At 69.0% G+C, this 172,615-nt stretch carries 129 protein-coding genes and 4 pseudogenes (1 of these 133 only partly in view); 47 read left to right on the forward strand and 86 right to left on the reverse strand.

Going from position 1 to position 172,615, the window contains the following annotated elements:
- The 6 genes in view from E1262_RS01870 to E1262_RS01895 are tightly spaced (at most 50 nt apart) and all read right to left on the reverse strand, a layout consistent with a single transcriptional unit that may run on beyond the window.
- A protein-coding gene (locus E1262_RS01870) for a hypothetical protein (protein ID WP_132101347.1) crosses the window boundary here: on the reverse strand, positions 1-278 show its 5' end (the start). It extends 409 nt beyond the left edge of the window; the window shows 278 of its 687 coding nt (coding positions 1-278); it begins with the start codon at positions 276-278; its stop codon lies beyond the left edge, outside the window.
- 3 nt (positions 279-281) lie between these two features.
- Complete coding sequence (locus E1262_RS01875; protein ID WP_132101348.1) at positions 282-1,415, reverse strand: ABC transporter ATP-binding protein; 1,134 nt, start codon at positions 1,413-1,415, stop codon at positions 282-284.
- A gap of 50 nt (positions 1,416-1,465) precedes the next feature.
- Positions 1,466-2,587, reverse strand: a complete 1,122-nt coding sequence (locus tag E1262_RS01880; RefSeq protein WP_132101349.1) for an ABC transporter ATP-binding protein — start codon at positions 2,585-2,587, stop codon at positions 1,466-1,468.
- 11 nt (positions 2,588-2,598) lie between these two features.
- Positions 2,599-3,618, reverse strand: a complete 1,020-nt coding sequence (locus E1262_RS01885) for a carbohydrate ABC transporter permease (protein WP_132101350.1) — start codon at positions 3,616-3,618, stop codon at positions 2,599-2,601.
- A complete protein-coding gene (locus E1262_RS01890) occupies positions 3,618-4,592 on the reverse strand; it encodes a carbohydrate ABC transporter permease (RefSeq protein ID WP_132101351.1) in 975 nt (324 codons plus the stop codon). The genes E1262_RS01885 and E1262_RS01890 overlap by 1 nt, the downstream gene beginning before the upstream one ends.
- A gap of 11 nt (positions 4,593-4,603) precedes the next feature.
- On the reverse strand, positions 4,604-6,271 hold the full coding sequence (locus E1262_RS01895; RefSeq protein ID WP_162605723.1) for an ABC transporter substrate-binding protein: 1,668 nt from the start codon (positions 6,269-6,271) through the stop codon (positions 4,604-4,606).
- 309 nt (positions 6,272-6,580) lie between these two features.
- Here E1262_RS01895 and E1262_RS01900 point away from each other — a divergent pair, with 309 nt between their 5' ends.
- The 5 genes from E1262_RS01900 to E1262_RS01920 all read left to right on the forward strand — a co-directional run bounded on the left by E1262_RS01900 (position 6,581) and on the right by E1262_RS01920 (position 14,039).
- Positions 6,581-9,049, forward strand: coding sequence for a family 16 glycosylhydrolase (locus E1262_RS01900; RefSeq protein WP_132101353.1), 2,469 nt, complete (start codon positions 6,581-6,583; stop codon positions 9,047-9,049).
- A gap of 10 nt (positions 9,050-9,059) precedes the next feature.
- Positions 9,060-9,791, forward strand: a complete 732-nt coding sequence (locus E1262_RS01905) for a glycoside hydrolase family 16 protein (protein WP_132101354.1) — start codon at positions 9,060-9,062, stop codon at positions 9,789-9,791.
- Between the two features lie 68 nt (positions 9,792-9,859).
- Positions 9,860-11,080, forward strand: a complete 1,221-nt coding sequence (locus E1262_RS01910) for an ROK family transcriptional regulator (RefSeq protein ID WP_203453450.1) — start codon at positions 9,860-9,862, stop codon at positions 11,078-11,080.
- The gene (locus E1262_RS01915) at positions 11,077-12,474 is read left to right on the forward strand and encodes a GH1 family beta-glucosidase (protein ID WP_238992793.1); all 1,398 of its coding nucleotides are present in this window, start codon (positions 11,077-11,079) and stop codon (positions 12,472-12,474) included. Before E1262_RS01910 ends, E1262_RS01915 begins: the two co-directional genes overlap by 4 nt.
- Positions 12,471-14,039, forward strand: coding sequence for a cellulase family glycosylhydrolase (locus E1262_RS01920; protein WP_132101356.1), 1,569 nt, complete (start codon positions 12,471-12,473; stop codon positions 14,037-14,039). The genes E1262_RS01915 and E1262_RS01920 overlap by 4 nt, the downstream gene beginning before the upstream one ends.
- A gap of 38 nt (positions 14,040-14,077) precedes the next feature.
- Here E1262_RS01920 and E1262_RS01925 read toward each other — a convergent pair whose 3' ends face one another.
- Positions 14,078-15,769 (reverse strand): right-handed parallel beta-helix repeat-containing protein, encoded by a 1,692-nt coding sequence (locus E1262_RS01925; protein ID WP_132101357.1) that lies wholly within the window; start codon positions 15,767-15,769, stop codon positions 14,078-14,080.
- A gap of 401 nt (positions 15,770-16,170) precedes the next feature.
- Here E1262_RS01925 and E1262_RS01930 point away from each other — a divergent pair.
- The 7 genes and pseudogenes from E1262_RS01930 to E1262_RS01960 form a co-directional block, all read left to right on the forward strand.
- A pseudogene (locus tag E1262_RS01930) lies at positions 16,171-16,338 on the forward strand (GNAT family N-acetyltransferase); the annotation flags it as partial.
- The gene (locus E1262_RS01935) at positions 16,335-16,772 is read left to right on the forward strand and encodes a hypothetical protein (RefSeq protein ID WP_132101359.1); all 438 of its coding nucleotides are present in this window, start codon (positions 16,335-16,337) and stop codon (positions 16,770-16,772) included. The pseudogene E1262_RS01930 and the gene E1262_RS01935, both read left to right, overlap by 4 nt.
- 326 nt (positions 16,773-17,098) lie before the next feature.
- Positions 17,099-18,052, forward strand: coding sequence for a D-lactate dehydrogenase VanH (gene vanH / locus E1262_RS01940; protein WP_238992795.1), 954 nt, complete (start codon positions 17,099-17,101; stop codon positions 18,050-18,052).
- Positions 18,045-19,091: a D-alanine--(R)-lactate ligase VanA-Sc gene (gene vanA-Sc / locus E1262_RS01945; RefSeq protein ID WP_132101361.1), complete on the forward strand. Its 1,047-nt coding sequence runs from the start codon at positions 18,045-18,047 to the stop codon at positions 19,089-19,091. The genes vanH and vanA-Sc overlap by 8 nt, the downstream gene beginning before the upstream one ends.
- On the forward strand, positions 19,081-19,689 hold the full coding sequence (gene vanX / locus E1262_RS01950) for a D-Ala-D-Ala dipeptidase VanX (protein WP_132101362.1): 609 nt from the start codon (positions 19,081-19,083) through the stop codon (positions 19,687-19,689). Before vanA-Sc ends, vanX begins: the two co-directional genes overlap by 11 nt.
- A gap of 51 nt (positions 19,690-19,740) precedes the next feature.
- The gene (locus E1262_RS01955) at positions 19,741-20,214 is read left to right on the forward strand and encodes a GNAT family N-acetyltransferase (RefSeq protein WP_132101363.1); all 474 of its coding nucleotides are present in this window, start codon (positions 19,741-19,743) and stop codon (positions 20,212-20,214) included.
- Positions 20,211-20,390 (forward strand): hypothetical protein, encoded by a 180-nt coding sequence (locus tag E1262_RS01960; protein ID WP_132101364.1) that lies wholly within the window; start codon positions 20,211-20,213, stop codon positions 20,388-20,390. The genes E1262_RS01955 and E1262_RS01960 overlap by 4 nt, the downstream gene beginning before the upstream one ends.
- A 21-nt stretch (positions 20,391-20,411) precedes the next feature.
- Here the strand turns inward: E1262_RS01960 and E1262_RS01965 are convergent, their stop codons facing one another.
- Positions 20,412-21,521 (reverse strand): sensor histidine kinase, encoded by a 1,110-nt coding sequence (locus tag E1262_RS01965; protein ID WP_132101365.1) that lies wholly within the window; start codon positions 21,519-21,521, stop codon positions 20,412-20,414.
- On the reverse strand, positions 21,514-22,209 hold the full coding sequence (locus E1262_RS01970; protein WP_132101470.1) for a response regulator transcription factor: 696 nt from the start codon (positions 22,207-22,209) through the stop codon (positions 21,514-21,516). The genes E1262_RS01965 and E1262_RS01970 overlap by 8 nt, the downstream gene beginning before the upstream one ends.
- A gap of 87 nt (positions 22,210-22,296) precedes the next feature.
- On the opposite strand from E1262_RS01970, the gene E1262_RS01975 reads away from it, so the two are divergent.
- Entirely contained in the window at positions 22,297-22,974 is a 678-nt protein-coding gene (locus E1262_RS01975) for a M15 family metallopeptidase (RefSeq protein ID WP_132101366.1), read from the forward strand.
- Here E1262_RS01975 and E1262_RS01980 read toward each other — a convergent pair.
- Genes E1262_RS01980 through E1262_RS01995 form a run of 4 tightly spaced genes read right to left on the reverse strand, consistent with a single transcriptional unit; the run spans position 22,971 to position 26,759 of the window.
- Positions 22,971-24,179, reverse strand: a complete 1,209-nt coding sequence (locus E1262_RS01980; protein ID WP_132101367.1) for an ABC transporter permease — start codon at positions 24,177-24,179, stop codon at positions 22,971-22,973. The two genes, E1262_RS01975 and E1262_RS01980, sit on opposite strands and share 4 nt — an antisense overlap.
- The gene (locus tag E1262_RS01985; RefSeq protein ID WP_132101368.1) at positions 24,176-24,919 is read right to left on the reverse strand and encodes an ABC transporter ATP-binding protein; all 744 of its coding nucleotides are present in this window, start codon (positions 24,917-24,919) and stop codon (positions 24,176-24,178) included. Before E1262_RS01985 ends, E1262_RS01980 begins: the two co-directional genes overlap by 4 nt.
- Positions 24,916-26,067, reverse strand: coding sequence for a peptidoglycan-binding protein (locus E1262_RS01990; RefSeq protein WP_132101369.1), 1,152 nt, complete (start codon positions 26,065-26,067; stop codon positions 24,916-24,918). Before E1262_RS01990 ends, E1262_RS01985 begins: the two co-directional genes overlap by 4 nt.
- Entirely contained in the window at positions 26,064-26,759 is a 696-nt protein-coding gene (locus E1262_RS01995) for a hypothetical protein (RefSeq protein ID WP_203453453.1), read from the reverse strand. The genes E1262_RS01990 and E1262_RS01995 overlap by 4 nt, the downstream gene beginning before the upstream one ends.
- 89 nt (positions 26,760-26,848) lie before the next feature.
- On the opposite strand from E1262_RS01995, the gene E1262_RS02000 reads away from it, so the two are divergent.
- The 3 genes from E1262_RS02000 to E1262_RS02010 all read left to right on the forward strand — a co-directional run bounded on the left by E1262_RS02000 (position 26,849) and on the right by E1262_RS02010 (position 30,638).
- On the forward strand, positions 26,849-27,505 hold the full coding sequence (locus E1262_RS02000; RefSeq protein ID WP_132101370.1) for a response regulator transcription factor: 657 nt from the start codon (positions 26,849-26,851) through the stop codon (positions 27,503-27,505).
- Between the two features lie 20 nt (positions 27,506-27,525).
- Complete coding sequence (locus tag E1262_RS02005) at positions 27,526-28,776, forward strand: sensor histidine kinase (protein WP_203453454.1); 1,251 nt, start codon at positions 27,526-27,528, stop codon at positions 28,774-28,776.
- A gap of 266 nt (positions 28,777-29,042) precedes the next feature.
- Positions 29,043-30,638: an alpha/beta hydrolase-fold protein gene (locus E1262_RS02010; protein ID WP_132101371.1), complete on the forward strand. Its 1,596-nt coding sequence runs from the start codon at positions 29,043-29,045 to the stop codon at positions 30,636-30,638.
- 66 nt (positions 30,639-30,704) lie between these two features.
- On the opposite strand, the gene E1262_RS02015 is transcribed toward E1262_RS02010, so the two are convergent.
- Positions 30,705-31,496, reverse strand: coding sequence for an IclR family transcriptional regulator (locus E1262_RS02015; protein WP_132101372.1), 792 nt, complete (start codon positions 31,494-31,496; stop codon positions 30,705-30,707).
- Positions 31,497-31,633: 137 nt separating this feature from the next.
- Here E1262_RS02015 and E1262_RS02020 point away from each other — a divergent pair, with 137 nt between their 5' ends.
- The 5 genes from E1262_RS02020 (at position 31,634) to E1262_RS02040 (ending at position 37,119) form a co-directional block, all read left to right on the forward strand.
- On the forward strand, positions 31,634-32,893 hold the full coding sequence (locus E1262_RS02020; protein WP_162605724.1) for an ABC transporter substrate-binding protein: 1,260 nt from the start codon (positions 31,634-31,636) through the stop codon (positions 32,891-32,893).
- Positions 32,894-32,959: 66 nt separating this feature from the next.
- Entirely contained in the window at positions 32,960-33,904 is a 945-nt protein-coding gene (locus E1262_RS02025) for a carbohydrate ABC transporter permease (protein ID WP_132101374.1), read from the forward strand.
- On the forward strand, positions 33,901-34,731 hold the full coding sequence (locus E1262_RS02030) for a carbohydrate ABC transporter permease (protein WP_203453455.1): 831 nt from the start codon (positions 33,901-33,903) through the stop codon (positions 34,729-34,731). The genes E1262_RS02025 and E1262_RS02030 overlap by 4 nt, the downstream gene beginning before the upstream one ends.
- Before the next feature lie 7 nt (positions 34,732-34,738).
- Positions 34,739-35,920 (forward strand): mandelate racemase/muconate lactonizing enzyme family protein, encoded by a 1,182-nt coding sequence (locus E1262_RS02035; protein ID WP_132101375.1) that lies wholly within the window; start codon positions 34,739-34,741, stop codon positions 35,918-35,920.
- Positions 35,917-37,119 (forward strand): fumarylacetoacetate hydrolase family protein, encoded by a 1,203-nt coding sequence (locus tag E1262_RS02040; protein WP_132101376.1) that lies wholly within the window; start codon positions 35,917-35,919, stop codon positions 37,117-37,119. The genes E1262_RS02035 and E1262_RS02040 overlap by 4 nt, the downstream gene beginning before the upstream one ends.
- 90 nt (positions 37,120-37,209) lie before the next feature.
- On the opposite strand, the gene E1262_RS02045 is transcribed toward E1262_RS02040, so the two are convergent.
- From E1262_RS02045 to E1262_RS02075, 7 genes are all read right to left on the reverse strand, one after another.
- Positions 37,210-38,220 (reverse strand): LacI family DNA-binding transcriptional regulator, encoded by a 1,011-nt coding sequence (locus E1262_RS02045; RefSeq protein ID WP_132101377.1) that lies wholly within the window; start codon positions 38,218-38,220, stop codon positions 37,210-37,212.
- A gap of 59 nt (positions 38,221-38,279) precedes the next feature.
- Complete coding sequence (locus E1262_RS02050; protein ID WP_132101378.1) at positions 38,280-40,013, reverse strand: IlvD/Edd family dehydratase; 1,734 nt, start codon at positions 40,011-40,013, stop codon at positions 38,280-38,282.
- Positions 40,010-41,410, reverse strand: a complete 1,401-nt coding sequence (locus E1262_RS02055) for a glycoside hydrolase family 5 protein (RefSeq protein WP_132101379.1) — start codon at positions 41,408-41,410, stop codon at positions 40,010-40,012. Before E1262_RS02055 ends, E1262_RS02050 begins: the two co-directional genes overlap by 4 nt.
- Positions 41,411-41,450: 40 nt before the next feature.
- The gene (gene arfA / locus E1262_RS02060) at positions 41,451-42,959 is read right to left on the reverse strand and encodes an arabinosylfuranosidase ArfA (RefSeq protein WP_132101380.1); all 1,509 of its coding nucleotides are present in this window, start codon (positions 42,957-42,959) and stop codon (positions 41,451-41,453) included.
- Positions 42,960-43,001: 42 nt separating this feature from the next.
- Positions 43,002-43,886, reverse strand: coding sequence for a carbohydrate ABC transporter permease (locus E1262_RS02065; RefSeq protein ID WP_132101381.1), 885 nt, complete (start codon positions 43,884-43,886; stop codon positions 43,002-43,004).
- On the reverse strand, positions 43,883-44,827 hold the full coding sequence (locus E1262_RS02070) for a carbohydrate ABC transporter permease (protein ID WP_132101382.1): 945 nt from the start codon (positions 44,825-44,827) through the stop codon (positions 43,883-43,885). The genes E1262_RS02065 and E1262_RS02070 overlap by 4 nt, the downstream gene beginning before the upstream one ends.
- Before the next feature lie 88 nt (positions 44,828-44,915).
- Positions 44,916-46,289: an ABC transporter substrate-binding protein gene (locus E1262_RS02075; RefSeq protein WP_132101383.1), complete on the reverse strand. Its 1,374-nt coding sequence runs from the start codon at positions 46,287-46,289 to the stop codon at positions 44,916-44,918.
- A 281-nt stretch (positions 46,290-46,570) separates the two neighbouring features.
- Here E1262_RS02075 and E1262_RS02080 point away from each other — a divergent pair, with 281 nt between their 5' ends.
- Positions 46,571-47,605, forward strand: a complete 1,035-nt coding sequence (locus E1262_RS02080) for a LacI family DNA-binding transcriptional regulator (RefSeq protein ID WP_132101384.1) — start codon at positions 46,571-46,573, stop codon at positions 47,603-47,605.
- Positions 47,606-47,674: 69 nt separating this feature from the next.
- Here the strand turns inward: E1262_RS02080 and E1262_RS02085 are convergent, their stop codons facing one another.
- The 7 genes and pseudogenes from E1262_RS02085 to E1262_RS02115 form a co-directional block, all read right to left on the reverse strand.
- A complete protein-coding gene (locus E1262_RS02085; RefSeq protein WP_203453456.1) occupies positions 47,675-49,819 on the reverse strand; it encodes an alpha/beta hydrolase-fold protein in 2,145 nt (714 codons plus the stop codon).
- A 334-nt stretch (positions 49,820-50,153) separates the two neighbouring features.
- Positions 50,154-51,133 (reverse strand): annotated as a pseudogene (locus E1262_RS31970) (aldo/keto reductase).
- 126 nt (positions 51,134-51,259) lie between these two features.
- Positions 51,260-54,196, reverse strand: coding sequence for an NEW3 domain-containing protein (locus E1262_RS02095; RefSeq protein WP_132101386.1), 2,937 nt, complete (start codon positions 54,194-54,196; stop codon positions 51,260-51,262).
- Positions 54,197-54,238: 42 nt separating this feature from the next.
- Positions 54,239-55,471, reverse strand: a complete 1,233-nt coding sequence (locus E1262_RS02100) for a mandelate racemase/muconate lactonizing enzyme family protein (protein WP_132101387.1) — start codon at positions 55,469-55,471, stop codon at positions 54,239-54,241.
- A gap of 1 nt (position 55,472) precedes the next feature.
- Positions 55,473-56,303 carry a carbohydrate ABC transporter permease gene (locus E1262_RS02105; RefSeq protein WP_132101388.1) on the reverse strand — a complete coding sequence of 277 codons (831 nt, stop codon included), beginning with the start codon at positions 56,301-56,303 and terminating at the stop codon, positions 55,473-55,475.
- Entirely contained in the window at positions 56,303-57,214 is a 912-nt protein-coding gene (locus E1262_RS02110; protein ID WP_132101389.1) for a carbohydrate ABC transporter permease, read from the reverse strand. Before E1262_RS02110 ends, E1262_RS02105 begins: the two co-directional genes overlap by 1 nt.
- 82 nt (positions 57,215-57,296) lie before the next feature.
- Positions 57,297-58,577, reverse strand: coding sequence for an ABC transporter substrate-binding protein (locus E1262_RS02115; RefSeq protein WP_132101390.1), 1,281 nt, complete (start codon positions 58,575-58,577; stop codon positions 57,297-57,299).
- Between the two features lie 144 nt (positions 58,578-58,721).
- On the opposite strand from E1262_RS02115, the gene E1262_RS02120 reads away from it, so the two are divergent.
- Positions 58,722-59,492 carry a FadR/GntR family transcriptional regulator gene (locus E1262_RS02120; protein WP_132101391.1) on the forward strand — a complete coding sequence of 257 codons (771 nt, stop codon included), beginning with the start codon at positions 58,722-58,724 and terminating at the stop codon, positions 59,490-59,492.
- Between the two features lie 79 nt (positions 59,493-59,571).
- On the opposite strand, the gene E1262_RS02125 is transcribed toward E1262_RS02120, so the two are convergent.
- On the reverse strand, positions 59,572-60,606 hold the full coding sequence (locus E1262_RS02125; RefSeq protein ID WP_132101392.1) for a LacI family DNA-binding transcriptional regulator: 1,035 nt from the start codon (positions 60,604-60,606) through the stop codon (positions 59,572-59,574).
- Between the two features lie 243 nt (positions 60,607-60,849).
- Between E1262_RS02125 and E1262_RS02130 the strand changes: the two genes are divergently transcribed.
- The 12 genes from E1262_RS02130 (at position 60,850) to E1262_RS02185 (ending at position 78,563) form a co-directional block, all read left to right on the forward strand.
- Positions 60,850-62,400 carry a hypothetical protein gene (locus E1262_RS02130; protein ID WP_132101393.1) on the forward strand — a complete coding sequence of 517 codons (1,551 nt, stop codon included), beginning with the start codon at positions 60,850-60,852 and terminating at the stop codon, positions 62,398-62,400.
- A 27-nt stretch (positions 62,401-62,427) separates the two neighbouring features.
- On the forward strand, positions 62,428-63,810 hold the full coding sequence (locus E1262_RS02135) for an ABC transporter substrate-binding protein (RefSeq protein ID WP_132101394.1): 1,383 nt from the start codon (positions 62,428-62,430) through the stop codon (positions 63,808-63,810).
- The gene (locus E1262_RS02140) at positions 63,807-64,742 is read left to right on the forward strand and encodes a carbohydrate ABC transporter permease (RefSeq protein ID WP_132101395.1); all 936 of its coding nucleotides are present in this window, start codon (positions 63,807-63,809) and stop codon (positions 64,740-64,742) included. The genes E1262_RS02135 and E1262_RS02140 overlap by 4 nt, the downstream gene beginning before the upstream one ends.
- On the forward strand, positions 64,739-65,629 hold the full coding sequence (locus E1262_RS02145) for a carbohydrate ABC transporter permease (RefSeq protein WP_132101396.1): 891 nt from the start codon (positions 64,739-64,741) through the stop codon (positions 65,627-65,629). The genes E1262_RS02140 and E1262_RS02145 overlap by 4 nt, the downstream gene beginning before the upstream one ends.
- 24 nt (positions 65,630-65,653) lie before the next feature.
- Complete coding sequence (locus E1262_RS02150; protein ID WP_132101397.1) at positions 65,654-68,659, forward strand: hypothetical protein; 3,006 nt, start codon at positions 65,654-65,656, stop codon at positions 68,657-68,659.
- A complete protein-coding gene (locus tag E1262_RS02155; RefSeq protein ID WP_132101398.1) occupies positions 68,653-71,127 on the forward strand; it encodes a glycoside hydrolase family 2 protein in 2,475 nt (824 codons plus the stop codon). Before E1262_RS02150 ends, E1262_RS02155 begins: the two co-directional genes overlap by 7 nt.
- The gene (locus tag E1262_RS02160) at positions 71,124-72,506 is read left to right on the forward strand and encodes a glycoside hydrolase family 28 protein (protein WP_132101399.1); all 1,383 of its coding nucleotides are present in this window, start codon (positions 71,124-71,126) and stop codon (positions 72,504-72,506) included. Before E1262_RS02155 ends, E1262_RS02160 begins: the two co-directional genes overlap by 4 nt.
- Positions 72,496-73,419 (forward strand): NAD-dependent epimerase/dehydratase family protein, encoded by a 924-nt coding sequence (locus E1262_RS02165; RefSeq protein WP_203453460.1) that lies wholly within the window; start codon positions 72,496-72,498, stop codon positions 73,417-73,419. The genes E1262_RS02160 and E1262_RS02165 overlap by 11 nt, the downstream gene beginning before the upstream one ends.
- Complete coding sequence (locus tag E1262_RS02170; RefSeq protein WP_132101400.1) at positions 73,370-74,671, forward strand: enolase C-terminal domain-like protein; 1,302 nt, start codon at positions 73,370-73,372, stop codon at positions 74,669-74,671. The genes E1262_RS02165 and E1262_RS02170 overlap by 50 nt, the downstream gene beginning before the upstream one ends.
- 226 nt (positions 74,672-74,897) lie before the next feature.
- Positions 74,898-76,283, forward strand: coding sequence for a glycosyl hydrolase family 28-related protein (locus E1262_RS02175; protein ID WP_203453461.1), 1,386 nt, complete (start codon positions 74,898-74,900; stop codon positions 76,281-76,283).
- A gap of 176 nt (positions 76,284-76,459) precedes the next feature.
- Positions 76,460-77,140 (forward strand): Crp/Fnr family transcriptional regulator, encoded by a 681-nt coding sequence (locus E1262_RS02180; RefSeq protein ID WP_203453462.1) that lies wholly within the window; start codon positions 76,460-76,462, stop codon positions 77,138-77,140.
- Positions 77,141-77,192: 52 nt separating this feature from the next.
- Positions 77,193-78,563 carry an FAD-binding oxidoreductase gene (locus tag E1262_RS02185; RefSeq protein ID WP_132101402.1) on the forward strand — a complete coding sequence of 457 codons (1,371 nt, stop codon included), beginning with the start codon at positions 77,193-77,195 and terminating at the stop codon, positions 78,561-78,563.
- Positions 78,564-79,813: 1,250 nt separating this feature from the next.
- On the opposite strand, the pseudogene E1262_RS02190 reads toward E1262_RS02185, so the two are convergent.
- Positions 79,814-80,116, reverse strand: a pseudogene (locus E1262_RS02190) (dihydrofolate reductase family protein); the annotation flags it as partial.
- Between the two features lie 444 nt (positions 80,117-80,560).
- On the opposite strand from E1262_RS02190, the gene E1262_RS02195 reads away from it, so the two are divergent.
- Entirely contained in the window at positions 80,561-81,247 is a 687-nt protein-coding gene (locus E1262_RS02195; protein WP_132101403.1) for a Type 1 glutamine amidotransferase-like domain-containing protein, read from the forward strand.
- A 251-nt stretch (positions 81,248-81,498) separates the two neighbouring features.
- Here E1262_RS02195 and E1262_RS02200 read toward each other — a convergent pair whose 3' ends face one another.
- From E1262_RS02200 to E1262_RS02255, 12 genes are all read right to left on the reverse strand, one after another.
- Positions 81,499-82,770, reverse strand: a complete 1,272-nt coding sequence (locus tag E1262_RS02200) for a sulfatase family protein (protein WP_132101404.1) — start codon at positions 82,768-82,770, stop codon at positions 81,499-81,501.
- The gene (locus E1262_RS02205; RefSeq protein WP_132101405.1) at positions 82,763-84,031 is read right to left on the reverse strand and encodes a sulfatase family protein; all 1,269 of its coding nucleotides are present in this window, start codon (positions 84,029-84,031) and stop codon (positions 82,763-82,765) included. Before E1262_RS02205 ends, E1262_RS02200 begins: the two co-directional genes overlap by 8 nt.
- Complete coding sequence (locus E1262_RS02210; protein ID WP_162605727.1) at positions 84,028-85,860, reverse strand: fumarylacetoacetate hydrolase family protein; 1,833 nt, start codon at positions 85,858-85,860, stop codon at positions 84,028-84,030. Before E1262_RS02210 ends, E1262_RS02205 begins: the two co-directional genes overlap by 4 nt.
- 59 nt (positions 85,861-85,919) lie before the next feature.
- A complete protein-coding gene (locus E1262_RS02215) occupies positions 85,920-87,761 on the reverse strand; it encodes a glycosyl hydrolase family 28-related protein (protein WP_162605728.1) in 1,842 nt (613 codons plus the stop codon).
- Positions 87,762-87,839: 78 nt separating this feature from the next.
- Complete coding sequence (locus tag E1262_RS02220; RefSeq protein ID WP_132101408.1) at positions 87,840-89,453, reverse strand: FAD-dependent oxidoreductase; 1,614 nt, start codon at positions 89,451-89,453, stop codon at positions 87,840-87,842.
- Positions 89,450-90,283 carry an ATP-binding cassette domain-containing protein gene (locus tag E1262_RS02225; RefSeq protein WP_132101409.1) on the reverse strand — a complete coding sequence of 278 codons (834 nt, stop codon included), beginning with the start codon at positions 90,281-90,283 and terminating at the stop codon, positions 89,450-89,452. Before E1262_RS02225 ends, E1262_RS02220 begins: the two co-directional genes overlap by 4 nt.
- Positions 90,280-91,311 (reverse strand): ABC transporter ATP-binding protein, encoded by a 1,032-nt coding sequence (locus E1262_RS02230; protein WP_132101410.1) that lies wholly within the window; start codon positions 91,309-91,311, stop codon positions 90,280-90,282. The genes E1262_RS02225 and E1262_RS02230 overlap by 4 nt, the downstream gene beginning before the upstream one ends.
- Positions 91,304-92,833 carry an ABC transporter substrate-binding protein gene (locus E1262_RS02235; RefSeq protein ID WP_132101411.1) on the reverse strand — a complete coding sequence of 510 codons (1,530 nt, stop codon included), beginning with the start codon at positions 92,831-92,833 and terminating at the stop codon, positions 91,304-91,306. The genes E1262_RS02230 and E1262_RS02235 overlap by 8 nt, the downstream gene beginning before the upstream one ends.
- Positions 92,834-92,875: 42 nt before the next feature.
- Positions 92,876-93,760: an ABC transporter permease gene (locus tag E1262_RS02240; RefSeq protein WP_132101412.1), complete on the reverse strand. Its 885-nt coding sequence runs from the start codon at positions 93,758-93,760 to the stop codon at positions 92,876-92,878.
- Positions 93,757-94,686 carry an ABC transporter permease gene (locus E1262_RS02245; RefSeq protein ID WP_132101413.1) on the reverse strand — a complete coding sequence of 310 codons (930 nt, stop codon included), beginning with the start codon at positions 94,684-94,686 and terminating at the stop codon, positions 93,757-93,759. The genes E1262_RS02240 and E1262_RS02245 overlap by 4 nt, the downstream gene beginning before the upstream one ends.
- Entirely contained in the window at positions 94,683-95,756 is a 1,074-nt protein-coding gene (locus E1262_RS02250; RefSeq protein ID WP_132101414.1) for a LacI family DNA-binding transcriptional regulator, read from the reverse strand. Before E1262_RS02250 ends, E1262_RS02245 begins: the two co-directional genes overlap by 4 nt.
- Positions 95,757-95,959: 203 nt before the next feature.
- Positions 95,960-96,730 (reverse strand): alpha/beta hydrolase, encoded by a 771-nt coding sequence (locus E1262_RS02255; RefSeq protein WP_162605729.1) that lies wholly within the window; start codon positions 96,728-96,730, stop codon positions 95,960-95,962.
- A 1,407-nt stretch (positions 96,731-98,137) separates the two neighbouring features.
- Here E1262_RS02255 and E1262_RS02260 point away from each other — a divergent pair.
- Positions 98,138-98,746 carry a TetR/AcrR family transcriptional regulator gene (locus E1262_RS02260; RefSeq protein WP_132101416.1) on the forward strand — a complete coding sequence of 203 codons (609 nt, stop codon included), beginning with the start codon at positions 98,138-98,140 and terminating at the stop codon, positions 98,744-98,746.
- 132 nt (positions 98,747-98,878) lie between these two features.
- On the opposite strand, the gene E1262_RS02265 is transcribed toward E1262_RS02260, so the two are convergent.
- The 19 genes from E1262_RS02265 to E1262_RS02350 form a co-directional block, all read right to left on the reverse strand.
- Positions 98,879-99,478 (reverse strand): TetR/AcrR family transcriptional regulator, encoded by a 600-nt coding sequence (locus E1262_RS02265; RefSeq protein ID WP_162605730.1) that lies wholly within the window; start codon positions 99,476-99,478, stop codon positions 98,879-98,881.
- Between the two features lie 22 nt (positions 99,479-99,500).
- The gene (locus tag E1262_RS02270) at positions 99,501-100,997 is read right to left on the reverse strand and encodes an alpha/beta hydrolase family protein (protein WP_132101418.1); all 1,497 of its coding nucleotides are present in this window, start codon (positions 100,995-100,997) and stop codon (positions 99,501-99,503) included.
- On the reverse strand, positions 100,994-101,167 hold the full coding sequence (locus E1262_RS30120) for a hypothetical protein (RefSeq protein WP_162605731.1): 174 nt from the start codon (positions 101,165-101,167) through the stop codon (positions 100,994-100,996). Before E1262_RS30120 ends, E1262_RS02270 begins: the two co-directional genes overlap by 4 nt.
- Positions 101,168-101,354: 187 nt before the next feature.
- Positions 101,355-101,990: a TetR/AcrR family transcriptional regulator gene (locus tag E1262_RS02275; protein ID WP_132101419.1), complete on the reverse strand. Its 636-nt coding sequence runs from the start codon at positions 101,988-101,990 to the stop codon at positions 101,355-101,357.
- Positions 101,991-102,011: 21 nt separating this feature from the next.
- Positions 102,012-103,445 carry a DHA2 family efflux MFS transporter permease subunit gene (locus tag E1262_RS02280; protein ID WP_132101420.1) on the reverse strand — a complete coding sequence of 478 codons (1,434 nt, stop codon included), beginning with the start codon at positions 103,443-103,445 and terminating at the stop codon, positions 102,012-102,014.
- Entirely contained in the window at positions 103,442-104,404 is a 963-nt protein-coding gene (gene fabD / locus E1262_RS02285; protein WP_132101421.1) for an ACP S-malonyltransferase, read from the reverse strand. The genes E1262_RS02280 and fabD overlap by 4 nt, the downstream gene beginning before the upstream one ends.
- Entirely contained in the window at positions 104,401-105,759 is a 1,359-nt protein-coding gene (accC, locus tag E1262_RS02290; RefSeq protein WP_132101422.1) for an acetyl-CoA carboxylase biotin carboxylase subunit, read from the reverse strand. Before accC ends, fabD begins: the two co-directional genes overlap by 4 nt.
- A gap of 30 nt (positions 105,760-105,789) precedes the next feature.
- Positions 105,790-106,269 (reverse strand): acetyl-CoA carboxylase biotin carboxyl carrier protein, encoded by a 480-nt coding sequence (accB, locus tag E1262_RS02295; RefSeq protein ID WP_132101423.1) that lies wholly within the window; start codon positions 106,267-106,269, stop codon positions 105,790-105,792.
- A complete protein-coding gene (locus E1262_RS02300) occupies positions 106,266-107,957 on the reverse strand; it encodes an acetyl-CoA carboxylase carboxyltransferase subunit alpha (RefSeq protein WP_132101476.1) in 1,692 nt (563 codons plus the stop codon). Before E1262_RS02300 ends, accB begins: the two co-directional genes overlap by 4 nt.
- Before the next feature lie 5 nt (positions 107,958-107,962).
- Complete coding sequence (locus tag E1262_RS02305; protein WP_132101424.1) at positions 107,963-109,540, reverse strand: phytoene desaturase family protein; 1,578 nt, start codon at positions 109,538-109,540, stop codon at positions 107,963-107,965.
- The gene (locus tag E1262_RS02310; RefSeq protein ID WP_203453465.1) at positions 109,537-110,628 is read right to left on the reverse strand and encodes a 3-oxoacyl-ACP synthase III family protein; all 1,092 of its coding nucleotides are present in this window, start codon (positions 110,626-110,628) and stop codon (positions 109,537-109,539) included. The genes E1262_RS02305 and E1262_RS02310 overlap by 4 nt, the downstream gene beginning before the upstream one ends.
- A gap of 5 nt (positions 110,629-110,633) precedes the next feature.
- Positions 110,634-111,407, reverse strand: a complete 774-nt coding sequence (locus E1262_RS02315; RefSeq protein ID WP_132101425.1) for an SDR family NAD(P)-dependent oxidoreductase — start codon at positions 111,405-111,407, stop codon at positions 110,634-110,636.
- Positions 111,404-113,758 carry a beta-ketoacyl-[acyl-carrier-protein] synthase family protein gene (locus tag E1262_RS02320; RefSeq protein WP_132101426.1) on the reverse strand — a complete coding sequence of 785 codons (2,355 nt, stop codon included), beginning with the start codon at positions 113,756-113,758 and terminating at the stop codon, positions 111,404-111,406. Before E1262_RS02320 ends, E1262_RS02315 begins: the two co-directional genes overlap by 4 nt.
- Positions 113,759-113,794: 36 nt before the next feature.
- Positions 113,795-115,084 carry a beta-ketoacyl-[acyl-carrier-protein] synthase family protein gene (locus E1262_RS02325; protein ID WP_132101427.1) on the reverse strand — a complete coding sequence of 430 codons (1,290 nt, stop codon included), beginning with the start codon at positions 115,082-115,084 and terminating at the stop codon, positions 113,795-113,797.
- Positions 115,081-115,524 carry a 3-hydroxyacyl-ACP dehydratase FabZ family protein gene (locus tag E1262_RS02330; RefSeq protein WP_203453466.1) on the reverse strand — a complete coding sequence of 148 codons (444 nt, stop codon included), beginning with the start codon at positions 115,522-115,524 and terminating at the stop codon, positions 115,081-115,083. The genes E1262_RS02325 and E1262_RS02330 overlap by 4 nt, the downstream gene beginning before the upstream one ends.
- On the reverse strand, positions 115,521-116,816 hold the full coding sequence (locus tag E1262_RS02335; RefSeq protein ID WP_132101428.1) for a beta-ketoacyl-[acyl-carrier-protein] synthase family protein: 1,296 nt from the start codon (positions 116,814-116,816) through the stop codon (positions 115,521-115,523). Before E1262_RS02335 ends, E1262_RS02330 begins: the two co-directional genes overlap by 4 nt.
- A complete protein-coding gene (locus tag E1262_RS02340) occupies positions 116,813-117,265 on the reverse strand; it encodes a hotdog family protein (protein WP_132101429.1) in 453 nt (150 codons plus the stop codon). The genes E1262_RS02335 and E1262_RS02340 overlap by 4 nt, the downstream gene beginning before the upstream one ends.
- Positions 117,262-117,666: a holo-ACP synthase gene (gene acpS, locus E1262_RS02345; protein ID WP_132101430.1), complete on the reverse strand. Its 405-nt coding sequence runs from the start codon at positions 117,664-117,666 to the stop codon at positions 117,262-117,264. The genes E1262_RS02340 and acpS overlap by 4 nt, the downstream gene beginning before the upstream one ends.
- A 1-nt stretch (position 117,667) precedes the next feature.
- Entirely contained in the window at positions 117,668-118,138 is a 471-nt protein-coding gene (locus tag E1262_RS02350; RefSeq protein WP_203453467.1) for an acyl carrier protein, read from the reverse strand.
- A 288-nt stretch (positions 118,139-118,426) separates the two neighbouring features.
- Here E1262_RS02350 and E1262_RS30125 point away from each other — a divergent pair, with 288 nt between their 5' ends.
- Positions 118,427-118,564 carry a hypothetical protein gene (locus E1262_RS30125; RefSeq protein WP_162605732.1) on the forward strand — a complete coding sequence of 46 codons (138 nt, stop codon included), beginning with the start codon at positions 118,427-118,429 and terminating at the stop codon, positions 118,562-118,564.
- Between the two features lie 5 nt (positions 118,565-118,569).
- On the opposite strand, the gene E1262_RS02355 is transcribed toward E1262_RS30125, so the two are convergent.
- The 5 genes from E1262_RS02355 to E1262_RS02375 all read right to left on the reverse strand — a co-directional run bounded on the left by E1262_RS02355 (position 118,570) and on the right by E1262_RS02375 (position 126,518).
- A complete protein-coding gene (locus E1262_RS02355; RefSeq protein ID WP_162605733.1) occupies positions 118,570-119,118 on the reverse strand; it encodes an RNA polymerase sigma factor in 549 nt (182 codons plus the stop codon).
- An 83-nt stretch (positions 119,119-119,201) separates the two neighbouring features.
- Entirely contained in the window at positions 119,202-121,403 is a 2,202-nt protein-coding gene (locus E1262_RS02360; RefSeq protein WP_132101432.1) for an MMPL family transporter, read from the reverse strand.
- Between the two features lie 439 nt (positions 121,404-121,842).
- On the reverse strand, positions 121,843-122,523 hold the full coding sequence (locus tag E1262_RS02365) for a TetR/AcrR family transcriptional regulator (protein ID WP_132101433.1): 681 nt from the start codon (positions 122,521-122,523) through the stop codon (positions 121,843-121,845).
- Between the two features lie 293 nt (positions 122,524-122,816).
- Entirely contained in the window at positions 122,817-123,641 is an 825-nt protein-coding gene (locus tag E1262_RS02370; RefSeq protein ID WP_132101434.1) for a class I SAM-dependent methyltransferase, read from the reverse strand.
- Positions 123,642-123,977: 336 nt separating this feature from the next.
- Complete coding sequence (locus E1262_RS02375) at positions 123,978-126,518, reverse strand: ATP-binding protein (protein ID WP_132101435.1); 2,541 nt, start codon at positions 126,516-126,518, stop codon at positions 123,978-123,980.
- 166 nt (positions 126,519-126,684) lie between these two features.
- On the opposite strand from E1262_RS02375, the gene E1262_RS02380 reads away from it, so the two are divergent.
- Entirely contained in the window at positions 126,685-127,878 is a 1,194-nt protein-coding gene (locus tag E1262_RS02380) for an NAD(P)/FAD-dependent oxidoreductase (protein ID WP_132101436.1), read from the forward strand.
- Positions 127,879-127,950: 72 nt separating this feature from the next.
- Positions 127,951-128,520 carry an OsmC family protein gene (locus E1262_RS02385; protein ID WP_132101437.1) on the forward strand — a complete coding sequence of 190 codons (570 nt, stop codon included), beginning with the start codon at positions 127,951-127,953 and terminating at the stop codon, positions 128,518-128,520.
- A 191-nt stretch (positions 128,521-128,711) separates the two neighbouring features.
- On the opposite strand, the gene E1262_RS02390 is transcribed toward E1262_RS02385, so the two are convergent.
- The 4 genes from E1262_RS02390 to E1262_RS02410 form a co-directional block, all read right to left on the reverse strand.
- Positions 128,712-129,014: a lyase family protein gene (locus tag E1262_RS02390; protein ID WP_162605734.1), complete on the reverse strand. Its 303-nt coding sequence runs from the start codon at positions 129,012-129,014 to the stop codon at positions 128,712-128,714.
- A gap of 781 nt (positions 129,015-129,795) precedes the next feature.
- Positions 129,796-131,439, reverse strand: coding sequence for a glycoside hydrolase family 43 protein (locus E1262_RS02400; RefSeq protein ID WP_132101439.1), 1,644 nt, complete (start codon positions 131,437-131,439; stop codon positions 129,796-129,798).
- Positions 131,436-133,616, reverse strand: coding sequence for an alpha-galactosidase (locus tag E1262_RS02405; protein WP_132101440.1), 2,181 nt, complete (start codon positions 133,614-133,616; stop codon positions 131,436-131,438). Before E1262_RS02405 ends, E1262_RS02400 begins: the two co-directional genes overlap by 4 nt.
- Positions 133,613-134,569, reverse strand: coding sequence for a family 43 glycosylhydrolase (locus E1262_RS02410; protein WP_203453468.1), 957 nt, complete (start codon positions 134,567-134,569; stop codon positions 133,613-133,615). The genes E1262_RS02405 and E1262_RS02410 overlap by 4 nt, the downstream gene beginning before the upstream one ends.
- A 126-nt stretch (positions 134,570-134,695) precedes the next feature.
- On the opposite strand from E1262_RS02410, the gene E1262_RS02415 reads away from it, so the two are divergent.
- A complete protein-coding gene (locus E1262_RS02415) occupies positions 134,696-135,715 on the forward strand; it encodes a LacI family DNA-binding transcriptional regulator (protein ID WP_132101441.1) in 1,020 nt (339 codons plus the stop codon).
- Between the two features lie 651 nt (positions 135,716-136,366).
- On the opposite strand, the gene E1262_RS02420 is transcribed toward E1262_RS02415, so the two are convergent.
- The 3 genes from E1262_RS02420 to E1262_RS02435 form a co-directional block, all read right to left on the reverse strand.
- Positions 136,367-137,896, reverse strand: a complete 1,530-nt coding sequence (locus E1262_RS02420; RefSeq protein WP_132101442.1) for an alpha-N-arabinofuranosidase — start codon at positions 137,894-137,896, stop codon at positions 136,367-136,369.
- A gap of 244 nt (positions 137,897-138,140) precedes the next feature.
- Positions 138,141-141,341, reverse strand: coding sequence for an alginate lyase family protein (locus E1262_RS02425; RefSeq protein WP_162605735.1), 3,201 nt, complete (start codon positions 141,339-141,341; stop codon positions 138,141-138,143).
- A 1,047-nt stretch (positions 141,342-142,388) separates the two neighbouring features.
- A complete protein-coding gene (locus E1262_RS02435) occupies positions 142,389-142,877 on the reverse strand; it encodes a DUF6326 family protein (protein WP_132101481.1) in 489 nt (162 codons plus the stop codon).
- A gap of 162 nt (positions 142,878-143,039) precedes the next feature.
- Here E1262_RS02435 and E1262_RS02440 point away from each other — a divergent pair, with 162 nt between their 5' ends.
- Positions 143,040-144,179, forward strand: a complete 1,140-nt coding sequence (locus tag E1262_RS02440; protein WP_132101445.1) for a sensor histidine kinase — start codon at positions 143,040-143,042, stop codon at positions 144,177-144,179.
- On the forward strand, positions 144,176-144,832 hold the full coding sequence (locus E1262_RS02445) for a response regulator (RefSeq protein ID WP_132101446.1): 657 nt from the start codon (positions 144,176-144,178) through the stop codon (positions 144,830-144,832). Before E1262_RS02440 ends, E1262_RS02445 begins: the two co-directional genes overlap by 4 nt.
- Here the strand turns inward: E1262_RS02445 and E1262_RS02450 are convergent.
- The 6 genes from E1262_RS02450 to E1262_RS02475 form a co-directional block, all read right to left on the reverse strand.
- A protein-coding gene (locus tag E1262_RS02450) for an IS3 family transposase (protein WP_420810499.1) occupies positions 144,829-145,949 on the reverse strand; the annotation gives its coding sequence in 2 pieces (ribosomal slippage) (positions 144,829-145,679 and positions 145,679-145,949; 1,122 coding nt in all). The two genes, E1262_RS02445 and E1262_RS02450, sit on opposite strands and share 4 nt — an antisense overlap.
- A gap of 539 nt (positions 145,950-146,488) precedes the next feature.
- On the reverse strand, positions 146,489-147,523 hold the full coding sequence (locus E1262_RS02455) for a LacI family DNA-binding transcriptional regulator (RefSeq protein ID WP_132101448.1): 1,035 nt from the start codon (positions 147,521-147,523) through the stop codon (positions 146,489-146,491).
- A gap of 56 nt (positions 147,524-147,579) precedes the next feature.
- On the reverse strand, positions 147,580-148,560 hold the full coding sequence (locus E1262_RS02460) for a hydroxyacid dehydrogenase (protein WP_203453470.1): 981 nt from the start codon (positions 148,558-148,560) through the stop codon (positions 147,580-147,582).
- Positions 148,561-148,660: 100 nt separating this feature from the next.
- On the reverse strand, positions 148,661-150,232 hold the full coding sequence (locus E1262_RS02465) for an ABC transporter substrate-binding protein (RefSeq protein ID WP_132101450.1): 1,572 nt from the start codon (positions 150,230-150,232) through the stop codon (positions 148,661-148,663).
- Between the two features lie 90 nt (positions 150,233-150,322).
- Positions 150,323-151,198, reverse strand: a complete 876-nt coding sequence (locus tag E1262_RS02470; RefSeq protein WP_132101451.1) for a carbohydrate ABC transporter permease — start codon at positions 151,196-151,198, stop codon at positions 150,323-150,325.
- Positions 151,199-151,251: 53 nt separating this feature from the next.
- Positions 151,252-152,214 carry an ABC transporter permease gene (locus tag E1262_RS02475; RefSeq protein ID WP_132101452.1) on the reverse strand — a complete coding sequence of 321 codons (963 nt, stop codon included), beginning with the start codon at positions 152,212-152,214 and terminating at the stop codon, positions 151,252-151,254.
- A 565-nt stretch (positions 152,215-152,779) separates the two neighbouring features.
- Between E1262_RS02475 and E1262_RS31215 the strand changes: the two are divergent.
- A pseudogene (locus E1262_RS31215) lies at positions 152,780-153,009 on the forward strand (transposase); the annotation flags it as partial.
- 757 nt (positions 153,010-153,766) lie between these two features.
- On the opposite strand, the gene E1262_RS02480 reads toward E1262_RS31215, so the two are convergent.
- The gene (locus E1262_RS02480) at positions 153,767-158,557 is read right to left on the reverse strand and encodes a DUF7927 domain-containing protein (RefSeq protein ID WP_132101453.1); all 4,791 of its coding nucleotides are present in this window, start codon (positions 158,555-158,557) and stop codon (positions 153,767-153,769) included.
- 378 nt (positions 158,558-158,935) lie between these two features.
- Here E1262_RS02480 and E1262_RS02485 point away from each other — a divergent pair, with 378 nt between their 5' ends.
- A complete protein-coding gene (locus E1262_RS02485) occupies positions 158,936-160,288 on the forward strand; it encodes an MFS transporter (protein ID WP_162605736.1) in 1,353 nt (450 codons plus the stop codon).
- On the opposite strand, the gene E1262_RS02490 is transcribed toward E1262_RS02485, so the two are convergent.
- Both E1262_RS02490 and E1262_RS02495 read right to left on the reverse strand, forming a co-directional pair.
- A complete protein-coding gene (locus E1262_RS02490) occupies positions 160,272-162,854 on the reverse strand; it encodes an AAA family ATPase (protein WP_132101455.1) in 2,583 nt (860 codons plus the stop codon). The two genes, E1262_RS02485 and E1262_RS02490, sit on opposite strands and share 17 nt — an antisense overlap.
- A 534-nt stretch (positions 162,855-163,388) precedes the next feature.
- Positions 163,389-163,979: an RNA polymerase sigma factor gene (locus E1262_RS02495; protein WP_162605737.1), complete on the reverse strand. Its 591-nt coding sequence runs from the start codon at positions 163,977-163,979 to the stop codon at positions 163,389-163,391.
- A gap of 1,856 nt (positions 163,980-165,835) precedes the next feature.
- On the opposite strand from E1262_RS02495, the gene E1262_RS02500 reads away from it, so the two are divergent.
- Positions 165,836-166,276 (forward strand): VOC family protein, encoded by a 441-nt coding sequence (locus tag E1262_RS02500; RefSeq protein WP_132101457.1) that lies wholly within the window; start codon positions 165,836-165,838, stop codon positions 166,274-166,276.
- 103 nt (positions 166,277-166,379) lie between these two features.
- On the opposite strand, the gene E1262_RS02505 is transcribed toward E1262_RS02500, so the two are convergent.
- The gene (locus E1262_RS02505; RefSeq protein ID WP_132101458.1) at positions 166,380-166,787 is read right to left on the reverse strand and encodes a hypothetical protein; all 408 of its coding nucleotides are present in this window, start codon (positions 166,785-166,787) and stop codon (positions 166,380-166,382) included.
- A 169-nt stretch (positions 166,788-166,956) separates the two neighbouring features.
- Here E1262_RS02505 and E1262_RS02510 point away from each other — a divergent pair, with 169 nt between their 5' ends.
- Complete coding sequence (locus E1262_RS02510) at positions 166,957-167,214, forward strand: hypothetical protein (RefSeq protein ID WP_132101459.1); 258 nt, start codon at positions 166,957-166,959, stop codon at positions 167,212-167,214.
- Positions 167,215-167,415: 201 nt separating this feature from the next.
- Here E1262_RS02510 and E1262_RS02515 read toward each other — a convergent pair whose 3' ends face one another.
- From E1262_RS02515 to E1262_RS30130, 3 genes are all read right to left on the reverse strand, one after another.
- Positions 167,416-169,851 carry a glycoside hydrolase family 2 protein gene (locus E1262_RS02515; protein WP_132101482.1) on the reverse strand — a complete coding sequence of 812 codons (2,436 nt, stop codon included), beginning with the start codon at positions 169,849-169,851 and terminating at the stop codon, positions 167,416-167,418.
- A 29-nt stretch (positions 169,852-169,880) separates the two neighbouring features.
- Positions 169,881-171,710, reverse strand: a complete 1,830-nt coding sequence (locus E1262_RS02520; RefSeq protein ID WP_132101460.1) for a hypothetical protein — start codon at positions 171,708-171,710, stop codon at positions 169,881-169,883.
- A gap of 26 nt (positions 171,711-171,736) precedes the next feature.
- Positions 171,737-172,615: hypothetical protein (locus E1262_RS30130; RefSeq protein WP_162605738.1), on the reverse strand; the 879-nt coding region annotated here is incomplete at its 5' end.

Consider the following 172,615-nt stretch of genomic DNA (forward strand, 5'->3'; position numbering starts at 1 on the left):
ACACCCACCTCGTCGCCGTCCAGGGCCGTGGCCGCGAGCCGGTACAGCGCACCGGTCGCGGGCACCACGGCCAGGCTCGACACGACGAACATGACCGCCCGCACCCCAGCCGGCAGCCCGGGCAGCGCGAACGCCGCCGCCGCCGGCGCCAGCGTGACGGCCCAGGCAAGGCTCACCCCGACCATCCGCTCGACCTGCTCGCCGAACACCGCCAGGGCACCGATCACCGGCCCGCGGTGGTTCTCGCGGACGATGCCGGCGTCGTCGAAGAACGGCATGGCCTACGCAGCCCGCGCGTCCACGAGCACGGAGCGCTCGGTCACCGCGTCGAACAGGTGCACCTTTTCCAGGTCGACGGCGAGGGGCACCTCCTGGCCGACGAAGCGGTCCGGCAGCCGGGCGCCGAAGCTGGCGGCGACGTCGAGATCACCGGCCGGACCCGGCATCGTCGCGTAGACCGTCGAGCCCGCCGTCGTCGGCTCGACCAGGTCGACCCGCGCCGTCATCGTGTTGTGCTCGCCGACCTCGAACGGCGCCTGCCGCGGCGGATGCAGGTCCTCGGGCCGGATTCCGGCGGTGATCGGCCCGCCCACGTGGCCGGCCAGGGCCCTTGCCCTGGACGGCGGCAACCGCAGCGAGAACGCCGGAGCCTCGAGCCACACGTCCTCGACCTCGGCGCGCAGCGTGGCCTGGAACAGGTTGATGCTCGGGGTGCCGATGAAGTACGCCACGAACGTGCTGACCGGGTTCTCGTACAGCTCCCTGGGCGTGCCCACCTGCTCGATCCTCCCCGAGCGCATCACAGCCATCCTGTCGGCCATCGACATCGCCTCGGACTGGTCGTGCGTGACGTAGACCGTCGGCTTCCGCTGCCGCTGGTGCAGGGCGAGGATGTCCTCGCGGGCCTGGTGCCGAAGCTGGGCGTCGAGGTTGGACAGCGGTTCGTCGTACAGGTACGCCTGCGCGTCGCGCACCAGCGCCCGGGCGAGCGCCACCCGCTGCCGCTCGCCGCCGGACAACTGCCGCGGTTTGCGGCGCAGCAGGTGCTCGATCCGGAACGTCGCCGCCGCGTCGGGCACTCTCTGCCTGATCACCGACGAGGCCAACCGCCGCGACCGCAGTCCGTAGGCGATGTTCTCGTGCACCGACAGGTGCGGGAAGATCGCGTAGTCCTGGAACACCATCGCGATGTCGCGGTCGCGTGGCCGGGTCTCGTTGACGACGACGGAGTTCATCCGCAGCTCGCCGTCGTCGATCGACTCCAGGCCGGCGATCATCCGCAGCGTGGTGGTCTTGCCGCAGCCGGACGGACCGACCAGGACGAAGAACTCGCTCTCGCCCACCTCGAAGTCGACGCCGTCGACGGCGGCCTTGTCCCCGAACCGCTTGGTCAGCCGGGAGGCGGTGATGGTCACGTCCTACTCCTTCAAGCCGTTTCAAAAGTCGGGTGGCCGGGAGAACACTGTCAGAAGAACTCGGGCGCTCCGGGCGTGTGCAGCGCGTGCTCGCCGTCGGCGGCGAAGAACGTGGCGGCCTCCCAGTCGGGCGTGAGCCACAGCACGTCGCCTGCGGTCCCGGCCGGCGCGACGACGGTCACCCGCGCACCCGACACCGTCCCGTGCGCCAGGGTCAGCCGCTCGGCGGGCACGGACTCGATGCGGTCGACGGCCATCCGGGCACCGCCGCCGGACTCCGCGCCGGCGAATCGCCAGGCCTCCGGCCGCACCCCGATCCGTACCGGGCCCGGCTCCAGCCGGTCCGCGAGCACGGCCGGGAGCGGCCAGGCGGCCTCGCCGAACCGGACCGTGCGATCGGCGACGGTCGCCGGCAGCACGGCCAGGGGGCGGCTGCCGAAGAACGTGGCGACGAACAGGTTCACCGGCGAGTAGTACAGCTCGTCGAACGTGCCGATCTGGACCACCCGGCCGGCTCGCATCAGCGCGATCCGGTCCCCCATGAAGACCGCCTCCTGCTGGTCGTGCGTCACGAACATCGTCGTGATGCCGTACCGCTTGAGCAGCTTCGCCATCTCCATGCGCGTGCTCTCGCGCAGCTTCGCGTCGAGGTTGACGATCGGCTCGTCCATCAGGAACAGCGTGGGGTCGCGGACGATACAGCGAGCGATCGCCACCCGCTGCTGCTCGCCACCCGACAACGTGGTCGTCTGCTGCCCGAGCAGCAGCTCGAACCCGACGCCCATGATGTCGGCGATCTCCTTCGCCCGCGCCCGTGCCTCGTCCTCGGTGCGGCGGTGGACGTCGAAGTAGTACTTGAGGTTCCCGGCGCCCTTCATGGTCGGATACAGCGCGTAGTCCTGGAACACCATGCCGATGCCGCGGTCCTGCGGTGCGACGTCGGCGACGTCGTGCTCGTCGTAGTGGACGGTGCCGCAGTCGGCCGTCTCCAGGCCCGCGACCAGCCGCAGCAGCGTGCTCTTGCCGCAGCCGGACGGCCCGACGACGCTGACCGTCTCGCCGTCGGCGATGTCGAGGCTGATGTGGTCCAGCGCCGGCGGCTCGTCCGAGGCGACCCGCAGGCTGCCCTCGCGCAGGTACCGCTTGGTGACGTCAGCCAGCCGGATCCTCATCTCTCACCCCCTTACTTCAGTCCGCGGATCTTGATACCACGCAGCAGGTACTCGCGGCAGACGAGGAACGCGATGAAGATCGGGATCGACTGCAGGATGGCCAGCACCATCATCCCGTTCCACGTCAGGCCGGAGTTGAGCAAGTCGCTCATCCCCTCCGCCTGGGCGGCCGCGCCGCCGCCCGTCGTGCCCTTCGTGCTCAGCCGGTCGATCAGCTGATAGGTCGCCACGGACATCGTCACCTTGTCCGGGCTCTGCAGTGTGACCAGCTGCCACAAGAAGTTGTCCCACACCGAGCCGAAGCTCATGTAGGCGGTGACCGCGAACACGGGCACCGCCATCGGCATCACGATGCGGCGGAAGATGTTCAGTTCCGAGCCGCCGTCGACGCGGGCGGCATTGATCACCGAGTCGGGGATGGTGTCGAAGAACCCTTTGAACAGCAGGAAGTTGAACGGCACGAAGATGGCCGGCAGGATCACCGCCCACGGTGTGTCCCACAGTCGCAGCGTGGGGAACTCCGAGTCGGTTCCCGGAATCGTCGGCGCGTCCGGCAACGTGAACGGGAAGTTGAGCGTGAGCAGGTACATCGGCACCAGCGTCACGACGAACGGCACCATCATCGTCCCGATGAAGAACAGGAACGACAGCCGCGCACTGCGCCCGCTCTGCAATTTGCTGTTGGCATAGGCCGCCAGCGCCGTCACCGGGAGTCCGAGCCCGACGGCGAGCAGGGTGATGAACGCCGAGTTGACGAAATAGACCCAGAACGGCTCCTGCACCAGCTGGACGATCTCGGCGTTGTCGCCGATCTGCAGGACGAGCTTCCAGGCGTCCAGGGTGATCGCGGACGGGATGAAGGTCGGCGGCGTGCTGACCACCTCGGCGCCTGGCTTCAGCGAGGTGCTGACGATGTAGTAGAAGGGCAGCAGGTGCAGGAGCACGCCGAGGCCGAGGAACGCGGCGATGGCGGCGCGGCTGAGCCGGAGCTTCGGTTGCCGCATCCCGACCTTCGGGAGCAGGGCCGCCATCAGTGGTCACCCTTTCGTGTCACGAGCTCGCGCAGACTCCGTCGCGGCGGCGCGTCCGGATCCTCGCGAATCGCGAACCGCATGACGGCGACGACGAGCATGATCAGTGCGAACAGCAGAATCGACAACGCGGTCGCATCGGCGTACCGGAGCTGGTTCAAGATGTCGTAGACGTACATGACCGCCGTCCGGCTGGCCCCGCCAGGGCCTCCGTCGGTCATGAGCATCGGCCACTCGAACTGCTGCAGGTTCCCGATGACCGCGAACATCAGCATCATCAGGATCACCGGCCGCATGCGGGGCAGCGAGATCGTCCAGATCTTGCGCCAGAAGCCCGCACCCTCGATCTCGGCCGCCTCGTAGTACGAGGTCGGCACGCTCTGGAGCGTGGCCAGATAGATCAGGCCCGGCCCGTACAGCACCAACCCTGGAATGACCAGCCAGAACAACACCTGATCGCTGCTGTTGAGGAACGGCTGGCGGTCGAACCCGAGACCGGTCGCGATGCTCTGAAGCAACCCGTAGTCGGTGTTGTACACATAGCGCCACAAGATCGCGGTGCCCACCGAGCTCAGCGGCAGGAACCAGAGGAGCATCATCCAGCGCATGGTCCGCCGCGGCATCTCCATGAGCAGGATGGCGACCAGGATCGGCACGACGAACGTCAGCACGATCGACAGGACCGCGAAGATGATCGAGACCCGGAACGCCTGCGCGACCAGCGGGTCGTTGATCATCCGCTCGTAGCTCTCGAAGCCGGTGAACGTGACGTCGCCACGCAGCCGCGCGTCGGTGAAGCTGAGGACGAAGGACGTGGCCAGCGGATACCAGCCCCACACGAGGTTCAGCAGCACGGCGGGGGCGAGGAAGATCCACAGCTGGCGACGCCGACGGCGCGAGCGGCTCGGCGTCGCCGGCGGCTGGGCACCGTCCTCGGCCGCGGTGGCGTCGGCGACGGCGGTGTCGGTGGTCATGATCGCGCGCCTCAGCCCAGAGCCGGCCGGACGTGCTCCTCCAGCCACGGCTTGAACGTGTCCCGGTGGAAGTCCGGCGCGTTCTCCTCCCAGTGCGCCGAGAGCGCGTCGTAGTACTCGCTCGCTCCGGCCGCGAAGTCGTCCCACGACACGCTGGAGGAGAAGCTGGCCGCCTGCTGGTTGCGCACGTCGCTGAGGGTGTCCAGGTCCGCGGCGACGTCAGGTTCCGACGGCTCGTACCACCACTTCGACATGGCGTCGTTCAGGGCCTCGTCGCCAGGGCCGGGATTGGACTCGACCGGGACGAACCAGCCGGGATCGGGACGCTGGGTCAGCTCGGCGATCTCCTGCACCGAGGCGGCGATCTTCTCGCCCCAGCCCTCCGCTAGCGATCCCGGCAGGCCGTCGATGACCTCGGTGAACACCGGGTACGCACGGGCGCCCTGCCACACCGACCGCAGATCCTGTGCCGCGTCGTACTGCGCCTGGCCCCGGCTCACCTGGCCCTCGGTGTTCATGTACATGTGCAGGCTGAACGCCGCGACCAGCTCGTCGTCGCCGAGCTCGGGGTCGAAGGCGACGGACTGGAGGATGTTCTCGCACGAACTCGGGCTGGCGTGGCCGTTCAGTCCGGCCGGGAGCGCCACGATGCCGGTGACATCGTCCAGCGGAAGGCCGACGCTGTCGGACAGTGCGACCGGTCCGTCCTCGGCGTCCGGCCCCTGGAGGAGCATGTCGATCGAATTGATGTGCATGGCGATCTCGCCACGGTTGAAGGCGTGCCGCGGCGCCCACGGGTCGTCGCCGGTACCGATGTCGGCCAGCGCGGACTCGTCCTCGAAGATGATGCCGCGTAGGTTCGCGACGGCCTCGGCATGGGAGTCGGCGTCGATGCCGTAGTCGTAGCGCCACCACCAGGGTCCGTCTGGGTTGGGCAGTCGCCCGAGCACGTCGGCGCCCTCCGCCGTCTTGAACGCGGCGTTCATCGGCGAGGTGCGCAGCATGATGCCCTTGCGGCCGTCGGCGGTCAGCGCCTTCGCCAGCGCCCGCAGGTCGGCCCACGTCCAGCCGAGCTGGGGCTGAGGCAGGCCGAGCTGGTCGACGAGGTCACGCCGGTAGTGCACGACCTCGCCGATGCTGAACGTCAGGGGCGCTCCGAAGTAGCGGCCGTCGATCGCCCAGTTGCGCTCCCAGACCAGACGCGCGGCGTCGGTCATCCTGCCGACGACGTCGAACGACGCCACGAGATCGGTGGTGTCGGCGGCGAGCTGCTGCGCGAAGGCCTGCTTGATGCCCTCGTTGTTCCACCCGCCGATGACGTTGGCGTAGTAGATGGCCGGCGCGGTGCCGCCGGCGATGGCCGTGACCATCGCGTCCTTGTTCCAGACGTCGACGTTGGCGGCTTCGAGCTTCACGGCCGGGTTCTCGTCCAGCCATGCCTGCAGGGTGTCCGCGTAGATCTTGTTGGAGGGGTTCTCGGCTTGAGCCGTCTCGTCCGGGACGGCCTTGTACGGACCGGCGTCGCTGACCACCAGGGTGGCCTCGGCCAGTTCGGTCGGCAGCGGCTCGGGGCCGCCGCTGGGATCGTCGTCGTCCGCCGAACAGGCGGCCAGGCCGACGACGCCGGTTCCGACGATGCCGAGGGCCGCCGAGGCACGCAGGAAGGACCGTCGCGTCACGATGGGGGCTGCGTTGCTGCCTGGAGCCCGGGGTGTCCGGATGGTCATAGGTACTCCTCGCTCCTCAATGAGCCGTAGGAATGATGCCAGGGAGACCGAGGCGTCTGCTTCGGCTACGAGACTTCCTTCAAGCCATAATTGAAGACTCGTCGTTTCGGCGATGTCAAGAGTTTCCCCCTTGTTACATCTCTTCATTCAAGGCATAGTCGAAGTCGCGCGTTCATCTCCCGGCAACCGGAGAGGAGGTCGCACACTACCCCGGCAGGTCATATCCGATCGATCCGCTGCGAACGGAAAGGGACTCGAGCCATGCGACTCAGACTCGGCCTGGCTGCGACCGTGCTCGCCGCTCTGGCCGCCTCCGCACTCGTGACAGCTCCGTCATCCGCACAATCAGCACCGGCCGCCGCCCAGGAGAACCTCATCGTCAACGGGGACTTCGCCGAAGGCGTCGCACCCTGGACCGCCACCGCCGGCGTCGGACTGGAGGTCGTCGACGGCCAGTTGTGCGCGGCGATCCCCGGCGGCACGGCGTGGCCCGGCGAACTGATCGTCAACCAGGGTGACCTCGCCCTGACGGCCGGCGAGAACTACACGCTGACCTTCACCGCCCGGGCCAGCCGCACGCTGTACACCCAGCCCGTGGTCCGCTCCACCACCGCGGGCTCCGCCGACTTCGCCAAGCGCATCCAGCTCACCACCACGGCCCAGACGCTCTCGTTCGTCTTCACGGCCAACGCCACCGGCACCGCCGGATACTTCCGGTTCAACGCCGGGGGTCATGCTCAGCCGTGGACCCTGTGCATGGACGACGTCTCGCTGACCGGTGGCGCGGGCGCGCCGCCACCCGACCTCGGCCCGGACTCGTTCGTCGACGAGTTCGACACCGGCGTCGACAACGTGTTCTGGTACACCCCCGACGGGTACAACAACGGCTCGCATCAGAACTGCCAGTTCAACGCCGCGAACGTCGCGACCTCGAGCGGCGTCCTCACGTTGTCGCTCGACGACACCCCATACGGGGACCGAAGCTACTCGTGCGGCGCGATCCAGACCAGCGAGCGCTACGGCTACGGCACGTACGAGACCCGGATGCAGGCCGGGCGGGCCAGCGGCACGAACTCGTCGCTGTTCAGCTACATCGGCCCGTACAACGGCTATCCGCACGACGAGATCGACTTCGAGGTGCTCGGCAAGGACCCCACCAACGTCGACCTCAACTCGTGGGTCAACGGGAGCAGCCGCGGGCCCTGGGTCAAGGACATCGGCTACGACACCAGCACGCAGTGGGTGGACTTCGCCTGGATCTGGGAACCGGACCGGCTGCGCTTCTACATCAACGGCCAGCTCGTCGAGGACGTCACCGACCCCGCGGACATCCCGACCAACCGCCAGCAAGTCTTCACGATGATCTGGGGATCGGACACCCTTACCGGCTGGATGGGCGAGTTCGTCTACCCGGGCGCACCGGTCACCGCCGAGTACGAGTACGTCGCGTTCACCCGGGCCGGCGACGAGTGCCAGTTCGCGACGTCGGTCGCCTGCGACGTCGACGTCCCACCGGTGACCGACTCGTTCGTCGACGACTTCGACACGCTGAACACGTCACGGTGGGCCGTGTCGCACGGCTGGAACAACGGCACCGTCATGAACTGCATCTGGGACCGCGCGCAGGTCGTCGCCAGCGGCGGCGCGCTCAACCTGTCGTTCGCGAAGAAGACCATCGGCGACCGCCAGTACGCGTGTTCCGAGGTCCAGCATCGCGAGAAGCTGGGCTACGGCGTGTACGAGGCGCGGGTGAAGGGCGTTGCCGGATCCGGGTTGATGTCGTCGTTCTTCTCCTGGGTCGGCGCCGGTACCTCGTCGCCCGAAGAGGCGATCGACTTCATCAAGCTGCTCGGCGTAGACACCGGCAGGGTCAAGTTCGACACCTGGATCAACGCGCAGACGCAAGCGGCCGTGTTCCGTGATCTGCCGGTACCGTTCGACCAGGGGTACATCGACTACGGCGTGGACTGGTCGGCCACCAGGCTCGACTTCTACGTCAACGGTCAGCTCGTCTACTCGATCACCGATCCGGCCAAGATCCCTGACCGGGAGACGAACATGTTCCTCAACATCTGGGGCAGCGAGACCACCCCGGAGATGGGGACGTTCGAGGACCCGGGCGGCACGGTGACGTTCCAGGTGGACCGGGTCGCCTACACCGCGCCGGGCGACGACTGCCAGTTCACCGGGTCCATCGCCTGCGCCTCCACCGCGCTGCTCACCGCCGACTTCGAGACCGGCACGACTACCGGCTGGACCACCGTCGGTGGTACCTGGAACACCACGCCCGACGAGGGCAGCCTGGTCTACCGGCAGACCAGCACGTCCGGCGAGGCGATCGCCCACACCGGCGACGCGACGTGGCAGGACTACGCCGTCGAGCTACGGGCCAAGGTGAAGACGGCCAACGGGAACGCCGGCGTCCTGTTCCGCTACGCCGACGCCGGCAACTTCTACATGTACCGGCTGAACGCCTCGAGCCAGCGAGCAGAGCTGTACAAGCGAGTGGACGGAACCTTCACGTTGGTCGCAAGCCAGCCCATGACCGTCTATGTAGACCGGTTCTACGACCTGCGGGTGGAGATCACCGGCGAGCACGTCGACGCGTTCGTCGACGACATCCAGCGGATCAACTGGACGAACCCGGTCGACCAGCTGAACGCCGGACGCATCGGCCTGCGCACGTACTCGTCCGGCGCGCACTTCGACGACATCGTCGTGAGCTCGTAGCGAGGTGACGATGACCGCCGACCCCGACTGGAGCGACGAGTTCGACCAGGACGGCCTGCCCGACCCGAGCAGATGGAGCTACGCCGAGGGCGGGCACGGCTGGGGCAACGACGAGCTCCAGTTCTACACCGAGAGCCGGCTCGACAACGCCCGAGTCGAGGATGGCCGGCTGGTCATCGAAGCGCATCGGGAGGACTGGCACGGCCGCCCGTTCACCTCTGCTCGGCTCGTCTCACGCGGCAAGGGTGACTGGCGGTACGGCCGCATCGAGGTGGTGGCCAGGTTGCCGCAGGGTCGCGGCACCTGGCCGGCCATCTGGATGCTGTCGTCGAACGCGGACCGCCGCTGGCCGCGCGATGGCGAGATCGACATCATGGAACACGTCGGCCACGACCCCGGCGTGATCCACGCGAGCATCCACACCGCGGCCTACAACCACGTCGCGAAGACCCAGCGGACCGCCACCACGTCGGTACCGGACGCGCAGCAGACCTTCCACACCTACCGGCTGGACTGGGATCACGAGACGATCAGCTGCTCGGTCGACGACCGGACGTACTTCAGCTACGCGCGCGATCCGGGCGCCGGGGTCGCCGAATGGCCGTTCGACTCCGAGTTCCATCTGATCCTCAACCTCGCCGTGGGCGGGTTCTGGGGCGGCGAGCAGGGCGTCGATGAGGCCGCCTTCCCGGCCCGCATGGAGGTCGACTCGGTCCGCGTGTTCGGGCACAGGGACACGTGAAGCGTTCTTGCCCCGCGTTAGTTCATGACTTAGATTATGAGATGAATCAGTGCATTGGGGGAGGACACATGGCGCTCGGCTCCACGGTGAGAGACCTGCGCAGGAGCAACCGGGCGCGGGCCTTTCGCAGCATCGTCCTCGCCGGCGAGACCACCCGCGCGGAGATCGCAGCCAGCTGTGGCCTGTCCACCGCGACGATCACCAACGTCGTCACCGATCTCATCGCCGACGGGCTCGTCGAGGAGGTCGGCTCGGTGCCGTCGAACGGAGGACGGCCGATCGCCCGGCTCTCCCCCCGGCCCCAGGGCGCCTACCTGATCGGCGCCGACGTCGGCGAGAACGGCGTGTTGGTGGAGCTGTTCGACCTGTCGCTGTCCACCGTCGACCGGGTCTTCACTGAGCTCCCCACCAACGTCGCCTCGCCCGCCGACGTGGGCCGGTCGTTGACCGACGCCGTCGAGACGATCCTGGGCCGCCGCCCGGACATCCGCGACCGCGTGATGGGCATGGGACTCGGCGTGCCGGGCCTGGTCGAGCGGACCGATGGGCGCACGACCATCTACGCGCAGAACCTCGGGTGGGCACCGACGGACGTGAACGACCTGGTCACCATCCCGGACCTGCCGGTCCAGGCGGACAACGGCGCGAAGACGCTCACCATGGCCGAGCAGTGGTTCGGAGCCGCACGCGGGGTCGACGACTGCGTCGTCGTGCTGGTCGGCCGCGGCATCGGCGCCGGCATCATCAGCGACAGCCGGCTGCTGCGCGGCCGGGCCAGCAGCGCCGGCGAGTTCGGCCACACGAAGATCTCGGTCGGCGGCCCGGTGTGTTCATGCGGCGGACGGGGGTGCATCGAAGCCCATGCCGGCGGCGGAAGCCTCGTGGCGCGGTGGCGCGAGGTGGCCGCCGCGTCCGGCGACCACCTCGACGATCTCGGTGACGAGGAGGCCCTGGCCAGGCTGCTCGAGGCGGCCGCCGACGGCGCCGAGGCCGCCGCGGCGATCGTCGACGAGGCGGTCGACCGGCTGGGCATCGGCCTGGCCAACCTGGTGAACCTGACCAACCCGGAAAAGATCATCCTTGGCGGCTGGGCCGGCATGCCGCTCCAGACCGCCCGCGGACCACAGCTCACCGAGGCGATCCGCCGGCACTCGCTGGCCCGCCCGGGCGAGCAGTTCACGCTCGAGCCGGCCGCGATGGGCGGCGACGCCGTCGCGCTCGGAGCCGCGCTGCTGTCTCTCGAGCAGCTCATCGAAGGAAACACTCCCCTGCCGAAGGTGCCCACGTGACCGATGCGTCCTTGCCGCCCGCTCCCGACGACTCTCCCCGCCTCGACGCCTTCCCCGCCGACTTCCTGTGGGGCGCCGCGACCGCCGCCTATCAGATCGAAGGCGCGGTCGACTCCGACGGGCGCAGACCGTCGATCTGGGACTCGTTCGCGCACTCTCCACGGGCCACGCTGAACGGCGACACCGGCGACATCGCCTGCGACCACTACCACCGGTGGCGCGACGACTTCGACCTGGTGAAGAGCCTGAACCTGAACGCCTACCGGTTCTCGGTGTCGTGGGCGCGGCTGCAGCCGACCGGCCGCGGACCGCTGAACGCGCTCGGCGTGGCCCACTACCGCGCCCAGCTGGAGCGGCTCCTCGCGCTGGGCATCCGGCCGTTCGTCACGCTCTACCACTGGGACCTGCCGCAGGAGCTCGAGGACGCGGGCGGGTGGCCGGTCCGCGAGACCATCGACCGCTTCGCCGAGTACGCGTCGCTGACGGCCGAGGCCCTCGGGGACCTGGCCGCCGACTGGATCACGACCAACGAGTCGTGGTGCCAGGCGTTCCTCGGCTACGGCGAGGGCAAGCACGCCCCGGGCCGCCGGGACTGGCGGGCCGCCGTCGCCGCCGCGCACCACCTGAACCTCGCCCACGGTCTGGCCGTGCGGGCCATCCGCGCCGCCCGGCCCGGCGCGAGCGTCGGCACAGCGCAGCTGGTCGTCGACTTCGTCCCGGCGTCGTCGGCGCCGGCCGACATCGCCGCGAGCCGGCGGTGGGACGCCCACCACAACCAGACCTTCCTCGGCCCGCTCGGCGGCGGCGGTTACCCGGCCGACGTGCTCGACCTCTACAGCGCCGACGGCCTGGCCGACCTGCTCCGGCCCGGCGACGACGCCGTCATGGCCGAGCCCATCGACTTCCTCGGGGTCAACCACTACCAGCAGGTGGTCGTGGCTCACGACCAGAACGCGGCGGTGCCGCTTCGTGCGCGGGACACGCCGGCCGAGCCCGCGCTGACGTCGCTGGGCTGGTCGGTCAAGCCCGAGTCGTTGCGCAACGTCCTGGTCCGCGTCGCGGGCGAGTTCCCCGACCTGCCGCTGTACGTCACGGAGAGCGGCGCGTCGTTCGACGACTACGTCGATCCGCACGGCCAGGTGATCGACCACGAACGGGTCGACTACCTGCGCCGCTACCTGGCCGCCGCCGGGGATGCCATCAAGGAGGGCGTCGACCTGCGTGGCTACTTCGCGTGGTCGCTCCTGGACAACTTCGAGTGGGCCGAGGGCTACCGCAAGCGGTTCGGCCTCATCTATGTCGACTACGCCACCCAAGCCCGCATCCTCAAGGCCAGCTCCGTCTGGTATCGCGACCTGATCAGCGACCATGCGGCCCTGTCGAGGCCGGCATGACCGCGGCAACGTTCGACGGATTCGTCCACGCCGACGGCGACCGGCTCGTCGACGGCGAGGGGCGGCGGCTGCAGTGGCGCGGCATGGGCCTGGGCAACTGGCTGCTGCCCGAGGGATACATGTGGGTCCTGCATGGCGGCCCGCAATCACCGCGGGCCATCGAGTCGATGATCAGCACACTCGTGGGTCAGCCACGCGCCACCGAATTCTGGCGCCGGTTCCGCGACGTGTTCATCGCCGAGGCCGACATCGCCCGAATGGCCGCCGAGGGGTTCGACCACGTCCGGCTGGCGATCAACGCCAGGGTCGTCATGTCCGACGACGCTGCGCCGCTGGACGACGGCCTCGCCCTGGTCGACCGGCTGATCGACTGGTGCCGCACGCATCGGCTGTGGGTCGTCCTCGACCTCCACGGCGCACCCGGCGGACAGACCGGCACGAACATCGACGACTCCCCCAACGGCCGCCCCGAGCTGTTCGAGGACCCGCGCCATCGCGAGCGCACCATCGAGCTCTGGAGCATGCTCGCGCGCCGGTACCGCGACGAGACCGTCGTCGCCGGTTACGACCTGCTCAACGAGCCGATCCCCGATGACTACCAGCACCGGTACGCCGATGACCTCGCTGGGATCTACCGAGACCTCACCACGGCCATCCGGGCCGTCGACCCGAACCACCTGATCATCTACGAGGGCAGCCACTGGGCCACCAACTGGAGCATCTTCACCGAGGTCTGGGACGCCAACTCCATGCTCCAATTCCACAAGTACTGGTCCCCGCCGGACCGGCCGAGCATCCAGCAGTACCTCGATGCCCGCACCCGGCTCGGGCTGCCGATCTACATGGGCGAGGGCGGCGAGAACGCCCTCGACTGGTTTCAGACGATGTTCCAGCTCCTCGAGGACCACGAGATCGGCTGGAACTTCTGGCCATGGAAGAAGATCGACACCACGACGTCACCGTGCTCGATCGACCCGCCTCCCGGCTGGTCGGACATCGTCGCCTGGGCAGCAGGACAGGCTCCGCAACCGTCCGCCGACGACGCTGCCAAGGTTCTCGACGACCTCCTCGACCGGATGCGACTCAATCGGTGCACCTACCGGCCCGATGTGGTCAACGCGATGATGCGCCGTGTCCCGCTCCGGCTGCCGGCGACGGGCTTCACCTTCGACGCCGGCGGCGCGTCGCGCCCCCGCGGGGCACAGCCGTTGGCGGGATTCCGTGACGACGACGGCGTAACTGTCCGGTTCACCGGCGACGGCGAGCCCGACTGGGCACATGCCTCGTACAGCCAGCCCGCCGAAGGATTCGAGGTCGTGCTGGACACCGGTGACTGGGTGGAGTACGAGATGACACTGGCGGCCCCCGGCGTCCTCGAGGTCACCGTCGAGGTCGGTGGCGTGGCGTTCCCGGACGTCGCCGTCGACGGCGTCAGCCTCGAGCCGTCCGGCACCGCAGGCCTGTACCGCACGCCGGTGCCGATCGCCGCGGGCACGCATCGCCTCCGGGTCACCGCCACGCGCGGCGACACGTCGCTCGTCGCCCTCACGGTCGCGCCCGGGTAGACCCCAAACGGGCCCACCCGGGCGACCTGCGAAATCTCCTATCCGGCGTCGGCGCCGATGTTCGGCGGGTTCGGGATCGGGTCCTGGAAGTAGTCCAAGCCACCGTTGCCGACGATGTTCACGCCGGCGCGCAGTGCGGGCGAGCCGGACTGCAGTCGATACGCCGACGGGCACGGCTGCGGACCGGTACCCGATGCCGGTGTCCAGGAACAGGTGCCGCCGTTCCCGGCCGAGGCGAACAATGGGTTGCCCCACACCGGTCCCGTCTCGAGGCCGGCCGCTTGCCAGGCCGCGAACGAGCTGTGCGTGGTACCGCCCCAGCGCCACCACGGAGTGCCGGTCGTGTAGTAGAGGTTGTTCGAGATCGGCATTCCGGTCTGACCGTTGGGGTTGTAGTAGAAGTGCCCGGGCCGGCCGTACTGGTCCCGGTTGGCGAGGTGGCAGATGTTGTTCTTGATCTGCGATCCGCTCGCCCACGTCCCGCCGGCGTAGCCGAAGAAGAAGCACGCGCTCGCGGTGCTCTTCGAGCTCTGGTTGACGTTGCTGAAGAACGTATTGCCGTAGATGGACAGCGCTCCCGTCGGTGCCCGCGGCACGACCCCCATCAGGCCGCCCTGCGCCTTGATGGTGTCGTCGTTCTCGGAGATGTTGTAGCGGAACGTGTTCGGCCCCCACGGCTTCCCGCCGGGGCTGTCCACATAGGCCAGCAGGCCGTTACCCGCGTTGTCGTGTGTGTAGTTGTACTCGACGACGGAGTTGTCCACGCCGCCGTCGAGGTCGATGCCGTCCCAGTCGCAGCCGCTGACATAGCTGGGGTACGGCTCGACGTTGTACACCTCGTTGTAGCGGATGGTGATGTGGCTCGAGGTGTAGGCGAGGATGCCGGCCGTTCCGCCGCAGGACGTCACGTTGGCGCCGATGTCGTGCACCTTGTTGTGCTGGATGACGGCACCGTTCCACCCGTTCGCGGTGATGGCACCGCCCACGGTCTTGGGGAGCATGCCCAGGTTGTAGACGTTGTTCCCGTCGACCATGACGTCGGTGATGTTCTGCCCGTAGCCCCAGCCCCCGATGGCTGGTCCGTCGGCCGAGGTCTTGGAGGCCCCGTACAGATGGTTGTCGAGGATCTGGATGTCGTTCATCGGCCCGTTGTTGCCGTTCACCGCGTACCCGATGATCTGGATCGCGCCGCCGAAGCTGCTGGAGCTCCCCGCCGGAGTGGTGAATCCAGTGATGCGCGAGTTCGAAATGACGATGGACTGCGTCGGTTCCGAGGATTCCTGGTTCTGGAGCAGGACGCCGGCGGCCGTCGTGCCGCCGTTGACGAGCTTGACGTTGTTCAGGCGGAATCCGCTCACGTTGTCCACGGTGACCGCTGCCGAGTAGTCGCCTGTGCAGTTGGACCTGATCGTCGCCTGGCCCGAACCGTAGGAGTACACCCGGAACGGCGTCGTCGCCGAGGAGTTCGGCACGTTTCCGGAGTCGAACACCAGGCAGCCGGTGAAGGTCTGGCCGCCCTCGAAGTAGACGAGACTCCCCTGGGGGAAGGTGAAGGCGTTGACCTTCCCGATGGTCCGCCATGCCTCGCTGGGAGACAGGCCACTGTTGTTGTCGTCGCCGTTGGGAGAGACGTAGTACGTCCCCGCGGCGCCGTGGGCTGGACCGAGCGCGACCAAGGACGTGGCCGCCGTCAGCAACGCTGCGATCACGGACAAGCGTCTGGATCTCATGCCTCTTTCACCTCTTCGCCGATGAATCGGTTCGGATGCACGAAGTCGATGGGGCGCCGAGCAGGGCGCATTGCCCCATGGAACGGCTGCGCGCAGGCGTACTTCACGCTCCTTTCCGGAAGCTTTAGTTACGGCTTAAAAGAAGCCGTGCAACAAGACGTTACTGCGAATGTCACGATCTCGTCAAGATCCTGACAAGTCCGATAGGCCGCACTGTGCGATCCCATTCGCACGGGGGTTGTGTGTGACGGTGTCGTCCGGACCTCGGGTCAGGTCAGCTGCACCCGGCGCCGCGCGTCTGCGCCGCAAGCGCGCTTGGCGTCGCGGTAGCCGGCGATGACGTGGGATCGCCACCATGACGCCTTCCGCAGCGAACTCCCCCAGTTGCTCGGCCGGCGCGACGGCTGGTCGTGGCCCGCTTCGGCGACGGCGATCCGGTCGGCGTCGGCGCGCTCAAGCCCGCCGATGACGCCACGGCTGAAGTCAGACGGATGTACGTGCGTCCCGCGGCACGGGGTCTCGGCGTCGGCCGCGCGATTCTCGCCCAGCTCGTGGCCGATACGCGGTGAGCAGCAACGTCGTCACCGTCACCACCCCGCCGGCCACTGACACCGTCGCGCCGACCGCTCCGACGAACCTGCGCGAGACGACCGCGGGCTGCGAGGAAGCCTGGCTGACCTGGAACGCGTCGTCTGACGACGCCGACCCGGCATCGTCGCTGCGCTACGACGTCTACGTCAACGGCGTCAGGCAACCGGTCGACAGCCACAGCCCGATCAGCCACACCTCCACCGTCGCCGACGCGGCCGCGCCGGGCCTCAACACGTTCGTCGTCCGCGCCGTCGACACCTCCGGCAACATCTCGCCGCCGAGCAACCCGACCCTTCTCCGTGATCGACTCGGTGGCGGCGGTGTGAGCCGCCATGGGCAGCGCATCCAGGCACTGCCCGCTGCGGCGGCCGGGTGTCCGTGCCCGGGGGCCGGTCATGGTCGCCGGTGGTGACATGAGCGCCAATTGTTGGCGCTGGTGTCAACACGCCCGGGTCGTGTTCGGTGCCCTGGCCGAGTCGGCCAGGCCCGCGGGGGTGGCGGCTAACACGCGGGTCTTCCGGCTCGCTCCGCCGAACTACGTGAGGGCTCACCGGCGGCCAGGTGCAACCTACGTTACCGGCCGGTAGCATATCGTCGCCATATCGAAAACCACATACGTGCTGGCAACACCACGCTGCCTTAAATGGAAGCATGAGCTACAGCGAACCAGCACGGACAGCGGCCCGCCGCCCCCGATCGCTGGTGCTCGCGTCCTCCTCGGCCGTCCCAAAATTGGGAATGACGATCTATGGATGCGGGCAGGACGAGGCCGGTCTGTTCCAAGAGCTGGCGCCTCGCTTTGGCGTTGTGCCGACCATCACAGAGGCAGCGGCGTCCGAAGCCAATATCGAGCTCGCATTCGGAAATCGATGCATCAGCGTGGGCCACAAGACGCGGGTCACCAATCCCACTCTTCTCGCGCTTCGCGAAGCCGGCGTCGTGTATATCTCCACACGAAGCATCGGATACAACCATATAAATGTGACGTATGCGGAGAGCGTCGGCATGACCGTCGAGAACGTCGCCTATTCGCCCGACAGCGTGGCGGATTACACACTGATGCTGATGCTGATGGCGGTGCGAAATGCGAAGTCCATCATTCGCCGCGCCGATGTTCATGACTACAGACTGAACGATACACGCGGGAAGGAACTACGCGATCTGACCATCGGGGTGATCGGAACAGGACGCATCGGCGCCGCGGTCATGCATAGGCTGCGAGGTTTTGGCTGCCGAATATTGGCCTACGACAGTCGCCCCAAGACCTCGGCCGCCTACGTTCCACTCGATGAATTGTTACGGCAGAGCGACATTGTAACGCTCCATACGCCGCTCAATGCGGATACCCACCATCTCCTCGATGGTCGGCGTATCGATCGGATGAAGCACGGTGCGTTCATCATCAACACCGGACGCGGTTCACTTCTTGATACCGAGGCCCTTGTTCCCGCACTGGAGAGCGGCAGACTGGGCGGCGCGGCGTTGGATGTCCTCGAAGGAGAGGAAGGAATATTCTACGCCGACTGCAGAAACAAAACCATCGAAAGCAAACCGCTATTGCGGCTGCAACAGCTCCCGAATGTAGTCATCAGTCCGCACACCGCCTATTACACCGACCACGCTCTGAGCGACACCGTTGAGAACTCCATCATCAATTGCTTGAGGTTTGAAAGCAGGAACCAGCATGGCTAGGTTGAAGATCGGGATCATATTCGGGGGCAGTTCTGAAGAACATCCCGTGTCCGTCAAATCTGCGCAAGAGGTTGCAAGGAGCCTCGATACCGACAAGTATGAACCGTTCTACATCGGGATCACGAAGAGCGGTGCTTGGAAGCTCTGTGACGGGCCTGACGCACATTGGGAAAATGGCGGTGGCCGTCCGGCTGTGCTGTCACCGGACAGCAGCGTCCACGGGCTGCTCGTTCTGGAGCAGGGACGATACGAAACGATCAGTCTGGACCTGGTGTTGCCCGTCCTGCACGGCAAGCTCGGCGAGGACGGCGCGATGCAAGGCTTGTTGGAGCTCTCCGGCATCCCTTACGTGGGCTGCGATGTCCAGAGTTCCGCTCTGTGTATGGACAAGTCCCTTGCTTACATCGTCGCACGAAGCACGGGAATCGCCACGCCGAACTTCTGGACCGTCGCGGCGAATGAGAACATCGATCCCGACCGGCTCACCTATCCAGTCTTCGTGAAGCCGGCCCGCTCGGGGTCGTCTTTCGGCGTCAGCAAGGTATCTGGAGAAGAGGAGCTGCCGAGTGCGGTGAAAGCGGCTCGACAGTACGACTCGAAGCTGTTGTTCGAAGAGGCTGTCGTCGGCAGCGAGGTCGGCTGCGCAATCCTGGGGAACGATCTGGATCTGATCGCAGGTGAGGTAGACCGAATCGCCTTGTCGCATGGCTTCTTCAGGATCCATCAGGAGAGTCAGCCCGAAACCGGCTCCGAGAACTCGACACCAATCGTTCCCGCTGACATTTCGGCAGAGTCACGCGCGCTCGTTCAGCAGACGGCGAAGGACATTTATCGCGCCCTCGGATGCAGGGGGCTGGCGCGGGTGGACATGTTCCTCACGGAGGATGGAACAGTAGTCCTCAACGAGGTCAATACCTTCCCGGGCATGACCTCATACAGCCGTTACCCGAGAATGATGGCTGCCGCAGGGTTGCCGCTTGCCGACGTGATCGACCGGATGGTGTCGTTGGCGTTGACAGGAAAGCCCGATGACCGGTGACTTTGTCATTGTCGACGACCTTGTACCCGGAATACGCTGGGATGCCAAGTACGCCACCTGGGACAACTTCACCGGGAAGCCGGTGGACGGATATCTGGCAAATCGAATTGTCGGCACGAGAGCTCTGTGTAAAGCCCTGGAAAGAGCGCGAGAATGCGCCGAATCCCTTGGCTTCGGCTTGCTCCTGTGGGACGGCTATCGCCCGCAACGTGCGGTAGACTGCTTTCTGCGCTGGTCAAAAGAGCCGGAGGACGGCCGGACGAAGTTGCGACACTATCCGAATATCGACAGATCCGAGATGGTTGAAAAGGGATATGTGGCAGCCAGATCGGGCCACAGTCGGGGCAGTGCCGTTGACTTGACACTCTATCACCTGGCCACCCGTGAACTCGTACCCATGGGTGGGAACCATGATCTGATGGATTCGATCTCCCATCATGGAGCAATAGATGTCACGCCGGTCGAAGCGAGAAACCGGCAATACCTGTGTTCCATCATGGAGGCGAGCGGCTTCAATCGGTACGACTGCGAGTGGTGGCACTACACGCTGAAGGACGAACCTCATCCAGACACCTACTTTGATTTTCCCATCACCTAGTCCACTGCCGTCTGCAGTGTGGACACACCTGAGACGTCGACAGGGGAAGGCATGCAGATACGACTGGCACACACCTCCGACGCCGCGGCCGTCAACGAGCTGCTTCACCAGCTGGGCTATCCCCAAGACGGCACCGCGACAACGGCAAACCGGATCCAGGCGTGGAGTGACGACCCCTCCAGCGCAGCCTATGTGGCCGATGCCGACGGCGACCTCAACGGCCTTGTCGCGGTCCACGTCAGCCCGTTCTTCGAGCGCACCGGCTCGTGGGGTCGGATCGTGGCGCTGATCGTCTCCGATCGAGCACGCCGCCAGGGCGTCGGTGGTCACCTCGTCACAGCGGCGGAATCGTTCGCTGCGAGTCGTGGATGCGTACGCATGGAGGTCACCAGCGCAGACCGCCGCAACGACGCACACGAGTTCTACCGGCGCTGCGGGTACGTCGACCAAACAGGAAGGTCATCCCGGTTCCTACGCGATCTCGACGACACCAGCGAGATCGCTCGGCGACGGGAGCAGGAGTGACGGCACCGCGCGTCGTTGTCGCCGGCGGCCATTCGGCCGGGCACATCGAGCCCACGATGTACCGCCGCGCGCCGAGTGTCCGCTCACGCCACCGCCGTCGGGATCCCGCGGTGTCCGGCGCATCTGACGCGGACGTCGTCCTGGCCCGGCACGTGCTCACCGCGGTCGCCGAGTGACGTAGGTCCGCCTCGTGTTTGTCATCTGCCAGTGTGCGGTGACGCGGCGGGTAGTCGCACCGTGACTCGGAGCCCGCCAGCGGGCCGGGGGGTGACGGTGAGGGTGCCGTCGTGTGCCTGGGCGATGCTCTTGACGATGGCCAGGCCGAGGCCGACACCTGCGTGGTCACTGCGTATGCGTTGGGTGCCGCGCTGGAACGGTTCGGTGAGGGTCGAAACCAGTTGTGGTGAAAGCTTCTCACCGGTGTTCTCGACGGAGAGCATGACGGACTCGGGCTGGATGGCGGTGGTGACCTGCACGGTGCCGTGTTCGGGGAGATTGTGGACGATGGCGTTGTGTACGAGGTTGGTGGTCATCTGCAGCAAGAGAGCGTGTGAGCCGCTGGTGGGGGTCAGGTCGCCGGACGTCTCGATGGTGATGCCGTGCTTCTCCGCAAGGGGGAGAAGTGTCTCGGTGGCCTCCTCCGCTATCAGGGACAGGTCGACAAGCTCTCGGGTGAAGGATCGCTGATCGGTGCGGCTGAGCAGGAGCAATGCTTCGGTGAGGTCGATCGCTCGGGCGTTGACGGCGTGGAGGCGGTCGACGAGCACACCGGTGTCGCGGCTCAGATCGTTGCGGGCGACGTCGAGAAGCGTCTGCGTGATCGCCAGTGGGGTGCGCAGTTCGTGTGAGGCGTTGGTCGCGAATCTCCGCTGTTCGGCGACGTGTGATTCGAGCCGGGCGAGCATGGTGTCGAACGCGTCGGCGAGTTCGCGGAACTCGTCTCTGCGACCCGGTAGCCGGATTCGGTGGGAGAGCGATCCGTCCGCGGCCATGCGTGTGGCGTCAGTGATTCGGGTCAGGGGGGCGAGCATGCGGCCGGCCAGGATCCATCCTCCCACGAGGCCGAACACCAGCAGGAACGCCAACGCTGCGACTGCCACTAGAGTGAAGGCTCGCTGGGCGCTGGAGCGGCCGGGAGCGAACGCCCCGCCGATGCCAGATCTCGTGTCTCTGATGATCGCAGCCTGGGGGAAGTACCGCATGAGGACCACCCACAGGGCGAGTAGCAGGGCACCTGCGAGCACGAGGAATCCGGCGTAGCTGAGGGTGAGTTTCAGGCGAACGCTCAAACCGGGCGCCCTATCCACGGTCGGCTCCTTCACGTCCGGTGCCGGATGCCGTGTCGATGCGGTAGCCGACGCCGGGGACGGTGGCGATGAGCCAGGGTTCGCCGAGCCGTTTGCGTAGTGCCGATACGGTGATGCGCACGGCGTTGGTGAAGGGGTCGGCGTTCTCGTCCCAGGCCCGTTCCAGCAGCTCTTCGGCACTGACGACACCGCCTTCGGCAGTGACGAGGACTTCGAGGACGGCGAACTGTTTCCGGGTGAGCGCGACGTAGCGGCCGTCGCGGTAGACCTCGCGGCGGAACGGATCCAGCCGCAGGCCTGCGATCTCTCGCACGGGGGGCCTGTTGTGACCGCGCCTGCGGTCGAGCGCTCTGAGCCTGAGCACGAGTTCTTTGAGCTCGAACGGCTTCGTGAGGTAGTCGTCGGCACCGAGTTCGAACCCGGTGGCCTTGTCGTCGAGCCGGTCGGCGGCGGTGAGCATGAGGATCGGCATACCGCTGCCGGAGGCGACGACACGTTTGGCGATCTCGTCACCGGAGGGCCCGGGAATGTCGCGGTCGAGGACGGCGATGTCGTAGGCGTTGGTGCTCAGCAGCTGCAGAGCGGTGTCGCCGTCGCCGGCGATGTCGGCGGCGATCGCTTCCAGGCGCAGCCCGTCGCGGATGGCCTCAGCCATATACGGCTCGTCCTCGACGACCAACACACGCATGCTCTCGATGCTACGAGCCGGTGCATATCGTCGGCGTATCGAAATCCACATACGTGCTGACAACACCTCATCGCCTTGTCTGTCAGCATGAGTCAAACCGCAGCAGCACGAACAACGACCCGGAGGACGCTCGGGCCCGTCGCCGTCGGCGTGGTCATCGTCACCGCCGCGATCATCGGGACCTTCGTCTATCGGTCGGCGTCGTCGTCGGCGTCCTCGTTGAACGATGTCCGTCGCGGCGACCACAGTGGTGCGACTACCGACCACGGCGGTGCCGTCACCGACGGTGCCGTCACCGAGGATGACGGTGACCTCCCTGACGGCGTGACAGTGTTCGACGACCAGTATCCCGGCGTCGCCAACCTCGACCCCGATCTGCTCAAAGCCCTACGGGAAGCGGCGACGGATGCCGCTCACGACGGCGTCAAGTTCAACGTCAACAGTGGCTGGCGTTCCCCGGAGTACCAGAATCAGCTTCTTCGCGAGGCGGTCTCGAAGTACGGCTCGAAAGAGGAAGCCGCCCGGTGGGTCGCCACCGTGGACACGTCTCCTCACGTATCCGGGGACGCGATCGACATCGGGCCCTCCGATGCCAGGGCGTGGCTGTCCGAACACGGCGCTGAGTACGGGCTGTGCCAGATCTACCGCAACGAACCCTGGCACTACGAACTGCGCCCCGAAGCCATCGATCACGGTTGCCCGGCCATGTATGCCGACCCCACGCACGATCCAAGGATGCGCAGCGACCGGCCGGCCTCAGGCTAGACCGTCGCCAGGGCCACGGTGGGTGGCATGCGCGCCGCGCGGGCCGCGGGGTACGCGCCGGCGATGGCACCGACGAGAACGGTGGCGGCCGCAGCGCCGGCGAGCACCCACACCGGCAGGGCGAATGGCCAGTCCCTGGTCTGGGCGAACGCGGCGGTCACGACGCCGCCGAGAGCTGCGCCACCGATTCCCCCCAGGCCGGCGAGCAGGACGGACTCGCCGAGGAACTGGCGGCGGACGTGGGCGCGGGTGGCTCCGAGCGCGCGCCGCAGGCCGATCTCGGAGCGTCGCTCCAGGACGGCGATGACCATTGTGTTGGCCACACCGATGCCACCGACCAGCAGCGCGACCCCGCCCAGGGCGAGCAGCAGGGTCGTGAGGGTCTCGTCGGCGGCGGCTTGGGCGGCAAGGGCGTCGGAGGGCCGGCTGACGGAGACCTCTTCGGGGTGGTCGGGATTCACGGTGGCTGGGAGGACGGCCCGGACGTCGTTCACCGCGTCTTCGTCGGATCGCTCGTAGATCGTCGTCGGGGAGCCGTCGAAGCCGAGGGTGTCCTCGGCGACGGGCCAGCCGATCAGGACCGACGAGTCCAGCTCGGGTGCCAGCGGCACCGGGTCGAGGATCCCGACGACGGTGAACCACTCGCCGGCGAGCCATACCTGGACGCTGCCGTCAGTGTGGTCGATGCCGAGGCGTTCGGCGGCGTCGGCGCCGAGCACGACCGCCGGGAACTGGGCGAGTGCGTCATCGAGCCAGCGTCCGGAGGCGACCGTGCCCGAGACCGTGTCGAGAAGATCGGGCCGGGCCGCGTTCACCGAGAGCCCGTTGGTCTGTTCTTCGGGAATGTGCTGGTTGCGGAAGACCGAAGCGTCGTCGACCGCGCCGATGGCGCTGACGGCGGTGACGGGGCCGACACGGGCGACCATGCCGACGCTTTCGGGGGGAAGCTTGGCCTCACCTCCCATCAGCTGCTGGCCCGGGGTGATGGTCAGCAGGTTGGTACCGAGCCGGCGAAGCTGGTCGTTGACCTGTTCACGGCTGCTGGCCGAGATGCCGACCACGGCCACCATCGCGGCGATGCCGACGGCGATGCCCAGCGCGGACAGCACGGCCCGCAGCGGCCGCGTGCGCAGTCCGGAGAGAGCGACGCGGATGGTGTCGCGGCCGCGCAGCCGCGAAGCCGGGGGTGCGGACGTGGCCGTCATCGTTCTGCCGTCCTTTCGTCGGATTCGATCCGGCCGTCGAGGATGTGCACCTGCCGGGGCAGCTCGGCGGCCACGCCGTGGTCGTGGGTGATGACCACGATGGTCGTTCCGCTGCCGCGGAGCTCGTGCAGGAGCTCGAGCACCGCGGCGCCGGAGGCGGAGTCCAAGGCGCCGGTGGGCTCGTCGGCGAGCAGCAGCGCCGGCTGGCCGACAAGCGCCCGGGCGACGGCGACCCGTTGCCGTTGGCCGCCGGAGAGCTGGTGTGGCTTGTGGTGCATTCGGTCGGCGAGCCCGACCCGGGTCAGTGTCCGCCGTGCCCTGGCCCGGCGGTGGCGCTGGGCGATCCCGGTGTAGAGCAGTCCGTCGGCGACGTTGTCCAGGGCTGTCACCCCCGGAGAGAGGAAGAACTGCTGGAACACGAACCCGATCCGATGCGCGCGCATCGCCGACAGCTGCCGGTCGGACAGGTCGTCGACGTCGTAGCCGTCGATGCGCACGACGCCGGCATCGGCCCGGTCCAACGTGCCCAGCACGTTGAGCAGGGTCGTCTTTCCCGAGCCTGACGGTCCGACGATGCCGACGAGCTCACCCGGGTCGATCCGCAGGTCGACGCCGTCGAGCGCTCGCACCGGTGGGCTCCCGGGATAGACGCGGCGGACCTCGCTCAGGAGGACGACGGGTTCCCTCGTGTCCGAGATCGCGTCGGGCAGCGCTGCCGTGGCCTGGATGCGCGTGCTCATCGGCCGGCCGCCCCGACGACGGTTCCCTCGGCGATGTCCGCGCCGCTCACCTCTACCTTGCCGTTGGCGAACATGCCGGTCTCGACCGGAACGATGTCCGTCGTGCCGTCAGCGCGGACGACTTCGAGTCCGAACCCGCCCCCGGCCAATGCGAGCAGGGCGTTGACGGGGACGACGAGGACGTCCTCACGGGTCTCGACGTTCACGACGACGTCGACCGGCGCCCCGATCAGCGCCTCGTCGACCGGGTCGGTGAGTGTCACCTCCACCTCGGTGATGGTGTCGTCGGCGCCCGGGTCCTCGTCGTCCCCGCCGCCTCCTCCGCCGTCGCCTTCGCCCGACGTGTCCTCGACCACCGTGGAGGAGGTCACCGTCCCGGCCGCCTCCTGGCCACCCGGCAGCCGGACGGAGACCCCGGTGCCGACGTCGACGAGACCTCGGTCAGCGACGTCGACCTCGAGCGACACGATCTGGTCGGCTGCGGTGATGCCGAGAACCTCCGTATCGGGGGTGACGGTGTCGCCGAGCGCGACCTTGATCCCGTCGACGCGTCCCGCCTGGGGAACGACCACGACGTCGGCCGGGCCGACCGTGCCGGTCTTCTCGGCGCCGATGTCGTCTTGCCACTCCCTGACGGCCTGGGCCGTGTTCCAGGTGTACTCGTCATCGACGTCGAACCCGTCGTAGCCGAGCTCGGCGAGGTTCTGCTCGAGCATCTCGACGTCAGCCCCCTCGGTGCCCGGTGACAGCTCGCGATACATGGGGACCGACCCGATCACGGCGATCACCGGCTGCTCGTCCAGGCGATAGAGCTCGGTGCCACGGCTGACCGCCGACTCCTGGGCGGCGAGCCCGGTGACCGTTCCGTCACCCTTCGCCTTGACAGCCAGCGGCGTGCCGTAGCCGAGCGTTCCAGTCAACGACTCGGCTCTGGTCAGCGTCTCCCTGGTGACATCCGCCGTCGCCGCGGGACTGGTCGACGCGTCCGCCGGTGCCGATGAGTCGTTCCGGACGGCGAACCAGTACGACGCGCCGGCGCCGCCGGCCACAACGAGAGCCATGGCCAGCCACAGCAGCCGCCGTCGTCGTGGACGGTCGTCGACGTCCAGCTCCACGTCCTCTGGTCGCGACATGACGTCCTGGCTCATGACGCGTCGCCTTGCGTGTCTGGCTGTCCACCGAACACCTGGTCGTTGCAGGTCTGCTCGGCCGCTTCGAAGTCCGGGTCCCCCACGATCTCCGGGCCTATCCCGATGCCCTCGCCAGGTTTGGGATCCTCGAACGCTTCGACGCCGTTGTCACGCATGCACTGCGCGAACGCCAGCATGTCCTCGCGATCCTCGTCCTCGCTGCCCTCAGGGGGAGCTGGCGGAGCTACGTCCTCGCACGCGGCGAGAGCTTCGTCGGAGTTCGATGGATCGCCCTCGTTCTGGAGCTGGATGCCCTCGCCCGGCGCCGGGTCCTCCACGTCGAGGCCATGGTCGCGCAAGCACTGCGCGTACTCCAGCAGCCTGTCGTGCAGCTCGTCCTCGCTCAGCGGCTCCCCGCCGTTGCCGCCGCTGCCGTCGTCCCCGCTGCCTTCGTCGCTGCTGTCGGGCGGCGTGCTGCTGTCCGCGGATGCCACCGGGTCGCCGCCGTCGCCGCTTCCACCGTCCGACCCGCAGCCGGTGAGAGCCAGCAGTGCGGCCAACGGCAGCGCTGTCAGCGCCATTCGAAGTCGGGTTCGCATTGTCGTCTCGATTCCTGTCGGGGGCCGGCCGAGTGCCGGCGCGTTGCCACCCAGGAAACCGAGAACACCGTTTCCGCAGCGTTTCCGTGGCGCCGAACGGTGCTCGCTCACGGTGCTAACGGAAAAGAAACACACGGGTCGGCGACAATGACCGTGCGGGGCGGCGTCGACGCCGCCCCGACCAGCGAGAGAGGCGGGACATGCGGGTGTTGGTGGTCGAGGACGAGCCGAGACTCGCCGGCGCGATCGGCGAGTGGCTGCGCAACGATACCCATGCCGTCGACGTGGTCCACGATGGCGCCGCGGCGTTGGAACGCATCGGCGTCAACGACTACGACGTCGTCGTCCTCGACCGCGACATTCCGCTCGTCCACGGCGACGACGTCTGCCGGGAACTCGTCGAGGACGTTTCGGGCGCGCGCGTGCTGATGCTCACAGCCGCCGCCGAGGTGGTCGACCGGGTGACCGGGCTCCGGCTGGGCGCCGACGACTACCTGACCAAGCCGTTCGCGTTCGCCGAGCTCAGCGCCCGAGTCCACGCGCTCGGCCGCCGCTCCCGTCCTGCCGCTCCCCCTGTGCTGCGCCGGGCGGGCATCATCCTGGACCCGGGCCGTCACGAGGTCTTCCGTGAGGGCCGGCTGGTGCCACTGTCCAAGAAGGAGTTCGCGGTACTCACCGAACTGCTGCGCGCCGACGGGGCCGCTGTCTCCGCCGAGCACCTGCTGGAGAAGGTCTGGGACGAATTCGCCGACCCGTTCACCGGGGCCGTGCGGCTGGCCATTCTCAAACTGCGCCGCAAGCTCGGCAACCCGCCGGTCGTCGAGACCATCGCCGGTGTGGGATACCGCATACCGTGAGACGCCGAAGGTTTGTCGACGTGCTCCCGATCCGGATCAGCCTGCGCACCAGACTGACCGTCATCTACGGAGCCATGTTCCTCGTCGCCGGCGTCGTTCTCCTCGGCACGACTTACGCGCTGTTCAACCAGCAGTTGTCCGGCTCTTCTTTAGAGATCAGTTTCTCCAACTCGACCGACGGGGAGGACCAGCCCCCGCCCCAAGAGGACGCACCCCCAGGAAACCAGATCGTCACCGGCGAGGGACAAGTCCTCACCGACGAAGCGGCCACGGACTGGCTGGAAGGGCAGGAGCAACGGCTACGGGACTCAGCCGTCACGTCACTGATCGCCCAAGGGGGAATTGCACTCCTGCTCGTGGGCGGCGCCGCGGCCGGATTCGGATGGCTCGTGGCGGGCCGCGTACTCGCGCCCCTGCACCGCGTCACCGAGACCGCACGACGCATCGCCGCCGCCCCCGCCGCCGACCGCGGCCTCCACGAACGTATCGCCCTCATCGGCCCCGACGACGAAGTCAAGGAACTCGCCGACACCTTCGACACGATGGTTGCCCGCCTGGACCGGTCCTTCGATGGCCAGCGCCGTTTCGTCGCCAATGCCTCACACGAGCTACGAACGCCGCTCACACTGAGCCGGGGCCTCGTCGAGCTGGCCATGCACCGGCGATCGGCCTCCGATGACGTCAAACGCCTGGGTGAAGACCTCCTGGAGATCAACACCGGCCACGAGCGCCTGATCAGCGGCCTTCTCATGCTGGCCAAAGCCGAGAACGAAGTGGTCGAACGGTTCCCCGTCGACCTCGCCGACGTCGTCGACCACGTCATCGCCCAAACGGCCGAGGAAGCCCAACAGTGCGAGGTCGACGTGCAGGACGAGGCCGAAGAGGCCGTGACGGACGGCGACGCACTCCTCCTCGAACGCCTCGTGCACAACCTCGTCGAGAACGGCATCCGGCACAACGACCCCGAGGGCGGCTGGGTTCACGTCAAGAGCCGGACCGACCCCAGCGCGGGAGTGGTCGAGCTGGAGTTCAGCAACACCGGACCCGTCGTCCCGCCGTACGAGGTCAATGCCCTGTTCGAACCATTCCGCCGCCTCGGCACCGACCGCCTCGCCACCGCGAAAGGCGCCGGCCTGGGACTGTCCATCGTTCGCGCCATCGCGCGAGCACACACGGGCGACGCCACCGCCCGCCCCCGCGACGACGGCGGCCTCGTCGTCACGGTCACACTCCCCACGAGCTCCCAGACCAGCCCTCCGGCTCGCTCATAGGCCTCGCCCGTCACAGTCGTCCCGTTGCGTTACCTCACCAGGCGTTCTCCTGCTTCACCCGGCATGCATGGGTGGTAGAGCAGGGGAACGCCTAGTGACGTGGACGCGCGAGCTCGCCATTGGGAGTCGTTGCACAATATGCAACACGATCGCTGTCATTTGCAATCACCTCTTGACACAGCCGCACCCTCTCCACGATGGTTCCCACGATGTAATCGATCAGCCGTCAACGGCCTGATCGACTCGCCCAACGGAGGGAGAGGTACATGCACCTGCCACAGCCCCGCCGGACGCCGGCGTCCCCGCCGGGCAGGCGGCTGATGCGCTCACTGCTGGCCGGTCTCGCGGTCGCCGCGGCGATGACGGCCGGAGCGATCGCGACGGCCGCGACGGCCGCGCCGTCCGAGCCGCTCGGACCGGAAGTCATCCGGACGGATCAGCCGCCCACCGGGTACTCCGTCACCTTCAGGTACCAGCCGCCCCAAGGCGTCGAGTCGGTCCACATCTACGGCGACTGGTTCTACTCCCACCCCGAGAGCGTGACCTGCAACGACTGCGGGGACGGCCGGCACCCGTCGGAATGGAGGCTGGGCGACATCGCCGCCACGCCGTGGCGGATCCTGCCGATGGAGCGCGGGGACGACGGAGTCTGGTCGATCACGGTGCCGCTGCCCGCGGGAAGCTTCCGCTACGCCTTCACCCACGACTGCACCAACGTGCTGGCCACTGGCTGCACGCTGCACGACGACCCGGCGAACCCATGGAAGATCCAGCCTCAGTACGCCGGTGCGCCGGGAGCGGTGCGCAGCACGATCTACGTCCCGGAGAGCAAGAAGTTCCCGACCTACGACACCGACTACCAGGCCCCGCCCCGGCCCAACAAGGCCGGCACCCTGGAGACGCGACGCTACCCGTCCCCGCTGTCCACCAACCCGGTCGGCGTCCACGACATCGTCGTGTACCTGCCGCACGACTACGACCCCGATCGGGCGACGCCGTATCCGACGCTCTACCTGAGCCACGGCGGTGGCGACCACTCGACCGCCTGGACGATGCAGGGCGTGGCCCACCACATCCTGGAGAACGCGATCCAGGACGGCGCGGCCCAACCGATGGTCATCGTGTCGACCGACTTCAACGGCCTTCCCGGCGGAAACCTGGGCTACGTCAACGAGCTCAGGAACAACGTCATCCCGTTCGTGGAGCAGAACTACAACGTCTCCACCCGGGCCGAGGACCGTGCCTTCGGCGGATTCTCCGCCGGCGGGAGCCGCGCCTACACGCTCATGTACGACCACACCGCGCTGTTCGGCTACCACGCCGCCTGGAGCGCGGGCGGACCGCAGGCCAGCCAGGTGCAGATCGACCGCATGAAGGGCGTGGCCGGCGGAATCATGATCGGCACCGGCCTCCAGGACCGCCTGGGCAACATCGCCGAGAACTCGCAACGCAACGCCGCCGCGCTGAAGGCGGCCGGCGTCGACGTCGACGAGTACAACGTTCCGGGCGTCCACACCTGGCACGTCTGGCGGCCATTGCTGAACCACTACCTGCGCGAGCTCGTTTTCCGTGCCACGGCGACGGAGCTCGGCATCGACACCGAGCCGGCCGGCGGTTCCGGCAACGTGCGGCTCACCGCCGTTGCCACGATCGATCCCGTGACGACGAGCGTCACCGCACCGTCGGGCACGGTGGACTTCTACGCCGGCGACCAGTACCTCGGTTCCGCGCCGGTGAGGGACGGCGCTGCCCGATTCCACCAGACCGTCGACGGCGCGCTGCTCGACGAACCGGTGATCGCCCACTACCGGGGCGACGAGCTGTTCAACGAGTCGCGGAGCACACCCGCCGAGGCTCACTGACCCTTCGGCAACCCCTGGGGCGGTGCCTCCTACCGGCGGCGCCGCCCCAGGCGCGCCGGCCACGACTCAGCCGACCGCCGGCTCGGCCGTCGCCGGCACCGCCGCAGCACCGGTCGTGTAGCCGAGTTCCGCGGAGATCGACGCCGCCGTGTCGAGCAACAGCGGAAGTCTCGCCTCCAGCTGCGGCAACGTCGCGATCACCTCGATCGCCGTGATCGAGACGGCGGCGATGACCTGGCCCCGCGAGTCCCTGATCGGTGCGGCCACGCACATCACGTAGGCGTCGTGCTCGCCGTTGTCCGTCGCCCAGCCGCGCTCGCGCACTTGGATGAGCTCGAGCTCGAGCGACCCACGGTCGGCGAAGGTCGTGTCCGTGTACCGCTGGAACGTCACGTGTGAGAGCAGTCGATCGCGCTCTTCTCGAGGCAGATGCGCCAAGATCACCTTGCCGACGGCACTCGCGTAGATCGATACCGCTCGCCCGACCCGCGACGGCAGCTTCACGGCGTCGAAGGCGGGACTGTCGACCTTGTCGATGTAGATGATCTCGTCGCCGGTCAGCTGGGCCAGGTGCACCGTGTGGCCGGTCTCCCGCTGGAGCCGGCGCAGGTGCACCGAGGCGAACTGGCGAAGGTCCATCGAGCCGAGCGCCAGCTCGGACAGCTCGATGAGGCCGCTCCCGAACACGTACGTCCCCGCCCCGGTCTTCCGGACGAACCGCGCCGCCTCGAGCGTCTGGAGAATCCGGAGCGCCGTCGACTTGTGGACGCCGAGCACCTCCGAAGCCTCGGAGAGGCTCAGCGGGTGCTCCGCGGACCTCCTGATGAGCTCGATCGCGCGTTGGATCGTCTGAGACACGCCCACCTCCAGATTGCACTATACGCAACGAACACGCTGCGATGTGCAACCACGACTTGACACCGTTGCATATGTTTCTACGATCGTTGCACGCCTTTAACGTTCAACCAGTGCCACGACTCCCTGAGGAGCACCCGATGAGAAAACCCCGCGTTCGCCGCGCCACGGTCGCCGCGGCCACCGTGGTCGGCCTTGCCGCCGTCGTCTCGACCGGATGCGGCTCCGACTCCGGCTCGGGCTCGGGCTCGGACGGCGGTGTCACCACACTCACGTTCGCCGCCTCGACCTTCGGCGATCCCGGCCGAGGGCCGCAGCTACAGGAATGGATCGACGAGTTCAACGCGAGCCAGGACGAGATCCGAGTCGAGGCCGCATCGGTCCCGTACCCCACCTTCGGACAGACGGTGCTCACCCAGATGGGCGGCGGCGAGGGTCCTGACCTCGTCCGCTTCGACATGCCCGAGTTCGAGGCCGCCTCGGACGCCGGCCTGATCGCGCCACTCGACGACCTGATCGACGTCAGCGAGTACGACCTGCTCGAGCAGCCGGACCAGTTCATGGTCCACGACGACGTACGGCACGGAATCATCTTCGAGGCGTCCAACTACGCCATGTTCTACAACGCCGATCTCATTCCGGAGCCGCCGACGACGTATGACGCGTTCTTCGAGACCGCGCAGGCGTTGACGAGTGGCGACGTCTTCGGTCTGGCGTTCCGTCAGACCGAGGCCGAAGAGGCGGGGGTCTGGCAGGACATCTTCAACTACGTCTACGGCTTCGGCGGCGCCTGGTCCGACGGTGAGAACCTCACTATCAACTCGCCGGAGAACCTCGAGGGCCTGCAGGCCTACAAGGACCTCTACGACGCGAACGTCATCCCGCGGGGCGCCGACGCGGCGACCTTCCGCCGCATGTTCGCCGAGGGCAAGGTCGCCATGGAGCTCAACAACGGCGGCTACGCCACGCACCTGCGCGCCGAGAGCCCCGATCTCAACTTCAACGTCGCCCCCATCCCCTTCCCGGAGCGCAGTCAGGGCGCCATCCTCGCACCGATCGTGATCAACGAGGCGAGCTCGGCCAAGGACGAGGCGGCCACATTCATCCAGTGGGCCCTCGAGCCGGAGAACCAGGTGAGCCTGCAGGAGATCCTCGGCGCGAGCAGCGTCGCGACGGCCACTGAGCGCACCCCCGAGTCACTGCAGGAGCTGCCGTTCCTGCCGACGTTCGACGAGCTCACCGACTCCAGCCTCCCGCAGATCGTCCTCGGCTTCGAGGCTCAGACGCCGGACATCCGCAAGATCGTCGTCCAGAACGTCATCGCCGCCCTCCAGGGCACGGTCGACCTCCAGACCGCCCTGGACACCGCCCAGGAGCAGGCGACCGAACTGGTCGGCTGACTCGACGACGCCGGGGCGACATCGACTCGCCCCGGCGTCACTACCGTGACGAAGGACACCCACTCGATGACCGTGCTCGAGCAGACGAGAGCGCCTCGATCCGAGGCGGCCAGGCGCCGGCGTAGCCCGCTGGGCAGCAGATGGACGCCCTACGTGTTCCTCGCCCCCGCGGCCGCTTTCATCATCCTCTTCCAGGGCGTTCCACTCGCTCAGGAGATCTACCTGAGCTTCACCCGGACATCGCTGCTCAACCCGACGCGCAGCACGTGGGTGGGACTGGAGAACTACGCCCACATCTTCGGCGACGACGACTTCCGGCGTACGCTCCGGACCACGCTCGTCTACGTCGTCGCATGCGTCGCCGGCTCCGTCGGGTCCGGGCTGCTCGTGGCGCTCCTCCTCAACCGGAACTTCCGCGGCCGCGGTATCGCCCGCGCGCTCGTGACCGTGCCGTGGGCCGCGCCGGGCATCGCCGTCGCCCTCATCGCGACCTGGATGCTCAACCCCCAGTACGGAATCGTGAACCGGTTCCTCAACGCCATCGGACTCGGTGTCCCCGGGGGCACGATCCTCGACAGCCCGACCTATGCCCTTCCGGCGATCCTCGTGACGACCATCTGGCAGCTCTTCCCCCTGACCTCCGTGGTGCTGCTCTCGGCCCTGCAGGCCGTCCCCAAGGACCTGACCGAGGCGGCGACGATGGACGGCGCGGGCCGGTGGTGGACGTTCCGGGCCGTCACCTGGCAGGTCATCAAGCCGACGGTGGGTCTGCTCGCCCTGCTCATGACGATCTGGTCGATCCGGCGGTTCGAGCTCATCTGGCTGATGACCAAGGGCGGCCCGGTCGGTTCCACCGAGACGCTCGTCATCGACCTCTATGCCCAGGCGTTCGACTCCAAGCAGCTCGGAACGGCGGCCGCGATCGGCATGGTCGGCGTCGTCATCTCCCTCATCGTCATCGCGGGCAGCAGGCTCGTCGCCCGCGGCGCCGCGAAGGAGGGCCTCCGGTGAACCGTCTCCACATCGGTCTCACCCTGCGCATCGTCGCCGTCCTCGCCGTCATGGGGATCGCCGTCTTCCCGTTGTACTGGATGTTCGTCACCGCGCTGTCCAGCGACGCCGACCTGTTCGCCTCGGAGGCCCGGCTCTGGCCCGACTTCTCACAGTTCGGAGTCTTCGTGGACGCGCTGGCCGAAGGCGAGACGGTGCGCTGGCTGCGCAACAGCCTGGTGATCGCCGTCGGCACGACCGCCATGTCGATCGGCCTGGGCATCCCACTCGGCTACGCGCTCTCGCGATTCTCCTTCCGGGGCAAGGTCCTGACGACGGTGGTGCTGCTGCTCACGCAGATGCTCCCCGAGGCGCTCATGGTCGTGCCGCTCTTCTCGCTGTTCAACCGCTTCGACCTGCTCGACTCGCTGATCGGTCTGATCCTGGCCAACTCCGCGTTCGTGCTGCCGATCGTCGCCCTCATCCTCAAGGGTGCGATCGACGGCATCCCGCGCGAGCTCGAGGAGGCCGGCCGGGTCGACGGCGCCCGGCCGCTCACGATGCTGGTGCGCATCAACGTGCCCCTGATCGCGCCGTCGATCGCGGCCGCCGCGGTCATCGCGTTCTTCCACGCCTGGAACGAGTTCGTGTTCGCGGTGACGTTCATCTACGCGCCCGAGACCCAGCCGGCCTCCGTGGGCATCGCAAGCTTCATCGGTGAGGTGGGCACTCCTGTCCAGACAGTCATGGCGGTGGCCTTCATGTTCACCCTGCCCGCCGTCGCGTTCTACCTGTTCGCGCAGAAATACGTCGTCGCCGGCATGACCGCCGGCGCAGTCAAGGGCTGACCACGATATGAAGATCACTTCGGTCGACACCATCGCCGTCGACTTCTACCGGACCAATCTCGTCATTGTCCGGGTGCGCACTGACGAGGGCATCGTCGGGCTCGGCGAGGCGACCCTCGAGGGCAAGGAGCGCGCCGTGCAGGGGGCGGTCGCCGAACTCGCCGAGGCGGTGACCGGGCTCGACCCCACCCGGATCTCCGGCACCATCTACGAGCTGGCCCGAGACTGGTACTGGCGCGGTGGCCCGGTGATCATGACGGCCCTGAGCTCGTTGGAGATGGCGCTGTGGGACATCTCGGCCCGTGAGCTGGGGGTGCCGGTATCGCGCCTGTTCGGCGGCGCAACCCGTGACCGGGTGCGTGCCTATGCGAACGGCTGGTTCTCCGGCGCCGTCACGCCCGATGACTATGCTGCCGCGGCACGGCGAACGATCGAGGCCGGCTTCCGCGGCCTCAAGTGGGACCCGTTCGAGAATCACGACCTCACCATCACCTCCCAGCAGCTCGATCGCGTGCTCGCGCAGATCGACGCGGTCCGCTCCGCCGTCGGGCGCCACGTCGAGCTGTTCATCGAGGGCCACGGCCGGTTCGACGTCCGGCATGCGGTCAAGATCGCACGTGAGATCGCGCAGTTCGATCCGGTCTGGTTCGAGGAGCCCTGTCCGCCGGACAATCTCGACGCGCTCGCCGACATCCGCCGCGCCTCGCCGGTGCCGATCGCGGCCGGCGAGCGCTGGTTCGGCAGGCAGGGCTTCGCCCCCGCCCTCGCCCGGCAGGCCGTCGACTTCGTCCAGCCCGACGTGACCCATGCAGGCGGCCTCTCCGAACTGGCCTTCATCTCGACGCTCGCCGCGACCAGCTACGTGGGCTTCGCGCCGCACAACCCGAGCGGGCCGCTGAGCACGGCCGCGACTCTGCAGCTCGGTGCCAGCCTGCCCAACTTCCACTATCTGGAGATCATGGCGTCCGACGTCCCGTGGCGCCCGCGGATCACCAACGAACGTCTCACGCTGACCGAGGAAGGAGATGTCATCATCCCCGCCTGCATCGGACTCGGCATCGAGCTCGACCTGGAGGAGATCGCACGCCACCCGTTCACGCCCCATCCCATGCGCTTGTTCGAGGACGCCGCCTACGACATCCGTCCCCGTGACGAGCGGTCCTTCTTCAACCTTGGAGCCGACGAATGACCCTGCCCGCGCCGGAGGCGGTCGACGCCTGGTTCGGAACCGCTGCCGACGCGCTGCCGGACGATGCGGCCGAGAGCGTGCTGATCGGCCGTGTCTGGGACCCCGCCGCGGGAGGACCGTCGCCCGTGGTCGTGCGCGACGGTGAGCTCCTCGATGTGAGCGACGGGTTCCCGACCGTCCGCGACATCTGCGAGCTGCCCGACCCGGCGGTCGTCGTCGCCGGCCTCGACGGCAGACCGATCGCAGATGTCGCGCAGGTGCTGGCGAACACCGGGGCGGCGGCCCGTGACACCACCCGTCCGTGGCTGCTCGCGCCCGTGGACCTGCAGGCGTTGAAGGCTGCTGGCGTGACGTTCGCGGTCTCGATGATCGAACGCGTCATCGAGGAACGGGCGCGCGGCGACCTCGCGCTCGCAGCGGACATCCGCCACCGGATGCTCGCCGACGTCGGCGACGACTTCCACGACCTGACGCCGGGCTCCGAAGAGGCATCGCGTCTCAAGGACCTCCTGATGGCCGAGGGAGCCTGGAGTCAGTACCTGGAGGTCGGGATCGGACCGGACGCAGAGATCTTCACGAAGGGCCAGGTCCTCTCCGCCGTGGGGACCGCCGTCCCCGTCGGCGTGCTCGCGGCGTCGACGTGGAACAACCCGGAGCCCGAGGTGGCACTCATCGTCCAGTCCAGCGGCCGGGTCGTGGGCGCGACCCTCGGTAACGACGTGAACCTGCGTGACGTCGAGGGCCGGTCCGCCCTCCTGCTGCCGAAGGCGAAGGACAACAACGCGTCCTGCGCGCTGGGGCCGTTCATCCGCCTCTTCGACCACCGCTTCGGCCTGGACCGGGTGCGCGAGCTCGAAGTGGGTCTCGACATCGAGGGCGAGGACGGGTTCGGCCTCGACGCGGTCTCGGAGATGTCGCGGATGTCGCGCGACCCGGAAGCACTGGTGCGACAGCTGATCGGTCGCCACCATCACTATCCAGACGGTGCGGTCCTCATGCTCGGCACCATGTTCGCCCCCATCCAGGACCGCGACCGGCCCGGCGAGGGTTTCACCCACAAGCTCGGTGACATCGTGAGAATCAGCTCACCGGCGCTGGGCACGCTGGTCAACCGCGTCCGGCACGCCGAGGACTGCGAACCGTGGGACTTCGGCGTCCGCGCGCTCATGGGCAATCTCGCGACGAGAGGACTGCTGTGACGGTCGTCATCGCCGTCGACCTGATCGTGCACGTCATGAGCGGGCGACAGCAGAGGACGCTGGGAGCCGGCACGCTGACTCACGCAGGACTCAGCGGGTCGATTCGCGCAACGCCAGCTGGGCGGTCACGATCGTCGTCACCGGGTCCGGCGCGTCCTTGCCGCCGTCTCGGGCCGCGGCGACACGATGCTCCAGCAGTTCGAGGACTCGATCGGCCATCGTCTCGTTGCCCGGTTCCACGGACGACAGACGAGGCACCAGGAACTCGGTCTCCTTGCCGTTGTCGAAGCCGATCACCTGGACGTCGCGCGGCACCTCGACCCGTAGGTCGGCCAATGCCCTCAGCACGCCCATCGCGGCGGCGTCGGTGAGCGCGAAGACGCCGTCGAACGCGATGCCGGACTCATGCAGCCGCCTCACGGCCTGGAACCCGGCCCCGGGGTCGAAGGACTCGACCTCGACCACCAGCTGCTCGTCGACCTGGACGCCGAGCTCGACGTGGGCCTGACGATAGCCGCGAGTCCGCAACGACGGCATGTCGTCGACGTGGTCGTCATGCCGGCCGCCGACGACGGCAATACGCCGCGACCCGGTCGTGAGCAGGTGCTGGGTGGCCTGCCGAGCACCGCCGACGTTGTCCATCATGACGTGGTCGAAGGTCTTCGGAACCGGCCGCTCGCCGATGAACACGACAGGCGTCTCGAAATGCAGTTGATCCAGGTCGGCGGCGTCGACGCGCAACGGGCTGATGACGACGCCGTCGTACATGCGCAACCGGCCGAACGAGATGGCCTCGAGCTCGCGTTCGGCGTCGCCCCCGGTCCGCTCGACGACGAGGTGCAGGCCACGCTTCTCCACGCCCTTGGCGAGCCGGCTGGCCAGTTGCGCGTAGTAGGGCCGGTCGATGTCCGGGACGATCAGCCCGACGGCACCGGTGCGGCCCGCACGCAGGTGCCGCGCGGCGAGGTTCACCTGGTAGCCCAGCTTCGAGATCGTCGCGAGCACCCGCAGCCGGGTCTCCGCGCTCACCCCGGGCCGGCCGTTGATCACGTTCGACACCGTCATAGCCGACACGCCGGCCTCATGTGCCACATCGATCATCCGCACCACAGACCCATCATCCCCCGCCGCTGGCCCGAAGACGACGACCCGCCTGAACGTCAGTGCGACTCGCGAGGTACGGCGGCCCCGCGCGAGCCGACCAGGAAGTCGAAGTCGGCGCCGCGATCGGCCTGCAGCACGTGCTGGGTGTAGAGCCAGCCGTAGCCGGTGCCGTGCACCGGCTCCGGAGGCTTCCACGCCGCGTGCCGCCGCTCCAGCTCGTCGTCGTCGACGTCGAGGGTGAGCGTGCGGGCGGCGACGTCGAGCGTGACGATGTCGCCGGTGCGGACGAACGCCAGCGGCCCGCCGACCGCCGACTCGGGCGCGACGTGCAGCACGACGGTGCCGTAGCCGGTGCCGCTCATGCGGCCGTCGCAGATGCGCACCATGTCGGTGACCCCGGCGCGCAGCAGCTTCGTCGGGATCGGCACGTTGGCCACCTCCGGCATGCCCGGGTAGCCGCGCGGCCCGGCGCCGCGGATGACGATGACGTCGTCGGCCGCGACGTCGAGGCCGGGGTCGTCGCACACCTCGTGGTAGGCCTCCGGGGTGTCGAACACGACCGCCCGGCCGGTGTGCCGCAGCAGCGCCGGCGACGCGGCCGACTGCTTGACGACGGCGCCTCCCGGGGCGAGGTTGCCGCGCAGCACCGCGGTGCCGGAACCGGCCGGCTGCAGCGGCTCGCCCAGCGGGCGGATCACCTCACGGTCCCAGCACTGAGCGGCCGCGACGTTCGCCCCGACCGACCGCCCGGTGACCGTCAGCGCGTCGCCGTCGAGCAGCCCGGCTTCGGCGAGGTCCCGCAGGACGACCGGCAGGCCGCCGGCGTAGCAGAAGTCCTCCATGAGGAACCGGCCGGACGGCATGAGGTCGACGACCGTTGGCACCGGCCGGGCCAGCTCGTCGAAGTCGTCGAGCGACAGCTGGACACCGAGCCGCCCGGCGATCGCCAGCAGATGGATGATCGCGTTGGTCGACCCGCCGATGGCCGCGTTGGCCCGGATGGCGTTCTCGAACGCCGCGCGGGTCATGATCGCGCTCGGCCGCAGGTCCTCCTCGACCATCGCGACGATGCGCCGGCCGGCCTCCTGCGCGACCTCGAACCGGCGCATGTCGACCGCCGGCCACGTCGCCGACCCGGGCAGCTGCATGCCCAGCGCCTCCGCCATGCAGGCCATCGTCGACGCCGTCCCCATCGTCATGCAGTGGCCGTTGGACCGGGCCATGCAGCCCTCAGCGACGGCGACCTCCTCCTGGGTCATCCGGCCGGCCTTGAGGTCCTCCTCGAACTTCCACACGTGCGTGCCCGAACCGACGTCCTGGCCGCGGAACTTACCGTTGAGCATCGGGCCGCCGGTGACCATGACAGCCGGCAGGTCGACGCTGGCCGCACCCATGAGCAGCCCCGGCGTGGTCTTGTCGCAGCCGGACAGCAGCACGACGCCGTCCAGTGGGTTCGCCCGGATCAGCTCCTCGGCCTGCATGGCCAGCAGGTTCCGGTAGAACATCGCCGTCGGCCGGATCAGCGTCTCGCCGGTCGCCATGACCGGGAACTCCAGTGGGAAACCGCCGGCCTGCCAGACGCCGCGCTTCACCGCTTCGGCGACGCGGTTCAGGTGCGCGTTGCACGGGGCCAGCTCCGACCACGTCGACGCGATGCCGATGACCGGCCGCCCGTCGAACACCTCGGCGCCGAAGCCCTGGTTGCGCATCCACGACCGGTAGATCATGCCGGACCGGCCGGCGGCGCCGAACCAGGCCCGGCTGCGGCGGATCGCGTCCTCGGCCGTCATCGGGTCACTCTCCGGGTCTTGGATGCGTCGCGAAGGACGTCGGCGAGTGTGCGGCGCACGTGGCTCTGGTCGAGGGCGAAGGAGTCCGCGAGCCGTTCCGCCTCGTTGGGGGTGACGCCTTCGAACGCCCTCGCGAAGTCGCCCACCATGGCCTCGGCGAGCATCACATGACGCACATGCCCGTGGATCCACCGACGAGCACCCCACGGATAGGGCTGGAAGTCGGGGAACTCCCGCTCGAACAGCTCCTCGATGGGCTCCAGGATGTGCCGGATCTCCCCATCCGTCGACCCCCAGGAGTCGACGCCGAGACGCGCCTTCTTCTCCACGACCGGCGCCACCCGCTGCGCGTACGGCGAGGCTGGATCGACGGTCACCAGACCCTGCAATCCGATGTCCTTGTACGTCCAGAGCGCCCAGCTCGCCTCGTGCCGGCGATAGATCTCCAGCTGGTCCTCGAGCAGGCGATAGCGCTGCTCGTCCCGAGCGGGATCGCCGGTGTACACGGGGCCGAACTCACCGACCCAGATGGGCGTGCCGGTCTGGCGCATGTACTCGGTGCGAGCGAGGAACGTCTTCTCCACGTGGTCGCGGTCGACGTACTCGCCTCTGCTGACGCCGGGATAGGGACCGCCGTCGACGAAGCCGGGCAGAGCGTAGTCGTGGGCGGTGTAGACGCAGTTCGGCAGCGGGTCGCCCAGCTGGTCGAACTGGGTCGAGTAGCGGTTGCCGTCGAGGAAGAGGATGTGGTCCGGATCGACGGCGCGAATGGCCGCTTCCAGGCGCCGGTAGAACGGTCCGATCGTCGTGCCTTCGGCGTCGCCGGGCTCGTTGACCGGGTTGTACCCCGCCACCCAGGCGTTGCCCCTGTAGTGCTCGGCCAGTCGCTGCCAGAGGTGCACGACCCGGTCCTGGAACTGCCGCTGGCTCCAGAAGTGGGCCCACTGCGTGGGGTTGTCGCTGTGCCAGTGCTGGTTCTGCGCGCCCGGCACCGCATGGAGGTCCAGGATGGTGTATAGCCGGTGCCGTGCGCAGGCGTCCACCACCCCATCCAGCAGCGCGAACCCCTCGGGCTCGAGCTCGAACGGCGCCGCATCGTCCTCGAAATGGCGGTAGTTGAACGGGACGCGGACCGAGTTGAGCCCGAGGCCGGCGAGCAGGGCCGCGTCGTCGTCGGTGAAGAAGACGGAGAGGAAGCGGTCGAAGAACCGCTTGTAGCCCTCCTCGCCGAGGACCCGGCGCAGCGCCTTGCGCTGCTGCGACTCCGTCCCGGGGTAGCCAGTGATGAAGTTCTCCATGTTCATCCAGCCACCGAGACCGACACCGCGCAACACCACCGGCCTGTCACCGGCGACGATCCGGCTTCCGTCGACTCTCAGGACGGGTTTCCTGCTCATGGGCGTCCTCTCTTGACTCCGAGGGTGTCGTGCGCCGAGCTCAGCCCAGCGTCAAGGCGGTCCAGGAGACGGGCGGCAGCGAGACCGTGACCGTGCCGTCGATCAGCGCGGCCGTCGGGTTCACCACCGGACGCACCCGGTCCTGCTGTTCCAGGGTGTTGGCGGCGTGCGGATCCTTGTCGCCCAGCGTCCACGCGTCGCGGACACCGACCTGGCCGAGCATCCGCACGTCGATCTCGACCTCCGCTTCTGTCTCCTCGTCGCGGTTGACGAGGAACACCGCCGTTGAGTTGCTGCCGGCGTCGTGCGTCGCCACCGCGTCGATCACGGTGACGTCACCGTGCAAGGCCGACGTGTACGTTGGGCTGTCCAGCTTGAGTTCCAGCGCCTCGCCGCGCGCCAGTCGCGAGGTGAGCGCGAAGGGGTAGAACGTGGTCTGCCGCCAGGCCGGTCCTCCCGGCTCGGTCATGATCGGCGCGATGACGTTGACCAGCTGCGCCAGGCTGGCCGACGTCACCCGGTCGGCGTGCCTGATGAGTGAGATGAGCAGGTTGCCGAAGACCACCGCGTCCATCACCGAGTAGGTGTTCTCGAGCAGCCGGGGTGCGATCGGCCAGTCGTCGATGCCGGTGTGGCGTTCTCGCCTGTAGCGCGACTGGTACCAGACGTTCCACTCGTCGAAGGAGATGTACATGGTCTTGCTGCTGCGACGCTCGGCCTTGACGTGGTCGGCGGTGGCCGCGACCGACTCGATGAACCGGTCCATGTTCACCGCCGAGGCGAGGAAGCTGGCGTAGTCGCCGTCCTTCGGCTCGTAGTAGGCGTGGCACGAGATGTAGTCCACCTCGTCGTACGTCGCTTCCAGCACGGTCCGTTCCCAGCCGCCGAACGTCGCCATCTGCGCGCTGGAACTGCCGCAGACGACGAGCTCGAGTCCGGGATCGACCTGCCGCATCGCCCGGGCGGTCTTGGCGGCGAGGCTCGCGTACTCCTCGGCGGAGCCGTGGCCCAGCTGCCACGGCCCGTCCATCTCGTTGCCGAGGCACCACATCCTGATGTCGTGAGGCGCCGGCGTGCCGTTCGCGATGCGCAGGTCGGACAGCCGCGTGCCCGAGGGCACGTTGGCGTACTCGAGGACGTCAAGCGCCTCGTGGACGCCGCGCGTCCCGAGGTTCACCGCGTACATGAGCTCACTGCCGACCTTGCGCAGCCAGGCGGCGAACTCGTCCAGGCCGACCTCGTTCGTCTCGGTCGAGTGCCAGGCGAGGTCGAGGCGGCGCGGGCGCTGGTCGCGGGGGCCGATGCCGTCCTCCCACCGGTAGCCCGACACGAAGTTGCCGCCGGGATAGCGGATGGTGGTCACCCCGAGCTCTCGGACCAGGGCGATGACGTCCTCGCGGTATCCCTGCTCATCGGCGGTCGGATGGGTGGGCTCGTAGATGCCGTCGTAGACGCATCGGCCGAGATGTTCGACGAAGGAGCCGAACAGACGGCGGTTGACGGTGCCGACGGTGAAGTAGGGGTCGATGGTCAGGTGAGCGCGGTTCATGATCCTCTTTGGCGGTCGACGGGCGGGGGGACGTCTGCCGGCCTACTTCAGGCTCCCGATGGCCAGCCCACCGCGCCAATGGCGCTGCAGCGTGAGGAAGGCGATGATCAGCGGGATGACCGAGACGAGAGACCCCATGATGATGATGCTCCAGAGCGACGTACCGCCGGAGTTGTTGGCCGAGGCGATCCCCTGCCACTGACCGATGCCGACCGTCACGGGGTACAGGTCGTTGTCCGACAGCATCGCCAGCGGCAGGAAGTAGTTGTTCCAGGTGGCCACGATCGACAGCAATAGGACGGTCACCATCGCGGGTCGCATCAGCGGAAGCGCGACCTGGAGGAATGACCGCACCTCACCCGCACCGTCGACGCGTGCGGCGTCGAGGAGCTCGTCGGGAACGGCGTCGCGCACGTAGACGTGCATCAGATACACCCCGAACGGGTTGAGCAGCGACGGCAGGATCACCGCCCAGATGGTGTTCGTCAGCCCCAACCGGGAGAACATGATGAAGGTCGGGATGACCAGCGCGGTGGCCGGCACCATCACCGCGCCCAGCAGGACGGCGAAGCTGAACCGCCGGCCGGCGAAGCGGTACTTCGCGAAGCCGTAGCCGGCCAGGACGGCCAGCGCGGTGGCGCCGACACCGCCCACGACGGCGTAGAGCGTGGAGTTCAGCAGCCATCGCGCATAGATGCCGCCGCTGTGGGTGAACAGCTCCTGGAGATTGCCGATGAAATCGACGTTGTCGGAGAACCAGAGCGCGTTCCCTCCGCCGAAGAGTCCGGCGGCGTCCTTGGAACTGTTGACGACGACCCACCAGAACGGCACCAGGAAGTAGACGAGCAGGAAGCCGAGGAGGACCTGCAGCGGCAGGTAGCGCTGCGGCCGCCGGCGACGCGAGGCGACGTCGATGTGTGCGGTCATGACAGGAAGCTCCCCCGCTTGCGGGTCGCGAACAGGAAGACGTAGACGCAGACGAAGACGACGCCTCCGAGCGCGAACGAGATGGCCGATCCGTAGTTGAAGTTCGCCAGGCCGAACGCCTGCTGGTACGCGTACATGTTCGGCGTGAAGTCCGGTCCGATCGCGCCGGCGGCGAGGTCACGGAGGATCTTCGGCTCGTTGAAGAACTGCAGCGTTCCGATCAGCGCGAACACCAGGATGAGGAGCAGCGCCGGCGTGATCAGCGGGATCTTGATCCGCAGCGTGATCTGCCAGGTACTGGCGCCGTCGATGCGCGCGGCCTCGTACAGGGTCGGATCGATGCCCTGCAACGCGGCGTACAAGATGATCATGTAGTAGCCGGCCCACTGCCAGGTGACGATGTTGAGCAGGCCGTAGAAGATCAGGTCGTTGCTGAGGAAGTCCGGAGCCGAGGCGCCGAACAAGCCGAAGATGTCCCCGAGCGGGCCGAAGTTCTTGCTGTACAGGAACCCCCACATGAGGGCGCCGATGACCGCGGGAATCGCGTAGGGGAGGAAGATCATCAGCCGGGAGAACCGCGCGAACGCCGACGTGACGATGTCGAGGATCAGCGCCATCGCGAGCGAGATCAGCATCTGGACCGGGATGAGGACGAGCGAGAACCGGATGACGAACCACGCACCGTCGAGGAAGCTCGGATCGGTGAACGCCTTCGTGTAGTTGTCCAGGAGGACGAAGCTCGTCCCGCCGATCAGCGCCTTCCGGAACAGGCTGAGGTAGAGGGCGTACACGAGCGGCGCGACGAGGAAGGCGAGGAAGACCACGCCAAACGGCCCGATGAACAGCCACCCGATGAGCTGCTCGCGCAGGGGTACCTTGGGCGCTTTGCGTCTGGTCTTCTCGGCGCGCGGTGGCGCGGTCTCGCTGATCTGCAGGGTCATGCTCCAGCTCCGGAAAATCTGTGGACGGCGAGGAGGGAGGTGGCGGGGGCCGGGCCGTCGGAGAACGAGCCGACCCCCGCCCGTCGGGTCACTGGACTGTGAAGCCCTGTTCCTCCGCGTAGCTCACGACGTCGTCCTGCAGCCGGTCCGCGGCTTCGGAGCCGGTGATCGAGCCCTGGTTGAGCGCACCGAGCTGCTCGGTCATGGCGTCGTAGTAGTACTGCTGCAGCGGGCTGTAGGTGAAGCCCTCGTAGGCGTTCGCCGCCGGGACGTAGACCTCCTTGTTCGCCTGCTGCCCGCCGAAGAACTCCACCTCGAGGTCGACGAAGGCCGGGTCCTCCAGCGCGTTGAGGTTCAGCGGGAAGATGACCTGGTTGGTCCAGCCGTCGGTGAGCGACGCCTCGTCGGCGTAGATGCCGAAGGCGACCTTCGCCGCCAGTTCCGGATCGGAGGCCTGGCTGGTCACCGAGAAGGCCGAGCCGCCCCAGTTCACCTGCACCGGGTTGGCGGGGTCCCACTGCGGCAACGGCGCGACCGCGAACTGACCGGAGTCCGCTCCTTCGCCCACGCCGGCACCGGTGAGGTAGCCCGGCGCCCAGGCCGCGGAGATGTAGGTGGCGTAGTCGCCGTTGATCACGCCGGAGATGTACTCCGGAGTGAACTGGTCCTGGGTGCCGACCAGGCCCTTCTCGACGAGGCCGCCCCAGTACTCGAGGACGTCCTTCGACGCCTGGTCGTTCAGGGCGATGCCGATGTTCTCCGGATCGTCGGTGTCGTAGGCGAACGGGCTCGCGCCCTTCTGGATCTGCAGTGCCATCATGACCGCCGGCACGTTGGCGCCGAGGTCACCGAACAGCGGGCCGCCGGCATCGCGCACCGTCTGCGCGGCCTGCTCGTACTCGGCCCACGTGGTGGGTGGCGTGATGCCGTACTGCTCGAAGATGTCCTTGCGGTAGATCATCCCCATCGGACCGCCGTCGACCGGCACGCCGTAGACCGCGTCGCCGACCGAGACGTCCTGCCAGGCGCCCTCGCTGTAGTCGTCCTTGACGTCCTCGTAGCCGTAGTCGCTGATGTCGACGAGTGCGTCCTGCACCTGGAAGGTCGGGATTCGGTCGGCCTCGATCATGATGACGTCGGGCGCGCCGGTCCCGGCGGCGATGGCGGTCTGGAACTTCTCGTACTCGTCGCCGCCCTCGCCGACGTTGGTCCAGCACACCTGGACCTCGTCGTTGAGCTCGTTGAAGTTGTCGACGACCAACTCCATGTTCGGGTACCAGGCCCACAGCGTCACCGCGGGCAGGTCCGGCTTGGGAATGGTGTTCGTGCAGTTGCTGGCGTCGGACCCGCCGCCACCACCACCATCGCTGCTGCTGGTTCCGTCATCTCCCGACGAGCAGGCGACGAGTGTGCCGGCGAGGACGAGGGTCGCCGCCGCGGCAAGGAATGGCTTGCGCTTCATTGCGTGTGTTCCCTTCGGGATGCTGAGGACGTCGTTGTCGGCGCGTCGCCGGGCGGCCCGGAACCGGCTCCCGGGACGGACGCTTCTGGCACCCCTGCACCGGGCCGTGTGGCCGCGAAGATCGTTTATAACGTTGTATGTTTAGCGATAAAGCTGACTATGGCAATCCGCTCCGCCAGTGTCAAGACCGCTCGGCAGCCCTGCGCTCGACACATTTCTGCGCAGGTCGGCCCATAGAATGCGGGTACGGCACGGGCGCGCACGCGGAGCGAGGAGGACACGTGATCCCGACGATGCACGACGTCGCGCGGGTGGCCGGGGTCTCCATCAAGACCGTCTCGAACGTGATCAACGACTTCCCCCACGTCCGGCCGTCGACACGCATGCGCGTGCTCTCGGCCATCGAGCAGCTCGGCTACCGGCCCAACCTGTCGGCGCGAGGGCTGCGGTCGGGCCGCACCGGGGTCATCGGGCTGGCGGTGCCCGAGCTGCGGCAGAATTACTTCGCCGAGCTCGCCGACTCGATCATCCGTGCGGCGGAGAAGCACGACCTCGGCGTCCTGGTCGAGCAGACGAGCGGCGATCGCGACCGTGAGATCGCGGTGGTCACCGGCGCCGGACGCCTCCGCCTCACCGACGGGCTGCTGTTCAGCCCGGAACGACTGGGCCAGGACGACCGCCACCTCCTCCGGCCCACGTTTCCCTTCGTGCTGCTGGGCGAGCGGATCTTCGGTGGCCCCACCGACCACGTGACGATGCACAACGTGAGCTCGGCGAAGGCAGCCGTCGAACATCTGCTCGGGATCGGCCGGCGGCGCATCGCGCTCATCGGGGCGCACCCGGACCAGCGCGAGGAGGTGCGTCCGGCGGACCTGCGCCTGCGCGGCTACAAGGCCGCGCTCGAGGCAGCCGCGATCCCCGTCGATCCACAGCTCATCCGAGCCGTGGCGCCGTGGCATCGGGAGAACGGCGCGGAGGCCATGCGCGACCTCATCGCGGCGGGCATCCCGTTCGACGGCCTGTTCGCCCTCAACGACACGCTGGCGCTCGGTGCGCTGCGCGCACTCGGCGAAGCGGGCTGGCGCGTCCCCGACGACGTCGCCGTCATCGGGTTCGACGACATCGACGAAGCACGGTTCTCCGTTCCGTCGCTGTCCAGCGTCGATCCCGGGCGCGACGAGATCGCGGAGACCGCCGTCGAACTCCTCGTCGAGCGCATCAACGAGCGGGACGACGAGCGGCTGCCGCCGCTCCTCGTCAAGTCCGAGTTCCGGATCGTCGCCCGCGAGTCCACCGGGTTCGGCCGGTCCAGCTGACCGGCGGCGTGGCCGGCCGGGATCGCCGGCCGGCCACGCGCACCTGTGGGGCACCTTCACCGGACCTCGTCAGTCCTGCCTGAACAGCAGCGGCGCGAAGTCGATGAGGTTCTTCTGCCACGCATCCCACCCGTGCGGGCCGGGCGTGGGCCCGTCGTACTCGTACTCGATTCCGAGCTGGTCCATGACGGTCAGGGAGTTCATGAAGGACGGGTAGACGAAGTCCGTGGGATCGCCGACGTAGACCTTCAGCAGTGTGGTGCCGTCGTTGATCGCCTCGGCGTCGACCCCCGTCGCGCTGCCGAACCCGGCCGAGAACGCTCCGACGTAGGCGAATTTCCCAGGATGCGTCTTGAGTACGGTGAAGGTCTGCCCCCCGCCCATCGACAGACCGGCGAGGGCGCGGCGGGCCGGATCGTCGGACACGTTGTACCGCTCGAGCGACACGGGGACGATGTTCTCGAGCAGCTCGCGGGTGAAGTTCGACGAGTTGCCGTTGCCCATCACCACCACCATCGGCTCGAGGTTCCCGTCGAGGTAGTGGTTGTCGAGGATCTGCTTGGCCCGCCCCATCTCGATCCAGTCCGTGTAGTTCTGGCCGCCGCCGTGCTGCAGGTAGAAGACGGGGTAGGGCTCGGCGCGATCGGGGTCGTACCCGGGCGGCGTCCAGACGTACGCCTTCCGCTCCGCCCCGGCGACCGTGCTCTGGTACGTCAACGTCTCGACGGTGCCGCCCTGCCCCTCCGGGACGTCGGCGAGCAGGCGCGCCGACTCTCCGGGGATGAAGAACGTGCTCCAGGTCGGTTCCGTGGTCACCCGGGTCGGGTTCGACGTGTCCTTCGTGGAGACGCGGTCGACGATGAGCCGGTAGTAGTGGAAGCCGGGCTTCAGCGGGCCGACGGTGGCACGCCACCGGTCACCGACCCGGGACATCTCCACGCGGATCCAGCTGCCGCCGGGCGCCCAGTTGCCCCACACGGTGACGTTCTGCGCGTCCTTGAACTCCGTGGTCGTCTCGAACGTGACGAACCCGTCCTCGGTGATCCACGGCGTCGGAGTGGTGCCGGCCGGCGGCTGGCGGAACTCGGCCTCGAGCGGAAGGTGCCCAGGGCTCGGGCCCTCGTCCGGTGCGTCGCGGAACAGGCGCGGCACGAAGTCGATCAGGTTCTCCTGCCAGGCGTTCCAGTTGTGGCCGCGATCGGGGTTGACGCCGTCGAACTGGTACTCGACGCCGGCCTCGTCGAACTGCCGCATCAATCGGTAGTTGTAGTTGTAGGCGAGGTCGGTGACGTTGCCGGTGTACAGCCGCAGCAGCTCGGTGCCCTCGTTGATCTCCTCGGCGTCCACACCACTGGCGCTGCCGAACACGAATCCCGCGAACGACCCGATGTAGGCGAACTCGCCCGGGTGTTCGAACAGCGTGCTCAGCGTCTGGTAGCCGCCCATCGAGAGCCCGGCCAGCGCCTGCTGGGACGGACTGTGCGAGATGTTGTAGTCGTGCCGGGCCTCCCGCATGATGTTCCGCAGCAGCTCCTTCTGGAAGTCCGGCACGTTGCCGTCACCCATCACGACGACCATCGGCTCGATCTCGCCACGGAGCGTGAGGTTGTCGAAGATCTGCTTGGCGCGTCCGACCTCGACCCAGTCGCGGTAGCCCTGCGCGCTCCCGTGCTGCAGGTACAGCACCGGGTACGGCTCCTTGCGGCCGGCGTCGTAGCCCGGCGGCGTCCAGACGAGCGCGGACCGTTGCCCGCGCGTGACCGTGCTGCGATACGTCATCGTCTCGACGGTGCCGCCCTGCCCCTGGGGCACGTCGGCCAGGAGGTCGGCGGAGTCACCAGGGACGAAGAAGGTGCTCCACTCCGGTTCCGACGCGACGCTCGTCGGGTTCGTCGGGTCCTTGACCACCTTCGTGTCGTCCGCGGTGAACTGGTAGTAGTACAGGCCCGGCTCGAGCGGCCCCATCACCGACGTCCAGTTGCCCCCGCGTCGCGTAAGGCCCCACTGGGCCCAGTTGGCCGACGGGCCGAAGTTGCCCTCGGCGACGATCTGGGTCACGTCACCGAACGCGGCCTGAGCCTCTTCGGCCGAGATCGTGAACGTGACGAAGCCGTCGTCGTCCACGGCGACCCACGGCGTTTCCGCCATCACCGCGGGTGGTGCCGCCACCAAGGCGGCCACGGCCATCGCGGCGCCGACGAGGAGGGCCGCCAAGCGCCGCCCGATCCCGATGCGGCGCGTTCGTCTCTGGCGAGATGCCATCACCATTGATCCTCTCTGTCCTGAGTCCGCCGTCGTCCGGTGCAGCGCAGGAGACGACGGATGCGACCACCGAGAGAGCCGATCACCCTCGGCTGTGCGGGCGGGCGGTTGCGACGTGCGGGGCCCCTCCTCATTTACAACGTCGGCAAAACTCGCCCGCGGCCCATGCTGGCGGCGCGGCTCGGAGGGTGTCAATACTTCTGGCGCCGCATTTATAACGTTGTGATTGATTGCATCATGCGCAACGCTTCGATCCGATATGCGCAACGCCGCGTCGTGCGGCGGGTCATAGGTCCGTCTGGAGAACGCCGCGCTCGCGCAGGTCTGCCCACAGCCCAGGAGGCACGTCGGCCTCCGAGCGTCGCAACGTGGCGGCGACCTGTGCCGCGTCCCGAACCCCGACGACCGTCGAGATCACAGCGGGATGCGCACGGGCGAAGGCGAGTGCGGCCTCGGGAAGGGTCACGCCCCAGTCCTCGCATGCGGCGGCGATGCGGTGTGCTCGCTCGATCACCTTCGGCGGCGCCTGTTCGTAGTCGTAGGTGGCCGTGGTCGGGGGTCGCTCACTGGCGAGCAGGCCCGAGTTGTACACACCGGCGATCACGACGCCCACTCCTTCGGCCTGAGCGGCGGGCAGCAGGTCGTACAGCGCCCCTTGCTCCAGCAGGGTGTACCGCCCGGCACACATGACGACGTCCACATCGGTCTCCTGGACGAACCGCGCGAGCATGGCCGATCGGTTCATGCCGGCCCGATGGCTCCGATGACGCCTTGGTCACGCAGTGCGATCAGCGCGGGGATCGCCTCCGTCGCTGCCTCGTGCCAGTGGTCGTCCGGATCGTGCAGGTAGACGATGTCGATGCGGTCGAGTCCGAGGCGGTTCAGGCTCGCCTCGAAGGACCTGCGGACGCCGTCACGGCTGAAGTCCCAGACTCGCCGGTGATCCGCGGGCACCGCGAAGCCCTCGGCGTCGCGCAGGTGCGCCGTCTCCGGGGATGGCACCAGCAACCTGCCCACTTTGGTCGAAACGACGTACTCTTCACGCGGGTGCTGCCGCAGCGCCGCGCCCAGTCTGCGCTCGGACAACCCCAGGCCGTAATGCGGAGCGGTGTCGAAGTACCGGATCCCTGCGGCCCATGCCGCGTCGACGGCGCGGGCGAACGGTCCGTCAGACGTGGCCCGGTACAGGTTGCCGCCCTGGGCGGCGCCGAATCCCAGGCCGGTCAACTCGACGCCGGGCCTGCGGGGCAGCTGCCGGCGGTCCATCAGTGGCCGAGCCGGCCGGAGTCGCCGCGGTAGACCACTGCCGTCCATCGCTCCTCCATCGTTGGTCCGTGGTGGCCGGTCGTGGGGCGCACCGCTGCGGCGGCGCGCCACACGACCGGGCTCGTCTCAGGTGACGCTGAAGTCGGCGAAGCTGAACTGACCGGTCACGCCGGCTGCGTGGGAGGTGGCGATCAATCCGGCGTCCTGGGTGGACGCGATGCCGGCCAGCGTCACCGTGGGGCCGACCTTGATCCACGTGCTGCCGTTCGTCGAGTAGTAGCCGCTGACCTGGGTGCCTTCGCGGACCAGGCGGACCCAGGCCGGCGCTCGGACGCCGCCGGCTCCGCTGAAGGAATCGAGGTACCCGTTGCCGTTGGCGTCCCACTGGAACGCGACGCCGTTCCCCGGTGTGACGACCATGACGGCGTAGCCGGCAGACGATCCGGCGGCGGTGACGTCGTTGCGGATCACCACACCGGCCTTGGCCCACGGGTTGGTGTTGTCCATCTGAGTGACCCGCGCCGTCACGGTCGCCGTGTCGCCGACCGCGTCATCCTGGTAGATGGTGCCGTACTCGTCGAAGGCGCCGCCGCCGTCCTGCCAGATGTCCGCGCCCGCGGTCAGGATGGCGAACTGGCCGCCGGCCTCGGCGAACCGGCTCGGTACCGACCCGTAGCTGGCGAGGGACGTCAGCGGGTTCAGCGCGGTCAGCGTCAGCGACCTGTTCACCGCATACTGCAGGCCGTCGGCACGCAGGCTCAGCGCCGCCTGCACCGTGGCCTGGCTGACCGGGCTCGAGAACGACGCCGGCGCGGTGACCGTCCACGACACGGTGGCCGACGCGCCCGGGTCCAGTGCCGGGCTCAGCGGCTTGCCCTGACGTACGGCCGCCCAGCCCTCGGGAACGCTGATCCCGGCGGTCAGTCCGGACACCCGCTCGTCGGTCAGGTTCGCGACCGTGGCGGTCACCGTGGTGGCGCCGCCGGCGTCCAGGCTCACCGGATCGGCCGTCAGGAAGGCCCCGACCGGCGGGCGCTGGGGATCTGCCGGGCCGCGGTACTTCCCCTCGGGCCCAGCCTCGAAGATCACTCGGCTGGCCTCGATCGGGAGGTTGCCACCGGTGACGGCGACGTTGTCGCGGACGATGTTGCCGCGGCTACCGTTGACGAGGCCGGTGATGGCCGAGTTGGTCGCGTAGTTGCCGATGAGCGTGAGGTCGCCGGTGCGGTTGCCGTTCTGGTTGTTCGCGTGCGCCCACTGGCCGGCGTTGTTGAGGAAGACGTTGCCCGACGCGGAGATGTAGCGGGAGCCCTCGTCGAAGTAGAGACCGAGCTGCCGGCTGTTCTCGCAGAGGTTCTCGTCGATCGTGCTGCCCGGCATCGCCGACAACGTGTAGATGCAGCCGGCGTCGAACATCGTCTGGATGACGTTGCGCACGTAGTTGCCCACGATGCGCACGTCCTTCAAGGTCGTCGGCGTCTCGTAGATCGGCTGGAAGTCGTAGAGGCCACGATTGATGTACTCCGGACTGCCGCCGGGGTCGTTCGCCCCCCAGCCGTAGCCGACGCCGATGCCCGTGTAGGGCATGTCGGACACGTAGTTGTGCTCGATGGTCAACCCGCTGACGTAGCTGGCGAAGATCGCGTCCTGGTCGAGATATTCGAGCGCGGTGGAGTACACGCGGTTGTTGCTGATCAGTATGTCCTTGTTCACCATGCGCAGGTCGGGTGGGTGGTGAGCGTCCGGCTGCACGCCTCCGACGACGATGCCGCCGCCCGCGCTGGCGGTGAAAGTGCTGCCCACGACGGAGACGTCGCTGGCGCCCAGGCCGACGCCCGTGGAGTGGGCGTTGGCATCGTTCCCGATGCCCAGGCCGACCGATCCCAGGTTCACGAACGTGCCGTCGACGACGCTGATGTTCTCGGCCGCCGACACCTGCACCGCCGCCGGGGCCTGCCACCAGTGGTTGCGGGATGCCTCGAAGCCGCGGCAGCCGACGGCGCACGACGTGAACGCGTCAGCGGGCCGGTCCGGCTGCACGCCGTTGATGAACGTGCCGGTCTGCTGGTTGGCGTAGCCGTTCGAGGAACTGGGGTGCAGCCACGTCGTCCCGGTGAAGGTGATGCCCTCGAAGCGCAGGTTCCGAACGGGCTCGTCGTACGTGCCACCCACCTCGACCAGCGTCTCCAGCCGGGGCAGCTCGACCGTGGCGCTGCTCAGGTCTTGTCCGTCGAGCGGCTTGTAGTACAGAACGCCCGCCGCCGTGTCGAGATACCACTCGCCGCCCTCGTCGAGGAAGCTCTTCGAGTTGAGCAGGAAGTACCGCGGCGTCCGGAAGGGAGAGGTCACGGAGTCGTAGCCGTAGGTGTTGTTGTCCCAGGCCGGCTGCTGCATGACGACGGTCGTGCCGGAGATGCTCTGCACGGGTGCGAACCGGTTGGTGAACGACTGCAGCGCCTGGAACTCGATCCGCTCCTGCTGCGGAAGATCCGCCAGGTAGGCGAGATTCGGATCGTTGAGCGTGAAACCGGTCGGGTTGAGGGTGATGGCCGTCCGGGGCAGGCTGATCCGCGCCTTCTGAGCCACGACGCCGTTCACATAGAGCTGCCGGCTGTCGAAACCGGTTCCGACGTCGGCCTTGTAGACGCCGGTCGTAGGGTCGTCGAGCTCCCAGCCCGTGACGGGCCGTGCGCCACTCAAGACCGGCTCGGCGCCCGGTGCGGCCTGCCAGGTCACGGTGTGACCGTCGCGCCCGGAGTCGTCGGCGTCGAATCGCAGCGGCTGGTCGAGCCGGTAGGTGCCGTCGAGCAGCTGCACGGTGACGTCGCCGTCGTCCGCCAGATCGCGGACGCGGCGCTGGGTCTCCTCCAGCGTCGCCAGCGGCTCGGCCCGGGTGCCTGGGCCGGCGTCATCGGCGCCGGGCGCACCGGTCGGCGCCACGACGATCACCTGCGCGGTCTGCGCGGCGGCCGGTGGCGCGGCGGCGAGCACCGTGGTGACAGTGACTGCTGCGATGGCCGCGGCAGCCGTCGTTCGTACGTTCAGGTCGCGTAAGAGACGCACGGCGATGTCCGTCCTTCCTTCACGGTGGGTAGGGCGTGGAACTCAGAGCTGAGCGCTGTGCGGCAGGTCGTTGTCACTGATCGGGGGGTGCTGAAGCGGGCCCAGCGGGTAGCGCGCCCCTCCGGGGCGGCGGCCGGTGGCGGCCAGCCGCCGGCCCGCGGCCTCGGGCCGCACGTGTGGCCCGCTGGGGGTGGACGGGCGGCCGCCGCCGACGCTCGACGCGATCGCGTCCTCGTCGACCTGGATGCCCAGCCCGGGCGAGTCACCGAGCGTGAACGCACCGTCCTCGATGCCCAGGTCGAGGACGATGCCGTGTGGTGGCCGCAGGTCCTGCAGCTCACTCACGATGTGATTCGGCACGCAGGTCGCGGCGTGCAGCAGCCCGACGGGGGTGTTGCCGATCGGGCTCACGGGCAGATCGTGCGCGTGGGCGACCATCGAGGTGCGCAGGAAGTGGCTGATCCCCCACACCGCGCTGGTCTGCACGATGTCGACCGCACCGGCGGCGAGCAGCGGCCGGAACTGCTCGAGGCCGGTGAGGTTCTCGCCGGTGGCGACCGAGGCACGGATCCCGCGCCCGACCACCGCATGGCCTTCGGCGTCCCAGCGGCGCACCGGCTCCTCGACCCAGGCGAGGTCGAGGGTCCGCTCGAGCTCGCAGATGTGGCGGACCGCCTGCTTGCGCGTCCACGACTCGTTCACGTCGAGCATCAGGCTGGGCCGCAGTCCGCGGCCCGCCTCGGTCAGGACCTCTCGGACCAGGGTGAGCCGGTGTCGGTCCTGCTCGATGTCCAGGCCGCCCTTGAGCTTGGCGGCCCGCAGGCCGACCGCGGCGTAGAGCTCGTACGCCGCGACCAGTTCGTCGTCCGTCAGCCCGATGTCCAGGCCAGAGGCATAGGCCGGGACCCGCCGGTCCCTGCCGCCCAGGAGCCGCCAGAGTGGCTCGCCGGCGGCCTGGGCCTTGATGTCCCACAGCGCTGTGTCGAACGCGCCGATGGTGCCGAAGACGGCACCGGCGTGGCCGGTCTTGAACGTCTGGCGCAGCATGCGGTCGTAGAGCGCGGTCACGCCGCGTGGGTCCTCGCCCTCGAGCGCGGCGAAGATCGCGTCGGCTTCGATGTGCGACCCCAGACCGACGCCGGTGATTCCCTCGTCGGTGTCGACCAGGATGATCGGAACCGATGTGACGCCGTCGGTGAAGACCCCGTTGGCGTCGCCGACGGGACGGCCCCACTCCTGGACCGTCGTGAGGGTACGAAACCCGGTGATCCGCATGTCAGCCCTTCGTGGAGCCGGCGGTCACGCCGTCGGCGATCTGGCGCTGGAAGAAGAGGTAGATCATCAGGACGGGAAGAGCGGCGATGAGCACCCCGGCGGCGAAGGTGGGGATGTCGTCGGAGTACTGCCCTCGCAGCGCCGTCACCCCGACCATGAGCGTGCGATGCTCGGCCGATGGCATGAGCAGCAGTGCAATGAGCACGTCGTTCCAGCAGAACAGTGCGTTCAGGATGCCTACGGACAACAACGCCGGCCGCCCGATCGGCAGCATGATTCGTCGATAGACGCCGTACAGCGTGTTGCCGTCGATCCTGGCCGCGTCGATGATGTCCGCGGGAATGCCGGCGTAGTAGCTGGTCATCAGGAAGATCGTGAAGGGCAGGAATTGCGCGACGTAAGTCAGGATCAGGCCCGGGTACGTGTCGAGCAGTCCAGTGTCAGCCATCGTCCGGGCGAGCGGAACCATGATCACCTGGAAGGGGATGAACAGCGCGGCCAGGCAGCCCAGGAACAGTGCCCGCGAGCCCTTGAAGCGCAATTGCCCCAGGGCGAAGCCGGCCATGGATCCGAGGAGTAGCAGGACGGCAACCGAGCACCCCACCACAATGATGGAGTTGACGAAGTACCGGGCCATCCCGACGCTGTTCCAAGCGGCGTCGATGTTGTCCCAGCGCAGCGACTCGGTCACGGAGAAGCGGTTGAGGATGTACTCATGACGCGTCTTCATCGCGACGTTGGTGGTGAAGACCAACGGGTAGATCGTGGCCAGCGCGAGCAGCGCCATGGGTGCGGCGACGAACCACTTTCCCGAACGCACACCGCCGCCCATCAGTCCTCCCTCCCCGATCGGCGCAGAATGCTGATCTGCACGAGCCCGACGACGAGCATGATCAAGAAGAGGACCGTAGATGCTGCCGAAGCCAGCGCCGGCCGGTTCATCTGCCCCTGCTGGATCCAGATGTAGTACTCCGGCAGATACGTAGAGCCCTCCGGCCCGCCGCTCGTCATGACATAGAGCAGGCCGAACATCGCCGTGAGCATCCCGATCATGGTGGTCACGAAGACGAACTGGATCGTGCGGGACAGCCCTGGGATGATCACGTGCCGGATCACCTGGTGCAGTGCGGCGCCGTCGACGCGCGCGGCATCCAGCAGCGCCGAATCCAGGGTGGCGAATCCGGCGAGGAAGACGACCAGCGCCATGCCGAATGTCGCCCAGATGTGCACGCCGACGACCGCGAAAATGGCGACACCGGGATCGCCGAGCCAGTCCACGGGGGCAATGCCGACGCTTCGGAGAAGGCTGTTGAGTGGGCCGTCAAATGCCAGGAGGAGGTTGAAGATCGCGCCGACGATCACGGGCGACAACACCGCCGGAAAGAAGTACACGCTCCGGAAGAAGCGATGACCTGGAACTCGCAGGTAGATGAACGTCGCGAGGAGCCCGGGGATCGCTACGGCCACCGGCAGAAGCAGCACCAACAGTCCGACGTTTCGCAGCGCCTGCTGGAACAGCGGATCGTCGAACAGGGCCGCGTAGTTGTCCAGGCCCACCGGCTGACCGTTGCGGTCGCCATCGCCGGTGAACGAGAAGTTCACCCCCAGCAACAGCGGATACAGCCGCAACCCGACGATGATCAGTACAGCGGGCGCGACCAGGACATACGGTGCCCAGCGCTCCCAACCCCGGCTTCTGGAGCGGGCCGGTGGGCGGCGGGCCGGACCGGGCCGATCGTCCATGGTCCGGGTGTTTGTCCCGTCGGCCAACCCCACCATGCCGGGAGGGCCGGCCGGCGGCAGCGAGGCTCCTCCTGGCACTCGATCAGCCCGCCTGGTCCGAGGCCGCCAGCTGCGCGACCGCATCGTCCACGGTGACCGATCCGCTCAACAACTGCTGGGACAAGCGGTGGATGAGCTCCAGCGTCTGCGACGACAAGGCCACGTGCAGGGCCTGCCTTCCGGTCTGGATCTCCTCCACGATCGTCGACACGGCAGGGCCGGCATCGGACACGTCGATCGTGGTGTCGGAGACGATCGCGCCGGCATCGGCATGGAAGGCTTCCAACGCCTCCGTGGAGGTCAGCGAGCGCACGAGGTCAGCAGCCAGGTCCGGGCTCGTCGTCCAGTTCATCACCGCGTACCCGATGCCGCCGTCATACGGCAGACTCGGACTCGCCTCCGGGTTCACGACGGGAGCCAGCATCACACCGACGTTCTCCGCGCCGAGGAACTCGTTGAAGTCCTTCCAGTGACCGATGTCCGACATCAGGCCGATCATGTTCGCCGCCTCACCGGCCTGGAAGATCCCGAACGAGTCGTTGAACATCGCCGTCGAGTTCGCACCCTCGTTGTTGAGTCCGGTGTCACCGGCGGCCTTCCACAGCTCGAAGATCTGCTTCACACCCGGCGACGACCAGTCCCGATCACCGGCGATCCAGTCGTCGTACTCCTGCGGCGTGAGAACGGCCGAACCCATGGCAGACAGGAAGAACTCGATGCCGTAGCCTTCCTTGTTGCCGAGCGCGATGCAGTCGGCCCCGGTCGCCGTCTTGATGGTGCCGCAAGCGGCAACGAAGTCGTCCCACGTCGTGGGCGGGCTCTCCGGGTCGAGCCCGGCCTCGTCGTACAGCGCCTTGTTGTAGTAGATCGGGTGGCCCTGCAGCGTCACCGGCGCTGCGAATACCGCACCGTCCTGGCTGAACGCCTCCCACCCTGCGAGACGCTCCCGATCCTCGGCCACGTAATCATCGAGCGGGAGCAGGGCGTCCACTCGGTCACGGATCTGACCACCGCCGTTGAAGAGCACCACATCGGGCCCCTCGCCCGCCTGGATCGCGGTGCCCAGCAGCGTGTAGTACTGCTCGAACGGCTGCGCCACGAACTCGACGGTCACATCGGGGTGCTTCTCCGCGAAGTCGGCCTTCGCCTGCTCGAAGTAGGCGGCCGCGTTCTCTTCACCTGATTTCCAGTCCCAGACCACCAGCGTGTCTTCGGAGCCGCCGGAGCCGCCGGTCGACGAGGACTCCGGCTCCGAGGCGCTGCCGCAGCCGGCCAACGCCAGTCCCCCGATCAGGGCCGCGGACCACAGTGTTCGCTGCTTCATTGCTGCTCACCCTCCAGAAAGTGGCCGTGTACCGGCATGTCCAGGATGTGCGCAAACGTAACTCGTATGACGTGTGACGTCAATCGAGTGACGTATACTCTCTCTCCGGCTACGGCGCGTGGACCAGGGCCACCGGAGGGGGACATGACCGCATCGCAGGACACGACCGTGAGCGCCGCGGCGCCTCCGGTCTGGGCGCATCGACCCGCGAACCTGGCCAAGGCGGTCACCGCGGAACTGGTCCAGCGCATCGTCCGTGGCCACCATCCGCCGGGCACGGCACTGCCGCCGGAGCCGGCGCTCTGCGAGGCGTTCTCGGTGAGCCGGACCGTCGTGCGCGAGGCCGTGAAGATCCTGCAAGAGAAGGGCCTGGTGCAGATCCGCCAAGGCTCCGGCACGATGGTGCAGCCGCCAGCCGCATGGAACATGCTCGACGAGCTGGTCCTCGGCGCCACCATCGCCGAGGACGACAGCCTCTCCATACTCGACGACCTCGTCGTCACGAGGCGGCTGCTGGAGTCGGACATGGCGAATGTCGCCGCCCGGCTGTCCACACCCGAGGTCATCGATCAGCTCAGGGCACTGGTCGATCGCATGGACCAACTCGTCGATGATCATGCGTCGTACCATGAGCACGACAGAGCCTTCCACGACACCGTCATGCGAGCCTCGGGCAACCGCATCGCACGCGGCGTTGTCCGGTCGCTGGAGAGCCAGGTGGTCAACACCGCACGGTACATGGGCCAGACCGCTCGGGAGCTGTGCATCGCGTCGAACCGCGGTCACCGGCGAATCTACGAGCGAATCGCCGCCCATGATCCCGACGGCGCCGCCGAGGCGATGTTCACCCACATCACCGAAGCATGGCTCGTGCGCCGCAGCGGACGAGGAGACCCCGAACGCTTGATCCGTTGATCACACTGTCAGGGCTGGCACGCGGTGAACCTGGAGGCGGCCAAGCCACACGCCGGAGGAGCGAACGGACAGACGCGACCTAGCTGCGGCGCCTGCGACTCTCGTCCGGTCGTCCCGTGCTGGCCCGCTCGACCAGCTCCCAGGTGCCGAAGCGGATGCTCGTCGTCGGCCCGCCATCGATGGCCTCCCGCAGGATCCGCACCGCCGCGGCGCCAAGGCCGTCGATGTCCATGCGCATGGCCGTGAGTGCGGGACGCGGCAGCTCGCACAGTGGCGAGTCGTCCCAGGCGATGATGGACAGCTCGTCCGGAATGCGGATGCCGAGATCGTGAGCGGCGCCGATGGCGCTGACCGCCATCACGTCGTTGTCGAAGATGATGGCACTCGGCGCATCCGGAGAGTCCAGCAGAGCGCGCGTCGCCTTCGCGCCCTGTTCACCGGTGTAGTCGGCGTCGACGATGACCGCGGACTCCATGCCGAACGTCCGAGCCGCGGCCCGATAGGCCGTGTCACGTTCCCGGGTGTGGATGAAGGCCCGCATGCCGCGGACGCGGGCGACCCGGCGGTGCCCCAGGTCGGCGAGATGGCCGACGGCGGCGTCCATCGCCGGTCTCGTATCGACCCACACCGACGGGAGGTTCGAACCGCGCAGCCGTCCGAGCAGGACGGCCGGGAGCCCGAGCTCGGCAACGAGGTCCGCACGATGGTCGTTGACCCGCAGGTCCAAGAGGACGACGCCGTCGACCTGCCGCTGGCTCCACCACCGCCGGTAGATCTCCAGCTCCCGCTGTGGCTCCTCACCGACCATCTTGAGCAGCAGACCGGTCTGCTCGGTCCGCAACTCGGTCTCCATGCCGGCGATGAGCCGGACGAAGTACGGCTCGGCCGCGAGCAGTGACGGGTTCCGCGCGAGGACCAGTCCCACGACGTTCGCCCGCGCGCCGGACAGGGCTCGCGCAGCGCTGCTGGGCCGCCACCCGAGCGCTTCGGCGGTGGCGAGGATGCGTTCCCGGGTCGCCGGTGAGACGCCCGGCTTGCCGTTGAGTGCGAACGACACCGCGCTCTTCGATACGCCGGCGCGCTCGGCGATGTCATTGATGGTGCGGCGTTTCACGCAGGCCTCCTGGTGTCGTTGCGCGCGGCGATCGGCGGGACCGATGCTAAACCGGTTTTTGATGATCGTAGCGCGACGCGGCCGGCCACGGTCCGGCGCTCCGGCATCTGAATGTAACACCGTTGACACTAAACCGCTCCAGTTGTACCGTTCTCCACACCTTGACCGCTCGCGCACTAAACCGCTCCAGTTCTCGTGCTCGTCATCAACCGATTCCGATCAGGGAGAAGGAGTTCGTGAGCCATGCTCTCTCGACGACACATGCTTCTCGGCGCCTCGGCACTGGCGGCCGGCGCGCTGGGCCTCACCCGCCCACTGCCGGCCGCCGCGGCGTCTCCTGTGGTTGACCGGTACGGCCAATACCTCCATCAGGACTGGCCGGGCAAGGTCATCTCGGACGAACAACTGCGACGGGAGTACGCGGAGGAGGCCCGGCGGCTGGCCGGCGTGCGTTTCGACGGGGCCACCTACGACCGCTACGGCGGACGGCGCAGCCTCGGGCGACGAGCCGCCACCGGATACTTCCGGCTGGAGAAGGTGGACGGCCGCTGGTGGTTCGTCACACCGGACGGCCACCTGTTCTTCCTCAAGGCCGTCGACGCGTTCTCCTACCAGGAGTGGGGGTACGGCACCCTGTACAAGAACGCCGATGGGAGCCCTCGCGAGGTCTTCGAGGAGCTGCCCGATCCGGCCGAGTTCGCGCCCGCGTACGCCGTCGTCGAGAACGGCCTGCACACGGTGAACTTCGTCATCGCCAATCTGATGCGCAAGTACGGTGCCGACTTCCAGGAGAAATGGCGTGAGATCAGCCGGCGGCGGATGATCGACTGGGGATTCAACGCCCAGGGCAAGTGGCACCGCGACCCGTCCGTCGTCATGCCTTACATCGAACGGGCTCCCACGCCCGCCGACGTCATCCGGGTCCTGTGGGGCATCGACCCGTTCGACCCCGACTTCGCGGCCAAGCTCGACCACGCGTTCGACGCCTTCGGGCTGCGCGGCTTCCGCGACGACCGGTGGCTGGTCGGCTACTTCTTCGAGAACGAGCGTGGCTGGAACCGTGACGTCGTGGCCGCCGTCGTCCGGCGGGGCGCGGACCTCCCGGCGAAGCGCGCGTTCGTCCGGCATCTCGCCGATGCCTACGGTGACGACCTGGCGAGGGTGAACGCGACACTGGGCACCAGCGCTCGGTCGTTCCGCGAGCTCGCAGACCTGGCGATCGACATCAACCGGGTGCCCGCCCACGACGTGTCGGGGTTCATCACGCTGGCAGCGAAGACCTATTTCCGCGAGGTGCGCAACGCGATCCAACGGCACGATCCGCACCACCTGTTCCTCGGCTCGTCGTTGGTGCCCACCTGGCGGACGAGCCGGGAATGGAACGTCGGCGGCATCGAGTATCTGGACGCGATCTCGTTCGACTGGTATTCGAACGACGCCAGCGTCATTCGCCAGTACGAGATCCACGACAAGCCGATTCTCAACATCGAGTTCTCGTTCTGCTATCCGGACCGCGGCCTGACGTCGCACAACCGGTCGATCACGGCCGACAGCATCGCGGGTCGGGGCGAGATGTTCCGGGACTTCGTCCGCGCCCAGGCACTGAGCCCGGCGTTCGTGGGCTACGCGTGGTTCGTGCACTACGACCAGGCCGTGACCGCCAAGCCGGGCGCGACCGAGGCGTTCAACATGGGGCTGATCAACCAGCAGGACCAGCCGTACCACGAGATGACCGACATCATGCGCGCGACGAACCGTGACCTGGAGCTCGTGCATCTGACCACCACCAGCTGACCGCCCGCACCACGAAGGAGTGTTCCCATGAACGTGAGGTCGTCCAGGACCGCCGCGCTCGCGATCGCGATCATCTCGGTTGCCGGCCTGGCAGCCTGTTCGGACAGCGACGACGCGGCCGGCGGGTCCGGATCCGGTGACGTCGTCCAGATCACCGTCGCGGACCTGCCACCGAGCACTGAGGAGGCCCGCCGTGAGCAGTTCCTCGACAAGGTCGCGGCCTTCGAAGCGGAGAACCCGGACATCGACATCGAGCCGGCCGAGGGGAAGTGGGAGGCCAACACGTTCGCCGCCAGGCTCGCCTCGGGCGAGCTGGAGACGGTGTTCCGGGTGCCGCTGACCGAGCCGCAGGCCCTGATCGCTCGCGGTCAGGTGGCCGACATCACCGACGAGGCCGCGGACCTGCCGCACTTCGACACCGTGGACGAGCGGGCCCTGGCTCCGGTCCAGGACGAGTCCGGACGCCTGTTCGGCATCCCCACCGACCTGTACGCGATGGGCCTGCTCTACAACCGGGAGCTGTTCACCCAGGCGGGCCTCGACCCGGACGACCCGCCCGCCACCTGGGACGACGTGCGCGCGGCCGCGCGGCAGATCGCCGAGCGGACGGGCGTGCCCGGCTTCGCGTTCCCCACCATCAACAACACGGGCGGCTGGGTGTTCACCTCGATGGTCTACTCCTTCGGCGGCCGGCTGCAGGACGACGACGGCGACGAGGTCTCCTCCACCCTCACCGACGATCCGGCCGTGGAGGCGCTGGAGTTGCTGAAGGCGATGCGCTGGGACGACCAGTCGATGGGTACCCAGCATCTGAGCGAGGCGCTCGAGGTGGTCAAGGCGTTCGCGGCGGGGCAGGTCGGCATGGTGATCGGGCTGCCCAGCCAGTACCGCGACTACGCCGTCCAGTACAGCGGAAGCCCCGAGGCCTTCGGCGTGACGGCGCTGCCGACCGGATCGGAGCCGTCCACGCTGCTCAGCGGCGCCGTGATGATGGTGAGTCCGAAGGCGAGCGACGAGCAGCGTGCCGCCGCCGTCAAGTGGATCGACTTCAACTACCTGCGCAGCAAGCACGACGCCGACATCGCCGGCGAAGGAGCCGCCGCCCAGGCCGCCGACGGGCTCCCGGTCGGCATCCCGAAGGTGCCGTTCTACGGCGATGAAGTCGTCGCCGCCGTGCTGGCCGCCGAGAGCGGGCACGTGAACGTCCCGCTGGAGAACTTCCAGCCGTTCGTCGACCGGCTGGAAGGGCAGGAGTTCGTGCCGGAACCGAGGGTCGCGGCACAGGAGGTGTACGGCGCCCTGGACTCCGCGCTGCAGGCTGTGCTCACCCAGCAGGACGCCGACCCCGCCGCCGAGCTGGCGGCCGCCGACGACAAGGCCAGGGCCGCGATCGATCGGGCACAACGGTGACGACGCTCACCACCGACCGGCCGGTGACCGCGCTCGCGCGGCCCGGCCCCGGTAGGCGCCCGCGGCGGCGATCGCGGCACGGGCTGGCCGCGCTGGTGTTCCTGCTGCCGACGCTGGTGGTGTTCACGTACTTCGGCTGGTGGCCGATCCTGCGCGGCGTCGTGCTCAGCGTCCAGGAGACCAACCTGGTCAGCGATCCTCGCTGGGTCGGGCTGGACAACTTCCGGACGCTGCTCGCCGACCCGTTGTTGTGGACCGCCGTGCGCAACACCGCATGGTTCGCCCTGTTGGCGCTGCTGTTCGGGTTTCCTGCCCCGATCCTCCTGGCGGTGGTCATGTCCGAGCTGCGCCGGCTCGGCGGTCTCTTCCGGGTGCTGGTCTACCTGCCGGTGGTCGTGCCGCCGGTCGTGGCGGTCCTGTTGTGGAAGTGGTTCTACGACCCCGGCAACGGGCTGTTCAACGAGGTCCTGGGGCTGATCGGGCTGGGGCCGTACCCGTGGCTGCAGTCCACCTCGTCGGCCATGCCGAGCCTGGTGCTCGAGGCGACCTGGGCCGGCGCCGGAGGCACGGTGCTGATCTACCTGGCGGCACTGACCAGTGTGCCGTCGGAGCTGTACGAGGCCGCGGAGACCGACGGCGCGTCGGTCTGGCGCCGGCTCTGGCACGTCACGCTGCCGCAGTTGCGGGGCGTGCTGCTGCTCATGCTCTTGTTGCAGGTCATCGGCACGTTGCAGGTGTTCACCGAGCCGTTCGTGCTGACCGACGGCGGCCCGGCGGACTCCACCGTCACGATCCTGCTGCTGATCTACCGGTATGCCTTCGTCTACGGCGACTACGGCCTGGCCACCGCCCTCAGCGTGCTCCTGGCGGTCGTGCTCGGCGTGCTGTCGGCGATCTACCTCCGTCTCACCCGCTCGTGGAGCACGACATGACGACGTCCGACACCGCACGGGGGCTGCTCTCCACGCATGACCGGCGCGGTCTGCGCATCCGTGGGATCTTCGTCCCCGTCCAGGTCCTGCTCTTCGTGGCGGTGGCACTCGCTGGCCTGGTCCCGTTGTTGTGGATGGCGAAGGGCGCCATCTCGCCCACCCAGGAGCTGTTGCGCGAACCGTTGCGGCTGTGGCCGTCCGACCCGCAGTGGACGGTGCTGTCCGACGCATGGTCGCGGCTGCGGATCGGGCACTACCTGTTCAACACGGTGGTCCTGGTGGGGGGCTCCTGGCTGGTCCAGCTCATCGTGGCCGCCACCGGAGCGTTCGCCCTGTCGATCCTGCGGCCGTGGTACGGGCGCTATGTCGAGGCCGCGGTGCTGGCGACGCTGTTCGTCCCGGGGACCGTCTCGTTGATCGCGCTCTACCTGACCATCCTGGACCTGCCGGTCACCGGCGGCTCCATCGCCAACACGCCGCTGGCCATCTGGCTGCCCGCCGGGGCCAACGCGTTCAACTTCCTGATCATGAAACGGTTCTTCGACGCCATCCCGCGGGAGCTGTTCGAGGCGGCCGAGGTGGACGGCGCCGGCCCATGGCGGCTGTTCGTGCAGATCATGCTGCCGATGTCGCGGCCGATCATCGCCGTGGTGTCGCTGCTGTCGGTGATGAGTGCGTGGAAGGAGTTCCTCTGGCCGCTGGTGGCCATCTCCGACGCCGAGCGCCAGCCGCTGGCGGTCGCGCTGCCCCGCCTCGCGGAGTCGTCGGAGCTGAACCAGCTGATCGCGGGGATGCTCATCGCCACCGTGCCGCCATTGCTGCTGTTCCTGGTCTTCCAACGTCACATCATCCGCGGTGTCGGCGGCTTCGCCGGCGTCAAGGGCTGACGACCACACGAGGAGGTGCGGCACATGCCGCGACGACCAAGGCTGCTCGCGCCCGCGGTGGCCTCGATCCTGCTGACCGGACTGCTGGGCGTGACGGGCGCGGGTGCGCACACGACCACCGCCACGGCGCTGGACGGGAACTACGCCTACACCCAGGCGCCGACCGACGGCGGCGCACCCGACCAGGGCCAGACCGGCGTCATCTCGATGGCCGACGGCTTGGTCGGCGACGGCGACGCCGGCACCACCGCGCGGTGGATGGGCGACGGTGTGCGGTCCTACACCTCGGTCAGCGTCGTCGTCGACCTGCTGCGCGACTACCCGCTGGACCAGATCACCGTCGTGAGCAATGCCCCCAACGTCTACTTCGGCGTGAAGTCGGTCGAGATCCGCACGCGGGCCGAGGCCGACAGCGGATACACGACCATCCTCGAGCAGCCGTGGTACGGCACCGCGCATCCGCTGCCCGTCGGGTCGGACCTGCGCCAGGAGCTCAGCGCACCAATGGACGGCCGGCACGCCCGCTTCGTCATCGTCACGCTGGACCGGCTGCACCGATGGCAGCACATCCCGCTCACCGAGCTGGCCTTCTCGGTCGCGGCCGGCGAGCCCGGCCAGGATCCGTCACCGGCCCTGACCGCCGACGAGCTGCGCGCAGAGACGGCGAAGCCCACTGCGCCGATCCCGAGAGATGGCATGGTCGACACCGGCGCGTACCTCGCCAGTGCCGCGGCGTACGACGGAACGGCGGCCGACAAGGGCGGCGGTGTCGTGCCGTTCGGCCACAGCGCGATGTTCGACCGGAACCCCGCCACCTATGCCGGCTGGCGCGGCAGCGCGACGGCGCCGAAGACCGTGGCCCTGGTCTACGACCTGTTCGCCGACCATCCGCTGGAGAGCATCCGCATCGTCAGCGACGCACCGAACCAGTACTGGGCGTTCGACGAGATCACGGTGACGTACCGTGCGGAGGACGACACGGCCTACGCCGTCGCGACCAGAACGACGCGCGACCGGAGCTCACCGGAGTTCGAGCTGACGGTCCCGATGGAGAACACGGTCGCCCGGTTCGTGCGCATCGAGATGACCCGGCAGAACCAGTGGCTGCACGTCCCGGTCAACGAGGTCGAGATCGCCGTCGGCGACGGCTCCGCCGACCCCGAGCCCGCGCCGCCGCTCGGCATCGACGGGATGCGGACGGAACTGCAGAGTGACACCCGGCTGGTCGACGAGTACGGCCAGTACCTCTACCAGGACTGGGCCGGCAAGGTGACATCCGACCGGCAGCTGCGCGACGAGCGGGACGACGAGGCCGCGCGGCTGGCCGGTGTGGAGCACGACCCGACGCGCCACGACACCTATGGCGGGCTGAAGGGCCTGGGCGATCACGGTGCCACGGGCTACTTTCGGCTGCAGAAGGTCGACGGCCGGTGGTGGTTCGTCACCCCCGAAGGACACCTGTTCTTCCTGAAGGGAGTCGACGCGACGTCGCCCGAGGAGTGGGGGTACGGCACCCTGTACCGGCATCCGGACGGCCGCCCGCGCGACGTCTTCGGGTCATTGCCGGACCCGGAGACTTACGCGGACGCGTACACCAGCAACGAGCGAGGGCACGCAGTCAGCCTGCTGAAGGCGAACCTCATGAAGAAGTACGGCCTCGACTACGGACCCGGATGGCGGGACATGACCACGCGCCGGCTACGCGACTGGGGCTTCAACGCCCAGTCCAAGTGGAGCCCGGACCGGCGACTGCCGTTCCCGCGCATCGAGTGGGTGTCCGCACCGGCCGACGCCGTCCGCGTCCTGTGGGCGATCGACCCGTTCGACCCCGAGTTCGACGAGAAGCTGGACCGGCACATCGACATCGAGCGGTTCGCCACCGACCCGTGGGTCATCGGCTACTTCTTCGACAACGAACGGGGCTGGAACCGCGATGTCGTGGCGGAGATCCTGCGCCGCACCGACGGGCTGGCCGCCAAGACGGCCTTCGTCGACCACCTGGCGCAGCGATTCGGCCGCGACCTCGCCGCCGTCAACGAGCTGCTCGGTACCGACGCGGAGAGCTTCGCCGAGCTGGCCGGCACGCCGCTGAACGTCGCGGCCGTGCCCGCGGACGTCGTCACCACGTTCATCACGCTGGCGTCTGACGCCTACTACGAGGCCGTCGACCACGCCATCGCGCGGCAGGACCCCAACCACCTCTTCCTGGGCTCCGCGCTCGTCCCCACCTGGCGGACCAGCCTGGAGTGGAACGTCGGCGGGCTGGACCACGTCGACGCGATCTCGCTGGACGTGTACAGCGACAGCGCCGGCTACCTCGAGCAGTACGAGGCCTACGACACGCCGGTGCTGAACCTGGAGTACTCCTTCAGCTGCCACGACCGGGGCATGCGCGCCATCAATGCCGCGACGCGGTGCGTGGGCGAGGGCGACGCGGGCATCGCCGACCGTGGTCACAAGTTCGCGGCCTTCGCCGAGGCGCAGGCGGCGAGCTCGGTGTTCGTGGGCTCCGGCTGGTTCGTCTACTACGACCAGTCCGCCGCGGGCCGTCCCGGCGACGGCGAGAGCTTCAATTTCGGCCTGGTCAACCAGCAGGACCAGCCGTACACGGCGATGACCGACATCATGCGCGAGACCAACGCCGACCTCGAACTGGCGCACCTGCTCGGCACCGCCTGCACCAGGGTCGTGTCCGGCGAACCCACCGGGCCACTGGTCGTCGACGACGGCATCACCTGCCTCGACGGCGCCACGGTTCGCGGGTCGGTGACCGTCGGCCAAGGCGCCGGGCTCGCCGTCGTGGACTCGACCGTGACCGGCTCGGTGTCGGCCACCGGCGCCGCCACCGTCGTGCTGTTGCACTCGCGGCTACGCGGCCCGGTGTCGATCAACGACAGCACCGGCCGCGTGCTGATCTCCGGCAACCAGATCGACGGCCGCCTGACCTGCACCGGCAACGACCCCCCTCCGGACGACGGCGACCGGCCCAACGTCGTGCGCGGCACCTCCTCCGGGCAGTGCCGATGGTGAGCGCGTCCGGCACGTACCGCCCCCTGCACGACGGCTGGACGCTGTCACCTGACGGCGGCCCGGCGGTGCCGCCCCCGGTCGCCGCGGGGCCGGTGCCGGCGATCGTGCCCGGCTGCGTGCACACCGACCTGCTCGCGGCGGGGCTCATACCCGACCCGTACCTCGGCGACGCCGAGCACCGGCTGGGGTGGATCGGGCGGACGGCCTGGACGTACCGGACGTCGTTCGACTGGTCCGGCACCGCCGCCGACCGGGCCGACCTCGTCTGCGACGGGCTGGACACCGTCGCGACGGTCACCGTCAACGGCGTGGAGGTGGGCCGCACCGCCAACATGCATCGCGGGTACCGCTTCGACGTATCGAGCCTGCTGGTGGAGGGGGACAACGACCTCGCTGTGCGGTTCGACTCCGCCTACGACTACGCCGAGGGCCTGCGGGACGTGCTGGGTGACCGGCCGAACGCGTACCCTGAGCCGTTCCAGTTCATCCGGAAGATGGCTTGCAACTTCGGGTGGGACTGGGGCCCGACGCTCGTGACCGCCGGAATCTGGCAGCCGATCGGCCTCCACTCGTGGTCGACGGCCCGGCTCGCCCGGGTCCGCCCGCTGGTGACAGTGGACGGCGCGACCGGGCTGGTGACGACCCACGTCGAGCTCGAGCGCGCGACGAGCGAGCCGGTGACGGTGAGCGTCGCGGTGGGCGAGCTGGCCCGGGCGGACGTGGCCGTGCCGGCCGGTGAGCGTTCCGTCGTCGCCGGACTCACCGTGCCAGGAGTCGCGCGCTGGTGGCCGCGCGGCTACGGCGAGCAGCCGCGCTATCCGCTCGAGGTCGTCCTGCGGGACGGCGCGGGGCGGCTTCTCGACTCGTGGTCGCGGTCGATCGGGTTCCGGTCCGTGCGGCTGGACACTTCGCCGGACGCCGACGGCAGCGCCTTCACCGTCGTCGTGAACGACGTCCCCGTCTTCGTCAGGGGCGTCAACTGGATCCCCGACGACTGCTTCCCGGCGCGGGTCGGACCCGAGCGCTACCGCGCCCGGCTGACGCAGGCGTGCGAGGCGAACGTCAACACGGTGCGGGTGTGGGGCGGCGGGCGGTACGAGTCCGACGCGTTCTATGACCTCGCCGACGAGCTCGGCCTGATGGTGACACAGGACTTCCTGTTCGCCTGCGCGGCCTACCCAGAGGAGGAGCCGCTCCGCGGCGAGGTCGAGGCCGAGGCACGCGAGCAGGTCATCCGGCTGGCGTCGCATCCCAGCTTGGTCATGTGGACGGGGAACAACGAGAACCTCATGGGCTTCCACGACTGGGGCTGGGCGGACCAGGTGAACGGGCGCAGCTGGGGATCCGGCTACTACTTCGACGTCCTTCCGGCCGTCGTCGCCGAGCTGGACGCGACCCGGCCGTACTGGCCCGGCAGCCCCTACTCCGGCCACCCGGACCGCGACCCCAACGATCCCGGCCACGGCAGCACGCACATCTGGGACGTGTGGAACACCCATGACTACACCCACTACCGCTCGTACCGGCCTCGGTTCGTCGCCGAGTTCGGGTACCAGGGTCCGGCGGCCTACGCGACGCTGCGCCGCGCCGTCGGCGAGAGCGGGCTGGCCGTGGACTCGCCCGAGCTGGCGCACCGGCAGAAGGCCGTCGACGGTGACGCGAAGCTGCGCCGGGGGCTCGACGCGCACCTGCCGGCACCACGCGACTTCGACGACTGGCACTACCTGGCTCAGCTGAACCAGGCCCGTGCGGTCCGGACCGGCATCGAACACTTCCGTGCCCTGCGGCCGCACTGTATGGGCACCATCGTCTGGCAACTGAACGACTGCTGGCCGGTGACGTCGTGGGCGGCCATCGACGGGGACGGGCGGGCCAAGCCGATGTGGTACGCGCTGCGCGAGGCCTACGCCGACCGGTTGCTCACCGTCCAGCCCCGCGACGGCGCACTCTGGCTGATCGCCGTCAACGACGCCCGGACGGCCTGGCAGGTCGACGCCGTCGTCGCCCGCCACACCCTGGACGGCACCGTCCAGGCGAAGACTCTGGTGAGCGTTCGGGTGGCTCCGGGATCGGCGCGGGCGGTCCCGCTGAGCCCGGACGTGACGACGCCCGCCCACCCCGAGGCGGAGTTCATCCTCGCCGAGGCCGCGGGCCCGACACCGGACCGAGCCTGGTGGTTCTTCGCCGAGGACCGCGACGTCCGTTATCCAGAGCCGCAGTACCACGCGGCGGCCGAGCCGCACACCGACGGCGTGCGGGTCACCGTCACGGCCGAGACGCTGCTGCGTGACCTGACCTTCTTCCCGGACCGGCTGGATCCGGACGCCGTCGTCGACGACGCCCTGGTCACGCTGCTGCCGGGCGAGTCGGCCCGGTTCACGATCCGCACCGCCGCACCGCTCGACCTCGACCGGCTCACCTCCCGGCCGGTCCTGCGCTGCCTCAACGACCTCGGAGTCAACCGATGACCAGCAACGTCTTCGACATCCGGACACACGGAGCCCTGGCCGGCGCCACCCGCCCGCAGACCGCAGCCGTCCAAGCAGCCATCGACGCGGCCCACAGCGCCGGCGGCGGCACGGTGTACGTGCCGCCGGGGACGTACCTCACCGGCGGCATCGAACTGCGGAGCAACGTCACGCTGCACGTCGAGGCCGGCGCGACCCTGCTCGGCAGCCCGGACCTCGCCGACTATCCGCCCCACGCGGGGCCGCCGCCGAACTCCGACGCCAACGACCGCCATCTGATCTTCGCGCGCGATGCGGAGAACGTCGGGATCACCGGCCTGGGCACCATCGACGGCAACGGTCCGGCGTTCTGGGAGCCGCGCGGCCGCCCGCCGGTCGAGCCCGATGAGCTGTGGCGCGACGTCATCGCCTGGGACTGGAAGCCGGCCGGGGACAACGAGCGCCCCTCCCCCATGATCGAGCTGGTGGAGTGCGGCAACGTCCGGGTCGAGAACGTCACGCTGCGCAACTCGCCCGGCTGGACGCTGCGGCCCATCGGCTGCGAGACCGTGCTCATCCGCGGGGTGCGGATCCGCAACCCCGTCCACGGGCCGAACACCGATGGCATCGACCCCACGTGCAGCCAGAACGTGCTCATCGCCGACTGCGACATCGACACCGGCGACGACGCCATCTGCATCAAGAGCGAGAACCCCTACGGCGAGCTCCGGGTGACGCGCAACATCACGATCACGAACTGCGTCCTGACGACCTGCTGCAACGGCCTGAAGATCGGCACCATGACGCGCGGCGGGGTCGAGAACCTGACGTTCTCCAACTCGGTGATCCACAACGGCGAGGTCCCGCTGAACGAACGGGTGATCGCCGGCCTCGCGCTGGAGGTCGTGGACGGCGGCTGGATCGACGGGGTCGTGGTCACCGGCATTCGGATGCAGAACACCCGCACGCCCGTGTTCATCCGGCTGGGCAACCGCGGGGTCGGTCAGCGCGTGCCGACTCCCGGCACGCTGCGCGGCATCATGATCTCCGACGTGCACGCCACCGGCGCGGTGCTCACATCATCGATCACCGGGCTGCCCGGCCACCACGTCGAGGACGTCACCCTGCGCAACGTCCGCATCGCGACCGACGAGCGTGGCCGGCCGGAGTGGGCCGGCCTCGACGTGCCCGAGGTGCCGGCCGACTACCCGGAGGCCCGCATGTTCGGCCGGCTCCCCGCCTACGGCCTCTACTGCCGGCACGCCACCGGTGTGCGGCTGACCGACGTGCGGGTGGTGCCGTCGTCGCCCGACCCGCGGCCGATGGTGGTGTGCGACGACGTCGACGACATCCAGGTCGACGGTGCGCCCTTCCTCCAGGAGGCCGTCCGTGCCGGGTGACCCTGCCGGAGCCGGGCGGCCGGGCTCGAGCCCCGGGCAACGGCTGCTGATCACCGGCGCCGCGGGCGGCGTCGCCGATCAGCTCCGGCCTCGCCTGCGACGCCCAGGGCGCACGCTGCGGCTGCTCGACGTCAGACCGCCGGCCGAGCCGGCCGGAGCGTCGGAGGAACTGGTGATCGGCTCGATCATCGACGTCGACGAGCTGACCGCCGCCTGCCGCGACATCGACGCAGTCATCCATCTCGGCGGTGAGAGTCGCGAGGCTCCCGCGGAGGACGTGCTGCGGTCCAATGCCTACGGCACATGGTGCGTCCTGGAGGCGGCCCGCCGAGCCGGGACATCCCGAGTGGTCATCGCGTCGTCGAGCCATGCCGTCGGCTTCGTCCGCACCGCCGAGGCGCCGGTACCGGCGGACGTCCCCGGGCGGGCGGACACGTTGTACGGCTGGAGCAAGATCGCTGCCGAGGCAGCCGGACGGCTCTACCACGACCGCTACGGCATGGACGTGATCTGCCTGCGCATCGGCACCTGGCGGGTCCGACCGACGACCCCACGCGAGCTCGCCACGTGGCTGTCGCCCGACGACGGCGCCAGGCTGATCGAGGCCTGTCTCGCCGCGACGTCACCGGGCTACCGCGTCATGTGGGGCATCAGCAGGAACACCCGTCGCTGGTGCTCGCTCGCCGAGGGAGAGGCGATCGGCTATGTCCCCCGCGATGACGCCGAGCGCTACGCCGGCGAGCTGATCGCTCGATCCGGCGCTCCCGACATCACCTCCGACCCGCAGGTGGCGCGGATCGGCGGTACGTGGTGCCACCTCCCGCTCGGCGTGCGCCACGCCGCGACGCCACACCCCGTCCGTGATGGTTGCGCACCCCTGGAAGGCTCGAGTGATCAACACCTCCGGCACTGAGATCGCCGACGTCGTCGTCACCCCGGTCGCGTTCCGCGAGCCGCCGCTGCTCAACGTCGCCGGCGTCCACCAGCCATGGGCGCTGCGTGCCATCGTCGAGGTACGCACGACTAGCGGGCTGACCGGGCTCGGGGAGACGTACGGCGATGCGCCACACGTCGCCTTGGTCCGCCGCGCCGCAGCCACGCTGACCGGGCTCGACGCGTTCGACCTCCATGGGCTGAACGCCCGGATCGCCCACGCCGTCGACGGTGTCGACCTCGCCGACCGGCACGGGCTCACGGGGCGCTCCACTCCGTCGAAGACCCTGCTACGCGTCCTCGCCGCGTTCGAGACCGCGTGCCTGGACCTGCAGGGTCAGGCCGTGGACCGGCCTGTCGTGGACCTGCTCGGTGGCCGGGCTCGCGACGCCGTGCCGTTCTCGGCCTACCTGTTCTACAAGTGGGCGTCGCACCCCGGCGGCGAACCGGACGAGTGGGGCGCGGCCCTCGACCCCGACGCGATCGTCACCCAGGCCCGGCGCATGATCGACCAGTACGGCTTCCGCTCCATCAAGCTCAAGGGCGGTGTCCGTCCTCCGGCCGAGGAGGTCGACGCGATCCGTGCCCTGCGTGTCGCCTTTCCCGAACACGGGCTGCGGCTGGATCCCAACTGCGCGTGGGCTCCCGATACGGCCGTCGGCGTCGCCACCGAGCTCGCCGACGTCCTGGAGTACCTGGAGGATCCCACCTCATCCATCGCCGGGATGGCCGAGGTGGCGTCGAGAGCACCGATCCCGCTCGCGACGAACATGTGCGTGGTCGCGCTCGACGACGTCCGGCCGGCCTTCACCGCGGATGCCGTTCAGGTGGTGCTGGCCGACCACCACTACTGGGGCGGCCTGCGGCGCTCTCTCGACCTCGCGGCCGTCTGCGCCGCCTGGGGCGTCGGTGTGTCGATGCACTCGAACAGCCACCTCGGCATCAGCCTTGCCGCCATGACGCACCTGGCCGCCGCGGCGCCGCAGCTGACCTATGCCGCGGACACCCATACCCCGTGGCGCGGCGACGCCGACGTGGTCCAGGACCCGCTCTCGATCGTCGACGGAGCAGTCGAGGTGCCGCACCGCCCGGGCCTCGGCGTGACGCTCGACCGAGACGCGCTGGCGAGAATGCGCGACGACTATGTCCGCTGTGGCATCACCGAGCGCGACGACACCGGATACCTGCGAACCATCGACCCGGCATGGGAGCCGCGCCAGCCACGGTGGTAATGCGCGGGGCTTGGTACGCCGACGGCGTTCGGTTCGGCTTGCGTCATGCGCGCATTCCCCGCGACTACCGAAATACGCGGACGCATTTGTATGTCGCATGGATAACCGGGTGTTGACCGCTGGATTAACATCCGCTAGCCTTTTACTCAACCGGTTTATCAGCAGGTCTTTGAACCGCCCCAATCTCTGATTCTTTCGCGCAGGAATCAGACCCACCCTGTGCTCAATGAATCCCGTCGTCCTCGAGCAAGGAGGAACAGGTATGAGCCACAACGATCGACCCATCAGCCGAGCGCGGCTCCTGGCTGGGATCGGAGCCACGGGGGCAGGCATCGCAGGTGCGTCAGTGCTTCAGCAAGCCGGCTCCAGCACCGCGGCCGCGTCTCCGCCCAGCGATTGGGCGAATGTCAAGATCGACCACGGAGCCAAGGGTGACGGTACGACCGACGACACCGCCGCCATCCAAGCAGCGGTGGACACGGCCGCGACCGCAGGGACGGTCGCCTACTTCCCTCCCGGTACGTACAAGGTCACCGGCACGATTCACGTGGCCGGCGCCTCGATACATGCCGCCTTCGGAGCCGTCATCAAACATCAACCGGCGGACGACACCACCGACTGTATGGTGATCACCGGGTTGAATGCTGGACGAACGAAGATCTCCGGCCTCCAGATCAAAGGCTTACAGGACGGCCACGGTTTCGGCCGCGATCTCGTCCGCGTCGCCAAGGGCGACTACGTCACCCTCGACGATCTCTACCTCGACTCCGCCAAGCGTGACGCAGTTCATGTCGAACCGGGTCAAAGCTTCTTCTGGATCGAGAACATGCTTCTTGTCAATGTCAAGATCCAATCTCCCCGGCGGGACGCGTTCCACTACGCCATCCCGGCCGGGCTGACCGACGTGTTCATCAATCAAACCACCATGATCAACTGCGAGAGCAGAGCTGCCGCGCGACATGCGTTGGCGTTGATCAACAGCAATGAGGGCGCTGCTTCCAACAAGATCAGCTGCTTGAAGGTCGTCAACTGCGAGCTGGCCGGCACGGGCTCGACTTCCGAGCCACTCGCAAGACTGAGTGGTTCGATCAACGGTGGAACAGTCGAGAACATCTCCTTCGAGGATTCCGCCGTCGAGGACACCACCGCCACCCGGACCGGCGATGCGGTTCTGATCAGCGGCAAAGTGAACGGCCTGTTCCGCTTCGAGAACAGCATCCACTACGGCACCGTCCGCGGGATCACGGGCCTGACCCTCTTTCCGCACTATTTTTATCGCAACATCTTCAGTTCGGCTTCAGTACCCTTATATAGCTCCCATATGGGGTTGTACAGGAAGTACCGCACCGCCACTCTGGCGCAAGGTGCTCATGAGGACACTTACCAGCTGCAGGGTGGAGAAATCCTCAAAGGCTACGTACTGGACCGGTACAACAACGAAGATTGGTATGCCGAGTTCACCTGCCTCAACACGTCGGCGCTGGTCGTAGCCGCACAAAACAACGTCGTCGTCAGTTTGAGCGGCTCCACCATACGATTGACCAACACGTCCTCTACGGCTACGTCTTTGGAGCTCTTCTTGCTGAGAATGGCAAAAGACACCGCATTCTGACGAGTTCCGGTGCGAGGAAGGCTTGGAGCACCCAGTTGCGCTCGTGCCGGCCGCGCCGGCGACGAGCCCGGCCCCCCGGCCACGACCGGCGCGGGCAGGGTCGTCGCCCACCACCACCCTCTGGCGCAGTAGCCTTGCGATCGGCGAACGAGTGGGATCATGGTGCGGTGGATCCGGTGACGATCCTGCGCAGCACCAAGGTGTTCGGCGAGCTGAGCCCAGCCGCGCTCGCCGAACTCGTGCCTCATCTACGTGAGCGAACCTTCGCGACCAACCAGGTCGTGTGGCTGGAGGGCGATCCGGCGGACGCGCTCTACATCCTCGCCGACGGAGCCCTGAAGTCTCACCGCACCAGCCGTGAGGGCCATGAGGTGATCCTGATCTTCAACTCAGTCGGCGACGTCGCCGGCGAGGTCGGGCTCTTCCACCCGGCTCAGGTGCGCCACGTCAACGTCACCGCGATGGCTCCTACCCGCTGCCTCACGATCGGAAGGGAACCACTGCTGGGCTTCCTGTCGCGACATCCCCAAGCCATGCTCCGAATGCTGGAGCAGATCGCCACCGTCGCAGTCAAAGCGGCGTCGTCGTACAGCGGGCTCGCGTTCAACGACATCCGCGGACGGGTCGCCGCTGCCCTCCTCGCCCTGGCCGATGAGTACGGCGAACGAACGCCCACCGGCGTCCGAATCAGACTGCGCCTGTCCCAAGCCACTCTTGCCGCGCTCGTCGCAGCGTCCCGGGAGAACGTCAACCGCGCGCTGGCCGGCTTCCTCGCCTCCGGCGCAGTCAGCTACGCCGACCGCCAGTTCGAGATCCACGACCCGACCGCTCTGGAGACCGCTCGAAACCTCCCATGAACAGTGATGCACAACACTGCGGGCGACCCGCGACCGCCAGACCATCGACGACATGACCACTCCAACCATCGAGGGCGTGCAACTGCTCACCGCAGCGGATGGTGAGGCGTACGACGACGCCCGGCGAGTCTTCAACGCCATGTTCGACCGCAGGCCGCGGGCGATCGCACGAGTGAAGACACCACACGACGTTGCCGCAGCCATCGGATACGCCCGTGGCCGGGCCCTGCCGATCGCCGTACGTGCTGGCGGCCACTCAGTCGCGGGTTATTCCTCCGTCGAGGACGGCCTGGTCATCGACGTCCGCCCCATCGACCACATCGCCGTACACATCGACAACCGGACGGTTCGCGTCGGCGCCGGCGTCACCTGGGGCGCACTCGATGCGGCGACGCAGGCCCATGGGTTGGCGACCACCGGCGGTCGGATGACCACGACCGGCGTGGCCGGCTTCACCCTTGGCAGCGGCAGCGGCTGGCTGGAACGGATGCACGGCCTGGCCTGCGACAACCTGCTGTCCGCGCACGTCGTCACCGCTGACGGACAGCAACTGATTGCTAGCGAGACCCAGAATCCGGATCTGTTCTGGGGCCTTCGCGGAGGCGGCGGCAACTTCGGCGTGGTCACCGAGTTCACCTTCCGGCTGCATGCAGTGGGTCCGACCATCTACGGCGGGTTCACGATGCATCCGCGTGTCGAAGCGCCCAAGGTAGTCCGGCTCTTCCGCGACTTCATGGACGACGCGCCAAGGGAGGTCTGCGGTGGCGCCATCCTCATGACCGCGCCGCCGGCGCCGTTCGTGCCCGCCGATCTGCGGGGCCGACCGGCGGTTTCCTTGTTCGCCGCCTACTTCGGGCCGGTCGATGAGGGCGAACGCGCCCTCGCACCTCTTCGCACGTTTTCCCCGCCTGCGGTCGACAACCTCGGCGCTCGCCCGTACGTCGAGTTCCAAGCCATGACCGATCCCGGCAACCCGCCAGGCCGTCGCAACTACTGGCGGTCCGGGTTCCTCAGCGACCTCCCCGACGACGCCATCGACACCTTCCTGGCATGCGGCGTCGGCGCGACCTCGCCGTACAGCGTGCAGGTTCTGGCACGCGCCGGAGGTGCGATCTCCGACACACCGGAGGACGCCACACCGATCAGCGGGCGATCGGCCCCATGGCTGTTCCACTGCTACGGATCATGGGAACAACCAGACGACGACCGGCACATCGCCTGGGTGCGCACGACCGAGCAAGCGATGCGGCCGTGGTCGATGCCTGGGATGGCGCTGAACTTCTTCAGCGCCGTCGACCCTGAACTGATCCGGAGTACGTTCGGCGCCGGCAAATACGCCCGACTCACCGCGCTGAAGGCGAAGTACGACCCGGAGAACCTCTTCCACCTCAACCAGAACATTCCGCCCGCGCCGACCCAGTAGCAGCCAACTGGTGGTCGGGGTGGAAGCAGGGACCCGCGGACGTCCAGCCGCGGCGGTCTCCCCCGCCCGCGCCGCGCGCGCCACCGCGGCCCGTGGGTCGGCCTGGATCGCCAGCCGGCGCGCGATCGCATGCGCGCGCTTCGGGCCGAGCCCGGGCAGCAGCTCGGCGAGTTGTCTATCGACCAGTCGCCGGTCCTCGGCTCCGAGGTGGGAGGTCTCAACGGCGACGATGGTCGCCACCTGCTCGGAGATCAGACCACGCTGCCACAGCGCGAACGTGGCCGGCAGCTGCTCGATCAGTCCTCATGCCTGGGTCACCTGCCGAGCCGCCGACGTCGGCGAGACCCGGCGCGCCAGTGCCACCTGTTCGGGAATCCCCCGGCCGGCGTGCCGGGTGTGAGCCGCCATCGAAACTGCCGATGATGGCGTCACTGATCATGAGAATCTGGCGGTCACAGGCGAGGCCGGGTGATCGGCACGGCGACGTCGGCGTCGTCACGGCGTCGGCCGCGCCTGCGGGCCTGGCCGACCCGGCCAGGGCACCGAACACGACCCGGGCGTGTTGACACCAGCGCCAACAGTTGGCGCTCATGTCAACACCCGCGACCACGACCGGCCCCCGGGCACGGACGCCCGGCCGCCGCAGCGGGCAGCGCCAGGATGAACCACCCCCATGGCGGCTCACACCGCCGCCACCGAGTCGATCACGGAGAAGGGTCGGGTTTCGCGACCGCAGCCAAGTACGCAGCGGACTGGCCGGCCTGGAGGCACCGCAAGATCGCCGCGATGATGCGCGCCGACGGCTGCGAGGTGTCCACCTCGACCGTGGAACGGGCGCTGCGCCGCCGCGGGCTGCTGCTGCCGTCCGGGTTCCGCGCTGACCGCAGATCCTGGGCGCGGTTACGTAAGCGGGTGTTCCGCGACCCGCCGAGGCAGCGGAACCGGGTCTGGCAGACGGACTTCTCCGAGTTCGGAACCGCCCGGGGCGGGATCTGGCGGATCTGCGCGGTGATCGACTACGCCACCAAGTACTGCCTCGCAGCTACTGTCACACCCACGTCTCGCGGCGCCGACGCGCTTGCCTACCTGCGCCGCGCCGTCGTCGAGGCGGAACGGGTCCTCGACCTCGACGACCTCCGCGCCGACCGCGGCGAGATGGACGTCGTCGACGCCGACGACTACGTCATTGGTCAGACGGCGGCGCCGATCGCGTGGTCACCGACAACGGCCCATGCCTCCGCGGCGGCACCTTCGCCGAGGCGTTCACCGGCGACGACCCGCTGCTCCGAGAACACCACCTTCGGCATGTCCCGCCAGCGGCCGGCGAACTCGATCGCCGCCGGTGTGGCACCCGGCTGCTGGTCGGCGGTCGGCCAGTGGGAGCTCATCGTCTCCCACAGCTTGCGCCCGTACAGCGCCAGGCCCGTCGCGTCCACCCGGTCGGACCACCACTGGAACAGCTCGTCGCTCGGCACGCTCCAGCCGAGGTCGTCGCCGGGAGCGGCGATGTAGCCGTCCAGGCTCATGTTCATGCCGAAGGTCAGTTTCCGCATGGCGTCAGCCTCCCGTGAGTCGGTATTCGGCGTACAGACCAACTTCTTGACGCATGACAGCTTGAGCCAAGCTGGCTCGTTCACCGCTCTCGCCTCAGCCATCCGATATGCGGCGTAGGTGCTGTTCACTGACTGGCGCCAGCTTGCGCCTGGTTCTGGCGGCCGCACGTGTCCAGTTCCAACAAGCATCCGCCTCAGTCCGCAGGCAACGGACTGAGGCGGATCAGCAGACGTGCCGCCTTTGTGGCTCCGTCGGCGATGACGGCGGGTGCGGCCGGAGCGTGCGCGAGGCGGTCATGCGGGCCACGGTGGGGCATCTTCCTTGGGGGAGGCTCAAGTCGCCGGCTGGCGTCGGTTGAGCTCTTCGAGACCACAAGCGATGATTCCCCCGACGGTCCCTGGTCTGTAGGTCGCACCGCTCCGTCACTCGACTCAGGAGGCATCGTGAGGCTTCTGCTCACGTCCGCGGGCGTCAAGAACCCGAGCATCCACGACACGCTGCTCGACCTCCTCGGCAGGCCGATCGCCGACTGCACCGCCCTGGCCATCCCCACCGCGATGTACGGGCACCCGATGGCGGGCCCGGGAGCGGCGGCGTGGGAGTTCATCGCCGGACGGTCGAACGAGCCGATGATCGAGCTTGGGTGGAAGTCCGTCGGGGTGCTGGAGCTCACCGCGCTACCGAGCATCCCGGAGGAAAAGTGGGTCCCCCTGGTCCGGGAGGCCGACGTCCTGCTGGTCTCGGGCGGCGACGCCCTGTACCTGAACCACTGGATGCGCGAGGCCGGATTCACGGACCTCGTCCCGTCCCTGACCGACACGGTCTACGTGGGGATGAGTGCCGGAAGCATGGTGACGACCCCGCGCATCGGGGAGTACTTCGTCGGCTGGAAGCCGCCCTCGGGTGACGACCGCGCGCTGGGGCTCGTCGACTTCTCGATTTTCCCGCACGTCGACCACCCGATGCTGCCAGCGAACACCATGGACGCCGCCGAGCAGTGGGCGGCCGGGCTCGGCGGTCCGGCGTACGCGATCGACGACGAGACCGCGATCGTGGTGGACGACGGCGACGTCGAGGTCGTCTCCGAGGGGCACTGGAAGCACTTCCTCGCCGACGGCGTGCCTCTGTAGCGCAGGTGAGTCGATGTCGCGCGCTACCTGCTGCAGAGTTCAGTCACCATCCGCGCGGTCTCCGGGTCGTTGCAACTCCGGGCAGGACGGCGGATTTGTCCGCGGCGTTGTGGCCGGTGGTGTAGTGGTGGGTGTAGCCCAGGTCGGCCAGCCGGCGCAGCCCTCGGGCGCCGTCGGTGTGGATGGTCGAGCCGGGCTCGACGACGCCGGCGGCGAAGGTGACCTTGTCCCCGCCCGCGCCGGCGGTCCGGCTACCGCGCGGTCGCTCGGCCCGCGGCGCGGGCCTCCGCGGCCAGGCGTTGGCCGGCGATCTCGGCCTCGAACCGGGTCGCCATGCTGGTGAGGTGTTCGAGGACGTCGGGATGGCCGTGGCGCAGGTCGTAGGTCTCGGCCGGGTCGAGCTCGAGATTGAACAGCTGAGGCAGCTCCCTGCCCTGGGCTCGGTTCGGGTCGCGTGGGAAGCGGTCGAGGTGCAGCTTCCACGGCCCCGATCGGACGGCGTTGAGCGTCCACCAATGGAAGAAGAACAGCGGCCGCGGTCGTGGGATCGGTCCGCCGGTGAGGACGGCGGACATGTCGATGCCGTCGATCGGCCGGTCCTGCGGCACCGCTGCGCCGGCCAGGCCGGCGAGGGTCGGGAGCAGATCGAACAGGCACACCGGCTCGTCGGACACCGCGCCCGCCGGGATCCGTCCCGGCCATCGAGCGACGAACGGGACCCGGATCCCGCCCTCGTACGTGTGCAGCTTGGTGCCGCGCAGCCCGCCGGTGCTGCCTTCGAACCACGGCCCGTTGTCGCTGGTGATCACGACGAGGGTGTCGTCGGCCAGGCCCAGGTCGTCGAGCCTGTCGAGAAGGCGGCCGATGTGGTGGTCCAGGCTCTCGACGACATCGCCGTACCTGCCGCCGGCCGACCGGCCGGCGAACTCGTCCCCCACGTGCAGCGGGATGTGCGGCATGGTGTGCGCGAGATAGACGAAGAACGGCTGGCCGGCGTGCCGCTCGATGAAGTCGACGGCCTGATCGGTGTAGGCACGGGTCAGCGCCGCCTGGTCGACGTCGGCGGTGGAGATCTTCTCCCCGTCGAACAGCTCGACCGGATGCATGTCGTTGCTGTAAAGAAGCCCGGCGTACTCGTCGAAACCGTGCCGGGTCGGGTAGTGCTCCGGCCGGCACCCGAGATGCCACTTGCCGAACATCGCCGTCCGGTAGCCGGCGTCGCGGAGCATCTCCGGCAGGGTGTACTCCCACGCCGACAGGCCGGTGCCGTCACGCGGGTTCAGCACCCGCGGCAGCCCGACCCGCTGCGGATACCGTCCGGTCAACAACGCCGCGCGCGACGGGGTGCACACCGCCGAGGCCGCGTACATGTGCCGCAGAGTGATCCCGTCCGCGGCGACGGAGTCGATGCGCGGCGTCCGCAGGATCGTGTTCCCCATACAACCGAGGTCGCCGTAGCCGAGGTCGTCCATCACCACCAGCACGACGTTCGGCCCGACCCCGGCCGCCGACCGGTCACTCATCGTGCACCGGAGCCACGGGTCCGGTCAGGGCCGGATCCTTTGTCTCGACCATCCACTCCTCCAGGCGCGCCGCCAGGCCGGCCCTCACGCTCGCGTACGCCGCGTCGTCGGCGAGATCGCGCAGCTGCCACGGGTCGTCGTCGAGGTCGTAGAGCTCCTCGGCGGGTCGTGGCCGCAGCTGTTCGTCACCCAGACCCAACCGCACCGGGCTGCGCTCGATGTCACCCGAGAACCTCGGCGGCGTGCCCGGTTCGAGATTGCGGATGTAGGCGAACCGGTCCGTGCGGATGCTCCGGATCGGGTCGTACTCGTCGTGGTAGTTCTTCTCGGCGAAGATCTCGGTGCGCCGCGGGCCGGGCTCTCCGCGCAGGACGGCTGCGAAGCTCGTGCCCTGGACGAACGGTGGGACCTCGCCGCCGGCCACGTCGAGCAGGGTGGGCAGCACGTCGACATGACTGAGCAGCCCGTCCGGAGTCGCCGGCGCGATGTCCCACGATCGCGGCGGCCGGGCGATGAACGCCACCCGGATGCCGGGGTCGTACAACGTGCCCTTCGCTCGCGGGAACGCGATCCCATGGTCGGTGGTGAACATGACCAGGGTGGACTCGGCCAGGCCGGCCCGGTCGATGGCGTCCAGGACGCGGCCGGTGGCGGCATCGGCGACCCGGATCGAGCCGAGGAACCCGGCCAGGTCCTCCCGCGTGTGGTGGTTGTCCGGCAAAAACGGCGGAACCTCGACCGTCGCCGGGTCCGCCGGCGGGTACTCCGCCGCCGGATACGGGCGATGCGTCTCGAAGAACCCGACGGTGAGGAAGAACGGCTCCGCCGGCGCCGCCTCGAGCCACTCCACCGCCTTCACCGACACCGGGCCGCATCGTGCCCCACCCGTGGGCCACGGATACACCTCATCGAAGCCGAGCCTGAACGGGTCGCGGCTCTCGTGCTGCTGACCGATGAGAGCGGTCCGGTAGCCGAGCTCGGACAGCAGCGCCGGGGCGGTCCGCTCACCCGGACCGTACTCCCACCCCCTGTTCACCAGGCCCATCAACCCGTTCGTGTGCGGATAGCGGCCGGTGAACAACGAACCCCGGGCCGGGCTGCACAACGGCGTCGTGCAGAACGCCCGGCCGAAGCGCAGCCCCTCGGCGGCCAGCCGGTCCACGGCCGGGCTGGTCACGTCACCGTGGCCGTACGCGCCGAGATGGGTACCGACATCATGCCAGTGGATCAACACCACATTGGGCCGCTCGGTCGTCGTCATGCGCGGCCCGCCGATCCGTGCGGCACGAGATCGGCACGTATCTTGCCGAGACCCTCGATCTCGCCACGGACGACGACGCCGGCGTCGTACTCGTCCCGGGTGAGGACGAGCCGGGCCGCGGTCGACCCCAAGGTGATGACGTCGCCGGGGAACAGCGTGATCATGGCTGAGATGGTCCTGATCAGGTCGCCCGGTCCGGCGATGTAGTACGACGTCGAGCCGCTCACCACCCGGTCGCCGACCTCCAGGGACATGGCCCGGTCGCGCCAGTCGTGGTCGGGCAGCGGTACGAGCGCGTCAGCCACGATGTTGAACCCGTCGGCCCACCGGCCGTACATGGCGGGGGCGCCGCGTTCGCCGGTCCGGGCAGGCTCCACGACCGCGTCGGCGAACGAGCGGTCGCATACCGAGACCAACGGCGTGTACCCGAGCACGATCTCCGGCCCGTCCTCCACCTCCGCCGCGAGCGCACGGACGACGACGGCGAGCTCGATGCTCACGACGAGGTCCGTCGCACGCGGCGGGATCTCGACCGGGGATCCGCCGTTCCCCAACGAGCTCGCGGGACCGTTGAGGAATCGCGGCACCTCGAGCCGGGGCAGCCCGTCGGACTCCTCGGCGGTCTCGTGGTTGCCGAACGCCGTGTAGAAGTGCCGAGCCGACCCGGCCGTCCAGGACCGCGGCGACTCGAGGGCCGACGCGCCGGACGTCGCGATCTCCCGCACCGCATAGGACGGGTGCGACTCCAACGGCATCGCCGGCCGGTCCGTCCCGTCGGCGATGACCACAGGGTTCACCAGCGTGCCGACGTCCTCGATCTCGACCTCGAGGCGCGTCAGCGGGTCGGCCACGTCGTCCGGGAGCACCGGCAGGCCGTCGACGCCCATCGTCGCGAAGTGGATGACGTCGCCCGGGTTGAGCGAGGCGAACGACGAGTACCAGGAGATGACGCGCTCGATCCCCATGAGGGTCGCGCCGCTGTGGGCGCGATCCCGCGTTCGCCCCGACTGCCGGGTGTACATCAGCAGGTCGTACGGATCGCCGATCTCGTCCTTCGTCACGAGGAACGGACCCATGGGGGCGAGGGTGTCGGCCTTCTTCCCGCCCCAGGAGGCGGTCGCCTGGTAGAGCCAGTCGCCGTAGCGTTCCGGCAGCGAGTAGCCGCGCCCGGCGTTGCCGGGGACGATGCCGTAGTAATAGGTGCCGGACACGTCGTTGACCACGGTGTAGCCGGCCACGTGCTCCATCGCCCGCTCGATCGGGATGTACCGGCCGGCCTTGCCGATCACCACGGCCAGCTCGACGTTGTAGGCCATGAGCGGCTGGTGGTTGCCGCCTCTGAAGGTGACCGGTGCGCCGGAGCCGATCGCCGCCCCCTGCGGCCGTTGGTGCCCGAGCGGGAACAAGTTGAGGATGCGGGTGTTCGGGTTGTTCCGCACGAACGACGGAGCGTTCGCCACCAGTCCCCAGTAGAGCCGAGGCCGCGGAACGGGAGCCAGAAGCTCGACCTCTTCCACCGGGTGCCCGGCCTTCGGCAGCAGCGTCGCGTCCGACTGCGCCACGAACCGCTCGACGTACGGCACCAGCCGTGACAACGCGGCCATGCCCTCGTCCTCGAGGGCGAGGAACTCCACGAGCGTGGCCGGCCAGTCGTCCCCGAGGAACCGGGGACGACTGGCGACCAGGCCCGACGACGGGATCGACGCGTACCGGACGACGAAGGCCTCGGCCTGCGCGGGTTCGACCACCCAGACCCGCCCGGTGGCCGGCTCGTCGACGACGAACCCCCACCGTTCGGCGCCGTCGACGAGGTAGCTGGCAAGCCTCACGCGTCGATCCCTTCGCTGTTCATCGCCCGTGCCGTCGGCCGGCGGGCCCATTGTCCCGTTCAGGAGGTCCTGACCAGGGCACCCAGCGGCAGGCGGCGCCACCCCGTGCCGTCGGCGACGGCGAGGATGCCGGCTCCGGTGGACGCATCCTGCACCAGGGCCACGGCTCCCGGCGTGGGTTCCGGCAGGTCGGCCGCCGATACGACCGTGAGCTGCAGGTTGTGCGCGTACACAGTACGGATCTTCCGCTCTGCCGACCCGATGTCGCGGAGGTTGTCGGCGGATGGGATCAGCCCGTTGATGTCCACCCGCATGGCCGCGACGGCGTTGGTGTCGTTCGTCGAGCAGAGCAGCTCGACCGCGGCGGCGCCGGACGCATTGGCCGGGACGACCCGTACACCGCCCTTCACCCCCGGTCCCGCACCGATCGGCTGTTCCGACGCGGCGACGAAGCTGCCGTACGCGTCAGTACCGGCTGCTGGCGCGGCGGTCGCCCGGACCACGAGCGCGCCGTTCTTCGCCGCGGTGAGCTCGTGCTGGTTGGCGCCGACGCTGCGCCGCTCGATGTAGTTCTCCTCGCCGATCGCCTCGGCGTAGACGACGCCCGCGGTGTTGTCGAAGAGGTTCCCGACGATCGTGGATCCGGTCAGCGTCCCGATCACCCGCACCGGGGGCGCCCCGGCGACGGTGTTCGCGCCGAACGCGTTACCGATCACCGAGAGGTCGGTGGCGTCGCCGTTGACGCGCACGGCCGCCCAGCGCTCCTCGGCGAGGAGGTTCCAGTTGTCGAACGAGTTCGCCGAGACCGTGATCTCCGACGCCGCCCGGCCGAAGTAGATCGGCGACCCGTCGACCCAGTTGAAACTGTTCCCGGTGATCGTGACGTTGCGCGCGGCCGCCTCGGGCCGGAACTCGATGGCGTGTCGCGGCCGGGCGCCGCCACCCGGGTCGCCGCCGCCCAGGACGTTGCCGGTGAAGGTGAGGTTCGAGCCACCCGACTTCACGGAGATCACCGCGGCGTCGGCGGCGTTGGTGGCCCCGTTCTCGACGACATTGCCGGAGAAGGTCGAGTTGATGATCCCTCCGGTGAACAACCGCCGGCCGATGTCGAGGATGTTGTTGGCGATGATCGCACCACGGAAGTTGTGCGCGTCGGCGCCGGTCGTCGTGATCGCGAAACTCATGCTGTGGAAATGGTTGCCCTCGATGAGCCACTTGCGCATCCCGTACGGCAGCACGTGGACGTTGCTCCCGGCGACGCCTCCGGTGGGCCACGAGATGTCGAGGCCCACGTCGCCGACCGCGACGAGGTTGTTCGTGAACACCAGTCCGCGCCCGACGTGCTTCACCGCGGTGAAGAACTCGACGAACGTGCACTCGGTGATCGTCGCGTCCATGTCGTCGGTGTTGGACTGTGTGCCTCGGCCGGCATCGCGGGCGATGTGGATGCCGATCGTGTTCGTCAGGCTCGCCGGCGCGACGAAGGAGAGCCCGCGGACCGCGGCCAACGGCGCCTGCAGAAGGATGCCGGTGCCGTTGAAGTCGACGTCGATGATCGACGTCCGCGATCCCATCGTCCCGGCGCCGGCGAGCACGAGGCGGTTGAAGTTCGGCGCGAGGTTGCCCTCGACGTCCGGGATCACGAGGGTCCGGGTGATCCGGTACGTGCCGGGCGGGAAGTAGACGATCTTGTTCGGCTTGGTCAGCTGGGCGTCGATGGCCTGCTGGATGGCGTTTGTGTCGTCGGCGGCGCCGTCGCCGACGGCGCCGAAGTCCTGCGGGGTCGCGGCGCCGGCCAGGTCCACGGCGGGTGCTGCCTGCGCCGACGCGCTGACGGCGCCGAGCGTCGCGGTGGCGACTCCCGCGATGCCCGCGGTACGGAGCAGATGACGCCTGTTCACGGGTGTGACCATGCTGCTTGTCCCTTCGTTGGGTGGAGTAGCTGGTTCTCGTGCGGTGACAGGACGGTCCGTCGGCCGTCAGTAGCCCTTCACCTCGGGCCAGGCGAGCTCGAACCCGTCGGCGACGAGCTCGCTCTGGAAGGTGTCGAGCCGGACGGCGTCGCCGCGTACCTGCTCCGGGGTGAGCGAGTGGGCCAGGCAGTGCGCGGCCAGGGCGCCCGCGGCCTCGCCGATGTTCCACTCGACCGGGTGGAGGCGGTAGCAGCCGTTGGTGATGTGCGTCGTGCCGAGGTTCTTCCCGGCGGCGAGCAGGTTGCGCACCCGGACCGGCAGCAGGGCACCGAGCGGGATCTGGAACGGGCTGCTGGGCACGTCGATGTAGTTGTCGCCGCCGGTCGACGGGTGTAGGTCGATCCGGTACATCCCGATGCCGACCGAGTCCGGGTACCGCACGGCGCCGGCATCCCCGCGGACGGTCATCGACAGGTCCTGCTCGACGATGGTCGTGTGTGCCTTGATGCGGCGGGACTCCCGGATGTACGGCGCCATGGCCAGGCCGTCGGTCGTGCCCATGACGTCGGGCCGCAGCCGCAGACCCGGCCAGCCGGCGCCGCCGCCGGGCCGGGGCGCTTCGGTCTGCAGCCAATAGAGCATGCTCAGCGAGAGCTGCCGCGCGCCCTCCAGGTGCTTGGCGCGCTCGTCGTCGGAGACCCCGGCCAGCGGACCGGGCAGGTAGTCGATCATCGGCCAGTTGACGACGGTGACGTCGCTCGCGGCGAGGCCGGGCTCGTACTGCTCCCGGGCGAAGATCCGGCGGAACAGCCACAGGTCGCGGTCGCCGGGGTCCTTGCTCTGGTCGGCCACCACCCGGCCGGCGGGGGCATGCGGCACGAACGTCCGCGTGAACGGCACCAGCGTCCGCGGGTCCGGGGCGGTGAGGCTGAGCAGCCGATCCGGCCAGAAGTCCGGCTGGTAGTCGCGCCAGAACCCGTACTGGTCGGGGCGGTCGATCGTGTGGTCCTCGCCTTCGCGGTGCTCGACCGCGAACACCCACGAGAACGCCTGCTGGTTGAGCGGCTGCGCCTCACTCGGTGCGCTCGGCTCGCCGGTCTCGGACTGCGCCTCGAAGCCGATGCTGTGCTCGACCCCCGCCAGCGGCAGCAGGTCGCCGAGCTCGGTGGCGTCCAGGACGTACGACGCCTCGATGGTGCACCCCACGCCGTCGCGAGCGACGACGGTGACGGCCGTGACCCGGTCGCCGTCGGTCTGGGCGGCGACGGGGCGGTGACCGGTCAAGACCCGCAGCGTGCCCGCGGAGCGGTACGGGGCGAGCATGCCCTCGATCACGGACAGGGCGACCCGCGGCTCGTGACACAGGCGGCTCACCCGGCCCAGACCCGGATTCAGGTCGGCCTGGCGGCGCGCGGCCGCGGTGAGCGGGTACCAGGTCCGGTAGTAGTCGCGCACTCCCTCACGGAACGCGCGATACGAGCGGGTGCACCCGAACTGCTCGATCCACGGATGCTCGTCCGGCGGGACAGCCTGGCTGGTGAGCTGCCCGCCGAGCCAGTCGCACTCCTCCGTCACGGTCACCGACCGGCCGCGACGCAGCGCCGCCAGAGCCGCCGCGACCCCGCCCACACCTCCGCCGACGATCAGGATGTCGGTGTGGAGGCTCGCGTCCGTACTCAACTGATCTGCTCCCGTGTGTACTCGAACCCGACGTTCGTGCCTTCCAGGTCGTGGGCGGCGCTCAACAGCCCTTGGGTGTACGGATGGGCGGGCGCCGTGAACAGCTGCTCGGCCGTCGTGCACTCGACCAGCTCGCCCGTCTTCATCACCGCCACCCGGTCCGCGATCTGCCGTACCACCGCGAGGTCGTGCGTGATGAAGAGGATCGACAGGTCGTGCGTGCGCTGGAGATCGACGAGCAGGCGCAGGATCTGCGACTGGACCGACACGTCCAGAGCCGAGACCGCCTCGTCGCACACCAGCAGGCGCGGTCGCAGCGCCAGCGCTCGAGCGATGCTCACCCGCTGGCGCTGGCCGCCGGACAACGCCGACGGGCGGCGGCCGGCGACGCCCGCGTCGAGACCGACGTCGGCGAGCACCTCCGCCAGCGCCTTCCGGCGATCGCCCTTCGGCGCGACCGCGGGATGCACCTTCCACGCCTCGCGGATGATCGCGCTCACGGTCATTCGCGGATTCAGCGACGAGCCGGGATCCTGGAACACCATCTGGATGGCGCGCTGCAATTCCGCGGGCCGCTTGTCGATCGGCCCGAGCGCTCGGCCCTCGTACGTGATCGTGCCCTCCTGCGGGCGGACGAGCCCGAGGACACAGCGCGCGACGGTCGACTTCCCCGACCCGGACTCGCCGACCAGCGCCAGTGTCTCCCGGGCCCGGATGTCCAGGTCGACGCCGGCGACGGCCTGGACGATCGTCCGAGCTGCGCGCAGCGACCGGCGGGGTCCGGGGAACGCCACCCTGAGGTCACGGATCTCCAGAACGTGCGAACTCACGGCTCCACCTTCTCGGAGAAATGGCAGGCGCTGAACCGGCCCGGCTCGACCTCACGCAGGAGCGGCACCTCAGTGCGACAGCGGTCCTGTGCCATCGGGCAGCGCGGATGGAACGCGCACCCGGTGGGCCGGTCGAACGGGTTGGCCGGGGCGCCCTGCAGCGGCTCGGCGATCGCCGACTTCGTGCTGACCGCCGGCACGTTGTTCGCCAGTGCCCGGGTGTACGGGTGCAGCGGGTGCTCCAGCACCTCCCGCGCCGGGCCGCGCTCGGCGACCCGGCCGGCGTACATGACCACCACATCGTCGGCGACGTGCGCCATCACCCGCAGGTCGTGGCTCACCAACAGCATCGCCATGTGCTCCTGCTCGCGCAGGTCGGCCAGCAGCCGGAGGATGCGCGCCTGGGTCGTGACGTCGAGGGCGGTCGTCGGCTCGTCCGCGATGATCAGCTGTGGCTCTCCGGCCAGCGCCATCGCGATCATGACCCGCTGCCGCATGCCGCCGGACATCTCGTGCGGGTACACGTCGATCCGCTGGTGCGGGTCCGGGATCCCGACCCGCTCCAACAGCTCCAGGACCCGGGCTCGGACCTGCTGACGCGACATGCCGCCGCGCCGCAATATCTCGCCGACCTGCCTGCCGATCGTCTGGATCGGGTTGAGCGCGGCCAGCGGGTCCTGGAAGATCACACCGATCTCCCGGCCACGGACCTGCCGGATCCGGCGAGCGGCCGCGGTGAGGAGATCCTCCGACCTCCAGGTGACGCGACCCGCGGTCTCCGCCTCGGCCGGCAGCAGCCCGACGATCGACATCGCGCTCATCGTCTTGCCACTTCCGGACTCCCCGATGAGGCCGGTCGTGCGGCCGGCGTCCACGGCGAAGGACACCTTGTCGATGACGGTACCTGGAGTGGCACCCGACGGCAGCACGACCACGAGGTCCTCCACCCGGAGCAGAGGCGCTCCGGGTGCGTGGGCCGCGTCGCCTGCCGCGGGTGCCGCGGCGGTGGACGAGTACTGATCAGTCACCCGAGACCGTGACCTCGTCGAAGTAGGGCACGCCGTCCGGGACGGGCTGGAAGCCCTCGACGCTGGTCCGCCACGCGTACGGCTGCTCTACGAACATCGGGTACATGCCGACCGCGTCGTTCCAGATGATCTCGCTCGCCTGCGCATACAGGTCCTCGCGCTGCGCCGTGTCGCTCGTCGAGCCGGCCTCGGCGAGGATCTGATCGAGTTCCTCGTTGCAGTAGCCCATGCGGTTCGCCGCGCACGTGTAGAGACGGCCCAGGTTGGTCGCCGCGTCGAACCCCTGCGTCCCGAGCTGCTGGAGGTTCATGTCCCAGTTCAGCGCCAGCAGGTCTTCGAGGAAGACCGCCTGCTCCTTCTCCATCGGCTCGACGGTCACGCCGATCTCGGCGAGGTCGGAGACCACCGCGTCGACGAAGTTCCGGAAGTTGGCCTGCGAGAACTGCCACCGGATCACGGTGTTCTCGTAGTCGAACCCGGCCGCGTCCAGCGCCGCCTTGGCCGCCTCCGGGTCGTACTCCACCGGCTCCTGCGGTGCGTAGCCGAGCACGGCGGGGCTGATCGGCGAGTCCGCCGGTGTTCCCGTCTCCGGGTACAACGAGCCGATGATCGACTCGAAGTCGACCGCCTGCCACAGGGCCTGCCGCACAGCTGAGTCCTGCAGGGCCGGCGTGGAGCTGTTCATCCACATCGTGAAGACGGCCGGGCTCGCGACGTTCTCGACAGTGATGTTGGAGTCCGACCTCAGCTGCGCGATCTGGTCATCGGGCATGGCCCAGGTGACGTCGACCTCGCCGGTCTGCAGCGCCGTCATCCGAGCCGCCACCTCGGGGATCGACTGGAACTCCAGGGAGTCAAGGGCCGGCTCGCCGTCCCAGTAGCCGGGGTTCGGCGCGAGCTGGAGCGTCGCCCCAGGCTCGAACGACTCCACGACGAACGGCCCGGACCCGATCGGATCCTGGAAGAAGCCTTCGTTCGCGGCGGCCTGCGGCGTGACGAAGAACGAAGAGACCTTGCCGAGGAACGCGGCGTCCGGCGTCGGAGAGGTGAAGACCACGGTCGACTCGTCGGGTGCCGCCGCGGTGTACCCGCCGAAGTTGCCGGCGAGCGGACCTTCCCCGGCCAGGACGCGGTCGAACGACGCCACGACGTCGGCCGAGGCGACAGGAGTGCCGTCGGAGAACTCGACCCCTTCACGCAGGGTGAACGTCCACACGCTGGCGTCGGCGTTGGGTTCCCACGACTCCGCGAGCTCCCCCTCGAACTCGCCGGGACCGTTGCTGACGACGAGCTGGCTGAAGATCGCCCGAGCCGCGAGCTGGGTGCCGGCGTCCAGGCTCGCCGCACCGTGGGGGTCGAGGTTCTCGATCGGGATCGGCCCCGCGACGGTCAGGTCGCCGCCGGCCGCCTCGGAGCCACCGGTCTCAGACGCCGGGTCGTCGGATGAGCAGGCAGCAGCCCCGATGAGCAGTGCGACGGCGCCTGCGGCCGCCGCCAGCGATCGCCGAGTACGGATAGTCATGTGCGGGAGTCCTTTCGTCGTTGGAAGTGAGCGGCCAGCGCCCTAGTCCCGCTTGCGCGTGAACCGCCGGGTGAGCCTGTCGCCGACCAGGCCGATGCAGATGACGAGGATCGTGAGCGCGATACCGGGGAAGACCGTGATCCACCAGGCGGTGCTCAGGTGCTCCCGGCCGCCCGCGATGGCCTGTCCCCACGACACGATGTGCGGGGGAAGACCGAGACCGAGGAAGCTGAGGGCCGCCTCGGACAGCACGGCCGATGCGAGTTCGATCGTGGCCAGGGCGACGACCGATCCGGCCAGGAACGGAACGATGTGCCGCTTGAGGGTGGCCGGCTTGGAGACGCCCATGATGCGGGCGGCGTCCACCCAGTCGCGTTCGCGGGTGGACATCGTGATACTGCGCGACAGCCGCGCGAAGCCGACCCAGCCGCCAACCGACAACGCGATGATCACGACGTGCATGCCGCGCTCGAGCAGGCCGGCGATGACGATCGCGAGCAGGATGCCGGGGAACGCCATCAGGATGTCGATGGTCCGCGAGACGACGGCGTCGGGCAGCCCGCCGGAGTATCCGGCGATCGCGCCGAGCGCGACACCGATCAGGCAGCACACCGTGACGACGGCGATGCCGATGATGAACGACGTCCGCGCGCCGTACACGACCTGCGCCAGAACGTCTCGTCCAACGGCGTCGGTGCCCAGCCACGCGGTACCGGACCCCGTCGCCGATCCCGGGGGTAGCAGGCGCTCGGTGACCTCGGTGGCCACCGGGTCGTAGTCGATCAGGAACGGGCCGATCGCCGCCGCGAGCACGTAGACGCCGATGATCACGTAGGGAATCGCGGCGAGGGGCCGCCGGCGCCGGCGCCGGACGGGAGGTGCGGCCGGACCGGGGGCCTCGGTGAGCAGGATGTCCGACTGGGTCATCGGCGCGCCTCCAGACGGATCCGAGGGTCGAGCTTGGCGTTGACGATGTCGGCGGCCAGGTTGAGGACGATCACGCACAGGGCGATCAGGACGGTGGCTGCCTGGACGACCGCGTAGTCACGGTTCCCGACCGCGCTGACCAGCAGGGACCCGAGCCCGGGCCACGCGAACACGGTCTCGATGATCACGGCGCCGCCGAGCAGTGTCCCGACCTGGAGACCGACGACGGTGACCACGGGGATGAGCGAGTTCTTCACGACGTGGCCGGTGAGCACCTGCGTCTCGGTGAGGCCCTTGGACCGGGCGGTCTGGACGAAGGCCTCGGACATCGTCTCGGCCACGCCACTGCGGGTCATGCGGGCTACCAGCGCTGTGAACGGGATCGACAGCGTGACCGCCGGCAGGACGAGGTTGGCGAGACTGCCGCCGCCGGCACTGGGCAGCACCTGCAGCTGCAGCGCGAAGATCAGGATGAACATGATGCCGACCCAGAACGGTGGCAGTGCCTGGAGGCCGAGAGCGAACGTGGAGACCGCCCGGTCGAGGACGCTGCCCGGCTTCTTGCCGGCGAGGACGCCGAGGATCAGGCCGGCGATGATCGCGATGACCGTGGCGGCCAGGGTGAGCTCGACGGTCGCCGGGAAGCGCTCGATCACCTGATCCATGGCCGGGCGGCCGAAGCGGTAGGACTCTCCGAAGTCGAGCCTCACGACGTCGCCGAGGTACGAGAAGTACTGGACCAGCAGGGGCCGGTCGAGGCCGAGCGTGTGCCGCAGCGCCTCGATCTCCGCCGCGCTCGCGTCCGGGCCGAGTGCCACCGTGGCCTGGTCGCCGGGCGCGAGCCGGACCACGATGAAGACCGCGGTGACGACGCCCCAGATGGTGAGGAGGCCGATCGCCAGCCGCTTGACGATGAAGTAGGTCACCGCGGCGGTCCCTTCGGCGGTGCGGGCGGTTCGGCGATGGAGACGCCGGGGATCGGCGTACAGGCGACGTTCAGCTGACGAGGTTCGCCGTCGTCGTTGTCCAGCAGGTCCAGGAGCAGCCGGACGGCCTCCCGGCCCATCTCCTCGCGGGGCAGTGAGAAGCGCGTCCAGTCGCGGGCGCCCTCGCCGAGGGGCGGGTCACCGAGCAGGACCACCGAGCAGTCCTCGGGGATGCGAACACCGGCCTCGGCCGCGGCTCGCTCGACCGCGGCGATCGTGGAGTCGTCCTCACTCGGTTCCACCAGCAGGGCCGTCACGCCGGCGGACAGCCAGCTGCGCAGCAGGTCACCCGTGATGACGCCGTGGTCGTCGATGGGGTGGACGACGCAGCCGTCGCCGGCGATCCCCACGTCACCGAGCCCCAGCCGGAACCCGGACTCGCGGTCCCGGGTCGGTTCCTGATCTCCGCTCAGCTTGAGGTACGCGAGATGCCGATGCCCGCGATCGGCGAGCGTCCGGACCATGTCCCGAGTGGCGCCCACGTAGTCGGCGGCGACGTACGACAGCTCCTCACCGGGGACCTCGCGGCGTCCGATGAACACGAACGGGAAGTCCTCGTGGACGAGTTCGGCCAGGTCGTCGCGGTGCAGATGGCGACCGAGAAGCACGCAGCCGTCGGCCACCTTGAGCCGGTTGACCCCGCCCGCGTAGATGCGTCGAGTACCCCCGGCCGTGGCCGAGCTGAACAGCAGCAGGTCGTAGCCGTAGCGAGCCGTCGCCTCCTCGACGCCGAGCAGGAACGGGAAGTAGAAGTCCCGCTGGTCCACCGGAAACACCGGCTCGAACGTGTACAGGCCGAGCATCCGGGTACGTCCGCCCTTGAGCCTGCGCGCCGCGGCGTTGACCGTGTATCCGAGCTCTGCGGCGGCCTCGAGCACCGCGCGGCGGGTCTTCTCGGCGACCTGGTCGCTCGCCGCGCCACCACTGATGACCAGCGAAACCGTCCCCTGGGAGACGCCCACACGCCGGGCTATGTCCACCTGGGTGGGGCGCCGCCGTTGCGCTGCCATGGCCATCCTTAATACGTATTGATTCCTGATGGGCGCTCACGTTACGGACAGATGACGCGCGCCGTCAAGAGCCCGTCGACGACTCGTCCCGAGCTGTTATCGAAGGGCCGGGTAGCCGTCACAGGCGACACGATGCGAGTACCGCGGGCTCGTCATGGGGCGCGTTCTCGTCGCGCCGCGCGGGCGTCGACAAATGCCGCCGGTCAGGGCTTGTCGATGACCGCCAGGCGGCTGAAACGAGCCATTTCCCAGGTCGTCCTGTCGAAATAGCTGACGTTTTCGTCATCGGGTCGCCGACGGGCGCCGTCGCGCGGATTGAAGAAACCGTGGCGCTGGCCGGGGTACAGGATGACCTCGGCATACCCGCCGTGCGACATCACTGCCCGGGCGAAATCGACGGAGTTCTCGTGGTGCACGGCGGTATCCGCCGTGCCGTGCATGACCAGCACGGGCGGAGTTCTCGAGCCGACGTGATGCACAGGCGAGTAACGCCGGGCGTGATCGTCGTTGTCAAAGTGCCGTCTGCCGAATCCGGCCGGGAACTCACCGCAGGTGTTCGTGACCGGATTCAGCAGGACGAGAGCGGCCGGCCGGTGGTTCGGATCGGTGTCCGGCAGGTCGAGCACGGCCGTCGCCAGTGCCAGGTGGCCGCCGGCCGAGCCGCCGATCGCCACGATGCGCTCCACGTCGCACCCGATGTCCCGGGCGTTCTCGACCACGGCCCTCATGGCGGCCACCGCATCCGCGGCGGCCGCCACGGGGCCCTCCATGCGGTACTCGACGAGCACGGCGAGCATGCCCAGCTCGTTCAGGCAGGACGCCTGCGGCAGAAACTGCCTCCACGTTCCGCGGACCCACCCGCCCCCGTGGTAGAAGACCGCCGTCGGCACCGGCGAGCTGACCGGCTCGCGGGATGGCGACACATGAAGGAGCATCGTCCGGCCGTCAACTGTCCTGTAGGGGATCTCGCGCACGGTGTCCGAGGATGCGCGCGCAGCCCACATCAGTGCCGACGCGTCACCCATGGGGGAACGACTCGAGGAGTGGCTCAGATCGGCCGTCCTGGCGGAGAGATCAGCCACGATGTCCCGTCCGACACCGCCAGCGACGCTCGACCCCACGGGCATCGGTGATCACGGCGGTGGCGCCGGTCAGGCCAGCCGGCGACGGGAGGTCGGACGTCTCGCAGGGCGTGATCGCGACGCGGGTGGCTTCAGGCATGGTCATCCCCCATGGAGATCGTGGCCGACGACGGACGCCGAAGCGGCAGAGGATGTCGAGCAGACATCCAGGCGTTAATACGTATTAAAGCGTTGCTGATGGTGATCGTACGCGCGAAGAGCACCGAGGGTCAACGGGCTGCGAAGGGCGGTGCCTGCCGGGTGCGCGAGGCGCGCCCCAGTACAGCTCGAGGAACGACAAGTCACGGTGTTAGCCGCCGTTGTCGATGACGATGGGTCGTCGTCGACGTTGACGACCAGGCGTGGACAACCGGTCCGATGTCGGATGGGTCGTGTGCGCCGTCAGCGTGGCGTCGTACGGGGCTGCCGCACACGGCGACGACGACCGGGTACGGCTTGATCATGGAGAAGGTCGGCTCTGCAGTCGCGGGAAACCCGACCCTTCTCCGTGATCGACTCGGTGGCGGCGGTGTGAGCCGCCATGGGTAGCTCATCCAGGCGCTGCCCGCTGCGGCGGCCGGGCGTCCCTGCCCGGCGGCCGGTCGTGGTCGCGGGTGGTGACATGAGCGCCAATTGTTGGCGCTGGTGTCAACACGCCCGGGTCGTGTTCGGTGCCCTGGCCGGGTCGGCCAGGCCCGCGGGCGCGGCCGACGCCGTGCCGATCACCCGGCCTCGCCCGTGACCGCCAAATCCTCCTGATCAGTGACGCCATCATCGGCCGTTTCAATGGCGGCTCACAGTCACGGCCTTTCTGGGACGGCACCGCGTGGGCTCAGCACGTCGAGGGCAGCGGTAGCAGCGCCAACGTCAGCAGCGCCGCCGCTCTGAGCCATCGCCGACGGCGAGGCGACCAGAGTGGCGCGGAGCGGGCCTCTGCTAGGCGCCAGCGCACTCGGGCGGTAGCAACCCGGCCGCCCGGCGGACCGCTCGCGGCGCGCAAGACCAGCGCCTCACTCGTACAGGTCGCGCTTCGAACAGCCCTGCGGAGGCCGCGGCGGCAGCCGGGCAGATCTCTGCGTTGCACTGGCCGGCATCGTCACGCGGTCCCGGAACCGCAGCATGCTCCGAGTGGTTCAGAGCGTGCCGCGTCACCGAGCAGCGCAATGTCCCGCGAGGACCAGCCGCTGGTTGCCCGTTTCCTCCAGCGACGGGCACTTGACCTAACGCTGTTATGTAACAACGTTAGGTTATGCTCGCCACGTGGGTAGACCTCGGCTCCACGACGACGCGCTCCGCGACCGGCTGCTGGAACGGGCGGCCGCGACCGTCTCGTCCGACGGCGTCGCGGCGCTGAACCTGCGCGCGCTAGCGGCCGAGGCCGGCACGTCGACGGCGGCGGTGTACTCACTGTTCGGAGGCAAGCCCGGGCTGGTCTCGGCGCTGTACAAGCAGGTGTTCGCCCGGTTCGCCGAGCGGCTGGCGGCGGTCGGGGTCAGCGACGACCCGGTCGCCGACATCGTCCAGCTCGGCCACGCCTACCGCGAGAACGCGCTCGCCGATCCGCACGGCTACCGCGTCATGTTCGGCGGCGAGCTGCGCCCAGCCGACGTCGGGCGGCGCGCGGCGCGGTCCGGCGCGCGGACATTCGAGCCGCTGCTCAAAGCGGTCCGGCGGGCGGTCCGCGCGGGCGCGTTCCCGAAGCGGCCGCCGGCGGAGTCGATCGCCACCGCGCTGTGGGCCAACGTGCACGGGCTGGTGTCGATCGAGCTCGGCGACTTCATGCCGCGGGAAGGCGATCCGGCGGCCGTCTTCGAGGCCGCCATCCGGGCCAACGTGAGCGGCTGGGTGGCGTCCGCGCGTGGTCGGTGACGGCGCCGGCACGCACGGAGTACCCGTATCCACACCTGCTCGAGATCGAGTATCGGGCCATATGGCGCGGCGAGTTGGCCGATGTTCGGGCCGCGGAACACCCACGCCGTGTGCGGACACTCTGGCGTGCAGCTATGCGACGATCTGCTTCGTCAGCGTGCGGAAGCGGCTGAGGTTGTCATGGCATGCCTCACGGAGAAGTTCGTCGGCGTCCGTTTCGGCGACGGTGTGGAGCCGGCCAGTGAGGATGTTGTTGATGAGCAGGACGTTGGCGATGAACTGTGCCGCACGGTCTGAACCGAGTCCGGCTTCATCGCGCACGATGCGGTAGATGGCGAGCAGGCCGTCGCGCGCGACCGATCCAGTGACCGCGTCGTGGCCGAGGGCGAACATGTGGGTGATGCTGAGCAGGATGCCCCTGTCGGCGATCAGTTCGACAAGGGCGTGCGCAAGGCGTTGCTCCATAGGCTCCGCTGACCCCGTATCGGCGATCGCCTGGCGGAAGGTTTCGCTGACCGTGTCGATGGCACGGCGGGCGACATCGAGGAACAACTGTTCCTTCCCACCGAAGCTGCGGACCACGAGCGCCTGGCTGATTCCGGCCCCGGCGGCGATCTGGTCGGTGGTCGCGCCGGCGTAGCCACGGTCACCGAAAACGACGCTCGCGGCGGCGAGGATCGATTCTCGCCGCTCGGCCGCGGGGACGCGCTTGCCGGACGGGGTCTCGGTCATCCTTGTGTCACTACTCCCTTGCTCACCAGCGTGGCTCGAATACGCCCCAGTAGGCGACGCTGAGGACCATGAGAGCCGCCACCGCGCCATGCGAAGCGAGCAACACCTGTTGCGCACCCTCCGGCGCCCAGCCGTGCCGGCGGGCCGTCAGCAGCGCCGCGCCGGCCGCCGCCCCGGCCACCACGGCCAGTAACCCGGCTGCACGCACCAGGCCCCAGCCGACCTGAAAGAGCAGCTCACCGCCGTTGCGGGTGTAGCCCAGGCCGATCGTCAGGCCGACATAGGCCCACATGACGGCGTAGGCGGCGATGCCCGCCCGCATCGCCCGCCGGCTGCTCCGCAGCACGGCGGCGCACTCGCCGGCACCGGCCGGCAGCCGCCGCCGCACGATAGCGGGCACGACCAGGGCGCCCACGACGGTCAACAGCACCGTCGCGATCAGCCCCGGTGTGCCGCCGTACCAGGGCGTGCGCGGCACCGGCGTGGTGGCGTACCGCTGGACCGGCAGCGGGCCGGCCACCGGTGCGGCGGCCGCGGCCGAGCCGGGCAGACCCGTGATCCAGTCGGTCACGGTGCGCACGTAGCCGGGGGCGTAGTCGCCGTCGCGGCGCAGTCCGTGGTCGGCTCCGTCGAAGAACCGGACGGCGTGCGCCGTGTTGCCGCCGCGCCGCAGGTCGTCGACGATGTGGCGGGAGCTCTCGGCGGGCGGGACGAGATAGTCGTTCGTCCCGTAGATGACCAGCGCGGGTTGCCCGACCCCGGCCCAGACCCCGGTGGGCGGGTCCAGATGCAGGGTGAACAGGTGCCCGCCGCCGAGGATGCGCACGGCGAGCCGGCCCGCGCCGGCCGGTGCCCCGGCCGCGGCGAGGCCTTCGTACACCGACCAGGCGGTGTTGCGCAGCGGGCCGCGGATCGCACCGCCGACGGTCACGACGAACGCCACGCCGGAGTCGCGTGAGGCCGCGAGCGGAACGACACGGCCGCCCTCGCTGAGTCCCCACAGCCCGGCCCGCTCGGGGTCGACGTCGGAACGGTCCCGCATGACCGCGACGACGGCGCTCGCGTCCTCGGCCAGTTGGTCGAAGTCGCGGTTGTCGAAGTAGGAGTAGTCCGACCGCTTGTCATAGGCGACGGCGACGATGCCGGCCCGGGCGAACCGCTCGGCCAGGCCGAAGAACGACGACCGGTCACCCGCCCCCGCGCCGTGCACGAACGCGACGGCGGGGTACGAGCCGGGCGCGTCCGGGGCGAACACCGTTGCGGCCAGCTCGTCGCCGCGGACGGGGACCGAGATGTCTTCCCGGACCACCCCGTGCTCGGCGTCGCCGTCGGACGGCGCCGAGCCAGTGTCGACGGGTGGCGGCGGCCGATCCGTCAACGGCGGCGCGACGTACGGCTCCGGCCGCCAGTCCTGTGCGGGCCCCAGCAGCCGCCCGGCCACACTGAGCAGGACGACACCGACGACCGACGCCCCCAGGACCGCCAGGCCGAGCCGGGCGGACGGGACCGCCGCTCTCACCGGGGCGCCACGGCATCGCGCCGCGACGAACGGGACAGCAGCGCCCGGAAGGCGGCCTGCTTCCACATGCACAGACCGGTCAGCGTGGCCAGTGGGACCACCACGAACATCATCGCCGGCCGCATGCCGTCGGTCACGTGCTCGGGCGCATAGACATACGTTCCCAACACCAATGCGACGGCCACATGAATTGTTCGTAACAATACTCGCGACTTGCGTGGCGACAACCGCATGGCACTCCAATTCATAATTGATGTAACGACCACAAACATTAAATTGGCGCACGAGCGGAGTCAAGCACCCGTTCGCTGGACGAACACGCCCTCGACGCCGCCGGCGCCCTCGTGCCGCGCGGCCCTAGGCCTCGGGCGTGCCGGCGAGACCGGTGAGCAGGGTCCGCAGGGTGCTCGCGATGTCCGTGGTCGTGTCGGACTCGAACGTCGCCATGCCGTCGATGCGCAGGATCGCCACGCCGTGCGCCAGCGCCCAGGCGGCCCGCTTCGCGGTGCCGGCGTCGACGGTCAGGCGCCCGGCCCGGCCGGCCTGTTCGAGCGTCTGTTCCAGCAGGTCCAGGGCGGCCAGCCCGGCGGCGGACGCGGGCAGCCGCTCCTCGACGGAGAACATCAGCCTGAACAGTTGCGGCTCACGGATCGCGAACTGGACGTACTCCATGCCCAGCGCGATCACCCGGTCCAGCGGATCGTCCCAGGCGGTGAGGTCGACGGCGTTCATCGCCACCTTCAGCTGCTCGAACCCGCTCTCGGCGACGCAGGCCAGCAGTTCCTCGCGGCTCTCGAAATGCCGGTACGGAGCGGCCGCCGTGACACCGGCGACCCGGGCGGCCTCGGCTAGCGTGAACCGGTGCGCACCGCGGGCGCGCACCAGCGCGACGGCGCTCTCGATCAGCGCCGAACGCAGGTTGCCGTGGTGATACCCGGCCTTCGCCAGCAGGGACCGTTCGGTGCCCGCTTGCGGAGAACGACGAGGCGTCATCGTCGGCGATTGTATGCTCGCTCAGGCCGAGTGGACCGCTGGGCGCGCGTCGTCGCCCGGCGGTATCGTCGGCTCGACCGACCCGGCGCCACGCGGGATGAACAGCGCCACGACGGCACCGGCCACCACCACGGGCGCACCGACCCACAGCGCGGCTACGACCCCGTCGACGAACCGCTGCGGATCGCCGTAGCCGCCGTGCGCCTGGAACACGGTGCCGAGGACCGCGATGCCGAGCGCTCCCCCGAACTCGCGGACCGTGGTGTTCGCACCGGAGGCGAGCCCGTGTTCCTCGGAGCGGACGGCGGCCAGCACCACCGCCGCCGTCGGCGCGAACACCAGCCCCATGCCGATTCCGGCCGTCACCATCGGCCCCAGTATCTCGGCGAACGGCTGCGCCGGAGCGGCGACCGCCGCGATCCAGGCCAGGCCGGCGGCCTGCAGTGCCAGGCCGGCCGCGATCAGCCGCCCGCCGCCGATCCGCTGGGTCAGCATGCCGGCCAGCGGGGCCACGATCATGGGCATGACCGTCCACGCCATCGTCCGCAGCCCGGCGTCCAGCGGGCCGTAGCCGTGCGCCACCTGCAGCAGCTGGGCCAGCAGGAAGATCGAGCCGAACACCCCGAAGTGCATGCTCAGCGAGGCGACGTTGGTCAGCGTGAACGCCTTGATCCGATACAGCCGGGGCGGGAGCAGCGGCGTCACGGTGCGCCGCTCCCACACCACGAACGCCACGGCCAGCGCCACGGACACCGCACCGGCGACCAGCACGGCCGGCGCGGTCCAGCCTCGCTCCGGGCCGTTGACGATCGCCCAGATGCCGGCGACGACCGTCGCGCAGACCAGCGCCATGCCGACGACGTCGACGCCAGTCGAACGCACCCTGCTCTCCGGCAGCCACCGTCGCGCCAGCACCAGGGCCACCACGCCGATCGGCACGTTGATCCAGAACACCCACCGCCAGTCCAGGCCCTCGGCCACCGCTCCCCCGGCCAGCGGCCCGAGCGAGATGGCCGCGCCGTTGGCGGCGCTCCACAGACCGATCGCCAGGCCGCGACTGCGCGCCGGTACGGCACCGGCGAGGATGGTGAGCGACAACGGTGTCAGCATGGCGGCACCGGCGCCCTGCACGGCACGGGCCGCGATGAGCTGGCCCGCGGTGTCGGCGAGGCCGCAACACAGCGACGCCGCCGTGAACCCGGCGATCCCCGCGGTGAACACCCGGCGGCGGCCCCAGCGATCACCCAGCCCCGCGGCCACCAGCAACAGCCCGGCGAACGCCACGATGTAGGCGTTGGAGATCCACTGCAGGTGCGCGACGTCGGCACCGAGATCGGCCCGGATCACCGTCAGCGACGTCACCACGACCAGGTTGTCCAGGCCGGCCATGAACATCGGGAGCGAGCAGGCGACGAAGACGGCAAGGACCGGGTAGCCCGCAGTCCTGGACCTCATGCCGTCAGGGCCGGGCTCAGTTCCGCCACCAGTCGATCGACCCGCCGGGCGTCGGAGGCCGAATGACACACGATGTCGGGGCGGCTGCGCTTGCACAGTCCGGTCAGCACCCGGCCCGGCCCGACCTCGACGAACGCGTCCACGCGGTGATCGGTGACGGCGTCGAGGCTCTGCCGCCAGCGCACCGGGCCGGCCAGCTGAGCGCGCAGGGCCGCCCGGGCCTGAGCGCCGGACGCCACCGTCGTCGCCGTCGCGTTCGCCACCACGGGGATCCGCGGCGTGGCGAACTCCGTGGCGGCCAGGTCGGCCGCGAACTCCTCCTCGACGCCGCGCATCAGCGAGCAGTGGAAGGGGGCGCCCACCCCGAGCTTCGTGACCTGCACGTCCTCGGGTCCGTCGCGCAGCGCGCGCTCGGTCAGTGCGGCCACCCCGGCGACCGTCCCGGACACCACCGTCTGCGTGTCGGCGTTGTAGTTGGCCACCTCGACCAGCAGGTCGCCGCCATCGCCCACCTCGGCGCACCAGGCCTCGACGTCCGCGGCCGGCGGGCCGAGCACCGCCGCCATGGCGCCGGGCGTGCTGTCGTTCACCGCCGCCATCAGCTGCCCGCGGCGGCGGACCAGCCGCAGGGCGCTGACCCAGTCCAGCACTCCGGCCGCGACCAGGGCTGTGTACTCACCGAGGCTGTGACCGGCCACGACGACCGGCGGTGGGAGCCGCTCGGCCAGGACGCGGTGGGCGGCGACGCTCGCGACGAAGATGGCCGGCTGGGTGATGTCGGTGCGGCGCAATACGTCCTCCGGGCCTTCCCAGCAGACCCGGGCGAGGTCGAAGCCGAGCACGTCGCTCGCCGTGTCGAACAGCGGCCGCACGAGTCGCGGGTGGCGGTCGGCCAGGTCGCGGCCCATGCCGACGCGTTGCGATCCCTGGCCTGGGAACAGGTGAGCGGTACGGATCATGTCAGCTCCTCGGGAGGATGGCGGCTGAGGAAGTCGGTGTGCGCGTCGCCGCCGCGGAACTCCGCGTGGGCGAGGACGTTGCGCTGGAAGCCGATCGTCGTGCGGACGCCGGGCCCGGCCACGTCGAACTCGTCGAGGGCCCGGATCGCCCGGTCCAGGGCGAGCCGGCGGGTCGGCGCCCACACGATCAACTTGGCGATCATGGAGTCGTAGTGGGGCGGGATGCGGTCGCCCTGCCGGCTGGCGGTGTCGATCCTGGTCCACGGACCGCCGGGCGGGTCGAACACCTCCAGCAGGCCGGGCGCCGGTGCGAAGCCGCGGGCCGGGTCCTCGGCATTGATGCGGCACTCCACGGCGTGACCGGAGATCCGGACGTCGTCCTGGCCGAACGAGAGCGGCAGCCCGGCGGCGACGCGAATCTGCTCGGCGACGATGTCGATGCCGGTGACCAGCTCGGTGACCGGGTGCTCGACCTGGATGCGAGCGTTCATCTCCATGAACCAGAAGTCGCCGCCGTCCTCGAGCAGGAACTCCATCGTCCCCGCGCCGCGGTACCCGACGGCACGGGCGCCGGCCAGCGCCGCCTCCCCGAGCCGGCCCCGCAACGCCGGCGTCACGCCGGGCGACGGCGCCTCCTCGACCAGCTTCTGGTGCCGCCGCTGCACCGAGCAGTCCCGCTCGCCCAGGTGCACGGCGTTGCCGTGGTCGTCGCAGATCACCTGGACCTCGACGTGCCGGGCGCGCTCGAGGTACCGCTCGAGGTAGACGTCACGGTTGCGGAAGACGGCCTGGGCGGTCGCCCGGGTCTCCTGGTAGGAGCGGCGCAGGTCCTCGGGACGGTGCACGACGGTGATCCCGCGGCCGCCGCCGCCGGCCGACGCCTTGATGATCACGGGGTAGCCGATCTTCTCCGCGATCTCCTGCGCCTCGTCGAACGTGTGCACGGGGTCGACGGTGCCCGGCAGCAGCGGCAGCCCCGCGTCGGTCATCGCCTGCCGGGCCACGGCCTTGTCCCCGACCACCTCCATCACCTTCGGCGGCGGGCCGATGAAGGTGACGTCGTGGTCGGCGCAGATCTCCGCGAAGTAGGGATCCTCGGAGAGGAAGCCGTACCCCGGGTGGATCGCGTCCGCGCCCGTCTTCACCGCGGCACCGATGATGTTCGGGACGTTCAGGTAGCTGGCGGCGGCTCCGGCGGGGCCGACGCGGACCGCCTCGTCGGCGAGCCGGACCACCATGCTGTTCTCGTCGGCGTCGGAGTAGACGGCGACGGTCGCGATACCCAGCTCGCGACACGCGCGCGCCACCCGGACGGCGATCTCGCCCCGGTTGGCGATGAGGATCTTCGTGAACACCCGGCGATGCCTCCTCTCGGCCTAGGGTGGTCAGTGGCCGTCGACGGCCAGCTCCACGAGGACCTCGTCGAACTCGACCATCTGCCCGTCGGCCGGACGAATCGCCACCACGCGTCCCGCCCGATCGCTCTTGATCTCGTTCATGAGCTTCATCGCCTCGACGATCCCGAGCGTCTGCCCGGCCGCGACGACGTCGCCGACCTCCACGAACGCGTCCGCCTCCGGCGCCGGGCGCCGGTAGAACGTGCCGACCAGCGGTGCCCGGACACCGTGATGCTCCGGCCCGTCCTCCGGCGCCGGCGCGGCGACGGCGGCGGCACCGGTGCCGGTGAGGACGGCGGGAGCCGCGGCGACCGGAGCGGGCAGTTCAACCCTCAGGGAGCAGTCGCCGGCGGTGAGCTCCACCACGCGGATCGCCCCGGCCGACGCGCCGATCAGCGCCGTCGCCTCGGTCCGCAGGTGACTCACCAGGCTCCGGCGGGCGTCGTCGAGCAGTTCGGTGCCGTTCACGCCGCACCGGCCCGGTAGAGCTCGGCGTCGGCACCGAGCCGGCCGAACGCGTCGAACCGGGCGTGGCGCTGGTCGCGCAGGTCGGCGCCGGACCGCGTCGACAACTCGCCCAGGGCGGCCGTGATCGCTTCGCCGACCCGATCGACCGTCCCGGCCGGGTCCGTGTGCGCTCCACCGGCCGGTTCCAGCACGACGTCGTCGACGATTCCGAGCTCGAGCAGGTCCGGAGCGGTGAGCCGGAGTGCGGCCGCGGCCTCGGGCGCCCGGGTGGCGCTACCCCACAGGATGGTCGAGCAGCCCTCCGGCGAGATGACCGAGTAGTAGCTGTACTCGAGCATCAGCACCCGATTGGCGACCGCCAGCGCCAGCGCGCCGCCGCTGCCGCCCTCGCCGGTCAGGACGCTCACCACGGGGACCCGCAGCCGCGACATGGCCGCGATGCACTCGGCGATGACCGAGCCCTGGCCGCGTTCCTCGGCCTGCAGACCGGGATAGGCGCCCGCGGTGTCCACGAACGTGACCACCGGCAGCCCGAACCGCTCGGCGTGCCGCATCAGCCGCATCGCCTTGCGATAGCCCTCGGGGTGCGGCATGCCGAAGTTGCGCCGCACCATCTCGGCGGTGTCGTGACCCTTCTGGTGCCCGATCACGACGACGTTGCGGCCGGCCAGCCGCGCCACGCCGCCGACGACGGCCGGATCGTCGCCGTGCACGCGGTCGCCCCGCAGCTCCACGAACTCGTCGCTGAGCCGGTGCACGTAGTCGATCGTCGTCGGCCGGTCGACGTTGCGGGCCCGGCAGACCACCTCCCAGGGGTCCGTCGCCGCCGGGCCGGGCTGCCAGCGCCGCGGCTCGTCGCGGCGGGCCGGCGGCTGAGCCGGCGCCTCCGCCGGGCGGTGCAGGCGCAGCAGGCCGGCCAAGCTTTCCCGCAGGCTCTCGCGGGGCACCACCATGTCGACCAGGCCGCGCTCGTGCAGGAACTCCGCCGTCTGGAACTCCGGCGGCAGCGCCTCCCGGATCGTCTGCCGGATCACCTGCGGGCCGGCGAAGCCGACCAGGCTGCCAGGCTCGGCGATGATCACGTCGCCGAGCGAGGAGAAGGACGCCGTAGCCCCGCCGAAGGTCGGGTGCGTGTTGAGGTTGATCACCAGGACGCCGGCCTCGCGGAGCCGGGCGATCTCCTGCGCGGTCCGGGCCAGCTGCATCAGCGACAGGCAGCCCTCCTGCATGCGGGCGCCGCCGGAGGCCGAGACGATCAGCAACGGGGTGCGCGTGGCGCCCGCCCGCCGAGCAGCGCCCACGAGGACGTCACCGACGACGGTGCCCACGCTGCCGCCCATGAACGCGAAGTCCAGCGCCGCCACGACGACCGGGTTGCCGCCGATCGTCGCCGTGCCTGCGGCGATGGCGTCCGGCCGGCCGGTCTTCCGCTGCGCCGCGGCCAGCCGCTGGGAGTACGGCCGCGAGTCGGCGAAGCCCAGCGGGTCGTTCGGGGCCGGGATCTCACCGAGCGGGTGGAAGGAGTCGCGGTCCAGCAGCAGGTCCAGCCGCTCGTCCAGCGACAGCCTCAGGTGGTGCCGGCAGTCCGGGCAGACCTTGGCGTACCGGTCGAGCCGTTTGCGATAGAGGTAGGACGAGCAGTTCGGGCACCTGGTCCAGGCGTCGCCACCGGTACGGGCGGTGGTCATCTCGGTCACGGTGTTGCTCCCTGCGGCTGGGCGACGGGCGTCGCGCGCGAATACGGCTGAACCGGGCCGGTGCGATCCCGGAACGAGCGCGGCAACGTCGCCCCGACCTCGTTGCCCAGTTCCTCGAGAACCAGCTTGGAGACGTTGAAGCCGGACGACACCGCCCGGAACGACGAGCACCCGGACTCGGTCCAGTGCCCCGACAGGTAGAGCCCGCCGATCGGCGTCGTCTGCGCCAGCCGCTTGTTGGCGAACTGGTTCGGCGTGTTCTCCCAGCCGTACGTGGCGCCCTCGTAGCCCCGGGTGAAGCGGTGCATCGTCTCGGGCGTGCCGACCTCGCGGTAGGTCAGGCGGCCGGAGAACTCCGGGACGACCGTGTCGAACAGCCGGACCAGCGCGTCGCCGGCCTCCTCCTTGATCTCGCGCCACGGCCGGTCCAGCCGCCACGGCGCCATCACGTTGAGGATCGCCAGGTGCTCCCCGGCCGGGGCCAGGCTCGGGTCCAGCAGTGTCGTGTTCGACATCCACGCCGACGCCGGCCGGCCGGCCAGCACGTCCTGCCAGTTGTCGTCGTGATCGGTGTGCGGGTGGACGAACGTCTCGTGCGCGATGTCGAGCTCGGCCAGGTCGATGTCAGTGGCCGCGAAGACCGTGAGCACCGAAAGCGACGGCTTCATGCGGTTCAGCCGCTTGAGGTAGGCGTCCGGGACGTTGGCGTCGCCGACGAGGTCGTGCATGGTGTGCCGCACGTCGGCGTTGGAGATGACGACGCGGGCGGTGAACTCGGCGCCGGCGTCGGTCCGGACGCCCGTGGCGCGGCCGTCCTCCGTCGTGATCGCCGCCACCGGCGTTCCGGCCAGGATCGTGCCGCCGCTGGTCTGGACGACGGACGCGAACGCGTCGACCATGCGCTGGTACGAGCCGAGCGGATAGCGCGGTCCCTCCAGGTGCGTGTCCAGCATCTGGACGAAGTTGAGGAACGACAGCCGCGACGGCGGCGAGCCGATGAACGGCCACGCGGCGCCGGCCAGGGCCCGCACCCGCGGGCTGGGCACGTGGTCGGCGAAGACGTCGCCGACCGTCGCCATGCGGTAGCGGGAGAAGGTGGGCCGCGCCGCCATCAGGTCGGCGAGCTCACGCGGGTCGATCCGGTACGGCAGCCACGACATCTCCTGCAGCGTGGTGCGGCACACGTCGAGGAACCCGCGCATCTCGGCGGCCTCACCGGGCGTGAGCAGCGCCGTGTTCGCCTCGGTGAACGGCTCCCAGCCGGTGGGCGCCACGATGTTCAGCCCGTCCGGGAAGGCCGCGCCGTAGACGTGCGGCGACTCCACGTACGGGACGCGGCCGTCGACGCCGAGGTACTCCAGGAAGTTCCAGACGATCTCGCCCGCACTGGTGCCGTGCACGGCCGGGTCGAAGACGTAGTCGCCGCGGACGAAGGCGTGCGCCACCCCGCCGATGCCCTCACCCTGCTCGCAGACGAGGACGTGTTCCCCGCTGTGCGCCAGCAGGGCGGCGGCCGACAGCCCGCCGAGGCCGCTGCCGACGATGATCACGTCGTAGTCGTGCGTTCGGTTCATGTCAGGTCCTCCGTCGAAGTCGGGTGCTGCCAGTCGATGAGCACGCCGGCATGCACCCACTTGCTGCTCTCGATGCCGACCAGCAGGACCCGCTGGCCGGGCCGCAGCTGCCCGGCGCGGGCGGCGTCGTCGAGACACACCAGCGGTCCGGCGCAGCCGAGGGCGCCGCGGCGCGAGAGGCTGTCGACGAACTCGCCGGTGATCTTGGTCCATTCGTCCCGCTCGACCGCGCCCTCGGTCATGGCCTCGCGCATCCAGCCGGACGTGCCCTCCGGCACGACGCAGACGTCGATCTCATCGGCCCCGGCGCCGCTGGCCGCCAGCGTCTCGCCGATGGCCTCGGCCACCAGAGCCGGCGCGAAGTGTCCGGCGGCGACGACGTCGACCTTCAGGGTGACCAGCCGCTTGGCCGCCGCCTGCTCGTGGACCGGGGCGTGCGTGCCGCCACCGATCACCTGGATGCCCGGCGCCCGCCCCGGCCCGATGGCGCCGGTCGCGCCGCCCACCAGGCCACCGGCGGGGCCGGCCTCGGCGCGCAGCACCACGGCACCGGCGCCGTCGCCGAACATGTACACGGGGATGCGGTCACGGATGCGGACCTTGCTCGACGGCACGCCGAGGAAGATCGGTGCCAACGCGGGCGACGTCGTCTCGCTCCCGATCACCAGCGCGGTGCGGTGGGTCCCGGCCTCGATCAGCAGCCGCACCAGCTCCAGCGCCTGCACCGTGCCCGCCCCGCCGGAGCGGAGCTCGTAGGTGGCACAGGTGCCGATGCCGAGCTGGTCCTGTACGAGGTTGACCGTCGGCGGGAGCGGGTACTCGGGCGTCGCGGTCGCCAGGACCAGCAGGTCGACGTCGGCGGGGTCGACGCCGGCGTCGTCGAGCGCGGCCCGGCCGGCCGCGGCCGCCAGCTCTGAGTTCCGCTCATGGTGGCTGCCGGTCGCCGGGTCGATGATCCAGTGCCGCGACGAGATGGCGATGTCCTCGGCCACCTCCTGCGGCAACGGTCCCACCAGGCTGTCGATCAGGTCGTTGCCGATCGGCTCGCCCGGCAGGTAGCTGCCGGTCCCGGCGACGGTGGCCCGCACCGCGCTCACCATTTCGGCCGCCCGAGCCCGAGGCCGGCCATGCCGCCGCCGTCGATGTTGAGCAGCACCCCGGTCATGTACTCCGACTCCGGGCCGGAGAGGAAGCGGATGGCGGAGGCCACCTGCTCCACTGTCGCGAAGTCGCGCATCGGGATCTGCCGCTTGAGGTTCTTCGCCACGTCACCGGTCGACAGGCCGGCCACCAGGTCGGTCGGTGCGAACCCTGGCAGGACCGCGTTGACCCGGATGCTGAACCGGGCCAGCTCGATGGCGGCACTGCGGGTGAATGCGTCGACCGCGCCCTTGGACGCGGCGTAGTTGGACTCCCCGGTCCACCCGCGCTCGCCCATGACCGACGAGACGTTGACGATGGCGCCGTCGCGCGTCTTCATGAAGTGGTCGAGCACGGCCTTCGTGCAGTTGAAGACGCCGCCGAAGTTCACTTTCATGACGTCGAGCCAGTCCTCCGGAGCCATGTGGTAGATCAGGCTGTCGTTCGAGACGCCGGCGTTGTTGACCAGGATGTGCAGGTCACCGAAGGTCTCGAGCACCTCCGCCACCAGTGCGGTGGCCTGTTCGTGGTCGGAGACGTCGGCCCGGAACGCCGCGGCTCGCCCACCGGCCTCCTCGATGCGCGCGACCACCTCGAGCGCCTCGTCCTTGCCGGAGCGGTAGTTGACCGCGACCCGCGCTCCGTCGGCGGCGAGCGCCAGCGCCGTTGCGCGGCCGATGCCGCGCGAGGCGCCGGTGACCACCGCCACCCGATCGTCGAGTTTCATCGGACACCTCTCTGGTTGTCATCGGGGCAGGGACGGAGCACGAGCGACATCGCCGAGCCGCCCAGGGACGTGGCGTGGACCAGCGCGGCCCCGCCGTGCGGATCACCGGCCAGTTCGTCGACGGCCAGCGCGGCGGACAGTGCCCCGCCGGGGCCCACCGGCTCACCGAGCACGGCCTTCGGTGTGCGCAGCGCCGGCAGCCGGCCGCCGAACGCATTGGCGAGGCCGGACCGCTCGCCGCGGTCGGCCGGCTCCAGGCCGGCCGCGGCCGGCCACAGCCGGGTGATCTCGTCCGGCGCCGCACCGGCGGCGCGCAGCGCCTGGGTGACGGCCCGCGCGCTGGCGTCGCCGTCGATGTCCCAGGACACGCCGCCCGGCCGGATCCGGCTCGCCGCGCCGTATCCGGCCAGCTCGGCCATGGGCCGGCGGCCACGTCGCCGGGCCGTCTCCCGTCGTTCGAGCACGATCGCGACCGAGGTGTCGGTGATCGCGAACCGGCGGTCGCCGGGCGTCCTCGACAGCACGCCGAGGTCCCGGTAGGCACGGACCACGAGGTCGTCGATCAGGTCGAGGGCCAGGCAGACGATCGTGTCGGCGCGGCCGGTGCGGACCAGCTCGTAGCCGTAGGCCAGGGCCGCGGCGCCGGAGGCGTGCCCGGCCGAGACCGTGGACGTCGGCCCGTACAGGCCGAGCTGCTGGGCCACCTGCCCGGCGGCCTGGTTGTAGACCGTGCTGGGGAAGACGGCGGGATCGGCGCCGGACGCGCCGTCGGCGAGGACGCCGCGGGTGAACCGGGCCATCGACTCGACCGGCCCGGCCGAGGTCCCGAGGATGACACCGATCCCGGCGCGGTCGGCGGCGTCGACGTACCCGGCCTGGGCCAGCGCCTTCGCCGCCGTGACGACGGCCGTGACCGTCATGCGGTCCATCCGGCGGCGGGCCTTGCGGCTGAGATAGGGCTCTGGGTCGACCGTCATGGTCGCGGCCCGGCCCTGCGGATCGGCCGGGATGGGTGTCCCCGCGTCCAGCGCCGCCCGGGCCGCTGCGACGCCGTCGCCGAACGGCCCCAGCAGCGACTGGCCCGTGACCACTACCTCGTCGAGGCCGGGCGCGGGCGGGCGGCGCTCGTCGTCGGAGCGCAGCAGCACCAGGCTGGCGTTGGACCCGCCGAAGGCGAAGTTGTTGGACACGGCCACCCGGCTGTCCAGCGGCCTGGCGTCGAGCGGGGCATAGTCCAGGTCGCAGGCCGGGTCGGGACCCAGGTACGACGCGGTCGGCGGCACGGTCCGCTGTTCCAGCGCCCGGACGGTCACGACGGCCTCGGCCGCGCCGGCCGCGCCGAGCAGGTGGCCGATGACCGACTTGGTGCTGCTGACCACCACGTCGTCGGCGGCGGAGCCGAGGGCCGCGCGGATGGCGAGCGTCTCGGCCGGGTCGTTCTTCTCGGTGCCCGTCCCGTGGCCATTGACGTAGCCGACGTCGGCCGCCGCGACGCCCGCGGTCCGCAGCGCCGTCGCGATCGCGCGCGAGGCGCCGGAACCGTCGGGCCGCGGCGCCGTCGGGTGGTACCCGTCGGCCGACAGCCCGTAACCGCCGAGCCAGGCCAGTACCTCGTCCGGCTCGGCCAGGTCCTCACGGACGAGAACGAGGAACGCGGCGCCCTCGCCCAGTGACAGGCCGCTGCGGCCCTGGGAGTACGGCCGCGCCGGATCGGCCGACAGCGCCTCCAGCGAGTGGAAGCCGGCGAAGAGCACGTCGGAGAAGGCATCCGCACCGCCGGCCAGCACGAGGTCGGCCTGCCCGGACCTGATCAGGTCGGCGGCCCAGCCGATGGCGTTCGCGCCGGACGCGCACGCGGTGTTGACCGAGACGACCGGTCCGCCGAAGCCGAACGCCCCCGCCAGGGCCTCGGCGGCGGCCTGCGGTGTGGACATCGGGGCCAGCCCGGGGGCCGGCCGCTCGCCGCGGTCCACCGCGGCCAGCCACTCTCGGCCGGAGAGCAGGCCGGCGTTGCAGGTGCCGTAGACCACGCCGCAACGGTCGGTGCCGGCGCGCCCGATGACCGGGCCGGCGGTGGTCACGGCCTCGTCGGCCGCGTGCAGCGCCAGCTCCACGACACGGTCGCGATACCCGCCGGGCTGGGGGAAGCGGTGGATCGTCCCGATCGGGGCGTCGACCTCGCCGCCCAGTTTGGTGCGCACGCCGGTCAGGTCCAGCCGCTGGACCGGCCGGATACCCACCCGGCCGTCCCGCGCCCCGGTCCACAGGGCAGCGGCGTCCTCGCCCAGCGCCGTCACCGCTCCGACGGCGTGTACCGCCACCCGGACAGTGGCCGCGTTCTCTTGGCTCATCGTTCGCTCCTGTCCATCACGCCTCCATGGCTTGCATCACGCCGCCCGCAGCGCGACCGCGACGTTCTGTCCCTCGAGGCCGCGGGCCAGCGCGAGCGCGGACCGCACCGGCAGGTCCCGGCCCTCGTTCGGGACCCAGTCCATGGCGCAGTCCGGGTCGGGGTCGGTCAGGTTGAGGGTGGGCGGAACGCTGCCGTGGTGCACCGCCAGCGCCGCCACGGCGATGTTCACCGCGCCCGCCGCGGCCACCATGTGCCCGAGCGCCGGTTTCACGCTGCTGGCGACCACTCGGCCGGCGGCGGCACCGAGCGCCGACCGCAGGCCCGCGGCCTCGCTGGCGTCACCCAGCCGGGTGGCACAACCGTGGGTGGCGACGTAGTCCGGGCCGTCCGCCGTCCAGCCGGCCTCCCGCCCGGCGGCGGCGACGGCGGCCGTCAGCGCCGCGCCGTCGGGCTCGGGGGTCACCAGCCCTCCGACGTCGAACGCCGATCCGAGGCCGCCGATCTCGGCGTACACCCGAGCGCCGCGGGCGGCAGCGATCTCGAACTCCTCCAGCACCAGAACGGCCGCACCCTCGCCGAGCACGGAGCCCGACCGCTCCCGGTCGTAGGGCCGGAACGCGCCGGCGCCCAGATCGTTGCGGTCGGTCAGGACGCCGAGGCCGTCCATCTTCGACATCGCCCAGAACGAGACCCCGGTGTCGAACCCCCCGGCCAGCGCGATGTCGGACTCACCGCGGCGCACGGAACGGTAGGCGCGCCCGATCGCCGTGGCGCCCGCGTCCGCCGTGCCGTGGAAGTAGGCGTTCGCCCCCTTGGCCTGGTAGCGCTGCGAGGCGTAGAAGAGCGCCGCGGCCTGCAGGCCCTCGACGTAGAACAGCGGGTAGAAACTGGATCCCATCCGCTCGCCCAGCACACTCTCGCGGGCCGAGCCGTCCGCTTCGCGCACCGACAGCGAGCCGTCGATCAGGTGCTGGGGACGCGAGATCTCCTTGTTGCCGCCCAGGAACACCGACAGCCGCTCCGGGTTGAGTCGGGCCAGGTCCGCGCCGCTGTCGTCGACCGCCAGCGAGAGGCCTGCCAGCGCCAGCTCGTCCTCCCGGGTGGCGCTGCGCAGGGTGCGGCGCGAGGCGAACCGCGACGGGACGAAGCCGGTCAGCTCGGCGCCGATACGGGTCCGCAGCGTCGTGGCGTCGAAGCCCGTCAACGGGCCGATCGCCGTCCGGCCGCCCATGAGCCCCGCCCACGTGTCGGCCTGGCCGGTGCCGAGCGCCGACAGCAGCCCGATCCCGGTCACGGCGACGCGCCGCCCGGTTCCGCGGCTCATACGCCGGCTCCCGCGGCCGTGGCGCGCATGACGAGCGAACCGACCGTGGTGACCGGAGAGCCGCCCACGCGGACGTCGCCGCGCAGGACCGGCTCGTCGCCGCCGGACCGCACCTCGACACTCAGCTCGGCCACGTCGCCGGGCCGGACGAAATGCCGGAACCGGACCCGGGTCACACCGGCCAGTCGCCACCGGTCCAGCCGGCCGTCGCCGGTCAGCACCAGTGCGCCGAGCCGAGCGAGGTCGTCGATGATGAGCACGCCGGGAACGACAGGGAAGCGGGGGAAGTGGGTGGCGAAGACGGCCGAGGTCGCCGGGACGTTCCTGGTGGCGACGCCGGCGACGCCGGGCCGCAGGGACACCACGGTGTCCAGTCCGCTGGCCGCGGCGGCCGCCGCCAGGTCCATGGCACGGGTCTCGTCGAGCAGCGGTGTCGTCATCGAGGGGTCTCCTGCCCTGGTCGCGGTCCCGGTCCGGTGACCACGAAACATGCGTTGGTTCCGCCGAAGGCGAAGGCGTTGACCAGCACGGCGCGGACCGGCCTGGCACGGGCGACGTTCGGCACGTAGTCCAGCGTCAGCGCCGGGTCCGGGCGGTCGAGGTTGATCGTCGGCGGCACCAGCTGCTCACCGAGGGCGCCGAGCGCGGCGATCAGGTTGAGGCCGGCGGCCGCGGACGTGAGATGGCCGGCCATCGACTTCGGCGAGCTGACGGACAGCCGGTGCGCCCACGGCCCGAACACCTCGGTGATGGCGACCGTCTCGCTGGCGTCGTTGCCGGGCGTGCCCGTCCCGTGGGCGACGACGTAGTCGACGTCGTCCGGGCGCAGGTCCGCGTCGGCCAGCGCATCGCGCATCGCGGTGATCGCGCCACCGCCGTCGGGCGGCGAGTCGGTGATCCGGTACGCGTTCAGGCTGGAGGCGTACCCGGAGATCTCGCCGAGCACGGTCGCGCCGCGGGCGATGGCGTGTTCGCGCTCCTCGAGGACCGCGATGACCGCGCCCTCACCGAGCACGAAGCCGTTGCGGCGCGCGTCGAACGGCTTGCAGGCGCGGTCCGGCTCGTCCGGCGAGTCCTGGGTCAGCGCACCGAGCAGGGCGAAGCCGAGTACGTCCATCCAGGTCGTCAGCGCGTCGTACCCGCCGGCGAGCATCATGTCGGCGTCGCCGTCCTGGATCCGCAGGTACGCCTCGCCGAGCGCGTGGGCCGCTCCGGCGCACGCGGTGCTGACGGAGACGAACGGGCCGCGGCAGTCGCCTATGTCGGCCATGACGGCGGGCCCGACGTTCTGGTCGCGTTCGAGGACCTCGGCCGGTGACTGCCGGAAGATCTTGCTGTGGCCGGTCGACTCGAGCAGCCAGGACATGTCGGCCAGCTGTTGCAGCTCGACCCGGCCGACGGTGCCGCCGACGGAGACGCCGCGACGGTACGGGTCGGTGCCGGTCAGCGGGCCTGCCTGGGCGAGCGCCTCGACCGCGGCGGCCACGCCGTACCCGGCGCCACGGGACAGGTAGCGACGGTGCCGGCGCTCGGGCACCGCGGACGTCACGTCGAAGCCGGTGACCTGGCCGGCGATCCGCACCGGGAACGTCGACGCGTCGAAGGTGCTGATCGTGCGCACCCCGCTGCGGCCGCAGGCGAGGGCCTTCCAGGTGCCCGGGGCGTCATTGGCCAGCGGTGTCACGGCGCCGATCCCGGTGACGACGACGCGCCGCCGCTCGTCGCGGCTCATCGGCCGGTGTCCCGAAGCGCGGCGAGCTGGCGGCGGGTCGTCTCGGGGTCGTCCAGCTCCGCCGTGTCGATGAGGGCGCACATGACATCGGCCGCCTCCATGACGGTGCGGCCGCCGACCTCGACCGCACCGGACATGACGGCCCGCTCCTCCGACGCGGACTCGACATGGGCGATCACGTCCAGCACGTCGCCGGGCCGCACGCTGCCGGGGAATCGCACGTCCGCGACCGAGAGCAGGGCGGCGCGACGGCGCACGTCGGTGTCGAGCATGACCAGCCAGGCGCCCGCCTGGCACAGGGTCTCCAGGATCAGCGGAGCCGGCATCGCCGGGCCGTCCGGCGTCTCCCGCCAGTACGGCTCGGTACGCGAGGTGACCTTCCGCGCCCGGATCGACCGGCCCGGTTCGTAGCCGGTGATCCGGTCGGTCAGGTGAAAGAGCACGATCATCCCTCCTCTTCGGGGCCGGGCTCGCCGGACATGACGACGACGGCGTGGGCGAGCGCGAAGTCCGCGGTGTGGGACAGCGAGACGTCCACCGTCCGGGCCCCTCGGCGCGCGCCGGCCGCTGCGACCTCCCCGTGCAGCCGCACCACCGGCCGGCCCCACGGCTCGTTCACGATCTCGACGTCGAGCCAGCGCATCCGCGGCCCCAGGCCGGTGCCCAGCGCCTTCAGCACGGCCTCTTTGGCGGCGAACCGGGCGGACAGCCGGCTGACCGTGTTCCGCCGGTCGGCGCAGGCGCGCAGCTCGCCGGCGGTGAACAGCTGGCCGCCGATGGCCGGCTGTTCCGTGAGCAACCGGCGCAGTCGTGGGACGTGGACGAGATCGACGCCGACGCGGACCTCCATCTCAGACCGCGGCCGGCGACGTCACCCGAGCCAGCACCAGGTCGACGAGATTGTCGACCGTGAACAGTCCCATCACGCCCTCGGCCGGCAGCTTGCCGCGCAGGGCCTCCACGTCGATCTGCGGCATGACCGTAGCCAGCTGGGCCAGGCCGACGTCGGAGACGACGCCCTCCGCCGTCCCGAAGTCCTCCTCGGAGATCCCGCCCTGCACGTGCTCGCCGAGATCGGCGGCCGAGATCTTGACGCCCAGCGACCGCTCGAGGCGGAAGAGGATGTCCAGCAGATCGATCGACTCCGCCTCGAGATCGCCGAGCAGCGTCGCCTCGGCCACCACGTCTTCCTCCTCGACACCCAGCGCGTCGACCAGCGCCGCGCGCACCGCTTCGAAGACCTCGTCCTTTGCCACCGTCATGATTCCTCCGGGATCGGCATTCCGATTGACCGTTACGCACCGCAACGCGGCGATATACATCGGTATGACCTGATCGGAGGGCTTGGTCGTACAGTGATGGGCGCAGAATTTGTGTGGCCTCGATCACATGCCCTTTTGCGCGGTATTCTTTAAACTCCCGGTTAAATCGAGACGACCGAAGAGAGCGCCTTCACAGCGCATTCACAGGTACTGCGGTGTAGCGTTCAGGCAAGTACGCGGCATCCCGGACTGCGGGCACATCCGGGCCTGCCGCCGGCCCATCTCTCGCCCGCGTGAGACACCTCTGCCCGGCCGGGCCGGACGGACCTAGCGCGAGGAGGCGCCAGCGTGGACGACGCCCCAGAGAACGTGGAACACCCGGAGCAGGCGGCGGGTGACGACCTCGTCGCCGAGCTGCGCGAGCTCCTCGGCAGCGTGCCGCCTCAGGTCGTCGAGCGGGCCGACGACGCCAGGCGTTCCGGCTGACCGGCTCAGTCGCTGTCGTCCAGCAGCGCGCGCAGGTGGGCGATGCACCGGTTGCGCAGCGGCCCGACCGAGCCGGCCGACACCTCCAGTGCCGCGGCGACCTGGTCATAGGTGCGGTTCTCCACGAACAGCGCGAGCAGGTGCTGGCAGCGCGGCGGCAGCGAGAGCAGGGCCCGGGCGAGCTGGTCGTCCCGCTGCCCGGACATCACGCGGCCCTCGACCGACTCGCTCTGGTCCGGTAATCGGACCAGGGCCTCCGGGTTCCACGCCTGGGCGCGTCGCGAGGCGGCGTCCAGATAGCGCAGTGACTCGCGCTTGGCGATCACCGACAGCCATTCCGTCAGCCGGGCGGGATCGCGCAGACCAGGCAGGTTCTGCCACAGCCGCATCCACGTCGCCTGGCTGACGTCCTCGCTGTCGGCCGCGCTCAGGCGGTGGGCTCGGGCGATCGACCACACGAGCGGCGCGTAGCGGACCACGAGATCGCGCCAGGCCTGCTCATCGTCATTGAGACACGCCGTCACCAGATCGGCCGTCGTCGAGTACCTCTCCACGGTCGGTCCCCCCGGATCGTCTGACGACTGCTGTGCGCCGGCCGCCGGTCCTCGTCGACCCGCGGCTGCCGCACGGCACGGATTCACGGTCGCGCGGTGCCGCTCACCACGTCGGCCGGACGCGGTGCCTCGTCGGACGAGGCGCCGGCCCATTCGTCCTCGCGGAACCCGTGCCGGTCCCACCATCGCCGCATCGGCGGCGGAGCCCACCAACACCGGCGGCCCAGCAGTCGCATCGTCGCCGGCACGAGCAGCGCCCGCACGATCGTCGCGTCGACGACGATCGCGACGACGAGGCCGATGCCGACCATCTTGATGAACGTGACCCCGGAGGTCGCGAACGCGCCCACGACGATGACCAGCAGCAGCGCCGCCGCGGTGATGATCTTCGCGGTCTTCTGGACACCCGTGGCGATCGACTCGACGTGATCGCCCGTGCGGTCCCACTGCTCCCTGATCCTCGAGACCAGGAACACCTCGTAGTCCATCGCCAGACCGAACGCGATGGCGATCATCAGCACCGGCATCGTCGCGTCGACCAGGCCGGTCGGGGTGAATCCGAGCGGCCCGGACAGGTGGCCGTCCTGGAAGATCAGCACGATCGCGCCGAAGGCCGCCGACAGCGACAGCAGGTTCATGACGATCGACTTGATCGGCAGGATCAGCGACCCGAAGGCGAGGAAGAGCAGCACGATCGAGACCACGCCCACGAACAGCCCCATCCACGGCAGCCGCGAGCCGACGCTGTCGAGCAGGTCGGCGAGCCCGGCTGGGCCACCGGTGAACAGTGCCTCGCCGCCGCCCGGCGGCGGCAGGGCGCGCAACGCGGTCAGCAGCTCCATGGCCTCGCCGGACTGCGGCTCGGCCGCGTAGCGGACGCTCAGGGCGGCGGTGTCGCCGGCGGCGCCGGACGGGTCGACGCCGTCGACGCCCGGAACCGCCGTGAGCCTGGCGGTGAAGTCCTCCAGCGCCGACCGGCCGGCGGGGCTGTCGACGGGGTCGGCCAGCGTGACGGCGACCGTGATGGCGGCGGCGGGATCGGCCGGGAACTCGTCACCGAGCGCCTCGGCGACCTGCCGGGCCTCGGTGCGCTCGGGAAGCACCCTGGCGTCGGCCATGCCCCAGTCGACGCGCAGGAACGGCAGGCCGAGCGCGACCAGCACACCGACGATGCCGGCGGTGACCACACCGGGCCGGCGCATCACGGCGTGTGCCACCCGGTACCAGCGCTCGCCGTCGCGCCCGGCCGCCTTGCGTGGTGACGGGATGCGCCACGAGTCGATCCGCCGGCCGATCACCACCAGCAGCGCCGGCAGCACCACGAGCGCTCCGACCAGCGCGAACAGCACGGTCGCGACACCGCCGAGACCCATCGAGCGCAGGAACACCTGCGGGAAGAACAGCAGGCTCAGCAGGGACACCGCAAGGGTCAGGCCCGAGAACGCCACCGTGCGACCGGCGGTCCGCATCGTCCGGATCACCGCCTCGGCAGGGGTGGCGCTGGCCGGCAGCTCCTCGCGGAACCGGCTGACGATGAACAGCGCGTAGTCGATCGCCAGGCCGAGCCCGAGCATGGTGACCAGGTTGACGGAGAAGACCGAGACGTCGGTCACCATCGTGATCAGCCGCAGCACCACGAACGACCCCATGATGCACAGGGCGCCGACGGCCAGGGGCAGCAGCGCGGCGACCGCGCTGCGGAAGATGACCACCATGAGCACCAGCAGGATGGGCATCGCCATCAGTTCGGCCCGGGCGATGTCGCCCTGGATCTGCCCGTTGATCTCCTGCCCCATCGGCACCTGGCCGCCGAGCTCGACGTCCAGCCCCGGCGCCACCAGCAGGTCGGACACCGCGTCGTAGGAGTCCGCCCGGGCTGCGGCGTCGTCGCCCGCGAGCTGGATCGCGACGTAGGTACTGCTGCGGTCCGAGGATACGAACGTCTCGGAGCCGGTCGAGTAGTACGAGCGCACCACAGAGACGGCATCCGATGCGGTCAGGTCGTCCGCCACGGCGGTGACGGCCGACTCGAACGCCTGGTCGTCGACGGTGGCGTCGTCGCTGCGGTACAGCGCGAGAACGTCGACCGCGGTCCTGCCGATCCCGTCCTCGATGGTGGCGGTCGCTCGGACGGACTCGCTGTCCGGATCGTCGAAGCCGGCCTCACCGGTGAGCGATCCGAAGACACCCGTTCCCCAGACGCCGCCGACGAGCACCAGGACCAGGGCACCGATGAGTACCGCCCCGCGTCGCCGGGTGGTGGCCCGCCCCAAGAACGTGAACATGTCCCAGCCTCTCCCGCACACCCTGTCGTGACATCGACGAACGCTACACGGACTAAATGTAAATAGCCTTTACACTAGTGCCTGCGAACCGCGTTCCAAGACAGTCGAGCTGCGGCAAGACATCGCATCGAGTCCACCCGATTCGGGTGCATCCATGACCGCTCCAGTGGCCGTGGATGCTCGATCACCCCGGCCCGCGCCACCACCCCTGGCCACGCGAGAGCCATCCCGACGACACTACAGATCGGATGACAAACCGATACAAGTCGACGCTTGCCGCCATGAGTAAAGCATCGCCGCCAGCGGGAGGTCAATGATCATCCGGATGTGACTTGGGTTACATGTAAATGACGCAGACTTAAAATGAATCATTGTTGATGGGTCACATTAATGCTTGGTTAAGCTGTGGCAACGCACTTCGCTTGCCAGCGGTGGTCTGCTAGCGTCTTGTGCCGTCTCCCTGCCAGTCGGCGGCGCCGGCCGACCTCGCCGACCGGCGGCTCCCGAGCCCGGTCAGGTCCCGCAGGGTCATGTCGATGACGCGATCGACGGACGCGGCGAACAGCTCGGGCGCGACGTTGGCCAGCGGGCCGTCCAGCGCCAGCCGGGCGACGCCGTGCACGGCCGCCCACGCCGCGATCTCGGCCAGCGGGCGGCGCTCTGCGGGCAGCCGGCCGGCCGCGACGAGGTCGTCCATCACCTGCGCGACCATGGCGAGGGCGTTGGGCAGGTCGTCGGACGGCAGCGCGCCCTTCTCGCAGAACGCGACCCGGAACAGCCCGGGTTCGGCCAGCGCGATGCCGACGTAGGCCCGGCCGAGCGCCTCCAGCCGGCGGGTCGCGGTCTCGCCGGCGTCGCCGGTGTCGGGGACGGTGGCCAGCCGCGCGCGCATGGCGTCGGTCAATGCCTGGAACGCTCGCTCCTTGACGCCGAGCAGGAGGTCGTCGGCGTTCTCGAAGTGCCGGTAGGCCGCGGTCGGGCTGACCCCGACCTCGCGGGCCGCCGCCCGGACCCCGACGGCGTCGGGCCCGCCCCGTTCCGCCAGCCGCGCGCCGGCGGCGAGCAGCGCGTTGCGGAGGTCGCCGTGGTGGTACGTCGACCGCGTCGTCGGTTCAGGCATCCCGATGATGTTGACACCCACCCACATCGGCTGGCAAGTTGACACCCGTGGCCTGGACCCACGCGTCCAGGGCATGCTTGGTCGTCGGAACCCGCCCTCCGCCTGCGCGTGGGCGAGAATCGGCACCCAGGACCGACGCCCACGGAGGTCAGGCACCGCCCGCGCCGACCAGCGGCCACGACCACGCCGGCATGTCCACCTCCTGAACGTCGGCTGAAATCCTCGCAGCCCAGCGGCGGATCCGCCAGTGTGCCCGGCGCCCACCCACCGCCGGAACTGCGCCGCGTGCCCTCCTAGCTCTTGGTCCCGACCGACAGCAGGTACTCCTTCTCGAACCGCGCCTGCTCGTCGGTGCCGCGGTTCCACGTGTCGCAGAAGGCATCCAGCGCCGCGTCGAACTCGTCGGCCAGACCGTTCTTCTCGGCGTTGTTCCGCGCTGCGATGGTCGGCCCGTAGAAGGCCTTGAAGTGCTCACCGTAGTCGTGGGCACGGGTGAACGCCGTGATCTCCAACGTGGCCCGTTCACGCCTGCCGAAGGTCACCCGGTCGCCGAAGAGCTCGTCCAGGTGAGCCTCGCGGCCCCACAAGGGCGGGGACGACGCTCCGGCGGGCGGCGGCGGCGCGAACGGCTTCATCGTCGCGAACAGGCCGCCGATCATGCCCTCCGGCGTCCAGCTCAGCAGTCCGATCGTCCCGCCCGGCTTGCAGACCCGCACCAGCTCGTCGGCGGCCGCCTGGTGGTGCGGAGCGAACATCACTCCGATCGAGGACATCACGACATCGAACTGGTCGTCGGCGAACGGCAGGCGCTCGGCGTCGGCGGGGACCCAGGTCAGCTGCAGGCCTTCCGCCTCGGCCACAGCGCGGCCGGCGTCGAGGAGCTCGGGCGTGAGATCGCTGGCCGTCACGTCCGCGCCCTTGCGTGCCGCCGGAATGGCCGCGTTGCCGGTGCCGGACGCGACGTCGAGCACGCGGTCGCCGGCCTGGATGCCACACGCCTCGACCAGGCGTGGGCCGAGCGGAAGCAGGAAGGTGGTGACCATCTGCGGGTAGTCGCCGGAGGCCCACATGGCGCGGTGGCGGCTCTTGAGTTCCTGGTCGCTGACAGTGCTGGACATGATGGTCCCCCCTGGGTCGGTGTCGACGAGACCGACACTAGACCCCGGACCCGCTCGCGCATCGGGACGTTTCCCTATCTTTCGCCCAGGCCGCGCAACACGTACGGACTCCCAACGGCCGGCAGATGGCGCCGGCGACCGTGCTCGCCTGTCGCGTCCCGCCCGTCAACGGTGAGACGACGAGACCTCGTCCGGCACGCTGTGACCAGCTGCCATGCAGTGGCGATGAGCGCGAGCAGCAGGGCGAGCACCCGGCGGTCGGGTCACCCAGCACATCCGGGTGGCCAACGTCGCGTGTCTACCGGAATGTGGCGCGTCAGCTCCAGGCCGGCGCCGTCAGGCCGGTCCGTGTGCGGGGAGATCGCGCTGGTCGGATATGGCCTGGAGCGCCTGTGTGGGTGACAGGCATTCGCCCTCGCGATGGGCGGCGTCGAAGCCGGCTGGGCCGAGCTGTCGTACGAGCGATCGGCGCAGGTCGTCGTCGGGTGGCTGGACGGGGCGCATGTGGGTGCTGGCCGAGTCGCGGGCGGTGTGGGCGGCGCCGAGGAGTACCGCGGCATGTCGCCGGCGGCCTTGATCGGCGAGGACGGCGGCGAGGCTCTCGAGCGCTCTCACGAGGACGAATGACTGGCCGGCCAGCGTGATGGCGCCGATGCTCGCGGCAAGGTGCTGCTCCGCGGAGCCGAGGTCGCCGCGCTCGTAGGCCCGCTCGCCGAGCACGTACAGCGCTCGCCCGGTGCAGCGCTGGTCGCCGAGCCGGCGAAGCGTCGGCAGGCAGCCCGCCATCAGGTCTGTGGCGCGGTCGTGGTTGCCGCGGAGCCATTCGAGCTGCCCGAATCCCACGGTCGCGTGTGTCTCGTCGCCCTCGCTGCCGGCCGCTTCGGCCAGCGCCCGGCTCTCGGACAGCCACGCCTCCACCTCGTCGTCGGCGACGCCGGCATACATCGCGCGTTGCGCCATGATGAACAGCGCGTTCGCCGCATACATCTGGTCGCCCACGCTGCGGAACAACGCCACGCTCCGTCGTCCCCAGTCGATCGCCTCGGACAGGTCACGGGACGCCTGCGCGAGACCCTGCATGGTGAGCGCGGTCTCCCACGGGTGATGCTCACCGAAGAGGGCAAGCGCATCGTTCAACGCCGGCAGCACTCGCTCTGCCTGGACCCAGATCGCGCCCATCCCCACCGCGCGCGCAGCCCGCGCACGGGTGAGGTCGTCCAGGTCCACGGCGAGGTCGACGGCCTTGTCCGCCAGGTCGAACGCGGCTCGAGCGTCCGTGGGTTGCAAGAGCGCGCTTGCCGCGGCGACTCCAGCGACGACCTGACGGGTGGCGGGTGGGCGGCCCAGCGCCAGCGCGCGCTGAATCCACTCCTGAGCCTCGCGGCGCTGCCCGCTGACGTCCCAGAACCGCTCCAACGCGGCGATCCATCGCCAGGCGGACTCGATGTCGCCGTCGACGATGCGGCGGTCCAGTGCGGCACGCAGATTCGGCTGCTCGGTGGTCAAGCGGTCGAGCCAGGCGCGCTGCTCCATCGTCCGTAGCCACTGGGCCGCGTGTTCGGCAAACGCGAGGTAGTGGGAGGCGTGCCGTTGCCAGGTGCCGGCTTCGGCGCCGGACGCGGTCAAGCGTTCGGCCGCGTACAGCCGGATCGTCTCCAGTAGCCGGTAGCGGCGTCCATCGCGACCCACAGCGGTCACCAGAGACTTGTCGACCAACGCCGGTAGCAGCGTGATCACGGCCGCAGCACCGGGCGCGTCCGCCCAGCACACGGCCTCGACGGCCGCGTAGTCGAAGTCGGCGGGGAACACCCCGAGCCGGTCGAAGAGCGCCCGTTCGGCGTCGTCCAGCAGGTCGTAACTCCAGTCGATCGCGCCACGCAGCGTCTGCTGCCGCGGCAACGCGGTGCGGGAACCGGCGGAGAGCAGCTCGAAACGCTGGTCGAGATGCTCGACCAGATCGGCCGGGTCGAAGCTGCGCACGCGGGAGGCGGCCAGCTCGATCGCGAGGGGCAGCCCGTCGAGGCGCTGGCACAGCGCGGCGACGCTCGCGGCGTTGGCGTCGGTGAGCGTGAAGCCGGGTGCGGCCGTGGCGGCACGGTCGACGAACAGCCGCACGGCGTCGTAGGTACCGGCGGTGTCGGCCGAGGAGGCGGCCGGCGGGTCCGGTACCGGCAGGGGGTGCAACTGGTAACTCACCTCTCCGGGGACGCCGAGTGGTTCGCGGCTCGTGGCGATCACGCGCAGGAGGCTCCCAGCGGTCAGGAGGTCGGTGACGATCTCGGCGGCCTCCGCGATGACGTGCTCGCAGTTGTCAACCACCAGCAGGCCACGCATCCCACCGGCCGTCTCGCGCAGGACGTCGCGCAGCGGCCATCCGGGCTGCGGCACGACACCCAACGCTCGCGCCACCGTGTCGCCCACCAGTTCCGGCCCGACCGGCGCCAAGTCGGCGAGCCGCACACCGTCGGGCGCGGAAGCCGCCTGCTGTGAGGCGACATGAAGAGCGAGCCGGGTCTTGCCCACGCCGGCCGGCCCGATGAGTGTCACCAGTCGATGGGCGCCGCCAAGCACGGTGAGCTCGGCCAGTTCGTCCGCCCGCCCGACAAGACTGGTGAGCGGGGCGGGCAGCGTGATATCGAGGACGGCACTGCGGCGCAACTCCACACCGATCTCACCGAGGGCCGCCCGGTCCGTGACACCGAACTTGCGCATGAGAGCGGCGATGTGGCTCTCCACGGTCCGCACCGAGATGTGGAGCCGCTCGGCGATCGCGCGGTTGCGGAGACGTTCGGACACCGCCGCCAGCACCTCGGCCTCACGCTCGGTGACACCGTTACGAGCCAGCTGCTCGGCGAGGCCGCCGTCGTGACCTGCCATCTACGCATTGTGCGTCAGCTCGGCGTTCTCCGGTACTGACGCGGCGTCCGTGGAAAGACCCGTGGATCGCACGGATGAGTTCTCGCCCGGCACCTCACAGGCTGGGGTGAGACGAGCCCGCGGCGGCCAGCAGCCGCCGACGGCGCCACCGAAGGGGACTCACCGCATGCAGATCAACCGCCACCGCCACGACGTTGTCGTCGTCGGCGCGCGTGCCGCCGGTGCGGCCGTCGGGCTCCTGCTCGCCCGGCTCGGTCACGACGTGGTGGTCGTCGACCGCGCCGTCTTCCCGGCCGACACGCTGTCGACGCATCAGCTCGCCCGAACGGGTGTGCTGGCGCTGCACCGGTGGGGTCTGCTCGACGAGGTACTGGCCACTGGTGCGCCGGCGATCCGCCAGGTCACCTTCACCGCTGACGGTGAAACCGTCACCCGACCCGTCAAGGACAAGGCGGGTGTGGACCTCCTGGTCGCACCCCGCCGCTACGTCCTGGACACCCTCCTGGCCGACGCGGCGGTGGCCGCCGGTGCGCACGTGCGGCTCGGGGTGACCATCGACGGCGTGCGCCTGGACGCCTCGGGACACGCCATCGGGGTGTATGGGCACGACCGCGCCGGCGCTGCGGTCGAGATCGACGCACGGTTCGTGATCGGCGCGGACGGATTGGGGTCCGGGCTGGCGCGGTCGGTCGGTGCCCGCGTGGTCGAGCGCCGCGACCACGGCGGAGCGGCGCAGTACGCGTACTTCGACGGCCTGCCGTGGACCGGCATCGAGCTCGTGGCCGCCGACCGCGCGCTCGCCGGCGTCTTCCCGACCCACCACGGGCAGGCCTGTGTCTGGGTATGTACGCCCACGCTGGACGCCCGGGCCTCGCGCCGCCGGTCATCCACCCACGAGGACGCCTTCACCGCGCTGCTGAGCCGGGCCGCACCCGAGCTTGCGGGGCGACTTCGCGCTGGTCGCCGCACCTCGCCCGTGACCGGCATGCTCCGCATGCCCAACTTGGTCCGCCAGACCCACGGGCAAGGCTGGGCGCTCGTCGGAGACGCCGCCGTCCACCGGGACGCCGTCACTGGCTACGGACTGAGCGACGCCTATCGGGACGCCGAACTGCTCGCCGCCGCCTTGCACGAGGCCCTGACCGAAAACACGGACGAGCAGTGTGCGCTGGCCGGCTACCAGGCAGAACGCGACCGCGTCTTCCGCGACGTCTTCGAACTGACCTGCGCGCTGGCCGCCTACCCGCCGGTGCCTGAGTTCGTCGAGCTGCAGAAACAGCTCGGCCAGGCCATCGACACCCAATCGGCCGACCTGGCCGCCCGACCACTTCCCGGCGAGCGCCAGCTCACCTGGGTCTGAGCCGCTCGCCGCCCAGGCGAGCGACATCCGCACCGCGCGGCCGCGTGGTGCCCGATCGAAGGAGAACCAGCCATGACGACCGACGTCAACGACTCCGTCCGCAACGGAGTGGACACCGCCGCCCTGTTCGCCACGCTCGACGCCCTCAAGGCCGCGCCCGCGGCGGCCGCGTTCCAGTTCAGGGCCGAGAACCAATGGGTCTCGGGCACGCACAGCCGGGGCACGATCACCGGGTTCTTCGGCGCCGGCGAGGAGCAGACGCACGAGCGCGTCTTCCGGTTCGACGCCGACCACCCCGCCGTACTCGTCGGACGCGACCACGGACCCACCCCAGTGGAGTTCGTCCTGCACGCGCTCGCGTCCTGTCTCACCGCCGGGCTGGCCAACATCGCCGCCGCCCGCGGGATTCAGCTGACGGAGGTCCGATCCACGGTGTCCGGTGACATCGACCTCAACGGCATCCTCGGGCTCGACCCGACCGTCCGGAACGGCTACCAGCGGATCGTCGTCCGCTTCACCGTCAAGGGCGACGCGCCCGCCGCGAAGCTGCGCGAACTCGTCGAGCAGTCCCGCGCCCGATCCGCCGTCTACGACGTCCTCACCGGCCAGGTCCCGGTCGACATCGAGATCGGCACCGACTAGCCCCAACCGGCCGCGGTCCCGGCTGACCTCCCGGGCACCGCATCGAACAGCGCACCACCCGGAAGAAGGAATCATGGACACTCTGTACGCGGTGACCACGCAGCATGACCTGATGGTCCGGCAGTCCGACACACCGGAGCGGCGCCATCTCGCTGCCGCACTCGCGGCCCGCACACCGTGGCGCCGCCGGCTCATGCGGCGCCTGCGGCTGCTCGCCACCCAGCCGGCCAGCAGCCTTCCGGCACCGGCGCCGGAACGACCCTGACGCCCGCCTCGATCAGGTCGTCAGCCGAGACCAGCGGCAGGCCGGTCAGCGTCACCAGGTGCCGGAGCACGGCCTCGCGGTAACCGGGCACCGTCGTGATCTGGGTGCCGATGGCCGTGCCAGCCGGGTTCACCTCGTGCAGCAGCCGGCGCGAGTCCTCCAGTCGAGGCAGCTCCTCGCGCATGGTCGCCGCCCACCCGGCGAACTCCTGCCCGACCGTCATCGGCACGGCGTCCTCCGTCGGGTAGCCGTTCCCGCACCTGGAACGGCGCCCGAGAATCGATCTTCGGCGATAATGCACGATGCTCGCTCATCGCTGTGCGGCCCTACGACCTTCGCAACGCGGCTGTCTCGAACGCGGCTCAACTCCGGCGTCCCGCCCACCAGAGTGGCAGGGTGGGCGGGGCACTCCGTGGACGTCCCCCTGAAGATCTACGCCAACTGCGTCGACGGCGACGACGATGTGTACCGCGCCAGGATCGACGCCGTGCTGAGCCGGGCCGGCGAGCCGCCAGACTTGGGCGCGCATTTGGCGAGAAGGCCCGTAGAGAGCCGCCCAGGGCCGCAGACGGCCGGGCAGACAGAAGCGCCCCTCACCGTGCGTTTCCGCCGGCGAGGGGCGCTTACCTGTAGCCCCGACGGGATTCGAACCCGCGCTACCGCCTTGAGAGAGCGCCATGGCGGCCGCGTTCCAACCGCGCCTGACCTGGTACAACACGCAGTTGGCGCAAGGGCGCTACGAAACTTGGACACGTATTCGCCACGAGCCCGCCGTAGACGGCCGAAGCTTGTCGCCGACGGCCGCGCGACGATGGCTTGGGTGGGCGCCGCCCGTGAACGTCGCGCTCGACGGTCCGTGGCGGCGCGACCGCTGCCGGGTCGAACTTCACGACGCGACAGTGCACGCACCTGTTGTCTATTTGACAGGCGCCACCCCGACTGGGGACGAGCACCACGCTCGCCCCAGCCAGGGTTCAGGTAGCGGTGGCCGGTTCGCGTGCGGCGAAGCGTCAGCGCAGGACCCAGCCGGAGAAGTCCGCGGTAAAGGCACCGTCGACGAGGTCGACAACGCTGATCCCCGCGAAGGCCCCGGTGAACCGCAGGCTCGGGCCGAAGTCGTCGGATAGTTCGCTGACGTCGACATCCGGTCCGACCTGAGCCCACAGCCCGTCGCTGCCCACCGACCCCAGGCGGGCCGCGGCGCCCTCGATCTGCGCACGGATGCGAACCGGTCCGTCGGCGAGGTCCACCGTCGCCAGGACGCGCGCGCCCTCCGGGTGCCCGTGGACGAGCACCAGCACGCGGCGGCCCCGGTCCCCCGCCCACTGCTGGCCCGCCTGTGGCTCGCCCTCTGGCTCCGCCCACGTCACGTGGAGCTGGTAGTAGGAGGCTGTGTTGTACCAGAGCACCAGCCCGGCGGATTGGGTGAATGTCCGGGGCTCGGCCTCGACGGTCACCTCGACCTCGGCTTGGTGCTCGGTCAGTCGCCGGGCGAGCAGCGACTGCTGCCACAGCGACTCCGCGGACATCCGGCCGCGCAGCCGGACCCACCCCGGCCGTGCCACCGTGTCCAACCAGTCCCCCGGCGGCTCGCGCAGCGTCGACCACGGCCACGCGGGTACGACGTCGAGGCCGGCCGGGGCATCGGTGCGGTCGTTTCGACGAGCACCCGCGCTGACGCGCTCGCCGACGTCGGGCACCTCGACCTCGGTGGCCGGGTGCCAGCCGCCCTGGGCGAGCCGCGGCCAGCCGTTGGCCCAGACCACCCGCTGCACCGCCGTCTCGCGGCCGAGGGTGTTGCGCGGCCCGGCGGGGGTCTGCAGCGGCCGGGACGCGAGGTGCGTCAGGTACCACTCGCCCGACGGCGCCTGGACCAGCTCGCCGTGCCCGGCCTTCTGCAGCGGAACCGCCGGGTCGTCCCTCGAGGTGAGCAGCGGGACGTCGTCCACCTCGTAGGGCCCGGTCAGGGAGCGGCTCCGGGCCACGAGCACGCCGTGCTCGACGCCGGTCCCGCCCTCGGCGAGCAGGAGGTAGAACCAGCCGTCCTTGACGGTGATCTTGGGCCCTTCGACGAGCTCGTCGCGCTGGAGCAGCAGGCGGGTGGGACCCGCTTGCACGCGGCCTACGTCGGGCACCCCGCCGGCCGACGGGACGTCGAGCTCGGTGAGCACGACACCGTCGAACCGCCGACCGCCGACCCGCGAGTCGTTCTGCAGGTTGAGCAGGTAGTGCCGTCCCTCATGGTGCAGCAGGGACGGGTCGAAGCCGTGGCCGGGCAGGCGTACGGGCTCCGACCACGGACCTCCGGCGTCGGCGGCGGTGCAGAGATAGGTCTCCAAGTCGAAGTGCCGGGTACCGAGCGAGCGGACTATCGAGTACACGACCCAGAACACGCCGTCGGAGTGGCTCAGGGCGGGCGCCCAGATCCCGCCCGAGTCGGGCACCCCCAGCAGCGACCGGCCGGGGGCAGCGCTATCGACTGCCCCGGCCGGCTCCCAGTCCGCGAGATCCCGCGAACGGTACAGCGGGATGGTCGGGAACCACTCGAACGAGCTGGTCGCGAGGTAATACCATTCGCCCACGCGGATCACCGACGGGTCAGGGGCGAAGCCGCGCACCACCGGGTTGACCGCCGTACGCGTCGCGCCGCTCATGAGGCCACCCGGACCCGCAGCAGCCGCGCCGACGTCAGGGCCGGGAGCTTGAGCTCGAGCGCACGGCCGTCGTCGAGCACGGCGACGGCCTCGCCGCCCCAGCGCGGATACAGCACCTCGACGTTCTCGTCGGCCAGCCGGCAGGGCAGCGGCACCCGCAGGGTGTCGGGCGCGCCGTCGTCCTGGCCGCCCCGGCGCCACACCGCCAGGTAGAGGCGGTCGCGGTCGCGCGCGCCCTGGACGATCCAGGGGTCGCGCCAGCCGGGCAGGCCGAGCGGCCACACCGGGACCGAACGGCCGACGGCGGACCGGATCGCCCGGTACGCCGCGAGCGCCTCCCGGACTACCGCGCGCTGCCCGGCGTCGAGCGTGTCGATGCGGCCGGTCAGGTGCACGCGCGCCAGCAGCGCCGTGACGAGGGAGAAGGCGAGCTGCTCCCGGTCCATCGTGCCGTCGACGCAGGCCCACACCCCGGCCTGTTCGGGTGGTAGGGCGAGCGGCGCGGCCGCCGCGATGGGCGGAGTAGCGCGGTAGTCCTGCTGGTCGGTGACGGACTGGACGGGGAAGACGCTGCCGGTGGCCGGGTCCGTGCGCGATCCGCCGGCCGCGCAGCCCTCGATCACCAGGCCGGGGTGGCGGTCCATGACGGCGCCTACCCAGTCCAGGAACGCCCCGCCGTGTTCGAGCAGCCCGGTGCCCGGCGCCTCGCCGGTTCCGGCGTCGGTCCCGGGGCCGATGTCGATGTTGTGGTCGAGCTTGAGGTAGGCGAGGCCGAACGTGTCGACGAGCCGGTCCACCACAGTGTCGAGGTGCTCGCGTGCGGCGGGGTGGCGCAGGTCGAGCTGGTATCTGCCCCATTCGGCGACGCGTCGGCCGTGGCGCTGGAAGAACGCCGCGTCGGGCAGCGTGCGCGCGACCGGACTGCGCACGCCGACGACCTCGGGTTCGAGCCACAGGCCCGGCCGCATGCCGCGGGTGCGGATCCGGTCGACGAGGCCGCCCAGGCCCCCGTCCGGGAAGCGCGTGGACGATGGCTCCCACTCCCCCACGGAGTCCCACCAGCCGCCGCGCTCGTCGTCGTACCAACCGGCATCGATCACATAGTACTCGGCGCCGACGTCGGCGGCCGCGTCGATCAGCGGCAGCTCGCGCTCGGTGGTCGGGTCGGACATGAGGGCGTTCAGGAAATCGTTGTAGACCACGGGCAGCGTCTGGTGGTCCAGGTGCTGCCGCCGGATCCGGCGGCGGTGCTCCGTGAGCGCCGCGCCGACGGCGCCGAGGGTCGCCTCGGGACCTGCGGCGTCACCGGGGACGACGGCGAGGCTCACCGGGACGCTGGTGAACCCCGAGCTGGCGGCGAGTCGGCCGGCCCACTGGTGCTCGTGCGCCGTCGGGCCCATGGCGGCGAGGTAGACGTCGTCGTACCGGTCGCCGAGCTCGGCGTGCCAGGCGCCGCTGGTCTCGACCTGCCAGGCGAGCATGCGGCCGGTGCGCGTGTCCTCGACCAGGCCCATGGCCAGGTGCTCGGAGGTGGACCAGGCGCCTGTCGAGGTCAGGCTGATCCGGTTCTTCGAGCCCACCTGGCCGAACCGCACCATTCCGACGTCGTACAGGCCGCGCTCGGCGAGGGTGGACCGGCGCCAGCGAAACTCCCCGCTCCACGGGTTCGCCGCCTCCCACACGGCCAGCTCGTCCTCCCAGCAGGCAGCATGTCCCAGGCCGGAGACGACGCCGGTGGTGACATGGTCGAGCACCAGCTCGCCGTCGGACGTCAGCTCCGCCCATGTGCGCAGCACGGGGATCGGGTCGGCGAGCTCGTAGTGCACGGTGGCGCGCAGACCGGACTCTGCGTCGGCGAGGTGGAGCCGCAGCTGCCGGACGGGGCCGGCCTGTTCCTCTTCCACGTCGCCGAGCCGCATCCGTTGCGCCGCCGCGCCGTCGACGTGCCTCTTGCCCGAGGTGCCCGTACGGCCGTCGCCGAGTGCCGCCACTTCCAGCACCGGCAGCGCCGACCGGCGCAGGCTGCCCAGGTCGGGGCGCCCCTCGCCGGTGTGCCAGAGCGCCACCAGCCGCGGCGCAGTGTGCGGTCCGTGGGCTATCACCACGCGTACCAGGTCGTTGCCCCACTCGAGCCGCTGCTCCGTGTTGTCCTCAAGACCGGGAAGGGGCACGGTCATGCGATCAGCCCCGTCACGGGATCGATGGTCCAGGTGGCCCGCCATTCGAGCTCGGCTGTGCCGTCGTCGATCCGCACCGGCAGCCACACCGGCGCCGAGTGGAACAGGTCGTCCCTGTCCCACCGGTCGCCGACATAAACGTGGCTCGTGGCACGCGAACCGTGCACGGTGACGATCGTCGAGATCTGTGAGTTGTACGTAGCCGACCCGGCCGGCGCGATGTCCGCCCAGTCGCTCCACGGCCCGGCGAGCGACCTCGCCGTCGCAACCTTGTTGTCGTTGGCGGACCAGCCTGTCAGGTCCGACCCGAACAGGTAGTAGAGGTCGTCCACCTTCACCAGCGCCGGTGACTCGTACCCGTGTGGACCGGCCGAGTGGTCGCCGGGTGAGGTGAGCGTGGTCGCGACAATCTCCTCGACCGTGACGTAGTCGGCTGACAGCCGGTAGATGTGCAGGCCGTGCTCGCGGTCCTCGGACAGCAGGTACCCCGTGCCGTCGTTGTCCGCGAAGGCGCCGATGTCGCGGCTGATGTTGCCCAGCGGGCGCTCGCTGCGCAGGTAGCTGTACGGGCCCTCGGGCCGGTCGGCCAACGCCCAGCCCACACGGGCGTCGGCGTAGTCCGCGGAGTCGACATGCAGAAACATCACGTACTTCCCAGCAGGGTTGCGCAGCACCTTGGGCCGCTCGATCACCCGCCCAGGAGCGAGGTCGGGGACGTCCGGCGTGACCGGAAGGGCGTGCCCGTGCGCCGTCCAGGTCGCCAGGTCTGGCGACGAATAGCAGGCCACGCCTCCGAAGTGCCCCCCGTTCGTCTTGTCCTCGCCCCACGCGTAGAACCGCTCGCCGAACTTCTGGATGCCGACGCCATGGAGCTGGGCGACGGCACGCTGGTCGTCGACGAACAGCCGCCCTGGCGCGATGACGCCACGTGGAGCGTACCGATGGGCGGGCACACTTGCTCCCTAGTTCTAGGCAAACGTTATCCTGCCGATCGTACTTTAGGGTATTGGCAGGCGAGCCTTGCGGGCACACGGCTCAGGAAAACGACATGCCGCGAGCGCGGATCGTATGCTCGTTTCATGGCCAGTCCGAAGCCGTACCGAGCCCCCGTCCTCGCCGATGTCGCCAGGGCAGCGAAAGTCTCCGTGCCCACCGTCTCCCGAGTCCTCAACGGCACGAAGTACGTGGCGCCCGAGCTTGCGCAGCGCGTGAACGAGGCGGTACGGGCGCTCGAGTACCGCCCGAACGGCGCCGCCCGGTCAATGCGCTCCGGCCGGCGGACGCTCGTGTCGGTGCTGGCCGGGGCGACCGCCAATTACGGCTACGCGCGCACCCTCCAGGGGATCGAGACCGCAGCCCGCAGCGCGGGCATGTCCGTGTCGATCACGGTCGTGGAGTCCGGCGACGACGAGCAGGTGCGGGCCGCCATCGACCTCACGCTGGCGCAGCCGACAGCGGGCGTGGTGGTGCTCGAGTTCGACCGCGCGGGCATCAACGCCGCCAAAGCACTGCCCGAAGGGCTGCCCGTTGTCGTCGCCGGCGGTGGCTCGCGGCGCACCGGCCACGTGCCGGCGGCCCTGATCGACGAGCGCGCGGCGGGCCGCCGGGCGACCGAGTACCTGCTCCACCTCGGCCACCGTACGGTCCACCACATCGCCGGCCCCACCGAGGGCAAGCACTCGGGTAGGACCGGCGGCTGGCGGGCGGCCCTCGCCGCCGCCGGGGCCCCGGTACCGCAGGTCATGCGATCGGACTGGGATGCGAGCGCCGGCTACTGGTGGGGCGAGCGGATCGCCGGCATGAGCGACGTCACGGCGGTCTTCTGCGCCAACGACGAAATAGCACTTGGCCTCATGTGCGCCCTGTCCGACCGCGGCATCGACGTCCCGGCGGACATCTCCGTGATCGGCTTCGACGACCAGCCGCTCGTCGCCCTTTGGCGGCCCTCCCTGACCACCGTCGACCAGGACTTCGAGGACCTCGGTGTCCGCGCCTTCAACCTCCTGTCGCGGGTGATCCAGGGTGAACCCGGCCCCGCGACGTCGGTCAAGGTCCCGCAGCTCGTCGTGCGGGAGTCGACCGCGCCGCCCGATGCCTGATCCAGCCACCACTTGAGGCTCCCGAGCGGGACGCTCGAGCGCCTGTAGCGCTGCATCGAGATCACGAGCACCACCATCGGGATGGCTGTTGGCCGCCGTTGTCGATGACGATGGGTCGTCGTTGACGTTGACGACCAGGTGTGGACAACCGGTCCGATGTCGGATGGGTCGTCTGCGCCGTCACCGTGCCGATGAACGGGGCCGCCGCACACTGCGACGACGACCGGCACGCTTGATCATGGAGAAGGTCGCCTGTGGAGTCGCGGAAAACCCGACCTTCTCCATGATCAACTCGGCGCGGGCAGGGTTGGCCGCCAGCGGGCGGGCCATCCAGGCGCTGCCCGCCGGGGCGGCTCGCGTCCCTGCCGGCGCCGGTGATGGCCGCGGAGGTGTTGACATGAGCGCCAACGGTTGGCGCTGGTGTCAACACGCCCGGTTGTGATCGGTGCCCTGCCCGGGTCGGCCCAGCGTGCCGGGGGCGGCCGACGCCGTGACGACGGCGACGTCGCCGCGCCGATCACACGACCTCGCCCGTGCCCGCCAGATCCTCGTGATCAGTGACGCCATCATCGGCATTTTCAATGGCGGCTAACAGATGGCCAAGACGAGCGCGCCCGTGTGGACCAGGCCTTGAAGGCGTCATGCGGCGCCTCAGGCGAGCTCGAGACTGACGGTGACGTAGGAGTGGGCGGGCAGGTCGACCTCGAGTCCGCGGGAGTGGGGGCGTATGCCGTGGTGGTCGGCGGGGGCGACGGCGTTGGGGGCCGCAGGGGTGTTGTGCGCGTTCAGGCACGGGGCAGTCAGGACCCTGGCGTGGCGTGCGACGATATCGTGCCCGCGCAGGTCCAGCGCGACGGTGCGGGACGACTCTGCGTCCAGGTTGGCCAGTGACACCAGCGCCGCGTTGTCCTTGACGGACGCGGAAGCCGACACCAGCGGCAACTCGCGCCCGCCGGACTCGATCGACGGCACGTCACGCAGGTGCACCGTCAGGGCAGAGGCGTCGTGGTGGGCGCTGTTCATCTCGAACACGTGGTAGGTCGGTGTCAGCACCAGCGCTCCCGTGTCCGGGTCGGTGAGCACCATCGCCTGCAGCACGTTCACGGCCTGGGCGATGTTGGCCATGACGACACGGTCGGCGTGCCGGTGGAAGGCGTCGAAGTGGGTGGAGGCCACCAGGGCGTCGCGCAATGTGTTCTGCTGGTATAGGAACCCCGGGTTGGTTCCAGGCTCCACGTTCCACCAGGTTCCCCACTCGTCCACCACGAGGCCGACCTTCTTGTACGGGTCGTAGCGATCCATCACCGTCGTGTGCCGGGTCAGCAGCTCTTCCATGTAGGCAGCACGCGCCAGAGCGAGATACCACTCGTCCGCCGAGAACTCGATGGCGCTGCCCTTGTCCGACCATGGACCGGTCATCGTGTAGTGATGCAGCGACAGCGCCTGAAAGGGTCCGGCCGGCTGGTCCGGCTCCTTGGCCAGGCAATCGAACGACTTCATCAGCAACTCCGTCCAGGCGTAGTCGTCACTGTTGGCGCCGACCGCGATCCGGTAGACCCGGTTCTCGCCGTGGTCGCGCACGTAGGTGGAGTACTGGCGGGCGAGCGAGGCGAACTGCTCAGCTCGCAGGTTCCCCCCGCAGCCCCACGCCTCGTTGCCTATCCCCCAGAACGGCACCCGCCACGGCTCCTCACGCCCGTTGTTGCGGCGAAGAGCCGCCATCGGCGAGTCGTCATCACGCGTCAGGTACTCGATCCACTCGCTCATCTCGCGCACGGTGCCGGAGCCCACGTTCCCGCTCACGTACGGGTCGGCGCCCAGTAGCTCACACAAGTCCATGAACTCGTGCGTGCCGAACGAGTTGTCCTCCACCACGTCACCCCAGTGGGAGTTGACCATCCGGGGCCGCTGGTGGCGGGGGCCGATGCCGTCGCGCCAGTGGTAGTCGTCGGCGAAGCATCCGCCCGGCCAGCGCAGGTTGGGGATCCGGATCGTCTTCAAGGCATCGACGACGTCGGCGCGGATGCCCCGCACGTTCGGAAGCGGCGAGCCCTCCCCCACCCAGAACCCGCCGTAGATGCACCGCCCCAGGTGCTCGGCAAAGTGACCGTAAAGATGACGGGAGATCGTGGCGCCGGGCAAGTCCAGGTCGATGACGGCAGTGACGTGAGAGGTGGACATGTCTTCCTTCGATGGTGGGTAGCCGGCGCGGTGGCCGTCCACATGGTCGGTCGGACGCGTGCCGTCAGCCCCTCACGCCTCCGGCGAAGCGGTGCACCACGCGCCCGCGGTGCACCGCCGTCAGTTCAGCGAGGTTCACGTCGATCAACGGTGGCGGTCAGGCGATCTGCGGCGCCGTCGACCTTGGCCAGGTCGGCATTGGGGTCGCTGTTTTCCTCGCATCGGCTGCGGCTGCACCCATGGGCTAGGCCGGCTCCACCCGCAGGTCGTCCACCCGGAACTCACCGGACGAGCCGCGGAACCCGAAGTCGATCACCACGTTGTTCACGCTGCCGCCTTCAGTGGTGTACTCCCGCTCGAAGTACCGCCACTCCCCAGGCTCTGTGTCCTCGGCGCGGATCCAGTTGCGCTGATCGCTCCCGACGCCGCTGCCGCCGCTGTACGAGCGGATGAAGTAGTAGGCGCCGAGACCGGAACCGTACTCGTAGTCGGTCAGCTGGTACCAGAAGGACACCTTGTACGTGGTGTGGGGCGCCACCATGACCGGCGACCCGCTCTTGTTGCTGCGAAACCACAGGTTATGCGAGCCGCTATAGGTGGTGTCGGTGCTCGTGAAGTGCAGCGACCGGGTACCGCTACGCCCATAGGAGTCGTCGATGGTCCGGGTGTAGGTGGACGGCGCCGAGCCGTTGGGCGCCCACACGTCGGGGTCAGACGCCTCGAAACTGTCGCGGTACACCGCCACCAGCAGGTCGTAAGCGTCGAGTACCCGCTTGATCAGCGACTCCTTATCGGCCCCGGGCTCATCCATGACGTCTTCCACGGCGGTGATCTCGGCGTCGAAGGCGGCCCAGCTCGTCGCGGTGAAGTCCTCCGGGTCAAGCGACCGGGCGTAGTGCACCACGGTCTCCAGGCCGGCCTCGGTGCGTTCGCCGTGGATGCGGATGTCGGCCATCGAGAAGATCCCAGGACCCTGTGGCTCGTCGACCTGGAGCTTGAGGTAGCGGAACCGGCTGTCCCGCACCTCGTCGCGAACGGCGATCGTCTCGATCGCCACGTCGTTGCCCTCGGTCACGTGCTCGGTGAGGAGGGTCCAGGTGGTTCCGTCGTTGGAGCCATAGGCGTTGGCGCCGTGGGAGCGGTCCGGGAACGTGTCGCGGGCGAGCCAGCCGAACGCGTCGGCACGGAACCTGTATCCGGCCCCGAAGTCCAGCAGGACGCTCGGGCGGCGGATGTCGCCCCAGAATGTCTGGTTGTCCTCGTCGACCAGGATCGCAAGCTTCGCCGGCGACAGGTCCGGAGACGTCACCAGCCCGGAGAAGTCGAGCGTTCCGTCGGACAGGCGAGGATTGAGCAGCTCCAGTCCATCGATCCTGAGCCTCAGGTCTTCGAGCAGGTCGGCGAACTCCGCCGGTCCGGCATTCTCGGCGGCCGCCGAGGCCGCCTCGCGCGCTTCGACCACCGGCCGCCAGGTCGACGTCGTATACGACGAAGACGCGTCGAGACCGGCGAGAAGGGCGTCGATCGCTGCCAGACGGTCCGGTGCGACCGTGATCGTCACGGGCAGCGCCGTGTCGGTCTGCTCGTCAGAGGCGACGACGACCAGGTCGTGCCCTCCGCGGTCCTGCTTCTTGCTGGGCAGCCAGGTCAGCGTGCCATCGTCGGACAGCTCGGCGCCCTTCGGAGCGTCCTGAAGCTCCAGCGAGACGTCGTTCCCTGCCGAGTCCGTCACGCCGAAGGTCCTGGTGTACGGCTCCCCCGCCACTGCGACCACGTCGAGCGAGGCACCGTCGTCGAACACCGGCGGAGTGAGCGCGCCATTCGCGTCCGCCAGGACGGCCGCGACGTCAACGTGGGCCCTACCGCCCGTGGCGCGGAAGAACACGATGTTGTCGCCCACCGACGGCACCTTCGACGAGTCGACGTCGAACCACACGTAACGCCACCGCCCATGGGTGTCGGGAAGTTGCACAGTGGTGAACGGCTCGGCGTTGGAGGTCCGCGCCGCCTCCAGGATCGCGGTACCGTTCGTTCGTACCTGCACGCCGACCAGTGCCGTGCGGGTGCGGTCGGCCCAAACGACACGCCGAACTGCCACTCGGGCGTCGTCCTTCTTGGCGTCAAGGCGCACGAAGGCCTCCCCGGCAGCGTCAAGCTTGTGCTTGGCGCCCTGGCCGAGGGTGTGGCCGAACCTCTCCAGTGGGAGCTCGGGCCCGTCGCCGGCCGCCGGGACCGTGATGTCCTGCTCGGCGAGTTCTGGCGGGAAGGCCACCCAGTACTCGGCCCCGGTGAAGTCCGAGCCGCGCTCGTTCCAGAAGTTCGACACGCTCGAGCCGTAGTAGAACAGGGGCCCGTCGCGGTGCTCGTACAGTTCGGCGACGTGCGGCGCTTCCGTCTCGACGTCCACGTCCGCGATGTATTTGTATTGGTAGTAGAGCTCGTTGAGCGGCTCGCGAAGGCGTCCGCGGTATGCCTCGGCGACCTTGCCCGATCCGCCGGAGGTGTCGACCCAGGGCAGTTCCTCGCCCATCATGAACGCGGCGAAGACATCGCCGCCAGCGAGGATCCGATTGTCCAGGAACTCGTACGGGGACACGGCATCCGGTTCGGTCGACACCGTCCCGTCCAGGGGGTCGACCCGCGTGCCCTGGTTGTTGACGATCCGGGCCAGTGCCGTCAGCAGGTCGATGTCGCCCTCGGCGTGCGCCTGGTCCCGGCCCATCTCCATGACTTGGAGGAAGTCCTCGCCGTAGGTGTTCAGCGGGTCGTCGGCGTCGATGGTCCGGATGATCGCGGCAAGTGAGCCGTTCACGTCTCCGCCGTTGATGGTGTGTTCGCTCTGGTACGTCGAGTTGACCGTGAACCACTCGACGCGCTCTGCGTAGAGCTCCGGGTCGTCGAGGAAGATCGCGGCGGCGACCATGCCGATCACGCCGTACAGGTGCTGGTTCCACAACCGGTTCTGCGAGTACAGGAACGTGTCGAGCACAGGCCTGATGAGGTTGCTCTCAATCCTCTGCTCGTCGCGCCCGGTCCAACGCAGGTCGTACCCGTCCAGCTCATCGTGCACGGGCTCGGTGGAACGGATGATCTCGGCCGCGACCAGCGTCTGGTAGAGCGGGACGCCGGTGTGGATGTGCGCGTCGGGGAAGTACTGGTACTGAGTGGGGTCCAGGCTGCTCCAGGTCCGGATGATGTGCAATGCGTTCGCGCGGAAGAGCTCGTCACCGGTGACCAGGTACATCAGGGCCTGGGTCATCGCACCGATGCTGTCCGTGTGCTGCCGGCTTCGCATACTCGCGTTGTCGTATGCCGTGCTGGTCGGCTGCTCGTCCGTCGGGCCCTGGATCGACGCCTTGAAATCCGCGGCCGCGTACCTGGTCTGCGTCATGGCGTCGTAATAGCTCGCCCACGGCTCGACACCTGCCAGTACCTGGGTCCGCATGTTCTCGAGGTTGTCGGCCGTGAGGCCGACACCGGGGTGGATGAATCCGTCTTCGCTCGTCGTCTCGTGAATCTCGACGAGGTCGGCCGGTACCGAGTCTGCACGGATACCCGGACCCCCTGCGACAGCAGCAGGCGACGGCGCGGCCACCAATCCGGTCAGGACCAGCCCCACTGTGGCTGACACAGCGCAGAACCGCGATCTCGTGGCTCGCTTCATTGCACAGTCCTCCCTCGGACATCGACGTCCAGGATAACGTTATCCCGGACGGTATCGCAGCAGGTATTGACGGGCAAGGGCTTGGGCGTCGCCAAATGCGTAGCGGATCGTGACGATGATGATGGCGCCTCGGCAGAAGGGGCGCGTTTGTCGAAGCAAGGGCCCGACCACTGGCCTGGCCCTTCCGTTCCGGGAGGCGATCACCGCCGAAGCGTGCGGCCAGGAAGCACAAGGGCGGCTCGAGGAGTGACGCATGCACCGAGGACGCGGTTGCACCACAGGAAATCGATACTCCGCGCCGACTGCTCACGCCTGCCCTTGATCCATGACGACGCGGAAGCCGTATCGCACACGATCTTGGCCGACATGGCTCGCGCCGCCCAGGTGTCGGTTCCGACGGTGTCGCGCGTCGTCAGCGACACGCAGTACGTCTGACGGGACGCCGAGGATCGGTCCAGGTGCTGTGAGAGCCGATTAGTGGGTACAAATCGCAGGATAGGCCCATGGGAGCCTGACCCGGTTTCCCGGACACGGTGGGTGGGGTGATCATGACCGGGGACCTCCTGGGTGATCGATAAGGGCTGGCGGACCTGATACGTCGGCTCGTGGTGGCGGGTGCCAGTGACGCGGACGACGGCGTTGCCGCGCTTGGGGTCGGTGTCGACGATGCGGTGGGCCTGTGTGCGCATCCGATGACCTGACCCGCCGGTAGGGGCTTGGCAGGCCCCTACGCGACGTCCCAGTGGTAGTTGGTGTCCCACCGTCAGGAGGCCCACACCGCGGCACCGAGGCAGGTGGCTCCGAACAGGACGGGGACTGCTGTTGGGCTCACGCTTGCTGCTGGGCGCGAACGGTTTCACGGTCCGGGCTGGTCGCCATGGTCGCCGACGGTGCGGTGCGGGGCCAGGTCCAGGCGTACCGCAGGATGAGGGCGAGAAGGATCACTTCCAGTGCGACGCCAAGGCCGTAGAAGTAAAGCCAGGACTCGCCCACCGCGTTGAATGCCGTGACGGGGACGTAGAGCGAAGCCACGATGAGGTTCGCGATGCGGTTCACCCTGGCGGGTAGCGTCATCGACAGCACGACCATGAGGATCGGGATGGCCACGAGGGTCAGCGCCGTGGTCGAAAAGGTCTGGGAGAGGTCGAACTCGAAGACCCTGCCGTCGAGGATGTCTTCGATGACGCCGGGCGTGAAGAAGTTGAGAATGTCCACGTAGACGTACAGGAACATGAAGCTTGTCCACGCTGCGGCGAGCTTGGCTCTCACCGGGATCGGCTGGTCTTCCAGTGTGGTGGTGGGTTGGGGTGTTCTCATCATGGGCTCCGTTGTTGTGCTGAGGATCGGTAGGTCCACGATCGCTGAGCCCGGCGGCGGGCACATCGGCCCGGAGGCTGGAGTTCGCCTGGCCGATGGCATGGTCTGTCTCTCGTTCTTTCGGCGGGTACGCCGAGGCGCGCCGATCCCTAGGCTGGAGCCGTGGTCACTGTCCGGCGCTCCATCTGGCATGAGCCGCGGCCTGCTGACGCCCCGCCCATCGGTCGTCTCGACTGGCTGCTGGTGGGCGTGTTCGCGGCCGCCACCTTGGTCGAGGGCATCGTTCGGCCGGGCTTGGCCTGGCGACCCCTTGTGACGGTGCTCGCCCTGGCGCTTATGCCTGCCCTGCTCTGGCGGCGGCGCCGCCCCCTGATAGCCGCCCTGGTCGGGTGGGGCGTCGCCGGGCTGCTCTCGGTCCTCCAGCTGACTGCGCACGCCGGGGACCTCGGCCTCTACTCCATGATGGCCGTCCTGATCCTGCTCTACTCCCTGGTGCGGTGGGGCTCGGGACGGGAGATGGTCTTGGGGACGGCGTTCGTGACAGTCGTCGTCGCGCTGGGGATGTACGCCTCCTCCGCGGGCTGGGCCGATGTTTTCGGCGGGAGCGTCCTCTTGCTGTTGTTCGTCGCCCTCGCGGCGGTGTTCCGCTACCGCGCGGACCTCTGGCACCGCCAACAGCGCGAGATCCGCAATCAGGAGCGGGTGGCGCTGGCGCGAGAGCTGCACGACACCGTGGCCCACCACGTCTCGGCCATCGCGGTGCAGGCGCAGGCCGGTGGAGTGGTCGCCAGCATCCAGCCTGAGAAGGCTGCCGAGGTTCTGGCCGCGATCGAGGCTGAAGCGTCGCGAACCCTGGCGGAGATGAGATCCATGGTGCGGGTGCTGCGTGAGGAGGAAGCCGTCGCCTACTCACCGCAGCTGGGTGTCGCGGACCTGCCTGCTCTGGCGCGCGCCGACGCGACGCCCACCGTCGAGGTCTCGCTGGACGGTTCGTTAGCCCGGCTGGCACGACCCGTGGACGCCGCGCTCTACCGGCTCGCGCAGGAGTCGCTGACCAACGCCGTACGGCACGCCCGGAGCGCGACCCGCGTCGGGATCGACGTACGCCGGGAGGGCGACGCCGTCAGGCTGCGTGTCAGCGACGATGGACAGACCGAGCCGGGGCCAGCCCCGGAGCCTGGGTTCGGCCTGCTGGGCATGGCCGAACGCGCCCAGCTCCTCGGCGGATCGCTCTCCGCGGGGCCGGGGCCCGAAGGTGGCTGGGTGGTCGAGGCCGTGCTGCCGGTGGAGGCGCTGGCATGAGCATCCGTGTCGTCGTAGCCGACGACCAGGACTTGGTCCGGACCGGGTTGGTGATGATCCTCGGCGCGCAGCCCGATTTCGAGGTCGTGGGGGAGGCAGCAGACGGGCTCGCAGCGCTCGACCTGGCGACCCGGCTGCGTCCCGATGTCCTCCTCGTCGACATCCGGATGCCCGGGCTCGACGGCGTCGAGGTGACGCGGCGCCTGGCCGGGCCGGACGTGACGGACCCGATGGCGGTCGTCGTGATCACCACCTTCGACCTCGATGAGTACGTCCTCGGCGCCCTACGCGCCGGCGCCCGCGGCTTCCTGCTCAAAGACGCCGGGCCGGAGCTCCTCGTGCAGGCCATCCACGCGGCGGCCACCGGGGACGCGCTGATCGCCCCCAGCATCACCCGCCGGCTGCTGGCGACCTTCGCCGACCAGGCGCCGGTAGTACCGGTCCAGCCCATCGACCCGCTCACAGAGCGCGAGGAGGAGGTGCTCGCGCTGGTGGCACGGGGCCGGACCAACGCTGAGATCGCCACCGAGCTCTTCGTCGGCCTGAGCACGGTCAAGACCCACGTCGCATCGTTGATGACCAAGCTCGGCGCCCGCAACCGCGTCGAGATTGCGATGTGGGCACACGACACCAGACGCGTGAGAGCCGATTAGTGGGTACAGATCGCAGCGTAGGCCCGTGGGGTTCGGTAGCCCAGCGATGAGTGCGGCCGGTCGTGGTTGTACTCCTCCTTCCAGTCGCCGATGGTGACCTTGGCGTGGGTCAGGGACCAGAACAGGTGGATGTTGAGGCATTCGTCGCGCAGGCGACCGTTGAAGGACTCGATGAAGGGGTTGCGCCACGGCTCCCCGGGTGGGATGAACAGCATCCTGGTCCTCGTGCCAGCCCACTCGGCCGGCGCAGCCGCGATCATCTCCGGCCCGTTGTCCAACCGCAGCACCGCCGGGCCACCACCACCACGAGTGGCCGTGATCCGGTTCAGTTCGGTGGCGAGCACTTCGCCGGTGATGGAGCGCTCGACCAGCCCGCCGAGACATTCACGGGTGTGCTCGTCAACCACCGACAGGATCTTGACCGGCCGACCGTCGGTGGTCGAGTCGAACTGGAAGTCGATGGCCCATACCATGTTCGGGCCGGTCGCGGACGGCACCGACGGCACCGTGGAGGACCCGACCCGCTTGCGGCGACGCTTCACGACCACGCGGAGGCCTTCCTCGCGCCACAGCCGCTGGATCTTCTTGTGGTTGACGGTCCAGCCCTCACCGCGGGCATCGTGGTAGGCGCGTCGGTGACCCCAGCGGGGATGCTTGCCCGCGTACTCACACAGCCACGCCCGCAGGGCGGCGTCGGGGTCCTCGACAATCTGGGATGCCGGGGTGTGGCGTTGGGTCGATCGGTGCTGCCCGACCACTCGACACGCGAACCGTTCGCTCACCTTCAGCGTGCGCTGAAGATGGTTGACGGCCGCGCGTCGACGGGCCGGGCTCAGAAGTTTCCCTCTGCGATCGCCCGGAGCGCGTCCTTCTCCAACTCGGCGTCGGCCAGCAGCCGCTTGAGTCGGGCGTTCTCCTTCTCCAGCTCCTTGAGGCGCTTGGCGTCTTCGGCCTTGAGACCCCCGAACTGGTTGCGCCACCGGAAGTAGGTCTGCTCGCTGACGCCCAGCTGGCGCGCGACTTCGGCGGTATCGGCGCCCTGGGCGAGCAGCCGGTCAGTTTCGGTCAGCTTTCGGACCACCTGCTCAGGAGTGTGCCGCTTCCTCTTCGTCGACATGGTGTGAGCCTTCCCGCCCGCTCCCGCGGGCTGCAAGGACTCTCACACCCGATGGACCGGCTTTCCGGGGTCACGCCACGTCGCACCCGAGCTGGTGCGACGAGTGCACGAGGCGGTGGTGCTCCTTGGCTACCGGCCCAACAGGCCGCTGTGCGGGAGTCCACCGCCCCAAGGCGGGCGACATGCGTGCGCTGACCGCTTGTGATAGCCGTCACTATTCAGCCCCGGTGTCCGACGTCCGGCCGGGATACTGACCGACATTTTCCTTCTCTTCTCGATCTCCTTTCCTGCGCCGGTCGCATGTTCTTCAGCGCGGCGGCACGGGCACGGATCGTGTCGTAGACCTGGCCGCGAGAGTCGTAGGCGAGGCGGGAAGCCGTCGCCGACATCCGTCAACCTCCGATCGGAGGGCAGCTGGCCGATCCGGCCAGCCACGGTCCGGGCCGGACGGCGACGGTTCGTAGCACCAATGGCGGCCGCCGCAGATCCGGCACAGCGTCCCCAGAACGTGGATGTGAAGTATCGGAGCCCGCAGCGCCTCAGCGGGTCACCCGCGGTGTGCTCTCGCGCACGATCACATGGCCCTTGACGACCGTGGTGCGAGGCGGCGTCGTCCGGGGCAGGACTGTCATGGCGAGCGCTTCCTCGGCGATCTGCTCCCACGGCATGTGCACGGTCGTCAGCGACGGCGTGATGTCGCGGAGCGCCTTGATGTCGTCGAAACCGGCGACGGCGACACGGCGCGAGTCGCCCGTATCGCGAAGGAAGGTCAGCACACCCAGCGCCATGGCGTCGTTGACCGCGAAAATCGCCTCGACATTGACATTCCGCCGTAGGAGCTCCCCGGTCATCGCGTAGGCGGCGTCACGGTTGAATTCCCCGACAAGGATCCGGTCTGCCGACACCTCGATGTCCGCGTCCGCCAGGCCGGCGACGAAGCCCTCGGTCCGGTCCCGCTGGGTCATACCATGCTTCATCCCTGAGATCACCGCGAACTCGCGATACCCGAGGTCGACCAATGCCGTCGCCATGTCATATCCGCCCTGGCGGTTGGCATAGGTGACCGTGTCGAACGGCAGCCCTTCCTGAGAGATCAGGACCACTCGACCGCCCTCGTCCTCGTAGTGGCGCAGCGCCTCGATCAGTGCGGGGATCGTCGTGTCGTCCGCCGCTCGCCCACCGGTGATCACGAGGGTCTCCGGCCGGTGGCTACGGGCCAGATTGACCGCCTCGACGAGATCAGACTGCTCCGTACCCGCCGAGACCAGCGTGAAGGGCAGACTGCGACGCTGCGTCGCCTTGAGGACCCCGGCGGTGATCGGGTTGGCGAAGTCATCGGGCATGCCCTTGGCGACGAGCATGACACCCCGGGACCGACCGCGGGCGACCGCCTGCGCTGCGAGGTTGGTGGTGTACCCGAGGGTCTTGGCCGCCTCGAGCACCCTGGCCCTGTTGGCTTCCCGAACACCACGGTCATTGCCGTTGAGGGCGCGTGACGCGGTGGCCGCCGAGACCCCGGCCAGCCGCGCCACGTCGGCCAGTCGCGCGGCACGCGTAGTTGCCGAGTCGGTCATCGTGGTCGGTCACCTCCCTGATCAATATTGTGGATTGTCGTCGCTCGCTCGCCCCCTCAGCTGTCCGCGACGGATTCGGCGGCCACCGCGAGATCGGCGTATCGAGCCAACTCGGAGGCGACCTCGTCACCCATCCGGCGCAGCTCGGTGCCCATCGAACCGGAGATGTGCGGCGTGAGGAACACGTTCGGCAGGTCGTAGAGGGCGGATTCAGCGGGCAGCGGTTCGGGGTCTGTGACGTCGAGGACGGCGTTGATCCGGCCCCCAATCAGCTCCCGCTCGAGCGCTGCCGGCTCGACGATCACGCCACGGGCTGTGTTGATGATCGTGGTGCCGTCGCGCATGAGCGCGAGCAACTCGCGGTCGATGAGCCCGACGGTGTCCGGACGGACGGGCGCGTGGACCGTCACCACGTCGCTGCGGCGCACGAGCTCGGGCAGGCTCACCGGTTCAGCCCCGAGTCCGCGCGCCTCGTGTGGCGGGAGGTACGGGTCGTATACGAGAGCGTCCAGCGTGGGGAATGCGCGCAGCAGCTCGAGCAACACACGCCCGGTCCGCGACGCGCTGACGACGCCGACCGTGCGGGCGTGGTTACCAGCGTCGGCGAACTCCTCCTCCCGGTCGATGTAGGTCCGTCTCGTGCGGTAGAGATCCCGCGCCCGGACGGCGTCCTTGTTCGCGAGGATGATCATGGCGAGCGTGTACTCGGCGACCGGCACGGCGTTGACGTGGCCCATGTCGGACACGTGGACACCGGAGGCGCCGTCCGGGAGAAGCCAGCCGAACGCACTACCGGCGTGAATGACACGGCGCAGTCGCGGTGCGTGCCGCAGGACGGACCGGCGCAGCGGCGGCGTGTCCCATCCGGTGAGCAGCACCTCCGCGCGTGACAGCACGCGACGGGCGAGTTCCGAGTCGAACTCGGTGAGGACCCCGCCGAGTCGTCGCGCGGAGACACCTGCGAGCGCCTCGCAGGACGGGCCGAACAAGCGCTCAGCCAGCCGGGGCGAGCCGACAGCGACTGCGTATTCGATCACACTGATCCTTATCACGGATAGGACGTCCCGGGGTCGACGAGCTCGACTGCCCGGGGAACTCGTCGGTGTCGCCCTGGATCGACACCGACAGATGCATGGGCTACTGCGAGGCGAGATAGGCGTCGGCCTGCCTGTTGAGCTCCTCCTGAACCTTGGCCAGTCCGGCTTCGTCGACGGCGGCCTTGAGCTTGTCAAGGCCCTCTTCGACGTCGACCGCACCCGCATACAACGGGTTTCCGTATTCGGCGACTGCGGCGGTGATCTGCGCATGCTCGGTCTCGATCTCGGTCAGATCGGGAATGAACGAGGCGTAAGGGTCGAGGGTGAAGTTGTCGTAGACCTTGGACCACTCGAACCAGCTCTCCTCGCTCTCGGACATCCGCGCGTACTTGCGCTCGAGAGGAATGCGCCAGCTCAGGGCATAGCCCGGGAAGTTGGCGTACTCGCCGATGGGGTCGTAACCGTCGTCCCCGGCCGCCTCCCAGTCCGTGCCCTCCTCCCCGTACTGCAGCAGGTCGTGGTTCTCTTTGATGGAAACCCAGTCGAGCAGCTGCAGCGCCGCGTCGATGTCGGCAGCGGCAGCATTGACGACCACGAGGTTGTCCGCCTGGAAGGTCTGGTTCGGTTTGGCCGACTGACCGTCACGGAAGGGCAGGAGCGTGACGAGCGACGCGCCCGGGACGGCCTTCGTGAGTTGGTCCAGATGCCCGGCGGTGTCGAGCCCGTCCGTGATCCCCCAGGTCGAGGCCGCACCGCCGGAGTCGAACCGTGCCTTGAGGTCGGCCGAGTCGGCGTTCAGCCGATCGGCGTTGATGATGCCGTCCTCGTAGTACTTGCGGATTCGGTGCAAGGACTCGACGTACGGCTCGTACTCCCAGAACGGCACTGCGTTGGTCGACCCGGTTGTTGCGGCGTCACGAGACGGCACGAAGAACACCGAGTCGCTGGAGAAGTACAGCGGCAGAAGATCGGGGGATTCCCAGCCCTGCGCGTAGAGCGCACCAGTCGGCGCGCCGAGCGTGTCGAAGGGCGTGTTGTTGCGGATGTAGCCCGGGATCCCTTCCTTCTGGAGGACGTCGTACCAGAACTTCTCGAGCTGATCGAACGTCTCGATGTTGCCGCCTGCGTACTTGTCGATCAGATCGCCGCGGGCGATGTGGTGGTGGATGCGGCCCGCGCTGTTGACGGCCGGAACACCATAGATCGCGCCGTCGGGCCACCGGTTGGCGTCGAACGCCGCCTGGTCGACCATGGCGGTGAGGTTCGGGTAGTCGCCGCTGGTCAGGGCATCGTCGAGGGGGTGCAGCGCCCCGGCCTCGATGAGCCGGGCGATATTGAGCCACCGTGCCGAGAGCGCAGTCTGGAAGTTCTCGCCGGCGGTGAATTTCAGGAGCGACTGCGAGGCATAGTTGGACCAGTTGATGAACTCGGGGCTGACCTCGAAGCCGAGGTCGGCCTCGAGCTTCTCGTTGACCGCAGCACGCACACGGTCCCAGTGGGGAGGCACGTCGCCTGGCAGCAGCAGACCGTGGGTGGCGCTGCTGCTCTGGCCGTTCGATCCGGTGCTGCACGCCGAAAGTGCAGCCGCCGCGAGCACACCCCCCGACCAGGCGAGAAATCCTCGCCTCGATACCGGCCGTGACAGTGCAGCGCCGTTGGTGTTCGCTGTCATGGTGTTCCTCTCCTCGTGGTGCTCGAGTGGATGGATGGTTGAGGTCGATCGGGCGGGGTCACCGTCGGACCCGCTGCAGCGCGGGTGCCATCAGCCCTTGCTCGCCCCCAAGGTCAAGCCCTTGACGAAGTAGCGCTGGGCGAACGGGTAGGCCGCGAGGATCGGGCCGATGGTGATGACGGTCATCGCGAGCCGCATCTGATACACCGGTGCCGATATCGTGGTGCCGAGGTCCGCGGCGTTGGCGACGCTCGTGATGAGGTTCTGCAACACGAGCTGGAGGGGGTACTTGTTCGGGTCGCTGATGAACAGCAGGGCGTGGAACCACTCGTTCCAGAACGTGACGGCGTAGAAGAGGGCGACGACGGCGATCACCGGCTTGGACAGGGGCAGGACGACATGGAAGAAGGTGCGGAGCTCTCCGGCGCCATCGATTCGTGCGGCGTCGAGGATCTCCGGCGGTGTACCGCGGAAGAAGCTGACCTGGACGAAGACCAGGAACGGCGCGATGACGAGCGGCAGGATCACTGCGAACCACGAGTCCCGCAGCTGCAGAATCTGCGTGATGAGGATGTACATCGGCACCAGGCCGCCCGTGAACAGCATGGGTATGTAGGCGAAGACCGCGAGCGGCCGGCTCACCCAGGGCAGGCCTCGGGCAATGACCCAGGCGATACCGGAGGTGGAGGCGACCGCGATGGTGGTGCCGACGACGGTGATGAAGAGCGTCGCCCCGTAAGACAGCCAGACCCGCGATCCGGCGAAGATCGTCTGGTAGGCGTCGAGCGAGAAGGGCGACGGCCAGAAGGAGTACCCGCGTTGGGCGAGCACCGACTCGTCTGTGAGGGAGCCGGCGATGACCATCCAGAATGGGATGAGGCAGATGAGGCCGAACGCGACGACGCCGACGTAGCTCGCGATGGTGAACGCCTCGGGTCGCTGTCGAGGCCGGCGCCGAGCAGGCACGGCTGGGTCCGTCGAGTTCAACGGGGTGGCGTGCACGGGTTCCGCGATGGTGTTCACAGGATCGCCGTCTCTCTCGCGTACTTGCGCTGCACCAGGGTCGCGATCACGACGAGGACGAAACCGACCACCGACTGGAACAGTCCGATGGCCGCGGTGGTCCCGAAGTCGCCTTGCGTGCGCAGCGCACGGAATACGTAGGTGTCGATGACGTCGGTGGTCTCGAAGAGCGTTCCGTTGTCGCCGACGATCGCGTAGATCGTGGCGAAATCGCCGTAGAAGATCCGCCCGATGCCTAAGACCAGCAGGATGGCCGCGGTCGGTTTGAGCAGTGGCACCGTGATGCGGAACGCCATCTGGGCCCGGCTCGCGCCGTCGATGACACCCGCCTCGTAGACCTCTTCGGGGACTGCCGTGATCGCGGCGAGGAAGATGACGCTCATATAGCCGCCGAGGTGCCACACCTTGACGACAGTGAGGATCCAGGGCCATGGCCCTGGATCGGTGTACCAGGACAGCTCGGGCAATGACAGGACGTTGAAGAAGTCATTCACGAGACCACCCCGGCCGCCGGGCCCGGCGAGGAACGCCTGGAGGAAGATGCTGACGACGATGGGCGAGACGAAGTACGGCACGAAGATCACGGACTGCCAGAAGCGCTTGGTCACCCGGCCACGGATCTCGTTGAGCATGAGCGCCAGCAGGACGCCCGCACCCAGTGTCGCCGCGAGGAACAGGATGTTCAGGAACAGGGTGTTCCACAAGATCCGACTGGCATTGCCCGACGTGAAGAAGAACTCGAAGTTCTCCAGGCCGGCCCACGGTGAGCCGAACACGCCGTCGGCGACGTTGAAGTCCTGGAAGGCGACCACCAGACCGGCCATCGGTCCGTATGCAAAGACCAGGAGGAGGATGACGGCCGGCGCCGCCAGGATCACGAGACCGTAGTCACGCTTCTGGCGAATCCCGCGTGGTGCGGCGGGGGCACTCTCGGTCGCGGCTTTCAGGTCGGTACTCATCGGCGTTCACCTCCGCGCCGGCGGGGGAACGGCGACGTCACGTCGTCCTCGCGATCCACGGCACCCTCGTCTTCTCCGTCGAAGCGGTGTCTGCGTTCGTTGTGCCGCGACACTAGAGGTCGCCACACGCGCTGTCAAGAAACAATTGGAAGCGCATGCAAACGCGCTGCGGCCTCTCTTGCTCGCGGCCCAGGCTCGCATCTTGCCTGGTAAAGCGCCATTTCTGGCGCGCCCTCCTGGCTTCCTGAGGGGAGCAACCTGTACCCGAATCGAACCAGCCACGCCAGACGTGAATGCGGTTGCTGTCGTTCCGGACGGCATTCGAGCGGGATCATGGAGATCGGGACGAGGCCAGCGGCGGGGAGGCCACGGCTCTGGAGGCCACCACCGACGGGCAGTCGGTCCGGTAGTCGGTCGACGTGCCCGACAGTGGTGTCTACGACCTCCGAGCAGGGCTGAAGTGCCTTGGCGCCCGGGGCATCGCCCAGGTCTACGTCGACGGACCGGCATTGGGCGGCCCGATCGACGAGTGGCCGCATCTTTCCGAGTCGGAAGGATGAGCGTCGTGCCGAAGAAGATCGATACGGAGCTTCGTGCTCGTGCGGTGCGTCTGGTGGCTGAGCATCGTGATCAGTACTCGTCGGTGACCGCGGCGTCGGTCGCGGTGGCCCGGCAGCTGGGGGTGAGCTGGGAGTCGTGCGTCGCTGGGTGGCTCAGGCCGAGATCGACGCCGGCGAGAGGCCGGGCGTGAGCAGCGAGGAACACGAAGAGATCACGCGGCTGCGCGCAGAGAACCTACTTCGGCTGCCCGTACTACGCCGCCATGCGACCTGAAGAAGCCGCCGAGCTACGGATCGACAATCTCGACCTTCCGAACGAGGGCTGGGGCTGGATTCACCTGGAAGCGGCCAAGCCACACGCCGGCAGCGACTGGACCGACTCCGGCAAGGCACGACACGACCGACCACTCAGACAACGCGAGATCGGCGAAGTCCGCAAGATCCCGTCGCCCCTACGACCTGCGCCACGCGGCCGTCTCCACATGGCTCAACTCAGGCGTCCCGGCAACCCACGTCGCGACCATGATCGAGCAGGCTCTCCAGGGAGATAGACACGTATCTGCCAGCGACGGCCGTAGGCCGGGCCGCACGCCGTCGCCCCAGCTCGCGAAGTGGAACCGCGCCGGTCCGACCGGACGCTGCGGGCGGTCGCATGATGCGGGCCGCCTCAGGCCGGGCCGGCAGGGCCCTGATGGGAGCCCCATCGGGCGTCTGGCTCGGATGCCTCGGCAGGATGAGGGCGTTCAGTCGGTCGAGCAGCCCGGTCACGCGCCCCCGTGTCACGCGTGACCGGGCCACTTCTTCCCGCGCCGGCCAGAGAGCGTCCTGGTCGCGGAGCGGGAGGCTCGACGGCCGGTGAGGTCGTGCGGGCGCTTCGGCACGAAATCGCCCACGTCTGCGCATCGCGACCTCACCTCCAGCGCCTGGTGAACAGAACCGCCGTGCGGTGCCTCCGCCTCCGCAGAGGCGAAGGCACCGCGTCGGCGACCGGCCTACGAGGACAGGCCGGCGGTTCCGCCGCTCCCACTGAACGGCCGGCGACGGTGCGTGGCCGCGAGCACCAGACCGCCGATCAGCAGTGCCATCCCGCCGGTCAGGAGCCAGCCGGTGAGACCGGCGCCGGTGTCGGGCAGGTCCGGTGCCGGCGGCTCGTCCGGGGTGTGGTGATCCGTCTTGCAGTCGGGGTTGCCGTCTGCCGCCGGGACACACACCGACCGCTCGTCCGGGCTGGTGACCACGTTGCGCATCGTGGCGTCGGCCTTGTCGCCGACGGTCACCGAGTACGTGATCGTCACCACCTGACCCACCTCGAGGTCACCGGTCCAGGTGAGCTGCTCGTCCTCCATGCTCACCTGACCCGACGTCGCCGTGGCGTCGTCGTTCCAGTCCGCGACCGGCGCGACCTCGGAGAGGTCGTCGACCACGATGGCGTCCTCGATGGGAGCGGCGCCGACGTGCTCGACGGTGACGGTGTAGGTCACCACCTCACCCTCCTCGACCTCCGACCCGGGTTCGGGGTCCGACGTCTTGGAGTAGACGTACTCGCCCTGGTAGTGATCGGTCTGGCAGTCGGGGTTGCCGTCCGGCGCCGGGACGCACACGCCCCGCTCGTCGTCGGTGGTGACGATGTTGCGCAGCTCGTCGTCGCCCTCCCCGACCGCGTTGGCCGTCACCGAGTAGGTGAGCGTGACGACCTGATCGATCGCGAGATTACCGTCCCACCGCAGCGTCGTCCCTTCGAACGACGCCTCGCCGGAGTCGGCCGTGGCGTCGTTGTTCCAGACCGCGTCGTCCAGGACCGCGGACAGGTCGTCCTCGATCCAGGCGTCCTCCACGGGCGCCTCACCGACGTGCGAGATGAGCACCGTGTAGGTGATCACGCCGTCCTCCTCGACGACCGAGCCCGGAACCGGGTCCGACGTCTTGGAGTAGGTGTACGCGCCGTTGATGTGCTCGGTGGTGCAGGCCTCGGTTTGTCCCTCCGCCGGCACACACTTCTCCGGGTCTATAGGTGTGACCACATTCCTCAGGTACCGGTCACCCTCGGCGGTCACCGTGACCGAGTATGTCACCGTGACCACCTCGCCCGGGGGCAGCACACTCGACCAGGACAGCGTCGGCTCGTCGTACGTCGGCTCGGGGCCCGACGACGCGACCGCGTCGTCGTTCCAGGTGGCGTCGTCGAGCACCTGGGTGAGGTCGTCGTCGAATCCGGCCTCGACCTCGGCGAGGCCTTCAGTGGTCACGGTGACCGTGTAGGTGATCACGTCGCCGGGCTCGACCTCGGATCCGGTGACCGGGTCGGAGGTCTTCATCACCTCGTAGTCCCCGTACCAGTGGACCGTCGTGCAGTCAGGGTTCTGGTCCGGCGCCGGCACGCAGATTCCCTCGAGGCAGTCGGGGTCGTCCTCCGGGCACTCCGAGGTGACGACGTTCCTCAGCTCGTAGTCGCCCTCACCGGTGACGGTCACCGAGTAGGTCAAGTCCACGACTTCGCCGACGGCGAGTGGACCGTCCCAGCTCAGCGTCGGCTCCGAGTACGTCACCTCGCCGGACGTCGCCACGGCGTCGTCGTTGTAGGTGGCGTCGTCGAGGACCGCGGTCATGTCGTCATCGGTGAACGCATGCTCCACCGCGCCCTCACCGACCTGCGTGATCTGCACCTGGTAGGTGATCACGTCGCCGCGGCCCACCGTCGTGCCCGGTGCAGGGTCGGACGTCTTGGAGACCGTGTAGTAGCCGTACCTGAGGATCGGCGGCTCGCACGGGTTCACCTCACCCTCGGGCACCTCGTCCGGGCACACCGGCGACCACACCGAGTTGTCCACGATCGTGTCCGCACCGCCGGCCACGAGATCCGGGACGTCCTTGATCGTCACCGTAAAGGTGATGGTGGCGACCTCACCGACCGGGACCACGCCCTCCCACGAGAGCACCCCGTCGGCATACGTGACGGTGCCGATGTCGGCGGTCACGTCCTCGTTGTAGACCGCGTCATCCAGCACCTCCGCCAGCGTGTCGGTGAACACCGCGGCCGCCGGCACCGGACCCTCCTGGGTCACGGTGATCGTGTACGTGATGGTCTCACCCGGCTTCACCGTCGACCCCGGAGCCGGGTCCGACGTCTTGGCCACCGCGTAGTCCGACACGTACAGCGGCGCCGACGTGCGCATCACCAGCTCGGTGTGCTCGGCGATGGCCTGCGCCCGGTTGACGTACACGTCCTGCGGCTGCGCGCCCTCGGTCTCGATGACCACCTGGAACGAGAAGGTCTCGCCGGACACCAGCTCCCCGCCGATCACCCGGATCGCCGTCGGGTTCTCCGGCCGCGTCGTGCTCCACAACGCCGACGGAGCACCCGGCGCACCGTTCGCCTCGTCCTCCGGGTCGTCCGACAGCGTCGCCGGATCGGCGTCGGTGTAGTACACCGTCCCGCCGTCGGGCAGCACCACATCGGACAGCGTGTACGTCCCGTGGAACGCCGTCCCGCGCTGGTCACCGATGTAGGGCAGGATGTCGATCGTGTCGGTGAACGCCTGCGGCGTCGGGTCCTGCGACTCAATCGTGACCGTCCACGAGCCGGTCCCGACACCCTCGTCGTTGACGTACGGGATGTACGTCGGGTCGGCCATCTTCAGGATGAACGTGGAACCGTTGGTGGCTGTCGTCACCGTCTCACTGACCTGCGGCGAGTTCTCGCCCTCAAAGCTCGACACCGCCGTGTTGGTCAGCGTCGTGCCAGGTTCGACGCCTGCATCGGCGACGGCCTGATAGGTCAAGGTGTGCTCGGTGTTCGTCGCCACACCGTCGAGCGTCCAGGTCAGCACCTGCCGGCCCTGTCCATCGACGGTCACCACCGGTTCCGGATCCGCGGATCCGGGCTCGTAGGTCATCCCCACCGGCAGCGTGTCGACGATCTCGTACCCGTCGACCGTCTCGGGGATGATCCCGCTGCCGTTGGCGGAGTACGTCAACGTGAAGTCCGCCGGCACACCCGGCGTCACCACCGACTCAGCCGCCGCCTTCTCGATGAACGGCGTCGCCGTGACGATCCGCAGGATGTCCCGCCGGGCGTTGGTGTTGGGGTAGCGAGCGCCCGGAGTCTCCAAGCCCCCGCCGGGAAAGTCCGGCCCGACCCACGTTCCTTGCCGCAACCCTGAGCCGAACATCCACACGTCCTGGCCCGTCGGCACATCGTCGTTGATCCGGGTGTTGGCGTAGAGCCGGAAACCCCTGGCGTCCTCGGTGGCGTATGTCGAGAACGGGTACAAGATCCGCACCGCCCGCACCATCGCCGCCTGCTCCGGAGTGGCTGGGGGCGTCGTGGTCCAGTTGGCGCCGCCTGTGCTGCAGTTGAACCCGTCCGGGTCGGCCAGCGGGTTCGGGGTGACCAGGTACTCGACTGGGATGGTGTCGATGGTCACCGGCCTGAGCGACCCGTTGATGATCTGTTCCTTCTGGACGACCACGGAGCCGGGCTCGAACGTCACGAAGTCGGTGTCGAACACCAGGCAGTTGCCGTACTGGCTGGCTGGCGGAGCGTTGTCGACGCCGAAGCGAGTGAGCACGTGCTGCTGCACGACCGTCCCCGCCGACACCCGGTACGTGTCGTCATGCGGGACACCACCCGACCCTGTGAAGGGGCGATGCCAGCTGGCGGAGAACGCACCCGCCAACGCGTACGTCTTGTTAGTGGTGTTGTTCTCGGCAAGATCCGTGAATGGCGGAGCACTGGTCACTGGATCATAGGTCGGCGCGTTGGATTCGACAGTGATCGAACCGCCCTGGTTGGTGTACACCCGGAACCACAGCGACCCGCTGGCGACATAATCCCAGTCGAGCGGCAGCGGACGGTTGGTCGAGTCGCGAGTGGGCCTCTTGATCAGCGAGTAGTCGATCCCTCGAAGGGTGAGCTCGAAGACGCCGGGGCTCACCCGTGTCAACGTGCAGTCGGCGACGTGATTCGTGTTGCGCTGATCTTCCGGCGGTAGAGCAGCGTTGGAGAACGGGTGTCCGTCGGCAAGAGCGGACGTGTATGGCGTGCAGCCGTCGGCCTCGCCCGTCCACGGGTTGGGGCCGACGACGACATTCGCATCGTTTTCCTCGCCCACGTTGAGCGTGTAGGTGACCTCGTCGGGGCCCGGATCAGATCCTTTGCCGAGACGCAGGGACCACTGGACGTCGACATCGACGAAGGACGGGGTGCTGAGGTCGTCCCACAAGTAGTGCAGCGTGTTGGTCCCGTAGTGGATGTCCATCCTGAAGTCGTTGAGGATCTCGATCGGATCGAGCTCAACGGTCTCGCCACCGGGCGACGTACCATCCAGAACAACCTCGTCGCCCGTGACGCCCGTCGCGACTACCGGTGTCTGCACGACCACGGCCGTGCCCATGTCGACCGTCCCGAAGTTGCACGTCAGCGTCATTCCGTCGTCCGAGATGCTCGACGGCGGATCGACGCCCTCGGTCAAGCACAGGTCCGGAATGCCGTCGAATACCGCCTTCTCGACGGTGAACGTCGCAACAACGTTCTCCACCGGGTCATTGCTGGGCGGGTCCTCTGCGTCGTTCACGTTGACACGCCACTCCGCGACCACCGGATTGCCGCGGCCGATCGTCGCCGGCGGGTCGATCCATGCGCCCCTGATCTCGTACTCCGGCGTCGCCGCCTGCGCCACGCTCGCGCCGCCCAGGAGCACGAAGAGGCACGACAGCAGGGCGAGCACGACGCCCAGCGCCGTGCCGCGGCGTAGCTGTCCGCCCCTGCGGGACGATCGGCGCATTCGGCGCGGCGAGTCGGCTTTTCGGGATGTTTTCGACTTCACGAGTTCTCCTTCGGCTGCGCGGCCACCCGCGCCAGACGCACTCGACGCCTGACTCCGCGACCGTGTCTCCAGTCGCCCGCTACTGCCGTTCCATCGCCGTCAGGGTGCCGACGGCAATGTGACACCAGCGGCAAGAACTTAAAAGAATCGGGCCAATCCGCGTCCTGAAGTGCGCAAAGACGCCGTAGCCAACACTGAACGAATGCGTTGCAAAAGCGGACAAAGAAGCGCAAAAGCAACTGCACGGACGTGGAAATTCATCCTTGGGATTAGTCCCTTGTCAGTGCCCCCGCTGGGACAATCGTCGCCGTGCTGAGAGGCGAACTTCTGACGCACTTGCGATCTCCGCGAGCCGGGTATGCGGCTGCGGATGGCGCAGCCACGCTCATCTGGACCGTCGTCGGGGGCTACCTCGTCGTCTACTACACCGACGTGGCCGGCCTTCCCGCCGCAGCGGTGGGAACCCTCTTCCTCCTCGTGCGGATGTTCGATGCGATTGTCGACCCTGTCATCGGCGTCGTCATCGACCGGACCCGCACACGGTGGGGACGCTCCCGGCCGTACTTCCTGTGGGCGAGTGTCCCGTTCGCGACCCTGGCCGTGTTGACCTTCTCGGTACCGGACTGGTCGGAATCGGGCCGGCTGGCGTGGGCCTACGTCACCTATCTCCTGCTGAGCGTGCTGTACTCGCTCGCCACCATCCCGGTGGTCTCCATCCTCGCCGCCCTCACGGCGGACGACCGAGAACGCGTACGACTCTCCTCGCTGCGAACCGCCGGGAATCTTGTCACCTCGGTGGCCGCAGGGGCGGCCATACTTCCGTTGGTCGCCATGCTGGGCGGCGGAGACGACGGACGAGGTTACACGCTGGCCATGTTCCTGCTCGGGTCAGTGTCGGTCGTCCTGTTCCTCTTCGCCTTCGCCACGTTGCGGGAACGAGCCGCGGGCGATCGGCGGCTGCGAGTAGCCGAGGTGAGAACGGTGATGCGGGGCAACCTGCCCCTCAAGATCATGATCGGCGGCGGGCTGCTCATCAACGCGGCCTCGGTCACTCGGGTGGCATCGACCGTCTACTTCTGCCGCGACTATCTAGGTCGCGAGGACCTCGTTCCGGTCCTCGCCCTCTTCCCCGTCCTGATGATCGTCGGGCTCGTGCTGGCCAGGCCGGTGGCGCAAAGGATCGGCAAACGCAACGCCCTCGTCGTCGCGCTGATCGTCCAGGCGATCGGCTTCGCCCTGCCCATACCGTTCGGACAACATGTCGGCCCGGTGCTGGCCGGAACGGCACTGGCGAGCGCCGCGCTCGGGTTGCTGATCTCCGTCGAGTACGCCGTGCTGGCCGACATCGTCGACTACACGGACTGGCGCTACGGCGTGCGCGCCGCGGGCGTGATCGCGTCGCTGGCGGCGTTCTCCGCCAAGGCGGGTAGCGCCTTGGGCGGCGCCGCTCTCGGCTGGCTGCTGGCCGCCGGCGGCTACCGATCCGGTGCCGAGCAGCAGCCGGCTGCGGCCCTGAATGCCATCAGGTTCTGCTTCTACGGGCTCCCCGTCATCGTCTGGCTGCTGGTCGCCGTGCTCCTGGCGGCCTACAAGGTGGACCAGCAGCTCGCCCGCATCAGGGCGGACCTTGCCGCCCGAGAGGTCGTCGCGGATGTCGAATCGGAGACCCGATTCACGACTCGTCCGTGAGGATCCCTGCCGCATCGGCCACGTCGAGTGCATCGGCGCGGCATCGCACCCCCAACTTGCGATACAGACTGGCCCGCTGAGTACGGAGCGTGTTGACCGAGACATGCAGGTCGTCTGCGAGGTCGGTCAAGGTGACATCGGTCAGAGCGAGCCTGTGCAGCAGCCGCAGCTCTCGCGCGGTGAGGTCGTAGTGGCGAGCCATGTCGGGGAACAGCTGTGGCACACCGATCACCCAGCTCGTGGGAAGTACGCCGAGACTGCCGACAGCACGCAGGTCGCCCGGGGGGAGGAACGTCAATGGAGTCCGAAGTCCATTCAGGTCCATCAGCGCAGCGGCTCGCTCCAAGCTCACGCGCGCCATCTGCTGCTGATCGAGCCGGAGGGCGGCAGCAGATTGCAGCAGCAAACCAATAGCCTTGAACCTCGGATCACCGGCGCAGACCCGCACGGCCCGGGCCAACTCAAGTGCCCGCTCGGCAGACCGGCTGGCCAACGCCGAGAGCGCCTTCACCACCTGCGCCCCTCCCGACGCTCGTGATCCGCGGGATACCGCTCGCTCGGCCAGCACGAGTTCACCGGCGCTGACGTGAAGCAGGCCGACGACGACCTCGTGAACGGCCAGCATCTCCGCCCCCGGCGGAGGACGTTCGGCGTCGCCTCGAGCCGCCCGTAGTCGCGCCAGCCCCGCGTGGGGCCGGCCTCGCGCCGCGTCGAGGTAGGCCTGGACCGGCACGAACCACGCCCAGTATTCGAGTACCCCGAAGGTTTGCTCGACGGCCTGGACGTGCTGCTCCGCTGTCGCCAGATCGAACCGCTCGAGGGCAGCGATCGCCTCCGCGAGGTGATAGGGCGATCCCAGATAATCGTCCTTCTCATCGGGTGGCCAGTCGAGCCGTCGCGCTCGCTCGATCCACTCCCGTGCCATTGGCATCTTTCCTAGAGACGCCGTAATCGCCGCCAGTGGCGGAACAGTAAAAGCGTCCGCACCCTCGTCGGCTGCGAGGGCGTTTGCCTCGGTGTAGGCCTCGATCGCGCGCGCGAGATCGCCGGACTGCCACAGCTGGTTTCCGACCAGCGTGAGCCGGGACGGAAGAAGCCAAGCCAACTCGTGACGAGCCGACACCGACAGACTCCGGTACGCCTGGAGCACACGGTCAGCGGCCGCTGTAGCCATGTCAGTCGGACCATTCACCCGCGTCGCGACCATCTCGATCACCGAGAGCGCGAACCGCTCAACCTCGTCCACCGAGTCTTCCTGCAAGCGCTGAGCGGCTGATGCACCAGCGAGGGCGTAGAGTCGGCGAGCCTTCGCGCGTCTGGTGTCCGAGGAGCCGATCTGCGTCGCCAGGAACAGCGCCAACGCCGGATGGTCCTGCAGCGCTCCACGCGGGATGCTCTGCAGCGCCGCCACCGTCCGAGCCGAATCGTCCGCGCTGACGGAGAAGAAACACGGCCACACAGCCCTGCTCGCCAGGGTCAGGTCGCCACCACGGATGGCCGCAATCGTCGCCGAGTACGGATCGCCGTGCACCATCGCCCAACGGGCGTAACGTCTGGCCAGCTCGTTTGCCGCATCGGAGCCGTCGCGCCGCAGTTGTGACCACAAGGCGTAACGCACCATGGGGACTAACGTGAATTCCACCTCGGAATCCTCGGCCGGTCCGACGTTCCGCGATCCCAGCCCAGCCGCCTCGGCCTGACCGAGGAACCGCACGGCGGCCGCTCGGGTCACCTGCGCCAGCTCGGCGGCGATGTCCGCACTCAGGCGGTCACCCGGCGAGGTCCGCTGGAGGAAGCGTGTGAAAGCGGACCGGCCATAGGACCGGCGCAAGGACCTCAGGACATGATGGCTCAGTCGCTCCGCGAGCGTCTCCCGGCTGTCCGCAAGTGACGCCTCACGGCCGAGTACATGTACGGCGAAGGGCACTCCTGCGGTCACCTCCTGGACGGCATCCACGTCGAGGTCACCCGCACCAGCATGACGTAGCGCGAGCGCTGTCTCATCGGGAGTGAAGCAGAGGGCGTCCCCGCCGATGACCTGAGGCCGGAACTCAAGGTCGATCTCCGGATCGCCGAAGTTGGCCGAGGTGCGGCCCATGACGACGAGTCGGACACGCTCGCCGTGTCGCATGAATGCGACGAGGTCGTCAAGCAGGTTGCGGTCCTCGATCCGGTCGATGTCGTCGACCACCAGCACACTCGGTGTAGACACAGCCGCGGCCAGCCTGATCACGGAACCACGCAGATCTTCGGACGCGAGGGTTCCGCTTCCGTCCAGGAGACCGCCGCCTGCTGCCCGGAACAGGGCATGCACGCGGCGCCAGAACCCGAGCCTCGTGGCGCAGTCGGCGTCGACCGTCATCCACACGCCTGCCTCACGACGGCTGCGCACCCACTGCGAGACCAGCGTCGTCTTGCCGAACCCGGAGGGCGCCCGCACCACCGTGAGCGGCTGAGGCCCGTCGAGCAGCTCGAGCAGCCGAGGCCGCTCGACGATAGGGACCGGCAGGCGCGGGGCCGCGTGCGGGCCCGGGGCAGGAGTACTCGACTGCTCGAGCAGGGACAACTCGGCAACTCCTCACGGGTCGGGGTCACGACCGCCGGCGAGTCGTCGAGTACGTCCTCCGGCCGATCAATGCCCATCGGGTCACGACGGATGGCCGCACTACGCCGAGCAGTCACACATAGCAGAGGACACGCCGGCACTCCACAGCATGCGACTGCACGCAATGTGACCAGAGTCATATTTGCGGCCGGCCGGCGTCCACTGGGTGGCAGCCGAGCCGCCTCTGGTAAGCGACCGGGTCGGCGATCGAGAGGTGGGGTGGTGCCTCCGGCGAAGGCATCGAGGTGTCACCACGCACCATCTCGCCGTCCGCACCGGCGACTCGACGATGACACCCACGGATCGCCCTCAACACGGCCTTTGGGCAAACGTGGTCAAGCCAGACCTCCCTCCAGAGCGGCGGCGGAGCATATGTGCAGGCCTGCATAGTGATCGAGAGAGACGAACCGTCGCGCGGAGTCATTCCACGGCACCTTGGAACACCGCTGATCGGCCGTGTGCACGTACAAGCTGCTCTTGGAGGAGCGACAGGAATCACGCCATCGCCGCAGACGCGGGCCTCTGCGCGCTTGTCGACATAGCGGGGAGCCGCCGGGCCGCCGCGTCGAGCCGGCGTCTCGGTTGGCTCCGACGAGGCGAGTGATCTGGATACGCTGATCGGAACGCACGACGTGCGCGCGTTGCAAGGCTGGAAACGGCTGTGGGGCTGATGGCCATCAGCGGTGCGAGCTCGGTGGGCGCGTATCCCTCGACCTCGATGAGCCATAGGATGGCGCGCCATCGCCGCGGCAGACTGGCCAGGGCGGCGGCTGCGGCATCGCAGTCCTCGGCGCGCCGATAGCGCGGCTCAGGAATGGGGAGGCCGATCCGAACGAGAGATTCGCTGCGGGCTTGCTGCCGCTGGGCGAGACGCCTGGCGACGGCGTGGACGTAACCCGCCGCAGAGTCGCGCGGTCCGCGGCCCGCCTTCAGGGCGAGCAACACGGCATAGAACGTGTCTTGGACGATGTCCTCGGCCTCGTCGGCGTCCTGCAAGATCCTCAGCGCCACGCCACGCGCCAACGGCGCGAACCGCCGGTAGAGCGAGGTGATTGCGTCCTCGTCGCCGCGGGCAGCGGACCGCAAGGGTTGATCATCCGCCCTACTCATTCCAGCCCCCGAGCATCGGCCGCATCAGGTCGACCCGGTCGACCCCGGTGAGCTACGAGAGCCGGTGGAAGCGCCTCCGGCCGCCCCGCCGACGCGTAGCGGACGATGCCTGAGATCTTCGGTACGCGAGAACGAAACGGCAGCGCGAGAACGAGCGCAAACGACATGGCTCGCTGAAGGTCGGCCGGCAGCCGTCGCCAGCGGCGCGGGCGCTTGCGGTGGGCCCGAAACCTTCCCCGCCAAGGCATGGCTGCACCTCACCTTCCGGATCGACCGTATTGCCGGAACGGCGACACTCCTGACGTGGCACTCCAGACACCGGCAGCAGAAGGAACGTAAGGGAACTGGGCGGATCTCCCGACAAAGAAGCACATCCGGTGTGGTGATCGACAGAAGGCCGGTGTGCAATAAAGCTGTCGAAACACGGACAAACTCTCGCACCGTTGTGTCCAAATTCGTCCCCCGGCTTAGTCCGTCCCACAGCCTCGCGTCCAGGTCGGCGGGCAGCCGCCTCGGGAGTTGCGCCCAGCCTGAACGGCCCGCGTGACACCGTCTCGTACCGCCTCGCCCCGCCGATCAGGTCGTGCGCCAGAGCGAGTGCTTCGACTCGGCAGTGCCCGGGGAAGCAGCAACCCAGAGGCTGGGCGCTCACGTCGAACAGATAGTTCGAACTGGCGGGCGCGGATCAGATAGGCAACTCGCGCACCGGGCCTCGATTGGCGGTCAAGCGCGCCGAAGCACCCAGACACTCCCGCGTCATTCCGGCTCCCCGCGAAGGATGCAACACTCAAGGATGCCGAGATCGAGCAGCGGATCGGCCAGCGGGAAGCGCTGAGGGTTTCTTGAGAAGGCGCAGAGGCTGAGTACCGTCTGTGGAGGGAAGATGGGCAACTCCTCGGACGCTCTTCTGGGTCTCATCTCCTGGCACATCAGCTCAGATCGGAGCTGATGTGCCGGGGTCGAACGAAGCCCGCCGTCGCAGGCAGCGTCATTGCGCGCGACGCGCCGCCCGCTAGCCTCGCTGAGCCTCTCCCCCGGCCTCACGGCTCGATCTCGGCCACGACGACTCCGTATGGCTCCAGGTGTACGCCGAGAGACATCCGCGCCCTCGAGCGTGGTCAGCCGGACGCCCGGCGCATCGGGCACGACCCGCGGATCGAGTACCCGGACCGGGCCGGCTGACGCGCCGCCTCAACGACGTACTTCACCTGCCGACTCGCGCATCCGTCACCGTCGTAACCTCGCACGAGCCACTCCGCTGCCCACCACGGGATGCGCTTGAGCGGCACACGCTCCAACGCGTAGAAGGCTGCAGCGTCCTCGGGCGCTGGTTGTTCGTCATCGGCCGGCATCTGTCCCTGAACGACGAGGTGAGGCCACTGAGCCCCGCACGCCTCGTCCAGGGACGAGGCGTGCGTTCCCAGTGCAGATCAACCGTTGTGAACAAGTCGTCAAGCGACGGTGACCAGAAGCCGCTGTGGCAGTTCTCGCACTCTGCGAACACCCGCAGGGAGTCGATCCGAACCATCATGGCCAACTCGGCGCTGGAGCAAATGGGACATACGCTCTCGCTGATCACGGCCACGACAACATGATGCCTGCGAGGGCGTCGCGTCGCGGCGGCGGCTGATCGTCTTGCAGCTCGACATACTCATCTGCCACGAATCGCGCACTCATATCCGCGTCTTATCGCCGCGAGAGCAATATGCCGTCCCAGACGACTTCTCAAGATCGGGGGTGACCACGAGGTTGCGGCTAGACCATGTCGAGATCCCGGCCCCGGCTCCGTCCCAGCATCGAAGCGACCAGATCACCAGCGGAGGATGGATCACATGACACACGTACAACGTTTCGACCACATCGGCATCACCGTCGCGGACTTGGAGTCGGTGACGGCGTTCTTCGTCGGGCTGGGTCTCGAGGTCGAGGGCACGGGATCCGTGGAGGGCGAGTTCGTGGAGACCGTCTGCGGCATCCCTGGCGCGCACTGTGAGATCGCGATGCTGCGGTTGCCCGCCGGTGGAACCCGGCTGGAGCTCTCGAGCTTCGTCACGCCCGACCACGTGCCTGGATCGCCCGCGGCGATGGCCAACGAGCTGGGTCTGCGCAACGTGTCCTTCGAGGTCGGCGACCTCCTGGCGGCAGTCGACGCTGTGGCTGCGGACGGGTACGGGCTCGTGGGCGGTGTCGGCGAGTACGAGGGCAGTGTCCGAATGGCCTACGTCCGCGGGCCCGAGGGGATCATCGTGTCCCTGTTCGAGCAGATCGGCTGACGCGCCCCGAACGGCCCCAAAACTTGGCCACGTATTTCCGAGAACGACCGTAGAGAGCCGCCTACAGCCGTTGACGGCCGGACAGACAAGAACGGCCCCTCACCTACGTTCTAGCAGGTGAGGGGCCGGCGCCGCCCTCATCACCGTCGCCCTCGGCGGGGCGATGGCCTACCGGTTCGTGCTCGACGGCCAGGAGGCCGACTAGGTCCTCACCGTCGTCATGGCCCTGTTGTTCGGACTCCTCACGCTGTCCGTCGCCGTCCTCGCGTACATGTCGGAGTTCGCCGACGGGAGCACGTCGACTGAGACCCTCGACGTCCTCGCACCGCAGCTGCACCAGACCAAGGCGACCGTCGATAACCTCATGCGGAAGATGGAGGTCGCCACGGTGGAAGCGGGCCGCCGCCTGGCCGCGCTGCAGCGAACCATCGCCGACATCGAAGCCGAAGCCGAACGGCGGGTGCTCGCGAGCAGCGCCGACCGCGCCATCCGATACGCCCGGTCCCTGCACCAGCAGGCAGGCAGTGGGGGAACCTGCCGGCTCCGCGTCTCGACAGGACCGGCCTGCGCCTCGCTGAGCGTCAGGCATCGGAGTTGGCCAGCCACCAGCGAGCAGTCGAGGACGACGCCAGGCGGCGTAAGGACGGCGACGACGACGCGCCCGGAAAGCTGGTGGCACTGTGAGCCGGTTCAGGCGCGTGCGGGATGCGGTCACACGGGCGGGAGCTATCGGCGGAATCATCGGGCATCTCGTGGGTTCCGGCCAGGCCCCGCCACCGGCCGACATGCCGGACTATCTGACCAAGCAATACAAGATCCACACCGAGCTGCAGCTCAACAAGCGCGCTCGTGACATCAAAAGGCTCACGAGCACGACGAACCGGCCGGTCGCAGCGCTCGACCCACGAGACGCCAAGCGCCTGCGCGGAGGGAAATGACCGCCGACGCCCAGGTGCGGGCACCGAGTCGTGGCAGCGGGCGGAGCGCCCGTCGCCGGCGTCGGGCTGGAACGTCTGGGCGGATCTTCTCCGGGGTCATGAGATCCACCTCAGCATGTCCGTGCAGCGTGATCGTTCACCAATCGCTGCCCAGCAGCTTCCTCATCTTGCGCTCCGCGTGGTGACAGCGGGGTCGACGGGCTATGTCCCCGAGTTGAGGTCGTTGGCGCATCTGAATACCGGGGTTTGCCGCAAACGCTCGGCAGGCAGGCGTGCTCCATTGTGGATTCGGATGGTGCGTTCCTCGCCCGGCAGGAGTGTGACGAGCATGTCGTCGACGGAGGCGTGTGCATCCAGCCGGTCCACGAAGATCGCAACGTCACGGAGCAGTGTTCGCGCGCAGACCCGCATCAGCGCGTCGTCACCGTCACGGCGGAAGTCGATGTCGTACGACGGCGCGGGATAGTCGAGATCCTTGTCCGGGCAGAAGAACCACGTCGTCCGCATGCCGCCCACATCAGCGACGAGCAGCTCGCGCGCCGGCTCGCCCGGGGTCGTGAGGTTCGGTGGGAGCCGGAACGTCGATGTGCTGTCCCGCCTGACCGAAAGCTGGCTCTTCCAGTCCGCCAGCAGATCGCCGGCGAAGCTACGACGCTCCACCCGGAGTGTGCCGTGCCAGGACGCGTCGCCGTCGTTGACCGCCACCGCGGCGAGTCCGTCCTGGTCCGGCTGGATCGTCAGCATGCGATCGGCGTACGCACGGCGTAGCGCGTACCACATCGGTTTCTGTCGGCCTGCGGAGTCGATGGCCGACCACGAGATCGCTGGCCAGCAGTCGTTGAGCTGCCACACGATGGCGCCCATGCATTGTCCTCGGTGTGACCTGAAGTGCTCGACGCCGAGGGTGATGGCGCGGGCCTGGTTGAGCTGTGTCGCAAAGTGCCAGTCCTCGGTCGTCACCGGCGCTCGGAAATGCGTGGCGAGGCCTCGGGTCAGCTTGGCATGTCCGTCGTCGGCCTTCTGGTGGCTCAAGATTCCCGCCGAGTCGGGAGTCAGTGGGTTGTCGTGAACGGCGCGGGTCAGCGTGGTCCATGTCGGCGGCGCCTGGTAGCCGAACTCGGCGACGAAGCGCGGGACGTGGTCGCGGTAGGCGGTGTAGTCGCGTTCGTTCCAGACGTCCCACAGGTGGGTACAGCCGTGCTCGTCGGCGTTCGGTGCGACGTCCATGGAGCCCGAGTACGGGCTGCCGGGCCAGTAGGGGCGCGTGGGATCGATCTCGGCGAGGAGGGCGGGCAGCAGGTCCACGTAGAGGCCGAGACCCCAGGGGCGGTCTTCCAGCTGTTCCTGCCAACCCCAGTCGTGCCAGCCCCAGATGTTCTCGTTGTTGCCGTTCCACAGGGCGAGGCTGGGATGTGGCATCAGCCTGACGATGTTCTCTCGCGCTTCCGCCTCGACCTCGTCGGCCAAGAGCTCCTCCGGGTACGCGGCGCAGGCGAACGGGAAGTCCTGCCAGACCAGGATGCCCAGCTCGTCGCAGGCTTCGTAGAAGTCGTCGGTCTCGTAGAGTCCACCACCCCAGACGCGAAGAAGATTGACGTTGGCGTCCCGCGCCTGCTCGAGTCGCCGCCGGTAACGGTCGGAGCTCACGCGGGTGGGGAAGCAGTCGTCGGGAATCCAGTTGGCCCCACGACCGAAGATCGGCCGGTCGTTCACGATGAGAGTGAACGCTGATCCGCCGTCGTCGGCCGCGGTGTCGAGCTCGATGGTGCGGAAGCCGATCTGTCGCGCCCACGTGTCGAGCAGCCCGGTCTCGGTCTCAAGCGTCAGGGTGAGCTCATACCGCGCCTGCGCACCCATGCCGTGCGGCCACCAGAGGTCCGCGTGGTCCACCTCGAGTTCGATCTCGCCCGTCGTCTCCGCGCCAGGGATCGTGATCGTCTGCTGCGATCCCCCGACCGATGCGGTCAGTTCGACGTCGTGTGGCGCGCCCGCGCGCTCCAACTCGACCTCGACTCGGACCATCCCTGTCGTGCCGGCCACTGAAATGATCGGCCGGACCTTGTCGAAGCGTGCCACGCTCCATGCGTGCACCTGGATGAGCTTCCAGATGCCGGCGGTGACGAGCTCGGGCCCCCAGTCCCAGCCGAAGTTGCACGCCATCTTCCGGGCGAACTGATACGGCTCCGGCAAGATCTCCACGGGCCTGGGCAAGTCACCGACCGTGTCCCGGAGCTCGCGGCTGCGAAGCACGGCCGAGGCGAACGTCACGACCAGCTCGTTGGCGTCTCCGGCGAGCACATCCTGAACCGGGATGCGGTACGACCGGTGCATGTTCCGCGTCGTCCCGACAAGGGTTCCGTTCACTTCGACGGTCGCGAACGTGTCGAGACCGCCGCAGACGAGGTCGACCCGGTCGGCCTCCCTCTCTGGCGTGCCGAACGTCGTGGAGTATTTCCAGTCGCACCGCCCGATCCACTTCAGCTCGTGCTCGTTCTGATCGAGGTAGGGATCGGCTATCAGAGCCGCGGCGAGCAGGTCGGTGTGCACGCACCCCGGCACGCTGGCCGGCACACCGGCCCGGAGCGCCGGCCAGATCTCCGGTGGGACGTCGTCGTGCCCGCCGGCCACTCGCAGCATCCAGCCGTCGGCCGGGGTGTACCGATCCGTCACCGGCCGAGCTCCTTCCGCAGTGCCTGGATCTGGCTGTCGACGTAGTTCTTCGTCGCGGCATCCTGGGGACCGTCCGGGTCCGCGACACCGACGATGGGGCGGTCGTGCACTGCGAGGACGGACTCGTCGAGACGCATCGCCACCCGCCCGCCGACGGTCCAGCCAACGGTGTCCTGGGCGGGGAAGTACATCCCCGTGTCGGTGTCCCGGGCATTCCCGACACCGGGAAGCCCTTCCGTTCCGGCGAAGGCATAGATGCGACCGAGGTTGGACACGAACGCCATCGGCTGGCCCGCGGGATCCTGCCATTCGGTCAGCCGGGCTTGCTGACCGTGGACCGACTGGATCACCAACGGCTTCTCGTTCTCCGCGCCGGCACTGACGAGCGCGACCGCCCGCTCGTCCACGGTCTGCGGATTGTTGACGGTCATCCGGCTGGCGATCGGCGGGTCGATCGGCGCCGACGTGGTCCGCTTGCGCGGCAGGTATGTCGTGTTGATCCCGGTGAATCCGCCGCGGTAGTTGCTGACGCCGGACGTGTTGCCCACGAACTCCAGCTCTCGGTTGAACGCGTCGCCGTAGTTGTCCGCGCCGAACACGACGACCTGCGTCTGGTCACCCACGTTGACAGATCGGCTGGCACGCTCGATGCCACCGATGACATTCGTGTCGTACCAGCAGTTGACCAGAGCGACGGTGCCGCCGATGTGGGCGAGATCGAGCAGGTAGCCCGATGGCGGGTACGGAAAGTCATCGATGTCGTCGAAGGCGGGATGCCCGCCCGCGGAGAGGTTGCGCATCGCGCACGCCTGGAACGTGAACCCGCCTGTATACGACAAGCCTCCGGCCGGCTGAACAGAACGGCGCAATATCGAGTGCGTGGCGCTTTCGAAATAGCAGCCGACGAAGCTGTACGCCGCCACGCTCCGGTCGGCCTGCACGTCTACGGCGGTGAACCACGGTTCGAGTGGCAGCGGATAGTCGGGCTCGGTCCATCGCGAGTCTCCCGGCACTGTCGTGAAGACGGTGCCGAAGAACTGTGCTCCCGAGAAGTTCGAGGCCGCCACGCCGACGTTGCACGCGCCAAGCACTCCCCCGTTGAACTTGGTGGCCGTCGAGTCGTTCTTCACGCCGATGCGGCACCACGCGATCCGGACGTTGTCGAACACGATGTCGTCGAACGACCCGGACGGATAGGTCTCGTTCGTGAACCCGGTGATGCCGTGGCCGGTGAAATGCTCGAGGCGAAGGTTCCTGATCCGGGCACCCTTGACCTTGCGCGCTGGGGAGTACTGCGGGTTCGGGTCCCCGATGACGAGGCCGTCCTCGATCCAGCGTCCTTCTTCGATTTCACCGTCGATGTACAGCTCCTCGAACCCGCCGTCCTCGGGCGGGTCGCTCTCGCTCGGCATCGGTGTGGCAAGGCGGGCGAACGGGGTGAAGTCCGCCGCCGCTTTCAAATAGGTGACCTTGGCGTAGTGGGTGACCAAGTCTCCGCGAACCAATACGCCGGCGCGGTTGTTGTCGATGGTGTCGGTGATGTAGTAAGTGCCGGCCTTGATATGGACGATGCCGCCGCCGGCATCGCCTGCCGCCTGAATCGCGGCGTTGATCTGCGTGGCGTCGTTGGTGCCATCGGTTCGGAAGTCGTCGGTGCGGTCCGGCCCGACGGTGACGCAGATCCGTGACTGGAACGGACGATGACTGCTGGCGTCGGCCGTGTGGGTGGGAAGGGCGCTGGCTGCCGCCGCGCCGACGACCCCTGCGGCGCCGAAGCGCAGGATGTTCCGCCTGGTGGAGTCCTGTGGCGTTGTTGTGTTGTCCATAGGGTCGAGCTCCTTCGTGTCTGCCGCTACTCGGCCGAGTTCTCGCGCATGGCTTGGATCTGGCTGTCGACGTAGCTCTTGGTGGCGACGTCCTGCGGAGCTATCGGGTCCGCCACGTCACCGATTGCACGGTTGCCCATGACGAGGCCGGACGACGTGAGCCGCATCGCCATGGCCCCGTCGACGGTCCACGCGACACTGCCCGCGGCCGGAAAGAACATGCCGGTGCGAGTGTCGGCGGCGTTGCCGAATGCTGGTGTGGACGCCGTTCCCGAGTCGCTGAACATTCGCCCGGCGCTCGAGACGAAGGCGACCGGCCCACCGTCGGCGTTCTGCCACTCGGTGAGCCGTTCCGCCTGATCCGCGACGCCCTGGACGACCAGCGGCTTGTCGCTCGGCTGACTCGAGCTCACGAGTACGAGGGCACGCGGGTCGTCGGCAAGAGGTGAGTTGACGATCAGCGGATTCGACGTCGCCGCAGTGTTGATCGCGGCGAAGCCCTCCCGATAGGAACTGACGGCGGCGGTGTTCCCGGCGAACGCCGGGCTCCGGCCGTTTCCGGATCCGACGATGATCACCTTGCTCTGCGGGCCGACATTGATCGTGTCGCTTGCGTCCGGGGCGCTGTCGTACCAGCAGTTGATGAGTGCAACGGTGCCGCCGATCTGACTGAGGTCGAGCATGTAGTCAGACGGTGTGACGTCGGGATAGTTCGGATCCCGCAGCTTGGAGAGATTGCGCATCGCGCACGCCTGGAACGTGATGCCCAGCGTGTCGTGGCCTCCGGCCGGCGCGATGGACCTGCGCACGATCGAATGCGTCGCGCTCTCGAAGTAACAGCCGACGAACGTGTACGCGGCGATCGACTGATCCGCCTGCACGTCGAGGTTGGTGGCCCAACCCTC

Origin of the sequence: Jiangella aurantiaca (genome assembly GCF_004349105.1) — a bacterium.
GTDB classification, from domain to species: domain Bacteria; phylum Actinomycetota; class Actinomycetes; order Jiangellales; family Jiangellaceae; genus Jiangella; species Jiangella aurantiaca.

What these genes read in the sequence shown, in the direction of transcription:
- E1262_RS02235 (WP_132101411.1), bottom strand. Translation starts at nt 92,833, where the DNA reads ATGACTATCCGTACTCGGCGATCGCTGGCGGCGGCCGCAGGCGCCGTC.
- E1262_RS01985 (WP_132101368.1), bottom strand. Translation starts at nt 24,919, where the DNA reads ATGAGCACGCGCATCCAGGCCACGGCAGCGCTGCCCGACGCGATCTCG.
- E1262_RS02185 (WP_132101402.1), top strand. Translation starts at nt 77,193, where the DNA reads ATGACCACTCCAACCATCGAGGGCGTGCAACTGCTCACCGCAGCGGAT.
- E1262_RS01890 (WP_132101351.1), bottom strand. Translation starts at nt 4,592, where the DNA reads ATGACCACCGACACCGCCGTCGCCGACGCCACCGCGGCCGAGGACGGT.
- E1262_RS02155 (WP_132101398.1), top strand. Translation starts at nt 68,653, where the DNA reads ATGGTGAGCGCGTCCGGCACGTACCGCCCCCTGCACGACGGCTGGACG.
- E1262_RS02050 (WP_132101378.1), bottom strand. Translation starts at nt 40,013, where the DNA reads ATGACGGCCGAGGACGCGATCCGCCGCAGCCGGGCCTGGTTCGGCGCC.
- E1262_RS02365 (WP_132101433.1), bottom strand. Translation starts at nt 122,523, where the DNA reads ATGCCTGAACCGACGACGCGGTCGACGTACCACCACGGCGACCTCCGC.
- E1262_RS02065 (WP_132101381.1), bottom strand. Translation starts at nt 43,886, where the DNA reads ATGACCGCACACATCGACGTCGCCTCGCGTCGCCGGCGGCCGCAGCGC.
- E1262_RS02435 (WP_132101481.1), bottom strand. Translation starts at nt 142,877, where the DNA reads ATGAGAACACCCCAACCCACCACCACACTGGAAGACCAGCCGATCCCG.
- E1262_RS02520 (WP_132101460.1), bottom strand. Translation starts at nt 171,710, where the DNA reads ATGGACAACACAACAACGCCACAGGACTCCACCAGGCGGAACATCCTG.
- E1262_RS02385 (WP_132101437.1), top strand. Translation starts at nt 127,951, where the DNA reads ATGACGACCGACGTCAACGACTCCGTCCGCAACGGAGTGGACACCGCC.
- E1262_RS02055 (WP_132101379.1), bottom strand. Translation starts at nt 41,410, where the DNA reads ATGAGCAGGAAACCCGTCCTGAGAGTCGACGGAAGCCGGATCGTCGCC.
- E1262_RS02455 (WP_132101448.1), bottom strand. Translation starts at nt 147,523, where the DNA reads ATGACCGACTCGGCAACTACGCGTGCCGCGCGACTGGCCGACGTGGCG.
- E1262_RS01925 (WP_132101357.1), bottom strand. Translation starts at nt 15,769, where the DNA reads ATGAGATCCAGACGCTTGTCCGTGATCGCAGCGTTGCTGACGGCGGCC.
- E1262_RS02150 (WP_132101397.1), top strand. Translation starts at nt 65,654, where the DNA reads ATGCCGCGACGACCAAGGCTGCTCGCGCCCGCGGTGGCCTCGATCCTG.
- E1262_RS02465 (WP_132101450.1), bottom strand. Translation starts at nt 150,232, where the DNA reads ATGACAGCGAACACCAACGGCGCTGCACTGTCACGGCCGGTATCGAGG.
- E1262_RS01955 (WP_132101363.1), top strand. Translation starts at nt 19,741, where the DNA reads ATGCAGATACGACTGGCACACACCTCCGACGCCGCGGCCGTCAACGAG.
- E1262_RS01990 (WP_132101369.1), bottom strand. Translation starts at nt 26,067, where the DNA reads ATGAGCCAGGACGTCATGTCGCGACCAGAGGACGTGGAGCTGGACGTC.
- E1262_RS02035 (WP_132101375.1), top strand. Translation starts at nt 34,739, where the DNA reads ATGAAGATCACTTCGGTCGACACCATCGCCGTCGACTTCTACCGGACC.
- E1262_RS02040 (WP_132101376.1), top strand. Translation starts at nt 35,917, where the DNA reads ATGACCCTGCCCGCGCCGGAGGCGGTCGACGCCTGGTTCGGAACCGCT.
- E1262_RS02425 (WP_162605735.1), bottom strand. Translation starts at nt 141,341, where the DNA reads ATGCGGACCCAGGTACTGGCAGGTGTCGAGCCGTGGGCGAGCTATTAC.
- E1262_RS02400 (WP_132101439.1), bottom strand. Translation starts at nt 131,439, where the DNA reads ATGAGCGGCGCGACGCGTACGGCGGTCAACCCGGTGGTGCGCGGCTTC.
- E1262_RS02350 (WP_203453467.1), bottom strand. Translation starts at nt 118,138, where the DNA reads ATGTATATCGCCGCGTTGCGGTGCGTAACGGTCAATCGGAATGCCGAT.
- E1262_RS01910 (WP_203453450.1), top strand. Translation starts at nt 9,860, where the DNA reads ATGGCGCTCGGCTCCACGGTGAGAGACCTGCGCAGGAGCAACCGGGCG.
- E1262_RS02405 (WP_132101440.1), bottom strand. Translation starts at nt 133,616, where the DNA reads ATGACCGTGCCCCTTCCCGGTCTTGAGGACAACACGGAGCAGCGGCTC.
- E1262_RS02360 (WP_132101432.1), bottom strand. Translation starts at nt 121,403, where the DNA reads ATGTTCACGTTCTTGGGGCGGGCCACCACCCGGCGACGCGGGGCGGTA.
- E1262_RS01920 (WP_132101356.1), top strand. Translation starts at nt 12,471, where the DNA reads ATGACCGCGGCAACGTTCGACGGATTCGTCCACGCCGACGGCGACCGG.
- E1262_RS02325 (WP_132101427.1), bottom strand. Translation starts at nt 115,084, where the DNA reads ATGAGCCGCGGAACCGGGCGGCGCGTCGCCGTGACCGGGATCGGGCTG.
- E1262_RS02010 (WP_132101371.1), top strand. Translation starts at nt 29,043, where the DNA reads ATGCACCTGCCACAGCCCCGCCGGACGCCGGCGTCCCCGCCGGGCAGG.
- E1262_RS02170 (WP_132101400.1), top strand. Translation starts at nt 73,370, where the DNA reads ATGGTTGCGCACCCCTGGAAGGCTCGAGTGATCAACACCTCCGGCACT.
- vanH (WP_238992795.1), top strand. Translation starts at nt 17,099, where the DNA reads ATGACGATCTATGGATGCGGGCAGGACGAGGCCGGTCTGTTCCAAGAG.
- E1262_RS02100 (WP_132101387.1), bottom strand. Translation starts at nt 55,471, where the DNA reads ATGCGGATCACCGGGTTTCGTACCCTCACGACGGTCCAGGAGTGGGGC.
- E1262_RS02175 (WP_203453461.1), top strand. Translation starts at nt 74,898, where the DNA reads ATGAATCCCGTCGTCCTCGAGCAAGGAGGAACAGGTATGAGCCACAAC.
- vanA-Sc (WP_132101361.1), top strand. Translation starts at nt 18,045, where the DNA reads ATGGCTAGGTTGAAGATCGGGATCATATTCGGGGGCAGTTCTGAAGAA.
- E1262_RS02110 (WP_132101389.1), bottom strand. Translation starts at nt 57,214, where the DNA reads ATGGACGATCGGCCCGGTCCGGCCCGCCGCCCACCGGCCCGCTCCAGA.
- E1262_RS02265 (WP_162605730.1), bottom strand. Translation starts at nt 99,478, where the DNA reads ATGACCGAGACCCCGTCCGGCAAGCGCGTCCCCGCGGCCGAGCGGCGA.
- E1262_RS02340 (WP_132101429.1), bottom strand. Translation starts at nt 117,265, where the DNA reads ATGATCGTGCTCTTTCACCTGACCGACCGGATCACCGGCTACGAACCG.
- E1262_RS02370 (WP_132101434.1), bottom strand. Translation starts at nt 123,641, where the DNA reads ATGTCCAGCACTGTCAGCGACCAGGAACTCAAGAGCCGCCACCGCGCC.
- E1262_RS02075 (WP_132101383.1), bottom strand. Translation starts at nt 46,289, where the DNA reads ATGAAGCGCAAGCCATTCCTTGCCGCGGCGGCGACCCTCGTCCTCGCC.
- E1262_RS02475 (WP_132101452.1), bottom strand. Translation starts at nt 152,214, where the DNA reads ATGAGTACCGACCTGAAAGCCGCGACCGAGAGTGCCCCCGCCGCACCA.
- E1262_RS02500 (WP_132101457.1), top strand. Translation starts at nt 165,836, where the DNA reads ATGACACACGTACAACGTTTCGACCACATCGGCATCACCGTCGCGGAC.
- E1262_RS02280 (WP_132101420.1), bottom strand. Translation starts at nt 103,445, where the DNA reads ATGAGGTCCAGGACTGCGGGCTACCCGGTCCTTGCCGTCTTCGTCGCC.
- E1262_RS02335 (WP_132101428.1), bottom strand. Translation starts at nt 116,816, where the DNA reads ATGAGCCGCGACGAGCGGCGGCGCGTCGTCGTCACCGGGATCGGCGCC.
- E1262_RS02300 (WP_132101476.1), bottom strand. Translation starts at nt 107,957, where the DNA reads ATGACCACCGCCCGTACCGGTGGCGACGCCTGGACCAGGTGCCCGAAC.
- E1262_RS02275 (WP_132101419.1), bottom strand. Translation starts at nt 101,990, where the DNA reads ATGACGCCTCGTCGTTCTCCGCAAGCGGGCACCGAACGGTCCCTGCTG.
- E1262_RS02240 (WP_132101412.1), bottom strand. Translation starts at nt 93,760, where the DNA reads ATGACCCAGTCGGACATCCTGCTCACCGAGGCCCCCGGTCCGGCCGCA.
- E1262_RS02130 (WP_132101393.1), top strand. Translation starts at nt 60,850, where the DNA reads ATGCTCTCTCGACGACACATGCTTCTCGGCGCCTCGGCACTGGCGGCC.
- E1262_RS02020 (WP_162605724.1), top strand. Translation starts at nt 31,634, where the DNA reads ATGAGAAAACCCCGCGTTCGCCGCGCCACGGTCGCCGCGGCCACCGTG.
- E1262_RS02025 (WP_132101374.1), top strand. Translation starts at nt 32,960, where the DNA reads ATGACCGTGCTCGAGCAGACGAGAGCGCCTCGATCCGAGGCGGCCAGG.
- E1262_RS02315 (WP_132101425.1), bottom strand. Translation starts at nt 111,407, where the DNA reads ATGAAACTCGACGATCGGGTGGCGGTGGTCACCGGCGCCTCGCGCGGC.
- E1262_RS02205 (WP_132101405.1), bottom strand. Translation starts at nt 84,031, where the DNA reads ATGACGACGACCGAGCGGCCCAATGTGGTGTTGATCCACTGGCATGAT.
- E1262_RS02160 (WP_132101399.1), top strand. Translation starts at nt 71,124, where the DNA reads ATGACCAGCAACGTCTTCGACATCCGGACACACGGAGCCCTGGCCGGC.
- arfA (WP_132101380.1), bottom strand. Translation starts at nt 42,959, where the DNA reads ATGAACCGCGCTCACCTGACCATCGACCCCTACTTCACCGTCGGCACC.
- E1262_RS02375 (WP_132101435.1), bottom strand. Translation starts at nt 126,518, where the DNA reads ATGGCAGGTCACGACGGCGGCCTCGCCGAGCAGCTGGCTCGTAACGGT.
- E1262_RS02120 (WP_132101391.1), top strand. Translation starts at nt 58,722, where the DNA reads ATGACCGCATCGCAGGACACGACCGTGAGCGCCGCGGCGCCTCCGGTC.
- E1262_RS02045 (WP_132101377.1), bottom strand. Translation starts at nt 38,220, where the DNA reads ATGATCGATGTGGCACATGAGGCCGGCGTGTCGGCTATGACGGTGTCG.
- E1262_RS02145 (WP_132101396.1), top strand. Translation starts at nt 64,739, where the DNA reads ATGACGACGTCCGACACCGCACGGGGGCTGCTCTCCACGCATGACCGG.
- fabD (WP_132101421.1), bottom strand. Translation starts at nt 104,404, where the DNA reads ATGATCCGTACCGCTCACCTGTTCCCAGGCCAGGGATCGCAACGCGTC.
- E1262_RS02070 (WP_132101382.1), bottom strand. Translation starts at nt 44,827, where the DNA reads ATGACCCTGCAGATCAGCGAGACCGCGCCACCGCGCGCCGAGAAGACC.
- E1262_RS02200 (WP_132101404.1), bottom strand. Translation starts at nt 82,770, where the DNA reads ATGAGTGACCGGTCGGCGGCCGGGGTCGGGCCGAACGTCGTGCTGGTG.
- E1262_RS01880 (WP_132101349.1), bottom strand. Translation starts at nt 2,587, where the DNA reads ATGAGGATCCGGCTGGCTGACGTCACCAAGCGGTACCTGCGCGAGGGC.
- E1262_RS01975 (WP_132101366.1), top strand. Translation starts at nt 22,297, where the DNA reads ATGAGTCAAACCGCAGCAGCACGAACAACGACCCGGAGGACGCTCGGG.
- E1262_RS02320 (WP_132101426.1), bottom strand. Translation starts at nt 113,758, where the DNA reads ATGAGCCAAGAGAACGCGGCCACTGTCCGGGTGGCGGTACACGCCGTC.
- vanX (WP_132101362.1), top strand. Translation starts at nt 19,081, where the DNA reads ATGACCGGTGACTTTGTCATTGTCGACGACCTTGTACCCGGAATACGC.
- E1262_RS01905 (WP_132101354.1), top strand. Translation starts at nt 9,060, where the DNA reads ATGACCGCCGACCCCGACTGGAGCGACGAGTTCGACCAGGACGGCCTG.
- E1262_RS02380 (WP_132101436.1), top strand. Translation starts at nt 126,685, where the DNA reads ATGCAGATCAACCGCCACCGCCACGACGTTGTCGTCGTCGGCGCGCGT.
- E1262_RS01885 (WP_132101350.1), bottom strand. Translation starts at nt 3,618, where the DNA reads ATGGCGGCCCTGCTCCCGAAGGTCGGGATGCGGCAACCGAAGCTCCGG.
- E1262_RS02330 (WP_203453466.1), bottom strand. Translation starts at nt 115,524, where the DNA reads ATGACGACACCGCTGCTCGACGAGACCCGTGCCATGGACCTGGCGGCG.
- E1262_RS02305 (WP_132101424.1), bottom strand. Translation starts at nt 109,540, where the DNA reads ATGAACCGAACGCACGACTACGACGTGATCATCGTCGGCAGCGGCCTC.
- E1262_RS01980 (WP_132101367.1), bottom strand. Translation starts at nt 24,179, where the DNA reads ATGACGGCCACGTCCGCACCCCCGGCTTCGCGGCTGCGCGGCCGCGAC.
- acpS (WP_132101430.1), bottom strand. Translation starts at nt 117,666, where the DNA reads ATGGAGGTCCGCGTCGGCGTCGATCTCGTCCACGTCCCACGACTGCGC.
- E1262_RS02135 (WP_132101394.1), top strand. Translation starts at nt 62,428, where the DNA reads ATGAACGTGAGGTCGTCCAGGACCGCCGCGCTCGCGATCGCGATCATC.
- E1262_RS02000 (WP_132101370.1), top strand. Translation starts at nt 26,849, where the DNA reads ATGCGGGTGTTGGTGGTCGAGGACGAGCCGAGACTCGCCGGCGCGATC.
- E1262_RS02105 (WP_132101388.1), bottom strand. Translation starts at nt 56,303, where the DNA reads ATGGGCGGCGGTGTGCGTTCGGGAAAGTGGTTCGTCGCCGCACCCATG.
- E1262_RS02420 (WP_132101442.1), bottom strand. Translation starts at nt 137,896, where the DNA reads ATGTCCACCTCTCACGTCACTGCCGTCATCGACCTGGACTTGCCCGGC.
- E1262_RS02115 (WP_132101390.1), bottom strand. Translation starts at nt 58,577, where the DNA reads ATGAAGCAGCGAACACTGTGGTCCGCGGCCCTGATCGGGGGACTGGCG.
- E1262_RS02250 (WP_132101414.1), bottom strand. Translation starts at nt 95,756, where the DNA reads ATGGCAGCGCAACGGCGGCGCCCCACCCAGGTGGACATAGCCCGGCGT.
- E1262_RS02515 (WP_132101482.1), bottom strand. Translation starts at nt 169,851, where the DNA reads ATGCTGCGAGTGGCCGGCGGGCACGACGACGTCCCACCGGAGATCTGG.
- E1262_RS02445 (WP_132101446.1), top strand. Translation starts at nt 144,176, where the DNA reads ATGAGCATCCGTGTCGTCGTAGCCGACGACCAGGACTTGGTCCGGACC.
- E1262_RS02480 (WP_132101453.1), bottom strand. Translation starts at nt 158,557, where the DNA reads ATGCGCCGATCGTCCCGCAGGGGCGGACAGCTACGCCGCGGCACGGCG.
- E1262_RS01900 (WP_132101353.1), top strand. Translation starts at nt 6,581, where the DNA reads ATGCGACTCAGACTCGGCCTGGCTGCGACCGTGCTCGCCGCTCTGGCC.
- E1262_RS01970 (WP_132101470.1), bottom strand. Translation starts at nt 22,209, where the DNA reads ATGCGTGTGTTGGTCGTCGAGGACGAGCCGTATATGGCTGAGGCCATC.
- E1262_RS02415 (WP_132101441.1), top strand. Translation starts at nt 134,696, where the DNA reads ATGGCCAGTCCGAAGCCGTACCGAGCCCCCGTCCTCGCCGATGTCGCC.